Here is a 229,997-nt window from a genome sequence, read left to right as displayed (position 1 = left end):
GCCGGTGCCCGGCGAGGTCATCCACTACCAAAAGTCCAAGAACCCCACGACGGAGCTCGCGATCTCCGGGCCCGAGTACAAGAAGGTCTTCCGCGTCGAGGAGACGTACATCCGCAAGGGACTCTCGAAGTGGAAGAACTTCGACGCCAAAGGGCGCCGCATCGAGATGGACGGGACGCTCATCCCGATGCTCGACGAAAAGAAGTACGCCAAGAACTTCGGCAAGCACGGCCTGCCCGCGGTGCTCGCCAAGCTCGTCCAGTTTCAGAACGACGTCGGCGCGGAGATGTACTCCGAATGTTTCGCCCTCGCGACAGACGACAAGGGATTGTTCAAGGGCTCCTGCGCCCCGGACGGCAAGCCTGTCGCCTCCAAGGCGAACGAGAAGAGGTTCCTCGAAGCGCTCTTGCCCATCGCCGGCGCCAACGGCACGGGCTCCGTCTACGCCGCGTGGAACGACGGCACAGCCAAGACCGTGGAGGAGATGCCGGTCGTCGTCTTTGGCGACGAGGGCGGCGAGCACGTCGTTGCCGAGAACCTCGCAGGCCTCCTCGCGATCGTGGCGGGCGACGTCGAGCCGATGGTCGATTGGGACGGCGTCTCGTACTACAAGTCGCCGGACCACGAGCCGCGTCCAGAGAACGACGCGTATCGCACCTGGCTCGCCGAGAATGTCGGCCTCAAGACCGTTCCCAAGCCCGACGCCATCGTGAAGAAGGCGCAGAAGCGCTACGGCGCGGCGTTCAAAAAGTGGATGAAGTCGTTCGCGTGACGCTCGCGCGCTGCTCGACGCGCGAGTCTCCGCCCGCGAACGCCCGCATCACTTCACGAAGACGCCCGCTTTGTAGTCGCCCTTGCCGCTCTCGACCTTGACCTGAAACTTGTACATTCCAGGTTCCTTGGCGCAGTGGCCGACCATCGCGACGTCGGACTCGCTGCGGTTCTCCGTGATGCGATGGCTCTTCGGGTCCCAGAGGTAAACGTAGAGGCGCTTGACCTTCTTGGGTTCACCGGCGCCGATGATCCAGTAGCAGTGTCCTGGCTCCATGACCGTGAACCAGTCGGAGCTGTCGGCGGAGCCCGCGAAGTAGTTGCCGACGCGCTTGGCGCCCGGCGCCGCGGCTGCCGCTTGGGCTTCGATGATGGCGGCGAGGTCGGCCTTCGGCGACTCGACCTTGGCCACCTCCGGCGCCGCGGCGCTGGCGGTCGCGGCGGCCCGCGTTCGGTAGGCGACGATGGCGAAGTGGCCTTTGCCCTCCGCCACCTTGCCCTGCAGCCGGTAGATGCCGCTTTGCGTGGCGCAATGCGTGAACAGGCCCTGGGGCTTTTTGCCCCGCGCGCTGTCGAGTCGCTTGCCTGACGGATCCCAGATGTAGAGGGAGAACTTCGCGACGCGCGCATCGCCCGCGTAGGCGAGCCAGTAGCAGTGCGCCGCCTCGAGCTGGAGGTGGAAGTCCGTGGCCTCGTCTTCTTCGTGCGAGACGCCCATCATCACGTCGCCGAAGCGCTCTCCGTTGGTCGCCGCGGTGTGCGACTCCGTCTCGGCGCGCAGGGGAAGATCGGGCGGCGGCGCTGCCGCCACCGGCGGCCCCGCGTCGCGGCGGCATGCGGTCAAGAGGACGCCGAGGGCGAGACAAGCGCGGGAGGCAACCATGAGCACGCCCTTAGCGCGAACGGCGCCCTCATGGAAGGTCTGAACACCCGCGGAAGCGCGGCCAAAAGCCGCACATCGCCCAGCTTCGTGCTTGCGCGGCCGCTGAGCTAGCTCGACCATGCGGGGCCCATGCTCCGTTCGTCCCGGCCCCGTCGAGTTTCGGCGCTTGTTCTGGCGGTCACCTTGGCGACCTGCTGCGGCGCCGCGCGTGCGGCCGAACCGCTCCGTCTCGAGGACGCGGTCCGCCTGGCGCTCCAGAACAACGAGCGGGCGCGCCGCGCGCCTCTACGCATCGACGTTGCGGAGGGACAGAAGGACCGCGCCCGGGGCGCCTTCTTGCCGACACTCCAGGCTGCTGGCGCCGCCACGCTCCGCTCCGAGGAAGACCGCAACGGTCGCATCCTCACGACGGCGGGGACCGCCACGCTCACGCAACCGATCCTGAGCGCCGGCTCCTTTCCGCTCTATTCGCAGGCGGGCCATCAGCTCGAGGCCGAACGTTACGGTGCGAAGCAAGACAAGCGCCTGCTCGCCCTCGACGCGGCGCGTGCGTTCTTGCAAGCGCTCACGTCGGAGCGCGTCCTCGAGGCCGCGTCGCGTCGACTGGAGCGCGCGCGCGCCAACCTCGACAACGCGGAGGCCCGTGCGTCGGCGCAGCTCGCGAGCGTCAACGACGCCACGCGCGCGCGCCTGGAGCTGACGAGCTCGCAGCGTGAGGTGACCTCGGCGCAGGCGACGGTGGCCCGCGCCTACGTGCAGCTCGGCTTCCTCGTGGGGCGCGCCGTGGCGCCGCCCCTTTCGCCGCCCGACCGAACCACGAAGGCCGCCGAGAGCTTCGAGGCGGCTCCGGCCAACCAGGTCAAGACGGCCCTCGGGCGTCGCGCCGACGTGCTCGCCTCTCGTGAGCGCACGCTCGCCCTCGAGAAGGCCGCCCAAGAGCCCATGCTCCGCCTCGTTCCTGCGGTCACGGCGCAGGGGCAGGTCCGCGTCTTGCCGGAGCCGCTGCCCACCGAACGAGCTCACGAGGAGACGGCGACGCTGAACCTCGTCTGGAACATCTTCGACGCGGGGCAGCGTTATGCCGACCGAAAGACGCGCGTGGCGCAGGCCCAGTCGCAAGCCCTCGACGACACGCTGCTCCGGCGCTCCGTGGAGACCGACGTGGCCTTGGCGCTCGTCACCCTGCGAACGTCGCGCGAACTCTACCGCGTCGCCGAGGAGGCCGTCGTCGCGGCTCAGAAGAACTCCGAGGAGACGGAGATTCTCTATCGGCAAGGGCTCGCGCGCGCCCTCGAGTTGACCGACGCCAACGGCAAACGCTTCGACGCCGAGGTCGCGCGGGCGTCGGCGAAGCTGTCGATGGAGCAAGCCTACTTGGAGCTGCGTTTTGCGCTGGGGTTCGATCCGGTTGACGGTGGCGGCGGCGACGACGGCGATGAAGGAAGGCCAGGAGGATGAAGCGAGCCCAGGTAGCCTGCGCGGTCGTCTTGGCGCTTGCGCCGACGGCCGCCCTCTCGTGCAAGAAGTCCGAGGTGACCACGGAAGCTTCGGCGGGCCGCGGTCGCGGCGTTCGTGGCGACGGAGGCCTCGTCTTCGCCGTCGACCTCCTGCGCGCTGAGAAGCGGAAGATCGACTACGTCGTGACGGCGCCCGGCACCATCGAGGCCTTCGAGCGCGTGCAGGTCACCGCGCGCGTGGCCGGCGTCGTTGACCGCGTGGCCTTCGCCGAGGGCCAGGAGGTCAAGAAGGGGAGCGTCCTGGTCGCCATCGACTCGGAGCGCTTCATGCGATCCGTCAACAGCTCCAAGGCGGCCCTCGAGAAGACCCACGCGGCGCTCAAGGACGTGGAGGCCATGGTGGCGCGGCGCGAAGGCGCCAGCGACAAGCACCCGGGGCTCATTCCCGGCGAAGAGCTCGAGAGCTACCGAACCAAGTCGCTGACGGCGAAGGCCGATTCGGCGGTCGCGGCGGAGAACCTCAAGCTCGCCGAGCTCAACCTGCGAGACTCGTCGGTGCGGGCGCCCATCGAAGGCGTCATCCAAACGCGGACCGTCGAGACGGGGCAATACGTTCAGCCGGGCACGGTCTTGGCGACGCTGCTGCAGGCCGAGCCGATGCTCCTCCGGTTCCAGGTTGAGCCGATGGAAGCGCCGCGGCTCAAGCCGGGCATGAAGGCCATCTTCACGATGCGCGAGACGCAGCGGGCCTTCTCCGCAAACATCACGCTCGTCTCCGGCGCCGCCGACGCCACGACGCACATGATCGGCGTGACCGCCCAGGTCGTGGACGAAGGGCACAAGTATTGGCTGAGGCCTGGCTCCTTTTGTGACGTCGCTGTCGACGTGGGCGCCACCCGCGACGCCGTGGTCATTCCGCGGCAGGCGACGCGCGCCACCGACAAGGGCTACGTGGTCTACGTGGCGTCCGGTGAGAGCGCCGAGCTTCGCAACGTCACGCTCGGCATGAGCTCAAAGGACGGGCAAGTCGAGGTTCGGACGGGCTTGACCGGCGACGAATGGATCGTCGTGCGTGGCGCCGACGCGCTCACGCCAGGGGCGCGCCTCCGCGCGACGAAGCTCACCTCGCTCGACGCCGGCGCCGCTCCCGTCGACGAGCCTGCCGCGGGCGGCGCGGAGGCGGCCGATGCCGGTCGTCGTCGCCGGGGCGATGGCGGCGCGCGCCGCGGCGCTTCCGAAGGCGCGGGCTCTCCGCCGTGAACATCACCGACGTCTCGATTCGCAACCCCGTCTTCGCGTGGATGTTGATGGCGTGCACGATGCTCTTCGGCATCATCGCCCTCACGCGCATCGGCATCAGCCAGTTTCCCGACGTCGACTACCCGAACATCTCCGTGTCGGTGTCGTGGCAAGGCGCCTCGCCGCCGGCCGTGGAGCGCGAGATCGTCGAGCCCATCGAGCAGGCGATTTCCCAAGTCGAGGGCGTCAAGCAGATCAGCTCGCAGGCGCGCGCCGGCAACGCCCGCATCACGGCGACCTTCGACATGTCGCGCGACGTCGACCTCGCGCTCCAAGACATCCAGGCGCGTGTCGCACAAGCGCAGCGCCAGCTGCCCAAAGACGTACCGGCCGTCACCGTCTCGAAGTCGAACCCCGATGATCAGCCCATCTTGCAGATCGGCGTCACGGGGCCGTTCTCGCGCCAGGTCCTCGCCGACGTGGCGCGGTACCAGGTGCAGGAGAAGCTCCAAACGGTCGCTGGCGTCGGGCAGATCACCTTGAGCGGCGCGCTCAACCGCAACGTGCGCATCTGGCTCGACGCGAGCCGTCTCTCGGAGAAGGGCGTCGTCCCCAGCGACATCATCGACGCCATTCGAAAGGAGCACGTGGAGGTCCCCGGCGGCCAACTCGACACGGGCGCTCGGCAGATCGACGTGCGCCTCTTGGGCGAGGCGCTCGATCTCGACGCGTTCAAGAAGCTCATCGTGCGGCGCACCAAGGGCGCGCCGGTCACGCTCGAAGACGTGGCCCTCGTCGAAGACGGCTTCGAGGACGCGAACTCGCTGGCCCGGCTTGACGGCATTCCGCTTCAGGCGCTCGGGGTCTTGAAGCAGCGAGGCACCAACGCCGTGGCGGTGGCCTCGGCGGTCCGCGCACGGGTCGCCGAGATTCAGACCCTTTTGCCGGAAGGGATGAAGGTCGAGGTCCTCTTCGACTCGACGGTGTTCATCGAGGAGTCGGTCCACGAGCTCCAGCTCGAGCTCGTCATGGCGGTGCTCCTGACGGCGCTCGTGTGTTGGCTCTTCTTGGGCTCGCTCTCGAGCACCGCCAACGTGGTCCTCGCCATCCCGATGTCGCTGCTCGGCACCGTGGCGGCGATCTACTTTCTCGGCTTCACGCTCAACACCTTCACGCTGCTCGGCTTGTCTTTGGCGGTGGGCCTCGTCGTCGACGACGCCGTCATGGTCATGGAGAATATTTTCCGTCACGCCGAGATGGGGAAGCCTCGGGCCATCGCCGCCGCCGAAGGGACCAAGGAGATCACCTTCGCGGCGCTCGCCGCGACGCTCGCCGTCGTCGCGATCTTCTTGCCGGTCATCTTCATGAAGGGCGTCATCGGGAAGTTCTTCTTCCAGTTCGGCGTCACGCTCTCCGTCGCCGTGATGTTGTCGTACCTGGAGGCCATCACGCTCGCGCCGGCGCGCTCGGCGCAGATCTTGAGGGCGTCGCGCGAAGACCGGGGCCGTTTGGGCCGCGCCGCCGATCGAGCGTTTGCGGCCCTCGAGCGAGCCTACGCGCGCGTCCTCGGCGGCGCGCTCGCGCACCCCAAGATGGTCCTCTTCGGCGCCTCGTTGCTCCTCGTGCTCGCGGGCTTCGGCGCCACGAAGATTCCTACTGAGTTTGTGCCGTCGCAAGACCAGAGTCGACTCAACGTGCGGTTGCAGACGGAGGCTGGCACGACGCCTCTCGCGGCCGCGCCGCTCATCGAGCGCGCGGAGGCACGCCTCGCGAAACATCCCGAGATCGAGCGCACGCTCGTGACGCTCTCCGGCTCTTCGGGGCAGATCGCGCTGACGCTGGTGCCGCCTGGCAAGCGGACCATGACGGCCATGCAGCTCGCCGGGACGCTGCGCCGCGAGCTTCAGTCGATCCCGGGTCTCCGCGCGTCGATTCAAGATCCGTCGCAACAAGGCTTCGGCTCGAGCCGCTCGTCGCCCGTCGACTTCACGGTCCGCGGGCCTGCGTGGGACGACCTCGTCCTCCACGCCACGAAGATCAAGAGCGCTCTCGAAACGAGCGGCGCGGTGACCGATCTAAACACCGACTACCAAGTCGGGACACCGGAGCTTCAGGTGACGCCCGATCGGCGCCGCGTGAGCGACCTCGGGGCCTCCGTCGCCGATCTCGGCACGACCGTTAGCGCCCTCGTGGGGGGCAACGTCATCGGCAAGTTCTCCACCGACGGGCGACGGGTCGACATTCGCATGCGGCTCCTGGCGACGCAGCGGTCCCGGCCCGAAGATCTCTCGCAGATTCGCGTGCGCGCCCAAGGCGGCCAGCTCGTCCCGCTGTCGATGCTCGTGACGCAAGAGGAGACGCCGGTCTTGCAGACCATCAGTCGCCTCGACCGCGAGCGCGCCATCGGCATCACAGCCAACGTCGCGGCGGGGCACTCGCAGGCGGAGGCCATGGCCAAGGTCTACGCGCTCGCCAAGGATCTGCCGCTCGGCTACCGCGTGGTCGCCGGCGGCCAAGCGTCGCAGCTCGAAGAGACGACGAGCGGCCTATGGTTTGCGCTGCTTGTTGGTGTCGGCGTCGCGTACATGGTGCTGGCGAGCCAGTTCAACTCGTTTTTGCATCCCGTGACGGTGCTCACGATCATGCCGCTCGCGGTGGCCGGCGCCGTGGGCGGCCTCTTGCTGTCAGGCAAGTCGCTCAACCTCTTCAGCATGATCGGCCTTCTGCTCTTGATGGGCATCGTGAAGAAGAACTCGATTCTGCTCGTCGAGTACGCCAACCAGCTGCGAGAGCACGAGGGCCTGGGCGCCTTCGAAGCGGTGAAGCGCGCCGGTCCCTTGCGCCTGCGGCCCATCTTGATGACCACCATCGCGACGATGATGGCGGCCGTGCCGCCGCTCTTGGGGCTCGGCCCAGGCACCGAGACGCGCAGCCCCATGGCCGCGGCCGTCTTGGGCGGCCTCTTCGTGTCGACGATCTTGAGCTTGCTCGTCGTGCCGGCCTTCTATGTCGTGACGGATCGCGCGAAGACGCGCCTCGCCAAGGCCATGGGGTTAGAGGCAACCACCGCCGCCACGCCCGCCGGCCCCGCAGGCTCGGAAGCGGAGAAGCATCCCTGATCGACCGCCCCCGAGGTGAGCCAACTTGGCACACGGGAGCCGCGGTTTCGCCTGAAAAGCGGCGCTGCCACGCTGGCACAAGGCGTGCTGAAGGGGGCCCATGCGCTTGACCGCTCTCTCTCTGGTCGCCTTCGTCGCCCTCTCCGTCGCCGCGTGCGGTGGCGTCGCCATCGACCCCTTCGCGACCAACGACACGGCGTCCTGCGGTGCCAACGCGTGCGGCGCCTGCGACGTGGGGCAGGTGAACCGAGACGAGTGCCGCGACGGCAAGTGGAGCTGCTCCTGCGTTCCGCGCGGCGGCGGCACCTGCACCATGGCGCCGGCCTGCACGCCTGGCGACCGCGTCATCGCGAGCGCGTCGGCCTGCCCCGCGGGGGCGACCTGCTACGCCAACAGCGCCTGCGGCACGACCGTCCACTGCGCGGCAGCGGGCCCGGACACCTGTGCCGCGTACCCGTCGTGCAAGCCCGGCGACGTGCAGGTGACAGGGCCCATCACGTGCCCGTCCGTGACGCCCAACTGCAACTACACCCAGTCGATGTGCGGCGCGACGATCTGGTGCCACGTCCAATCGAGCCCACCCGTGTGGCCGAGCAACGCCAGCAAGCTCGTGGCGGTCAATGAAGGAGGCGGCTTTGTGCCGACGCCGCCGCCTGGCTCAAAGTGCAAGCTCGGCGAGACGCGCTTCACGTTCAATCGGGCTACGCGCGTGCTCGATTGGCAGATCTGCGACAGCAACGTGACGCCCTACGCGATGAAGTCCGGGCTGCGCACGCTCTCGACCGTCGAGGCGGCCGACGTCGACGCGACGCTCTCCGGCGTGTCGATCTACACCGGCACGTCGTGCGGCGCCGACAAGCCTCTCATGTGGATGGAGGTCTCGTCGCCGGGGCAGGGGACCAAGAAGTTCTACGACTCGTTCTACTCGTGCAACGGCCTCGGCACCTACGTCGACAACATCGACGACGTCTTCGCGAAGCTGCAAGAGTTCGTGAAGTAGCGCGGGCGCGCGCCGCTCAGGAAGTCGCGACCGCTACTGAAGCAGGGCGCCCGCGGCGCGGCCCTGACCGGGCACCATCCCGTAGCGCGAGAGCGGAAAGGCGCGCGCGAGATCGTCAGCGCTCGGCCAGGTGATCGTCAGCTCGAGGGCTGGAGCCGCGTCCTTCTTCGTCGGCGCCAGAGCCTTCGGCACCGTCAAGGGCACGACGACGTCCTCCGCGCTGTCGGGCTCGGCGAGCGAGCGGAACCGCGTTACGACGGCCGTGCGAAGGAGGGCGAAGCGCATGTGCGCGTCGGCGGCGACGAACAACATGGTCGCGCCCTCGCGCGGCAGGGCTGCGAGGCCTCCCTGGGCGCGCGCGTCGAGGGCGGCCACGAACTGCGCGCCGATGCAGCGCAAGAGTTCGGCCGGCGGCGCGTCGGCGCTCGTAGCGGTCACGTCCTGGCAGATGCCGTCGGCGTCGAGGAAGTAGATCGCGTTGTTGGTGTGAGCGGCGTAGGCGAGATCGGACATGTTGCGCCCGGCATTCCACAAGCACTCGGCGCCCAACGCACGCACAAGTTTGTGCGGAGACGCAAATGAGGAAGGGGCTGTGCGCGCCGGTCGCTCTCGGGCGTGCGATCTCGCACCTTGCGCACTTGGCGGACATTTGTCGTGGATTTTGCTCAGGAATCAGCTTCCGGGCCACGCCCCGCTTGCCATGCGTGACCATCCGACTAGGGTCGCGCGTATGCGAACGTTGCACCGCCTTACTTGGCTCTCCATTTCTGTCGTCGCCGTCCTCGCGGCGTGCACTGACGACGACACCACCCCGTCGCCGGGGACCAAGTCGGATGCGGGCCTAGTGACGTCGGGCAGCGACGCGTCGCTCCCCGTAGAGGCCGCGGTACCCGCCGAAGCCGGCGCTGCGGACGCCGCGACGGATGCGACGGTGACCGTTCCCGACGCCGCGGCCGACGTGGCACCGCCCACGACGATCGCCCCCTTCGCCACGGGTCTCGGCACGAGCGGTACGACTTTGGCGAACCAGCAGGTCGACCCGCACTGGACCGTGAAGGACAGCCTCGGCAACCCGCTCACGGCCTACGTGCAGACCGATGCGCTCGGCTACGTCGGGTACTGGATGCCGCCCACCACGACGTCCAAGTTCATCTCTCCGTTCATCGACACCGTGGACCCGGCGCCATCGGGCGGAACGTTCACGTACACGACGACGTTCTCGCTGAAGGCGGGTCTCGCCGACGCCGGTGCTCCGGATGCGAGCGGTGACGCCGGGACCGCGGACGCCGCCGATGCGGGGCCGCAGGCTCTGACGCTCGTCATTCGCTGCGCCGCCGACAATCAAGTGGGCTCTGTGAAGGTGAACGGCCAAACGCTACCGGGCGTCGTGGCCGGGAGCTACTCGGCGTTTCAAACGCTGACCTTCACCGGACCCTTCGTCACCGGCGTCAACACGGTCGAGATCGACGTGGTCAACACCGGCGGCCCCACGGGCCTTCGTGCGGAGCTCGATCTGCTCGTGCCGTGAGGTGACGACCGGCCGGCGGCGCGGGCCTCACCCGGAAACCGCCGGTGGCAAGCGCCGGTGCGATCCCGTATTGGATTGCGCATGAGCATCGTCGGCGTCTTCGCGCGATACGTAGCGTGGCTAGAGGTGGAGGCGCCGCTGTGCCACGCCAACCTCGCACCGCCGGCCACGAGCGACGAGCTTGCGGACCTCGAGCGAACGCTGGGGTGTGCGTTGCCTGCCGACGTGACGTCGGTGCTAAGGGTCCACAACGGTCAGAAGCAGGCCATGCTCTCGAATCGCCTCGTCGAAGCGTCCGTCACGCTGCCGACGTTGACGTTCCTCTCGACGCACGACATCGCCGCCATCTGGACCGAATGGAGCGAGCTGCGTGCGCAAACCTCGGAGAGCGTGATGGCGGATCTCGACGCCGGTTGCCGTGTGTTTCGTGGAGCCCGAGGGAAGGTCAAGGAGCTCTACACGTCGCCCGGATGGATTCCGCTTTGGGCCGATCCAACACGCCCCGACTACATCGGCCTCGACCTCGACCCCGAGGCGCAAGGTACGAGCGGTCAGATCATCAACTTTGGCCGCAACGAAGATCGGCACTTCGTGGCCGCGCCGGACTTCGGAGCGCTCTTCGAGATCCTCGTCGACGAGGTCGAGGCGGGGGCTTGGCCCGCTAGCGAAATGCCCTACGGCAAAGACAAGACGGTTCCGTGGCTCGGCTCGCCGAAGGAGAGCTTCTTCGAAGCGCTCTACCGCCGCTTCGAAGCGCGGGGGTAGAGCGGCCGTGTTCGGAAATTAGTCACGCGCCGAAACGTCGTGGTCCCATACGCGCTGATGAAGATCGTGACATGGCTGAGCGCGGGTCTCGCGACGTCGGTCTTGCTCGGGGGCCTCGGCTGCAAGGGCGCGAGCAACCAGTACATGTGCCGGGCGCGGCAAGCGGAAGCGAAGGCGGGCCTTGCGTCGCTCCATAGCGCGCAGAGTAGCTACCACGCGGCCAACAAGAAGTACGCGGGCTCGCTCAAGGACCTGGCGGCCCCCGCCGTGCCGCCGCGCTACTACGAGCTTGCTATCGCGTCCGCCTCCGACAAAGGCTACGTCGCGACCGCCACCGGCAAGGACCAGGCGGCCGGCGACGTGTGGACCATCGATCAAAGCGGGAAGCCGACGGCGAAGGTCGACAAGTGCGAAGCGAAACCGTGAGCCAGGGCGCGCCGAAAAGGGGCAGCTTCGCTCGTTGCCCCCATGATCGGCCGGCCGCTGACCTGGGCCGACGGAGCGTCGGAAACCAGTGACTCGGCGCGCGAACTACAGTATCGAAAGCGCCTCGCTATCGGGCCGATAGCTCAGTCGGTAGAGCTGCGGACTTTTAATCCGTAGGTCCCGGGTTCGAGTCCCGGTCGGCCCACTCGCTCCTGCTTCGCAGGAGCTCGTGCGCCGACCCGGCTAGACTTCCGCGCACCGCAAGGCCCGGCAATGCCGGGCCTTGAGCGCTTGAAGTTACGAGTCCCGGTCGGCCCACGCGGAGTGCACGCCCATCATGCCGCCGTAGTCGCCGCCTCTTGCTCGCCCTAGGCGGGTGCGTCGCCGGTGACGCGGCGGCCGTCTCGGAGGCGGGCCGACCACGCCCCGTGACGCACCAGCCTCGTGCAAGGCCATGAGATCAGAGGCGCGCGCGCGTGGTGCGATCTTCGCAGCTCGCTGTCCCCGGAGGTTCCCACGCTCTCCCGCCCGCCGGCCACGACTCTCCCTCTGATGCTGGTCGTCGCCTGCTCTGAACTCCGGGGAGAAGGGCAGTGAATCCAAGCGCCGGGTGCTGCTGGACGACGAAGATGGCATTCGGCTCGGCCTCTCGCGAAGCCTGGGGCGCCACTACGAGATTTGCACGGCGGCGGACGCCTTCGAAGGGCTGGCGTGCGTCGCGCATGAGGGCCCGTTCGTGGCCATCATCGCGGACTTCCAGATGCCGGGGATGGACGGGCTCACGATGTTGCGGGCCGTGGCGCGCATCGCACCGCGGACTGTGCGCATCTTGTTTACCGGTACGCCTGGTATCAAGGACACCGTGGAGGAATCCGGGGCGACCGTTGGACTCTTTCGCGCCATCTACAAGCCGGCGTCGACGGCGGAGCTCCTAGCGGCGCTCGATGAAGCCGTGCGCGAGTACGATCGGGAGGGATGACGTTGCGCTCCCACAGGGACCGCACGATCTGGTTCAGACCCTCGTTTGATTTGGGCATCGCTCGCGAAGAAGCATGGATAGCCCGGCGCTAAGGATAGGTCATCGCTCCCCAGCACCGAACGGAGCCGCCTGCGATAGCGCAGGCGTGATTGTAGCCCGTCGAGAGCGTGGTCAGGCCGGACACGGGCGGCACCGCCGAGGAGAAGCCCCAGCAGCGCGGCGCGCCGCTCGCGATGGCGCACGTCCGTGCGCCTCCCGCAGAGATCGCCGAGATGGGGGGCGTGAGGTTCACCGGCACGGTTGCCTTGCCGAAGAAGTTGTCGCCCCAACAGACGACGCCCGTCGCGTCGATGGCGCACACGTGCGCGTTCCCCGCCGACACGGCCGTCGGGTTGTTCAGCGCGGGCACCGTTGCCCCCTGCGTGTTCGACCCCCAGCACGTCACGCCGCTGGCGTGCAGGGCGCACGAAACGGCGCCATCGGCGCTGACCGCCGTCGGCGTCGTCAACGGCGGCACCGTCGCCTGCCCCGACGTGTTTGACCCCCAACAGGTGACGCCGTTGTCGTCGAGGGCGTACGTGTGAGCCCCGCCCGCGGACACCTGCTTCGGGTTCACGAGCGGCGGCACTGTCGTCCGGCCGTTGGCGCTCGAACCCCAACACTTGACGCCGCTGTCGTCGATCGCGCACGCGTGCGCCGATCCCGCGGAGATGACCTTGGGATTCGTGAGCGGCGGCACGGCGGCGACGCCGGACGCGCCCGTGTCTCCCCAACACGTCACGGTTCCACTCGCGATGGCGCACGCGAAGTCGTTGCCCGACGACACGGCCGTCGGATTCGTGAACTTTGGGACCACGCCGCCGCTCAACGTCCCGCTCTCGCCGTGCGTCGCGAGGCCGTCGGCGTAGCTCGCCGACCAGCCGCCGCTCTTCGCGCCGAGGTCGGTCGTCGACATGGCGACCCCGAAGGAACACGACGAGAGGCCCGCCACCGACGTGCCACACGTGCCGCTGGCACCGGGGAACGTGCCCCCGGCGAAGGAGAACGGGTCGGCGATGCCGGAGACCGCGAGCGTCGTCGTCGGCACGCGACCGACGTTGCGCAGCATGACCGATCGCGTCGGCGACGGGTCGCCTTGATACGCGTTGCCGAAGGCCGTCTCGGACGCAGGCTCGACGAAGAGGTAGCCGGTCGAGGTGCGCTCCGCGTCGGCGGTGAAGACGTGGGTGCCGATGCCATAACAGGGCGTGTTCGTCGTCTCCTTGAAGGCGAACTTGCCGTTAGCTAGGCGCTCGAGCCGGAACGCGTCGGTGACGTAGCCGCAGCCCGACACGCTCTTGCCCTGCGAGAACGTCATGACGGACGCCGTCACCTGCGAGCCGTAGAAGGTCTCGCGCACCGGCTGGAACGTGTACGTGGTGCTACCGCACACGATGCGTCGTTGCGCGACGGCCAGGTAGCCGGCGGCCGACGCCGGGCGCGCATGGCCGATGCGGAAGGTCTGCGACGACGTGCACGCCGTCGAGGCGTTGTCCTTCACGTTCGAAAGCGTCCAGTGCCCGGTGAACAGGACCGCGTCGAGGGTGACGTCTACCTTTCCCGGCGTCACGGCGTTCGTCTTCCCGTCGCTCACCTGAAAGGTGAACGAGTCGCTGCCGGGCAGGAGCTCCGTCGAGGTGTACGTGAACGCCCCCGTCGCCGCGTTCAGGTTCGAGACGGTGCCCTTCGTCGGCGGTGTCAGGATCGAGTACGTGAGCGCGTCGCCGTTGGCATCGGCGCCGGCGAGGGTGCTGTCGATCTTGTCACCAATCTCGAGCAAGAGGGTCCCGTTCATCGCCGTCGGCGCCTGGTTCGGACCGGGGGCGGCGTCGGCATCACCGCCGCCGGCGTCGATGGACGAGCCGCCGTCGTTGCCACTGGGGTCAACGGCCCCGTCGCTACCGGGCGGTGGTCCGCCGTCGTCAGTCGCAACCGGCGAGGTGCCGCCGCCATCGGACGCTTCACCTTCCGTCGTCGGGAGCGGTTGGGGCGTCGTTCCGTCTTCTCCGCAAGCCACGATCACGACGAGCAGCAACCACGGCAAGGTAAGGCGGCGCATGATGCTGCTCAGTGTATCGAAAGTGGAACCCGCGGCGAGCAACGCAGCGCGTTTGACACGCCCGGTCCCTACTCCTTGTTCGCACCGTCGTCTTCTCGCCGGAGCTGCTAGGCGGCGAGCGCCGTGCGAAGGCCCGTGAGGAGCGCCATCGCCGCGCTCTCTTTGGGAACGCCGAGTACGCGCTCGGCCTGCGAGGCCGGGCGTGACGCACTGGCGGCGAGAGCAGCGAAGGCCTGGTCGCGCGCTTCCGTGACGAGCCGCTGCTCTTCCGCGGACAGTCGACCCACGAGCCACGCGGCCAGGTCCCACGAGAGGGCAGCGTGCTCGGTTTCGTCGGCGGCGATGGCCGCGAAGAGCGCGCGAAGCTCGGGCGTCTCGGCGCGCGGCTTGGTAGGTCGCCGTCAACGCACCGAAGGTCTCGCGAGCGCACCCTTCGACCGCGTTCTCCATGGCCACCGCGAAGAGCGACCGCGCGTCGCCCGGCGTTACGCGCGGAACAGAGGGTGTGACGCCTCGCTCCTTCGACGCCTTTCGCATGACGCGCGCGTGACGGACCTCGTCGCGGCGCGCTGCCTCGACGCGCGCGACGAGCTCAATGGGGGCGTTGGCGGCCGCGAGATCGCGCGCGAGCTGCGCGAACGCAGCGATGCTCGCCGCCTCTAGGTAGGCCATCTCCGCGAGCAATCGACCGGTACGATCGGCCCCGTCGGAGCGCACGGCCCGAGCCTCGTCGGGACGACGTCCGCAGGACGCCCCTGTCGAGCCCCATCCACGCGCTCATCCGCGATGACGCTGAAGCTGCCGTCGCCGCCGGCGCACGACGCCGGTGCGCGCAGGGCTGCACCCACCGCCCGCGACGACCGCGATCTCGAAGCCGCCCATGACCGCACGCGCCGCGATGGCGCTCGCCTCGGTGCCGCACCCGTCGGCGCGGTAGCCGCGCAACTGCGCCAGGAGCATCGCTTCGTCGACGGTCTCCACGGGCGCGAGCACGATGCCGAGCGCGTCGAGCGTGGCGAGGGCTGCCACCTCGTCGCCGCGGGTCGTGATCGCGACTTCCGGTGTCGCTTGCCGAGGGCCCAAGTCCTTGCCTCCGTAGGGGTCCCAGCCGCCGGCCGGCGTGACGGCAGCTTTTTCCGTACATGCGGCCGCGTCCTTGGCTTTCGTGCAAAGCGGCAAGAGCGTTCGGACGAGACGGGCGGGTCGCCCTCCATCCGCGGGGAACTGGTCCATACGACGGATCTCGAAGCCGTCCACGCCCGTCGGCGTCGCCGCCGCCCAGAGACTGTCCTCTATCGGTGCACGCGACCCGTACGTCGAAGCCGGGCCGCGGTGTCGGGCCCGCGTCGACGGCGCCCTCGGTGGAAGACGCTTCGAGCGAGCCGCACGCGGTCACCGAAGCAACGAGGAAGGGAAGGAGACCGTGGAGTTGCTTTGAACGAGCGCTCATGCCCGCCCATCGAGCAACGGGTGTTCCAAGGGCCGCTCGGCCTTCGTCGCGGCGCGCGAGCGAGAAGTCGGTGTGCCACTGTGCCAAGCACGACAGACTCGTCCCCGGATCACATGCGCGCCAGAGGTGCGTGGTATGGCCCGCGGCGCAGCGAAAACGTCATGCCGCAGAGCACGCCAGCTCCGCACGACGCTCTCTGCGACACGGGCCTCCTCGAGCATCATCGCGAGGGCGACCCTCGCACGCGCCCGCAGTGCGCCCCAAAGTACGCTCGCGCCGCTCCTGCTCGCCCGGCGACCGTGGCGGATCGCGCTTCCCCAAGCCCTGACGTCCGGTGCCGCTGTAGGGCGTGAGCCAAGGCTTCGCGGGGTGAATGATTCGTGCACCCCTGCGAGTTGGCGCGGAAACTCGCGCGTGGGGCGCCGGCTCTTCGCGAGATCGGCAATGGTGGCTCACACCCGCCCTCGGCCCCGAGCGTGGCACGCTGTTGGCTTTGGTCGCTCTCATGCGAACGCGTTTCAAGTCAGGGCGAGCCGGGACCAAGGATTCACCGTCGAGGGCCCAGCGCCAGTCGGTTGCGCGGCCAGGGAGGGGAGTCGTGAGCACGGACCTCGCCTGCGTTCACGGCGGCTACGAGGAGGGCTACGAGGGCGGGGACTTCGCGGCCGGCGGTGAGAGTGGTGGCGGCGGCGACAGTGGAGGTGGCGGCTACGAGACGGCGTCGTACGAGCCTGGCGCTTACGAGGGTGGAGGCGGCGGAGGCGGAGGCTACGAGACAGCGTCGTACGAGCCTGGCGCTTACGAGGGTGGAGGTGGCGGGGGCGGAGGCTACGAGACAGCGTCCTACGAGCCTGGCGCTTACGGGGGCGGAGGTGGCGGGGGCGGAGGCTACGAGACGGCGTCGACGAGCCTGGCGCCTACGAGGTGGAGGAGGCGGGGGTGGAGGTGGCGGGGGGAGGCTACGAGACGCCGTCCTACGAGCCCGGCGCGTACGGCACGGGTGGCGCGGGCGGCGGTTACGAGACAGCGTCCTACGAGCCCGGCGCGTACGGGACGGGTGGCGCGGGCGGCGGTTACGAGACGGCGTCCTACGAGCCAGGCGCGTACAACAATCCGAGCGCGCAACAAGACGTCGTCAGTCCGCTGATGGACCCGCGGCCGCTCGCCGACGCCGGGCAGCTCTTCGGCGCGACGTCCAACGGTGGGCGCATCAACGAGATCATCAGCAACCAGTACTCGTTGATCCCGCGCGACGGCGCCTTGCCGGGCACCCAATTCGAACGCATGGCCCAGCCGGGCGAGCGCATCGGACGCTTCGGATCCATGAATGGGAGCTTCGCCGCCCCCGCGGGGACACCGCTCTCCGAGCTGGGCTTGCCGCCGGGCGCCGGGCTCAGGCCGTACCGCGAGTTCGAGGTCGTCAAAGCGACGCCCTACGTGGGGAGCGAGGCGCATCCCGCCTTTGGCCGGGAGGCCGGAGGTCAACAGCTTGATTTCCGGCGAGACATTCAGAGCCTTGTGGACTCCGGACACCTCCGCGAGGTGCCCGGTGCGACGTACCGCGATCCAGCAGGCGAGCTGCCTCGCACGCCCGCGCCGACGCCGGACGGACCGGCACCCAGCGAGCCCCTCCCGCCGCCCGGTGGAGACCCCGCCCGACCGTCCCAAGTGGATACGGCGTTGAACGGCGCGCGCAACGGCGCAATCTTCGGAGCGGTCGACTCGGGCATCGACTATTTTGCCCGAAACGGCTCCCCGGTCGCGCAGAACGTACAAGACGTCCTCCGAAGCGAACCCGTGGCGACAGCCTCGGCGATCGCGTTCCCCGCGCAGACTCTGGCGGCGGTGTACTCGCGTGAAGCGCTCGACCAAGCTTGGCCGAGCCAGCCTGGATCTTGGCAGGACTATGCGAAGAACATCACGAGCAGCGCAGTCAGCGGCCTGGCGCAGGCGGCCGACGGACCCGGCGGCTGGTGGACGCGCCCATTCACGACGGGTCCTGCCGTCGCCGTCGTGACGCCCGAGTCCAGAATGCGGGAGAACGCGTTCGCCAACCGGAACGACAGCCTCTCGATGGCGGTCCCCTAGTGCGCGTTAGCGCCTGAGCACCGGCTTGTTCGCCCGCGCGAGCTTCGCGATCTTCTTGAGCGCGAGCGCGTCCTTGAGATTGCCGGCCATCATCCTCGCGACCTCCGCGTTGAGATCGACGACAGGAGAGGCCTGCAGCGTGAGCAAGATCCCGCCCAGCCGGCCTCGTTCAGTGCACGAGCAGCATGCGCGGCAGCGGCCCGCGCGGCCACCCGCCAGCTCATGGACCCGCGGCTAGGTCAGCGAACTCAGCGTTGACGTCGGCGGCGAGTCGCTCGGGCGTACGCACGAGGAGCGCGTCGGCCATCACGCCGACGGTGATCTCGTCGGCGTAGCTGAAAATGCTGATGCCGAGGCCCATGCGGCCCGACTGCGGCACCCAGAAGAGCACACGGGTCACGGCGACCCCGGTCATGTGGAGTCGCTCCCGCGGCCCCGGCACGTTCGTGAGCACGAGCGAGGCCTTCTTGCCGAAGAAGGCGACGCCGAGGCTCTCGGCGGCGCGAGGTGCCCAACCCATGAGCCGCAAGATGGCGAAGGTGACGACGGGCTCTCGCGTTGTCTTCAGGGCGCCCATGCGTGCGTGGACCGCCGCGACCCGCTCGCGCCCATCGGCGATGCCGACGGGAAGCTCGAGGATCACGAGACCGAAGCGATTGCCGAGCTCCGCCGACGACGTTCTCACACGAAGGTTCACCGGCACCATGGCGCGAACCGCCATGACGTCGTCGCCGCGGCGTCGAAGCTCCCTCCGCAAGGCTCCCGCAACGACGGCCACCAGAACGTCGTTGACCGTGGCCCCTTCGCGGTGGGCGACGTCCTTCACGAGCGGGAGCGCAAGTGGCGCCGACCAGGCGACGCGCTTGTCGTTGCCGAGAGCACCCTTGAGCGACGTCTTCGGATCGGGCGGCAGCACGACGATGCGTCGCGCCGCGGCTGCGTAGCGGCGGAGGCCGTGGCTCGCTTTGACCGAGAGCGGCAGCGCACTCGCGACGCTCGGCCCTTCGTCGCACAGTGACAGCAGCGCGCTGAGAAGCGCGAAGCCGTCGGCGATGGCGTGATGAACTCGAAAGAAGAGCGTCGTGCCGGCGCCGGGCCGATCGATGGCGGTGATGTGCCAAAGGGGCCGTGAGCGGTCGAGCAGCCTGCTCACCGCCTTGCCGATGAAGGCTTGAAGCGTCGCGTCGTCAGGCGCCTCGAGCTCCGCGTGTTCGAGATGCTCTCGCACGTCGAAGCGCGGGTCCGGCTCCAGTGAGGGGGGCCCAGGCCTAGGGGAGGCTCCACCACGCGCTCACGAAAACGCGCGATTGACGCGAGACGCTGCGCCACGCGCTCCGTGAGGGCGGTCATGGGGAGGCGGGCCGCGAGGTCGACGATGCCGCTGACGACCATCGGGTTCGCAGCGTCTTCCATGTGCAACCAAGCCGCGTCTTCGCCGCCGAGCCGTGTCCAAGCCATCGAAACGCCCTCCTCGACGACTCTTCTAGCGCACCGCGCGGCCAGCGTTCTCGCAACGAGCAGCTGGGAAGGAAGTTGCCGCCGCCGGCGTACACGTACCCCACAAGGAGATTGGTATGCGCCTCATCGCTTCCATGGTTCTCGCCTCGTTCTGCGTCGTCGGCTGCAACAAGTCGGACGGGACGGCCACGACCACCGCCGCGGTCTTGCCGGCGGACGCAAAGACCATCGAGGCGCACCGAAAGGAGTTCCCAGCCTTCGGCGGCGCGTCGAGCAAGGGCAAGGCCGCGAAGATTCACGGGTACGTTCAGGCGGTGGGAAGCGACCTGGTGCCCATCACCGACTCGGCTGACAAAACGGTTCCCTTCGTGTTCTGCAAAGTGAAGAGCACCGGAGGCTTGAAGGCCAAGGCCCACGTCCTCGCCGAGGGAATCATCGGTGAAACTGGCAACATCGAGGACTGCAAGATCAGCGCGCTGTGATCGCCGGAGCGTCGAGTTCGCGCGTGGGAGGAGAAACGGGGCGCCGTCGAGCGAGCGGGGGAACCGGCGCCTGCTAGCCCGTGCCAAGTCGGGTGCCGCGAGGAACGCTGTGTCGCACTCGCCTAGCAGGTGTACAGCTCCGCCGACTGCGTCGGCACGCCGCCCGGGCCGAGCCTGACGTGCCGCGAGCAGCCGAGGCGCTGTGGAGGCGAGGGCCGCTGCTTGCGCCGCTCCGACTGCGAATCGGTGCACAACGGGCGCATCTCCGACGTCGACCCCTCAGGCTGCGACGCCGGCGACGTCTGCTGCGAGGGCGACTTCTTTCGCTAGCGGCGAGGTCGCGAGTGCGCGAGCGCGCCGTTGGCGAAGATCAGCTCGCGCACACCAACCTGGTGCTTGCGCTCCTCGGACGTGGTGTCGATCTCGCTCAGGCTCTTGGCGTGCCGCCGAAGCGACGGGCATCACCTTGGTGAGCGCGCTCGTCGGTCTTGCCGTGATCGACGTGATCGATGGTGCCGACGTTGAGGTGAATTCTCATTCTTCATCCGGGGATGAGGAGGTTCGTTGACCCGGCGCTGGCTAGCGAAGGCACGGCGCGGCGCCGGCTCCGACGATCGTGTGACCGGTGTTCCCAAGCTGCGAAGCTTGCTTCGTCGCTATGTCGTAGCGGTGAACCTGACCCCTCGCACCAGTGAATAAGTAGATCTGCTCTTCGTAAACGAGCAGCGCCCAAGAGCCGCCCGACGCAATGCCCGTCTCGTCGCGTCCGAGGATCTGCCCCGTCGATGCATTCACCGAGAGCAGCAGGCCGCTCGCATCCGCGGCGAAGAGGCGACCGTAGGCGTCGCTCTTGATGTCGACGGGATAGTTGATCGGGTTGGGTACGATCGGCGCAACCGGGTCGAGCTCGAAGCTCGACAAATCACTCGAGGCGAGCATCGCTCCGCTCGGCCCTCCGTCGAACGAGCCCAACCCGTAAACGAGTAGGCGGTCTCCGCTGAGCGTGCCGACAGTAGCGACTCCGACGTTCGCGGGAAAACCCAGTTGCCCCTCGACGTAGTTCGTGGCGGAGCAGGCGAACGTTCGCAGATCGACACGATAGAGCTGCCAGTCGGTGTAGAGCACGTATGCGGCGTCGCTCGTGACCGCCATCGTCCACGGCGCCGAGGGGCCCGCGGGACAGACAAGCGAGGTCAGAAGCGTGGCCGAGCCGTTCGCGGCGTCGAACCGGAAGAATTCGCCTGTATCGGAGACGAGATAAGGGGCCGAACTGCCGCCGTCGACACAACGCATCGCGGTCGCGTCAGGGAGGGATGCGTCGATCGGAGGAATCGTCGTCGCGTCCGTCGCTGGTGCGTCATCTGGCGCGGCGTCGGCGTCTCGACCGGCGCGGGCGTCCGGTGGGGTTGGCGCGTCGAACGATTGGCGCGCGTCGGCGACCGAAGCGTCGAGCGCGGAGGTCTCGTGCCGGCCGTCGGTGGGCGTGATGTCGGCTCGGGCATCGATCGCCGTCGCCGCGTCCACGCTGGGGTCGCTCGCTCCGAGCTCGCTACGCGAACCGCACGCGACCTGAATCGAGGCGACCTCGACGGCGACGAGCACTCCCAAGACCCAACCTCGGCGTACGGAAGACGTCCGTGGCGGGCGGATGGGGGCCTGCGGTTTCTTCAGGTGCGTCATGGGCTCGAATGCCGTCGGACGTCGGAGCACGACTGCAGCAGCAACGTCCGTGCCGCACGTTCATTCCGCGTTTGTGCCATCGAACGCATGGCACCCGTGAACATCCGGATCCTGCGGCACAGCCACGGATGTCGCGGCTAGGCGCGGCTCGATGGGCGCGAAGGGCGTCCACGCCCTCGCGCCGCGCGAGGATGCGCCCCTCGCAGGGAGCTGATCTCACTTGAAGACCGCGCCCTGGAGGTCGACGAAGTCGCCGAGGTACTCCGATCCCGTGCCGGCCGGGCTCGACGCGAGCACCGCTCGAGTCCCGGTCGGCGCACTCTCACGCCATGCGAAACGCGTTGTGCTGGAGTACGAAGTGGTCTCCCTCGGGGACAATCTGAAACTCCGCGACGTAGCCCGACGGCTCGCCGCGATAGGCCAGGCTGAGCCACAGCACGTTCCCCGCCTTGCCCATCCATTCGCCGGGCCCGTCGACGCTGAAGTCGGCCAACCAACCGCGATTCGCCCGCCACCACGCGCCCTCGAACGAAGAGTCGGGGGGCGTGGTGTGGATCAGATAGTGGTCTTGGAACAGGTTGAAGACGTTCTCGTTCCAGTCTTCATAGGCGTGGGGCACCATGGCCTCGGCTCGCTCCAGCTCGCCGCTCTTGAGGGCCTCGAAGAACGCGAGTGCGTGCTCGACGGCTTCTTCCTGGGACGGCTTCGTTGGCCACGTTCGGTGCGTCATCGTGGACACGATAGGGGGTAGCAACTCGGCCATGCAAGGCTCGCAAAAGGGCACCGCCCACGCGCCCAGTCGCGTTCTCGTAGAAGGGCAGGGTGGCTGCCGAGCTGCGCGGGTCGTCGGATGGACAGCACCGCGGCGCACGGGCGCGCCGCGTACCGCCCCCTCGACCGACTTGCCGACGAGCCGCCCCCGCGTGCGACGGACCTCCTCCAGCGACGGGTGCAGCCTTGTCGCCGCCGCGGACCGAGCCCTGCTTCCGAACGTCTTGTCAGTGAAGCACTGGGACCGACTCCTGCGCGGCGCACTCTACGCGGCCACCGTCCGCATCGACTGGGCCACGCTGCTCCGAAACCGATTGTTCCCGCCTGCTCGCCTCACGCCGCGATAGCGTGTCGCGATGCTCTGGATCGAAGCATCGGGCGCTACGCAAGAGATGGTCTCGCGCTCCGTGCGAGCGTTCTTCGAGGCGCTCGCCCCCGCCTTTCGGCCAGCCCCCCCGGCGCAAGGTGGCGCCGACATTCGGAGGATCACGATCCAGATCCTCGCCACACCGGGGTGGTTCACCGTCACGGGCAGCGGGCTTCCGCCGCGAAGTCTCCACTTGGAACCGAAACTAGCAGCCCACTGTCACCGCGAACTGCGCGCGTCCGTCTTCTGGCACGTCATCGCGTCTCCGGAGACCAAGATCATCGATAAGGACGACTTCGGCTGGGAAGGAGCCAGGCCCGGGGTCCCACCGCGCGGACGCGAACGAATCCTGCAATACGTGAAACAATACCCGCTCGCTTTCGCACCGCTCGACGAGCGCGACTCGACGGTGGGGCAAACGCTGTCTTTCGAGTTGGACCTCCCGAAAGTCCAGCACTGGCTCGAGTTCGGCCCGAAGTTCCACCCACCGCGACCACGCTTCTTCGAGCCCCAGCCTCCGTCGGGCCCGCTGCGGCTTGAATGGACCGCGGAGGCGCGCAAGCTCGTGCGACCGCTTCGTGGCGAGGGGGCGAGGCCCAAGAGCGCGTCGGCCGACGACCTGAACGCGCTCCTGCGAGAGCTCCACGCGCACTTCCAACACCGCCTGAAGTCTTTCCCTGAGCTACCGGCCGATCCGACCGGGTTCCAATCGGAGGTCGCGCGCGTCTGGAACGGGGAGCGTGCGTTCTGCGAATCGAGCGATCCCGCGTTCCAGGCCGCCCTGGTGCTCCTCACGCTGCGCAACGTGCGCGAGGCGTTGCAGCGAGATCCGCAGAAGGTCGAGAGCGGGTTCGCCCATGTGGCGGACGCGCTGGTCACCTCGTTCGGTCTTCGAGCCACGGTCTCGCTTCTCGGACAGGTCTGGGCGCTCGAGAAGAGCGACACCGAGACGCCGCCGCGCTGGTGGATCCCTGGCTGGGCCTTCGCTCCGAGCTCACTGGCCCCGTGGCTATGGTTTCGCCTGCGCAGCTGGGCCGCACACGCCTCTCAGGACGTGTGCGCGGAGACGCTCGCTTCCCTCCAAGACGAGGGCCTCGACGCAGAGCTTCGCTGCGCCGCCGCCCTCGCCTTTCCAGGAGAAGAGTCGCTCTGGAGGCCTCACCTGGCGGAACTCTGCGGCGGGGCTCCGGGCGCCGGCGTCCGCCCATACGAAGCGCGCGTGCGGCTCACGTCGCTCGTCGCCTCGTTCACCACGCAGGAGCAGACCTTGGCTGCGTTTCGAACCCAGCCAGACCTCTTCAATACCTACGAGTACGGCTCGCTCGTCCACGCGCTCGGCGCCGACGCTTTCCCGCTTCTCGTCGCGGCCGCGCCCACGGATCCCCTCGCGATGAAGCGTCGCCTGCAGGCGCTGTCGGTCTTCATCGGTCCCGATGCCGCGCGCGCCCTCGCGTGCGCCGACGTGCCTGACAAGCCGTCGCAGAAGGTCGTCGATCAGTACTTCGAGCGACACCCCGAGCTGACACCGTGATGCGTGTTCCAAAGGGGATCGGCGAACCAAGTGAGGACCTAACGCTCGATCTGCGAACCCGGACCCTTGGCTTCAAATGGACTGGAAGCCCGACCAGAGAGAGACACCCATGCCGCGCGCGCGGCAGGTTCTACGAGGTGGCCGCGCCGGAAGCGAAGGTTAGCTGGCGCTACGTTCGCGCGCTGCCGCAGCCCTCGGCATCGTTGGCCCCAAACGGCCCTGTTCGTCCCGTCCGGTTCAACCTGTCCCACCTCCACGCGTCCAGAACCGGCGGATCCCGTGGGCCGGCGCGAGGGCCGAACGAAATACCGGGGGCAATGCGCCTCTGCCGGCGTTTGGCACGGCGGCTGCTTCAGCAGTCGCGCACGACGCAGTCAACCTCCACCAACCAAGTGAGCCCCGCCATGATGAACCTGCTTGTCACCGAACTCTCTGACGCCGACCTTGCCCTCGTGAGCGGTGGTGACGACGAATGGAGGCTCGGCGATATCGATGGCGACTACCACGTGGTCGAGGATTCGGGCTCGCCGAGCGGCCTCGCGTGGAGAAAGTTCAGCGAAGAAGGCGAGTGAACCGAGTCGGGCGAGCGACACACCCATCTTCATCAGCGCGCGATGAGCCACGCGATCGCGACGACGACGAGCGTGGCACTCAAGAGCGCTAGGCCGACGCGAACGCTCGGCGCGCGCTCGATCGTCGCTCCGAGGGGCAGCAGCGTTTGGCCGAGCGCCGCGATGTCCGAGTATTCGTGGATGTGCGTGCCCTCTGCTCCTTGGAGCACGGCCGCGATCATCGCGAAGGCGACGACCCTCGCATGAACGGGACGGTATCGCGCGACGGGGCCAACAAAGAGCGGCGCGAGCGGTCCCCCCACGACTTGTCCGAGGCCTTCACCGAGCCGCCGCTCGGGGCGACCGCCCAGCAGCAAGCTCGGTCGGACGATGGCCAACGTCTCGAAGGGGCCGGCGGCGGCCGCGTCGCGCTCGGTCTCGCCCTTGACCCTGAGGTAGAAGCTCCCCGAGTCGACCGACGCGCCGACCGAGGAGACGAGCGCGAGCCGGCGCACGCCGGACTTCCGCGCGAGGACGGTCGCGGCGACGACAGCGTCGTGGTCGACCTTACGAAACGCGGTCTCTGAACCCGCCTTCGCGATCGTTGTACCGAGGCATATGAACGCATCGTCGCAAGGTGGGAGCTCCGCATCCGCGATGTGAGCGAAGTCGACGACCCGCTCCTCCAGCTTCCGGTGCGACCGGCCCAGCGACCTTCGAACGACGACGACGACGCGACCGAACGCGTCGTCCAAGAGGAGGCGTTCGAGGCAATAACCCCCGACGAGCCCGCTGGCACCAAACAGCAGTGCAGCTCTCGGTGCGTTCGTGCCCGCGCTCGGCATGGATCGCACTCTATCCCCGATGGAGCTCGCCGGTGGCATCGGGCGCCGCGCTCAGCCGCCCGCTGCGCCGGCATCGACCGGTGCGCCGTCGGGCGCGCCACCTGACGCGGCGCCGCCAGCCGCGCTCCGCTCCTGGAATCGCCGCGGCTCGCACCGATCGCCGATGCACTCGTCGTCGGCCAAGCACTGCACGCGGCACGAGCGCTCGACGCATAGGCCCGAGTCGTGATCGCAGACGCGCCCGTAGGGGCACGAACTCCAGCACGCCCCGGTGAGCGCGCGGTGTGCCGCGACGGCGCCGACGGCGGTGGCACCAAACACCGTCGCCTGAGGGCCCTTGGACAAGCCGTCCACGACGCAGGCCCACACGCCCATTGCCAACGCGCCCAGGAGTCCGATGGTCGCAGCCCGCTTCACGGCTTGATCCTACAGCGTTGGAGGTCCGCGGCGCGTCCTTGACGAGCGCGTCGATGCCGTAGCCCACCGCGTCGCACGTCGGGCTTACGGTCTTCTCACGAGCTCGAGTTCGGGAGCCTCAAGGAGTACCGGCACCAGCAGTTCCTGCGCCATCTCAGAACACCGAGGGCGCGGAGGGGCGCGATGCAGGCAAGCGGGACGACGCGGGGCAATAGCGGTATTCGGGCTGCGTGCTCAGGCCCGCAGCGTCAGCGAGGTTGAGCCAGGCCAGTGCCTCGATGTGCAACTGCTCCTTGATGCGCAGTTCGATCTTGCCGTCGGGCCAGACGTGGGTTCGGCCTTCCTTGAGCACTTCGTCGTGTTCGTCGAGCAGGCTTTCGAACGCTTCGTCGAAGTCGCCCTGGTTCAGTTCCAGCAGGGCGCGGCACAGGCGGGGCCGGGCCGCCTCGTGGTTGCCGGTCGCCCGTTCGAGCTCGGTGACCATGGCGGCCAGGTCGGCGGCCTTCGGGTCGCGCAGGTGGCGCAGCAGGAAATGGGCGTAGAGGAAGTCCTCCTCGTACTCCTCGCCCTTCCACCAAGTGTCGGGCGAGAGGGTAGCGAGCTGCAGGGCGATGGGCAGCTGGCGCGCCGCGAGCACGTCGAACAGCGCGTCGGCGTTGCTGGCGGCGAGGTGCGGGTTGCGCAGCGCGGGCTGTTCGGCGCGCCGACGCAGCAGGTGCACGCGCGCGTGGCCGCTGCGTGCCAGCCAATCGACGAAGCCGTCGATGTCGGCATCGAGCAGCAGCGCGCAGCCCGCGAGGACGCGGCAGTGCTTGCTCAGGTCGTCGTAGACCGGTCCGACACGCGTTAGATCGGGAAGACCTCGCACGAGCTCGATGTCGTTGCGTACGTAGGCTTCGACCCCGGCACGGTGTTCGCGCAGGCCCATGATCAGGTCTTGTAGTCGGCGATCTCGACGAACTCGATGCCAGTGAAGCCGGCGGCCTTCACCTTGTCGGCGAGTTCGCGCTTGAAGAAGATCCCGTGCCCAGGCCCTTGGCCCGGAAGAGGCGTGCCGTGCTGGCGATCTTGGACGGATCGATCGCGAGCTTCTTGACGACGCTGATGTAGTCGCTGTTGATCGTGTTCATCACCACGTCGCTGGCCGCCAGGTCCACGCAGTCGTGTGTGCCGATCGGGTTGACGATCGCGTAGGGAGCGGCCTCAGCCTTCTTCTTGTGGTTGAAGATGGTGAGAGGCAGATATTCCACATCGGGCACCTCCTCGGCCAAGAGGAAGTCCTGCAGCGGCTTCGAGGCCACCAGGAACTTGTTGCTGTTGACCAGGTTGTCCGACAGCTTGATGCGCTTCTTGAAGTCGGGCGACATGCGGAAGCAGACGTCGTTGGGCCAGTCGGGCGCGACCGCATGGCCACGCATGAGTTTGTAGTCGTCGGCGAAGTCCTCGATGAAATCGAGCAGGGCGAAGTCGGTCCGCATGGGCCCGTTGAAGATCACGTAGTCGGATGCTTGAGCCATGCTGCAGTGTCCTGGATCAGCTCAGATGGGATAGGTCGCCATGTGGGTCGGGCCTCACCTTCGAGAGCACGATAGGGGGCGATAGAGGAGAGAGCCGCGCAGTCCGATGGTTGCAGCCCGCCTCACGGCTTGAGCCTACGGGACTACCGCTGGCGGTCGACGGCGGCTCGCGCGTCGGCGACGAAGCGCGCCCGCGAGAGCTCCGGGAGCGCCTGCGACATGCCCGTCAGCAAGCGCTCGAGCGTCGCCGACGCGGCGTCGAGGCGCTCGAAGTTGGCCACCGCGCGCACGAGCGAGTCCTCCACGCCGGGCCCCGCGAGATCGCGCGCGACGAGCACCGCCACGGCGACGTGCGAGAGCTTCGCCTTGGGCGAATCGGAGCGCGGCGCGACCGAGATCCGCTCGGACCGCGGCGGAATCGACGAGTTCGGCGGCGGCACCATCGACGTGTGGCTCGCGAAGAGCGCGTCGTGTTCATCGATGAGCGCGGCGCCGCGCGTCAGAAACTCCGTCTTCTTGTAGGCCGGCGTAAGGCTCGCGCCGAGCGATTCGACGAGCTCCCGCAAGGCCACGGAGCTGGTGGCTTTGCGCGCCACCTTCAGCTGTTCCATCGCGCGATCGAAGGCGAGCTCGCTGAGCGGCCCACCGACCGCCACGTAGGCGTCCTTCAAACGCCCGGCGACGGGGCTCACCTCGTCGCCGCCGCCGCTCACCACCTGCGTCCGGATCGCGATGACGTTCAGCTTGCGATGCAGCTCGGCGTCCGTGGTCGACATTTCGGCGATGACACACGCCACGCAATCGCCGATGCGCCGCATCACCACGCGATGATTGAGCGCGACCTCCGTCTGCCGCTCCTCGGTGCCGTCGAGCACCTTGCGCGCGAGCTGCGCGGCCGTGGTGGACAGCGCCTTCGGGAGGGCCGTCATCTCCGGCGACTGGAAGTTCTCCTCGCGGCTGACGGCGAGGTAGCCAAGTACGCCGGGCACCTGAGCCACCGAGCGCAACGTGGTTTGCAGCAACTGAACTGTGGACATGTTCCCCTCCGAGTTCACCGCGTGGGCGATCGGCGGAGGGTACGCCGATCGCCTCGCCTCGCAAGCACCAGGTTGTGCCTAGCCGGCCATTGCCCGCTTCTTCGCGATCATCTCGTCGAGGCGCGCGTCCACGCTTCGCGCCGACGCCTGCGCCAGCTCAGCCGAGGCCTCCAGCATCGTCCGACAGCGCTCTTGCATCGTCGCGACGTAGGCCGCGTCGGACAGGTCCTTGAGGTTGATCACCACGTTCCACAACGCGCCGCGCACCCCGGCGAAGCCCATCTGCACGCCAACGGCGGCATCCGTGAGGGAGTTGGGGTTGCCGATGCTGGACACCTGGTGGGCCAATTGCATCGCCTCGAAGGCCAGCTCAGCGGTGCGCCAAGGCACGTCGATGGCGATCTTCAGGCCCTCCTGCATACGCTGCAGTCGCAGCGCCTTGTCCTCGGGGGTGGATTGCGGGAGGCGCCGCGCCTCCATGAACGCGTTGAAGGCGTTGGTGTCGTCGTCGACGCCGGCGAGGAGCGCGTCTTTCACGCGCTGCGTCGCCTCCGCGATGCGCGCGAGCTCGTCGTCGCGGGCCTCGGTGCCCTCTTTGCCGTGCGTCAGGTTTGCGACCATCGAGGCCAGCGCCGCTCCGAGCGCCGCCGCCAAGGCGGCGATGGACCCACCGCCCGGCGCCGGCGTGTCGCGCGACACCTCGTCGGTGAAGTCGACCACGCTCATCGACACGAGCGCCTTTGGCGCCGCCTTCGGCAAGCCGAGGACCTTCTTGTCGATGTCGAAGGGGGCAACGTCGCTCAGACCAAGCGATGTCACGGCGGCTTGGAGCACGTCGCGCACTGGCGCGCCGACGGGCTTGCCCTGGCGCGCGAGGTAGTGCCGGCCCGCGGCGAGGAGCGCCTCGTAGGGCACGACGCCGACGATCTCGCTGCCGGTGACGACGAGGCCGCGCGCCGCCGCGAGCCGCTGCGCTTCGTCGAAGACGTCGGCCAGCGACGTGACGCGGAAGTTCGTCAGGTTGATGCTGATCTGCGCGCGCTTGTAGTCGTCCACGTACCAACCAATGGCCTTGCAGTGGGCGAACTTCCCGGGCCGGTAGACTTTCTGCCCCGTCAGGCTCTCCGCATCGAGGGAGTTCTGCGCCAAGAGATCGCGCAAGTCGTAGCCGTGCGAGTCCTTGCAATGTGCATGGGTATCCTGGAAGGTCTTGCCCACGAAGGCGCAGCTCCCGCAAGGAAAGGCATCGGCGGCGTACTTGAGCTGGGTGCCGCGGAAGTAGAAGGGCGACGTGTTGCCGATGCGGGCTACGCGGCCGCGCTGACGCAGCTCGTAGGCGAGCTCGGCGGCGTGGTTCTTGTCGGTCGAGTTGAGGTTGATGTTGTAAGCGATCAGAAACTCGCGCGCGCCGATGACCGTCGCGCCGCTGCGAGGCGAGAACGCGGCGGGGCCAAAGTCTGGCTTCCACGCCGCATCGACGAGCTTCTTGGGGAGCGCCTCGTATTCGCCTTTGCGAATGTCGGCGAGGTTGCGCCGCGCCGGCGTCGCGGCCGCTTCTTCGTAGAGGTAGACGGGAATCGAAAGCTCGCGGCCGACGCGCTCGCCGACCTCGCGCGCGAGCGCGACGCAATCGGCCATCGTGACGCCGCTGACGGGAACGAAGGGGCACACGTCGGTCGCACCCATGCGCGGGTGGGCGCCGCGGTGCGCGGCCATGTCGATGACGCGCGCGGCGACCTGGATGCTTCGGAAGGCCGCTTCGGCGACCGCCTTTGGAGGGCCGACGAAGGTGACGACGGTCCGGTGCGTGTCGGCGCCCGGCTCGACGTTGAGGAGGCGAACGCCGGAGACCGCTTCGATGGACGCCGTGATTTCACGAATTCGTGAGGCGTCGCGCCCCTCGGAGAAGTTCGGGACGCACTCAACAAGCGGCTCGCTCATGGGCCCGTCGTAAACCGGAAATCCGGAGCGCGCCACCCCTCGACCAGAGCGACTTCAAGGGCTTGGCGCTGCGAAAAGGAGCGAGTGTGGGTGAAAGGCCTACCTATCGCCCGGCGCCGCGGTCCGATTGATCGCAGTTTGGCCTGGTCGCTCGCCCTTTGGGGTACATAGTGCGCAAACCTCAGCCGTGGGGGCGCTCGAGGCGAAGCAAAAGGCCCCAATGATCCGATCGCTTAATGAGTTCTCGTCGGTCCGCTCCGGGCTCGCCTTCATGCTCGGCGTCGTTTGCCTGCCGGTCGTCGCTGCGGCCTGTTTTGGCGCTACCGCCGACGGCGATTCGGTTCAAGGGGCATCCCCGACGGGAAGCAACGCCCCAACTGGCGACACGGGGCTGCCGTGCGCGGTTCAGACCGTGCTCGCGGACCGCTGCTGGTCCTGCCACGGCGTGACGCCCACGAAGGACTCGCCGTATTCGCTCACGTCCTTCGATGACCTCACGGCAAAGGACGCCAGCGGCAAGACGCGCGCACAGTTGTCTGTCGAGCGCATGAAGGACAGCGCGAAGCCGATGCCCCGAGCGGCGCACCGGGCGGCGATGCCGTCGCCGCTTTCGAGTCCTGGATCGCGGCCGGTACGCCCCGCGGCAACTGCGGCGCCGTCGAGAGCGTCTTCGACCAACCGTCCCAGTGCAAAGCGGGCAAGTCTTTGGTGCGTGAAGGCGACGACATGGCGCCCGGCGGGGCCTGCGTCGACTGCCACACGAAGAAAAACGAGCGCAAGGTGCTCTTCACCGCCGCCGGCACGGTCTTTCCGTTCGGCCACGAAGCCGACAACTGCAAGGGCTCCAACGGCCTTCGCGTCGGCATGAAGGTCGTCATCACCGGCGCCGACGGCGCCGTCATCGAGCTGCCGGTCAACCGCGTCGGGAACTTCTCGACGATGAAGGCGATCAAGAAGCCCTACCGCGCCAAGGTCGTCGTCGGCGACCAGGAGCGCATCATGGAGACCGAGCAAACGAACGGCGACTGCAATGCGTGCCACACGGCCGAGGGCACGACCACGACCAAAGGTGGCGATCCGGCGCCGGGCCGCATCGTCGAGCCGCCGGCGGCTCCGTAAAACGCACCGAAGGGAATCGAAGCGAACCGCCTCGTGGGAGGCGCAGCGTGCCACCTCACCTCGCGACCGCGGCACCCGGATCAGGGCACCCGGCGAGCACCGCAGGAGCTTAGGCGAGAGGATCTCGGGCGAGGCCAGTCGGCACGTGCGTTGCTCATGATCTCGCGTGGCGACTCATCGGTGCACATCGTCGGCGTCAAAGCGAACGCCTGCGTCAAAGCGCAGCCGGCGCGGGCCCCGTCGGTTCCGATTGCCTGGCACGCTGACCAGACCTGGGCTACCGAGAGACGCCGTGCAGCTTCCGCATCTCGCCCCATGCCTCGTCGTTTTTGGCCTCACGGCCTGCTCATCCTCTGAATCGGCCCCGAGCGGCAGTGCGGCGGGGGTCGACGCAGGCGCCGGCGCGAGCAGCGCCCTCTCGGCCGACGGCACTCCGCCAGCGTGCACCGGTGCCACGGGCGGCGGCGCACTGCCAGCGCCGCGCGGCGACGTGGGAGGCGCCCTCGATCCGACGGGGCGCCGCTTCGTGATTTTCGGCGGTGACGTGACGGTTCCCATTTGTGGGCAATCGCCGACGCCGAAGTTCGATGCGGAGACTTGGGTGCTCGATGTGGCGTGTGGTGTATGGCGCTCCGTCCCCTCGGGCGCCGCTGCTCCGAGCGCGCGTGCGCGCCACGCCATGGCCACTGACGCCGCCCGCGGGCGAGCGATTCTCTTCGGCGGTCGGACGCGCCAAGGCGGCACTGCGTACACGCTCTTCGACGACGTCTGGGCCTTCGACTTCGCCGCCGAGTCCTGGTCGAAACTCGAGGTCTCGGGTAAGGGGCCGGCGCCCCGCGCCAACGCGGCCATGGCCATCGATGGCGACAGACTCGTGGTCTTCGGTGGCAACACGTCGACCAACGGGCTCAACTTCACGCCCAACAACGACGCCTTCGTGCTCGATCTAACGACGCTCGTTTGGTCCGCGCTCGGCAGCGGCCCCAAGCCACCGGCACGGCTCTTCCACGCCATGGCGATCGATGAGGCCGCGAAGGTCGCCTACGTCTATGGCGGCGGCGACGAGCAAGCCTTCACGGGACCGTTCTTGCGCGACACCTGGGCGCTAGACCTTGAGTCCGGCGCCTGGCGCGAGCTCAAGACGACGGGCGACGCGCCCGTTCCTCGCATCAACCACGGCGCCATGTTCGACAAGACCGACGGTGCCCTCGTCGTCTTCGGCGGTCACGACGACGGCAAGCTCGGCAACCAGAACGACGTCTACCGCCTCGACGTGGCGTCGGCGCGCTGGAGTCGGGTCGCTGGTGGTGACACCTACAAGAACCCGAGCACCGGGCAGTGCGATTTCCCGTCGGACTTCACCGCCATCGACAAGGCGGTCCCGGAGCGGCGGTCCGCTTTCGCCTTCGGCCCGCGCGCCGATGGACGCGGCTTCTTGGCGGCCTTTGGGAAGAGCGACTGCGGCGTCGTCGCCGACGCTTGGTGGTGGAGCTCCGGCCCGAGCGCCTGGAAAGCGCTCCGTGAAAATCCGATCGGCCTGTCGTGCGAGCGCGTCTCGACGACGTGCAAGAGTCTCTGCAACTAGAACGAGGGGGGGGAGCCGGTGAGCATCAAGTCCGCAACGTCTGCATTCCGCGTGGTCGCGCTCTCGGCGCTCGCGCCCATGGCCTTCGCTTGCGACGAGACCGTGGAGGTGACCACGGATCCGGCCGAGATCGCGCTCGCGAAGCCCGAGTCGGGGCTGCAGCTCCAGACGCCCATCTTCGACGTGGCGCCGGGCACCGAGCGGCAACATTGTTACTGGTTCAAGCTGCCGAGCAACGTCGACATCGACGTCGTGAAGTTCGAGGTGCGCTACCTCACAGGCAGCCACCACATGAACCTCTTCCAGACCGACAAAGACTTCCCCGATGGCGACGGCGACTGCCTGCGCGGCGTCTTCTCGCCCATGGGCACCAACGGCTACAACCTCATCGTCGGCTCGCAGTCCGAGAGGCTCGATTGGACGCTTCCCGAAGGCGTCGCGTTCAAGATCAAGGCGCGAAAGCAGCTCATGCTGCAGACGCACTACGTCAACGCGGCGACGCAAGGGACGCCGCTCGGCAAGGGACGCGTCAAGATCAACCTCCACACGGAGCGCGACGCGTCGAAGATCAAGCACCACATGGGCACGGTCTTCGCGAACAACGTCAACATCGCCATCCCGCCGCGCGAGTCGCGGTCCTTCACCACGAGCTGCTCGATCCCGAGCGAGGTGAAGGTCGCTGCCTTGACGGGCCACTTTCATTCACGCGGCAAGACCTTCAGCATCAACCTCTCGCCCGATGGCGTGACCGCCAAGGACGAGCTCTACCGCTCGCGCGCCTGGGACGAGCCGCCCTTCAAGGTCTTGGACCCGCCGGCCGCGCTCCCCGCAGGCGGAGCGCTCCAATACACCTGCGACTTCACCAACCCCACCGACCGCGAAATCAAGTTCGGCCCCGAGGTCGAGAAGGATGAGCATTGCAACCTTTTCGCGTACATCTATCCCTGGGACGCGGACGAAGCCCGGTACTGCTTCTGAGGACCTCCGACCTGGTCCGGGCAGGGGCGACCTTGCGCGCCGGCGCCGCGGCGCTCGTCGGCGCTGCTGTCAGCGTGGTCGCTTGCACCTCCGACGGCCCGAACGATTCGGCCTGCGAGGCTACGCTCGTCGTGGGCGTCCAAGGGCAGCCGGGCCTTGCCGGCGTCGTTGCCGCGTACCGAACGTCGGCGACCGTGGACGGCGCCGTGCAACGCGCCGTCTACAGCGCCACCGGGCCCGACCCCATCTTTCCGAAGGAGCTCAGCCTCAAGGCGACGGGCGTCGGAAAGCGCCTCGACCTCCGCGTCGACGCTTACAACACACCCACGGTCACTGCGGAGCCCCAAGGGGGCGAGCCGGCGCCCGTCTTGACTCGCATCCTCAACGCGCCGTTCGTCTGCGGGCAGACGCGCCTAGTCCGCGTGCGCCTCGAGGCGCAGTGCCTCGTCGCTGGCTACCCTGGCGCCTTCGGTCCCTCATGCACCGCGCCGCAGAGCTGCGTCTCGGGCCGCTGCATCGACGGGACGCTCCTTGCCGACGACCTCGAGCCCTACGCGGAGAACTGGGCGCAGGACTCGGCGGACGCCTGCAAGCCGCCCGGCGGAGGCACCCCCGAGGTCATCTTGGGAACGGGCCAGACCGACTTCCACTCGCTCACGCCAGGGCCCATGAAGCCGGAGAAAGGTCCGCAGGGCGGCCACCACCTGTGGATCGCCGTGCGCATGAAGAACCTGAAGCAGTCCGGCTCCACCACGACCATCACGGGCGTGCAGCCGGATACGGGACTCAAGGTGCCGGTGACGAGCTTCGTCTTCACCTTCGACCGCGATGAAGGTGGATACTGCAAGCTCTTCGGCCTGCGTTACCAGCTCGACAACGCCGAGGCCCCCGTGGAGAAGTTCTTGGGCAAGCCCCTCGACGTCACCGTCGAGGTGCGAGACCAGCAGGGCGTCACGGCGAAGGCCACGGCGCGCATCGACGTGGCCGACTCGGTCGTCGTGCCAGCGGGCCTTTGATCACTTCATGCCCGAGAGGTGCACGACGTACCACTCGCCGCGCCATGAGATGAGCGACTTGATGGGGATGGTGCGCTCGCGGCCTCCGAGCTCGTAGCGAAGCTTCGAGCCGAAGACCCGGTAGTAGCCGAGACGGTTGTACTCCTCGCCGGGCTCGACCCAGCGGGCCCGCTCGTCGGGGACGTCGATGGCGATGAAGCGCGCGGTCTCGGCGCGGGCTCCGAGCTGCACGTGCAGATCGCGGATGTCGCGATCGAAGGCTGCCAAGAGACGCCGCTTGTAGTCGGCGCCTGGATTCGTGACAGCCTTCACTTGCTCGTACGCGGGCAGGGGAAAGAACGCCGGGTGAGCCTTCAGAGGGGCGTCTTCGCGGATCGCGTCGAAGAGCGCTGACACGCGCGCCGTGAACGCCGCGCTCGTGGCCGACGGCCGGTCGCGCGTCTGCCCGGCGTCGCGGTCGTCGGCGGTTGCGTCGGCGGTTGCGTCGGCGCCCTTCGCCGAGGTCCCCCCCTCCGGCGCTGGAGGCGGCACAAGGGAAGGGGAGGTCCCGGCGTCGTGGACGCGAGGGCCGGAGGACGGGGCCGACGCCCGAGCCTCGGTGACCGCCGCGAGCGGTTGCGCCGCCGCATCTCCCGAGAACGAGGGTGGTTCGCGGTGCGAGCAGCCGCTCAGCAGGAGGCCTGTAAGGCACGGCCAGATTGGGCGTTTAGCGAGGCGAGGGCGCTCGCGCCGACGAATCAATTGACGGTCCATGAGCGAGGCCTGTACCAATATCGTCCTTCGGAGGATTTCCGCATGCGCATTGCTCGAGCTTTTGCTGGCCTCGCCGCTCTCTCGCTGTCCCTCGTGGCTGCCGCTTGCGGTTCCAAGAACGAACCCCAGCCGCTGATGGCCGGCGGCTCGGCCTCCGCGGGCTATCCGCAACAGGGCTACCCGCAGCAAGGTTATCCCCAGCAGGGCTACCCGCAGCAGGGTTACCCGCAACAACAAGGCTACCCGCAGCAGGGCGCTCCCCAGACGATGCCCCAAGGTGCGCCGCAAGGAGCCCCCGCCGGCGCGCAGATGGCGACGCCCGGTCCCTTGGCCTTCCCCTGTCAGAACGACTCGACCTGCGGCCTCGCGCGTTGCAACACCCAGTTCGGCAAGTGTGCCTTTCCTTGCCAGTCGGCCGTCGACTGCGTGCAAGGTGCATCTTGCAACACGATGACCGGCTTCTGCCTCCCCGGCGGCGCCACGCCCTGACGCGACGCCCCGCCGCGCTGACACGCGGCCCCAAAGCTCTGTGACCGACGAGCGTCTCTCGCGCTGTAGCGGGAGACGCCTCGTCGTCGGGCCTCGTTCCCGGCGGCCGCTCGATGCGTCAGCGGCCCTGGAAGTTGCCCGCGCGCTTCTCAAGGTAGGCGGTCATGCCCTCCTTGGCGTCTTCGCTCGCGAAGAGCTCTGCTTGAAGCTCACGTTCGAGCGCGAGGCCCTGTTCGAGGGAGCCCTCGAGGCCGCTTTGGACGGCGCGCTTGATGCGCCCGACGGCGAGCGGCGCGCCGCGCGGCGGCGTGAACTGGTGCCCGTAGTCGCTCACCTTGCGCATGAAGGCTTCGAGTGACTCCTCGTCCCAGAGCTTGTTCACGAGGCCGAGCGAGAGGGCTTCGCCGAAGCCGACGTTGCGCCCCTCGACCATGAGCTCGATGGCCTTGGAGCGACCGATGAGGCGTGCCAGCCGTTGCGTACCGCCGGTGCCTGGCAGGACACCGAGGTTGCGCTCCGGTAGGCCGATGCGGAAGGGGCCTTGCCTCGCGATCCGCATGTCGCAGGCGAGCGCGATCTCGAGCCCGCCGCCGACGGCGTGGCCGTTCAGCGCGGCGATGCAGAGCTTTGGCGTTTGCTCGAGCCGCTGCAACGTCTCGTTGGCGTGGAGGCAGAAGTAGTATTTGAAGCTCGGATCCGCCTCGCGAAGCATGTTGATGTTCGCGCCGGCGGAGAAGAACTTCTCGCCGTGGCCCGTGATGACGATCACGTGCACGTCGTCGTCGAAGCGGGCTTCGAGGATGCACGCGTCGAGCTCCTTGAACATCTCGTGCGTGTAGGCGTTGACCGGAGGATCGTTGAGCGTCAGGAGCGCGACGCCTTTGTCGGTCGAGTAGTTGACGAGCGTACCCATGAAGTTCCCTGCGTTCTCGCGTGGCTTCGCGCCAGTTGGGGGACGCCACGGTACACGACTCGCGGCGCCGCTGGCGAGCGTCGGCCCGAAGACCCACATCGGCGCCACGGCGTCGTCGGGCCATGGCACCTGGCGCCGTTCGAATCGGGCCCTATGCTTCAGAGGATGGGGCTTGAGAGGACGGGACTTCTGTACGGTGCGGAAGCGGCTCCGCCCCAACGCTCGTCACTCCCACGAATCGCTGGCGTCGCGCTCCTGCTCGGATTGTGGGCGGCGGCGCTGGCAACCGCCGCGGTCCGCTTCGACGGCGCCTTTGTCCCGCCGGCCCGCATCGCACCAGCGGCGGCCCCGCCGGAGGCACCGCCCGAGCCGAAGGTGCCGAGCGCCGACGAGTCCTACGAGCCGTGTCCCGTCTAGAGCTGGGGCACTCGCCTCGGCCACTCGCCACTCCCCTCGAGCCGCCCGCCGCGCTATGGTGCGCGCGATGTCTGAAGTTCGCCAAGAGATCAAGGAGCTCATCGTCAAGGAGCTCAACCTCGAAGGCCGTGAGCCTTCCTCCATCGAAGACGAGGCGCCGCTCTTTGGGGAGGGCCTCGGCCTCGACTCGCTCGACGCGCTTCAGCTCGCCATGAGCATCGAAGAACGGTTTGGTGTTCGAATCCCCGAGGGTGACGAGGCACGACCCATCTTTCGGTCCGTCGCCTCCCTCGCGGAGTACGTGACCGCCAAGCGCGCCGGCTGAGTAGCGCGATGGTGGATGTGGAAGCGCGCGTCTTCGTCACCGGCATCGGGCTCGTGACCCCGCTAGGCCCGGCGCGCGACGCGACGTTCGCGGCCCTCGTCGACGGCGCCCGAGGCATAAGGCCCGTCACGTTCTTTGACACCACGGGTCAACGCGCGGCGCTCTGCGGCACCATCCCCGAGCTCAAGCTTCCCAGCGACGATGCGGGCGCCGGCGTTGTGTGGTCGCGAACGAGCGCGCTCGCCCTGGCCGCGGCCCGCGAAGCGATGCACCACGCGGACCTTCCGCCAGCCGGTCTGAAGGTCGGTCTCGTCGTCGCGGGAACGACCGGCGGCATGTTCGAGACGGAGGCGCACCTCGCGGCGCTCCACGAAGATCCGTCGCGTGACGACGCGCTCCTCGAGCTTCTGACGCACCCGCTCTCGGCGACCGGCGACAGCCTTCACCGAGCGCTCGGGCCCTTCGAACGCGTGCGCACGTTGTCGACGGCTTGCTCCGGCGGCGCCAACGCCATGATCCTCGCCGCGAGCTGGCTCTTGTCCGGTGAGCTCGATGTCGTCGTGGCCGGCGGCAGCGACGGCTTGTGCCGCCTCACGCTGAGCGGGTTCAACGCCCTCGCGGCCGTCGACCCGGAGCTGTGTCGTCCCTTTGACCGAACGCGCCGCGGCCTCAACGTTGGCGAGGGCGCCGGCTTCTTGGTGCTCGAGCGCAGCGACGTGGTGCGGCGCCGCGGGGCCCGCGTCTACGCGGAGCTCGCCGGTTGGGGGCTCGGCTCGGAGGCGCACCACATCACCAACCCCGAGGCCTCGGGACCCACGGCGGCGCGTGTCATCACGGAGGCCATCCGGCGCGCCGGCATCGGACCGGAATCGGTCGACTACGTGAGCGCCCACGGGACCGGTACGCCGCTCAACGATCCGATGGAGTCGGCGGCGCTGCGGCAGGCGCTCGGCGCCGAGGTCGAGCGCGTCCTCGTCTCGAGCTCCAAGGGCCAGATGGGCCACACGCTCGCCGCCGCCGGGGGCATCGAAGCGGCCATCTCGGCGCTCGTCGTCGAACGCCAGACTGTCGTTCCAACGGTCGGACTCTCCGACGTCGATCCGGCCTGCGCACTGAACCATGTCTTCGAACGCGGACGGCCCGCACCCGTGCGCGCCGTGCTCTCCAACTCGTTTGGCTTCGGCGGCATGGACTCGGCCCTCGTCTTCACGACCCCCGAGCTCGGGCCGCCCAAGCGGTGGGCGCGGCGCGCGGTCGTCGTGACGGGCGCCGCAGCGCTCACGCCGGCGGGGCTCTTTGGTGCCACCACGACCGCCGACTCGGTGCTCAAAGAGGGAGCGCCGGGCCCGCGGATTACGAGGGATCTCACCCTCGGCCTCGATCTCGCGAGGGCGCGACGCCTCGACCGGCCCGCTCGCGTTCAAGCGGCCGTCGCCATCGAAGCCCTTCGCGGCGCGTCGCTCGACGGCAAGGGAACGACGCTTGGCCTGGTGATGGGCAGCTGCTTCGGGAGCCTCGACGCGTCGGCGGCCTTCATGCACCGCGTCTTCGAGCGCGGGCCTCGCTTCGCGAGTCCAGCGGACTTTCCCAACCTCGTGCCGAGCTCTCCCGTTGGCCACGTCTCGATCTACCTCGGCATGGAGGGCCCCTCGCTGGCGGCCGCCGACTACACGACGAGCGGTGAGGGCGCCGCCCTCATGGCGATGGAGCTCGTCGAAGCGGGGCTCGCCTCGGCGGTGCTCGGCGGAGCCTTTGAGGAGGAGAGCCGCATCGTCGAGCGGCGGCTCTCGGTCCTTCAGGCGAGGCATGGCGAGGCGGCGCGGCCTCGTGCCGAGGGGGCCGGTGTCGTGCTCTTCGAGGACCGAGAGGCGGCGGAGGCGCGAGGCGCCAAGATCATCGCGAAGGTCGCCCAGCGCAGGAGCTATCGCGCCACCTCGCTCGCCGACGCGGCGACGCTCGTCACGCGCGTCGAACCGCCGGCGGCGGAGGGGCGCGCGTGTGTTGTCGTGCCGCACCGCGATCCCGAAGTCATGACCGCGCTCGAAGGCAGCGCTTGGCGTCACGCGGAGGTGCGAGCCTGCGACGGTGCGGGCGGAGAGCACGAAGCCCTCGGCGCGGTGGCGCTCGCGGGCGCCGTGTCGCTGTTCCTGGGCGGCTCCGTTGATGAGGTGTTGTTCTTCTCGGCGACGATGGACCGCGCCTACGCGCTCCGCCTGGTTCGTCCATGATCGGCGCGGCGGCGCTCACGCTCGCGACGGCGGCTATGTGCCTCGGCGCCGCAAGGCCTGCCGCGAACGCCCCCTTTGTCGCGGTGGAGCAGGCCGGGTGGTCTCTCGCCCGCGCCGAGCTCGCGCGGTGGCGCCGCGATGTTCCCGGAAAGCCGCACGTGACGCTCATTCACGTTCGGGCGCGCGGTCCGGCGGGAACAAGCTTTGAAGGTCGCGGCGCCGTGGCGGTGGCTCCGGGCCGTGCCCTTCGCATGATCCTGGTCGGGCCCGCGGGCCGCACCGCCCTCGACCTGTGGGCCGACGATCGTCGGCATCGCGTTTCCGTCCCGGACCTCGACGTGGTGGAGTCGGGGACTGGGGAGGCGCGATTTCCCGTGGCGCTCCTGCGCGATCTCTTGGTGGAGCCCTTTGCGGGTCGCCTCCTCGCCGCGGGGCGCCGCGGCGACGAGCGCGTCTTTGTCCTTCGCCGCGAAGGTCCCCGCGCGCGCGCGCTCGAGGTTCGCGTGCGGCCCGAAGGTGGCGGCAAGAATCGCTACACCGTCGCGCGCCGCGATGCGCTTGATGGCCAGTCGGTGACGTGGCGCGGCGTGCGCGCGTGGCCGTCGGTCGGTGACGAGCTCGTGGTCCGTCATCCAAAGATGGGCGTCGAGCTTCGCGTCGAGCTCGAAGCGCTCTCGCAAGAAGCGCCCGACGCGGCCGCGTTCGATGAACCCTTGGGCGGAGCATGACCGCGGCCATCCTGTCTTTTGGCGCGATTTCCGTGCTCGGCGAGGGGGCAGAGGCCGTGCCCATGACCCTCGGTGAAGCGGCGCCTGTCGGCATCGCCATCGACGAGCACCTCGCTTCGCGGGCCCTTGCGAGGCCGCTCGCGGCCCGCGTTGCCCTTGCCCCAGAAGGCGCCGGCCGCAGCGCGTGGCTTCTAGAGCGCGCGCTCACCGCCTGCGTTCGGTCGCTCGAGCGCGAGCTGCCCGAGTGGCGGTCGCTTCGCGTGGGCCTCGCGCTCGGGACGTCGTGTGGCGCAGAGCTCGCGGCGGAAGACGTGCTCGTGTCGTTGCTGGCCGCGCCGGGGCCCTCCATCGATCCCGAGACGCTCGCGGGAACCACCTATTTTGCGCCCGTATGTCGCTCCCTTCGCGCCTTGGACCTTTCGCCGTCACCCGCCACCTTGGTCCTCACGGCGTGCGCGGCCAGCACGATCGCCGTCGGCATGGGCCTGCGGTGGCTCGCGCGAGGGGCTTGTGACCTGGTCCTTGCTGGCGGCTTTGACGAGGTCGGGGCCTTCGTGGCGTCGGGCTTCGAGGCGCTTCGCGCAACGACGGGCACCAATCCGCCGCGACCGTTTCAACAGGGCCGCGATGGGATGTCGCTCGGCGAAGGCGCCTGCGTGATGGCCCTCGCGCCGGCGAGCCGTCACCGACATGCCATGGCGTTCGTGACAGGGTTCGGAGCGTCGGCCGACGCGGGGCACCTCACCGCTCCCGATCGAGAAGGCGCTGGGCTCGTTCGCGCCGCACAGGCGGCGCTCGCGGAAGCCACTCGCGGTCGCGGGTCGCCGGCGGCGGTCGACTTCATCAGCGCGCATGGGACGGCGACTCCGTACAACGACGCCGCCGAGGCCGCGGCGCTAAGGACGGTGCTCGCGCCGCAACGGGGCGGCGCCCTGCCGGTGCTCCATGCTCTCAAAGCACAGATCGGTCATACGCTCGGCGCCGCGGGCGCGCTCGAAACACTCTCCGTCGCGCTGGCCATGCGCAGCGGTGTCTTGCCTGCCACGCCGCTCTCGGGGCCTCTCGACGACGACGTTCCGGCGCGCGTCCTCGGCGTCACCGAAGCGGGTGCACCAAAGGTCGCGCTCAAGCTGTCAGCGGCCTTTGGCGGAGCCAACGCCGCCCTCGTCATCGAGTCGTCGGCCGCCCCCGCGCTCGCGCCACCGCGCTCGGCTCGGCGCGTTTTCGTGGGACGAGCGGTCATCGAACGCCGCGCGCCTTCAGCACCGGAGCTCGCCAAGCTCCTGGGCCGTGAGATCGAACGCGTGGCCCGCATGGACGGGCTCGTGCGCCTCGGCGTCGCGGCGGCCGCCGCGCTCGTTGGGGCCGCAGACCCTTTGCGACTGGCAGGCGCCGGCATCGTCGTCGGCCATTCGCTCGCGGCGCTCGAGACCAATGCGATCTTTGCCACGCGGCTCTGCGAGCGAGGGCCCCGCGGCGTGGAGCCCCGTCGCTTCCCGTACACCTCGCCGAACGCCGTTGCCGGAGAGTGCGGGTCGCTCTTCGGATGGACCGGGCCCGGCGTCGCCCTCGGCGGCGGATTGCACGGCGCCGTCGAAGCGCTCGCCGTCGCCTACGAGCTCGTGAGCGCCGGTGACGCCGATCGCATCGTCGTCCTCGCCGTCGACGAAGGGGGGCCCGCCACGACGCGCTTCACCGCCGGATTCCCATGGGCGCACCGCCTGGAGAGCGGCGCCCTCGCGGTGCTCGTTTCGGCGTCACCGGAAGACGCGGTGGCTGAGCTGCGCGACGTGACGACCGGCATCGGTCGTCCCGCCGACGGAGCCAGCGCCATGGGGCCTTTGGGTCACGCAGCGCTCTCGTCCTTGGCGGACGGATCGGGGCGCCTTCCCAGGACCCTTGAGGCGGCGTGCCCCTTTGGTGGCTTTGCGCGGGCTGACCTCGCAGCGTTCGACTGACAGTTTGCGCATCGCGGGCCGGCGCCGGGACGCTTCTTGCCAAATCGTCACACGAGGCGCTTCGAGGGCCCGAAGGAGCGAGAGCGATTGACGATTGTCGCCGCAGAAGGCTACCGTCGCTGCCGTTGAGCCGGCCCATCTCACTCCAATCGGCCGGGAACGATTCTCGCAAGGGCCCCTTGGCGATGCGCTCCTACCTACCTTCCGTTCTCGCGCTGGCCCTGGGCCTCAGCGTCCTTTCGGGCTGTTCGAAGACGTTCATCCCGAACACCGACGTCGAGGACACGAGCGACAACCGACGCATCGTGAAGTTCTGCGAGGAGTACCGCCACGCTGTTGAGGAGAAGAACGTCGGCAAGATCCTCGGCCTCGTGAGCCCGCGCTACTTCGAAGACGGCGGGAACACGAAGGACGACGACGACATCGACTACGAAGGTCTGAAGCAGTTCCTCACAGGGAACTTCGCCAAAACCGAAGGCATCCGTTACGAGATCCGTTACCGGCGAGTCACCGTCACGCCCTCGAGCCGCGTGTACATCGACTACACGTTCTCTGCGAGTTGGCGCATTCCCGGTGTGAAGGCCGAGGAGTGGAAACACGCCGTCGCGGACAACCGCCTCGAGCTCGTGCCCGACGGCGAGAGCTACAAGATCGTCGCAGGCCTCTGATCGGCGCACGTCCGCGGCGGCGACCTAACGCGCCCCGGACAGCGATTGGCGCGGCGCCGTCGTTCGTTTGTTATCGTGTGGGCCATGGCCCAGCGGCCGCCGGGGACCACGACTACACGCGACATCCGCATGGAGGTTGCGGGGTACCGCATCGTCGACGTGCTCGGCGACGGCGGCAACGCTCGGCCCGCGCCGACCCAGCTGCGGCGAAGAGCTCGTGCGCGTCTCGCTGTATGTCGTCGAGTCGGGGGTGCCCAGGGCGCAGGCGGCCGACGACAACGCAGGTGACGGGACCGTGGCGCAGTGTGTGGCAAACCGCATGCGCGCCGCCGCGCCGGCGTATCCGCCCGGTGGGCCAAAGAACGCGGCCGGCGAAACCAGGGCCGTCGTTACGTTTCCGGTGCAGCCTGCAGCCCAAGAGGAATCGCTGAGCTGCTTTGCAGCGACTTGCGCCGACGCTACGGGCTGTCGGTCCCGGCGTCGGTCGCCGCGACGGTAGCATCCGCCGTGGGGGCGGGAGCAGGAGCCGGTGGCACGAGCCAGCCGCACGCTGCCGTCGTCTCCGGCGCCTTCACGACGTCGCACGTGCCCACGTTGATGGCGTCAACGCAGGCCTGCACCTGCGTGGGCCCCGGATCTTCCGCGACGAGCCCATGGAGGCAGGCCTCGCGGTAGTAGCGAATGCAACCTTCGACGGCCGCCGTCTCACCCGCGCCGACGAAGCGATAGAAGCCCAGATCGACGCCGCAGGCTGTGGCCCGGCGGCACCGCGACTCTTCGATGCGTCGGCAGCTGTCGATGCCGCGCGCGTCGGTGCCGCAGGCACCGAGGACGATGCCGAAGAAGAGCGGTAGCCACGCGGCGCGGTGCATGCCCTTCGCGATACACAACGCGCCGGCTTGGGAGCAAGTTTCCGGCGCAACGGCCCGCGCGAGCACGTTCCCTCGGCCAGCGTGTTGCTCTACGGTCTCTCGGTGCCCACGCTGGTCCTTGCGGCAGGTCTAGGAACGCGCCTCAAGCCGTTGACCGATGAGCTCCCCAAGCCGCTCGTTCCCATAGGCGACAAGGCAGCGATCTTCCATGCGCTCGATCGGACACGCGGCCACGGCCCCGTGGTGGTTAACGCGCATCATTTCCAGGACGCGCTCACAGCAGCCCTCGCGGTAGAGCCGCTGGTGCAGATCTCCCGCGAGGCGGAGCTTCTCGGAACGGCCGGCGGCCTCGCGCACGCCAGCTCGCTCTTGGGCGAAGGCGACGTCCTCGTTTGGAACGCCGACATGATGACGGCGCTGGATGCCGACGCCCTGTGGGCCGCGCACGCCGGCGGGCACGCGTCCGCGACGCTGGCGATCCGCCCCCGCGAGCGCGGCGCCGGAAACGTCGGCGTAGACGACCTGGGGCGCATCGTTCGGCTGCGCGGGGAGCGGCTCGGCGGTGAGGAGCGGCGCGGAGGGGAGTTCTTGGGCATTCACGTCTTCGGTCGCGGCCTTCGGGCAAGACTCCCGGCGCGAGGCTGCCTCGTCGGCGACGTCTACATCCCGTTGGGGCGGGCAGGGGCTGTGCTGAACGCTCACGAGACGACGATTCCCTTTGAGGATGTGGGCAGTCTTGCCTCGTATTTGAAGGCCAACCTGAGCTGGCTCAACACGCGAGGCCTTACGTGCATGGTGCACACACAAGTGCCCGCCGCCGTTGATGTTGGCGAGGGCGTCATCCTTCCTGCCGGCGTGACCGTCTCCGGCGCGGGGCGCCTCGAGCGAATCGTGGCATGGCCCGGTGCGTCCGTCGTCGCGCCGCTCTGCGACGCGGTCGTGACGCCGAGGCAAGTCGTGCGCGTGCGCGAGCCAGTCGCGCCTCCCGGGGCTCGATGAGCTCCGTGGTCATCGAGACGTCGTGGCGCACGAGCGCGGCCGCGCTCGCCGAGCGGCTCCGCGACCGACCGGGCCTGTTCGTGCTCTCGTCGTCACCGGTCCAGCAGGCCTCGGCGGCCGATGTGGAGGCCTCCTTCGTGGGGGCCGATCCGGTGGAGCGTTCTACCTCGCTCGCCCCGCCCGATGTGCGTGACGCGCGGAGCTGGGCCGGACGTCGTGCGGCGCCGCGATGGGTTGGCCTCGTCCCGTACGAATCGCAGCGCTTCGAGCGAGCGAGCTACGTGACCCCGGAGACGCGCCCTCCGCCGATTGTGTGTGAGCCCTGCTGGCTTCGCTACGACGCGGTCTTCCGCATCGATCACGCGACGGGCGTCGTCGCCGTGGAAGCCGATAGCCAGGCTGCTGCCGACGGTCTCCTGGCCCGCGCGGCACCGGCTCCCGCGTCGCCGATGCCGTTTCGTGTTGGCACGCCGTCGTGGAGCGACGACGACGAGGCCCACGCCTCCAAGGTGCGCGCGGTGCTCGACTGGCTCTTTGCCGGCGACGCCTACCAGGTCAACCTCGCGCGCCGAGCCACCTTCGCCTTCGAAGGCGACGCGCTCGCGTTTTTCGCTGCGCTGTCGCGCGCTGCGCCAAGCCCCTTCGAGTTCTTTCTCGACGCCGGCGCGTACGTCGTCGCCGGCGCGAGCCCGGAGCTGGCGCTCGATTGGTCTGGCGCCGAGCTTCGGACGTGTCCCATCAAGGGCACGCGCGCGCGGCACCGACGCGGTGAGCGACGCCCTTCTCCGCGCCGACCTGGAGGGCAGCGAAAAAGAGGGCGCGGAGCTCACGATGGCCGTCGACCTGCACCGCAACGATCTCGGCAAGATCGCCTGCCTCGGCTCGGTGCGCGTTCTCGGCGCGCCGACCATCGTGTCCGGTCGCACGGTCATGAGCCGCATCGCGGAGGTCCGCGCGCGGGTCGCTTCGGACAAGGGCCTCGCTGAAATTCTCGAAGCCCTCGTTCCTTTTGGGAGCGTGACGGGAGCTCCCAAGATCCGGGCCATGGAGATCATCCGCGCGTTGGAGTCGGCGCGACGCGGCCTATACACGGGCGTCATCGGCACCGTGCGCCGCGACGGCGGCGCGACGCTGGCGATGGCCATTCGAACGGCCGTCATCGACCGCGCCGAAGGCCTCGGGGAATACTTCGCCGGCGGCGGCATCGTGATTGGCAGCGAGCCGGCGGCCGAAGCCCTCGAGACACGTTGGAAGGCCGAGCAGTTGCTCCGCGTCAGCGGCTGAGCGGCGGCCCTTTCCGTCGAGGCGTCGGCGGAAGCCCCTATCCGCGGAAGGGAGAGCGCCTCGGGAACGGCTCCGGCGCCCGTCTTCCGCGTTTGTTCGGCGGCCCGCACGTTGTAAGGACAAGCGATGAGCGCGAGTGTGGTGGAACGGGTTCGGGCATCGCTTGGGGTAGCTCTCCACGGACTCGCGGCGAAGGGCGCCCTCGGCGACGACGCCGCCTCAAAACTTGCGGCACCTCAAGGGGCGTCGCCGTTCTCCGTGGAGCGGCCCAAGCGCCCCGAGCACGGCGATTTCGCGACGAACATCGCCATGGTCTTCGCCAAGCGCCTCGGCATGGCGCCGCGTGCCCTCGCGGAGCTCCTTCAGCGGGAGCTCGCAAGCCAAGGCGGCGTGATCGCGTCGGCGGAGATCGCCGGCCCCGGCTTCATCAACCTGAGGCTCGCGCCGTCGGCGTTCCACGAAGCGCTCGCGTCGATCCTCGCCGCGGGCGTCGGTTACGGCCGCATGCCGTCGGGCGTCGGCGAACGCGTCAACCTCGAGTTCGTCAGTGCCAATCCGACCGGTCCCATCAACGTGGCCTCGGGCCGCAACGCCATCTTTGGCGACGCCGTCGGCCGGCTCCTCGAAGCCTCGGGCGCGCGCGTGACGCGTGAGTATTACATCAACGATTTCGGCAACCAGGTTCGCCTCTTCGCCGACAGCGTCGCGGCCGCCGCCCGTGGTGAGCCGACCCCCGAGAACGGCTACCAAGGCGAATACGTCGGCGAGCTGGGCCTGTTCTTGAAGGCGCACTACCCGGAGACCTTGGCCGATCCGGAGGCGCTCTGCCGCACGTGCATCACGTGGATGCTTCGGGGCATCGACGGCTCGAAGTCCATGCCCGGCATTCGTCGCACGCTCGCCCTCCATCGGCGTGAACTTCGACGTCTGGTTCAGCGAGGAGTCGCTCCATCGCTGGGGCGCCGTTCGCGCCGCGCTCTCGCAGCTGGAGCGCGACGGCTACCTGCTCAAGAAGGACGGGGCGGTCTTTTTCACGGCGAAGGAAGCCCCAAAGCCGGCCCAGTACAAGGCCGGCGAGGTGTTGGCCACGACTCTCGCCGACGACAAGGATCGCGTTGTGCAGAAGTCGGACGGGGCCTACACCTATTTCGCGAGCGACATCGCGTACCACGCCGACAAGATTGGCCGCGGCTACGACCGGCTCATCACGGTCCTCGGCGTCGATCACCACGGCTACGTGGCCCGCGTCAGAAACGCGCTCACGGCGCTCGGTTTGCCGAGCGATCGCTACGAGGCCTTGCTCTACCAGCTCGTCTACATCTACCGCGATGGTGCCGTCGTCAAATCCTCCAAGCGCGCCGGCACCTTCGTGACCATCGAGGAGGTCGCCGACGAGATCGACGAGGCGGCGGGACGCCTTGGTGCCGGCAGCGATGCGCTTCGGTTCTTCTTCTTGCTTCGCACGGCCAACTCGAACGTGGATTTCGACATCGACCTCGCCAAAAAGAAGAGCCTCGATAACCCGGTATTTTACGTGCAATACGGCCACGCGCGGCTCTCGTCGATCCTTCGCAAGGCCGAGTCCATGGGCCTTGCCAGCGAGGCCGTCTCCGCCGACGGGTGGAAGTCGCTGGTGCACGCCGACGAGCTGGCCATCGCGTCGCGCCTCGCCGAATACCCCGAGGTCGTGGCGAACGCCGCCGCCGCGCGCGAGCCGCACCGCATCGCCTTTTACGTTCAGGAGCTTGCGCGGGAGTTTCAGAGCTACTTCACGCGCCTCAAGGCCGATCCGATCCTTCCGCCCGACTCGCTTCGGCGCGAAGAAGGATGGGAGGGCCGCTGGGACTTTCCTAAGACGGCCGCGCGGTTGGCTTGGATTCAGGCGATCCGCATCGTCTACGCGAACGCGCTGGCGCTCCTCGGCGTCTCCGCTCCGGAGCGCATGGATCGGCCCGCCGACGCCGCGCTCGTCGAGGGCGAGCCCGTCTGAGGCAGGCGTCTATCGCCCGAGAACTTGTGGTCGAGAACTTGTCCCAGAGGGGGCCTTCCGTGCGTAATCGCGCGGAGGCAACCCGATGGAGCAAGGTGCGGTTCGCAATCTCGAGCAGATCCAGGAGTCCGATGGCGGCGGACGAGCGGGGAAATTTTTCGCGCTCGCGCTCGTGGGCCTTGGTGGCGCCGCGATCGTGTTTGCCGCGGTGGCACTGAGCGGCCGAAAGACACACGCTGCCGTGGTCTCCGATCCGCTCGGCGAGCTCGTGGCGCTGAAAGGCAAAGCTGCGCCGGCGAGGACCGAGATCACGCCTGAGGACGTGACCTTTCCGGGAATCCTGAGCGACAAGGACAGCCCCACGACGGCCCTCGCGGCGATTCGTTCGCCGAGCTCCGCGAAGCGCGGCGACGCGCTCGACCCGAAAGGCTCGGCCCCTGGTACGACCAACACCACGAGCGCCGTGCTGAACGTGCCACCGCCGACCGATCGCCTGCCCGTCGTCCCGCTCCCCGCCAAAGCCGTCCTCGACCCGTCACCCGTCGTCACCAAGCCGCGCGACACGCTCACCAAGGCGGCCGCCGAGTCCGCGGCCACAGCCTCGTCGCAGGGCCCGTCGGCGGCGGCCGGGCGCGAAGGTGGCTACCAGCTCCAGATCAGCTCGTTCCGTAGTCAAACGGAGGCGAACCTCTTCGCCGAGCAGCTGCGGGCGCGCGGTCACAAGGCGCACGTCTCGGAGGCCACGGTGCAGGGCAGGGGAACCTGGCACCGCGTCCGCGTCGGGCCCTTTCCGTCGCAGCAGGCGGCCACCTCGTACCGCGCCACCTTCGAGTCGAAGGAGCACGTGGTGCCGTTCGTGGTCACGCCCACCGGGAAGTAGCCGTCGCGGGTACAAGCGCGCCCCATCCAAGCGGCTGAAATCACGCAGGATTGCGTGATTCGGTGGCGCCCCAAGAAATCGACCGCGCGCTGTCATACGCGTGAGGGGGCTCACGCCACAGAGGGCAACCTTGGAGGTTGCTCAATGAATTCCGTCTCTCGCGCTTGGGCCCACGCCCGCTCCGCTCGGCTCGTCGTCTCGCTCATGGCGTGCGTGGCTCTCGCCTTCGCCGCCACCGGCTGCTCGCGCGCGGAGGCGCCGGCATCGCGACCCGCCGCCGCCGCGGCTGCGACGGCGGAGCCGTCACCGGCACAGGATCGGCCCAAGCTGACCGGCCCGGCCTTCACCACGCCAGCCTTCATCACGCCAGCCTTCATCACCACTGTGCGTCTGACGTTGGCGGTGGCCTCGGTCCCCGATGCGACCTCGAAGCTTCGGGAGGCTTCGGCGCGCTTCGGTGGGCACGTGGCGCAGCTCAGCGCCAGCGGCGACGGGTCTGGCGCGCGGCAAGATCAATCGGCGAGCTTGGACCTGCGGATCCCTTCGGAGCGCGTGCACGCCTTCGTGAGCGAGGTCTCGCGCCTCGGTGACGTGACCTCTGAAGACGAGCGCGTCGACGACGTCTCGGAGGAGCGCGCCGATCGGCACGCTCGGCTCGCCAACGCTCGCGCCGAGGAGAAGCGGCTCTTGGAGCTGCTCGACAAGCGCACCGGCACGCTCGCCGACGTGCTCGCCGCCGAAAAGGAGCTCGCTCGGGTTCGCGAGACGGTGGAGCGCTACGAGGCGCAAGCGGCGGCGCTCGAGGGCAAGATTGCGCTCGCGACGGTGCACGTGTCGCTCGTCACCAGCTCGTCTGCCAAGGCCACGGGGGCCGGCGCGCGCGTGGCCCAGGCGGCCCGCGACGGCGTGCGCCACGCGAGCACGGTCACCATCGGGCTCGTCGCGCTCTTCGCGGAAGCGGGGCCGACGCTCTTCGTCCTCTTACTCCTCGTGGGGACCTTCGCCCTGGTGGTCCGGGCAGCGTTCCGCATCACGCGTCGCAAGCTCGTTCGTTGACCGAACTCCGACGGCCATGACAGCCTCGACTCCGCTTTGCACGACGAGCGCCCGAGCCCGAGCCCGAGCCCAGAGGCGGTGCCGCGCGAGGCCCTCGCGTCGCTCCACGAGGCGGCCTACGGTTGGGCCCTCGCGTGCGCCGGGCGACGCTCGAGCGACGCGACGGACATCCTGCAAAACACCTACGAGCGCATCCTTTCGGGCCGCGCGCGCTTCGAAGGACGTTCGACGCTCAAGACCTGGCTCTTCGGCATCATTCGTCTCGTCGCGCGCGAACACGCGAGGCGCCGCGTCGTGCAATGGCTCTTTCCCGAGCGCGCGGCACAGTCCGCCGTGCCTCCTTCCGCCGCGTCGCCCGAGTCGGCCGCTGCGGCCGCCGAGCAGCGACGTCGCATCGTGGCGGCCCTCGCCGAGTTGTCGCCGCGGCAACGAGAGGTGGTTCACCTGGTCTTCTATGAGGATCTGACGCTCGAGGAAGCCGCGCTCGTGATGGGCGTCTCCGTCGGGTCGGCGCGTGTTCACTACGATCGAGGAAAGAGGGAGATGGCGATCTTGCTTGAGAGACGAGGGTTCGAACGATGAGTCAGGACGACGACCGCTCCGCCCCGGACGCTCGCGTGCGTCGCGCGATGCATGCCCTGCGCGACGGCGATCGCCAACAAGCGCCGCCCTTCGACGCGATGTGGCGTGACGCGGCCGCGCCGCGCGCGAAACGACGCGCGACCTTTTCGCTCGCGTCGGCAGCCGCGGGCGTCGCCGCCGCCGCAGCCATCACAATGCACTTCGCGACGCGGCCATCCATGCACCAGGCGGCCGCGCCCCCGGCGTTGAGCGTCGCGCCAACGACGCGCGCGCTCGCGCGCGTGCTCATTCCCACCGAGCTCGCGCTCGAGTTTCTGCTCGAGCCGCCGCGCTCGTCCGTGGCTCTCTCGTTCGATGACGATCCGCCCCGAGGAGGCTTCCGATGACACGTTTCGCTTCGCGGCTGCCCGCCGCCGCAGGCCGGCCTGGTGCAGTCCTCCGCCACCTTCGACTCGTCGGTCTCGCGGCTCTGCTCTTTGGGTGCGCGAGGGCCGGTGCCCCGCCGTTGCCCGGCGACTCGGTCTCCCAGGACGGCGCCGTAGCCGTCGCGCCGCCGCGCGCGCCGAGCATCGCTCCCGCCACGGAAAAGGCGGCGAGTCGCGACGCGCGCGATGTGCCACCGCGAGGCGCCATTGAGAGCCGGCTCTTTCCGGCGGAGGTCGTCATGGAGCACCAAGTCGCGCTCGGCCTCGACGACAAGCAACGCGCGCTCATCATGGGCGAGGTCGAGCGAGCGCAGTCGCAAATGAACAAGGTGCGCTGGGACCTCGAGCGACAGCGAGAGGCACTCGCCAAGCTGCTCGACGCCGAGCCCGTCGATGAGACCGCGGCGCTGGCCGTCGCGAAGCGCCTCACCGATCACGAAGCGTCCATCAAGGCGGCGAACCTCGCGATGCTCCTTCGGGTAAAGAACGCGCTCACGGCGCCGCAGAAAGCCAAGCTCGCGACGCTGCGCTGAGCAAGGTCGCGAGCGTCCGCTCCGCTCAGCGGCTGCAGAGCGAGGGCGCGACGGCCGTCTTTGAGCCCATTTCGTTGGGCTTGCAGCCGCGATTGTGGCGAATGTAGAGCTGCCCGTCGCCCCACTTGGAGGGCAAAAGCGCTCGTCGCGACGAGCGTGGCGATGACGGGCAGATCGCGATCCACGGTCTCGCGGCTCGCCTTGTCGAGCGCCTCCGCCGTTCCGACGCGCACCTTGTAGAGCACCACCGGGTTCTCGGGCGACGCGTCTTTGGTGACCGCGGCGAGCCCCACGCGCAAGTCGACGCTCGGGTTCTGATCGAGGAACGTTTGAAAGGCCGCCGTGAGCTCGGCCGGCGGCTCGAACACCACGTCCTTCGGCGACACGGGGGACGCTTCGACGGTGCCGTCGACGGCGCGTTGGCCCACGTGGTCGATGGGCAGGTGGTTGGCCGGGTCATGCGTCTTCGAGAAGATCTTGTTGACGATGGCCGCGGCGCCGCTCGCGTCGCCCATGATGATCTCGTTCGAGAACCCGTGGCGGAAGTAGTTCTTGTCGTCGGTCTTGCCGTCGGCCATCTTTTGGCCCGACAGCTCGTGCAGCGCGTGGAGGTCTACGGAGGGCCCACCGGATGTGAAGAGCTTAAGGCCCAGGCCGGGGACGAACCCCATCACGTTCTCAGGGCCGCCGGTCGAGAGGCGAGCGATCCCAGGCACGCGGGCGCCGGCTCGGAGAACGCCCGTGAACGACGACGTCTCGGCCACGCGCAGCTCGACGCGCGCCACGGAGCCGAAGGGGTGGAGAAGCTTCTTGCGGAGTCGCGGCAGTTCATCGCCGCTGGTGTCGAATGCCGCCGACAACATGCCGCTGGCCCCGAGCGCCGCCATGAAGCCCTGGTAGGTCGCCCGCGCCAGCGTTCCGCCGAGCGTCGCTTCGCGGAGCTCATCGGAGCCCGAGCCGACGGCGCAGGCGCGAAGGGCGGAGACGAGCGCGTCGCCGGACACCGCCCCAGCGAGGTGGCACCGGAGCTCGCCCGGTGCCGACGCCATGCCCCATGCGGTCTGCGCCTTTTCGTTCGCGGGTCGCGACGCGAAGTTGGCTGGCAACGTGGGGCCTCGCGACACTTCACCGAGGACGGAACTCATGAGTGCGTCGTCGCGAAGTGCGCCCTCGTCCTCCACCGTTTCGTCAGGCGCGGCGCCGGCAGAGCAGCCGACGATCGGGTACGCCGCGAGGGCCGCGAGGAGCAGGGGAGCGAGGGCTTTGCGGGACATGGCGGAGGTCCTTTCGAGCGGTCTCCAGCGACCGCGAACGAGGCTCCGCAAGGTGTGTGCCGGTGGGATGCTTGACGCGCCGAGAGCTATCGCAGCGTAAATTCAGCGTGGCCGCCCTGTGACCGCAGCGGTCATGGATCCCGCCGTGCCGCGCGTCGCCGTCCGGCGTCAGCGCGCGGCCGATCCACGTTGTGTTGAAGCAGCCGGTCCAAAGCGCTCCGACGAAGGCGGCCGCTCAGTTCCGCATCGCCTCGATGGGGCTCACGCGAGCCGCGCGGATCGCCGGCATGAACCCACCGATGATGCCCATGAGGCCGCCCACGAAGATCGCCGTCCCGAGGATTTTTGGCGTCGGCTCGAAGCTGAAGACGATCTCCGACCAACTCGAGAAGTTCATCAGCGAGGGCCTCACGAAGGCCATGCCCAGCGATGCCGTGGCGCCTGCGATGCCGCCCAAGAGCGCGAGGAACGTGCTCTCGAGGAGGAACGACGCGAGGATCGTGCCCCTCGAGAAGCCGAGCGCGCGGAGGGTGCCGATCTCCCGCTGCCGGTGCGCGACCGACGCGTGCATGGTGATGGTCGCGCCGATCATCGCGCCGATGGAAATGAAGAGCGTAATCATCACTGCGAGCGCCGTGATGAAGTTGCGCGTTCCCTCCGACTGCTTCTCAAGGAAATCCGTCTCGCGTGTGACGACGAGGCCGAGCTGACGGTTCGACTCGATGCTGGCCTTGAAGGTGTCGAAGGCGCTCGCCGACTCGAGGCGCACGCGCAGCGACGACACGCTCCCCTCCCGACCAAAGGCCGTCCGCACGAGGTGCAGATCGCACCAGACCTCAGACTCGTGCGAGGACCCCTCGTCGGAGAACACGCCCACGACCTTTACGGGACGGTTCTTCTTCAGCTCGAAGGTCTGGCCGATGTCGAGTCCACGAAAGCGACCTCGAATGGCCTTGCCGATGATGACCTCGTCGCTGCCGGGCTGCGCCGCGCGTCCGTCGACGATTTTTACCGTCGGGCGAAAGCGCAGAACCCCGTCGGGGACGCCGCGCACCTGTGCGTTGGAGAGGCCGCCGTCGGTGCCAAGTTTCTCGAGCAAGATAACGGCGACGACTTCGTTGACGAAGAGCGGGAGACCTTCCGCGGTCTTCTTGATCTCCTTCGAGGCCGTCACAATGGACGCGCTCGCGTCTTCGATGCCGCTCGACAGCTCGGCATCGGAGCCTTTCCGAAGGACGATCGCGACGTCGGGGCTGGCGGAGCGCCCGAGCGTCTTTTGGATGCCGCGGTTGAGCATCATGGATGCCGACAGGACGAAGACCACCAGGGCGAGGCCCAGCGCGGCGGCCGCCGTGGTGCTCTTGCGCACCGCGAGGTTGCGGAGGTTGTAGCTGACGGGAATCATGCGACCCTCCGCAGCGCTTCCGTAACGGGAAGCTTGGCGGCCCGCGCTGCCGGTAGCAGCGACGCGCCGATGCCGAGGGCGACGGAGAGACCGAGCGCCAGCGCGACGGTCATGGGCTCGATGCGGAAGTACGGGAAGAAGCCCCCCATGTTCTCCTCGAGCCAGCGTCCCATGCCTTGCTGCACGATGGGGTACGCCAAGAGCACGCCGACGACGCCCGAGAGGACGCCAAAGAAGGCCGCCTCACCGATGATGAACGTGCGCACGTGCCCGGGCGTGAAGCCGATGGCGCGCAGCACGGCAAACTCGCGCGTTCGCTCGCGCACGCCCATGGCGATGGTGTTGCCTAGGATCATCATCATGATGGCCAGGATGATGACCGAGACGATGTCGAGAGCCGTCAAGATCGCGGAGAACATCCCGAGGAACGAGAGGTTCATGGCGCGCTCGCTCATGGTCGTCGTTTGCGTGTCACGCTGGTCGAAGACGCTGTCGATCGCCTGCGAGATGCTCGCACCCTTACCCGGGTCGTCGACGCGACTCACGACCCAGCCGATCTCGTCGCGCCGCCGTTCCGGGAGGGAGTCGTTCAGGTAGTTCCAGTGGAAGAGAAACTGCGAGTCGTCGAAGGACTTTCGCGTGGCGGTGTAGATGCCGGAGACATTGAAGGTCCAGTCGCCGGGATAGATGCTCCCTTCGAGCGTGACCTTGTCGCCGACCTTGAGGCCCATCTTCTTGGCGAGGTTGGCGCCAATGATCGCGCCCTGGCGATCTTCGTACCAGCGCTGCTTGTCGGCGTCGGCGACAACGACCTCGTCGTAGACCTCGAGAAAGGTCTTCGGGTCGACGGCCATGTTGGCGAAGAAGTCGTCGGGGCGCTTGGGATCGCGCGCGCCGAACCAGTTCATCCACGTCGCCTTCTTGACGCCGGGCGTCTCGCGGATCGTGTCGATGTAGCGCTTCGGTAGCTGCATGACGAACGTCACCTTGTGGCGCGTCGCGATCCGGTCCTTCGCCGCGTATTCGGCGGCGACGGTCCACGCGGACAGGATCGTGCGCAACATGATGAAGGCGAGGATGGCGACGGCGGCCCCGAGGACCGTCAAGAACGTACGGCCGCGATTGCGCAGGACGTTGCGCGCGCTGATGAGGAAGAGCTTCATGGCCCTAGACCAACGTGCCCTTGTCGAGCTTCCGGAGGACCGTGGCGCGATCGGCGGCCGCCGGGTCGTGCGTGACCATGAGGATCGTCTTTTTGAACTCTTGGTTCAGCCGTCCCAAGAGATCGAGGATTTCGTCGGCGGCCTTGCGGTCGAGATCGCCCGTGGGCTCGTCGGCGACAATGATGGTCGGGTCGTTCACGATGGCCCGAGCCACGGCCACGCGCTGCTCCTGACCGCCGGAGAGCTGCCGCGGGTAGTGCGACATCCGCTCCTCGAGGCCGACGACGCGGAGCGCGGTCTGCGAGCGCTTCTTGCGCTCCGCCGCCGGCAGCGACGTGAGCAGCAGCGGCAGCTCGACGTTCTCAAGAGCCGTGAGCACGGGGATGAGGTTGTACGCCTGGAAGATGAATCCGATGTGGCGCGCGCGGAACTTCGCGAGCTCGCCGTCGGTCATCTTCGAGAGCTCCTGTCCGGCGACCCGAGCCGAGCCGCCCGTCGGCTTGTCCAGGCCAGCGATGAGGTTCAGGAGCGTCGACTTGCCGGAGCCGGAGGGGCCCATGAGCGCTTCGAAAGAGCCCTCGGGGACCTCGAGGTCGAGGCCATTTAGCACCACCAGCTGCTCGGAGCCGCGTTTGAACTCCTTGCGCACGCCGCGAAGCTCGATGATCGCCGGTGACGCGCCTTTTTCGGGGCGGTAGGGCGTGCCCTTGGGCTCTTCCGTCGCTTGAGTGGCTTCCGTCACGTGCCGTCCTCCTTGATTCGCTGACCGTCGATGAGCGTGGCCCCGGGCTTTTGGACCACACGGGTGCCCGGCGCTGGGCCGTCGAGCAGCTCGACGTTCGGACCCATGGGTGCGCCGACCTTGATAGGCAAGAGCCGCAGCTTGCCGCTCTCGACGACGAAGAGCGCTTTGCCGCCGCCCCGGTCGGCGATGGCGTCGGCGCTGACGACCCGTTTGGGGGCCTCTTTCAGCGCCGCCGCGTCGATCTCCTTTTGGAGGAGGCTCACCCGCGCGCTCATCTCCGGCAGGACGCCCTCGAGCGTGTCTTTGAACTTCACCTTCACGAGGGCGGTGGCTTTCGCGCGGTTGATGCGCTTTCCCAGCTCGACGACCTCGCCGCGGTAGCGCTTGGCCGGGTACGCGTCGAGCACGATCTCGCCGGGCGCTCCCAGCTTGACGAGGTGAAGGCGAGCCTCCGGGACGTCGGTCTCGACGAGCAGGCTCGTCATGTCGACGATCTCGGCGACCGGCGTGACGCCGCCCTGCGAGAAGCTCGCGCCGACGGTCTCGCCCACGGTGATGGGTTTGCCGATGACAGTGCCGCCGATGGGCGCGGTGACCGTGCGATCCTTGAGCCCGACGCGGAGCGCCTCTACCTCTGCTTGCGCCGCCGCCACCTCGGCTTCAGCGGCGCGAACGACCTCGGCGAGCGCGACGCGCCGCGCCTCGAGGTCCTCGAACGTGGCGCGCCCGACGGCGCCGCTCTCGACGAGCGCCTTCTGGCGAGTGGCTTGCTGCGCAACCTCAGCCACGTTGGCCTTGGCGGTGAGCACCCGCGCGCGTGCCGCCGCGACGCGCGCGTTGGCTGTCGCGATGATGCTCTTTTGGTCTTCTTCGTCGAGCACAGCGACGACGTCACCGGCCTTGACGATGTCGCCCTCTTTGACGGCGACGGACTTCACGCGTCCCGGAACCTTCACGCCGATCTTCGACGTGGTCTGCGGCACGACGTACCCCGACGACGTGACAGTGATCTCGGCTTGCGCCGGAGAGACCAGGAGGACCTCCGTCGTGGCGATGCTGGGCTTGAAGACGCGATCCTTCGTCGCTTCGACGCCGAAGTAGGCGGCGGCGCCAAGGGCGGCGAGTCCGAGGACGACGACGATGGCTTTGCGCGAGCCGCTCGAGCCCGAGGCGGAGGCGGCGGCGGGCGCGTCGCGTTCGATGCGAAGAGAGGCGAGATCGCGGCTCAGGGGATCGCTCACGCGGGCCTCATACCACGGTGCCGATGGGTGTTCCACGGCGGGAGCGAACCACACCGCTTCAGTCCAAGAATCAAGGACCTGCGCGGTTCCATTGAGCCCCGCGTCGCGCCTTGCCTCGGCGGCCGCCGCTGACCGTATTTCTATCGGAGCGGAAGGCAGACGTCCGCGAGTTGCTCGTCAGAACGCCTGGTCGAAGGAGAGGTACAAGCCGAACGGCGGGCGGCGCTGCAAGAGGCCGCTCGAATCCACGTAAGTGTTGGAACAACGCGAGAGCGGCCAACCGGCGTCAACGGCGAACAGTCCCGGCTGCACCCCGCCCCAATCGACCAGCGCGCGGAGGCCGCCACCAACCTCGCCGAAGAAGCGATCAAAGAGCGCGTCGCTGCGCGACGAGAGGAGTCCCCCCGCGGCGAAGGGCACGAGTTGAAGCCCCTTGAAGCGCGCGAGGTGGGCGGCGTTCCAGTACAGGCCCGAGATCAGGCCGAGGCGGTATTCGAGAATTGCGTAGGCGGTGCTGCAGCCAATGAGCTCGTCGGCCGCGTAGGCGCGGAGGACGCGCCGCTGGCTCAGCGCTTGGAGCTGCTGCGCCAACGCGGGGCACACGGTCGCTCCGGCGCCAACGGCGCCCGCGAGCACGTGTTTTGGATGGAGCGCGTGCACCGCTTCGCCGCGGACGGCCAAGGTCGCGCTCGGGTGAACGCTCGCGTCGGTCGGCGCGTCGCGAGCGCCGGAGCGATCCTATCGGACCGCGCCGCCAAAGATGGACGCGCCGACGCCCCAGCCGCGCTGCGGGCTTACGCCATCGAGACGCATGTCCCAGACCACGCTCGCGCCGACGTCGACCTCCGTGACGGCCGCGCTGCTCCCGCCGAACCCGTTGTCGGAGCGCAAGGCGGAGACGCCCACGACGACGGCGCCGAGGGTGGCGTTGAGGTCACGCATCGGGCCAATGCCGCGGGCGTACCGCAGCCGTCCAGCGACGCCGCGGGCCGCCGCCGCGGCCGTCACGCCGAACCACTGGCGCACGTCGTAGCGGCGCTTGAGGACGAAGTCGATGGCCGCGTCGGGGCGCTTCTCGGTCACGGAGAGCGAGACCGCGAAGGTGCTCAAGATGGGCGGTCGCCAGGAGTGGCGCAGCTCGTCGTCGAAGCGCGGGTGGTCGCGCGCCAGCTCGGGGGCTTGAATGAGTCGACCGTCGGGGTCGACGGTCGCGTCTTCGAGCGGCGCTTGCGAGGACCAATCGACGACGCCTTCGCTGCCCGGGCCATCCCAAACGAGGCGAGCCTTAGCGCCAGCCGCGTCTTTGAGCTCGACGACGACGGGCTCGGCCACGCTCGTGTCGCCGAGCCGCTCGACGCGCACCCTATGTCGAAGGAGCGAACCGGACGGTTCGCTCGTGACCGACGCGATGCGGTACGCGAGTCGCGGCGTCGGGCCGAGCCAAGTGCGAAAGAACACGTCAAGGCTCTCCGTGTGAACCTTGGCCACCGAGGCCTTGAGCGGCGTGCCGCGGAGCAGGTGTTCGGAGAGAGCTCCACCGAGGCGAGGGCCCACGCGGTCGCGAAGCTTCTCGAGGATCAAGTGGCCGAAGGGGCGGCTATTGGCGGCGCGGTCGGCGCCGTCGCGATCGGGGTCGCGCTCCTCGATGTCATGAAAGTAGGCGCTCTTGAAGGCGACCTTGGGCGCGTAGAGCAACTGATCCACGGCCGGGTGAAAGCTCGCGAAGCCGAGCAGATCCTCGGCCCGGTCGCGGCCGCCTTCTTCGAGGCCTACGAGGAGGTCGACGAGCAACATGGCGTCGAGGTCGCTCACCCAGTGGCGGTCCGCGAGCGGTTCCGACCTCTCGACGCGGTCGGCGACGAGCGCGGCGAAGATGCGGCGCAAGATCGCGAGCTCGTGAAATCGCTGAACACGCGACAGCGGCAAGAGACGAAAGGCACGGTCCGAGGTCACGACCATGCCCGGAAGCTCTGCCGCGAGTCGCTCCCGTTCGGGCCCTTCGACCAAGACGAGTCGAGACGCCATCGTACGCGTTGGATCGGCCGCGCTCGCCGAACCGGTAAAGCCGAGGCGCCTCAGCAGCCCGACGGCGCGGCGAACAAGCGAGAGCAAGGAGCCCGTGGTGTCGACCTCCCAAACGTCGCGGAGCTCGAGCCCGTCGGCCGTCCGCTCCGGCTCGGCGCGGCTGGGGGGGCTCGTGGTGACGAGCGTGACGCGCACGCCGGCGAAGACTTCCTCGTGCACGTGCGCGCCGTCGAGAATCGTCACCGGCGCGTGCGAGACGCCCGGTTGGTCGATTAAGAGCGCGCCGTTCGACGCGACGCCCACCGCCGACGCGATGAGCCCGCGGTTCGTCCTGAAGTCGACCACGTGGCGCCCGCGGAGCGGCGTCCCCGCCGTCCGGTCGAGGACCAGCGGATAAAACGGATCGGCGAGCATGGTGGCGCCGCTCGTGTGACCGAGGGTGCCATAGCGCTGGGGCAGGGCGAGGTCGGCCTCGAACTCCACGGTGTACGGGCGCGTGGCGGTCTTGCAGACGGGCACCAGCACGATTCGCCCGCGCACGGAGGAGATCGGCTCGTCGGTCGGCGTGATCGCGTCGCAGCCGGCGAGGTGAAGGCGAACGTGCCGGTAGCCGCCGCGCGAGACGCCGTAAGGAAACAGGCGCTCGTAGCTGGCGTCGGTCAACGAAGGCGGAGCCTTCTGGAGTCGATCTCCGTAGAGCCAGATAGGGATTGCGTCTCTCTCGTCGCGCCCGACGTGGTCCATGACGATGACGCCCCGCGAGCGCACCACGCGCTGCTCGTGGTCGAGCGCGGCGCCGACGCGGTAGGTGAGCGAGACCGCCGCATCCTCTGCGGCGGCGAGTTTGGGGCAGGCGAGCACGATGGCGAGCAACGCGGCGGCGAGCGCAAGGACCGTGCGAACGAAGCACCGTTATGGCACAAGGAGCGGCGTGGACAAGGTTCCCCTCTGGGCCGTCGTTCTGGTGATCGCCGCCGCATCACCCACTCTTGTGCGCGCCTTCGCGAGGGAGCTGGAGCGCCGCGTTCGCGTTCGCACGGAGGCCATCATCGCACGTGCCAAGAAAGACGCGGGCCTTGGCTAGGCTTCGGCGGCCCGTGCGGCTGGAGGCGGCAGCAGGAAATCGGCTCCCGGGGCTCGTCAACGACCAAATTGACGTCTCGGCTCCTTGTCCCACCTTTTCGCGCTCCGAAGTAGCGCCTACCCCTTCGTTGTCCGTAAGGTGAAGGAGGCGGTCCGGCTGTCCGGGCCAGAAGGAAACCCATGGCACGTCTCTTCGGTCTCATCGGCAATCGCGCGGATCTCGCCAGTCGAGTTCTCGCGCACGAAGCGCCGGCGCTCCGCGTAAAGGCGCGAGGACCTATGGGCTGGGGCATCGGCTTCTATCAAGGGGGCGAAGTCCTCATGCGGCGTCGCCCCATCGACGAGCGTGAGATCATCGATGTCGCGCAGAACGCCGGCGATCTGCGGACTGACGTGGCCCTCGGCCACGTGCGCAACGCGACGGTCGGCGCGCTGAGCACCGAGAACACGCACCCGTTCCGCTACCGCCAATGGCTCTTCGCGCAGACCGGCACGGTGCCGTCGTTCGACGTGCTCCGGGAGCGGCTCTTGCTCAACGTCCCGGACTTTCTGCGGGGAGACATTCGCGGCGAGACCGACGCGGAGATCGTGTTTCACGTGGTGCTCTCCTTCTTGCACGACGCCGGCAGGCTCGCCGATTCGTCCGTCGACCCGCGCGCCGTGTGCAGCGCCCTAAGGTCGACGAAGGCCATGCTCGACGCGATGATGTCAGAGGTCGGTGGCGGAGACGTCGCGCTCAACATCTTGATGACGAACGGCGAACACATGGTGGCGATGCATGCGGGCGCGCCGATGGCCACGTTGGAGATCGCCGGCAAGGGCGACGCCGACATGCTCATCGGCGACGACATCGGCCTCCGCCGCCGCGCGCCCGAGCTCGCGAGCATGCATTTCGTCCTCATCGCGAGCGACTTCGACGGCGGTGCGCCCGAAGGTGCTCGCTTCCGTGCGTTGCCGCCTCGGTCCCTCGTCACGCTCGCCCGCGACACCTCGCCGGTTCACGAACCGCTGTGATCGCCGCGCGAGCGCTCGCCACGTTTTGCGCGCTCGGGTTGGGGTGTGGTGCCACGCCGCCGCCCGTCGTTGCGGACAAGGCGCCACTTGCTCGCGTTCCCGATGGCGTCGTCCTCGAGACGCCCACGGCGCCGCCGCCGGTCATGCCCGTGGCGCTGTCGGGGACCTTGGTTGCGCTCGCCGAGCCAGCGCCCGACGAAGCGGTGCGGGACTTCGTCTTTGGCTTCTTCGACGCGTTTCGGCGCCGTGATCGCGGCGCCCTTGCAGCGCTCGTCGCGGAAGGCGCCGTGCGCCTTGAGGCCGGCGCCGCCTACGGGAACCGCGACGCCCTCATCGATAGCCTCGCGAGTCGCTACCGCAGCGTCGACGCGACGAAGCTCTCGCCGGCCGACATCGCGACCTTGGACCACATCGAGCGCTTCACCAGAGCGGAGCTGGAGGCCCTCGGAAAGAAGCGCCTCGACGCCATGCGCGACGTCGATCTCTTCGTGCGCGTCACGATGCCTCCCTTGCGCGCCGGCGGCGAGAAGGTCTTCGACGACACGGTCGTCTTCGTCGTGCGCGTCGAGGCCGGCAGACTAAAGCTCGTGACGCTGCTGGAAGGCCCCGCGGCGCGCTAGTGTGGTGAATCAGAGATTCACCACGCCGAACAAGGACAGGAACCGAGTACACTTGTGACTTTGACTGACGAATTCGCGCGCCTCGCTCGACGAGGGGCGCGACATTCGGCGAGCGAACTTGACCAGGACACTAGCGATACTTGTCGAGGGTGATGCCGAAACGCTTGAGCCATCGGTGGATCTGCATGCGCTCCTTGCCGAGCTCTCTCCCCACGGCGGCGACGTTTCCCTGGTGACGCTCCAGGAGGTTGCGCAGCTCGACCTCCGTGGGCGGCGCGCTCGGTCGTGCGCCTGCTTGGTCGGCGCCGGGGTGAGCCACCGACGGCGGCGGTTGCGAGGCGTCGGGGCCCGCAGGAGGGATGCTCCCGGCGCTGCCGCTCGGACGCTTCCGATCGCCGTAGGCCTTCATCTGCGCGGTGATCGCCTCTGGCAGATGGGTCACGTCGAGGACGACGCCACCGCCGAGGGCGATGCCACGCTTGATGCAGCTCTCGAGCTCGCGCACGTTGAAGGGCCAGGCGTAGTGCAACATGGCCACCATCGCCGAGAAGGAGACCGCGAGGCCTGGGTGTCCGTAGCGCCCCGCGAAGCTCTTCGCGAGCAGGTAGATGTCCTCCTTGCGGCTCCTCAGCGGCGGCAACGTCACCGCGTGATCGTTGAGCCGCGCGAAGAGGTCGCCGCGAAAGCGCTCCGATTGAACGAAGGCGTAGAGGTCGCGGTGGGTCGCGCAGACGACGCGGATGTCGACGCGCTCCGCCGTCGTGCCGCCCAAGGGAAATACCTCTCGCGACTGGAGGACGCGGAGGAGCTTCGCTTGCGCGTCGAGCGGCATGTCGCCGATCTCGTCCAAGAACAGCGTGCCCCCGTCGGCCAACTTTATGAGGCCGGGCTTGTCGCGGTCGGCTCCCGAGAAGGCGCCGCGGCGGTATCCGAAGAGCTCGCTCTCAAGGAGGTTCTGCGGGATCGCGGCGCAGTTGATCGCTTGGAAGCCGCCGCGGCGACCCGACGCGCGATGAAGGCCGCGCGCCACGACCTCCTTCCCCGTGCCGGTCTCGCCGAGGATCATGCACGATAGCTCCGTCGGGGCGATGCGCTCGATGTCGGCGGCGAGCCCGTCGATCTGCGCTCCGCCGACTAGCTCCGTCAAGAGCTTCGCGCGGCGCTCGCCGAAGACGGTGCCGTCAATGCGGTAGCCCGTGAAGCGTTCGGCGCCCGTGTCGACGAACTTGAAGATCGCATCGCCGACGCGAATCTCATCGAGGTGTGAGAGCGCCCGCTCCGTCACGAAGGCGCCGGCGATCATCGTCCCGTTGCGGCTCGACAGGTCCGTCAGCGTCCAGCCTTCGGCCGTTTGCGAGATGCGCGCGTGCTGGCGGCTCGCGGCTTGGTCGGGAATGAAGATGTGGTTGGCCGCGTCACGGCCCATGATCGCTTCGGGCCGGTCGAGCAGGTACGCCGAGCGGTACTGCTCGTAGTTCGGCGCGTAGAGCAGCACGAGACCGGGGTAGGTCTCGGGGCCTCGCGTCCGCTCGCGCGCGCCCTCATCCTCGTAAGCCGAGGCCACGCCGGTGCGCAACTTGCCGGTCGCGCTGGTCACCATGATCGGAAATGTAACGGGAATTGGCCGGTGGCGGAACCACGGAAGCGGGCCTCGCGGGCGATGGCTCGCGAGCTTCGATTGGACGGAGCAACGCGCTACCGGGCTGTCGCGAGGCCGTAGCGCGCGCCGTCCACGCCGACGCGGGCGCAGACCGCCAGGAGCGCGCCCTCGGCGGCGGCCTTGAGGGCGGCCTCGTCGGCGTTGTTCTCGACGACGAAGTCTGCGACGGCCACCTTGGCTTCGAGCGGCATCTGCGAGGCGAGGCGTCGCTTTACGGCCTCCGTGTCCTCGCCGTCGCGGGCCATGGCGCGCGCGAGCTGGAGCTCGGGGCGCGCCGCCACCACCACCAGCGGGCGAAACGCGTCGGCCATGCCGGTCTCCACGAGGAGCGCCGCCTCGTAGCAGGCGAGCGGCTCGCCGCTGTCGGCATGGGCCTTGAGCAACTCGGCGCTGCGGGCGCGGATTTTGGGGTGCATGATGGCGTCGAGCTTCGCCTTGGCCTCGGCGTCGCCGAAGACGCGGCGCGCGAGCACCACCCGGTCGAGGTCGCCGTCGGAGCGGAGCACGTCAGCCCCGAACGCGGCCGCGAGCTCTGCCAGCGCGGGCAGACCCTTCTTGACGACCTCGCGCGCAACGAGGTCGGCATCGACGACGGGGACGCCCATCGATCGATAGAGGGCGCCGACGGTGCTCTTGCCGGAGGCGAGACCGCCGGTGAGTCCGAAGACGTGCACAGAGACTCAGCCGCCCTGCGCCGCGTCTTTCGCGCCCGCGTCGCCGGGATCGGTGCAGGGGTCCGGCGGCGCCGGCTCGGTGGGCGCGACCTTCGTCGGGTTCGCAACCTCGACGGCCTCGAAGCCGAGACCAATGGAGATGCCGTTGCAGTCCTTGCTCGGGTCCTGCGTGCCGTCCGTCAGGATGTCGGAGTAGCCGCGGATCGTGTCGGTGATGGCCGAGGCCTTGTCGGCGGAGCAAAGCTTCGGGTCGAGACGAGCCAACGACGGCGCGAGCGCAGCGATGAGCTCGTTGGTGTTGAGTATGCCCGCGATGACGCCGCCCGACGCCACGTTGGGCGCCGAGTGCTCAAAGGTGACCTGCGCCTTGGTGATGTTGAGCCCGAGGGCGCGGCCGCCGACGTTGAGCGTGAGCGAGATGACCGAGTCGCTGCCGCTCACCCAGGTGCCGCCGGCGATGTAGGCGTCGCCGAACTTCACGCGCGACGACTTGGGGTCTTTGGCGTCGGCGAGGAGGTCGCCCTGAACGGGCCAATCGAGGGCCTTGTCGCCGAAGTTCGGCTTGGTCTGCCCCGACGGATCGAAGATACCGCCAGCGTTCATGAAGCCTTTGAGGCCCGTTGCCGTTTGCTTCGGGTCGTCCGAGAGGCCGGTCACCGACAAGAGCAGGGTGAAGGAGCCGTTGACGAGCTGCGTCTGCACATCGGTCGCCGCCGACGGGCTGAGGCCGATGATCGTCTGCATGAGGTTTCGACCGAAGGAGTTGTCGATGCCTTGGTCGCCGTCTTCACGGGCGACGTTCTCTCCGCCGGCCGGCGGTTTGCACACGTCCGTGGACGCCTGCGTCGACGTCTTGCCATCGAGGTCGTAGCCAAACTTCTTCCACGCTGTGCTCGTCGGCGCGCCGGTGCGCGGGGCGTCACCCAAGAAGAGCTGCTTGACGGCGAAGGTTCGCGTCGACGTCTCGGTGGTGGCGGGCGCGGCGGGGCGCGCCGGCGCCTTCTTCACGGTCGCCGTCGATGGGGTCGTTTCCGAGGAGGAGCAGGCCGGCAGCGAGGTGGCGGCAAGGGCGCCCAGCGTGAGCGAGCAAGTGACAAGCGAAAGGATGTGGCGGTGCTTCATCGATGTCCTCCCAGAAAGCGCCGCGAACCTTACGAGCGCTCATGTCGAACGGCAAGCGCGGGCGCGCGCAGAGAGGCCTATTTGCGGGTGAAACCGGTCGCCTCATGCGCGCCCTGGGGTAGGATCCGAGCGTGCTCGTCCGCCGTGTCTTCGCACTGACGGCCTTGCCGTGGGTGGCTGCTTGCCAGCTCTTGCTCGCGGAGGTGACCGACCGCCCCGAAGCCAACGCGACGACCGATGCGAGCAACGCAAGCGGCGACGTTGCATTCTTCCCCGAAGCCGGGCGACCGTGTGCGCTCGATGCGGTCGCCGTGGACCTCGCCCTCGAGGGCACCCCGCGCTTGCTCATCACCGACGACGAGGGCGCCTACTTCGTTGAGGAGCTTTCCAGCGGGGCCACGAAACTCTCCTCGTGGACGGCCTCCGCGGGTGGCCCCCTCGTGCGCCGCTCGATTGAGACGCTCTCCGGCGAAGCCATCCGGCTTGTCTGGCCCGACCCCGAAGAACGCACCATCTGGTACGTCGCATCCGGCCCGTCCGACGTGGTCTTTCGGAAGGTGGGCAAGGCCCTCTCAACGCTCGACAATCCGCCCTTCGTGAACCGAGCAGCCCCGGCCGCCGAACGGTACGGGCCGGGCGTCGCGAAGCTGGCCGTCGTGGCTTTCCCGGGCCCGGGGCCGGGCGTCGAGGTTGGCTTCGCCGTCCCCCGAGCTGACTACGGGCTTGACGTGCTCTTCAAGGACTCGGCCCTCGGAGCGAGTTCCGCGCTCGGCCTGATCACGGACGGGGTCTCCGTCTACATGGCGGCGTCGAGCCGACGCATTCTCAAGTTCGGGCGGGGGAACGTCGCGACGCTCTTCGAGGCGACGGACGGGGCGCGGCGCCGGTCGGCCCATCGCGGTGCGTGGGGCGACGTCTATTGGCTCAATGAGACCGATATTCGAGCGGTCTCGGCCAATGGTGGGGCGAGTCGCTCGGTGGCGCCGAGAGCGGAACTCTTCACGGTCGACGACGTTTGCCTCTACTTCGGCAACTCCGCCGCGCCGGCGCTTAGCGCCGTGCCCCTCGATGGCGGCGCCGCGGTGGTCCTTGGAGGCCCGGTCCGGTCCATGAGCTCTCGGCTAGCGCGCGAGGCATCTTCTGACGACGACGAAGGTCCCGCCGAGCATTCACGCCATTCTTCGCGCTTCAAAGTAGAGGTTCGTCGCGTGCTCTCGTGCGCCCTACGGAAGTCGGGAGGGTGACCTCGAGTCGTGTTACGAGATGTCAGCCATGGCGGACGACGCGTCCACAGCACCGGTTTCAAGCGGGCCCGAGTTCGTGCACCTGCACGTGCACACGCAGTACTCGATGCTCGACGGCGCCGTGAAGGTCAAAGACCTCGTCAAGCGCGTCGCCAAGGGCGGCATGAAGGCCGTGGCCGTCACCGATCACGCCAACATGTTCGGCGCCATCACGTTCTACAAGGCGGCGAAGGACGCGAGCGTGCAGCCGATCCTCGGCGCCGAGGTCGACGTCTTCGATCGAGGGCACAGTCGTCACCTGCCGCTGCTCGCGGCGAGCCCCGACGGCTACAAGAACCTCGTTCATCTCGTCTCCAAGGGTCACATCGCGCCGGCGGAGGGTAGCCCGCCCGGCTCGCTGGCCATCACGCTCGAAGACTTGGAGGCCCACAAGGGAGGCCTCGTCGCCATGACCGGCTGCCTCGGCGGTCTCGTGCCGATGCGCATCTTGGAAGAGGGCGAGGGCAAGGGCGCCGAGATGCTCGGGCGCTTGAAGGAGATCCTCGAGCCGGGTTCGCTCTACGTAGAGCTTCAAGACCACGGCCTCGTCGAGCAGCCCGTCGTCAACGGCCTCCTCGCCGACTTGGCCAAGCGCTTTGATCTTCCGCTCGTCGCCACCAACGACGTCCACTTCCCGGCGCGTGAGGACTCGGAGGCGAACCTCTACCTCTCCTGCATCAAGAATGGGCGCTCGTACGCCGAAGCCAAGGAGCGGCACCACGGCTCCAGCGAGATGTACCTGAAGTCGCCGGCCGAGATGACGCAGCTCTTCTCCGCGTGGCCCGAGGCCCTCAAGAACACGCTCGCCATCGCCGAGAAGTGCAAGGTGAAGCTCAAGCTCGGTGAGCCCATGCTCCCGAACTTCAAGGTCCCCGAGGGCTACGACACGGAGGGCTACTTCCGTCACGTGGCGCGGGAGGGCCTCGAGCGCCGCTTCAAGGAAGGCGAGGCGCAGGGGAAGAAGTTCGATCGCGACGCTTACAAGAAGCGCCTCGAGATGGAGCTCGACGTCATCGCGAAGATGAAGTTCCCGGGCTACTTCCTCATCGTCTGGGACTTCATTCGTCATGCGAAGGAGGTCGGCGTTCCCGTAGGGCCGGGCCGTGGCTCCGGCGCCGGATCCATCGTGGCCTACTCGATGCGGATCACCGATCTCGATCCCATCCCGTACAACCTCCTCTTCGAGCGCTTCTTGAACCCCGAGCGCGTGTCGATGCCGGACTTCGACGTCGACTTCTGCATGGACCGGCGCGATCAGGTCATCGCGTACGTGCAGCAAAAATACGGCGAAGAGAGCGTCGGTCAGATCGCCACCTTCGCCGAGCTCAAGGCCAAGAGCGTCATCAAAGACGTGGCCCGCTGCATGGGCATCACGCCCATCGACGCGCAGGCCGTCGCCAACCTGATCCCGCGCAAGACGCCCGCCGAGACGTACACCATCGGCGAGAGCCTCGACATCGAGCCGAAGCTCAAGGCTCGCTACGAGACCGAGCCGCAGATCAAGGAGCTCCTCGACCAGTCACGGAAGCTCGAAGGGCTCACACGCCACGCTGGTAAACACGCCGCCGGCATCGTCATCAGCGAAGGCCCTCTGTGGGAGCACGTGCCGGTCTTCCGCGACGAGAAGAGCGGCGCGTACGTCACGCAGTACTACAAGGACGACGTCGAGCAGGCGGGCCTCGTCAAGTTCGACTTCTTGGGGCTAAAGACCCTCACGGTCATCGACATCGCCCAAAAGCTCATCGACGAGCGACCCGACCACAAAGGCGTCGCGCCCTTCGACTTGGCGGCGCTGCCGCTCGATGACAAGCCCACGTACCAACTGCTCGGGTCGGGTGAAACGAAGGGCGTCTTCCAGCTCGAGTCGAGCGGCATGCAGCAGCTCTTCAAGGATCTGCGCGCCGACAGCTTCGAAGACATCGTCGCCGCCGTGGCGCTCTACCGGCCTGGGCCTCTCGGCACCGGCATGGTCGCCGACTTCGTCAACCGCAAGCACGGCCGCGCCAAGGTCGAGACGATGCACGCGCTCGTCGACCATCTGCTCGTGCCGACCTACGGCGTCATCGTCTACCAAGAGCAGGTCATGCAGATCGCCCAGGCGCTCGCGGGCTATTCGCTCGGCGGCGCCGATCTCCTCCGCCGCGCCATGGGCAAGAAGAAGCCCGAGGAGATGGCCAAGCAGAAGAGCCTCTTCGTCGACGGCGCCAAGGCCAAGGGCGTCTCCGACGCCGACGCGGAGAACATCTTCGGCCTCCTCGAGTATTTCGCTGGCTACGGCTTCAACAAGAGCCACTCGGCGGCCTACGCGCTCATCACGTACCAGACGGCGTACCTGAAGGCGCATTACCCGGCGGAGCTCTTGTGCGCCATCATGACGAGCGACAAGGACCGCATCGAGAAGGTGGTCCGCACCATCGCCGACGCGCGCGCCATGAACGTCACGGTGCTGCCGCCGGACATCAACGAGAGCGACACCGACTTCAAGGTCGTCTACACGAACCCCGCCGGTGACAAGCGGCTCCGCTCGAAGGATCGCGTTCGCGACAAGTTCGGTCCGCAGATTCGCTTCGGCCTGGGCGCCGTGCGCGGCGTCGGCGGCGGCGCCCTCGAGGCGGTCTTCGAAGCGCGGAGCGCGGGCGGCGCGTTCAAGGATCTCTTCGACTTCGCCGAGCGCGTCGACGCCAAGCGCATCAACAAGGGCGTGCTTGAAGCCCTGGTGCAGTGCGGCGCCTTCGACACGATGCTCGCACCGGAAGGGATCTCTCGGGCGCGGGCCTTCGCGAGCATCGACGTGGCGCTCGAGCGCTCACGCTCGGCGAGTCGTGATCGTGACGTGGGCCAGACGTCGCTGTTTGGGCTCTTCTCAGCGGCGCCAGCGGCCGGCAAGGGGGCACCAGCGGCCGCGTCGAGCGGCTACGCGCAGGCCGAGCCTTGGGACCAGAAGGAGCTTCTGGTTCGCGAGCGCCAGTCGCTGGGCTTCTACGTCTCGGGGCACCCGCTCGACAGGTACTTGAGAGGCGCGGGCTCGTTCGCGCGCTTCGAGCTCGCCGCGTCGTCGGATTGCGCCACCATGAAGGACTGGGCCGTGGTGAAGCTCGCCGGCATGGTCGAGGGCTACCGCGAGAAGATCTTGCGCGACAACGGCGGCAAGATCGCGTTCTTCGAGCTCGAAGACCTCACGGGCCGCGTGAACGTGAAGGTGAGGGGACGGGAGATCGAAAACTTCGCCCACGTGCTGACGAGCGGCGAGCCCGTCGTGGTGCAAGGCAAGGTCAGCTTTCCACGCCGCGACGAAGACGCTCCCGAGGGCGACGATGACGTGAACCGCGAGCCCACCATCTTCTTGAACGACGTGAAGCTCCTCTCAGCGATGGTGCGTGAGGACACGAAGGCCCTCGCCATTCGCATTCATGAGAAGAACGGGGCCAAGCCCGAGCACCTCAAGGCCATGCGCGATCTCTTCGTGCAGCGCGCCGGCGACACGCGCGTCGACGTGACGCTCGTCTTGAGCGACGGCTCGGAAGCGACGCTCGCGCTTTCGCGCGACTATCGCGTGGAGGTGGGCGATCCGCTCTTGTCGGGGCTCGAGCGGCTCTTTGGCAGCGGTGCGGCGGAGCTAAGGTGACGGCGATGGCACCGGACCAGCGCTCGCCGTCAGCCCGTCACTGCGTGTAGGCCGCCATCCCGTGGTGCGCGCGGGGCGGCGGAGGAGTGCTTACGAGCTTGTTCGTGACGTTGTCCCACCGGCTGCCGTTCCAGGTCCAGGTCTCGCTGTTGTGCATGCTCTTGTCGCGGCCTCCAAAAAGGATGACCGTGCCGTTCAGCGTGGCCATCGCGTGCCCGTAACGGGGCGTAGGCGCCGCCTGACCTTGAGCCTTGCGCACCCACGTGCTCGGCGAGACGCGGCCGTCCCACTCCCACGTGTCTCCGAGCGGTCCCGATTCATCGAGGCCCCCGAACATGATGACCTTGCAACCGAGCGTCGCCATGGCGTGATAGGCGCGTCGGCTAGGGTGGTCGGTGGCCGTCGTGAAGTGAGCGTGCTTGAGCCAAGTGAGCCCATCCCACACCACTGTGTCCTCGACGAATCCACTGTCCTGGAGTCGGCCACCGTAGAGCAACGTGCCGGCCTCCGGGAGCGTCGCCATGGCGTGGGCGTGGCGTGGCCCAGGGCCCGTGTTTTTTGCCTCGTTCCATGTGAGGTCGCCGCCGTCTGTCGGCGCCGACAGCCATGTATCGCCGAAGGCGGTTCCGTCGGTCCCGCCGAAGAGAACGAGCTCGTCGCCGAAGGGGGCCATGGCGGCCTCGGCGCGATGCGACGGCCGCTGCGCAGGGCTGGAAGCGACCCAGGTCCTCGGCCCAGCGAAGAACCGCTGCGTGTCGTCGTGCGGCTGCTCGTCCAGGTGAGTTCCCCCGAAGGAGACCGCCTGCGCTCCGCGCGTGGCCATCGCGTGACGGGTCACCTGGTTTGGCCCTTGCTGCTGAGAAGCCCAGGTGGTGCCGTCGAACGTCCAGACGTCGTCGAGCGGCTGCACGTCGCCAAGGCGCCCGCCGTAGAGGACGATCATCGAGCCCCCCGTGAAGGGGCTCGTGCATGGCAAGGGCGACGTCTGGCTGTCGCCAGCGGCTGCACCGTCGGCCACGCTGCTGTCAGCGACGGCAGTGCTGCTTCCGTCTCCCGGGGGTGCCCCTTCCGCCGTCGTGGCGTCGGTTGGCTCGCTGGGCGGAGGCGCCGTGAAGTCGTCGAAGCCGATGAGGGTGCCGCAGGCGGTCAGCGCGGCAAGCGTGGCCAGCGCAAGGAGCTCGCGGAGGCGGCGGCGCATTGAGGGCATCGCCGAACAGCATAGCGCAGCGCGCCCGGCGGATACCGAGCGTGGGAGCTCTCGAGCGGCACCGTGCTCCGCCAGCGCTCGTCGCGTGCAGAGAGCACGGGGTCGGGGCATCACTTTGCGCTCGCGTGCGCAAATGTGCGCTACGCAGGCCGCGAAACATTCCGCGTTGGCGTGGTAGCTTGAACTGCGATGCGCTGGCGAGCCGCGGTCGGTGTCTGTCTCTCCTCGGCGGCCTCGGCCACCGTCATCGCCTGCTTCAGCCTCGGCGACCTGCAAGGCGGCGAGGCGGCGGGGGATGCAGGCGACGCCCTTGATGCGCTCGTCACGCTAGACGCAGCGGCGGCGAGCCACGATGCAGCATCGTCGGTCGACGGCCTCGCCGCCGTCGTCGATGCCGCGCTCGATGCCTTGGTCATCGATCCGATGGACGCTCCTGACGGCTTCGAGGCGAGCGGTCCGCCGCCCCCTCCGACCTGCGCGACGGCGGGGTTTTCCTGCGCCGTCGTCGCGCCCGCCGGGTGGACGGGGCCCTTTGGCCTCTACGAAGGCAACCTCGCGAGCGCGCCATCATGCGGCGCCGTCACGCAGGTGCTCACGGCGTATTCGGGGCTCGCCGGCGTCACGGCCGCCACCTGTCCCGCGTGCGCGTGCAACGCGGCGACGGGAACGGGCTGCGCGAAGGTGCCCATCGAGGGCGCGCGCGGCGGTTGTTTTGGCGCGGGCACGGGCAATGGCGGCCTGCTCACCTCGGGCGCTTGCGAGTACTGGTCCTACGGCACGCTCATCGACCCCGACGGCTACGCGGCCAACGGAGTCAAGGTCGGCAAGCCCGCCGTGACCGGCGGCAGCTGCGCGCCCACGGTGGCCAAGCCGACGCCGAGCAAGCCCGGCTACACATGGAACATGACGGCCATTGCGTGCACAACGCAGGTACCGTCGACCTCCGGCTGCACCGCAGGCCGAGTCTGTTCGAAGACGCCCGAGCCCCCCTTCAACGCAAAGCTCTGCATCGCGAAAGACGGCGACATCGCCGGCTGCCCCGGCGCGCCGTACTCGAACCGCGCGCTCTACTACAAGGCCGCCTCCGACACGCGCGACTGCGGCACCTGCGGCTGCGGCGCTCCCAACGCGGCGCAGTGCGACGTGACGGCCCTCAGCTCCGCCGACAACTGCGCCACGGCGCGAAGCGCCGGGACTTGCCTCTACCGCGCGAACGGAACCGATCCCGACACGGCCTACTACCTAAAGGCCACGGCAACGCCGCCCACTGTGACGTGTCCCGCGAGCGGCGGCGCACCGACGGGCACCGTCACGCCGTCCAATCCCGTGACCATCTGCTGCGAGCCTTGAAGCTCAAGGCCGCGCTTCTCTGTGCCCTCTTGCCGCTCGCCTGCAAGGGCGCGCCACCACGGCCAGGTAGCGAGGGCGGTTCGTCCCCATCGATCGCGCAGGAGCCCGCGGCTCCGTCGGCAGCGGCGAGGGGTGTCCTCCCGCCGGCTGGGGCCACGGCAGACGTGGGCACGGGCGCGTCGACGATGGCGTGGGACGCCGGAGCGCCGGTCGTCTCGTCGGGGCGCGAGGTCGACGGCGAGGCCTTGCGTCGAACGCACAAGGCGCGCCTCACCAAGGATCGGTCGCCGGTTACCATTCTTCGCGCCGGCGGTGGTGGCGACGAGCGCGCGGTGCTCGGCGAGCGGCTTTGCGCGGCGGTGGTCCCCAAACGCGCCGCCGAAACGCCGGTGCTCATCAAGCCCAACCTCGGTGGCATGGAGTGGTTCAAGGACCCGGCGAAGAACGACGGCGACGATGGCGTCGTGGGGCGCACCACGGACCGCGAGTTCGTGCGGGGCATCGTTCGCTGCCTCAAGGCCCGCGGTCACGCCGCCATCACCATCGCCGACGGCTTCGGTCACGGCCACGCCGAGTGGGTTCGCCTCGTCAAGGCCACTGGCTACGACGCCTTGGCCCGCGAGGAGAACGTAAGGCTCGTGGCCCTCGACGACGACGGCGTCTTCGACGTCGAAGGCGACAAGCCAGGCCTTCCGCTCGCCGTCAAAGGGCTCCAGAAAACGCATGTGCCGACGTTGCTGATGCCGAAAGTCCTCGCCGACCATCTCGAGCGTGGTCTCTTCATTTCAGCGCCGAAGATCAAGGCGCACCGCTTCTCGGTCTTCTCCGTGGCCATCAAGGGCATGCAGGGCACGATTCAGTACAGCGACGCGAAGCCCGCGTTCCATCAGAAGTGGCGCTCTCACAGGGAGCTCGGCGATGCGCTCAAGGCCATCAAGCGTGGTGACGCCGACGCGCGCAAGCGATACGTGGCCGCGCTCGAGCTCTTCGCCGAGCGCATGGCTGACGTGCTCGAGCTCGAGGCGCCCGACGCGGTGCTGGCGGAGGGCCTCCCCGCGATGGGGGGTGACGGCTTCGGGAAGCAGTGGCCGTCGAAGGAAGAGTTCGTCGTCGGCGGCACCAATCCCGTGCTCGTCGACCGCGTCGCGGCGGAGCTCTTGGGCTTCTGGGACAACGCGGACTTGGGGCGAGAGCTCTTGGGACACAAGACCTCGCCGCTCCTTGAGGTAGCGGCTGGGCGCTTCGCCATCGACCTCGCGGCGGCGACGCCCGTCGCCGGTGACGGCGCCGCGCTCCTCGCAAGCAAGCGGCCCGTGCACCTCGAAGGCATGGGCGGCTTCTCCCTGCACTCCGACGGCAGCGCCTCGACGCCGCCGCGCGCGCGGGCGGCGGTGCCGGCGTCCGCGACCGGCGACGCGGGGGCAGCACTTCCCGAGTTGCACGCCGTGCGCGCCTCCGCCGCTCCGCGCATCGACGGGCAGGGCTCCGACGCCCCGTGGACGAAGGCGAGTCCGGTGGTCTTCGACACCGACTGGAGCGGCGCTGCGACGGGGATCAAGACCGAGGTTCGAGCCGCGTGGGACGAGCACGGACTCTATGCCCTGTTTACGCTTCATGACGCGGGCCTGTCCACCGACTTGTCGCGCGACAAGAGCGTCGAGCGCGAGAAGCTCTACGAAGAGGACTGCGTGGAGCTGATGCTCGCGCCCGACGCGACGCAGCGGACACGTTACTTCGAGGTTGAGGTGGGGCCGCACGGGCACTTCCTTGACCTCGAGGTGGACCGCGCGAAGAAGGTGTCGAACGTCGCGTGGAGTTCGGGGCTCGCGGTGGCTACGACGCTGGGACCGTCGCCGCGGACCGCCATCATCGAGGTGGCCCTACGGAGTTCGGATATCAAGGCCTCGCTCAAGCGCGGCGCGCGGCTGCCGGTGGGCCTCTACCGCATGGAGGGCAAGGCGCCGCGCCGCTACCTCGCGTGGAGTCCTACGCGAACGCCGAAGCCCAATTTCCATGTGCCCGAGGCCTTCGGCACGCTCGTCCTTGAGTGACGTGCGGGCTCCGGCCGGCGCCAGGGAGCCTTAGCGATCACGACGCGGCGCCGCGGCCCCGGAGTCGATCCACGACCGCCGCGCTTCGCGAGACGAGCTCCCGCACCGGGTGACGCAGGTCGCCGCGAAAGCGGCCCGGTGGAACGGGCGAAGCGAGCGCTTCGAGTCCCAACGACTTGGCGATGAAGATGGCGCGCGGCAAATGGAACGGCTGTGTGACGATGGTCAACCGGTTGAGGCCGTAGGCGTGGCGCGCTCGGAAGACCGACGTGAACGTGTCGTGACTTTCACCGTCGACGATGAGCGAGGCATCGGCGACGCCGCGCTCCGTGAGCCAGCGTCGCATCGCGGCGGGCTCATCGCCGGTGGGTGAGGCCTTGTTGCCCGACAAGAGGAGCTTCGCGACGCGGCCCGATCGCACCAGCTCGAGGGCCACCTCGAGCCGGTCTTCGAGCAGTGGGCTCGGGCGACCGCCTCGGAGGCCTCCCGCGAGGACAAGGGCCGTCTCTCCCTCGCGCGCGGCCTCGTTCATGGGTGGCGCATGCCCAGCCAAGAGCACCCAGCCGTTGGCCGCGCCGCCGCCTAGCAGAAACGCGCCCGCGGCCACGAGCGCCCGGCGCCAGGAGGGCTGCATGGTCCAGATCGCCATCGGGGCGTCATCATGCCATGCCGTGAGATGCGGTGCGGTGTGGTGCGGGCCGCGCTGTGAGGCCTCCGCCCGCGAACGTCGGTTCACGCACGGCGCCGATTCAGAAGGTGCCGCTCACCTGAAGCCCAGGCAGGTGGCGCGTTAGCGTGGCGCCCTCGTGAGGTGTCGACCGACCGCCGTGCAGCTCCTCGAGGCTCCGCTCCAAGGGGCTCGGGACGGCGAGCGAGACCACGCCGGTACCTGCGACGGCCGCACCCGTTCCGAGGAAGATCCAACCGAGGCCGCGCGTCGAATGATCGGGGCCCGAGCTCTTGCTCGCGCCGAGCGCAAGGGCGGAAGCCCCGGCGAGGATGCTGCCGATCGCGATGGCGGCGATGCCTCCGCCGATGCGCCAGCTGCGCGCCGTGTCCGCCTGCTCCTCCCAGTCGTCGACCGTGCGCGCGGTGGCTTCCTGATGCGAAAGGCCCTTTCCCAGGCGCTCCTTGTAGCGAGCGAGGAGGCGCTCATGGGGGCCGCGTACGAAGAGGAGAGCGGGGGTGAGAAGGGCCCCCGTGACCGCTACCGTGGCGCTTGCGTCGGCGACGGAGCGGTCGGTCTGCAGCGCGACGGCGAGCGCACCAACGGACATCGCACCGACGACAAGGCCCCCCACGAGCCGGGCGTCGCCTTCCGCTTCAGCCTTGGCCGACAACACTCGAACGGCGACGGCCGGGTCGACACGGCACGGTCTCGCGCCTTCGCAAGGTTCGTCGGCGCGTGCGGGGCCGGCGAGCAGAAGCGCCGCGACCAGGGGGGCAGCGGCCGGGAGCCATGCTTGGTTACGCATGGCCCCTGCGGCAGCAAGGCGCGTGCCGCAAGGTGTGCGGCGTCGTGCTCTCGGTGTCCTGTGTCTACTTCTTGGAGACTTCGCGGACGCGCGCCTTCGCCGTCTCGAAGAGGGCCTGGCGCGCCTTGGCTCGCGCCTCGACGAGGGTGAGGAACGACTTCTCCTGCTTCTGCACGGCCGCAGCGCAGGTCTTCTCGGCCTTTTTCACCGTGTCTTTGCGATCGGCCTCGGTGAACTTGCCCGTGTCCATCGCCCGTTGCACGCCGCCCCAGACCTTCTGGGCGCACTTGTTCCATTCGTCGTCCTGAGCGAAGAGCTCTTCTTCGACCTTCTTGGGGAGCTCGCCGACCTTCACGAGCGCGGTCGCATCGGAGATGTCCATGAGCGCGTGCTGCACGGGCGCGGGCCACTTGTCGTCGGTCCCGGCGCCCGGCTCAAGGACGATGTCCTTTTGGTTCAGCGAGACGACGTAGCGCGCGCCGTCGAGCGTTACGAAGGTCGCCTGCGTCTCATCGACCTCCCACACGAGACCCGGGGTGCCCGACGCCAAGGGTGCCGGATACCCGTCGAGCGTGACGACCTGGATGTGGTTGCCCTTGCTCTCCGGGTGCGAGAACCCGCGGGCCTCACCGCCGAACTTCTTCAGGCCCTTGGCCTTGGCCGCGTCCCACTTCTCGTCGGACCGCCGCCCGACGCCGCCGTAGGCCGTGCCGCCGAAGTTGTTAGGTGTAGGTTGCAAAGATGCCGCGCTGCCTTCGGTGCCCTTGACGACGTAGCGAACAAACATCTCCTTCGATGCGCCCTTGATGGCTTCCTCGACCTTGGCGAGGCGGCTCGCGTCTTCCGGCTTCATTGACGCCATCTTCGTCCGGACGGCGACGGGGGTGAGCGCGGCGGCGGCGAGCTCCCACAGGGCCTTCTCCTTCTTGGGCTCACCGGCCACGGTGGCGGCGCCGAGCGCCGCGGCATCGCGATCGGCGCGCAAAGGCAACTCGTCACGCCCTTCGTAGAGCGTGTAGTGGCCGTGCGTTGAGAGGTGCAGCGCGCGGGAGCCCGACGGCGTGACGAAATACGTTCCACGAAGGGAGCCCGCGTGGCGGTCCTCTTCCATCGTCAGCTCGACGATGTCTTTCGAACCGTCGCGCATCATCTTTGGCTTGGCGCCGCTGCGGTCGAGCGTGAGCCCGACTCGCCCGTCGGGCGTCGCGAGGTGGACGATGGGCTTTTGCCCGTCGGGGCCGTGGTGTTTCGGCGCCGGCTTGTTGGCGGCCGCGGCCGGGGTCTCCGGCGGCGTGGTGACGGCGTCGCCGCCGCCACAGGCCACGAGGCCCAACGAGACGACGAGGATGGGGAGGCCCGATTGGGCGGCAGAGAATTTCCTGGGGCGCCACGATACCAGCTTAGGCGGCCCAAGTCGTGCCGGGCGATCCAGGGTGGTGCCCGGGATTGTACCTTCCCGATTCGAAGCAGTCGGAGGGGGGCGAAAGCTGCCGCCGTTTCTTGCCCATCGAGCCATATGCACGCTTCGGGCACAGGTGGGCGGTACGACGCTTGCGACCGTGTCCGGTATGAACCTTCGGACTCGAGTCTTCGCGCTCGCTTCACTCACGGTGACCCTCGTGGCCTGTTCGACGAGCACCGACGGTCCGGGCTCGGAAGAGGAGTCCGACGAGGGTGCGCTGTCCATCTCCGACATGACCACGGGACCTGGCGAAGCGCCTGGCTCGGTGTTCATTCCTTCGGGCCCCATCGCCTTCCAGCGGGGACGCCCCGGCCTCATTCGCTACATCGTCATTCACGACATCGAGGGCCCGGCCTCCGCGGCGATCAACTTGTTTCGGAGGCCCACGGGGGAGTCGAGCTCGCACTACGTGGTGTACGCGAAGGGCGGCGTTGTGCAGATGGTGAAGGAGCGCGACATCGCCAACCACGCGTTTCACTCGGTCATGAACGCCTACGCGATCGGCATCGAGCACGACGGGTACGCCAAGGGCGTCGACCGGAACGGCCATGCCGTGCCGTATTCTGCCGCCCTCTACGACGGCAGCGCCAGACGTGGCGGACCTCGCGAAGCGTTACCGCATCCCCTCGACCGCGAGCACATCATCGGCCACCACCAAGTGCCCAAGACCGACGAGCAGTCGACGCCGTGCGCGACCACGCAGATCTGCGGTGGTCGCAGCGGTCACACGGATCCGGGCCCCGCATGGGACTGGAGCGGCTACATGGCGCGGGTCGCTTCCGCCGCGCGAGAGATCGGGTACACAGCCGATCAGGCGCTCTCGGACCGCGACTTCGCGCTGGAGACGATTCAGCCCTTGGCGAAGCTTGACCTTCGAAACGCTGATGGCTCTCGCCCCAGACTGGTGGGCGGCTTCTGGGCGACCCAATGCAGCGCGGTTGATCCGAGAAAGGCAGATTACCTTCCGGACGATCCTTGATCCGGGCGCCCCGGCGCGGGCCGAGAAACGCGGTACCGCCAGCCGCGGGTTTCCAAGTGCGGCACGCCGGTCCGGCGGCAAATACCCCATCGTGTTCTCTCGGCTACCGCCGGGCCGAGCTTGAGTCCTTCTGCGTTCGCGCCGGTGACGTGACCTGCAAAGCTGGCTGCGGCCGGCGGTCGCTGCACGAGCGCGACGCCCGAGTGCCTCGCCAACAACGCGTGCCGTGCGGCTGGCGACGACTGCGAGCGCAACGAGTTCGCGTTGCTCGCGCCGGCGGACGCGGCCCGCTTATGCCGATGACGGAAGGCTCAAAGGAGCGCGTCGAGCTTCCCCTCGACGCGGGCCCGGTCCTCTTCGTATTTGAGCAGGAGCCCAAGCGTCTCGCGCGCCGTGTCGGCGTCGAGCGCGTTCTTGCCGAGCAACACGAGAGCGCGCGCCCAGTCGACGGACTCGGAGATGCTCGGCGCCTTCCGCAGGTCCATGGCTCGAACCGCGGCCGCGACGGTGGCGAGCTTCTCGGCTAGGGCCCGTCCGATACCAGGAACGCGCAGCTCGAGGATCGCGACCTCGCGCGACGGGGTAGGGTAGTCGACGAACGCGTGCAGGCACCGCCTTCGGAGCGCATCGGTCATGTCGCGCGTGCCGTTGGTCGTGAGGACCACGAGGGGCGAGTGCTTCGCGCGAACGGTGCCTAGCTCGGGGATCGTGACCTGCTTTTCACCGAGCAGTTCGAGGAGGAAGGCTTCGAACTCCGGATCGGCCCGATCGACCTCGTCGATGAGCAACACGACAGGCGCCTCCGCTGTTAGGGCCGCGAGCAGGGGGCGCGCCAAGAGAAAGCGGGGACCGAAGAATGCCGAGGCCTCGCCCTCGAGGCGATCGAGCGCCTCGGCGACGGTGGACGCGCCCGCGGTCCGCGCCGCCAGCGTCCCCTGAAGGAGCTGCGTGAAGAGGATCTGCTTGGCGTAGTCCCACTCGTAGAGGGCTTTCGCCTCGTCGAGGCCCTCGTAGCACTGGAGCCGCAGACGCTCGCGGCCCAAGGCCTCGGCGAGGGCCCGGGCGAGATCCGTTTTCCCTACACCGGCGGGCCCCTCGACCAGCAGCGGCTTGTCGAGCGCCAGCGCCAACCAGGCCGTCAGGGCGAGTCGGTCGTTCGCGAGGTACGACGCGCCAGCCAAGGCCCTGCCGAGCGCCTCCGGCGTGCTCGCAGGGCCCGGGCCGGGGGAGCCGGGGGCCGGGGGGCCACTTTTCGGGGCGGGATCAGCCATGGGTCCCGCAGTTTTGTCACGAAACCCCCACAATGTCGCGATTTGACCGACGAGGAGTGTATTCTCGGGCGCATGGCGGACCGCGACGACGCCCTCCTGCGCGTCGACAGCACCGGTACCGTGCACCCAGTCGGGCGCGTGGCCAGTCAGATGCTCCGAGCTCGCAACGGCGAGTGGCGGATCCAATGGAGTCCGAGCGACGTCATCTTCTTGCGGGCCGATCGCGCTGGGCCTGTCCTCAAGCTGGCCGGTGAAGTCAGGGCGCCGGGCGCCGTGTGCGACACCATTTCGCTCATCGCTCAGTCCAACTGGCATGGCGAACTCGTCGTGGTCGACGAGACGGGCATGCGGTCGCTCTACTTCGACCAGGGAAACCTTGTTGGCGCCGCCACCACTGTCGAGGCGGAGCGCCTCGGCGAGGTGCTGTACCGCTTCGGCGTCGTGACGCGCACGCAGGTCGAAGAGACCGTGGCGTCGGCAAAGGCCACGGGCAAGCGCTTCGGCGAAGCCGCCCTTGAGCTCGAGTTCGTCACGCAGAAAGAACTCTTCGAGATGATCCGTCGCCAGGCCGAGGAGGTCTTCTTCGGGACGATGCTCGTCAGCGAGGGCATGTTCTACTTCTTCGACCGGTACGAAGCGCAGATGCTCACGCGGCACAACCTGCCAACGGCGGGCCTCCTGATGGAGGGAGCGCGGCGCATGGACGAGATGCGCTACTTTCGGGAAAAGATCCCGAGCGAGACGTACATCGTCGTGCCGACGGGGAAAGACAAGAAGGTCCCCGACGAGCTCGCGGAGGTCTTCGCGCAAGTCGATGGCAAACGGAGCGTGGCGGAGATCGGCCGTCGCATCGGCCAGCTCGAGTTTGAGGTCTCGCAGGCCGTCTTCCAGCTCCTAAGCGGCGGCTTCGCCACGATGATGGCTCCCCGCCCCGAAGGCGCCGAGGCCATCGTCGACGCCTTCAATCCGGGCCTCGCCGAGATTCACCGTCGTTGCGACGAGTCGGGGAAGGGCGGTGAGCTTCGCGACGGCCTCTCGCGCTTCGCGACCGGCGGCGGCGTCTACGATCCGCTCTTCATGGGCGCCGGGCCGCTCGCCGACGGCACCTTGAAGCCCGAACGCGTCGCCAAGAACCTCGCGGCGCTCGCCGGCGAGGACCCCGACGCGTGGCTCACGCAGCTTCTGCACGAGTACGTCGGCTTCGCGCTCTTCCACGCCGGCTCGATCCTGCCTCGCGAGGTCGAGCCCGAGCTCGTCTCGGCGGTAACCGAGATCCTGAAGCCGGTGCGCGTGCCGGAAGGGCAAGGGTCCGAGCCATCCATGACGGGCCCCTTCGGCGACGCGTCGATCCTGGACGACGTATGAACCTCGAAGGGACGCGCGGCCGCAAGGACGAGATCCTCGACCAGGCGACGCGTCTCTTTGCGGAGCGGGGCTTCGCGGGTTGCAGCATGAACGACCTCGCGGAGGCGGTGGGCCTCCGCAAGGCGTCGCTGTTTCACCACTTCCCCAGCAAGGATCTGCTCTACGGCGCGGTCCTCGAGCGCCTCGTGATGGAGCTCGGCTCGAGCATCGCGGCGGCCGTCACGCCGGGCGGGCCATGGGAGGAGATGCTCGACCGGATGACCGACGGCGTCGTTGGCGCGTTCTCTCGACACCCCTTCGCGGCGCGCATCGTGGCCCGCGAGATGATGGACTGGGGGGCTTTCGCCCAGGCGCGCCACGCGGACCTTGTGGCGCCGGTGCTCGTGGCGTCGGACGCGTTCTTGAAAGCTGGCATGGATGCCGGGGCCTTCCGGGTCCAGGATCGCCCGCAGTTGCTCCTCACGCTCATCGGGCTCCACGTGATGCCGTTTGCCATCGGCCGCATGGCGCAGCACCTGACGGGGCTCGATGTCGGCACCGCCGCCTTCGTCGACGCACGCCGGAGTGCCGCAAGAGTTCAGATCCGCGCGCTCGTCTTGGCCTAGCGGCTTGCGCAGGTTGCTCTCGGGAAAGCCATAACAGTCCCGAAGCTCCGGTCACGCTCACGTCGCACGTGTCACTTCATAGAGCGCCACGGCGGCGGCGACAGAAGCGTTCAGCGAGGCCACCGGCCCGCGCATCGGGAGCCGCGCGAGCGCGTCGCAGGCGCCTTTGACCGGCTTCCTTAGGCCTTTGCCTTCGGCGCCGACGACCAGCACGAGCGGCGCGCGGAGCGCCATGGTGGAGAGGTCCGCGTCGCCGTTGGCATCGAGGCCGACGATGGCGAAGCCCGCCGCTTTGAGCTCGGCGAGCGCGCTCGGCAAAGACGACACGCGGCAAAGGCGCGCGTGCTCGATGGCGCCCGCGGAAGCGCGGAAGGTCGCCGGCGTGAGCGGTGCCGAGTGGTGTTCGGGCCACATCACCGCGGCAGCGCCGAGCGCCACTGCGCTCCGGACGATGGCCCCAAAGTTTTGCGGATCTTCGATTTCGTCGAGGGCGAGCACGATGGGCTTGTCGAGGACGACGAGATCGGCCGCCTCTACGAACGCCAGCTCGGGCGCGTAGGCGATGACGTTTTGGTGGTAGGCGCCCCGCGCGATGGAGTCGAGCTCGCGTCGCTCCACGGTCTCTACCTTGGCGCCGCGGTCGCGCGCGAAGCGCGAAAGCGCATCGACCTTGGGGCCTCCGTCTTTGGCCACGAGAACCCGGCCCAGCTTCTCACCGTGCGCTGCGATGGCTTCGCGCACCGGCTGCATTCCAACGATCAGACGCATCGGCGCGCAAGTCCTTCCTCGATTTCACGGACCATGACAGTGGCGACGTCAGCGGGCTTGGCGGCGTCACGGATGGGTCTTCCGACGACGACGTAGTCGGCGCCATCGGCGATGGCCTCGGCGGCCGTCGCGGTTCGCTTCTGATCAGACGAGGCGGCGCCGGCGAGGCGTACCCCCGGCGTGATGAAAGTGAACGCTGCCGGCGATGGCAACGCTCTGCGCAGCGCGCTCACCTCTCGCGGGGAGCAGACGAAGGCGCGCACGCCCGCCAGGGAGGCCGCGTGCGCCAAGAGCGCGGCATGCTCGGCAGTGCCGCGGGCGACGCCCGTGGCGGCGAGATCGGCGTCGTCGAGGGAGGTCAGGACGGTCACGGCAACGATGCTCGTGATGGAGCCCTCGGTGCGGCGCACGGCGCGTTCAAGCATCTTCGGGCCGCCGCTGGCGTGGACCGTAAGGAATCGGACGCCGAGGTCGACGGCGCGCCCCACGGCTCGCTCGACGGTCTCGGGGATGTCGTGGAGCTTCAGGTCCAAGAAGACGGGCAATTTCCGCTCGGCGCCGAGCGTCACGACGCCGGGCCCCTCGGCCACGAAGAGTTCGAGGCCGATCTTGAGCATCCCGAGGCCGCTCGCGAGACCGCCATCGTCGAGCAACGTCTCTCCGGCCCTTCGCGACGCGACGTCGAGGGCGAAGATGAGCCGCTCCTTCGCGATCATCCACGCCAGGTAGCACAAAACGCATTCGGCCGGCGCCCGACGCGAAGTCGAGGCCGGCCGAAGGATGCGCGCGCTGGTTACAGCGAGATCACAGACAGGAGCAGAGCGGGTCGCCCGGTTGGCAGTTGCAGGGCTTGTCGCTCTTCGGCTTTGCGGCTGGGCCGGGCCCGCCGGTGCGCGCCTTGGCGGGGCCTGCCACTGGCGTCGTCTTGGCGCTCGCGATTTCGCGCTCCTTGTCGGCGAGCTGCTTCATGAGGCGCTCTTTTTCTTCGCCGCTGGCCTTCTCGATCTCGAGCTGGATGCGCTTCTTCTCTGAGTCGAGCTCCGTGAGCTTCGCTTCAAGGGCGACCTTCTCGGCGCGAACGCGGTCGGCGTCGTCCATGGAGTTCTTGATGGCGATGCCGCCACCGATGGCGCCGGCCACGAAGAGAACGGCGAGGCCGGCGATCATGAAGGTGAGCTTCTTCTTGCCGCTCGTTTCCTTCATGTGCACGAGCTGCCGCTCATGCTCCTGCTGGTGCCGGATCGCTTCCATGCGGGCTGCGTTCTCGGCGTCGAGCCGCGCCTTCTCGACCTCGCCTTGGCGGATGGCGTCGATGCGAGCTTGCTCCTCGCGGGAGCGTTGCTCTTGAACGCGGCGCTCCTCTTCGGCGGCGCGCAAGCGAGTCTCTTCGGCCTCCCGAGCCTTGCGCTCACCGTCGAGCTTCGCACGGAGCGCTTCTTCTTCCTTGCGCTTGCGATCGTCCTCCTCCTGCTTGATCCGATCCTCCTCAAGGTTCATCAGCTCCTTGAGGGAGAAGAGGACAGAGCTCTCCTTCTGTTCCGCCATGGGATGTTCTCGTCGAGTTTGGGGTGCTGGGGGACGGGCGAGGCTAAGAAGAAACTACCGCGATAGGAGGCGTGCCAGAAAAGGACACGCCAAAAAAGACAAGCCGCAGGGCCGGACCCTCCTTCTAGCGCGGTGAGGTGGAAGCGGTACGAAAAAATACCGTGGGATGGCGCTGCTCGCAAAGGGGACGTGCGTTCTTTCCGACTGTTCCACTCCGATGGGGCACCGGAGGCCGAAAAACCTCGCTTCTCCAGGAAAACAGTTGGGGAAATGCCGCCTCCCGTCTCGCTGGCGTCACGCGGCGAGGGAAGGCTCCCACTTTTGGGCCCAAGGGCCTCCAAAACTCGCTAGCTTCGCCGGCCATGGCCACAGACGTTCGCGCCCACATCACAGGCACGGTTTGGAAGATCGAAGTGACGGTCGGCGAAGCCGTCTCGGAGGGCCAGACCTGCGTCATCTTGGAGTCCATGAAGATGGAAATGCCGGTTGAGGCTCCCGCCTCGGGAACCGTCGCATCCATCGCCTGCACCGAAGGACAGGCCGTCTCCGAGGGTGACGTGCTCCTGGTGCTCCAGTAGCGCGCAATTTCGACTACCTTTGGGCTCGTGTTTCGCGTCCTCCTCGTAGCCTCGGTGGCCCTCGGCCCCGCGCTCGTGCTGCTCGCGTCATGCAGCCAAGCGCCGAGGCTCGTGGGCGAGGGGGCCGCGTGCGCCGTCACTGCCGACTGCGACGTCGGTCTCGTGTGCGTTCCTCAGCAGAAGGGCGGCCGGCTCTGCACGGCCGACTTGCGGTCTATTTCGCAGACGCCTCCGCAGCCCGCGCCCGCTGACGCAGCCCGCGACGCGCCGCGCGACGGGCCCCGTGATGGCGTAGCGTCCGACGCGCCGATCATCGAAGCGTCGACGCCGCCCCCCGACGCGGCGCCCGAGTAGCGCCGCCGCGCGGCCGGTCGCTACCGCGTCATTCGCGCCACAAGAACTTCCAGGGGTTGTGCTTGAGGTCCCGCACCATCTCCTGGATGTCGTCGTAGATCTCCTCGTCCATCACGAGGGCGCCGACGGTGCCTTCGCCCCGTTTGATCTTGGCCACCACGGTCTGCGCATCGGCGGCGGTGACGTTGGCTCGGCCCAAGAGCTCGGCGAGGTCGCGGAGCGCCTTCTTGTAGCGCTCTTGCTCCTTGGGGTCGCCCACGAGGGCCGTTGTGCGGTTGAGGTTCGCGAGCGTCTCGCGAGCGTCCTTCAAGAGGGGAGCCGAGTCGCGTTGCACGTCGGCGGCGATGCGGTCGACGTTCTCGAGGGTGCGCGTCAGCCGCGGATCGTTGACGCGGCCGCGGACGTCTTTCACCAGGCCCGTCGACTCGACGCTCAACGCCTCGAGGTTCTGCGCGATGCGATCGATGCGCTCGCGCTGGTCTGTGACAACGCTGGCGAGGCCCTTGAGGAGCGTGGCCGTGCTCTGCGCGATCTCGGCGATGAGCTCGCGGTTGTTTCGAATGCCCGTGATGGTGACGTCGAGCAGCTCGTAGGCCTTGGCCAAAAAGAGGTCGAGGCGCGGCGGGTCGATGCCTTTGACGATGGCGCCGTCGGCCAGCATGGGGCGCTCGGGGGAGCCGGGATCGATCGCCAAGAACTGCTCGCCGAGGACGCCCTGCGTCGTCACGTAGAAGGTCGCATCCTCGCGGATCGACTCCTTGACGCGCTGATAGACGGACAGCTCGGCCCGCACCAGCGTGCGGCGCTTGGTCTTCGGATCGATGATGCCGCCCATAAAGCGGAGCTCTTTGACGTTGCCCACGCGGACGCCGGCCATGCGCACCGGCGCGCCCGACTGAAGCCCTCCCGGGTTGTCGAAGTCGACGTACACCGGGTACGCGCGCTCGAGGCTCAAGCCGCTCATGACGAGGACGAGGCCCCCAAGCAGGGCCATCGACACGAGGATGAGCAAGCCGACCTTCACCTCGATAGAACGCTCGCTCACGGCACCTCCGGCTCGCCGTGGTTATAGCGCATGGGCGCGGCGTCCCGTGCGGCGATTGTCGGCGTCATGGCTCACGCCTCCATGGGGCCGCTGGCGCGACCGTGGATGAACTGATCGATGATGGCGTCGCCGCTGGTTCTGAACTCTTCCCGCGTGCCGATCTTCTTCACCTTGCCCCGGTAGAGCATGACGATGCGATCGGCGATGGAGAAGATGCTCACGAGATCGTGGCTGACCACGATGGAGGTCACGCCAAGTCGATCGGACAGCTCGCGGATGAGCTTGTCCACGCGCCTCGCGCTGACCGGATCGAGCGAGGTCGTGGGCTCGTCAAAGAGGACGTATTCGGGGTCGAGCGTGAGGGCCCGCGCGATGGCCACGCGTTTTCGCATTCCGTCGCCGAGCTCCGAGGGGAAGCGGTCGGCGAACTCTTGCATGTGGACGACTTCGAGGCGGCGCCGGGCCTCGGCGAGCGCGTCCTTCATTCCGAGGTGCTTGTGCTTTCGGAGCGGCAAGGCGACGTTCTCGGCGCACGACATCGAATCGAAGAGCGTGGAGTGTTGGAACACCATGGCGCACTTCTTTCGAACGTCGAACATGCCCTCTTCGGGGAGGCGGCTCACCTCGTGATCGTCGAGCCAGATCTCACCGCCGTCGGGCGCCAGAAGGCCAATCAAGTGCTTGATGAGCACGCTCTTGCCCACGCCCGATGCGCCGATGATGAAGAAGACCTCGCCGCGCTGCACGTCGAAGCTGACGTCGTCGAGGACGCGCTTCGGGCCGAACGACTTGACGAGGTTCTTGAAGCGAATCACGGCGGGAAGATCAGGAGCGCGACGCCCGAGATGAAGAAGTTGAGCATCAAGATCGCCAAGGAAGAGTTCACCACGGCGCGCGTCGTCGCCCACCCGACTCCCTCGGAGCCGCCGAAGGTCGAGAGCCCGCAATAGCTGCTGACGAGGGGGATGGCGGCTCCGTAGGCGACGCACTTGGCGGCGCCCGTGACCAAGTCGCCCAAGCGAACCGAGCGCGCCGTGATGAAGACCTCGAAGGGAACCTCGAAGGCGATGTGCGCCGTCAACGCGCCAGCGCCGAAGGCTACGGCGCCGCCCAAGACGATGAGGAAGCCGGTCATCACGAGGCCCGCCACGAAGCGCGGCACGACGAGAAAATCGATGGGATCGGCCGAGCACATGCGCAGCGCGTCGACCTGCTCGGTCACGACCATGGACCCGATCTCGGCCGCGATGCCGGCGCCGATGCGCGTCGCGAGCATGAGGGCGCCGATGGAGGCTGCGATGTCGCGCACGAGGAGCTGAAGAAAGTTCGCGCCGAGTTGGGAGAAATCTGGCACGACACGCTTGAGCTGCAGTCCGCCTTGGTAGATGAGGATCGTTCCGATGAACCCCATCGTGACGACCAGGAAGAAGACGCTCCTGTTGCCCATCTCGAAAGCCTGGCGCATGAGCGTTGCGCGATCGCGGCGCCGCGTCGTCAGGAAGTAGAGCGTCCGCGCGAAGACGGAGAACAGGTCGCGACCGGCGAGTGTGAGCTCCATCGCCGTCGTACCGATGAGCCGTAGCGTCGCCGTGATGAAGCCCTCCCTTGGACGGCGCGAGAGGGGGAGGGCCGAGTCGCTCATGGCTAGCCCAAGAGGAAGCTGACGAAGTAGTCGAGGACGAAGATGCCGGCGGCGCTGGCCACGACGGTCGCGTTGACGGAGCGACCGACGCCGGGCGCGCCGCCCGTGGTCGCGAGGCCGAAGTAGCAACTCGAAATGGCGATCATGAGGCCAAAGACCAAGCTCTTGACGAGGCCGCTCAAGACGTCCGAGACGCCGAGCAATCCCCCCGTAAGGCCGTTCATGAAGCTCACCGGCGACACGCCGAGGAGGCCGTCGGCGGCGAGCGCCGCGCCAACGAGCGCGACGCCGTCAGCGTAGATGGTCATGACGAACAGCGTCGTGACGATGCCGATGAAGCGCGGCAAGACGAGAAACGAGATGGGGTCGATGGCGAGGGCGCGGAGCGCGTCGACCTGCTCGGTGACCACCATGGTGCCGAGCTCGGCCGTGTTGTTGGCGCCCACGCGTCCCGAGATCATGAGCGCCGTGAGGAGCGGCGCGATCTCGCGGAAGATGCTGAACCCGGCGCCCCAGCCGAGGAGGCCCGTGGCCTGGAAGCGCGTCACGATGGGCGCCGCTTGAATGACGGTGATGGCGCCCGTGAAGATGGCCGTTACGACGACGATGGGGAGCGAGCGCACGGCCATCTTGTGCAGCGTTCGCCGCAGCTCAGGACCGTCGATGTCCGGCGGAGCGAGTCGCCTAAGGACCTTGCCGAAGAGCAGGCCCATGCCGCCGGCAGTCTCCGCCACGGAGAGAAAGGAGGCGCCGATGTCTGCCAGCGTGGCGCCAAGGGACGACGCGACGTTCGGCTGGGTCGCGGGCTCGGCCATGGGCGGCCACGGTAGCAAAATTTCGAGCACGCCGGGGCGTGCCCGACGAGGGGGGATGGGGGGCGAGGCACTAGCCGAGGACGGCGTGCAGTCCTTCTGAGAGGAGCGCGACGATCGCCACGAGGAGCGCGAGCGCGCCGAAGCCGAGGAGCGTCCCGACGAGCGTCCGGCGCGTGCGCCAAAAATGCACCGGGAGGCAGAGGGGCCGAAGGCAAGCGCCGCCGCGAGTCGCGTGGAGAGCGGCCACGCGCGGTCCTGCGCCGCCTCATCGAGGCGCCGCTCGTCCCAAGCGACAAGGAGGATCGTGCCCAGCGTGCCGACGAGCATCGAGAGCGCCACGTCGAGCACGTCGGCCATCAGAGTGGACCGTCCACGAGGCCGTGCACGAATTGGCGCACCATGGGATCGGTCGACCCTCGCGCGTCATCGGTCGTTCCGTCAAAGACGAGGCGGCCGCGGTACAGCATCCCCACGCGATCGGTCACCGTGAGCAGCCGATCGAGATCGCTCGACACCATCACCACGGTCGCGTTCGACGCGCGCTGCTCGGCCCGCAGGAGGTCGAATATTTTTTGCGAGGTCACCGGATCGAGGCCCGCCGCCGGTTCGTCGTAGAGCACGAAGGGCGCCCGCGTGATGGTGGCTCGGGCGACTCCGACGCGCTTTTTTTGGCCTCCTGAGAGGCCCGCCGGCATTCGGTCTTCGAAGCCCCGAAGCGCGACGCAGGCAAGTCGTTCGAGCACGCGCTCGCGGACCTCCGCGTCCGGTGGCGCGAAGAGGCGCCGCAAGGGGAACGCGATGTTCTCCCCGACGGTCAGGGTGTCGAAGAGGGCGTTGTTCTGAAAGAGCATCCCGATCTTCTTCCGCAGCTCCTGCAGACGAAGGTCGTTGGCGCCGACGACGCTCTCGCCGTCGATCTCGATCTCGCCGACGTCCGGTTTCATGAGCCCCGAGAGCATCTTGAGCAGCACGCTCTTGCCCGCAGCGCCGGGCCCAATGAGACCGAACAAGCACCCCGTGGGGACCGTGAAGCTGACGTCATCGAGGAGCGTGCGCACGGGCTCGCCGGGGCGCGCGACGCGCTTCTTTAGGCCCTGGACGCGAATCAACGGACCTTCGCCTGCGGGTCTTCCGCGCGAAGCCTCGCGAGCCGCGAACTCACGCCGACGAGCGTGGCCGCCAGCGCCGCCAGGGCCACGAGCATGGCCGCGAAGGTGACCTGGATGGGCCGAAGCGATGAACGGGCGACCCCGAAGGGGCCCAACCGCGCGAGCCCCTCGGCGCCGTCGACGCGGGCCGTCGCACCGCGAGGCACCAGGATGACCGCCACGTCGGAGGCCGAGAGCGCTGGCGCTCCACCAGCCACGAGGCGCTGGATCGCGGCTTCGGTGAGCGGCGGTGTCGTCCCACGGTGGGCCAAGAGCACGCTCGCGCTCGCGCGTGGCAGCATGTCGCGGAGCGGCTCGCGCGGCGGCATGTTGAGATGCACCCGCGCCGACAACACTCCGTCGACGCTCTCGAGGGACCGTTCTAGGTCGCCCGCGATCCCTGCCGCGAGCTGCGCTTGCTCCGTGAGCGGCGTGGGGATCAGCGAGCCCTTCTGCGTCGCGTCGAGCACGCTCGACGGGCGGCGCCGCGGGAGCTCCTCGCTCCTCAGTGCCTCAATGGCGCGCGCCGCGTCGCCCTCGCCAACGACCACCCGGAATTTTCCCTCGCCCGTGGGGTCGAGCTCCTTGGTGGCTGCAACTTGGGCGCGGTCGAGGGCCGCCAGGACGCGATTGGCCTCCGGTTCGTCGAGCTGCGAGGCGACTGGCGAATGGCAGCCGGTGACGCAGGCGACGATGACCGCGGCGAGGATTGCGCGGGCCTTCGAGGAAGACCGCGCCGTCGCCGAACGCGCTGGAGAGGCCATCGGAGAAGCCACGGGAGACGAGTGTAGGGAGCGCATGGCGGCGCGCCGATGCTACAGCGGTCTCGGTCCCGGGCGGAATGGCGGTCCGCCGCTCCGCGTCGTGCGCACGGCGCTGGTTCGGCGCCGTTCAGGCGATTTGGCCGAGGCAACGCTTTCACTTTGCTTCGTACGAGGGGCGGTGGTACCGAAGGTGGGCGGCGGCGCGCTCGCGCACGTCAGCGGGGCCGTTGCCGAGCCGAGCACAGTGTTTGTGCTGGTGGGGCCAACGCCCCCACAGGACTCCCGCTCAGTCCAGCCGGTCCTCGACCGACCGAACTCGCGCGCCGAGCCCTCAGAACGGAACGAGAAGGGCATTGTCGACCCCCTTTACGGAAGCCATATCGACGCTCAGCGACCGGGCCCTCCGGCGACTGCTCGGTGCGCGCGCGTTCCTCCGCGGCTACGACTACGTGCGGCGCCACGCCGTCGATGGCATCGCGATTGAGGCCGCGCGCGCGACGGGGCAGGTCCGCGGAACCGACCCGGCGCCCTACGCCGTAGAGGTCCAGCTGACCCCGGCCGGCTTCAATTCCACGTGCTCTTGCCCGGCGTTTCCCAAGATCAACGGTCACTGCAAACACGTGGCCGCGCTCCTCATCGCGGTGCGCGATCAGGCGCGCGGCAAGGTGCCGCGCGAAGCCCGCGAGCTCCGCGAGCGCGAGCCACAGGGCAACGGCCAGAGTGTTCCCCTCGCGGAAGGCAGCGAGCCCTCCATGAGCGGTCGTCGTCGGCGCCGCGCCGCTCGCGCCGCGAAGCTTGCCGCGGCTCGCGGCGGGGGTCGTGGCGGTCTGGTGCAGAGTCACGGCGGCTCGTCCTCCGGCGGCTCCGGCGGCGGCATCGACGCGTGGCTCAGCGAGGCGCTGCCGCGCGTTCCAAAGACCCTGGAGTACCGCCTGCAGGTCCGCGCCTCAGGACTCACGCTGACGGTCCTCGACCCCGACTCGCGCACGCCGATTCTTCCGAGTGCCCTCCTCGCGTCGCACGCGCAAGCCCCCACGCCAGACCGCGAGGCCATTCGGCTCTTGGCGCGCCTCGAGAGCGACGGCCGCGGCCGTGGCGGCATCGAGGTCCGGGGCGAAGAGGCGAGCGACCTGCTTCCGCTGCTCAAAGGCCGGCGCATCATCGTCGAGCCGCAGATGATGGAGCTTCGCTTCGGCGACGAGCCGCTCCGGCCGCGCTTCGATCTCGACCTCTCGCCTGATGGCTCCGAGGTGCTGGTCAAGGCCTCGTTCCAGCGGCCCGGCGACCCGCGAAAGTTCTCCCCGCTGGCAGGCGCTTGGTTCGAGGGGAATCCGGGCTGGTTCGTCGACCCTCAAGAAGGCGTCGCGCGGCCCATCGATCGCCGCGTGTCACCGTCGAGCATTCGCCGGCTGACGCGCACGCCCGTCATCCACGAGCCCATCGAGAACCTCCCCACGCTCATCGCGCAAGGATTGCCCAAGGTTGCCCTCGAAGTGGGCGCCGAGCTTCCCGAGCTCTCGCAGGTCGCGGACGTCGTCGACCTCGTGCCGACCTTCCGCATGCGCGCCGGTGGCTCGCTCATCGAGGCGCGCGTCGCGCTTCGAGCTGCTTACGAGGACGTCGAGATTGACGTGCGCGCCGACGGGATGACGGCGCCGGTCATCGTGAAGCCGCCGGAGCCGGGCTCCTCGAAGCGAGCGCGCTGCATTCGAACCGACATCGCCGCTCAGCAGCTCGCGACGACGAAGCTCCGCGAGCTGGGGCTGCACCCCGACGAAGAAGGCAGCGGCTTCGTCGGCCGCGGCGACGACGCCATCCAGTTCTGGACCGAAGGTGTGGGCGAGCTGCCCGAGGAGTGGGATCTCTTCGTCCCCGACGACCTCGTCGACGTGCAAGTGCGCGGCGAGTCGCTGGGCGCCAACGTGCGCGTGTCGAGCGGCGTCGACTGGCTGTCGCTTCGCATGTCGTTCGAGAGCGAAGGCGTCGCCGTGTCGCAGGACGAGCTCGGCCGCTGCCTCGCGGAAGGGCGCCGCTACGTGCGCCTGAGCGACGGCTCCTTCGCGCGCCTCGACGCCGAGAAGGTCAAAGCGGTGCTCCAGCGGCAGGCGGAGATCCTCGCCACCGGCGGCGGCAACGGCGGCAAGCTGCCCCTGTCGCAGGCGGGCCGCATCGAAGAGCTGCTTCAGCAAGTGGGGCGCACGCTCGTCAGCGACGGCGCCAAGGAGCTCTTCAAGAAGCTCCACGACATCGACGAAATCAAGGGCGTCAAGAAGCCCCGGAACCTGAAGGCGTCGCTCCGGCCCTATCAGGAAGCGGGCTTCCAGTGGCTCTCGTTCCTCCACGAGATCGGCTCCGGCGGCGTCCTCGCCGACGACATGGGTCTCGGCAAGACGATCCAAACGATCGCGCTCCTGCTCTCGGTCAAGGCCAACCTCAAGGCCGACGGCGACAAGGGCTCGAAGATGAAGGCGCTCATCGTGGCGCCCACGAGCGTCGTCACCAACTGGACGCGTGAGCTCGACAAGTTCGCGCCGTCGCTCTCCTACGCGCTCTGGCACGGCGTCGACCGGCAGGACCGGAAGGAAGAGCTCGACGACGCCGACATCATCATCACGAGCTACGCGCTCCTCCGTCGCGATGAGGAGTTCCTCGCGAAGATCCCGCTGAAATATGCCATCTTGGACGAGGCGCAGAACATCAAGAACCCGCTGTCGGCCACAGCGCGCGCAGCCAAGCGCCTCAAGTCCGACCGTCGCCTCGCGCTCTCCGGCACGCCCATCGAGAACCGCTTGTCGGAGATCTGGTCGATCTTCGATTTCGTGAGCCCGGGCCTCTTGGGGCCGCTCGAGAAGTTTGAAGAGCGCTACGCTCGCCCCATCGACGCCGGTGACGCGAAGGCGGCCCAGCGTCTGCGAGCCACCATCCACCCGTTCATCCTGCGACGCACCAAGGGTGAGGTCGCAAAAGACCTCCCGGAGAAGATCGAGACCGACCAGGTCTGCGAGCTCACCGGTGAGCAGGGCGCCCTCTACCAGGCGGTGCTCAAAGAGGTTCGCGCTCAGGTCATGGGCGAGGTCGAGCGGCAGGGGCTCGCCAAGAGCCAGATCCAGATTCTCGCAGGCCTCACCCGGCTGCGGCAGGCGTCGTGCGATCCGCGCCTCCTGGGGCTGCCGCGCGAATTCACCGACGACGACTCGGGCAAGCTTCAAGCGCTGCGCGACCTCGTGCAGACCTGCGTCGCCGGTGGTCACCGCGTGCTGGTCTTCAGCCAGTTCGTGAGCATGCTCACCATCATTCGCCGCGCCATGGACGAAGACGGCGTGGCGTACGAGTACCTCGACGGGTCCACCAAGGACCGGCAGGCGCACGTCGAGAACTTTCAGCGCGAGGACGGACCGCCGCTGTTTCTCATCTCGCTCAAGGCCGGCGGGTCGGGCCTCAACCTCACGGCGGCCGATACGGTCATCCACTTTGACCCGTGGTGGAACCCGGCCGTCGAGGATCAGGCGACAGACCGCGCGCACCGCATCGGTCAGACCAAGGTCGTGACGATGTACCGCCTCATCGCGAAGGGGACCATCGAAGAGAAGATCCTTGAGCTCGGTGGGAAAAAGCGGGAGCTCGTCGGCGCGGTCCTGACGGAAGACGCCGGGGGCGCGAAGAAGCTCACCAAGCAAGATCTCGAAGATCTATTTAGCTTCGAGTGAGGGAGCCGCAGACGCGCTGCCAGCGCGGTCGTTCGTCGCCTTCGTCACGAAAAGGGCTGCCGAGGGGCCTCCGAGCCGGATACGCTACGGCGCATGATTTGGCTTTCGAACTCCACGCTGACGCGACTCCGAGACCAGCTTCGGGCCCGCGGTGAGCGACCCTCCATGATGCCGGCGCCGGGGGCTTCGCCCGATGCCATTGAGGCGATGGCGCTCTTTGCCGAATACGGTCCGCTGGCCGAGGCGATGTTCCTCATGATGTCCGCCGACGGCCAGGTCACCCAAGAGGAGCGCGACGTCCTGCGTGGCGCCTTGCGCAACCTCTCCGGCGACGAGCTCCGCACCGCTCACATCGAGAAGATGCTCGACGACGCGGCCGAACGCCTCGAGGCGGAGGGTCGAGACAAGCGCCTCGAACAGGTCGTCTCCGAGCTCCGCGGCGACGCCGACCGCGCCGAGGTCACGTTCGTGTTGGCGGCAGCCATCGCCTTTGCCGACGGCACCATCGCCGACGAAGAGAACGACACCATCGGTTCCCTGGCGGAGGGCCTCGGCATCGATGAGGCGAAGGCCAACGCGCTCATGGATACCGTCGACGCGGATCTCAAGAGCACCGGAGGTTAGGCCCGGTGCAAGGCAACGATCGCCTGCCGCTCACCATCGGCGGGTACCGCGTCGTCAAACGGCTCGCGCGTGAAGCCACGGTGGACGTCTTGCTCGCCCGTCGCGAGGGCCAAGGCGGCGATGAGCGAACCGTAACCCTCAACGTCCTTTCGCCGGCGTTTCGCGGCGACACGACGTTTGACACGCTTTTCTCTCGTGAGACGCAGGCCCTGTCGCAGCTCGATCATCCGTGCGTCGTCCGGCTCGTCGACGTGTTCTCCAACGCCGATACCAAGGTGATGGTCTTCGAACACGTCGTTGGAACGAACCTCGCAGAGCTGCGCCTCAGCATGGGCGCCCGCGCCGAGGTCCTTCCCGACGTGGCTGTCTACGCCATCGCCGCGTCGGTCTTCGCGGCGCTGGCGGCGGCTCACGCGGCGCGCGATCCGCAGTCCGGCAACCTGCTCCCCATCGTGCACCGCGACGTCCACCCGGGACACATCGTTGTGGGCAAGAGCGGAGCCGTGAAGCTTGGTGGCTTTGGACTCGAGCGCATCACCGGTGTTCGCGGCGACGCCAAGGGGGGAGGCTCACGCGCCTACCTGCCGCCCGAGAAGGCCCGCGGCGAGGTCGTCACCATTCGCTCCGACGTCTACGCCGCCATGCTCGTCGTCTGGGAGCTCTTCGCGCGTCGCCGCGCCGTTCGCGACGACGCGCTCCCCGAACAAGAGCTCGCGCGCGCGCTCGCGCATCCAACGCTTGTCTCCCTTGAGGTCCTCAGGCCCGACCTGCCTCCGCTTGTGCGGAGCATCGTGGCCCGCGGCCTCGAGCCGCAGGTGGAGCGACGCATGGTGACGGCCGAGGAGGCGGCGAGCGTCTTTCGGAGCGCTGTTCCGATGGCGGAAGCGGAGGAGGCGCTCGCGCTTCTGGTGGCAGGAGCGCCGCAGGCGCCGCCGCGTCGCGAGCCGAGCTTGCCCGTGATCGCACCCAGCCCCACCGCCGGCGAGGTCGCCGTCGACCGAAAGCAGCCGCCGCGTCCGGCGCCGCGTCGCATGTGGAACTCGTCCCCGACGCTCACTCCGAGCGGCGGGTTCACGCCGCCGCCGAGCTCGCGGCCCGGCTCCATCCCTGACGCACGCTTCTCCCAGGAGCCGGAGCGACACGGTCCGCGGCCCGCCCCTCTACCGGCGGAGAGCGAGCCCTCGGCGTCGCCGGCGCCGGCGCATGTCGAGCCCATGCCGTCGCACTTCGACGTGACGTCGCTCAAGCCGCTCCTTGTGACGCCTCCGCCGGGCGCTGTCGTTTCACCACCGGCGGCGCTCCCGGAAGTCACGCCGGCGAAAGCGGCCGTGCAGCAGCTCTTGCCAACGCCGGCCGCGCCGTTCACACCCGCCGGTGCGACCGCGGACGATCCGTTTCGTGCGCCGCAGGGGTCGCTGCCGGGGATGGGGGTTCCCTTGGCACCGCTCGAGGCGGTCCTCTCGCCGGCACCACCAGCGGTGGAGGCGACGCCCAACGAGTCGTCGCCGTTGTGGTCTAAGCCGATTCCGCCGTCGGCCGTCCCGACGTACCGTCCACCGCGTCCGCAACCGAAGCAGACGAACGCTGCCCTCGCCGTCGGGGTGTTCCTCGTGGCGACCGCGATCGGCGCCGCCGGCTTTGTGATGCTGTTTCGGAGGACGCCGCGTGTGACGGTGCCGGCCCCGGTGGCGACGAGCGCGCCCTCGGTCGCGGTGGTGGCGGCACGGGGCCCCGAGCCGACGAAGCCCGAGGTGACGAAGCCGGAGGCGACGAAACCCGAGGCGACGAAACCCGAAGCGACGAAACCCGAAGCGACGAAACCCGAAGCGACGAAACCCGAGCCGACGAAACCTGAGCCGACGAAACCTGAGCCGACGAAGCCCGAGCCGACGAAGCCCGAAGGGACCGCAGCGCCCGATGCCAGCAAGGCGAGCTTGCGCGTGATCACGAAGGTCGCAGGGCACCGCGTGTTCGTGGACGGCCGGGTCGTCGGCGAGGGCGAGGGCCCGTTTCTGGTTCCGTGCGGCAAGCACGCCGTGAAGGTCGGTAGCCGCGGCAAGGTTCAGAACGTGGACCTGCCCTGCGGTGGCGAACTCTCGGTGACGAAGTAGAACGGCGCGTCGGCCGGCGTGGCGGCTGTCAGAGCGTGACGTCAGCGCAGCAGCGGAAGCCCGTCGAGTAGTCGTGGTACCAATTCTCGTGGGCCTTGGTCTTGTAGTTGCAGCCGTCGCCGTTCTGCGTGACGTCGAGGTAGTAACCGCCCTGGAACCGGCCGCCGCGGTCGTCGACCCACTCGTGCAGATTGCCGACCATGTCGTAGACGCCGTAGTCGTTCGTGCAGGCCTCGTGCTCACCGGTCTTGCTGACGGTGCCCGCGAGCTGGTTCAGCTCGGGGTTGTTCATCTTCGTCATGTTCCAGTAGGTCGGATCGCCATCGCGACCGGGACCGTACAAGACACCCATGGCGCTGCGGCCGTGGTCGTTGCAGCGGCCGCGCTCGCGTTGCTCGCCGTAACCCCAGCCCTTGCCGCTCGAGCCGGTGCATGCCTGCCGCCACTCGACGGGCTTGCAGAGTCGCTTGCCCGAGCGTGCGCACGCGCGCGCAGCCTCGTGGCCGCTGACGTAGCCCTGAGGAATGACGCCACGGGCCGAGACGGCGCGAACGATTCGCCCGTCGACGGTCTCGTAAGGTGACACGGGGCGCTCTTCGCCGTTCGGAAGCACCTCAACGAGCGACGCCTCGAAGCGGTCCACGCAGAAGCGGTCGCCAATGGACGCCATCTCGGGGGGGCACGCAGCGTTGGTCGCGGCCTCGCCGGTGCGGAGCAACTGATCGAGGGGACTCTCGGCGGCGCCGCGGGCGGCCGCGAGGATCGAGCTCTCCGTGGTGGCGAAGAGGCGAGCGCCGCGGTCTTCGCGCGGGGCCCGCTTGGGGCGGCTGGCGACGGTAGCCCGTTCGAAGGACTGGATGGGTCGCACGGCATGAGCCGCTTCCGCCGGGGAGGGGAAGGGCCTTGCACAGGCGGCGACACCCATGAGGAGGGCACCACCAACAAGCGACCAGGCTATGTGTCTTCCGGAAAGGCTCAACGTCACCCTCCGTCGTGCACACCATGTCGGCTCGTGACTGCGAACCGGCGTACGCGACGGCCCTTGGATAAACCGCTTCCGATCCCCAGGGGAACCCCAAATCGACCGGGTGCGAAACAAGGGTGGCACGCCTGAATACGTGCGTTCGCGGCGGAATCCGTATGAACACCAACAATCCCGAATGTTTGAGCTCCAAACGTTTATGCACCAAGGTAGGCGTCTGCCGACTCAACACCACTGGTCGCATTTCCGTCTCTCAACTTGTGCGCAGAACCGCCGCCGTCCGTGATCCGCGAGGGAAGGCCGCTTCATGATCCACCGCCTCTACTTCTCTCCGGGCATGTTTGGCTTTGGTCGCCTTGGTGCCTACGACTACTTCGAGCACCTCGAGCGGGCCATCGCGGCGCGCCTCCGCGCGGCCGGACATGAGGCCGTCTCGTACGTCGTCGACGTGCCGCCGACGGCTTCGCTCCGGCGACGCGCGACGGTGTTGGCGGAGCTCGTCGCACGGACCGCCGAGGACGACGGGCCGATCCATCTCGTGGGCCACTCGACGGGCGGCCTCGACGCGCGCCTCGTGGCATCGCCGAGCGCGCTGTTGCCCTGCGCACCGGGCGCGCTCGCGTGGCTCTCGCGGCTCAAGACGGTGACCACGCTGAACACGCCGCATTGCGGCACACCGCTCGCGAGTTTCTTCGCGACGCTCTCGGGGCAGCGCATGCTCTACGCCATGAGCGCGCTCACCATCATGGCGCTCACCGCCTCAGCGCCGCCCATGGCCGCCGCGAGCGCCCTCGTCGTCGCCATAGGCAGCGCCGACCGGGCCCTCGGCCTCGAACTTCGCGCCCTCGACCGCGCCACTGACGCGTTGCTCCGCGTCCTCGACGACGCGCCGCGCAAGGAGATCAAGAACTTCCTCGATGCGATTCGCGGCGATCAAGGCTCGGTGATTCAACTGACGCCCGAGGCCATGGACCTCTTTCAAGTCGGCGTGGAAGACCGGGCGTTCGTTCACTACCAGTCGGTGGTGACCATGGCTCCAGCGCCTTCCGCTTTGGGCGCGCTCCGATCGATATCTGGCGCGTGGAGCGTGGCATCGACCGCGCTCTTCGCCGCGCTCTGGCGGATCAGCGCGCGCACCCACGAACAATACCCATGCACGGCCCCGCTGAACGAGGCGCAGCGGTTCGCGCTGGGGCGCGCCTTCGGCTCTGTCCCGGAGCCAGGGCAGAGCGACGGCGTCGTTCCGACACGATCGCAGGTTTGGGGCGAGGTCGCGTGGGCCGGCCACGGCGATCACCTCGACGTGCTGGGACACTTTCGTGGCGGCAAGAAGGGGGGCGCGCGCGGCGACGCGGCGGCCGTCCCGCACCGCGATTGGTTGTGCAGCGGCGCCGGCTTCAATCGCGAGCGATTCGACGCGATGGTCGAGGCGGTCACCGCGCGCATGTCGGGCTGATGGGCTGAGCGCCCGCTAACGGCCGCGACCGCCCGCGAGTCGTGCGTAGAGTTGGCCATAGGCCGTTCGCATCTGCTGGGCGGAGAACCGCTCGATGACGTCGCGGCGCGCGGCGAAGCCCATGAGCTGGGCCCGCTCGCGCGAGGACGCGAGCTCGCGCATGGCGACCGCGAGGCCCTCAACGCTGTCTTCGCGCGCCAGGATTCCCGTGGTCCCAGGTCGGACGATCTCGACGAGGCCGCCGACGGGCACGGCGGCGAGGGGAAGCCCCGTGGCCATCGCTTCGAGGAACGCGATGCCCAGGCCCTCCTTTCGCGACGCGGCCACGGTGGCGTGCGCCCGATGCAGGACGGGTCTCGGGTCCGCGAGTGCGCCGTGAAAGACTACGCGGCTCGGAATCCCAAGCTCGCGGGCCAGGCGCTCCAGGTCGCCGCGAATGGCGCCGTCGCCGACGAGCTCGAGGCGCGCTTGCGGCACCAGGGCGAGGGCTCGAAGCGCGCGGTCCACGCCCTTGCGTGGCTCGAGGCGACCCACGAGAACGAAGGTGAACGGTTCGGCGGTGCGGCCTCGCGGCGGCGCGAACCGGTCCGCGTCGACGCCGTTGTGGATCGTGCGAACGCGGTCGGCGGCGAAAGGCGCCCTCGAGAGCAAGACATCACGCACGTGGGCGCTTACCGCCACGGACGCTTGAGCGCGCACCAGCGACCAGCGCGAAAATGGCCAGCATGTGGGGTCATCGAAGACGCGCGTGGAGTGTTCGGTTCGGACCACGGGGGCGCCGACGAGCCGCGCCGCTCGCGTTCCGAGGACCTGCGACTGGAACGTGTGAAGGTGAACCACGTCGGCGCCGCGGGCGCGAAATTCCTCGGCGAGTCGCCGCGCAGCGCCGCCGTCGAAGGGGCGAAGGAGCGAGTGAAACGGCGACTCCGAAGTCCGACCGCCGTCAAACGCATCGAGGCCTCCCGCGCGGAAGAAGTCGACGAGCGCCGTCGACGGAGAAAACACCGCGACCCAGTGTGCCGCGCCGCCGCCGTTGTCGTGAGCGAGGGAACGCAGCATGTGTTCGGCGCCGCCAAGTTCGCCTGCGACGACGACGTGCGCGACGCGAATCACGCGGTCTCCGGCGCCCGCGGCGCGCCCACGGTGAGAATCTTCTTCTGGAAGGCGATCCAAAAGGCGATGGCGATAGCCGTGTGCACCAGCGAAGTCGACAGCGCGATGCCTTCGACGCCGAGGTGGCGCACGAGGACGAGGTTGAGCGTCACGTTGAGGCCCGCGTTTAGGACGCCCATGGCGAACATGATGCCGCTGTTCTGGATGGCCACGTGCGCCCGCGCCAGCACCAGAAGGACTCCGAAAGGCGCGAGGCCGACGAGGTGGTACGGGAAGATCGCGGCCATCCGATCGATGCCCGCCGCGTCCATCTCGCCATGCAAGAACACGAGGGTCAAGAGCGGACGCCGAACGACGAAGAGCACGACCGACGCGGCGCCGAGGATGAGGAGCACGGAGGCCGTCGCTCTACTGACCGTGCGCTTGATGCGCGCGATGTCACGAGAAGCGAAGTCGTCAGCCAGGTGGGCGAGCAAGACCGACAAGAACGTGACCTGCAAGATCGAGGTGGGCAGCGACGAGACGTCGTTGGAATAGCGAAGCAGGGTCGCCCCTCCCGCCATCCCCGCGAGGCCCGCCATGAGTTGGTCGACGACGGGGTTCACCCGCGTGACCGCGCCGCCGGCGACCTCCGACGCCGCGAGTCGCGCGAAGCGGAGCACCGGCTCCGGTCTGGAGAGGGTGAGTCCGTGGCAAGATGCCAAAGTAGCGGATCGCTACCGTCGCCAAGATGAGCGACGCGACGGCCTCGCCGAGGAGCGTCGCGACGGCGACCGACAAGAGGCCGAGCGACGCCTTGCTCCACCAAATGAACAGCAACGTCGTCAGGACGCCCGCGGCGCTCGCCACCGGGTAGGGAACGAAGGCGTGGTGCGCGCTCAGCGTGGCCGCGAAGAACGTCTTGGTGCTCATGAACATGAGCTGCAAGGCGAAGGCGGGAACCATCATGATCGCGAGGCGAAAGTCGGCGCCGTCGTAGCGCAGCCGAAACCAACCGCTGGCGAAGGCGGCCACGAGCAGCGCGAGGCCGCCGCCGATGAGCCAGGTGTACGCGAGGAGTGACCCGCAGATGCGGTTGACGGACGCCGGCTCCTTCAGCTTGGCCTCCGCCAAGATCGGGACAAGAGCCGAGTCGTGGTACGCGCTGAAGACGAGCGAGCCCGCGAAGAGGAAGACGGCCCAGGCGAAGTTGTAGACGTCGGTGGCGTGGCTCCGCCCGAACCAATACGCCAAGAGGAGCGGCAGGAGCGCCTCGCCGGCGCGAAAGATGACTTGAACCGGCAAGAGGAGGAGCGTGGTTCGAACGAGACCGCCGCGCTTCGTCAAGACCCGACGAGCTCCGCAATGTCCGTGAGGCCCACGACGTCGATGCCCTCGCGCGCCGCGAAGGAGAGCAACGCGTCGAGTCGTTGGAGGATGGCGCGAACGCCGCCCTCGTCCTTTGCGTAAGGGCTCGCACCGGCCACGACCTCGACGTTGTGGAACATCGCGTTCAGCACCACGACGCGGTCCGCCTGAAAGCGTCGCGCCGCGCGAATCTCGTCGATGGCTACGGCAACGATGCCCTCCGGTGTCCCCCACGAGGGGCGCAGCCAGCGGGGCTCGAGCTTTCGCCCGATGGCCGGCAACCCGCGGAGACGTGCGGGGCGAATCGTGACGGGCACCTCCAACAGCGGCGAGTCGCCCACGCGCTCCGGGGCGCGCTCGTCGGGGTGGTAAGGCTGCGTCGGCGCACCATCGAAGGATAGCGGCGTCCCCTTGTCGGACCAGTCGATGAACGGCGTGACGCTCGAGTCGACGGCGTAGCCGAGCTCGCGCAAGATCGTGAGGCTACTTTCACCGATGCCAAAGCGCCCGGCGCGAAAGCTCGTCGGTTTGCGATCGAAGGCCCGGCGAAAGCTGTCGGTCAACGCCGTCAGCTTCGCGCGCTCCAGGGCGGCCGGGTAGTCGCGCTGGAACGCCTTGGTTTCGTTGGGCACGAACGCGTCGGGCGGCACAAACTCGCCATGGAGGTGCGTGCCGAGCTCTGCGCTTCGTCCAAGGTCGCGGAGCACCTCGAGGCTCTCGGCGTCGTCGAAGAGCTCCGCCGAGAGCAGGTACGTGGGCCTCGCGCGATGGCTCATGAACAGCGGATGCAGCCGCTCCGCCATACCGCCCTTCACCCCACGAAAGGAGAGGGGCCGCGCGACCTGCCACTGGGGGCCCTTGTCGCATTCGCAGTCGATGCTGATGGAGAGGTATACGCGGCTGCCGCTCATGAAGAAAACCGAGGCCGGAGCGCCACTCTATAGCGCTCTTCGGGGCCCGCGTTTGCCCTGATGGTGCGGGGCCCACACGATCACGGGGTGGCGCGCCTGGCGCTCCCGCGTCGTGGCGCCGCCGGCCCGAGCGAGAGGCAGCGAACTCACCGAAAGATAAGGTATAAGGCCCGGCATGGTCCCCGCCCCGGATAGCCCCGCGTCCGCTCCCGTCGAGGCGGTGTCGGCGCGCCGCAAGGTGCGCGTGCTGTTCGTGAACGACACGGCTCGCAACGGAGGGCCCGGCCGGAGCCTCTATTACATCCTGAAGTTCCTCGATCCCGCGGTGGTGCACCGCGCTGTCCTCTTGCCGCGAAGCGGGGTCATCAGCGATCTCTACGTGAAGGGCGGCGTCGTCGACGAACTCTACTTCGAGCCGAACCTGATCGAAAATCCCATCGAGCCGGCCCATCGACCGATGGAGCGCGACGACTTCGACGCCCCCCTCGCGCTGCGCGCCGGCCGGCTCGCCCTCAACGTTGGACGAGCCACCTTCGGGCTCGCGCGAATGACCCGGCTACTCCGTCGCGGCCGCTTCGACGTCATCTACTGCAACGGCACCAACGCCGACTTCGCCGGGGGCCTCCTGGCCCAGACGAGTCGCGTGCCGGCCATCTGGCACGTTCGCTACACGTCGATCCCCAAGGCCGCTGCACCCATTCACGATGCGCTCGCGAAGAGCGGCGGCGTTCGCCGCATCGTCTGCGTTTCGAAGGCAGCCGCTGCGCTCTTCCCGTTTTGCGAAGAGAAGGTCAAAGTCATCCACAACGCGCTCGACGTCGACGAGTTCAGCGTGGCGCTAAGCGCGCCCGTTCTGCGGAGCGAGCTCGGCTTTGCGCCCGATGCGGTCGTCTTCGGCAGCCAAGGGCGGATCCTGCCCCGCAAGGGCTACGTGGAGATGGTTCGCGCCGCTGACGAAGCGCTGCGCGCCCTCGACGCGAAGGAGCGAGCGCGCTGCAAGTTCGTCGTTCTCGGCGACACGCCGGAGGACATTCGCCCGGACCATCTTGAAGAGTGCCGCGCTCTCGTTCGCTCCTTGGGCCTCGAGGATTGCTTTCACTTCGTAGGCTTTCGCTCCGACGTAAAACCCTACGTCGCGGATTTCGACGTCGCCGTGGTGCCGAGCGTCTACCCCGACCCGCTCCCTCGCGCCGTCATCGAGTCGATGGCCATGGGCAAACCCGTCATCGCCTTCGAGGTGGGGGGCGTCGGCGAGATGCTCGAAGACGGTTCCTGCGGGTCCCTCGTGCCGGTGGGTGACGTGGGTCATATGGCAAGAGAGTTCGTCCGCTACTTCCGCAGCGAGGACCTCCGAAGGCGCCTCGGCGTAAGCGCGCGCACGCGCATCGAGGCGCGCTACGACGCCCGCGTTCACGGGCGCCTGATTCAGAACGAGATCGTCCTCGCAGCGGGGCTCAGTGGGGCTGGCGCATGAAACGGTTCCTGTCGGCGATCGTCGATTTTTCGGGGAGGTTTCCCCTCATCGTCTTGCTCGTCGGCCTCGCCGTAGTCTTTGGCACGTGGAGCTACGCGACGCCGGGCAGGGGCCTCGAGCTCCGGACCGACTTGCGCGAGCTCTTGCCGCGCGACAGCCCGGGGTTCAAAGCCTTTGAGCACCAGTTAGGCCGCGTCGGCGGCGGCGCGACCCTCATCGTGATCGCGGAGTCGCCGGAGCGCGCCTCAAACGAGCGCTTCATCGACGCGCTCGCCGACAAGCTTCGCGCCAGCGTCGACGCTCAGAAGAAATGCGAGGCCGCCTGCGGCGACGACGCTTGCCGCCTGGCGTGCGGGCCGCGACTCATCTCGTACATCGAGAGCGGCACCAAAGACGTCCGGCAGTTCTTCGAAGACAACAAATGGCTCTACGCCGACCTGAAAGATCTCGAGGACGCCGACAGCACGCTCGATCGGCAGATCGCCATCAAGAGCGGCCTCGTCGAGGACCTGATGTCCGACGAGCCAAAGGTTGCGCCAACGGCGGACGCCGGCTCTGGTGCCCCAACCGCGGCGGCCAGCGGCGACGCCGGCGCGAAGAACAACACCGAAAAGAAGTCGGCGCTCGGGATGGACGAGTACCGCGATCGTTGGAAGAAGAAGGCCAACAAGCACGACGACTTCCCCACCGGGTACTTCGCCAACCCCGAGGGCACGGCCCACGGCCTACGCATCGTGTCGACGACGACGGGCCTTGGTGACGCGAGTGGGGAGAGCTTGCTCGGTCGCGTGCAAAAGCTCGTCAACGAGACGAACCCGTCGTCGTTCCACGGGCAGATGAAGGTGGGCTTCGCTGGCGACGTGCCCAACGCGATCCAGGAGAAGGAGTCGCTGGTCAGCGAGGCCGCCTGGGCTTCGCTCGCGGCGGCGCTCCTCATTCTCGGTGGCGTCGTTATCCATTTTCGGTCGCTCTGGTCGCTCGTCATCATCGGCGTTCCACCGCTCGTCGGCGTTGGCTGCGCCTACAGCTACGCGAAGCTCTCCATCGGCTACGTCAACACCGTTGGGCTCTTCCTCGGCGCCATCATCCTCGGCAACGGCGTCAACTACCCCATCGTGCTGCTCTCCCGGTATCGCGAATTCCGGGCTCGCGGCCTCACGCCCGACGTCGCGCGGCGCGACGCGGTGTGGAACGCATTTCGTGCGGAGCTCGTCGGCGCGCTCGTGGCGTCCATCGCGTACGGCTCGCTCACGCTCACGCGCTTTCGCGGCTTCAGCCAGTTCGGCACCATCGGCCTCTTGGGGATGATCCTCGTGTGGCTGGCGATGATCCCGCTGGTGCCGGCGCTCATCGTCGTGCGCGAACGCATCGGGGAGCGGATTCCATTCCTCAAGGAGCGCGCGCCGAAGGTCGATGCCGACGGAAGTCGTCGCTTGCCGCGAGCGCTCGCCTACGTGACGGAGCGGTTCCCCGGCGTCTTCGTGGGGCTTGCGCTCGTGGCCACCGTCGTGGCCGCGTGGCAGCTCCCGGCCTATTTCAAGGATCCTTGGGAATACAACTTCGACAAGCTCGGCTCGAAGGGCAGCAAGGTCGGCGGCGCCGGAGAGTGGTCCGTCAAGGCGGAGCGTGTCTTCGGCGGCAAGATGAACGTCGCTGGCGCGCTCATGCTTGCGGACACGCCCGAGCAGGTGCCGTTGGTCAAGCAGCAGATCTTGCTGAATGACGCGAACGACAAGAAGGGACAACTCATCGCCGAGGTCGCCACCATCGAGGACCTCTTGCCGGGGACCGCCGCTGAGCAGAAGGCGAAGCTCGAAATCTTGGCCAGCATTCGCGACCGACTCACGCCCGCCGTCATGCACGGCTTGGAGGGTGACGAGCGCACGCGCGTCGAGGAAATCCGGCCGCCCGACAGCCTCAAGGTCCTCGGCCCCGCCGACGTTCCGGCGCTACTCAAGCGGCGATTCCAGGACGCCGCCGGCAACATCAACGTCTTCTACGTCAAGTACAAGAACGACGTCTCTCACTCCGACGGACGGAACCTGCTCCGCATGAGCGCGTCGACCTCGAACGTCACGTTGCCCGACGGCACGCTCGTGCAGACGGCGAGTCGGCCGACGATCTTCGCCGAGATGATCAAGTCGATGCAGCGCGACGGCCCTCTCGCCACGGTGGCATCGTTTCTTGCCGTCGTCCTCGTGATCGCCTTCGCCACCATGAGCTTCCGAGGCTTCGTGTGCGTCATAGCGGCCCTCGTGATGGGCGTCATCTGGACCGTCGGCGGTGCGGCCTATCACGGCATGCAGCTCAACTACATCAACTTCATCGCGCTCCCGATCACCTTCGGCATCGGTTGCGAGTATCCCTTCAACGTCTTTGACCGAAGTCGCCTGCTCGGCGGTGACGCAAGCTCGGCGGTGCGACGCGTGAGCGGGGCCGTTGCGCTCTGCAGCTACACGACCATCGTCGGTTACGGCTCTCTCATCTTCAACGACAACCAGGCGCTCGAGTCGTTCGGGTGGCTGGCCATGGTCGGCGAGTTCGCCACGCTGATCGCTGCGCTCTTCGTCCTGCCCTCGCTCTTGCACCTGTGGAAGGCCAAGCCCGGCGAGGTCCACAGCGCCGATCAGATCACACGATAGCCGCGCGGTGGCCGCCCCTCGTTCGTGGAGGGCGAGTCAAAACAGACTGCGGACCGTAGGTAGAAAGCCGCGCGAGCGCGCCCAGGCCAGCGCGGTCTTCGTCTCGCTGCGGAGCAACGAGAAGCCCATGTCGGCGGGGTGCATGGCGAGCCTTGCGGGAAGCAAGCGTTCGAGCGGTGAGAGCGCTCGCACGCCGAGGACGCTCGTCGCGAGTCGCCCCGGCGTACGGCTGGAGTAGTTGAGGACGAGCGTTCGCCGCGACGCCCTGGAGGTTGGATCAACGACCCGCACGTGATCTTCTGTGAAGCGCAGGCCGAAGGACGCGAGCACATCCAGCATCCACGGTGGCATCGACCAAGCCGGCGGAACGAAGCCGACGGGCGAGAGCTTGGCGTCCGCGAGGACGCGGAGGCCGTCTTCGATTCGTCGCCTCGCCTCGGCTTCCCCGACGTCGCTAAACTCGGCTTCACTCCCTGAGACGACGTGCTGCGCGTAGAGCCGCCTTAGGCCCGATGGCGCCGGCCGACCTCCGCCGCCTAAGACAAGGGGCGCGACGCCGCTCAGGTGGTAGTAGCCGTGGAGCAAGATCTCGTGCCCGTCGCGCTCGAGCGCGCGGAGGCGGTCGACGAACGCTGGCGCATCCCCGAGCGGCGCCTTCGCGTGGAAGTTCGGCACGACGAGGAGGCTCGGCTTGACGCCAACCTCGTGCGCCAACGAGAGCGCAAGCTCAACCTCGCGTGACCAGGCGGGGCTGACGTCGTGGAGCGAAACGTGGACCGGCACGGGCGCCTATATAGCGGTCTTCGCCGCTGTGAGGAGCGCTTCGTAGCGTTCGAAGAGCGCTTTGAAGTGGTCCTCCATGGAGTGAACCTTCGCGGCCGTGTCGGCGGCCGCGCTCCGAAGCGCGTTCGAAGGCCGCTCGAGCAACGCGAGCGCGCTCGCGGCCGCGGCTGCCGCGTCGAGGGAAGGGTAGGTGACGACGCTCTCGCCGCGCGCCAACTCGGCAGCACCGCCGCGATCGGGGACCACAGCGGGAAGCCCCGAAGCGATGGCCTCGGCAACGCCGAGCCCGAAGGTCTCGAAGGGGCACGCGTGGAGGAGAAGATCGGAGCTGGCGAGCAAGCGCGCCAAGGGGGCGCGTCCGCGCAAGAACCCTACGAGCTCCACGTCGCCGCGCGCCTTGGCCCAGGTTTCGATGCGCGCTCGTTCGGGGCCGTCGCCGAAGACGAGCAACTTGGCGCCCGGCTTCGCGAGGGCGATGCGGTCGAAGGCCTCCATGATGACGTCCCAGCGCTTCTCCACGGCGAACCGCCCGATGGCGACGACGAGCGGCCCGTGCCTCTCGCCCAAGCGCTCGCGCCGCAGGGACTCATCGCGCTGGTCGGGCCGGAAGATGGCCTTCTCGACGCCGAAGGGGACGAGCTCCACGCGGGCAACGCCATGCTCCCTCAGCTTGTCGGCCTGAAAACGCGACGCGGCGAACGTCGCGCAGCAACTCGCCGCAATCGTCCGGACCCACGCCCAGAGCGGTTCAACGGCGGCGTCCACGGCCCGCGCGGCGGTCGTCGCCTTCGGCCGGCCCGGGAGGCCCATGACGGAGCGCTCGAGGCCGCCGCGAAGGTACGTGTCGATGAAGTCGGCGTGCCATACGAACGTTCGAATGCCGAAGTGAGCCGCCGGCACAGCCATGGCACCAATCGCCGCGAGATAGGGCGAATGGATTTCAAGAACGTCCGGCCGGATCCGTCCAACGAGCTTCCGAACCCGACCGAGGCGCCACAGCAGGTGATAGGTCGGGTCGTACGGCAGAGCTGGACCACCCACATGTAGTATGCTAGAGCCACCGCCAGCATTGGCCGGGGGAACAGCGATTTCTTTTGTGATTTCAGGACCTGGCGCAATCACCCAGTGTTGGTGGCCCAGTTGGCACGAAACATGACCCTTCGCGGACAGATGGCTTCGAACACCGCCTCCCCTTTGCGAGTAGAACTCGGTCAGGTCCACGAGCTTCATCGCGGCGCCGCGCTTCGCGACGTTTCGGCCAAGTTGCCGAAATCAAACGATGAAACGCACCCGTTCGAGCAGCTCACCGCCCGAAACGGGCGCCCGTTGAAGGTCGCCATCCTGAGTGACTTCACGCGCATACCCTACGCCAATGGTGCAGCATTCCAGACACGCTTCCTGTATCAAGAATTGCGTCGGTGTGGTCACGAAGTCACAGTCATTGGCCCGCATGACCCCGACGGGCGTCCGGAAGACCTTGCCCCCGGCACCATCGAGCTCCCCAGCCTACCGCTAAAGACTTACCCGGGCGTCAACCTGCCTATGCCGCTCGCGGCCTGGGTCTACGACCCCGAGCGGTGGGACTTCGACATCGTGTTCGCCCAGACGACCTCCACCCTGATGGAGTTCGGCGTCTGGCTCCGCAAGATGAAGGGCATCCCGCTCTTGTGCGTCAACACGACCCACCTCGTCGCCGCGTACGACGTGCTTCTGCCCGAGCGCCTGGCGAAAATCGACGCCGTGCACGCGGGCCTCGAGCTTACGCTGCGCCGTCCCTTCGAGAAGAGCTTCGCGAAGATCTTCAACAACAGCGACGGCCTTATCGTCCTGTCCGACGGCCTCCGCCGCTATTGGCGCGAGCGCGGCGTGACGGCGCCGATTCACGTGATCCCGCGGGCTGTCCAGACCGCCGTCTTCGATCGCCCCATCGGCGACGATCCTTTCACCTTCCTCGGCGCCGAAGCCGGCCCGCGCCTCCTTTGCACGGGGCGCCACACGCGCGAGAAGTCCCCCGATCGCCTCGTTCGCATCTTCGCCAAGCACGTGGCGCCGGCGGAGCCCACCGCGACGTTGACCTTCGTGGGCGTCGGGCCGCAGACGGAGAAGCTCAAGGTGCTCGCTTCTGACCTTGGCGTCGCCGCGCGCGTGCACTTCCTCGGTGAGGTCGACTTCGCCAAGATGGCGGACTACTACGCGCACGCCGATATCTTCGTGCACACCTCGCTCAGCGAGACCTACGGCAACGTGATGGGCGAGGCGCTTTGGTGCGGCACTCCGACCGTCGCCTTCGCCGACGGCATGGGCGTGAGCTCGCAGATCGAAGACGGCGTCAACGGAGTGCTCCTCGCCCCCGGCACGCGGAGCGAAGGAAAGGAGGGCGCCGACGCGGCCTTCGGTCGCGCCGTCGTGGCCCTCATTCGCGACCCCGAGCGTCGCGCTGGCTTGGGACGCTCGGCCGCCCGCATCGCACGCGAACGGGCGCACCCGCGCGCCGTGCAGGGCAAGGTTGTTGAGGCCTTTCGCTCCGCGCAAGACCACGCCGCCGCCTGCGGCCTTCGGGCCGTCGCGCAAGGGCCCCTTCCGCTCCGCTGGTACACGACGTTCCGTCACTTCCAGCCGTGGACGTCGGTCATGGCGGGGCTCTACGTGCTGGGCCACCTGCGGCCTGCCAAAGCGAAGCCCGTCGCGATTCAGAAGCACTTCGCAGGCTAAGGCCGCGGCAGCGCGAGCATCTGAGCGAGCGCGTCACGCGAAGAAGGCGTCGCGCGAGCCAAATAGCCGGCGAGTGCGCTCAGCGTGTTGCTGAGAGGCCAAGGCTCGAGCGAGGCGAAGTCGGTCGCGCCGAGGAGCGCGCCGAGCAGCTTCGCCTCGTGGTTTCGGTCGCTGCCGAGCGCGAGCTCGATGAGCGGCATGACGGGCCCGACGTCCGGTGCCGCGGCGAGCGAGCGTTTTTGCAGCTGGGTCGCCTTGCGCGACTTGAGGGCCATCAGCCGCGAGGTCGCGTCGCCGACTTCGCGAGCCGCAGCCGCGCCGAGCAGTTGACCGAGGCGCTCGGCGACGAAGAGCTCGCCTTCGCTGCGCGCCGTTTGCATGACCAAGAGGGCCCGGGCGAGGTCCTCGACCTCTCGTCCCACGAGGCGCGTGTGCAGGGCGCTCTTCAGCTCTTCCCTTAGGCGTCTCCGCATCGCCGACTCGGTCTCGTCGTCGTGGCGGAGGCGTTGCTCAAGCGCATCGAGCTCGCCGCGGCGAGCGGGCGTCACGAAGCTCTTGGCGACGTCGAGCAACGTGGCCACTGCGCCACCTCGGACGCCGGACCGCAACGCCGACGGTGTGGCGCCGCCGTCCCCTCCTGCAGAGCTAGTCACGGCCCCCGAGCGCCGTTGGTACGCGGTTCCACTCGGCTGTGGCGGCGGGCTCCAGCGTCGGCGTCACTGCTGGCAGCTACCGCGAGCTCCGCTCGATGGAAGACAGAGACTCGGACCGCCACTGCAATCGATCGCTTGGCAGTCGACCTTGCATTTGCTCTTGCGAAGGGCTTCCACCGCCGCGATGAAGCTCTTCGTGGCTTGCGTGCTCTTGCTCGTCACAAACAGCGGGCAGCAGACGTCGGCGACCGACTGCGCGCACTGAACCCCAGGGTCGGTGAAGGAACACGCCGCGGCGTTGGGGCGTAGCTGATCGATTTGAGCGAGCAGCGCCTGGCAGGACGAGCTTGCGGCTGCATCGGCTGTGGGCGGTGCGGCGGCCTCGCGAACGGCGCCGGCATCGGACGCAAGGGCCCCCGCGTCGGTTCTCTCAGCGAGCACGTCGCCGGGCTTAGACTCGGTCGTTTGCGGCTGACCGCGACCGAACGCGTCGTCCGACGTGGCGCTGCCGCACGCGGCGAAAACGAGGAGCGCGAAGAGCGCGCCGGTAGAGCGAAAGGAAGGGAACATGGATCTCTTGGCAGCTCGTCACGCCGAGGGCGTGAGGCTCACGACGGGGTGAAGTCCACAAGAGCGTACCGCGCCCCCGGCGAGCCGCCACCTTTCGCTCGCAACAGCGCGAAGGATGCCGCTAACGATCCTCCGAACGATCCTGGCCGACCCATTCGACGACGGTCCGCAAGCCTTCGTCGAGAGCGACACGCGGCTCCCAATCGAGCTCGGCGCCGGCGCGCGAAATGTCGGCAAACGTCGCCTCGACGTCGCCAAGTTGAGGCGGCAACGCTTCGATCGCGAGGGGCTTTCCAGTGGCTTGCTCAAGGGCGGTCACCAACTCGGTCAGGCTGACGGGACGGCCTGAGCCCAGGTTGTAGGTCCGGAAGCCCGGCGGGGCCAGGTCTGACGCGGCGAGGATGCCGCGGACGATGTCGCTCACGTGCGTGAAATCGCGGCGCATCGAGCCGTCACCAAAGCGCGGCACGGCGCGGCCGGCGAGCGCCGCCCGCGCGAACAGCGTGATGGCCATCTCGGGGCGTTGCCGCGGGCCGTACACGGTGAAGAAGCGGAGCGCTGCGCAGCGCAGCGAGGGCGCCTGCTTGAGCAACGCGCTCGCCACGAGCTCGGCGCCGCGCTTCGACGCGGCGTACGGTGACTCGGGCACGACGCATGCGGCGTCTTCGTGCGCCGGCAGGGGCGTCGAATTTCCGTAGACCGACGAGCTCGAGGCGAAGACGACGCGCTCGACGCCGAGGGCCCGCGCCGCCTCAAGGACGACCGCCGTGCCTTCGACGTTGACGCGCGCGTACCGCGCCGGTGCCAAGAACGACGGACGGACGCCGGCAAGCCCCGCGAGGTGCACGACGCGCGCAGCGCCTTCCATGGCCCCTCGCACCGCGACTTCGTCCGTGATGCAGCCCTCGACGACGCGGAGCGGCGCTCCGAGGGCCTCTAGATCGCGCACGTTGCGCCGCTTCTCTTCCCGCGGGTAGGGAGCGTCGCTGAAGTCGTCGAGGATGACGACCTCGGCGCCGCGAGCGAGGAGCTCTCGCGAGACGTGGAAGCCGATGAAGCCCGCGCCGCCGGTAACGAGCCAGCGCTCCCGGCGGGGCCCGGTCACGGCCGGCGTCACGGGCGGCTCGGGATCGCGCCGGGGAGCGGCGCCGGCACCCCAACGCCGACGTACCGAAGGCCCGCGCGGACCACCTCCGACGCGCGCCAGATGTTGCGCGCGTCGAGGAGCACCGGGTTTCGTAGGCGACGACGCATCTCCGTGAAGTTCGGAGCGCGGTAGCTACGCCACTCGGTGAGGAGCACGAGGACGTCGGCGCCGTCGAGGGCGTCGTATTCGCGATCAAAAAGCGCGACCTTGCCGTCGACGGCCTTCGAGAAGTTGGGTCCCGCTTCCGGATCATGACCGCGCACGCAGGCGCCCTTGTCGAGCAAGGCGCGGGCGAGGCGCACCGAGGGCGCTTCGCGGATGTCGTCGGTTTCTGGTTTGAACGCGAGGCCCCAAAGGACCACCGTCTTTCCTGTGGCGTCGCCGCCGAGCGCCTGCACCACGAGGTCGAGGAGGAAGTCGCCCTGCTCCTCGTTGGCGATGTGCGTGGCCTCGGCCATGCGCATGGGCACGCCATGCTTCTTTCCAAGGGCGGAGAGCGCTTGCACGTCTTTCGGGAAACAAGAGCCGCCGTAGCCGGGGCCCGCGTAGAGGAAGCGCTTGCCGATGCGACCGTCGGAGCCGACGCCGAGGCGGACCGCGTGAATGTCGGCGCCCGTCACGTGGCAGAGCCGCGATAGCTCATTCATGAACGAGACGCGCATCGCGAGCATCGTGTTGGAGGCGTACTTGATGAGCTCGCTGGAGCGCGTGTCGGTGATGACGAGCCGCTCGCCAGAGAGCTGAAGCGGACCGTAGAGTTCGCGGAGCAGCTCGCGCGCGCCCTCGCTCTTCGCGCCCAAGATGATGCGGTCGGGGCGGAAGAAGTCGGCGACGGCGGCGCCTTCCTTCAAGAACTCCGGGTTCGACACCACCTCGAGCCGTACGGTGCCGAGCGAGTCGAGCCTCTGTTGCACGGCGTCGCATGTCCCCACGGGGACGGTGCTCTTGATAGCCACCAGGGCGGGCTTCTTGGCCGTCTTGGCGATCTGCTCCGCCGCGGCAAGGACCGCGTCGATGTTGGCGGCACCGTCGGGGCCCGGAGGCGTGCCCACGGCGATGAAGTAGATGTCCGCCTCGTCGTAGGGCGGGCTGACGCTGACGGCGAACCGCAAGCGACCGCTGCGCTCGTTGCGCCGGATGAGATCGCTCAGGCCGGGCTCGTAGATGGGAACGACGCCGTCGTTCAATTGCCGAATCTTGTCAGGGTCGATGTCGACGCAGAGCACGTCGTGGCCCAACTCCGCGAGACCCGTGCCGGTTACCAGGCCGACGTACCCAACCCCAAGTGCAACGAGGCGCATGGCGGCACGCTAGTGCCGCGCTGTGGCAGAGTCTAGCGGTCCCGCGAGCGTGCCCTTAGCGCGCCGTTTCGTAGAGCCACCAGCCGCCTTCGTGGGCCGCGAGGCGCAGGGCGTCGGGGAGGGGGCCGGGGGCGCCCTCGGGCCGCGTCCGGATGAGCACGTGCGTCCAATCGGCGAGCCGGTATTCGGGCCAGTCGATGCGTACGAGGTTGCTCTCGCTGTACGTCTTGGGCAGCCGAAGGGCGGGGTTTTTCTCGGTTGGGTACAGCGCCGTGCCCTGGTGGAACCACACGTCGCTGACGACGATGGGCCGCTCCGTCAGGACGAGCTTGTCGTAGTGAATGAACGGGTGCGCCGTGAAGACGTCGCTGTTCGGGTCGATGGGGAGGTTCAAGAGGCGCGCACCGGCGGGCACGTGCGCGAGGACCTCCTTGAACCCGCGCGCCTCGTGCTGAAAACGGTACGAGCCGGCGAGCGCCAGACCGACGACGAGGAGCGCCGCGAGGGGAGCACCGACGCGCATCGAGCGCGGCGCACGCCCTTCGCCGTACGCCATCACGAGGAGGAACAAAATGAGCGGCACCAGGCGACCGTCGACGAAGCCGAACCAGCCGATGGAGTGAGGCAACGCGGCGAAGACCACGAAGGTGAGAGCCGCGAGGAGGAGCAGCGTTCGCGCGTGCCGCTCGCGGGCCGCTGCGCCGTCCTGCATCTCCGCGCCCCGGGGTCCAAAGGTGGCGCGGGCCGTACGCCATGCGCCCGTTAGAACGAGGGCCCACAAGAGGAGGCCTGCGAGGACATCGAGGCCCGTCCGCGTCGTCATGGTGGTCGTGACCAACAAGGCGAGCTTCTCCAAGGGGCCCTCGAAGACAGGATTGAGCGCGACCTCGGGCAAGGGCGCCGAACCTTGCGGCAGCGAACCGAGCCGGGTCGTCCAGGCCACGTACGACGAGAGGAGGAGGGCGGGGACGAAGACACGGACGCGAGCGATGCGTCGTCGCTCCGTGCCGCGCGCGCCGAGGAGTGTCGCCACCGACATGAGGCCAAGCCCGAGGACGAAGGCGTGACCGTGCGCCACGAAGAGGAACACCGCACCCACCGCGAGCCACGCCTCCTTGGCGAAAGTCCGCGCGCCTTCGTCAACAACGGCCATGAGCTCGAACCAGACCGTCAAGACGACCAGCATGACCACGAGACCGAGCAGGTAGCTCGCGAAGCCGAGCAGCGTCATCAGGCCAAAGGACAGCGCGATGCCGAGGAAGATCGTCGTCGGCGAACCGTCCCCGTGGAGGCGTTTGCGTGCAAAGTACAGCGCGGCCGGCGTTGCCAGGACCGGCAACGTGCCGAGCGCGCGAACGGCGCCAACGGGGCCCAGCACGCGGTGGAACGCCTCGCCGAGGAAGCGAAAGAGCGAGTAGGGGCCGAGCCGTGACGCGAGGACGAAGTAGTCTTGGTCAAACGGCGACACTTCGAAGCGATGTCGCAGCGCGATGAGGCCCGCGTGCGCCGGCAGGTCCATAAAGGGGAGCGCCTCGAAGGCCCAGAAGACGAGGACCGCGAGGGCCCACAGCGCGAAGAGTGAACCCCAGATCCAGGTGCGCCGGCTGTGCGCGCCCGCGCCCCTGGCCTCGTCTTCGCTTACGCCTCTCCTCAGCTCCCTTCGGGCGGACGGCGCAGCCTCGTCGGCGAGCGGCTCTGCGGGGGCGTGGGTCGTCACGGCCCGCGCAGCATAGTCCCGCCCGGGCGCGCCGCAATCGGCCCGGGCGCCCAAACGGATTTCCGCGTCATTGCCGCGATTTGCGCGCCTTCCCGGCCTACTGCGGGTCGTTCCAGAAGCGAATGAAGTCGCACGAGAGGTCGCCGAGGCACGTGTGCCCGGACGGGTTCGTCAGGTAGTGCAAGTCGCGACCGCCGGTGGAGAGAAACCGACCGATGAGCGCGGCCTCGTAGTAGAAGTTCGCCCACTTCTCGCAGTAGATGCTGATGCCTTCGCCGCCGTGCGAGCCCTCCGGCAACGTGAAGTACGTGAGGTGAGCTTGGAGCTTGCCTTCGCCGCTCCAGCCACGCTTGCTGAAGGGCTCACCCTGGATGCGGGGCTGATACGAACGCTCCAGCGCAACGGAGGAGTCTTCTCCCGGCGCAGGGCCCTCGGCGAGTCGCGCGAGGCGGAGCGGTATCGTGGGATGTTGTTGGTCCCACGGCATGATCCCTTCGGAGAGGAAGTCGGGATCGAAGAGCGTTTCGCGACACGTGCGCTCGCTCCAGAGGTACGGGCACCCGGACTTGCGTCCCTCCGGGCTGCACTTCGGGCCTGCCGGCGTGCGCGCCAAGAAGTTGATGCCCTCGGGCACGAAGTTGTCGACGAGGACTTGGTTTGCGGTCTTCTTGCCCCACGATTCGTGGAGCACCGTCGGCGTCGCAAACTCGGCGTATTCTGGGTAGCGCTTCTCGGCGCCGGGCGGCAAAAACGGAATGAGGCCCGCGGCGCGCCCGAAGGCGAGGCCCGTCGATGTGTTCACGAACGTGTCGCCGATGTGCGGGATGTTGAGCAGGCCCTTCCTCGGGACGAGGGTGCCGTCGGGGCTGTAGAGCGGCCGACGTCGATAGAAGGCCGCGTAGTTGATGGGGTCCGCTGGATCGAGGACCGCTTGGCCGAGCGCGATGAAGCGGCGCAGGTCCGGTGAGTTGCGGTGAAGGCCGAGGCCCGTTTGCACAGCCACGAGGGGCGTCCCCACGGGATACAAGTCATCGAGGAACTGCGCGCATGTGGTGCCTTCCGGGCACTGCTTCTCTGGGTCCGCGTTGCGGCGGTAGACCTCCATGCCCTGCTCGAAGCTCTGAACGCGCCGCCCTGCGACGGCGCCGGGCTTGAGCTCGCACGCCTTGTAGGAGTTGATGGCGTGGGGCGTGTTGTAAAACTGGACGTCCAAGCGGTCGCCCTTGCTCGCGGCGATGCCGACGCGGAAGCGACCGTCGGCGAGCGTTCCGGTGCACTTGGTCTCCCGCGTCACGAGGTTCGTGACGAGGACGGTCATGTCCGGTCCGTCCTCCTCAGGGTTCAGGCACGCGACCTCCACGTAGGCGTAGCGGTAGCCGTTGGCGCCGTGCATGCGCACGCTCCGCTGCCCCGGCTTGCAAGCTGTGACGTCGCGCTCGGTGTAGAGCGCGTCGTCGAAGGGGCTGGGGGGCGTGACCGGCGTGTCGGAGTAGCCAACCGACGGCGGCGACCCGGCGATGACGGGCACCGAGAAGACGAGCGGCGACACCGTCTTCTGCATGACCGACTGCGACACGCCGAAGGAGCGGGGCGCGATGTCTGTTAGACCGCCACCGCCGACGACCGGCGCGACGGCGTCGACGCGATGGTCGAGGGCGCCCGAGATCATCGTGGTGATGCCTCCCATGGAGACACCCATGGTGCTCACGACCTCGCCGGCGAGGTCGGGGGTGCCGTTGCCGTCGAAGTCGCCGGCGAGATCGGCGACGCCATCGCCTGAGTAGTCGTCGCCGCGCGTCTTGCCGTCGAAGGTCCCGATGATGCGCGAGATGTTGAAGAGGTCCACGATGGATTGCCGCACGTTGTCGCGGGTCCGGAAGAGGTGCGGCGTCCAGTACCACCAGCCGGAGTCGTAGAGACCGTCGCCGTCGCGATCGTAGGCGCGGCCCTTGAGCACCGACTCGGCGAGCGGTGTGAGGCACGCGCCGCCGAGGATCTCGCCGATGAGCTTGAGCTGCTCCGACGGCAAGTTCACCCGATGTTGCGGGTAGTCGATGGAGATGGTGGCCATGCCCTGCTGGCCGAAAAATCCGGCGAACGCGAAGACATCCGCCGACGAACCGCCATAGCCGTGACCGAAGACCACGGTCTTGAAGGGCTGCTTCACCTTCTCGGTGGCCTTCGGGATCCAGAGCCAGAAGTGCCCCTTGTCGCGGCGGATGTCGCCGGTGCCGTTTCTGAAATCGAGGTGGAAGCGAGCGTCCTCGTCGGGCGTGGCCGGGTCGCCTTGAAAATACGGCGTGTCGTACGTGCCCACGACGACGTGAGACATCGACGACAGCGCCTTCTTCAAGAAGCCTCGCGCCGCTTCGCCCTCACCGCCGGCCTTCACGATGACGTCGAGGAGGAAGTTGTAGACCTCCGGATCCTGAAGGTTGAGGATGTTCGGCGTCTCGAGGCGCTTCTTGCAACCGGGGTCCGACTCCCAACCCGGCGTGGACCGGCCCGCGGCGCGCGGCACGTCGAGCTTCGGCGGGAAGTCGGTGGCGAGCTTTGCGAAGGGGCCTTTGCCAAAGAGCCCGTCGCGGAGGAGCAGCAGATCTTCCTGCGTCGGCTGCGTCGTGAACGTCCAGGTGAACGCCACGTGGTCGAGGCCTGTGCCCGCCAGGTCTCCGTAGTAGTTGGCGCGGCTCTTGTCGGTCAGGATGTCGCGAAGGCGGCCGACGGGATCGCGCTGTTGCGGGTGGTGAACGAACGGGAAGGGCGAACGAACGGGGCGGCCGTCAGAGCCGATGAGCCGGTCCGTGAGGACGACCGCGTATTCGGTCTTCTCCTCCATCGGGATGAGCGGCCGCATGATCAGCGTGTCCGTCTCGCGCTCGTACCAGGTGAGCAAGTCGTCGTAGCCGGGCTTGATGCCCTGCCCGTACGTGTTCGGGTGGTCGATGACGCCGTCGAAGTCGATGTCGAGCTCGAGCCGATAATCGGCCTGCATCAGCCCGGCGCCCTCCTCGCGGGTCTCCAAGAGAATGTTCGATGCTCGGCTATGCGGGTCGCTGGCGCCGTAAAGAAACGGCTGGGGCATGGTGCTCGGAAAGTTGCCCGAGCCCATGTCGAGAAAAATGGGAACGCCGGTCTTGAGGTTGATGACGTAGACGGGGTCGTCAGGGAACTCGTAGTCGCCCCGCGGCATGCGGCGTCGGAGCGCGTCGAGGTCCAAGGCAGCGACGCGGGCGTCGGCGCCTTCGGGCTTCTGGAACGCGGCCCAGATCGGCATGTATGTACCGAAGCCCTCCATCTCGGTGAGCCCCACGCGCGCGTTCTGCTCGATGGACGGCTTGCCGTAGAGGCTCACGTTGACGCGGCGCCCGGTGCGACTCGTCGGATCCGGGAACGTCGCGATGTCGTTCGGCAGCGGGACCTCGGGAATCGGGCGCCGCGTCGGATCGAAGACCACGCGCGCGCCCGGCCCCGGCGGTGTTTCGCGAAGGCCAGCGGGAGCCGTGTCGACGAAGCACCCGGCGCCCGAGGCGACGACGACGGCGACGGGCAAGAGGGCGGCACAGAGCGTCGACCAGCGGGGAAGGGCGAGGGTGACTTTGGACCGGAGATTGAAGGACATCGGAGCCTCGTAGAGACGCGCTAGCGGACGGACGCAGACAAGGAGAGAACGCGGCTTCAGTAGACGCACGCGGCCTTGCACGTGGTCTGTGCGCACTCATAGGCCGCTTGCCCGTCGACGCGGCCGACCGGTTGTTGGTCGTTGCACACGTTGACGCAGCGGTCGCGCGGCTCGGGGCACGGCGTCGTGCAGGCGTAGTAGGCTGCGCAAGCCGTGCCTGGCTCGCACTTGGCGAGGGCGTCGGGGCAGCGAGCGGTCATGCAATCGCGGCAGGTGCGCGGCTCCGCCGGCTTCGCTTCCGCGGGGCTCTTGAGGACGCAGAGCGGCGACTGCCCGCAGAGATCGTTGCAGTCGCCGCACGCCGCTTCAAACTCGCAGTTGCTGAGGGCGAGCCACTCGCGCCGCCCGAGGGCGCTCTGCTTCAGGCTGCACTCTTGGATGCACTTCGCGTTGCAGTTGGTGTCGTCGCTGCAGTTGGAGATGGCAGTGCAGCCGGCGACGTTGAAGCAACGGACGCGCTCGGGCGTGCACGTCTTGGCGAGGCACGTCTTGCACGCGCCGAGATCGTAGGGCGCCTTGGGGTTGCTTGGCGGCGTCACGACCGGCGTCGGAATCAGCGTGCTCGTGGCCGGCGCTTCCTCGCCGGTGCAACTGACGAGAGCCACGAGCAGAACTCCGAGCACGGCGGAGGCGAGGGGCCCGGGACGGGGAGCCTGACGGGATCGAGACATCGAGGGCACCCTTATTGCGACAAAGGCCCCGCTTCAATGGGAACGGATATGGGGACTCGATCGAGCGCTCGCCTTGCGCCGCCTTCAGCCGATGTCGCCTGTCGATGGGCGATCCTTCAGCTTCGAGTCCTTGGCTTCGACCGCCATGGCGAAGAGCGCCACGTATTGCGCGAAGCTCGCGACCGAGAAGAAGAGCGACAGGTACACGAGCAGGCGTCCGACCTGCACGAGATCCACGACGCCGAGGTCGAGCGGTCCGTAGTGCACGTGGTACGGGTAGCCCACCAAGAGGGCGATGATCCCGATCATCTGGAGCGCCGTCTTCGTCTTGCCCTCTTGCCCCGCGGAGATGACGACGCCCTCGCTCGCGGCGACGCTGCGGAGGCCCGTGACGCTTATCTCGCGGGCGAGGAGCACGATGACGATCCAGCCAGGGATGCGCCCCATGGGCACCATCCACACGAGCGAGGCCATGACGATGAGCTTATCGGCGAGCGGGTCGAGCAGCTTGCCGAGCACGCTGACGACGCCGAGCTTGCGCGCCAGGTAACCGTCGAGCACGTCGGTGATGGCGGCCAAGGTGAAGACCATGCACGCCCAAAAGCCGTCAATGGGGGTGTCGCGGTCGAGGAAGAAGAGGCAGATAGGGATCATCACGATGCGGGCCATCGTGAGGAGGTTGGGCAAATTGACAGCGTCCTCGGCGAGGGAGCGCCGCTTCTGGCGGCGCTCTTCGCGCCTCGTGGGGCTCGCCTGATCGCTCACCGCCTCGTTATATCCCAGCGCCCCCCCTCGTCGCGCCCCGAGCACCGACGCGTTCACGATTGCCTACGACGCAGCGCGTCGTCGCTCGGTGGCGAAGGCCAAGGCCGCCGCCGCGAGCGCGAGGATCCCCGCGGCGACGGGACTTGAGGCCATGCCGCCGGCGCCCGAGAAGGCGGCCTTGACCGTTTGGACGTCAGCCAGCCCTCCGGCGAGCAAGGGCCCGAGCGAGAAGTGAAGCGTCGCGTGGGCTGCGCAGGCCATCACCGCGCCGCGGTCCCTCCTCCACAACGCCGTCGCGAACACACCCCACGCAAAGCGCGCCGCGAGCTCCCATACGGCGGCGCTCTGGCTCCCGGCGGCGCCAACAACCCCGGCCACGAGGTACAGGAGAGGGGCTCCCATAAGGCCCGCGAAGGCGCGAAGGAGAACGCCGCGCAAAATGAGCTCGTCCCGCACGGCGGCGGCTGTTGCGACGGCGGCGCCGAGCAGCAGCGTGGCGAGCGATGGCGAGCTCGCGGTGGCCACACGCAGGCCTCCCGTCATCGCCCCAAGGCCAACAATGGCGACGACCGGCACCGCGGCGACGCCGGAGCCCTCGAGAATGCGTCGTGCCAAGCGCCGCGCCTTGCCGTAGGACCAGGCCACGCCAGCGCGGCCCGCGCCGACCTCTGCCGCGAGCGCTTGCAACACCACGCTGCCCGTCGCGTTCGTGGCGAGGACGGCGCCGATGCCTTGGATGACGGCCCACGAGGCGACGCCCACGAGGGCCACGTCCTTGGCAGTGCGCCTGCCCGGCGTCGCCGAGGCGGCCCTTTGGGCGGGCTCTTCGCTCACGTGAACGCGATGAGTCGCGCGCTCGCTTCGACAGGGGTGCCGGCGACGACGAAGATCTCCTTCACGACGCCAGGTCCCTTCGCGCGGACCTCGTTCTCCATCTTCATCGCCTCGATGACGAGAAGCGCTTGCCCTGCCGCCACTTCGTCGCCGGCGGCCACGAGCACCTTCACGACGCGCCCCGGCATCGGTGACTTGAGGAGCTTCTCAGCGCCCTGTCCGCCGGGCTTCTTCGCGGCGAGGGCCGCCCGCAAGCGCGCGCTCTCGACCTTGACGTAGGAGCGGTGTCCGCTCGCGACGATGCCCACGTCGGGCGGCGCACCTTCGACGGTCAGATCCACGACGCGCCCGTCGACACGCACACTCACAGCGCCGGCCGCGCCTGCGACGTCGACGACGTCGACGTCGAGGACGCGCTCGTTGACGCGAACGTCGAGGGCGCCAGAGGGCAACTCGAGGACATCGACGGCGATCGGCTCACCTTCGCCGAGCGTGACGAAATAGCGCATGGCTCACCCTACTCCAGGTGGGGCGCCAGGTGGAGTCGCCACGAAGCGGCTTGGGTCAAGCGGGCCGCTTTTCAGTAGAGGATGCCGAGGCGCCCGACGACGAGCCAAGGCGTTTTGAGCGATCGGTCGGTCGCGTCGGAGAGGGCTGCGCCGGGGAAGAGCACGCCGCCCTGCGCACCTAGCGCCAGGTTGAGGTCTGTGTTGAGCGGGACGCGTGCTTCCACGCCCGTGTCGAGCTCCACGCCGAGATCATGCCGCTTGGGGGAGCCGCCTTGGTAGTTGACGTAGGCGCCCGTCACCGTGAGCCGGTACGGATCGACGAGGTCGGCGGTGGTCTGCGCGATGAGCACGCCCAGCTTCAGGTCGAGCCATTGCCGCGGCCGCACGACAAAGGTGGGATAGAGGTATTGGGCGCCGAACACGGCCCCATTCGACGGAAGGCGGTCGACGCCGGGCGTTGGTCGCGACGCGTTCGTGAGGAGCGGGTCTTGCGCTGCCGTGGCGGCGCGGGCCGTCTGCCAACGCATCACCTCGTCGAAGAGAATGAGACCAACTTTGTAGTTGGTGGAGAATGCGAAGCGCCGCTGAACGTTGTCGTAAGGGTCGGCGTCGCCGGAGGCGTGCCCGAGCTCGACCTGACCCACGAAGTCGCCGTAGCCCTCGAGGCCAGCGCGATCGAGCGGGCTAGCCTTGCTGGCCCGGTGCACGAGGCCTGCGCGCAGCGCCCCGCCGAAGGAGCGGACCGTCGTGTCTTCAATCTGGCTCGCGATGGTCCGTCGGAGCATGTTCGTCGAACCGAAGACGCCGGCCAGCTCGGCGGCGCCGAAGACGAAAGTGTCGTCCGAGCCGGGCGCCCGCGCCGCAAACTTCGCCGTCGCGTCGAGGACGACGACGTCGAGGCCTTCTGTGTAGGTGAAGAGCTCGCGGCCGCTCTCCTTGTCGCGCCGCTGACTGCGGTAGATGGCCGCCACGCCGAGCGAGTTGTTCGTGTCTCGCTCGTAGAGCGCGATCAGGCCGCCCTGAAAGGCGATGTCGCCGTCCACGAGCCGCGCGTTCGCGTCGCGGAAGACGAGATCGCCCGTTAGGCCGACGAGCAGCGGGCTGTCTTTGCCGAGCGGCTTCGTCAAGAACGCGACGCGCTCGTAGAGGTTCCCGTAGCGGTAGTCACCGAACAACGAGGGATGATCTCCGTCGTTGATGAACATGCCCATGCCCCAATGGCTCGACTGCTGACCCACCCGCAGGACGCCGTAGTCGGTGCGGAAGGTCGCGTAGAGCCAGCGGGGCTGGATGTTCTTGAAGCCGTCGAGCTCGTCTCGCGGGCTCTCGTCAGCGGAAACGCCGCGCGTGCTCGCTCCCGCGAGCTGACCTGTCACCAAGTCGAGCTGGCCCGTGATTTCGACGCGGGCACCAAGCTGCAGGACCGGCGTCATGCGAAGCCAGTGGCTCGCATGCTCCGTCTGGCCGATGGAATCGAGCGCGAGGTTGGGGATCGCGTCGATGCGCGTCGCGGTCGGCGTAAGGCGCAAGTTGGGCTGCCGCTGGTAGCGAGCCTGGTATTCGCCGTGCAGCTCGAGGCGAATCACATCGGGCTCCGCCTTGCGCACGACCGGTCGACCTGAGTCAAAAATGAGCCGCGGCAGCTCCAGCGGCGTCTTCGGGGTCGAGGTCGGGGTCGAGGTCGAGGTCGAGGTCGAGGTCGAGGTCGAGGTCGAGGTCGGGGTCGGGGTCGAGGTCGGGGTCGGGGTCGAGGTCGGGGTCGGGGTCGAGGTCGGGGTCGAGGTCGGGGTCGGGGTCGGGGTCGGGGTCGAGGGCGAGGGCGAGGGCGAGGTCGGCGTCGGGTCGGCGGGCGCTTCCGTGCCCTGTGCGCCTGCGGGGCCCGCATGGGCCGTGCAAATCAAGGCGACCGCCAGGCCCGCGTGGAGGTGGCGGGCGCGAGACGGGAAGCGACGCGGGACCATGGGAGGCGCGATATAGAGCAAGCGTCTCCCAGATGGAACGGAACTGATCTTCCGCCCGCTGCGCCACGCGGCAGCCGCCCCGCGGGAATTGCCGAAATAGGCCCCAACAAGGTGCGTGCGCTAGAACGTGCCGACGCCCGCGACGTGCACGCCAACGGCGTCACGCCTTCCGGCGAGATCGCGATCGGAGAAGTGCGTGACCTCGACCGAGGTCTTGAGGCGAAGGGCCGCGTCCACGGCCCACACGCTACCGACGGTGACGCGGCCCACGCTGCTTCGACGCGAGAGCTCACCTTCCGGCGCCGGATCGAGCGGAGGCGGGCGCTCAAGGTTGCCGACGCGCATCATGCCGTCGACGCGGAGCACGGCATCAACGGACGAAGACAAGGGCTGCTCGATCTCGGCGTACGCGCCGTGTTTGACGAAGAACTCGCCGCGCGGAGACAGGACGTACTTGAAGCGCGACGGCTCCGAGGTGTCAAACTCCTGCCGCCGAAGAAGGTACTCTGCACGCAATTGGGTGCGCCCAATGCGCAACGCGAGATCACCGCCGAGCACCGCGTAGGTGCGCTCGTTGTTGGGATCGAAGGTGCCCACGAGCCCTGAGGCCCCGGCGCCGAGTTCCACCTTCGGGGCGAGGCGAACGTTGGCCGCAACCCGTCCCCCCACCGTGGGGAGCGCGTTGTTGTCCACGTAATACAGGCCGCCGGTGCGTGACTGGACGAAGTCCAAATCGAGCGCTCGCGCGTCGGCCTTCATGCCTGAAACGGCGTGCGCGGCGTACTCGAGGGTGACGGCTTCGCCCGCGTGGGCCCCGCTGATCTCGACGCCGTTGTCGGGAAACGGGCTCGGCAAAACGCCCTGATTCCACGCGCGATGGCGCAGCATCCGCCCCATGTCGTAGGGCAAGGGCTTGCTGCTCAGCTTGTGATTGGCCGGATCGTGGCGAAGGTTGAACAAGCCAAAGGTCGGACTCATCCGACCAAAACGGACGCGGAAGCCGTCCGACGCGCGATAGTCGAAGTGAGCCATGTCGGTCTCGAAGCCATGGCAGCCGAAGCAGACCTTCACGTTGGCGGAGACGCGCTCGGAGAAGTCGACGGCCAGCTTGCCCGCCGCTTCGAGCGTGAAGCCGGCGAAGCCCAGCCGTCGCGCGTCGGCCGGAGAAGCGGTCGGAACGAAGTGCTGGTCCAGTTGCACCGACCCGGCGAAGTTGTGCTCGACAGCTCTTGCCGCCGAGGTGGCCGAGGCGATGACGAACATCAGCATGGTCGCGAGGACGCGCCACCGCGTGAGAAAGGTCGGCATCACGGCGCGCTGCCACCGTCGGGTTCGGGTTTCGCCGGGCTCGCGGGGAGGGCCGCCACGGAACCTGCGTCGGTGCCAGCCGCCAGCGGAGGAGCGGCCTTGCGCGCTCGCTCTCGCGCCGCGTAGAGCCGCAAGAACGGCAAGATGCCAGCCTCATCGACCTCTGAGATCCCGCTCGTTGGTTGCAGGCGCATGCGCCGCACGTAGTTGACCCACTGGTCGTCGTCGGAGATGCCGCTCTCGAGCGCTCGCCCGAGGCCGTGGCACTTCGAGCAGCGGTGCGCGAAGAGGTCGAAGCTCTCCCGCAGCTCCGGCGGAACCTTGGCTGCGTAGGCTGACTCGCTTCGAGGCCCCGCCGAGCACGCGAGCGTCAGCGGCAAGGCTGCGCCAACGATCAGGCGTCTCACGCGGAGCATCGTCCGTGTATATCGCATGGCCAAGTGGTCCGGTACGATGCTCGTATGGTGCGCTCGGTCGCGTTGGCATTCTGCGCGATGGCGTCCGCATGTGGCGCCTTTGATCCCGTCGTCGGGCCGCTCAACGTACCCCTCGATGTGTCGGTCGGTTTGGATGCGGACACGACGAGGCGCGACGGCGCCGTCGACGCGGGGGCCGACGGCGCGGCTTCAGACGGCGGCGAGTCCGGCGGTGACGCTGCCCCCACGCTGCACGAGGTGAGGGTCGGGCCCGGCCAACGCTTCGCTCCTGAGGTGCTCACGCTGCGCGTCGGCGACACGGTGCGTTGGGTGTGGCAGGCATCGGGTCATACGGTGACCAGCGGCAGCGCCGGCGCCGCCGACGGCAAGTTCTGCTCGGTGAGCGACACGAACTGCGGCAGCGCGCCGTCTTCACCGGCAGGGACCGTCTACGAGCATCGCTTCGACGCGGCAGGGGTGTTCCCGTATTTCTGCCGCGTGCACCGCGGCGAGGGCATGACGGGCGAGCTCACCGTCGTGCCGTAGCGTGAGCGTGATGCTCAGACCTTGGACTCGCCAAACGAGCGTTCGTCACGGTCGGTCGTCACGGGTCTGCCGCAAAGACGAGTCGCACGATGGCGCTCGCCCGACCCGTGTCGACGTTGGGCACGCGCCTCCCGACGAGCGTCGCTGACAGGCACGGTGCGGCGCTGCGCAAGAGCGCGTTCGGGCTCACGACAGCGATGACGCCCTCCTCATCGGTGTCCACTCGCAGTGTGGCGTGCGGCTCCGACGTCTGTGACGCCACGGCGCCCCTCGCGCACTCCGCCAAGCGAGACGCGACGGGAGACACGGCTCGCTGGACGCTCGCCGCCGTGGTGGCGACCGGCTCGCTCACGCTCGTCGATTGAAAGCGCCACGCGCGCGGCGCGGCGACCGCCGCCTGCGCCGCTGGCGGCAGGCCAGTCGGCGGCGCGCCAAGCGGGGCCGCCGCATTCGGCGCCGCAGCGCCTGCGAGGATGGGGGCGGCGCGTCGGTCCACATTCTTCCGGCTCCCTTGCCGCGGCGACAAGGGCGCCGACACGCCAGGCCCATCCTTTAGCGGCTGGGGAGACTCGGGGGTCAAGGGCGCAGCGGCGGCCGCGGGTACGGTTTCTGGGAGCGTCATTCGGGTCACGACTTGAACCGAAGCGCTGGGCGCTTCTCGTGAAGCGACGTCGGGTGGTGGTGACGCTGCCCGCGCGGGAATGGCACCCGCGCCACGGTAAAGCGCGAAGCCAACCCCGGCGCCCACGAGGAGCAGTGCGCCGGCCACGACCGCGCGGCGCCGGCCGCCAGGGCGCTTGGCCTTGCCCGTTCCATCGCCGACGCCGCCCGGCGGGAGCATCGGTACGAGAGGCGTTTGCGGCTCGAGCGCGCTCCGCACGCGGCGCGCGGCGCTCTCTCCGGAGACCGGCGCGTGGCGCTCAAGCGATGCGGCCAGCGAGGCGACGTCGGCGAAGCGGTCCTCAGGCGCCTTCTGGAGGCATCGCAAGATCACGTCAACGACACGTTGCGGCAGGTCTGGCCGGAAGGCTTGCGGCGGCCGCGGCGCATCGCGGAGAACGCCGGCAGCGATGGTCGCCACCGTTTGGCCGGGGAAGGGCACCTCATCGGTCAGGAGTTGGTACAGGCACACCCCGAGAGACCAGACGTCGGTACGGGCGTCCACGACATCACCACGCGTCTGTTCCGGGCTCATGTATTGAGGCGAACCAATGACGTCGAGCGGCTGCGTCAGGCCGGGCGACGCCAAGGGACCCACTTGCTTGGCGATGCCGAAGTCGACCACCTTGACGAGCGGCCTTCCATCGGGGCGCTTGGTGAGAAAGAGGTTCGACGGCTTTAGATCGCGGTGAACGATGCCGTGCGAGTGCGCTTCGGCGATGCCTTCGCATGCTTGTAGGATGCACTCGACCGCCGTCTCCACGGGCAAGGGCCCGCGCTCTCGAAGGACGCTGTCGAGGTCGCCGCCGACGAGAAACTCCATGACCATGTAGGGCGTCTCGTCGGCGAGCTCCCCGACGTCGAAGACCTTGACGACGTGCTCGCTGCGGAGGCGCGAAAGAGCTCGCGCCTCTTGTGCAAAGCGCGTTCGTGCTTCCCCGTCGTGGTCCACGAGGAGCTTGAGCGCAACGCGACTGGCGAGGTCGTCGCGCCACGCGGCGGCAATGACGCCCATTCCACCTTTGGCGAGGACGCGTTCGATGCGGTACTTGCCATCGACGACCATGCCGGCTGAAAGAATCGTTCGCGGCTTGGCTCGCGCCACGCGTCGCCTCCCGACGGAAAGCGTAACACTCGACCCCTCGCCATGGCCGCAGGATGCCAAGGAATTTGTAGGCGATTTGTTCGCCGTCCGGTGCCTGGTGCGCGGGGCCTCGCGGTACTCCCGGTGTGGCCGATTCATACGCAACTCCAAGGGAGGCGCTGGCATTGAAAGACCACGACGAATCGAGACGTGATGTCGGAGCGAGGGAGGTGCTTTGCGTTGGCGGAGCCTGCCTGTTGCTCTTCGGCGCGTGCAGCTCGGACGCCACCCCCTCTGCGGCGGCCCCGGTCGTCGGCGGCGTCTCAACGCTGCCCGTCGCGATCCGAGGAGGCGCGAGGCTTGAGGCGCGCTTCGACTCGTTCGGCCCCGTAGGCGAGGTCTTTCGCACGTTCTACGACACCAAGCTGGGCATCGAGTGTCACATGCTGGCGGCGAGCGACGGCGCGACGCGCTGCCTGCCTGCGGCCACGTATTCGGCAGAAGACGTCTTTTCCGACGCGAGCTGCGAGACCCGGCTCGTGGTGGCCCCGAGAGCTCCTTGCAAGCCATCCACCTTCGCGGCTGCGACGACGCCATGCCCGTCGACGACGAAAATCCACGCCCTCGCGGGGGAGACGCGCCCCGCCGTGGTCTACAGTCGCGGCACGACGGGCGAGTGCGCGCCGCAACCCATCGACGTCGACACGACCTATTACGGCCTCGGCGACGAGGTGCCGCCCACGGAGTTCGTCGCGACGAAGCCGAAGGTCTTCACCGACGAAGGGCTCTCCACCGTGATGCTCGATGGCGACGACGGCAGCCGCGCCTTCGGCGTGTTCCGCGACGCGAAGCGCAACGCCGACTGTACGCCGCGGACGCTCCTCGACGAATCCGTGCGTTGTGTACCGGTGGACGCTGCGACGGTAGCCAGCGTGGTCTTCGCCGACGCTCAGTGCGCAGTGCGAGGGGCCGCCACGGTGGCCTGCAAAGAGCCCCTTGTGGCGGTCGAGGCCGACGCCTGCGGCGGCCGAGCCAAGGTTTTCGCCGTCGGGCCGCGCGTGAAGAGTCCGTCGTCAGGCACGAAGGCGGCGTGCGCTCCCCTAGGCTCGTCGCCGCGCGTCTACCCAGTCGGCGGCGAGCTCGCTCCGGCCGACCTGCCTCGCGTCTTCGAGGTCCCGCCGCCGCGCGACTACCGCATCTACGAGACGCGGTGGAGCGCGCCCGGCGGCCCCATTGGCAAGGGGCTCTACGACGCCGAGAAGCAGACCGAATGCCAGGTGTCGCTCGCGGAAGACGGAAAGCGCCGGTGCCTGCCGACGAGCCTAGGGCCCGTCAGCGCCTACGCCGATGCGGCTTGCACCAGGGCTGTCGTCTTCGCGCCTTGTGGCGGCGCACCGTCGCCCTTTGCGTATGAATACGCCGACCCGAACGCGTCGTGCTCACGCAACCTACGGATTCGAAAGCGCGGCGTGAAGGTCGATGTGCCGTCGCTCTTTGTGCGCGGCGACGGCGGCGGTTGCGCCCCGCGCGCGAAGCCCACCGGCGCCGTCGATAGCTACGAGGTTGGCGAGACCGTTCCGGCCGCGGAGTTCGTCGAAGCGGTCGACCTCAAGCGCTGAAGACCGCGGCGGGCTCGCTCACAAGCGCGGTCGCCAAAGCACGTTCATAAGCGCGAGCACAGCCTTTACGTCGTCGCCGGTTTGCCCCTCGCCTTGAAGCGTCAGGACGAACTCGGAGGCGGGCAGGAGGACGAACATGGCGCCAGCGGCGTGTTGCCGGAGCGTCGTGTCGGGCGCGGCCCGGTACGAGAGCTGAGCGAAGCGATAGTAGAGCGATGCGTCGAGCGTATCGGCGAAGACCGAAAGTCCGGGCCCCGCGGAAGCGCCCAGGAGGTCGACGTACGTCCCCGCCGAAAGGTTTCCCGCCGCCTCGATGCGGAAGTGCCGCGCGATGCGCACGAGCCGCGCGTTGGCGAATCCGCCGAGCGCTTTGGGTCCGCCGCCGCTCGTTTGCTGCGCGGTGCCGCCGACACCGATGCCAAAATTGCCAAGCTCGAGTGTGGCGTCGGCAGCCTCCAGGAGGCGCTGGCTGCCGCGACCGTCGACGCAAACGTCGCGCGCGGGTGTGCCGGCCGCGGCCGGCGCGAGCGTTGTCGCGCAGAACCACGAGAGAGGGAGGAAGGACGCCAGGTACGCCGAGCGCTCTTGCTGGCGCACGTCGAAGCGACCGCCCACTTGGACCGGGCCGAGACGCAGCGATGCATCGACGCCGGCGGCTGTGAGCTCGAGCGGTGACGCCTTCCACGGGTTTGACGACTCGAAGCCCGAGAGCTCGGCGTGCCCGCCGAGGCGCGACTGACCCGGGTAGAGGCCGACGATGGCGCTCAAGCGCTTCTCGTCGAGCTGTCCCTTGAAGGTCGAGCCATGACCGACGAGCGCCACCTCGGGACGCAGCGAGGCCGACGTGTCCGCGTACCGCGCATCGACGCCAAACCGCTGCGCGTCGGCGGCCACCCCACCGGTGAGCGGATCGGGCAATAGGCCACCAAAGGCCCCTGCGCTGAAGCCAGCGCCGAGCGGCACGTCGGCCCGCAAGCCGTCGAGCGTGCCCAGCGTCGCCGCCGCGTACCTCATTCGGCCGAGGCCCGCGCGAAAGGAGCTCGGTCGTCCGTAGCCGAGGAGGAGCTCGCGAACGCGAACGAGCGGTCGTGAGCCCTCGCGCGCCGAGAGGTCCGGCGCAGCGTAGCCTTGCACGGCGGCGTCGAGGTCGAGCGTGCGCGGCGCCGAAAAAGGTGCAGCATGCACGCGGGCCCTAAGCTCGCCGCGCGCGACCCCCGTCGACCGCTCGTCGAAGGGCAACAGCGCCATGCCCGACGACGAGAGCAGGATCCGGTAAGCACCCGAGCCGCGACTCACCTCACCGAGCGGCACATAACGGGGGCGTTGCGTCGACGCGGGCGCCACGGCGGCGGGCCACACGTTCTGAAATGCGCCGAGAGGCTGCGGCGGGGCAAGGGCAGTCCGTTGCTCTTCCGCTTCTTCCGAGCTGGCCGCGGCGCCCTTGTCGTTCTCCTTGAGGCCGTCGGCGGCGCCAACGATGACGGCGTAGGACGCCGTGGAGCCGACGACCTTGTAGCGCTTGTTCCGCAACGTCACGCTCGTGCCGCGACGAACGCCCATCGCTGCGCCGGGCTTCACGTAGACGAGATCACCGGCGACATCGACAACGACCACCTCCACGCGGCCCGTTCGCTTCGGCGTCGGCGCGGCCGGCGTCGCCTCGGAGGGCGCGGGAGCCGCCTCCGCGGGCTTGGCAGCGGGCTTCGGCCGCCTCTTGGGCGCTGCGGAGAGCGGGCTCGCTGAGGCGCACGACACGACCGCTGCGGCCGCGACGATGAGGAGGTGTCGCGTTGCCGTCATCGGCGGGCCCCCCCGAGGTGACAGCTCAAGCAGGAGGCGCCCCCTGTTGCCATGGGGCCCTTGTGTTGAGCGACCAGGCGAGCGGGGTCGTGCGCGTGGCAGCCAACGCACCGCACGGAGCGAGGCGCGGCGAGGTTCGAATGGCAGTCGGAGCACGCGGCCGTCCGGTGCGGCCCGAAGGAGATGGGGAATCGGAGGTCGTGGCCTCGCGGCGCGACCTCACCGGCGCCCGGAGAGCGCCGCCGGTGCCGCCGCTGTCACGAGGCTCGCCTTGAAGAGCGCGGGGACCCACGCGATGGAGCGATGGCATTGGCTGCAGTCGCGCGGGAAGGGCGCCGTGAGGGTCGTCCCCGTATGCACCGGCCGGATGTCGGTGCGTCCGTATTCCTTCCCGTGGCAGGCGAAACACTCCACCGGGGCCGTGGTCCACTGGTGATCGCCGCTTCGCTGGTGGCATTGACTGCAGTCTGCAAGCGTATGCATGCCGGTGAGCGGAAACCGCGTCTTCCGGTGGATGTCGATGGCCTTGGTCACCTGCCAGCCGGCGGCCGAATGGCACTCGTCGCAGCTTCGCGACAAGCGACCACGATGGACGTCCTCATGGCAGCTGTTGCACGCCCGCTTGACCGGCTGACCGCCGTGGCACTGGTTGCAAGCAGTCACCTGATGTTGACCCGTCAGCGGGAAACCCGTCGTGGAGTGATCGAAGCCGCCGGCGCCACGCGCGTCGCTCTGGCGCCAAGCGACCGTCGAGTGGCACGCGCTGCAGGGGACGGCGTCGGCGATGTTCTTGCCCGTGGTCGCAGCCGCCGGTGCCGGCGGCGCAGCCGTTGGAGGCGGCGCCGCGGCCGCGGTTGCAGGCGCCGCTCGCGCCGGCGGTGGTGGCGGCGCGTCGGCCCAGGATGTTGACGAAAGCGCGAGCGCAACGAGGCTCGCGACGAGCGCGTGCAGAAGCGCCGGGGAGGGGAGGCGAATCACTTGGGACCTCCGCCGCCGAGCGCTTTGTCATGGGGGTTCGCGTGGCACGTCCGGCAGTCCGTTGACGGCAAGCGATAGCGGACGGCGACGGCGCCGCTGGTCAGCGTTTCCTTGAGGTGGCACCCGTCGCATTTGGCCTTCGCGTGACCGCCGGTGAGCGGGTAGCGGGTCTTCTGCCCGTGTTCGAAGGCGGGGACCTTGAAGGCCGTTGTGCTGTGGCAGAAATCGCATTCGCGCACAGGTGCCGACGTCCTGAATTGCCCGGCATGGGTGTCGTCGTGGCATCCGCCGCAGGCGCGAGGCACGCCGCGATAGCTCGCGCCTTTGCCCAGCGTCTTGTCTTCCTTGGAGGGCTTGTGGCACCCCTCGCACGCGGCCTGCGCGTGCGCTCCTGAGAGCGGCCACGTGGAGTGGTCGATCTTCGGGTTGTTCCACCCGCTCGTCTGGTGGCACTGGCCGCAGCCACCCTTGGCCATCTCGGTCGCGAATTGGGCTCCGTGCGGGTTCTCGTGACAGTCGGCACAAGCCTGCTTGCTCACGCGATGGTCGAGCCGAGGTCGCGCGCCGGTGTGGCATCCGCTGCAGGCCACCACCGAGTGAAGGCCCGTCAGGGGAAACTTGGTTGAACCGTGAAGCGCGACACCGAAGAGCGCCGGACGAAATCCCGAGGTCGCGTGACAGGCCTTGCACTCGCCACCGCCGCGGGCCTGGAATTCACCGTTGTGTGAGTCCTTGTGGCAGTCCTTGCATTCTGCAAATTGAAGATCCCGGTAGCGGGCCTGCGCGGGCAGCGTGGGCTTGTGGCACGAGGCGCAGGGCGTTTCCTTGTGTTCTCCCGTCAGCGGGTAGGCGGTCTTGCTGTGGGCCGCGAGCCCCACCGGCCGCGGCAAGTTGAGCCACGCGATGTTCCCGTGGCAGCTGCCGCAGCCACGGCCGAAGGGCGCTTCGTGCACCGGCCTGTGGCACGACGCGCACTCGCTGCCCTTGGAGGGCGCAAGTTGGTTGCCCTTGTCGTGGCACGTGCCGCAGGCGACCCTTGCGTGCCCGCCACCGAGGCTGACGCCCGGGTGGCCGACGCCGGAGAAGCGAACCTTCTTCCAGGAGTCTTCGTTGTGGCAACTTGCGCACTTGGGGCCGAGCTTTCCCGCGTGGGGATCCTTGTGGCAGCTAGCGCAGGTCGCCGAGTCAATGCCCTTGTATTGCGGTGGCTCGTGGTGGCACTTCTCGCACGTCACCTTTTGGTGTGAACCCCTAAGCGGGAAGTGCGCGAGGTCGTGGTTGAAGCCGTCGAGCTTGACCTTCTTCCAGGACACGTCGTTGTGGCATTGGTTGCAGGTTGCACCGAAGCGCCCCTCGTGCTGATCCTTGTGGCAGCTCGCGCAGCTGGTCCCGAGACCGAGGTACGTGGGCGCTCCGCGGGCGTTGGACTTGTTGTGGCACTTCTCGCAGGCCACGGCCTTGTGGCCGTTCTCGAGCGGCCACCCCGTCTGCGCGTGGTTCAGCTGCTTGGGATCCCACCTGACGAGGCGCGCGTTGCGCCCGAGGTGGTCCGAGTGGCAGCTCTCGCAGGCTTTTCCTTTGTACTCGCGGCCGTGGAGCCCCTGGCCGGCGCTGATGCGAGCCCCGAGGTCGCTGTGGCACTTGTTGACGCAGCTCGCCGTGTCGATGCGCTTGCCGGAGGCGTGGCAGTCGTTGCACCGGTCGTCGCCTTCGGCGCCGGCGTGCGCCTTCGACAGAGGCCCCGGCGACAGGAGCTGCGCACGCGCCGGCAGCGCCAAGAGGAGCGAGCTCAAAAGAACGATGAGCGCGAACGCGCGGCGAGCGAACTGGCCCAATGAATCAGTCCGAGAAGATCCAGCGGTAGCCGTAGTGCCACGCCACCCCGATGTGAATGGCGACGGCGAGGAGCATGAGGATGGCCATGAACCGGTGGAGGCCGCGCCACGTGCGTAGGAGCGCGCCGCCGGCGAGGGCGTCGATTTCGCCGGCCGCGAGACCGCACACTTCGCCCACCATGCTGGCCACGAACTCCGTTTCGCTCGCGCTCACACGCTGCAGTTGCGCGTCGCTGCGGGCGGCAAGGCGAACGGCGCGACGACGGCGCCGCGCTTCAACGACCCAGCGAGGAACCATCAAGAGCACCGTGAAGAGCGACGGGTCGGCGGCGACGTGCTTGAGCGTGGAGCGCGCGAGGATGCCGCGCACCGCTGTCACGAAGTCGGGGAACATCGCGCTCAGTTGCTCGAGCCGTTGCTCGAGCGTTAGCGTTCCGGTGGGCCGCAGCGCGTAGAGGTACCGACCGACGAGGCCCGTGGCGACCACGACGGCGAGGCTCGCGCCGGTCACGACGGCGATGGTCGTTCGAAGGTGACACGCCGAGTGAAATAGGATGAGCACGCTGCCCGTGAGGCCCGTGAACACGTGCATGTTGAGCCAAAGCGTCATGGACCCGAGGGCCCACTTCGCGAGGCGACGGCGCACGAGGTAGAGGAGATTGAGGACGATGAGTCCGGTGCCGACGACGCCGTAGCCCTGACCCAGGAAGCCCGTGGAGCTGAGAATGCGGTGGTCGGCGTGGTCGAGCCGCGCCTCCGCGCCGAGGACGTAGTAGCCGTAGCCGCGCGCCGCGAGGGCGCCGGCCAGCGCCAACACGAGGACCGTGGTGATCCACATGGCGTAGGAGCGGGGTTCGCCCTTCGGCAGATCCGCGCGGCGCCGGACGCCAGAGACGAGGCCCGGCTGCGGCGCCGGGACCGTGAGGGGAGCCGGCGGCGGGAGGGTCGCGGGCTCAAGGAGCGTCGCGAGCGAGTCCAACTTTGCGCGAGTGCGTTCGCTGGGCACCTGAGCTTCGTCGTTCTGTCGGCGGGCAACGCTCATCAGTTTCTTCCTGTTGGATGGCAATCAAGGCAGAAGTTCGCAGGTGCGGCGCCCTTCGGGTATTGCGGGTTGTTCCGGTGTTCGCCGATGGCGTCGTACTTCGCGCGCGAATGGCATGAGACGCAGTCGGTGTTCGCACCGCCGACGGAAGAGCCGAGGCTCGCGTTGTGGCACGAGAGGCAAGGCTTGTTGTGGGAGCCGCTCGAGATCCGGAACTTGCTGTCGGGATGGGCGCCGCCGACGGCCGGCTTCCAGGCCCCCGTGGTGTGGCAATCGAGGCACGTCTGCGGAAACGCCGAGTGCCCTGGGTAGGGGCTCCCTTGGTAGTCCGCGAGGTGGCACGACGCGCAGGCCGTCGCCGTGCCTTTGTAAACGGCTGGCGTTCCCGTGTGGCAGCCGTTGCAGGCCGCCGTCGTGTGCGCACCGGTAAGGGGGGACGCGTGGACGAACGGCTTCCACGCCGCGGTGTTGTGGCAATTCGTGCAGGTTGCAGGGAACGTCGCGTGGCCCGGGAACGGCGCGTTCTTCTGGTCGTCGGCGTGGCAAGCGACGCAGTCCTTCGCGGTGCCCTTGTACTTCGGTGGGTTCCCGGTGTGGCAGCCGGTGCAGTTCGCCGTCTTGTGGGCGCCATCAAGCGGGTAGGCGTGGACGAAGGGTTTCCACGCGGTCGTGTTGTGGCAATCGGTGCACGTCGTCGCGAAGGTCGCGTGGTTGGGGAACGGCGCGTTCTTGTGGTCGTCGGCGTGACAGCCTACGCAATCCTTCGGCGTACCCTTGAACGTAGGCGGCGTGCCCGTGTGGCAATTGAAGCAAGAGACCTTGGTGTGCGCGCCTTCGAGCGCCCACGGATGCTCAAAGCTCGCGGGGCGCCAGCCTTGATCGGTGTGGCACGAGGCGCAGTCGGTCGAGTAGCCCGCGTGCGGCGGCGCTTTCGCCGCGTCGAAGTCCTTCTGGTGACAGCCGACGCACTTGTTCGGGGTCGCGCCCGGTTGGAACCCCTTGGTGTGGCAGTCGGTGCAGGTCGCCGATGCATGGCGGTTCCTAAGGGGGAACCACTCGTGTTTGAGCGCCTTGGCGGGGACCCACTGAACCGTCCCGTGGCAATCGTTGCAGGTTGTAGGGAACAGCCCTGCATGTTTCGGGTTGCGTGTGGCGTCGTAGGCGCCTTGGTGACACGAGACGCAGAGTTGAGATTTGACCTCGCCAGTCTCGTGAAAATCAACCGTTCGGCCGCAGGCGCCGAGGGCGAGGCCCGCCGCCAACGCCAACGCACCCACGAGCGGTGCATGGCGGGAAAGGAGCGTAGGCGGGCTCATCGGTCTGGGACGTACCGACGCGGGGCGTGGAGCAGGCAAACGGGCGTCAAGTTCGTCGGATATTACCCCTCATTATTACTGCAACTTTGCGTTGTTACGGGCGGGGCGGATTGTCGCCACTCAGGCCTCACCGCGCTTGGTGACGAGCTCGACCCCGAATTTTGCCAGGAGTTCCGCAGGAGCCGTGCCTCCTATCTGAACGATCACGGCATCGTTTGGTAACGTCAGCGACTTTCCTTCGGCCGTAAGCTCGACCTGACCCGGCGCGACGCGCACCAGCTCGCTGGGCATGAGGGGCTTCACGAGGCCCTGGGCGATGCACTCGTCGATTCGCTTTCGGTTTTCCGCGCGACACCGCGCGAACGCTGCCCGTCGGTAGCTAATCGAAACCGACGCGCACCCGCCGGCGTCGGCCAAAGACAGCGCATTTTCGACGGCGCTGTTGCCGCCGCCCACCACGAGCACGTGCTTGCCTTGAAACTCACGGGGCTCGAGGAGCCGGTAGTGCACGTGGGCCGACTCCTCGCCCGGAACACCGAGCTTGCGCGGCGTCCCGCGCCGCCCGAGGGCGAGGAACACATTCGCGGCGCGGAAGCTCCCCTGGCTCGTGGCGAGCTCCCACGTGCCATCGGGACGGTCGGTCACGCCCTCGACCAACGTTCCCGTCTGCATCGGCAGCTTGGCTTTCTCGTGGATGTCAGCCCACAGATCCATCAGCTGCTCCTTGCTCATCTTCTTCTTCTTGACGGTGCCGATGAGAGGAAACTCGAGCGCGCCCGTCATGACCACCTTCGCGCGTGGGTAGTGGAGGATCGTTCCACCGAGCCCCTCGCGGTCCAAGAGGAGCACGCGGAGCTTGGCCTCCAGCAAGCGCAAGGTCGCGCTCACACCGGCGGGGCCGGCGCCTACGACGATCGCGTCGTAGACCTCTCCGCCGCCGCGCCGCGAACCCGAGGCAACGTGGTCAGCCGCCTGCCGCCCTTGACGCACGGCGTTTCGGATGAGGCCCATGCCGGCGAGCTCGCCGATGACGTAGAGCCCGGGACGTGAGGTTTGGAAGTTTGGATCCACGAGCGGCAACTCGACGCCGCGCGTGGCGCTGCCAAAGACGACCTTGAGCGCCTTCACGGGGCAGGCCGCCACGCACGCGGCGTGTCCCACGCACGCGAGCGGGTTGATAAGCGTCGCTCTGCCCGCGATGACCTCGAGGACGTTCTTCTCCGGGCAAGCCTGCACGCATGCGCCCGACGCGATGCATCGAGACACGTCGACGACGGGGTGAAGCGTGTCGGGCACGAGCTCGCCCAGCGCCGACATGTCATCGAGCGTCGCGACAGCCTTCTTTTCTCGGCGCCGGCGCATGAGCGTCCAGAGGCCTTGGATGGCGAGCGCGGCGGCGACCAGGCCGACGATGACCCAACTCGATTCCATGCACGCCTGTGTAGCACGCATACGAACTCGACCGGCGCGTCCGACGACGGCGTATCATCGGGCGCGATGGCGGCGCCCTTCGTTCTCGTCGTGCTCATCGTCGGTCGCGGGCACGAGCGCGCCGACGAGTCCACGGTGCGGTCCGCGAGCTCGACGCTGCCGGTGGGGTCGTCGGTCGTCGTCCGCAACCTCGACGGCGCACCGACGGAGGCTGAGGCCCTCCGCTTCGAGGAGAGGGAAGCCGCGCGCGCGGTGGCCATCGTGAGCTGGGAGGGCGGCGAGCGCCGAGTCCGCCTGCGCCTTCATCGGCGCGAAGATGCGCGGTTCCTCGAGCGCAACATTCTCTTTGAAGCGTCCGACGCGCCGGCGGAGCAGGGGCGGACGGTCGGGTTTGCCCTCGCGTCGATGATCCCAGAGGCTTCGCCGGCGCTCGCCTTGGTCGCCCCCGCTGAGCCTGCGCGGGGCTCGACGCCGGCGGCGACGAATCCCGGCGCCGCTGCGCCGAGTCCCGGTGCGCCATCAGAACCTGCGCCGACATCGGCCGCGGCGTCGACGCCGCCGGCCGACGCCCCCGAAGCGAAGGATCGCGCCGGCGTGCGCGCCACCGACGCGGCGGCCCGCGTGTACCTCGACGGCGCGGTCTTCGCGGCCGCCGGGCTCGGCGGCTACGCGGGCGGCTTCGGTGGCCGTGCGGGCCTGGCGTGGATCGCGGGCGAGCGCGTGGCGCTTCGCGTCGATGGCACCTTGCGCACGGGCGAAGTGCCGCCGGCTTCTGCGAGTTCGCTCGTCGCGAGCGTTGGCCCCGGCGTGTCGCTCGAGGCGGTGGTCGCGCGACCCGTGCAGCCAATCTTCGTCGCGGCACGCGTGAACGCTCTCGCGCTCTTCCACTCGCATAGCCACCTCTCCGACGAGCCGGAGCCGGTGCGGGAGAGCCGCTGGCTCCCGGGGGCCTCGGCGCTCGTTGAGGCGGGACTGCGCCTCTCGTCGGGTGCCCGGATCTTTCTCGCCGGTGGCGCCGAGGTGGCCTTCGGCAAGACGGATGTGTTCCTCCGGAGCACCAAAGTCGCCACTGTCCCACCCGGTCGAGCCCTCGCCGAGGCAGGAATTCGTGTCCGGTTCTAGCTAGATGGGCCGCGGCAATCCTTTCGTCGGTTCCAAAGCTGACTCGTGCCTGATCCAGGGAAGACCTCGGTACTCTAAAGGCAGTGTCAACGGCGGTCGCCCAGAAACCTCACCTCCGGCTCGTGCCGGCGCCGGCGCCCGCGCCTGAGCCGTCCCGCCCTTCGTCGCCGGCCTTCGACGACAGCGAGCTGCTCCGCGCCGTTCGCGAGGGTGATCGCGGGTCCGCCGCGGCGCTCCATGACCGCGTTCGTCCGCAGGTGGACCGCACAGTGCGTCGCCTCCTCGGTGCCGGTGATCCCGATCACGAAGATCTCGTCCAGATGACGTTGATCGAGATCGTCTCCTCCATCGACCGCTTTCGCGGCGATTGCTCGCTCGACGGGTGGACCTCCACCGTGGCGGCCCACATCGTCTACAAGCACATTCGACGTCGCCGTACCGAGCGTCGCCTCTTCGGCTACGCGGCCGCCGACGACGTCACAGCCGTCGCACCCGTCTCGATGGGCCGAACGGCCCTCGCGCGCAACTTGCTGGCTCGCGTCGTCGACACCATCCGTCAGGTCGACGAGAGCAAGGCATGGACGTACGTCCTCCACGACGTGTGCGGCTACGACTTGAAGGAGATCGCCCAGATCACGGGCGTCAGCGTTGCCGCCGCCCAGACCCGCCTCGTGCGCGGTCGTCGAGAAGTCCACGAACGAATCGCCGCCGACCCCGAGCTCGCCAAACGACTCGAAGACATGGGGGAGACCACATGAACGCCCCGCAGTTCGCAGAACGCGCATCGAGACTCCTGGCCACCGCTCATAGCGGCGACGGGCCGGCTCCGTCGGAGGCCGATCGTGCGCGAGCGATCGCCGCCATCGAGGAGGCGCTGGTGGCTCGGCGTACGCGTCGCTCCCGTCAGCGCGTTGCCTTCGGAGCGCTTGCGGTGGCGGCCGTCATGGCGGCGGGCGTTGGCGTCGCGGCGCTCGCTCGGCACGATCAAGGCCGCGTCGCGGCGCCGTCACCGTCACCGGTGGCGCGTGAGCGCGGCGTCGTCAGCGTTACCGGTCACGCCAACGCGATCGGGGCGACTGTGGAGCACGACGGCAAGAGCGCGCCCTTCGTCGATGGCGTGCTCGTGGCTCGCGGCAGCCGAGTGGTGGCGCGAAGCGACGGCGGTGTGACGTTGGCGCTCTCGACGGGTACGAAGCTGTCGCTGGCGCAGGGCGCCGAGCTCGATCTCGTCTCCGACGGCGCCGCGCAGGTCTTTGCGCTCTCGGCGGGCTCCGTGCACGCCGAGGTCGCGAAGCTCAAGGGCGACGAACGGTTCCTCGTGCGCACGGCGGACACCGAGGTTGAGGTTCGCGGCACCGTATTTCGCGTCGAGCGAACGACGCCGAATCCGGCATGCGGCGGCGGTACCGCCACGCGGGTACAGGTCACGGAAGGCGTGGTCGTGGTTCGCAACGGCGGAACAGAGGACGTGCTTCGGGCCGGCGACGCTTGGCCCCGCGACTGCGCTGCAAAGACCGTTGCCGCGGTCCCCGAGCAAGCGGCGCCGGCGATGGCGCGCGCGGCAACGGAGCGCATGCCCGCGAGGGCGACGGGCGCGGTGGGCAGCCGCCTCGAAGAACAAAACGATCTCTTCGCCCGGGCCGCCGCGGCGAAGCAAGCGGGCCGCGCCCTGGAAGCGGCCGATGGGTTCGCCGAATACTCACGCCGCTTCCCGAAGGGGCCGCTGGCGGAGAGCGCGGCGGCGGAGCGCATGCGCAGCCTCGACGGCGTAGACGCTCGGCGCGCGGCGTCGGCCGCGCGGGACTACCTGTCGCGCTTTCCGCGAGGTTTTGCCCGCGCGGAGGCTGAAGCCATCGCCGCCAAGGGCGGTCGTTGAAGCGACGGCTCGTGCGCTGGCCGACCTTGCGGTCTTCGTCGTCGGCGGCGCCGCGGGTCTGCTTCTCGGCGAGCTTCGTCGCGGGCCTGGTCGTTGCGTCGTGCAACGGGGAGTTTCGCTTTGACGAGCTGAACGACGGCGGAGCCGACGGCGGCGCCGGCGCCGCTGACGCGCTCGCCGCCGACGTCAACGATGCCTCCGCGTTGCAAAGCGCCGGATGCTCCAGCGACGAAGCCTGCGCCCGCTTTGGCCTTCACTGCGAGGTGCTGTCGCAGTCGTGCGTCGTCTGCACCGACGACGCTCATTGCTCGGGGCAAAGGCCCCGATGCGACACGGCGTTGCACCGCTGCGTCGAGTGCGGCTCCGAGGGTGATTGCCCGGGAGGCATCTGCGACACGAAGACGCGGCGCTGCGTCCGGACGTGCAAGGCGGACGCGGGGCCGGGAGCATGTCCGAGCGGCTCCGAATGCGAGGATGGCCGCTGTCGACGATGCGAGACCGACGCCAAGTGCGGCGGCGCTACGCCGGTCTGCGAGGAGGACATCGGCCTCTGCGTGCAGTGCCACGAGGCCGGCGACTGTTCCGGGGCTGCGCGCCGCTGCGACCGCACGGTGGGCGTGTGCGTCGAGTGCCTCGTCGGGGCCGACTGCCCGCGACGCGGCCGGTCTGCGATCTGTCGTTCCAGTGCCAGCCGCTTTAGAGCGCATTTTTCCCGGTTGCCGGCCCACCGTGGGCACGTTACGGACTGGCCTCGATGTCTAGCCCCGTTTCCATCGGCCGCCCGTTCACGCTGTCTGACCTCGAAGACGTCGCCGTTCGCGGTCGAGCCGTTCGCTTCGACGACGCGGCCCGCGCCAAAGTGAGCGCCTCCCGCGCGGCCATCGACCGCATCGCGTCCGCGGGAGACAGCGCTCCTCGCGTGTACGGAGTGAACACCGGCTTCGGGGCCCTCAGCGAGACCCGGATCTCGGCGCAGGACATCCGCGAGCTGCAGCGGAACCTCGTTCGTTCGCACGCCACCGGCATCGGCGTGGACCTTGGCGTCCCCGAGGTGCGCGGGATCATGTTGCTGCGCGCGCAGGTCCTCGCCCTTGGCCATTCCGGGGTGCGCCCCGAGCTTGTCGACCTGCTCGTCGACATGCTGAACGCTGGCGTGCATCCGCGCATCCCCACGCAAGGTTCCGTTGGCGCATCGGGCGACTTGGCTCCGCTCGCGCACCTCGCGTTGGTCTTTATCGGTGAAGGTGAGGCGTCCGTCGACGCGCCTGGTGCCGAGGCCCGCACGCCTTACCTGGAAGGTGGCGACGCCCTCGCGGCCAAGGGGCTCGCGCCCGTCGTGCTCGAGGCGAAGGAGGGCTTGGCCCTCATCAATGGCACTCAATACATGGCGTCGCTCGGGACGCTCTCGCTGCTCTCCGCGGAACGGCTCGCCACGGTAGCGGACATCGCCGGCGCCATGAGCCTCGAGGCGCTCAAGGGGTCGCTGCGCCCCTTCGACGCGCGACTGCACGAAGCGAGGCCGCATCCGGGCCAAAAGCTTGTGGCCGCCAACATGCGCGCCTTGCTCGCCGAGAGCGAGATCATGGAGAGCCACAAGCACTGCGGCAAGGTGCAGGACGCTTACTCCTTGCGGTGCATCCCGCAGGTTCACGGCGCGACGCGCGACGCCCTTTTGTGGGTTCGCTCCGTTCTCGAGCGCGAGGTCAACAGCATCACCGACAACCCGAGCGTCTTCCTCGATGACGCCGGCGAGGCAGACTTCGTCAGCAATGGGAACTTCCATGGACAGCCGCTCGCCCTGGCGTTGGACCTCGCGGCGATGGCCGTCGCCGAGCTGGCCAACGTCAGCGAAAGGCGCGTGGAGCAGCTCGTGAACCCTGCGCTCTCGAGCGGCCTGACGGCCTTCCTCGCGAAAGACAGCGGTCTCCACTCTGGCTTCATGATCGCGCAGGTCGCCTCGGCCTCGCTGGTGAGTGAAAACAAGGTCCTTTGCCACCCGGCCTCGGTCGACTCGATTCCTTCGTCGGCGGGCAAGGAAGACCACGTCAGCATGGGCAGCGTCAGCGCGAAGAAGCTCCGCGATGTCGTCACCAACGTGAAGAACGCGCTCGCCATTGAGATCATGACGGCGGCAGCAGGGCTCGACCAGCGCGGGCCCCTCAAGCCGAGCCGCGGCGTCGCGGCGGGGCTCGCGTGCGTCCGCGAGAAGGTCGCGCCCATGGTTGGCGACCGGCCCCTCTACAAAGACAGCGCGGCCATCGCCGAGTTGGTGGAGAGCCAAGCGCTCGTCCGCGCCGTGGAGCGGAGCGTCGGCAAGGTGGCGTGAGAGGTCGGCGCCCGCGCGGGCGCAAAATGTCCTACCTTCTTGGCCGAGCGAAGCGGAAGGCCCCTTGGCGGAATGGCAGACGCAGCGGATTTAAAATCCGCGGCCCGAAAGGGCGTCCCGGTTCGAGTCCGGGCGGGGCTACTGGGTTGAAAACATAGGTGCCATTCGGCGAAATCGGGGCACCTTGGACCTTTTCGCCAGGGGGCAAAGAGCCTCCCGAGAGCGGCGCCGAGGGCGAGACCGAAGCGCTACGGTTTCGTCGGGCGTTGATGCCTCGCGAGGGACGCGCAAACTGAGATCGCTGGTTGCGCGGCGCTCGAGGTGCGGCTTCCTTCCTGGTTCATCTTCTTGGCGTCGCGGTCTTGGCGCGCTCCATGCACCAACCTGTGCATGCTTTCGATACGCCTTTCAGGTCTCTTCGCACTGGGGCTCAGCCTGTTCGTCTCTGGCTGCGGAGTCGGAAGCTCCGACGAGGCCGCCGAGGAAGCCGAAGGGGCACTCGAGGCGAAGGGGAGCCCGCAATCGACGGTCATCTTCGGAAACCTCCGCGGCAAGAACCTGGCTCCGCCAGGGTCCGCCCAGAGTCTTTGGAAATTGCCACCGACCCTTACGCTCGTGACCCAGTGCCCCGGAGCAGAAGAGCAGAGGTCGACGGCCGCAACGAAGTACGGGAGCCCGAATGCGAGTGGCCTCGCGTCGGGCGAGGCGAACTACCACGCGAACCTCGTACGCTTGCCGTCGAGCGGGCGTTGCCAGCTCACCGTCTCCGACGGTTCGAAGACCGGCAAGCCGACCCAAGTCATGGCGTACAAGGAGCCGACGCGGTACGACTTCGACGTGTCGCCCGAACTTGACCTCGAGTCGGGCGCTCGGTAGGCCCGCGCGGTCAACGGCGCCGGCTCCCCCCGTGACTCAAGGGGAGCGTCGCCCCCGAACGAACGCGAACGCTGACCGCCAGTTCTCCAGGGTCAGCGGTCGGGTCGCAGCGGGAAATGGCGATTCTCGAGGAAGCTTCGACCGTCGGGTCCAACGCGCTGAAGGTGACCGTGGGGGCCGAGGCGCCCGTGCGCGCCGAGTAGGTCGCTCGTCGTAAACCGCGCCACTCGCGCGCCGTCCAAGGAGCGGTACACACCAGGATCCAGCTCGCGATAGCCGCTACCGAGCCAACGAAGGGCCCCTCGCAAGAAGGTGCTCTCGGCCACGACGAGCCCCGCCCTCGCGGCCGTGTTGCGCACCGCCATGGGCCCGAAGCCAAACGACGCCATGCGCTCTATGTCGTCGTTTGTGATCTGCAAACCTCGACGCGCCTCGACGAAGTCTGGCGAGGCGTTGCGGACGCTCGTTCCGTCGCCCGCCGCCGGTCGGCCGTTCGGGTGCTCCGGCGTGCAGGCGTTCAACGATTGGATCAAGCGACTCAGCTCGCCGTTGAAGAGTTGCTGAAACGCGCCGGTCATGGCGCCATTCTCGAAGCTCCCGCCACCCAGCTTGCTCGCAACGCCTCCAACCGCGGCGGAGATAGCGACGCGCTGGAACGCGTCTTTTCCCAGACCGATGAGCGGCTCCAACGCTCCGTGCGCGAACCCGGCGATGAAGCCGTGCACGAAGTCTCCGCCGTAGGCCGCATTCTGTGCGCCGGCCACGAGGCCGTGCGCGAGCGCCTTGAACGGGATCTGGAAGAAGGGGTCGGCGATCTGAGACCCTATGGCACCTATCGCTGCGGTGAAGCCCCCGAAGATCGCGCCGATGAGCGCGCCCTTGATGCCCCCGGAGATCGCGCCATTGATGGCTCCTCCCACGACAGCCACCACCGGCAGCAAGTACGGCGCCACGACTGCGACGACGACCGAGACGACGACAAGCACCACGCGAACGACGACTCGAAAGATGCTGGAGAATGACCTCCAGAGCTTCTTGAAGATGTGGCCGCTCGGGTCGACGACGCTGATGGGGTTGTTGCCGCCGTACACGTACCGATGAACCCCGTTGACCTCGTCGGTGGACTGCACCACCAAGTCCGCCGAAAGGAATCGACCGAGCATGGGGTCGTAGACACGCGCGCCCATGTTCACGAGGCCGATCTCCTCGAGGGTTTGGTGCCCGGTGAATCCCTTGTCGGTAGCCTTGCCTCTGAGCAAACCTGACAGGTCGTCGGTACCGACCGTGAAGCGACGCTTTCCGTGGGCGTCGTACGACAGTCGCTGCGAGACCGTGGCCGCGGCGTCGGTCACGACGCTCGTCGAGCCGAGGTGGTCGTGCAGCAGAAAGCTGAGCCCGTTGTCAGTCTCGGTGGCGGCGCCTGCCGCCACGGTCGCGCGGTGAACCGCTCGCACCACGCCGCCGACCGTCACGAAGGTGCGCCTCTCGCGCGTGCCGTCCGCCTTGGTCTCGAGCTCGAAGTCTCCGGCGTACCGCGTCGTCGCGCCGTCCGACGTGTGCTTGAGCGCGAGCTGCCTTGCATCGTCGTACGCGAAGTCGATGGACGCAGCACCCGACTCGATCCGCGCGGGCTTGTCGAAGGTCGTCCACGAGAGCGTGCGGCCCGCCCCCGTCGTCGTATTCCCGTTCGCGTCGTACGCGTAGGTCGCGACCTCCGCTCCGCCCCGCTTGACGCTGGTGGCAAGGTGCTTGCGGGCGACGTCGTAGGTGTAAGCGCCGAAGTCGCTCTTCGATAGAATGTTGCCGGCATCGTCGTACGTAAGCGTCCTAGCGGACGGGCCGGTGACGCCCGTCAGCCGGTCGAGTTCGTCGTATTGGAACGCCTCGACGAGGCCCGTGACCCGGTCCTTCCGCTGGGTGAGGTTCCCCATGGGGTCGAAGGCGAACTCCATGTCTTGCGGCGTTTCGCCGGCACAAGCCGCCGGAAGCTTCTCGTTGCGCGCGCTGTCGGGGTTGTAGAAGCAGCCAACGTTGTCTCGTCGCGTGACTGGATTCCACGTCGCCATGTTGGGGGTGCACGCGGCGGGCACGCACGACAAGCCGTCTTTGCGCGGCGTCTTGACGCTCTTCAGCTGACCGGTCCGCGCGTCAAACTCTCGCGTGGTGACGAGTCCGTTCTCCAGCGTCTCCCGAAGCAGCGCTCCAGAGGCGTCTGCGTCGAGCGCCCGCCAGACGCTGGCGCCGCTCGCGGAACCTCGCCGCATGGCCACGACGCGCCCCGTGGAGTCGTACTCGGGGACGAGCTTGAGCCCGTTCGCCACGAGCGTGCCCGGGTAGGTGATGGAGGCAAGGCGCCCCGTCGCCGCGTCGTAGGCGCGCGTGGTTCGCAGGCTCGTGCCGTCGACGATGCGCGTCTCGCCGATCTCCCGGCCGAGCGTGTCATACGCGAAGGTTCGCTTGGATGTCGTCGCAAGCACACCGGCCTTCAGCTCCTTCACCTCGGCGATGGCCAAGAGCCCGCGCAGCGTCTTTGTGCCCGCGGTTGCCGTGTCGAAGGTGAAGCGAACGTCGCGCACGATCGTGTTGTTCGCGGTGCGCTCCAGCGTGCGCGTAGTGCGGTCCAGAAGGTCGAACGTGTGGTCCTTGCGCTGGCCCTTCGCGTCGAGCTCCTGGACGGCCCTGCCGAACCTGTCGAGGACGAAGGTGCGCTTTCCCGCGTTCTTCTCCGCGATGGATGTTCGCCGGCCTCGTTTGTCGTAGGTGATCGTCGTCTCCACACCCAACGGGTCCTTCGACGCGACGAGCTGACCGTGGACGTCGTAGGTGTGCGTGAGCGTCAGCGCTCGGTCGCTGAGCACCTCGGACACCGCCGCGAGCTTGCCGTCGACGGTCGAGGTCTTGGACTTCACATGGCCGCGCGGGTCCACCTCCGTAACGGTGCGGCCCTTATGGGCGAAGCGCGCGACGGCTCCGTCGGGCGTCGTCGCGCTGAGCTCGCGGCCGAGCGCGTCGTACGTGAAGACGTGGTCGTGTTTGAGGTCGCCCGCGAAGTATGGGCGTGATTCTCGGAGCTTTAGCCCGCTGGCGCTGTACGTCGTGTCGACGTACACGGGCTTGCCGGCCCACCCGTCGGTGGTCTTTCGAACGGTGCGGCCCAGCAGGTCTGTGTAGACCGTGGATGACCCTGCATCGCTCGTGGTCGTGCGCGAGACGAGCGCGGCTGACGTGGGGTCGCCTCCCGCGTGCTTCTGGACCGTGAAGGTCGTGACGCGCCCGTCGGGCATCGTTTCGCCGATCTTGCGCCCCAGCGGATCGTACGCAGCGGTGCTGACGAGCTCGTTGGGGTCCGTCGTCGACGTGACGGTCCCGAACCTGCCGTCGTAGACGTACCGCGTGACGTGCCCGAGCGCATTGATTCGTTCGACGGCGAAGCGCCCGGTGGGGTCAAACTTCGTCGAGCTCGAGCGCGTCAGGGCGCCCGCCGTCTCCGTCGCCGTCAGTCGGTTGCCGAAGGCGTCGTGCGTGTACGACGTGATCGTCGCGAGCGACGCGTCGTCGGGTTCGATGGTCTCACTCGCGAGGAGTCCGTTCGCCGCGTAGGTGAACGACGACGTGCGAGTCTCCGGGGTCGCGCCGGTCCTCGACTTCGTTGTGGTCGCGCGCGTGAGCCGACCCAGAATCCATCCCGCGGTGTCGTGCGCGAACGTGTTGGTCGTCGTCGAAGTGACCACCTCGCTTGTGTCGCCGGCGGAACGGCGCGTGTCGACGCTCACCGTGGTGGGGAACCCGTAGGCGTAGCCGCTGTACCTCGTGGTCATGTGGCGAATTGGCGTGCCGTCGAGCTCGCTCTCGGACTCGTCCGTCCGCGTGCGCGTGAGCACATACGGCGCCGAGCTCGTCCAGTTGGTGGTGTGCTGCGTCGACTTGACCAGCGCGCCACCGGCGTACGTGTCTTCCCGGTCCTCGGTGCCCGTCGCTGGGAAGGGACCGTGGAATGTCTTGACCGTCACGTGGCCCGTCGACTGATCCGTGGACGTGATCTTGCGGAAGCCGAGGAAGCCGCGGCCGTTCGGATCGACGCCTCCTCCTTCGTACACGTAGGAAACGGCCCGCTTGCCGCCGACGCCGTCGCTCGAACGCACCGCCGTGACGACCTCGATGTTCTGGCCCACGGGGCTCCGATGGAACTCGGCGGCACGGGAGTAGGTCGCGCTGCCGTCCTTGAGCTTCTCGTAGTCGAGCTCGTGCTCGAGCCCGAGCCCGTCTTGTATCTTCACCACGACGTCGGCGTTTCGCCCAACGGCGATGTTGGCCCAGAATGCGCCGCCGCCATCCACTTCGAGGAGGTCGAGCAGGCCGTCGCCGTTCAGGTCGGCGGCCATCGGCTTTGCAGGCGCTTGGCAATGGACCGCGGCCAGCTTGCCCACGTGCGCCACGTAGGCATTGCCCCAGCAATCTTGACCGGCGGGGATCGTAAGATCGCAACGCGCGTCTTGGACTTGGCCGTTAAAGACAGCGGACCAGGCGCCGTTCGCGCGGTATTGCGTGCTCTCGAGCCAAGGGCCAGGTGGTGCCGGGGAGGCATCGCACCCGCCCGCGTTGCAGTAGGACGTGTCGCACACGGTCCCGTTGCCACAGCAGTACTGGCCCCCGCTCTCGCCACCGGTATCGCAATACTGCGTGCACACCTCGCGGCAGTTGGATTGCACCGGCGTGTAGTCCAAGCTCGGGGTCCAGAGGTCGCTCTGGCCGTTGCCGTGGCTCCGAAATGGCGCAGCCTGGTCAGCGCATTGCGGCGTGCACCAGTCACTGCCTTCGGCGCTCTGGGTGCAGGTTTGGTAGGAGCCCGTGGTGCGGCCTTCGACGTTGCCCCAGCGGAAGCCGCACTCGAACCCAGCGTTGGCCGGCGCATAGCCGAGCTCTTGGCACGTCGACGTCTCCCAATGAAAGTCGCCCCGCCGTGCATCCACGCGCCGGACGGCGTCAGCCACGGGGTGGGGAGCCGAAAGGTCTTGTTTGGCCCGACGTGCGCGTCGTACCAAACGTTCCACGCGGGGACGTGATCGAACCCGGTGCTGTGCGTGGTCGCGAGCCCGACGCGAATGACGCCCTCGGAGAAGCCGAGCGCGTCAGCCTTCCCGTCACCGTTGACGTCGACGAACACGTCCTCGGCGCCGACGGCCGCGTACGGCTGGGTGTAGACGAGCTTCGTCCCCGTCGACCAATACACGTGCGAGGTGCCGCCACTGTCGCGAACGATGAGGTCCGTCGTCCCGTCGCCGTTTACGTCCGTGAGCTGCCGAGCGCCGCCAAGCAGGGTGCCCCACCACGATTCGGGCCCGAAGCCCGTCGCGCTGCCGTCAGAGCGACGTACGAACACTTGGTGGTCACGAACCTCCATCAGATCGGTGCGACCGTCGGCGTCGAAGTCACCGAACGAGAGCTCACCGCTCGTGGAGGCCCACGCGCCGGGCCCCCAGAATCCGGCGCCGCTCGAGATCCACACGTTGACGGTTCCGCGCTGCACGTCCGCCAGGTCTGCCTTGCCGTCGCCATTGAAGTCAGCAACCTGAAAGCTGCCAAAGAGGTCGGCCCGTTGACTCCAAGTCTGCCGCGGCTGAAAACCCGCTCCGTTCGACAGCCACACGAAGATGCGCCCGTCGGTGTACGCCGTCAGCAGGTCGCTCCTGCCGTCGCCGTTGAAGTCGGCGACGACTGGAACGCGCTGCGGAGGCAGATCGCCGATGGGGGCCTGCCAACCTGTAAAGCTCGAGCCGTTCGAGTAGTTGACGTAACCGGTCCAGCCGCCGTTGTGCCACGTGAAGACGTCGGCTCTGCCGTCGCCGTTGAAGTCGCCCGTCAGCAGGCCTCCTTGTCCCTCGTTCCCGAACCACCGGCGGTCGTAGCGAAACGCGGGCAGCGACCAGGTGAACCGTGTTGGCGAGAAGCAGACATCTCCTTCGCCGCACTCCGTAAGCGAGATGAGACGCGTACGTCCGCCCGCAGCGCCGTTGTCGTAGGCAAGCTTGTACCGGCGGACGACACGCGAGCCGTCGCGAGTGACGAGCTCTTTGACGCGCTGGTGGGGCCGGAAGAAGTTTCCCGAGTGGAACACCGTCTTGACGTCGGGCCGTGACTCGTACGTCAATTGGACGCTTTGCCCGGTGCGGGCGCCCGTGCCGCCGAAGGAGTGAATCGCGGTCGGTACCGCGGTGCTGCTGCCGTTGTGCTCGTAGTAGGAGATGTCGTAGCCGTTGCCGACACGGTCAGCGACGCGGTTGACCAGCCAGCGAAACACGTGGCCCGGGTGCTCTACGCCGGATTGCCATCGTTCGACGCGCGAGTCCTCTGTCGCGCCGTATTGGAGGTGGCGGCCGTCACGCGTCCACACTTCAAACGAGACGGGGCCGCCGTGCGCGGTCCCTCGTGACACAACCCGCGAATACGTCTCGACCTCGGTTCGGTACTCGGTGTCGGCGGCGCCGTATTCACCGCCGACGGCCACGAGCCGCTGTCCGTCCAGGCAGAACCTGTCGACCTCGTCCCACCGCAGCGAGTCCGGCGCGCCGTCTTGGGCGACGGTCTTGGTGCAACGGCTGATGCCGGAGAGCCCGCCGAGCGAAAAGCCGAGCCCGAAGACGCCATCGGCGTCGTCGCTCGTGTATTCGATCGACAGCTTCGGCTGGAAACCACCGGGGCCGGGTGCGACCACGATGGGCAGCGAGTAGCTCGCTTGCCCCAGCCGCGAGATCTGAAGCGCGCCGGGCGTCGTGCCAGCGACGACTGTGCCCGCTGCGGGCATGCTGTCAGTTGGCGTGAGCCCTTGCGAGGCCACCCCGACGCCGACCTCGCCCGTGTGTTCGTCAGTGGCTCCGCCGCAGGCGAGCACCAGGGCCGTGATGAGGACCCCAAGCAGGGCGGACCGCCGGTTCAGCGGCCCTACGAGTTGGTGACGCATGCGCCCGACGTGAGCAATCCGGGTGCCAGCCGTGCACCACCGCTACCGGCGCCTCAGCACGTTGATTTCGCTCGCGCCGCGCCTCGTCAGATCGGGGACGCTGCGACGGAGCATCGCTGCAACGTCCTCCCGATCGCGGCCAGGCCTTGCCGGGCAGCGGGCCGCCCGCGGGCGCGGAACGCCGCGAAGCGGCGCGCGGCGCGCACGGCACGTCCTGTGTATCGCGCGTCCGCATGGTGAAGGTCTACTCGCTAATCCTCGTCGCGCTCGCGTGCTGCACATCCGGAGCCGGCGTCGCCCCCGACCCACCAACCGCTTCGGCCGCGGGGCACGACGCCGGCGCCGCCGCCGACGCCATGCTCGGGGCCGCCCTCGACTCGGACGGGGCGACGGCTACGTGTTCCGGCGCGCGTCCCGCGTGCGTCGTCTTGCCAACGCAGACGAACGCCGCGTCGCCCATCTCGCTCGCGGACGGCGGAGCGCTGCACCCGCGAGGATTTATCGGCGATCCGTCCGTCATGCACGACAACGGGAAGCATCGCATGTGGTTTACGTCGAGCCGCCAGCGAACGCCCTGCGCGGGCGCCTGGTACGAGTGCCTCGTTCAAGGAATCGCGTACGCAGAGAGCGCAGACGGCGCGACGTGGACGCCGTTTCTTTTGCCTCAGAGCCAGACAGAGCTCACGACCCTCGTCGCCGAGCCTCCGCCGGGCGCCTGGGACGAGACGGGCATGGAGACGGCGTCCGTCTTGCGCGGCCACGACGGCAGACTACGGATGTTCTACACAGGGCATCGTGCGCCCGCCGGGCAAGCGCTGCCTTGGGACGCGATCGGCCTCGCCGAGTCCGACGACGGAATCGCCTGGAAGCGCGCCACCGCCCCGGTCTTCGAGCCCGAGTTGCCCTGGGAGCGTGCTTGTTGCGACGCGGCGTGCAACTGTCGCTGGGGTGGCGTGCTCGAGCCGTCAGTGCTCTGGGACGCTGCCACCAAGACGTACAAGATGTGGTACGCGGCGGTCGGCGAGCTCGGCGGCGTTGCGACGTACCGCATCGGCTATGCGACGTCGCCCGATGGGCTCTCGTGGACGCGCGCGGCGTCCCCGGTCCTCGTGCCCGGCGCCGTCGGTGCGTGGGACTCGCATGTCGTGAGTCACGTCAATGTTGTCGCTGATGCCTGCGCGCCAGGGCTGCACATGTTCTTCCACGGCTACGGCGCCGCCGAGGATGCCATCTGCCAAGCGGGCCCCTGCGACGGCTATACGCCGGGCTCGATCGGGTACGCGTTCTCGACGGACGGTTTGACGTGGACCCGTGGGGCCGCTCCAATCCTTCGGCCGAGACAAGGCGCGTGGGATGGCTTCTTCATCGGCGGCCCGAGCGCGCTCCTCCGCGATGGAGTGCTCGAGCTCTTCTACTTCGGCAACGCGGACCGCGCGCGTGCCAACGCGTTTGAGAGTCAACTCGCGCGCCTCACCGTCGCATGTGAAGGGTAGAGGGGGGCGAGCGCGAGCTGGGCGCCGGAGCCGTTCGCCCAGCGCGCGATGCGAGCGCGCGAGCCGAGCGGCTTCCCCGCAAAGCGACGAGCCCGCCGGCTCGTGAGAGCGGGCGGGCCCGAGCGCCGTCTGCGAGTGGTTCTCTCGCGGATGTCAGTCGTCGTTCTGGATCGTGCCTGTTCCGGAGCTGCCACCAACGAGAAGCGTCGCGTTGGTCGGCGCCGACAGGTTGACCGTGAAAGCCTGGTTGGGCTCGGTGGTCGCGTCCTTGTTGACCTGGACCGTGATCGTCTTGGAGAGGTCGCCAGGCAAGAACGTCAACGTGCCCGCCTGCGCGACGTAGTCGGACGGCTGAACTGCCGTGCCGTTGGCCGTGGCGTAGTTCACCGTGACGGTGGATTGGCTGGTACCCGAGAGCACGACCGTGAACGTAAAGGGCGTCGTGTTCGCGGTGTTGGGCGCCGGCGTTCCTTCGAGGGCGCTCACGCCGTTGATGCTCAGCGTCGGCGTGGCGTCGTCGTCGGTGATGCGTCCGGTGCCGCTGGGGTTAGCCGCGCTGATGAGAGCCCCGACGGGGTTGGCCAGCGAGACGAGAAACGTCTCCGCACCCCCGGGTTCGTCGGTGGTGTCCCCGTTGATGGTGACGGTCACCGTCTTTGACGTCTGCCCCGGCGCGAACGTGAGCGTACCGCTCTTCGCGACGTAGTCCGTGCCTCCTGCGACGGCAGACCCGTCGTCGTAGCCGTGCCGTTCGAGGTCGCGTAGCCCACCGTAACGCTGCGGCCGCTGACCGCGCTGAGCGTCACGTTGAAGCTGATGGAGCCGGTTCCCGCGTTGCCTTCTGCAACGGCAGCCGGATCGTTGATGGATACGGTCGGGGTGGCGTCGTTGTCGGTGATGAAGCCGACCCCGGTGCCGTCCCCAATGGCGGCATTCGACGACGGTGCCGATAGAAGTACGCGGTAGTTCTCGTTGGGCTCATCGGCCGTGTCGCCGTTGACGGTGACTGCGATGGTCTTGGATAGGTCCCCTGGCGCGAAGGTGAGCGTCCCTGACGTAGCGACGTAGTCCTGGCCGCCGTTGGCAAGGATGCCCCCAGGAGATGGCCGGACTAAAGCCCAGGCGAGTCGTCCCGTTTGCGGTGGCGTAGTTGACCGTGATGGTCTGCGCCGACGCCTGGGACAGGGTCACCGTAAAGGTCGCCGTTTTGGAGCTCGCATTGCCCTCGGCCACCGTCACGTCGTCGATGCTGAGGAGCGGCAACGCACCGTCGTCGTTCTGGATGGTGCCGGTACCCGTCGCGGTCGCGTTCGCCGTGTTGGTTGCGCCGGTGATGTTCACGTCGAAGGTCTCGGGACCCTCGGCGGTGGTGTCGCCGGAAACCTGAACGGTAATGGTCTTCGCGGTCTCGCCGGCGCCAAACGCGAGCGAGTCGCTCGCCGCCGTGTAGTCGGAGCCTGCCGTGGCCGTCCCGTTTGCGGTGGCGAAGTTCGCCGTGACCGTGCGCGCACTGGGGGCGCTCAAGGTGACGGTAAACGTAAACGCAACGTTGCCGAGGTTGCCTTCGTTGACCTGAACGTCGTCGATTGCAAGTGTCGGCGAGTCATCGTCGTCGTTGATGGTGCCCGTCGCCGTGGCGGTCCCCAAGGTCGCGTTCGTTGGGCCACTGAGGGTGGCGGTCAGGGTCTCGTTGGCTTCGTCGAGAAGGTCGCCATTGACGGGCACCGTGATGGTTTGGGTCAGCGTGCCCGGCGTGAACGTCAGCGTGCCGCTTGCGGCTACGTAGTCTTGCCCGCCCGTCGCCGCCGACCCGCCGACCTGCGCCGTGCCATCGGTTGTCGCGTAGGCGACGGTGACGGTCTTTCCGCTGGCTGCCGAGAGGGTGACGTCGAACGTGAGGTTTGCCGTGCCCGCCTGACCCTCGGTGACTTGGGCCGCGGCGATGGCGACGCTGGGTGCCGAGTCGTCGTTCGTGATGGTGCCGACGGCTTGCGCGTCGGTGATGAGGGCGTTGGTCGCGTTGCTGAGATCGACGGTGAAGGTCTCGTCGCTTTCGTCGGCGGTCTCGCCCGTGATGTTGACCGAAATGGTTTTGGTCGTCGGATCGCCGCTGAGGAAGGTCACGGTTCCGTTGGTCGCGCCGAAGTCGCTTGCGCTCAAGGCTGTGCCATCGGTCGTCTTGTAGTCGACCGTGATGGTCTGCGCTGGCGTCGCGCTGAGGGTCACTGTGAAGGTCATCACCTTCGAGCCGGCGTTCCCTTCGGCGATGGAGACGTCACCGATGGTGAGGTTCGGCAACACCACGCCGTCGTCGTTCTGGATCGTTCCGGTGCCCGTCGCCGTTCCAAGGGTGGCGTTGGCGGGGGAGGTGAGGTTCACCGTAAAGGTCTCGTTGGTCTCAACGTCGACGTCGCCGCCGACGTCGACCGAGACGACCTTCGAGGTCTCGCCCGGGGCAAACGTGAGGGTCGTATCCGGCAGCGCGGTGTAGTCGCCTCCCGCGGCGGCCGTCCCGTCGGCGGTCGCGTAGTGGACCGTCACCGTCTGACCGCTCGCCGCCGACAACGTCGCGGTGAAGTTCGTGCGCGTGGTGCCCGAGTTGCCCTCGACGACGAGCGCGTCGCCGATGGACACGCTCGGTACCGCGTCGTCGTTGGTGATGGTCCCGGTGCCGGTGCCCGTCGCGATGACGGCGTTCGTGGGCGCCGAGAGTTGCAGCGACAACGTCTCGTCGGCTTCGTTCTTGGTGTCGCCGGCCACGAGAACCGTCACGGTCTTCGTCGTGTCACCCGGATCGAAGGTCAGCGTGCTCGTCGTCGCCGTGTAGTCGCCATCGGCGACGGTCGCGGTGCCGTCGGCGGTCGCGTAGGCCACCGTGATCGTGTCCGTCGACGCAGCCGAGAGGGTCACATTGAACGTCAACGACGCGTTCCCAGAGGCACCTTCGTCGATGGCGACGTTGTCCACCGAGAGTGTCGGAAGAGTGCCGCCGTCGGGGAGCGCGGCGTCAACCGCGCCGTCGTCGGTGGAGCCATCCGCCGCGCCATCCGTGGCCGCGTCATCGACCGTGCTGTCAGCCCCGCCGTCGGTCCCCGGTCCGGTGTCGTTGTCCGACCCGCTGTCGGTCGTTCCGCCGTCGCCTGGCGTCGTGCCGCCATCGCTCTTCGTGGTTCCGCCGTCGCCGGTGCCCGAGTCTTCCTCCGTCGTCGTCGTCGCTACGGGGTCGGAGCCTCCGCACGCGACGCCGCTGAGCGGTGCGCCGAGGGCCACGAGGCCGATGAGAACGGCGTGTCTTGCGAGGAGTGTACGGAGCACACGAAGAGAAGAGCGATTCATTCAGGATCTCCAGGGAGCGCAGCGAGTTCGCCGCACCGGGGTCGTACAGGGGTCGTTCGACGCATCGCAAGGGTCGGCGCGCACGGAGGACGCAGAGATGTGGGGAGGAACCCCACCCGCGCGGGAGCGGACCGGTTGGCGGTGGCCGCGAGCGTGTTGCCAGCCCGGTCCGATGATGGGACCCTTTGCGTTCCTATGGCCAGTGATCCAGTGAAGCGAAGGCTCGTGACGAAGAAGCTCCTCGCCGCTGCCGTCGGCATTGGCGCCGTCTCGTACGTCGTCGCCTGCGGGGAGACCTCACCATCCGGGTCGTCGAGCGCCGATGGCGGCACCGCAAAAGACGGCGCCCTCGATGTCCTCGTCTCGTCTGGCAACCTGATGGCGATCCCGCCCGATGCCGCGCCGACGGACGCTGGCAAGGACGCCGAGCCGGACGCGGGCATCATCACCTCGGGCAACCTCATGCCCCCGCCGCCTTCCGACGCGAGCGCCGATGCCCCGACGGATGGGCCCGATGGCGGAGGCTGAGCCTTCCGTCGGCCTCACGGGCCTCGGCTTCGACGCCGCCACGGGCGAGGGGGTCCTCTTTGAGCTGGAGATGATCGGCGGCGCCTACGAGCGGCGCTTTCGTCGCATGCGACCCGAGTGCGCGGAGATGCCTTGGGGCACCCTCGATGTGAGCGGCATCCGGGAGAGCGAGCTCATTTCGGCCCGCAAGGCTTGGACCGGTGCGGCCTTTCAGGAGTATCGAACGGCCATCGCATGCACCGCGACGTTGCGCGCACTGCTCGAGTGCGGAGCGCCCGTGGATCTCGTGGCCCTCGCGACGCGCTTTCCGCTCGACGAGATGGTTCATGTGGAGCTCTGCGCGCGCATGGCGATGGAGCTCGGCGGCGGGACGGAGATACGCTTCGATCCCTCCCACCTCGTCCTCGACGCCGATCCGTCGCAGCGCCCGACGGTGCGAGCGGCGGAGCTCGTCGCGCGCTTCTTTTGCGTGGGTGAGGCGCTCTCCATCCCGCTGATTCGTGGCACGTGGCACGCATCCGAGCATCCGCTTCCGCGCGCCGTCCTGGCGCGCATCGTTCGCGACGAGGCGGCCCACGGGACCTTTGGCTTCACGTTTCTCGATTGGGCCACCGGTGGCATGTCCGAGCGCGAGCTTGCACACGTGGGGCGTCACGCGGACCTTGCCATCGCCGCCATCAAGCGGCAGTGGGAGCACCTCGGCGGTCGCGGCCGTTCGGGCTTCGACGCGAAGGGCAACGCCCTCGGTTGGATGGAGACAGGCGCTTACCTCGACCTGGCGCGTCGCTCGATGACCGATAAGGTCGTGCGGCCGCTGCGCGAGCGCTCCATTCCCATCATGGCGTGGTCGGCCCAGGACGAAGCCGCGTCGCGTTCAGCGACGTGAGCTTCGTCGCCCGCACGGCGGGCCGCCCCCGCGCGTCGGGCGAGACGGCGAATTCGCTGCGCCACAGCTCCACGGTGCCGCCGGGCGGCCACATCGACCCGGGACCGAGGCCTGCGACGTAGGCGTGGAGCCGCGCCTCGTCGAGCGGGGCCGTCGCGCCCACGAGTGCCCAAACGAGACCCCAGTGGGCTTGTGAACGAAGGCCCCGCGCGTCGCGCCCGTGAGCGATCTCGGTGTGCGCGCCGTCGGCGCCCACGGACACGATCGTCAGATCAGGGATCGTGTCGGACGCGCGATGGGCGAAGGTCGGGTAACAGGCGAAGGGAAACGCGTCGGTCTTGCCTCGCAAGCCTTGAGCGAGCGTCGGTAAGACGAGGAGCGCGCCGACCGCAACCGCAGCGCGAGGCCAGGGTGACGCGGTGCCACGGGTGTCCGGTTGGTGGCGCTGTCGGCGCGGCCAATCGACGAGCACGGGGTAACAGATCCAAAGACTCGAGAACGCGACGTGGAGCAGCCGATCGGTCGCCATGTGAAACGCGACGCCGAGCACCGCCGCCGCGAGGCGCGTCGGGCGGCTCACGAGAAGGAAGGGGAAGCCGAGTTCGAACGCGAGCGTCGCGAAGCCGCCGAGTTGGAGGAGCGTCGGGTGCTGATCCAAGCGGAACGCTGGCACCTCGTTCCACTCGAACCACTTCCAGTAAAGTTGGAGCGACAGGTTCTCGGCGCTCGCCCACTGGAGGCCCTGCGTCATGACTTTGTGGAGGCCGGGGAAGAAGTAAACGCACGCGAAGAGGATGCGCGCGGTCCACACGGGGACGCCGTAGCGAGCGTCGGGTGACGGAACAGACTCTCTGAAGCGGTCGACGCTCAGGGCGTCGCCGGCGGGGCTCGCGGCGAGGATCGCGGCGAACCACACGAGGTGCATGTTGTGGACGACCGTGCCACCGAGCTGACCGATCGCCAGAAGGTAGAAGCTCGAGAAGCACAGCGCGAGCGTCGCTGCTTGTGTGTAGAGTCCAAGGATCGTCGCCGCCGCCGCCGCGACGGCGACGGCACGGACGGCTAGGGCGATGGCCTTGCTGATGGGCGCGACCGCCACGAACCAGCCGAGGCCCTCGGGCGCGATGCGCATCGCTGCCGGCAGGTCCGCAAAGCTCGAACCGGCGTGGAGCTCTGTCGAGAAGAGAAGCGCAATGCCGACGGCGATACGAAACGCTGCGAGCGTCTCGGCGCTGGCGACGGGGCGGCGAGGCCAGCGCAACGCAGGGGTGCGTGGGAACACGGTACCCGCCGCTTCTAGCCAGCCAAGGTGCCCCTAGGGGACCTTCGCGTAGTCCTGCTCCAACGTGAAGGTGCACGGACTGCATGCGCAGTTGAGCCCTGATAGGGTTCCCGCTCCCCGAGCGACTCCTGCGCCGTCGCTCACCACCTTGAAGGACAGCGTGGTGTAGTTCTGACCGATACTACCGTCGGTGCACGTCTGCGCTCGCGTGATGTTTGCCGTCACCCCATCGGCCGCGACGTTGAAGGCGAGGGTGCAGGTGCCGTCGGAGGTCTGTAGATCACTCGAGGAGCCAGCGGAGACCGTCATGAGATCAGTGTTGGGGTCAATCGGCTGGATGTTGCCGCATACCAGAAGCGAGACGGCTGTGTTCCGCCATTTGCCGAGGAATCCCTTGAGGTCTTTGCCCGTGGCCGTCCCCGTGCCGGTACCCGTTCCGGCCCCTGTCCCGCTGCTCGTGCCGGCCGGATCCTTCGGCTCGTCGATGCCGATGATCTGGTTGCACCCCGTGACGCCGAGCATGACAGCGACGCCGAGCGCCAGGGTGCCGACGCACATGCCCACGTGATGGCGAGGGTTCATTGAAACGCTCCGCGAAGGGAAAGGGCGCCGCCTTGGGTGCTGACGGTGGGCGTGAGCGCAGCGCGCGGCGCGCTCGGTTGGCTTCCGCTCACGACGACCATCGTGATGCCTCCCGCCAAGAGGACGCCGCCAGCGACGAAGAGACCCGTCGACAAGTTGCCCGCGCTGCGCGCGTCGAGGCGCGCCGATTTGCCCTCGGCGTCGCAGACGCTGATGGCGTCGCAGTGGTTGTTCGCGTTCGAGTCGTTGTAGCGACTGATCGCCTGGAGGCCGAAGAACGTGCCGCCCCCCGCCGCCAAGACGCCGCCGACGATGGCGACGATGCCGAGAGGCTTCAGCACCGACCCGCCGCTCGCGCCAGGCTTGTCGGCCGGTCGGTCCGCCGGCGGCTGGGCAGCGAGCGGCGCAGCTTGCGGCGGGGGCCCGCTGACGACCGGTGGCGCCGTCACGACGGGCGCCGTCGTCGCGGCCGAGGCGACGAGCCGCGGAAGCGTGAGCACCTGCGAAGCGCCATCGGCGATGGTGACGCGCGTCGAGTACGGCTGGTAGCCCGGCGCGCTCGCTTCCACCGTGTGCTCGCCGCGATCGATCGGGAGCGCGGTGCCGACGGAGCCGGAGCCGATGGCGAGCGTGCCTCGCTTCACCTGCAAGCCCGGCACTTCGCCGGCGCCGGGCGCGAGCAGGATCGTCAACTTGGCGAGCTTGGGCTCGATGGCAGCGGCCCGTTGGCGCGCCGTTTCGGCGCGATCCGGCTGATTGTCGCGGCGCGCCCGCGCGACGACGTCGTTGTATTCGGCCCAGGCGCTCGCCAGCTTTCCTTCCGCCTCGTGGCAAGACGCCAACGCGAGGAGCGCGCCCGTCGCGGGGTCGAGCTTGAAGCTCTCGGCGAACTTTGGACACGCCTCCGCATAACGCTTCTCCTCGTGCAGCTGACGGTTCTGACGAAAGAGAACGTCAGCGGCGGCCGCGCCTGAGCTGTCTTGGGCGAGCGCCACGGCAGGTGCGAACGAGGTCACGAGTGCGACGAACGTCGCGAGGCGAAGTTGGGTCATCGTCGATCAATCGGGATGGGCGGCGGTCCCGCCGGAAGGGTAACAGGCTTCGTGGTTAGGGGGGGCGTGGGGGGGACCGGCGCCGAGGGCCCTGCCGAGGGCGTTGGCGCCGACGCGGTGGGCCGAGCGCTCGAACTCGCCGGGCGCCTGCGTGGCGCCGGTGCATCGGCGCTCTGGAGCGGGGCCAGCGTCGTCGGGATCGAGGGCGCCGTCGCCGCATCAAGAGGTTCGGCCGATGATGCGAGCGCCGCGCCCGCGTCTGCCGGCTTGGCGGTGAGGGCCGTGGCTGGGGCGAGCGCGGCGCGGACGGCGAATCCGGCACCACCAAGCAGCACGACGCCCGCGATGACGGCGCCTACGACGAGCCCTGCGTTGGAGGTCGGTGGCTTAGGACTGGGCGTCTGCGAGACCGGGTCGACGGTCCCGGGATGCGAGCCGGGATGCGAGCCGAGATGCGAGCCGGGGTGCCCGCCTGCGAAGCCCCCGTTGCTCGGAGCGCCAGGGTACGGAGTCCCGCCACCCTGCGGAAACGGCGTGCCGTGCGCGAAGGGCGCGCCCGGTGGGAAGGGGGTTCCGGGCCCTGTGCCGGCGCCGCCAAACTGCGGCGAAGACGCCAACCTGACGGAGAGCTGAGGCGACGAAACGTGCCCGCCGGCAAGTTGTTGGAGCGCGGCGCGTAGCTCGGTGGCATTGGCGAAGCGGCCCGCGGCGTCCTTGCACAAGCAGCGATTGATGATGGCGTCGAGCTCCGGCGGAATATCCGCGCGGCGCATGGCCGCCGGCACGTGAGGCGTCGTCAAGATCGCCACGCACAAGTCGGCGAGGCTGTTGCCGGAGAAGGGCAGGGTGCCCACCAAGAGCTCGTACATCGTGATGCCAAGGGCCCAGATGTCCGTTCGCCCGTCGACGTCGCGCGCTTCGCGAATTTGCTCCGGCGACATGTAATAGGGCGTGCCCATCATCGCCGTGCCGGTGAGCCCTTGCTGCGGTGCTCCGGCGCCCGTCGCTTTGGAAATGCCGAAGTCGAGCACCTTGATCGTTTGCGTGCCGTTGGCGCGTTTCGAGAAGAAGAGGTTCGCTGGCTTCATGTCGCGGTGAACGATGCCGCGCGCGTGTGCCTCGGCGAGGGCATCGCAGGCGTCCAGCATGATCGCGACAACATCACTTGGCGAGAGCGGACCGCCCTTGGTGAGCGCCTCGGCCAGATCGTGGCCATCGAGCAGCTCCATCACGATGTACGGCGAGCCGCTCGCGAGGCGGCCGACGGCGAAGATGCGCGTGACGTGATCGCTCTCGAGCGCGGCGGCGGCTCGTCCTTCGCGTTCGAAGCGGGTGACCGCCTCCGCGTTGGCGGCGGCCTCGGGAAGCAAAACCTTGATGGCCACGCGCCGACCGAGGTGCTCCTCGTAAGCAACGTAGACGGCCCCCATGCCGCCTTTGCCCAGCATGCGCTCGATGACGTATTTGCCGTCGAGAACGTCTCCTTGCGTGAGGCTCATCGCTTCGCAAACGTAGCAGGGCTCGCCGCGCGCAGAAGAATCTTGCGCTGCATCGCCTACCTGCTACTACGCCGGCGCGTCGCGGTGAAACCCCACGCGAAAGGTGTTTGCGGTTCGCCAGCGGGCGGCCCGCGGAGGCCCCATCGGCTGCGCTCGCCCGTCGAGGGCGCGCACCGGTGCCATTTCCCAGGAGAGAAATTCATCGGAGATTCGTCATGTTCACCCTTCAATCGAGCCGCTTGGCCTTGATCCTCGCCCTCTGTGTCCCCGCCCTTGCTTGCGGAGGGACCCCCGAAGAGGTCGCTCAAGAGGAGGCCGCGGCCGAATCCGAAGCGGAGCTCAACGCTCGCACCGCCCGCTTCGAGACGTTCGTCGGCTTCGACGGCAAGTCCTACTTCGAGCTCATCGCCGGCAACGGCAAGAACGTGCTTCGGTCTGAGGGCTACGCCAGCCACTCGAACGCCGAGCGCGGCATCGAGGGCCTCATGCGCGTGGGCCAAGACGCGTCGGCGTATCGCATCAAAGAAGCGAAGAACGGCGAGTTCTACTTCAACGTCGTGGCCAAGAACGGCGAGACGGTGTCGTCCAGCGAGCTCTACGGGACCGCCTCGAACGCCCAGCGCGGCGCTCGCACCGCGCGCGCCCTTCTCGTCGCGCTCGGTCACCCGGTTACCGCGCCTGCGCCCAAGACTCCGCGCTTCGAGCTCTACCGCGACGCGCAAAACAAGGCGCGCTTCCGCCTGCGTGCGGCCAACGGCGAGTTGGTGCTCTCGTCGCAGGCCTACGCGAGCAAAGCGTCGGCGCACAACGGCATCGCGTCGGTCGTCGAAAACGGGCAAGACTCGCTTCGCTTCGACCTGATCGAGGGCGATGAAGGTTCGGTACGTATCCGCCTGCTGGCCTTGAACGGCGCGATTGTGGCCCACGGCGAGTCCTACGCGTCGCGGTTCAACGCGGAGCGCGCCGTGGCCCGCATCGGCGAGCTCTTGGCGGACGGCGTGCCGGTCGTCGAGCAATAGCCGAGAGGCCCCTAATTTGCCCGCCGGGCGCTCGTTTCGGAACCGGAACGAGCGCTCAGGCGTAGCTCTTGGGTCCGTGTCGCACCCACGTGCGGCTGCAGCACGTGCCGGACGCTGGTAGGCTGGAGGCCCGCGCATGGACGAGGATCCCAAGGACGAAGCTGCGGCCGACTTGTTGGCCTTCGCCCTCGGCGCGCGCCCCGAGCGCGTCACCGATGCGCTCGTCGCGTACGAGCCAGCGCTAGCGTCCGCGTTGCCTCAAGTGCGCGAAGATCTCGCCGCGTTGGCCCTCGCGCTTGCACCGGCGCCTGCGCCTCCGGGCCTCCGGCAGCGCATCCTCCGGAGTGTCAGCGCGCGGGCTCGGCCCGCCCGACCGGCGCTCGTCGTGCTCGACATGATGGTGGACCACCTGCGACCCGGCGGAGGGGGCGAAGTTCCGCGAGCGCGGGCCATCGTCCCCGACCTCAGGGCTCGCATCGAAGCGGCCCGCGCCGCGTCGATGCCGGTCGTCTACGTCGTAGACGTGCACGAGGCCTGGGACACCGACACCGATCTCATCGACGGCTGGGGCGCTCATAACCTGGCCGGCACCGACGGGGCTGAGGTCTGGCCTGAGCTCGCGCCCATACCGGGCGACCCCGTGATCGCCAAGTCGACCTACAACGCCTTCACGGGCTCCAGGCTCGGCGAGGTGCTCGACGAGCTCCGCGTGGACGAGCTCATTTTGACCGGCTGCCTCACCGAACTCGGCATCATGGCCACGGCCACGGCCGGCTTCGAAAGGGGGTTCGCCGTGACCGTGCCGCGCGAGCTCCAGGCCGGAGCCCACGAGGCGCTCGAACGAGCGGCCCTCACGGCCATCGCTCTCATGGCTCCCTACGGGCCGGCGCGCGCGGCGCGCCTCCGGGCCTTCGCTGAGGCGCCATGAGGCGGAGCGTGCTTCGAGGCCCATGAACGACGCGCCGCCGACAGTCGCAGACGACGTGCTCGTCCGTGCCGTTGCGGCCGGCGACGTCGCCGCCGTGGGGCTCCTCTACGATCGGCACGCGGGGCTCCTCTTGGCGCTCGCCTTTCGCATCGTGCGCGATCGGGCCGAGTCGGAGGACGTTGTGCACGACGCCTTCGTCGCCTTGAGCGATCGCGCCGGCCGCTATTCGAGCGAGCGCGGCAGCGTTGTGGCGTGGTTCGTGACCTTGACGCGCAACCTCGCCATCGACCGGACGCGTCGCCGCGACCGTCGGAGCGCTATCGCGCACGATGTCCTCGTGTACGAACCGTCGCCGAGCGTGCGGGACGCTGAAACGCTCGTCGCCCTCGAAGGCGAACGCGTGCGTGTGGAGCGGGCCCTCGCCACCTTGCCGGCGGCGCAGCGGCGGACCCTGGAAACCGCGTTCTTCGAGGGGCTGTCCTACCCGGAGATCGCGGAGCGTGAAAACTTGCCGCTCGGCACCATTAAGTCCCGGGCCGCGCGGGCGCTGGCGGCGCTGCGGTCGGCCCTCGCGACCGAGGGGCTGCGCCCCGGTTGAGACGCGGCCCGAGGCGAGACCGGACCGCCACGCGCGGATTGACCATTGCAGTGTCCGCCCGCCGTTCGCTACGGTTTGGGCCGGCGAACGATGCGATACCTCTTCGGAGACTCGACGCCCTTTCCCCTGACGTTCGATTTCCTCGCGACGCTCGAGGCTTTCATGGCGTGCGGTGGCGACGTCGTGCGCCTCGACACCGAGTCCAAGGAGCAGGAGAAGCGCGTCCATGCCGACGCCGACGCGCGGGCTCGCTCCGTGGAGAGCCTCGAGCGGTTTCACCAGACGGTCTTGCGCGCCATGCGCGATAGCTCGATGAAGAGCCTCGATCGCGAGGTGCTCGACTACGCGACGGCCGTGAGCGACAGCGCGACGCGGTACGTCGAAGACACGCGTCGCGTGGCCGTCGCGAAGACCGAGCGCGAGGTCGCGCAACTGGCCGTCGACGTGCAGCGGCGTCGCGAAGACGCGCAGGCGGCGCTCTCCCGGTTCTTCGTCCAAGCGACGCTGCCGGTGCTCGAGACGCGCTTCTCGATGCAACTGCATGGCGGCGGCTCAAAGGACGCGTTTCACGAGGTCAAGGTCGTCGAAACGCACCCTCTGGGCATCATCACCGCGCTCGAGCTTGATCCCAGCGCCGTCGCCGAGTGGCGTCACCCGCGCCGCGCCGGCGACTTCGCGCCGAACCTTGAGCTCCTCGTCGGGGCCAAGCGCAGTTGGTTCAACAAGAACGTGCAACGCGACGTCGTGAAGCTCGACGACTTCATCCTTTCGGGGTTCGAGCTCGACGAAGACACGGCCGAGCTCCGCTTGCGCAAGCGCGCCGAACAGAAGGACGACAGCCTCGTCTTCAACCTGCGTCGCGTCGACAGCGGCCTCACGGCCGACGTGCGCCACCCCGATGACGCGGAGCTCGACCAGGTCTTGTCCGTGAACGTCGAGCCTCAGGACCGGGCCCACCTCGAGCGCCTCTGGCAGGTGATTAAGAAGAGCACCCGTGACCTCTTGCCCCACCGCCGCCGCCTCGCGTCGTTGCACCTCGATATGGTCGACGCCTTCGAGACCGACCGCATGGGTGAGGTCGTCGATCGCGTCGTCACCATGTTTGCCCCAACGGCCAACGAGGTGGCGCGGCGCAGCCCGAACCAACATGAGCTTTCGCTCAAGGAAGAGAGCGACGACGGTCGCCGCCGCGAAATCTACCTTCGCAAGGAGGATCTCGTCCGCCGCCTCGAGGGCGTCACCGGCGCCGACCGCGCGCGCTTCGGCGCGCTGTCTATTTTTCCCGATGGCGAGGCCGTTCTGTCGCCGCGGCCCGTCCCCCGCGACGGCTGAGGGGCGCCGATTTTTTCCTGCCGTGGCGCGCCGAAGTTTGTAGGATGACGGGGCGCTGACGTTCGCGAAAACCATCGCCGGAGTAATGACTTGAAGGTTCTCATCGCCGACGACGATGGTCTCACGCGGAAGCTCCTCGAAGGCACCGCGGAGAAGTGGGGCTATGAGGTCCACGCCGTGGCCGACGGCATCGCGGCCTGGGAAGAACTCAAGAAGGCCGACGGGCCGCGGCTCGCGCTGCTCGACTGGATGATGCCCGGCATGACCGGACTCGCGCTTTGCGAGAAGCTCAAGCAGTCGACCGAGATGCCTTACGTCTACGTGATCTTGCTCACCAGCAAGAGCGGCAAAGAGGACATCGTTCAAGGCCTCGACGCCGGCGCCGACGACTTCCTGACGAAGCCTGTTTCGTCGAGCGAGCTCCGAAGCCGCCTCGCGGTGGGCGTTCGCATTCTCAGCGTCATCTCGCCCATGGCCTCGCCGGGGCCTCACGTCGAGGGCTACGAAATCATCGGCCCCCTCGGCAAGGGCGCCCGAGGCATCGTGTACCGCGCCATCCAAAATGGCACGCGCCGCGAGGTCGCGCTCAAGCTGATTCGCATCGAACGCGTCAACGAGGACGAGAAGGCTCGCTTCCTCCGCGAGGTGGAGCTCACGGCCAAGCTCGATCATCCAAGCATCGTTCGCATCTATTCGAGCTGCGTTCAGGACGGCGTTTATGGCTACGCCATGGAGCTGGTCGACGGCGTCGACATCGCGAATTGGGTCAAGGAGAAGAACCTCGGCGAGCGCGAGATCATGCGGCTCATGCAGAAGGTCGCCGCCGCCGTCGGTCACGCGCATGCGCGCGGCATCATTCACCGCGACTTGAAGCCGGGAAACGTGCTCGTCACCAAGGGCGGTGAGCCGAAGATTGTCGACTTCGGATTGGCGAAGTCGCTCATGTCCTTGGACGAGGGCCGCGCGTTCTTGACGGAGGAAGGCCTCGTCGTCGGAACGCCGGCGTTCATGGCGCCGGAGCAAGCGGCCGGTCGCGCGAGCAAAGTCGACACGCGCACCGACGTCTACGGGCTCGGCATTCTCCTCTATCGCCTCCTGCTCAACGAACACCCCCACGACTTGAAGGGTCCGCTCGAGGAGGTCTTGCGTCGCGTCGCGACGCAAGAGGTCCGCCCGCCGCGGCTCATCAAGCCCGACATGGATTCGCGGCTCGCGGCGATCCTCACCAAGTCACTGGCGCGCGACCCCAAGCGTCGCTATCCCACGGCGAACGAGCTCAGCCAGGATCTCGATACGCTCATCAACGTCATGTACCCGGGCGCGTAGCGTCTCGGGCGCGGCGTCGTCGCCACAACATCAAGGCCGCCGCGAGCGCGCCCATCGGCGCGCTCCCAGGTCCGACGCGACGCCCAGCCCGCTGCACGGAGCAAGCGAGGCCCGGGCCGGCGTCGTCACCTTCCACGACGTAGTAGCCATTCGGCGCGTTGGAGGGGCCGCTCGTGCCGCCGTCGGGCGACGCGCTGGTGCTCGCGCGCGGTGATGCGTCCGGAGACGTTGCGGGCGAGGCACCGCCAGCCACCGGTACGCCGCCCGCTCCCGCGTCGACCGGCGACGACGGGGGTGGCGGCGGTGGGGCGTTGGAGCCGCCCGTGATGGTGACCGTCATGAGCGTCTCCGCCGCCCGATCCCCCGACGAGCCGTTGTTGTTGTTGCAGGCGTTCGCCACGGCGTAGACGGTGATGGGGCCGTTGTAGGTGGGCGCTTTGACCTTGAACGAGAAGACGGCGTTGTTCGCCGGCGCGAGCGGCGCGGCATGCACGACCTCGGCGAACTTCTGCTTCGTGTTCTTGCCGGGGCTCACTTCGGCCCCGTCGGAGGCCGCGCCGCCCATTCCGACGATGGCGGCGCCGCTCGCAACCTTAAGCGTGTATTCGGCCGTTTGACCCGCCGTCAACGTTGAGGGACCGGTCAACGACACCTGGGGCGCGGTGCCGCCCGAGTGGCATTCGTTGCAGGTTGCACCATATTTTCCGGTGTAGCCGTCGAGCCCCAGCGGGTTGGCTTCCGCCATGGATGGTGCAAGCACGAGCGCCACTGAGGCGGCAGAGGCGCGCCACTTCATCGGCGCCTTCCGCGCCGCAAGAGGAGGCCGACGAGCGCCATGCCGAAGCCGAAGCCGGACGCGCCGCCGGAGCCTCGCGAGACGCTGCACGAAAGGCCCGTGTCAGCGAAGTGCGGCTCCGTCTCCTCGTCGGCGTTGCGAAGGTAGAAGGGCGAGGTGCCCCCATCGCCGCCGCTCGCTGCGACGGTCGGGCTGGTCGCCAGGTTCTGGCCGGGCGGCGCGGCGGCGGCGTCCGCGGAGGCTGCCGCCGGGGGCGCCACGCCCGCGTCGCTGGTGCTCGATGACGCGGGGATGACCGTGATCGGCAGACTGGTCGTCGCGGCGAGATCGCCCTGGTTGTTCCCGTTCTTGTTGACGTTGTTGCCCGCGGCCCAGAGCGTGATGGCCCCTGGCGCCGCCGGCGCCGTCAGCGTGAAGGTGTATTCGTTGGAGGCGTTGGCAGGCACATCGAGCGGTGCGTTGTGCACGATCTCGCCGTTCAACAGCTTCTGGTTCGGTCCTGGCGTGAGCGTGATGCCATCGGTCGCCGCGACGCCCATGCCTGTCGCGCGATTCATCTCGCCCGCGGGCGGCGTAATGGTGAGCTTGTACTGCGCGACCTGGCCCGGCGTGAGCGTGTTCGGTCCTGTGAGCACCACCGTTGGCGCGACGCCACCGCTGTGGCACATGTTGCAGATCTGATCGGCACCTTGTTTTCCGGTCGCGCCGGAGCGTCCGGTCGAGACGGCGAGGGCAGCCCTCGGCGTCAAGAGGCCGAGGACAACGGCGAAGGCGAGGGCGGGGTGGATGGGGCGCACGCCGCCGCAGCTGCGAATCCCTTGCCAAGCGGCTCTGGGGCCAATTCGGGCGCTTCGCGACAACCCCGTTGGACGGTCACAGCGAGCGGGGAAAGCGCTCGCAGAGCTCCCGACTCCTGCCCACATGCCTCGCGTGTCTTCCGTGATCCGCCTTGGATCCGAGGGTGGCCACAAGAGCGTCACAAAACTTCATGGCGCGAGACCGTGTGGGCCTCGCGCCATGACGCTACGAACGCAGCGGACGAGGTTCCTTAGAACGAGGCGCAAGCGCTCTCGGCGCCGGTCTTCGGCTGCGCGCTGACGCTGTCCTTGTAGTAGGCAAGCGAGAAGGACGAGCTCCAGCACTCGACGATGTCCACCGGCGTCCCGTTGAAGCTGCCGCCGCTGACGGAAACGTCCGCGCGACCGGCACCGCTCGCGTTCCACTGGCTCTTCAAGACAACGGTCTCGAGCTTGCCGTCCTTGTCCGCGTCCTTCTCGATGTCGGCGTTCGCCGTTACGTCGAGCACGCCGGCGCCCTGCGCGAGATGACTCACCTTTGCGGTGGCCTTTCCGACGCCGTCGTCGGGCACGAAGTCCACGGCGATGGTCTTGGGGAATTGGCGGACGTCGTACGTCACCTTGGTCTTGCCGAAGTCCTTGGCCTTCGCCGGGTCGAGGCTTCGGAACGCCTCGTTGTCGGCCTCAAGCCATCCCGTCTGGTGCAGCGCATGGGACTTGCCGTAGCCGCGGCCCTTGAGCACCGCTCGGAAGTCGGCGTCGTTGGTCGAGTTGCGCGCTCGCCCCTCAAGCGCGTAGTCGTATTCGCCGGAGCCGCCTTCGGAGACCACGAGGCGCCAGGTCACCGGTTCGAGGGCGGTGCCTTGGTAGGGGCCCCACACCGCGCGGTTCGGGTAGACCGAGGTTGGGGTCGTCTGGGCGACGGCCCAGATGATGGCCAAGATGGCGCCCGTGTTCTGGTCCATCGCGCTCGTCAGTTCGCGCGTGAAGCTGTAGAACTTCGCGTCGGAGACCGTCGCCGACGGGCCGCCTCCGCCGTTCAAATCGCGCGTCGAGGTTGCCGATGCGCCGCTGCCGCCGGGAACGCGAAGGGCGACCGAGCCCTCGGCGGGAAGCGGTTCGCGGTACTTCTCGGCGTCCGACGTTTCGATCGAGCACGCCGTGGCGCCGAGCGCGCTCAGCCCAACCACCAACCCCAACGTCCAAACACTTCGCATTGGCTTTCGTTCCTCCCTCGACGGCGACGCGCCGCGGGGGGCCCACATCCAAGGACTGTGCCGCCTGGTCACACCACGAATTCAGCGAGAATCCGCCGGGGGGTGAACGCACGTCCTCAGGGGGGCGTGTCCCGGGACGTGCCGCGCGGCGATGCGGCGGGCGTTGCGAGCGCCGTCGTCAACAAGGGAGCAAGCGCAGGCGAGAGGTCGACGCAGCGCTGGGCGCGGTCCGTGGCTTCACGAACGCGCTGGTGCCCCTCGGGCCAGGGCCTCGCCCGGAGGAACGTTTGAATGTCGGTGATGGTTCCGCGGTCGCACGCGCGGGCCAGCAACTCGGTGATGCGGCGCCCGCCGCCGCCTTCAAACCGCGCGTTGAGGCGGTCCCAGTTCGCTTGCGTCCACGCGAGCAAGGTCGGCCGCGCGCGGCGGCTCGATACGGCCGCATCGAAGAGCCTCCGCAAGTCCGTGTGGGACAGCTTGGCCAGCGCAAAATCGAGCGAGCGCACGACGAGGGTCTCATCCTTAAACGTCCCAAGGGCGCGCAGAAGGAAGACGCGCTCCTCCGGCAGCGTCGCCTTCTCAAGTCGCGCCGTCAGGTCAACCCATCGCTCCGCGGACGCGCGGCGTGAGGCCAGCTCCACTGCGAGCGCCAAGAGCTCCATGGGAGGGCCCTCCTGCCCGGCGAGCCATCTGCGCGTGAGAGCTTCGGCGTCGCGCAAGGTATCGTCGTCATCGCCGAGCTCGCCCGCGGCCCGCAGGACGGCTTGCCGAAGGAGCGCCGTCTCACGGGGCCCGTCGCCGTCGCGCGGGGTGACGCGGCCCAAACGCGCGTCAGCGCTCCCCCAGCCGAGGCGGCGCCGGTGAGCCGCGAGGCGCGTCCTGACGAAGTCACGCAGCAGGGGCGCATCCGCCGCTGCGTATTCGTTGAGTTCGTACAAGACGTCGATGAGTTGCTGCACAACAAGCCGGTCTCGCTCTTGGTCGAACGCCTCCAGTGTCGCGAGCAAGAGCTTGGGGTCGATGTCGCCCGCGCGGGTCATGGCCCACGCGTCCGCCACGAGTCCGATGCGATCCTCGACGTCGAGCTTGGCGACGTCCCTCACGAGTTGCCTCAGGTGCTCGGCGCGAAGCGACGAACGCACGTAGGCGCCACGCCCCTTGTTGGCGAGGATCGGGACCCCGCAACCTTCCGCCACAGTCACCGCTGTGCGGTGCTCTCTGAGGACCTGGCAGCGCTCCGCTTTGGGAGGTGCGCCAAAGCAGTATGGAATGACCCACTGGGGAAGCGGCCGTGGCGGAGGCGCGCCACCCAGCGGGGCCCAGGGAAACTGCGACAACACGAACGAGGCGGTCTTGCCATGGCACTCGCGTTCTACGGAGACTGCAGGGACGCCCGCTTGCTCGACGAAGGAGCGGAGCACCAGCGCGGCGTCGGGATCCTTCGCGGCGACCGACGCAAACAAGTCGGTGGCCATCGCCGAGCCGTGTGCGTGGGCGGTGAGGTAGCCGCGGAGGGCCTCGGCAAACTTCTGGCGCCCCATTCGCCGTTCGGTCATGGAAAGGATCGCCGCGCCCTTGTCGTAAGAGAGCGCGTCGAAGGCGTCTTCCGGTTCGATGCCTTCGGCGCGGTGAAGCGGCCTCGCCGAGGCGAGCTCATCGGCGGCCATGATCCACGCCGTCTTGCGGACGGCTTCGACGCTCGTTCGCGTCTCCGGCCGGACCTCATCCATCACGCGGGCCGAGAGCCACGTCGCAAACGACTCGGAGAGCCAAAGGTCGTCCCACCACTGCATCGTGACGAGGTTGCCGAACCACTGATGCGCAAGCTCGTGCGCCATCACGTGGTCGCGCGCTTCGATGGCACGAGGCGACGCCTTCTTGCCGTCGAGCAAGAGGAGGTCGTCGCGGAACGTGATGAGCCCAGCGTTTTCCATGGCGCCGGGGCCGAAGTCGGGGACCGCGACGAGGTCGAGCTTGGCGTAGGGGTAGGGGACGCCGAGTGTTCGCTCGAGGGACGCCAGCATGGCGGCGGCAGGCTCGAGGGCGCCGCGGGCGAGGTGCCCCATCGTACGCGGCGCGACGACGCGAAGACGCGCGTCGCGGGGGTGGGCCTCGATGTCGAAGTCTCCAACGGCGAGGGCGACGAGGTACGTTGGCAGAGGCGGTGTCTTCGCGAACGCGAAGAGCGTGCCCGCGGCGTCGTCCTTGCGTTCGCGTTCCGGTCCGTTGGACAGCGCGATGACTCCCTTTGGGACGTGGACCGCGATCTCGAACGGCGTCTTCTCGCGCGGGTCGTCGAAACACGGCATCAGGCGCCGCGCGTCGGCTGGTTCGTGCTGCGTGAAGAGAAAGCGTTGCCCGCGACTCTCGGCGCGATAGAGGCCCGAGAGACTCGAGGACACAGCCCCTGTGTAGTCGATGCGCACCGTCGCGGCGCCGCGCGGCAAGGCCGGCTCGAAGCGCAAGACCAACTCGTCGGCGGGACGACCCGCCCTCGCGCGCCGCTCGACGAGAGTTCCTCGGTGCAGAAGCCCCAGTGACGTTGCGTCGACGAGCTTCGGCGTGACGTCGCGACCGTGGAGGACGAACTCGGAGGTCGCGGCGCTTAGCTCAAGGTCAATGTCGACGTGGCCCGCGAAGCCATCGCGGTTGGGGTCGACGTCGAGGCGCAGTCGGTATTCGCGCGGCCGCACCTCGCGAGTGAGCCGCCCGCCCATCGAGACGCCCGTCACGACGGGGCCGGCCGCGGCCACGGGACGCGGAGCGAGCACGCTTGCCTCGGGGCGTGCGTCCGGCGTTCCGGCGCCGGCGCACCCGAAGACGTCGAGCGAAAGAACGAGGAAGACGGAGGCCCGCGCAAGCCGCATGCGCGGCATCGTAGCGCTAAGCGAGCTACTACCTCGACTGCTCTGCTACCTCGACTGGGAGAGCGGCGCGCGCGTCGAAGCCCGATGGATTCCGCTGCGGGGCTTGGCGGCTCGCTGGCGCTGCGAGGGGCCGCGGGCCGGGACGGTTAGCGAACCGGTGACCGCGCGCCGCACGACGACGAAGCACAGGCTCTTGCCGGTCATCGCCAAGGACGTCTGCTCACCATCGGGGCCGCGACTCCAGAGCACCGCGCGCGCGCCGGGAACGTACTCGCCGTAGACGTGACCACCTTCGGCGGCCCAAGCCACCACGCGCATGCCGACGAGCGGGCTCGTCGCGCTCGTCGTCGAAGGCTCGCCTTCGAGAGGGGACACGCGGCTTACGATGCCGTCTTCGAGGTGAATCACCTCGCGCTTGGTTTCGATGGCGGTCGCGCCGTCGAGCGAGCGTGGCCGAACTGCGATCATCCAGCCGTCGCGCCTTTCGGCGGCCAGTCGCTTGAGCCATCGCTTCTGTTCTTGGATTCGTTGTTCAGGCGTCTTTGGGGAGGGTGCGCTCATGTCCTACTTAGCAGCACATTGGAGCACGGCGCGTGCCCACTCGAACGTTGTGCGTCTAATAAGCAATTTCAGGTGGTTACAAAGATTGACCTGCCCGTGTGAGCAGGCGTCGTGGAGCGGGCGATCCACTTGTGTGATCTCACCGTGCAATCAGGCGCTCGGCTTCCAGCGAAAATAGGCCCAGGAGCGTGGAACTACGAGGCAATCCGCGCGAGCGCTGGTCGCCCCAGTGACCAGTCGAACCGAAGCGCGCGGTTCTCATCGGCCAGCGGTGCAGGTATGAGGGGCGGATGCGCGCTATCGCCTTCGCCCTTCCCGTTGCGCTCGCACTCTTAGCCGGTCCGTCATCCACGTCCGCCCAGATTGGCCACAAGGCGCTGCCACCGTCCTCGGCCGCCAAGCCGAAGCTCGCTGTCGAGCGGACGCGGCTCCCGAACGGGCTCGAGGTCATCCTTCACGAAGATCCGCGGACGCCCGTCGTCTCCGTCAACCTTTGGTACCACGTGGGCTCGAAGGACGAGGCCGAAGGCCGCAGCGGCTTCGCGCACCTCTTCGAACACATGATGTTCCAAGGGTCGAAGCACGTCGGCGAAGACCTGTTCTTCCGCTACCTCGAGCGCGTCGGCACGACCGACACGAACGGCACGACGAGCACCGATCGCACCAACTACTTCGAGACGGTCCCGAAGAATCAGCTCGAGCTGGTCCTGTGGCTCGAGAGCGATCGCATGGGCTTCCTCCTCGACCACGTGGACACCAAGAGCTTCGAGAACCAACGCGAGGTCGTGAAGAACGAGCGGCGCCAGAGCTACGAGAACCGACCCTACGGGCTTGTTCCGCAGTTCGTGAGTGAGGCCCTCTACCCGCCGGAGCATCCCTATCATCGCCTCACCATCGGCACGCCGCGAGACCTTGAGGCCGGCACCCTCGAGGACGTCAAAGGGTTCTTCCGCACGTACTACGTGCCCAACAACGCCACCCTCGTCGTCGCCGGCGATATCGATCGCAAGAAGACGCTCGACCTCGTCGAGAAGTACTTCGGCCCGATCCCAGGTTCGCCGCTGCCTTGCGCCGCCTTGGCCAAGCCGCGGGCCGGGTGCGTCGGCGCGCCGCGACCTACGGTTTCGGCCAGCCTGCCTAGCGAGGCCCGCCTCGAGGTTGCGGCCAACGTCGAGCTCCCGCGCGTCGAGATCGCGTGGAACACGCCGTCATTCTTCCAGCCGGGCGACGCCGAGCTCGACTTTCTCGCCCACGTGCTCGCGTCGGGCAAGACGAGTCGCCTTTACAAGCGCCTCGTCTACGACATGCACATCGCGCAAGAGGTCTACGCGTACCAGGCGTCGCGCGAGCTCGGTTCGATGTTCGAGATCGGCGCGCTCGCGCAGCCCGGCCACACCGCCGACGAGCTCTTGGCGGCCATCGAGGATGAGCTCGACAAGGTTCGCAAGGAAGGCCTTCGCGCGGGCGAGATCGCTCGCGCCCGCGCCGAGGTGACCGCCGGCCTCGTCTTCGAGGTCGAGCGCGTCGGTGGACGAGCCAACATGTTCAACACGTACAATCACTACACGGGCCGTCCCGACTACCTCGAGCAAGATCTCGCGCGCTACGAGGCGGTGTCGGAGGCGGGCGTGCAAAACGCAGCGAAGGCATCGCTCGGCGCTCAGCGAGTGGTCTTGCGCGTCACGCCCGACAAGGCAGCGCCCCTCGCCGGCGAGGTCCGGAGCAAGACGGGAGGGTACCCGGCGCGGCCGCCGGCGGGAGCCCCGCCGATCAGACCTCAAGGCGCGGCTGCCCAAGGTGCACAAGGGGGCGCGAAATGAAGACCTCGCGACGGTTCGGGTCCCTTCTCTTGCTAGGGCTCTTGGTCGGCTGCGGTGCCGCGTCGCCGGAACCTGAGGTTCCCATCGTGCCTCCGCCGGTTTCACAGCCCAAGGTCGCCAAGACACCGCCGCCGGTCGTCCTCACGACGCCTGATGCGCCGTTTCGTCAGAAGGCACCAGCAGCCGACGGTTCGGTGACGTTTGTCCCGCCGAAGATCGAGACGTTGAAGCTCAAGAACGGCCTCCGCGTGCTCTTCGTCGAGCGCCGCGACCTGCCCATCGTCAGCGTTCGCGTGGTCATCAAAGGGGGCGCCGGCGACTACGACTTCAAGCCCGGCGTGGCCTCGTTCATGGGATCGATGCTCGAGCAAGGGGCCGGTAAACGAAGCGCCCTCGAGATCTCCGACGAGTACGAGGCGATCGGCGCGCAACACGGCGCCGGCGTCGACTGGGACTCGGCCTACGTGGCCGTCAAGGTCATGTCGGAGCACCTCGAGCGCGCGCTCGACCTGCTCGCCGACGTCACGCTGCGGCCGACCTTCCCCGAGGCGGAGATCGAGCGACAAAAGGAGCGGCGTCTCGGCAACTTGGTTCAAGAACGACGCAGCGCCGGCGCCATGGCCGGCAACGCGGTCTCCGCCACGGTCTTCGGCCGCAAGCACCCCTACGGTCACGCGCTCGTTGGCCGCGAGGAAGACGTCAAAGCCGTGAAGAAGGGTGCCCTCGAAGGCGCCTACCGAACGCTCTTCAACGCCAAGCACGCCACCCTGGTCGTCGCCGGCGACGTCGCGAAAGACGACGTCACCGCGAAACTTGAAAAGGCTTTTGGCGGCTGGAAGCCAACGGCAGGCGCGGCGCCGAAAGCGCCCGCAACGCCGAAGCTGAGCGAGAAGGAGTCGCGGCTCGTCCTCGTTGACCTGCCGAAGGCCACCCAGACCCAGGTTCTCCTCGCCCAGCCCGGCGCGCCGTTCGGGTCCCCCGATCGGGAGGTCATTTCGGTGCTCAACGCCATCTTGGGCGGCACCTTCGGGAGCCGCATCAACCTCAACCTGCGCGAAGACAAGGGGATCACCTACGGGGCGCGCTCACGCTTCGGGCTCTACCGCGGCGCCGGTTCCTTCACGGCTGGTGGCGCCATGGCGGCGAAAGACGGCGGTGGCCTCGCGGCGGCCACGACGGTCGCCATCCGCGAGCTCTTCGCCGAAGTGCAGAAGATGCGAGACGTCGAGGTCAGCGACGACGAGCTCAAGAACGCCAAGGAGCAGATGAAGCTCGCCATGCCTGGGCGCTTCGAGACCGTCTCCGAGGTGACCTCTGCGCTCGAGGATCTCGCCGTCTATGACCTGCCTGCTGATGATTTTGGCAAGCGCGTCGCGCGCATCGAGGCCGTCACAGCCAAGGACATCAAGCGCGTGGCGACGGACCTCTTGCGCCCGAAGGCCATGAAGGTCGTGGTTGTGGGGGACAAGGCGAAGCTCGAGGCGGACCTCGACAAGCTGCACCTCGGTCCGATGGATGTTCGCGACGCCACTGGCGAACCGGTCAAGGCTGACGCGCCCAAGAAAGAGGAACCGAGCGCCGCGCCGAGCAAGACGGACACGAAGCCCAGCGCGCCCAAGGCCGGTGCACCGAAGAAGGAGCCGGCGCTCAAGAAGTGAACGCTACTTCTTCGTCTTGTCGATGGTGACGTTGTAGCAAACGGGCGGGCAGTCGGCGCCGTTGGGCTGGCTGGTCTCGTAGGTGGCGCGCTCTTGGAGTTGCGCCACCGCGGCGTTGTCGACGACGACCTTCACTTCGTAGACGTCGCCGGCGCGCGGCTGCGCGCCCTCCAGGTTGTAGGCGAACTCGAGGAGGTAACCACCCGTCGCGTCGGGGGAGCCGGCGACGCCCTTGACGTCGACGGAGCCGGAAAGGTTGAACGGCAACCGATCGCCGGGGGCCGCCGGGACGTTGTTGATGCGACCGCTGGCGCATGCCGCCGTGGTGCCGTCGCCGCGGCACGCGGTCACGGTGGCGCGCGCCAGGTCCGCCGCCGACACCGTCGCCGTCATGCGCACCGTCGCCGCGCTCTGACAGGCCAAGAGCGAGCACACCTTGCTCGAGCCGCAGGCGAGAAGCGCTGGGCCAGTACCCGCGCCTGTGGCGAAGAGCGTGAAGAAGGGAACGAGGAGCGGAAGAGGGAGCCAAGAACGCACGGGGGCAGGGTAGCCCGGGAGCGCTCCGCCGTGCAGTCCGTTTCCGGCGCGTGGGGAAATTCGGCGGCCCGGTATCTTTGGTGTCCGCCTTGCCGTCGGGCCAAGTTGACGTCGTGCCCGTGGTAGCCTGCCGGCACAGACGCTCGATGCAAACCGAAGTCCCGTCCACGCCGCTCAGCGCCCGTCTCGCCGAGATCTCGCGCACTCTCGAGACGACGTTCCTCGGCAAAGAAGAGGTCGTGCGGCTCCTGCTCATCGCGGTCATCGCCGGCGAGCACGCCGTCCTTATCGGGCCCCCCGGCACCGCCAAGTCGGCACTGGTGCGCCTCTTCTCGAGGCTCCTCGACGCTCGCTACTTCGAGTACCTCTTGACCCGCTTCACCGAGCCCAACGAGATCTTCGGCCCCGTCGACATCTCGGCCTTTCGCGAGGGCCGCTACGAACGACGCATCGAAGGCATGTTGCCCGACGCCGAGATCGTCTTTCTGGACGAGGTCTTCAAGTCGAATTCGGCGATCCTGAACGCGCTGCTCACGCTCTTGAACGAGCGCCGCTATACAAGTGGCGGCCGCGTCCTTTCGTGCCCGCTGCTCTCGGCCTTCGGCGCCTCGAACGAAGTGCCCACCGACGAGTCGCTCGCGGCCATCTACGATCGCTTCTTGCTCCGCATTCGGAGCGACAACCTTGACGCGTACCACTTCCAGGAGCTCCTCCAGCGCGGCCTCAAGCATGAGGTCCTCGCCATGGGCGGCGCCCCGGTGCGGCCGCTCGCTTCGGCAAAGGAGCTGGGCAGTCTGCACCGCGCGTTTGCGACGCGCCTGTCGTTCACCGACGAGTTCCTGTCGGCGTACAAGGGGCTCGCGTTCCAGATTCGTGCCGAGGGCATTTCGATCTCCGATCGGCGCGTCGTCAAGCTGCTCAAGCTCTTCGCGGCGAGCGCCTTCCTTGACGGACGCAGCAAGCCCGACGCATCCGATTTCTTTATCCTGAAGCACGTTTGGAACAACGAGGACCAAGCGGCGATCTTGGAGAGCATCGTCACGCCGGTGTTGGAAGCCCACTTCCGCGAACACCCGGCGACGCGCCGGGCCTCGACGCTCGGCGTGGGCATCGAAGGCTTCGCCGCGGAGATCGATCGCATCCGGCAGGTGCTCATCGGCGGCGGCGCGCTCGGCGATGTTCAGCTCTTCAGCCAGCTGAAGGCCTTGAGCGAGATCAAAACCGCCCTGTCGCAGCTGCCCGACGCGCGCGCCCCGGAGCTCGTCAAGCGCGTGGATCAGCTTCTCGACGCGTCGTTCAAGAGCGGGCGCTTCGCCCAGATTTGAGGAGGTCAGCGTGGCAGATGTCTTCATCGTAGAGGCCGTGCGTTCCGCCATCGGCGTCGGCAAGGCCGACCGCGGCGCCCTTTCAGGCATGCGCGCCGACGTGCTCCTTTCGAAGCTCCTCTCGGCGTTGGTCGAGCGCGCGAAGATCGATCCGGGAGCCATCTCCGATGTAGTGGCCGGCGTCGTCACGCCCATCGGCGAGCAGGGCTACAACCTCGCGCGCATGGCCGTGCTCGAGGCCAAGTGGCCCGTTGAGGTCACCGGCGTCACGGTCAACCGCATGTGCGGCTCGAGCCAGCAAGCGATCCATCAAGCAGCCCACGCGATCATGGCCGGGCAGGAAGAGCTCGTGGTTGCGTGCGGCGTCGAGAGCATGAGCCGCATTCCCATGGGGCACGACGGCCTCGCCGGCGCGAAACCTTGGCCGCCGGCGCCGCCTGAGTATCCCTTCGACTTCGTCCTCCAGGGAACAAGCGCCGAGCTCATCGCGGAGAAGTGGAGCCTGTCGCGGGAGGAACTCGACGGCCTCTCGCTCGAAAGTCACCGCCGCGCGGTGGCGGCGCGCGCCGCCTTTGCGCGTGAGATCGTTCCCCTCGACGTGACGCTCCCTTCCGGCGATCGGAAGACCTTTGCACTGGACGAAGGACCGCGAGAGGCGACGTCCATGGAGAAGCTTCGCGCGCTCCCTACGGTGTTCAAAGAGGGCGGTGTCGTCCACGCGGGCAACAGCTCACAGATCTCCGACGGAGCGGCAGCGGTTCTCCTCGCGAGCGAAGCCGCCATCAAGAGGTACGGCCTCAAGGCGCGCGCGCGCATCGTGGCGACGGCCACCGCTGGCGTCGACCCGGTGACCATGTTGACGGGCGTCATTCCCGCGACGCGCAAGGTGCTAGCTCGCGCCGGTCTCTCGATGAAGGACATCGATCTGTTCGAGGTCAACGAGGCTTTTGCCTCGGTCGTCGGCGCCTGGCAGAGAGATGTCGGCGCTGACTTGGCCAAGGTCAACGTGCGAGGCGGTGCCATCGCCCTCGGACATCCTTTGGGTGCGTCGGGCGCGCGTCTCGCCACAACGCTGCTCCACGCGCTCGAAGATCGCAGTGCGCGCTACGGCTTGCAGACGATGTGCATCGGCTTCGGCCAAGCGACGGCGACCATCGTGGACGCGAACGTGTGAATCGCGATCTCGTCTGCGCCTTCGACAGCTCCACGCCGCTCGCGTCGGTGGCGGTCTTTTCAATCGCGAAGAACGAGCTTGTCGCCAACGTCGAGCGTGTGATGGACCGTGCCCATGGCGAAGGCCTCCTGCCGCTCGTCGACGAGGTCTTGACGTCGCTCGGCCTCGGGCCCCGCGACGTGGGGCGGTGGGCCGTGGGCGTGGGGCCCGGCTCCTTCACGGGAACGCGCATCGGCGTCGCCACGGCGAAGGGCATCGTGCTCGCGACCGGCGCCGAGCTCGTCGGCGTCAGCGCCTTCGACGCCTTGTGCCTGGATGTCGCGCCTGATGCGAAGCGGCGCGAGCGGGTCGTCGCGCTGCTCGACGCGCAGAAGGGGGAGCTCTACGTGCGCGTGGACGGCGAGGCGCCGTTCTACCAGGCCGCCGGCTTGGTTGCGGGCACCCTTGGGCGGCGCATCACGCTGCCAGAGACCGCTCTGCTCGTGGGGGCGGCTTCGGCAGACGTCGAGCTCGCTGGCGCGCGTCGTTTGGTCGACCGGCCCCACGATGTGCCGCGCGCGTCGGCCATTGCGAGGCTCGCTGCGCGGGCACCCGCCGCGCGTGCCGAGACCGTCGAGCCGGACTACGTCAGGCCCGCCGACGTCACGCGTTAGCGGCGTGGCGGTGGCGTGGGATATTCGCGCCCCGTGTGGGCGAAGAGATGTCCGCAGGATTTCCGAGGAGTGGCCCAGGCGACGGGGAGAAAAGCGGATCGTTCAGGCCTTTTTCTAGTTCTCCCGTATTCTCAAGGTTATTCCGCGGTGAGGCCCGACGTGTCCGCTTCCTCAGCCTTCAACAACCGAGCGCCGACGCAGCCGGGTGACATCATCGCCGGCAAGTACCGCGTGGTGCGCGAGCTGGGCCGCGGCGGCGTCGGCGTGGTGGTGGAGGTTGAGCACCAGAAGTTGCGCCAGCGGCTGGCCATCAAACTCCTCGACCCGTTCTTCGTTCGCGACTCCGACATCGTCGACCGCTTCGAGCGCGAGGCCCGCGCCATGGCGGCGCTAAAGAGCCCCTACGTGACGGCCGTCAGCGACGTCGACGTGCTCGAAGACGGCACGCCGTACATGGTCATGGAGCTCTTGGAAGGCCACGACATGTCGGCGGAGCTCCGGAAGCGTCAGGTGCTTCCGCCGCTCGAGGCCATCGACTTCGTGGTGCAAGCTTGCGAGGGCCTCGCGACGGTTCACGCGCACGGCATCGTGCATCGTGATTTGAAGCCGTCGAACCTGTTCCTCGTTCCGACGGCCACCGGCCACACGGTCAAGGTGATGGACTTCGGCATCTCGAAGTTCGAGGGCAACGAGGTCACGCGCACCGGCTCCAGCCTGGGGACGCCGGCGTACATGTCGCCGGAGCAGGTTCGGTCGCCCCGTGACGTCGACGTGCGAACAGACATCTGGTCGCTCGGCGTGCTCCTCTTTCGCGCGCTCTCGGGCGCGCTGCCCTTCGAAGGCGAGGGCATCACGGGCATGTCCGTCGCCATTGTGAACGAAGAAGCGAAGCGGCTCGACGCGTTGCGGCCCGAGCTGCCCTACGAGCTGGTGCACCTGGTTCACCGTTGCTTGGAGAAGGATCGGGAAGCGCGCTTTGCGACGGCGACGGAGCTACGCGACGCGCTCACGGCTGTTCGCCGCACGATGCAAGTGCGCTCGCAGGCGCCGACGATTCCGTTCGTCGACCTGCCGGTGGAGAGCGGCGCGGAGGTCCTTGATTCCTTCATTCGGAACGCGCCGCGGGCTTCAACTGCCGCGACGCCGTCGAGCGCGAGCCCTACGGCCGCGCCTGCGATGGCGCCGGATCCGGCGAAGTCAAAGAAGGGGCTCGTCGTTGGGCTCGTCGTCTTTCTCGCCGCGCTCGCGGCACTGGGTGCCGTCGGCGTGATGCTCGTGCGTGTGAGGGCGCCGGAGGCGACGATCTCACCGGCCAGCTCGGCCGAGCCAACGCCACCGACGAGCGCCCCCGCCATGGAGCCGGCGCCGCCGGCAACCGCCGAAGCGCCCAAGGCGGTGGAGCCGGCGCCGTCCCCTGTTCCGTCAGCATCCGTCGTCCCAGCCGCTTCCGTCGACGCGCCCGCTGCGGCGGGGCCGGTGAAGGCGCGGCCCGCACCGCCAGCGGCAAGGCCTGCGGCTGCTCCGCCAGGCAAGCGACCCGCGCCGGTCAAGCCGGCTACGCCCGCATCGCCGGCAGCCCCGCCCGCCGAGATGCCCATGCTTCTTTGATGGAAAGTTCCGTAACCGCGGGAAAAGTCTGCGCGCTGCCTGGTCCGTCGCGACCTTAGGTACAGGTAGGGGTGCAAATCCGGAAGGCAGTGTTCGGCCCGTCGGGGACTTGCGGCGCCACCCTCGCGGTCTTCGCGTTGCTCGGCGCGTGCGGCACGGTCGACGAGACCCTCGCGCCGCCCGCGGGACGCCTCTCCGGTGGCGTCATCGATGCTGGGATTCCCGACGACATGGCGGGCATCAACGCGACCGGTGCTGGCGCGGGCAGCGGTGCCGATACGGGCCTTCCGTGTGACGTTCAGCAGCTCCTCGAAAATCGATGCATCGGGTGTCACCTCTCGAGCTCGCCGCCGCCGCTGCTCACCTACGACGATCTCTTGCGACCCCGCGTTGTCGGTGGCAAGACCATGGCCGAGACCTCGGTGGATCGCATGAAGAGCGCGACGAGCCCCATGCCCCCTCCGCCGGCGGTTTTGCCTACGGTCGAGGAGATCGCGGTCCTCGAGAACTGGGTCAAGGCCGGCTCGCCGAAGGGCGCGTCGTGCACGCCGGCGCCGGGCACACCCGCGGCCCCGAGCGGTGGCGTGTACAATACACCTTTGACGTGCACGAGCGGCAAGACGTGGACGGGCGGTCGTCGCGAGTCGCCGGACATGTACCCCGGCCGAGCGTGCATCACGTGCCACACCATGGAGGGGGGCCCCGACTACGTCGTAGCGGGGACCGTCTATCCGTCGGCCCACGAACCGAACGACTGCAACGGTGTTAACGCCGGCGTGACCGTCGTCGTGACCGACGCGACGGGGAAGGTGACCAACGTGCCGGTGCGGGGCACCGGGAACTTCTCCTTCAAGGGGCGAATTGCCCCACCGTTCAAGGTGAAGGTCGTTGGCGGCGGCAAGGAGCGCGTCATGGCGACGGCGGTCACGGCGGGCGACTGCAACGCGTGCCATACGGCCGCCGGGGTCAACGGCGCGCCGGGGCGCATCATGTCTCCCTAGAGGGGGGCTGCGCCCCCCCTCGCGAGCGAGCTCGCGAGCCTCCCCCTGCCGCACCTGCGCCTCCGGCGGGTGCTCCGCGACGGCGGGCAGCCGCCGCGCGGATTTCGGACGGGCCGTTCGGGTGGGCGGTGGCGCGCCGACGTGCTGTCCCCAACCCTCGCGGTCAGTCGAAGTCTTCGACCTTCCAGGCGCCGCGTTCACGGACGAGTTGGAGGATGCCGCCGGGGTAGGTCATCGTGGCCCGATCGCCAGCCTCTTCGAAAGGAGCCGTTGGAATCGCCTGGCGCACGGCCGCGATGAACGTCGCGACCTCCTGTTTTTCGGCGCCCTCGGCCCACTCCTTCAGCTTCTTCACGTCGAGCCCCTCCTTGTGACCGTCGGGGACGTACTTGAGGACGACGTCGTAGCGATGGCGTTCGAGGGCACGGAGGAAGCCCTGCACGGCGCGCCGCGGAGAGTCTTGCCCGTAGAGGTCGATGGCCGCCGCGTCGATGCGCCAGCGCCCTCCCTCCATCACGAGCACCAGCTCCTGGCCCGAGGGTCCGCTCACCGTCGCGGTGACGACGGCCGGAGCCGCCCCGCGCTGCAGCGCCTTGCCGAGCTCGCGCGCCTCGTCAGGGTTCTCGGCGAGCATGCGGCGAAACGCCTCCGGCGAGACGCCGCGCCGGGCTTCGCTCGAGAGAAATCGGTAGGCGTCGTCGGGCCGCGCTTCCTCGAGGGCGCGAGCGTACGAGCGCAAGACCGTTTCTGGGCTCTCCGTCTGCGCGGCGCCGCAGCCCGACAAAAGCAAGAAGCCCGCGACACACGCGGCCACACGTCGACGGCGGCCGGGGGCACGATGGAGCGTCGCGGAAGGGCCCGTGGGCATCGGATGCGCAAGGTAGCACGGGTCCGCGGCGGTCCGCAGGCCCTCGCAGGCTCAGGCGGCTCTGCACGACAGGCCAGCGCAGCGGCGGCCACCGGGCACGATCTCTCAGCCGAGACGGGCCCTTGGCTCGTGTATAACCAGGGCAGGTAGCCGTGGTCGATAGCAAAATTCAGGAGCCCGAGCTCCTACCCATCCTTCCGCTCCGCAACAGCGTCGTCTTTCCCGCGAGCGTTGTTCCCATCAACGTCGGGCGCTCGCGCAGCGTGCGCCTCGTCGAAGATCTCATCGGTCAAGAGCGCGCCGTTGTCGGCATCGTCAGTCAGCGTGAGGCTGACGTCGACGAACCAGGCTTCGCCGATCTCTACGAGGTCGGGACTGTAGCGCGCGTCGTAAAGATCATTCGCCTCGGTGCGTCGAACTACTCGGTCGTGCTCCACGGCCTCGCGCGCATGAGGCTCGAAGCGCAGGCCGGCATCGACCCGTACATGCGCGCGCGCGTGCGGCGCCTACCGGAAGACCTCGAGCGCGACGCCGAGCTCGATCGCCTCGGCAGCCAGCTCCGCAGCTCCATGCGCGAGGTGCTGCAGCTGATGCCCAACCTTCCCCAAGAGACGGCCGGCATTCTCGACAACGTCCGCGAGAGCGCGGCCCTGGCCGATCTCATCGCGTCCAACCTGACCATCGAGCAGGCCACCGTCGCCGACAAACAGAACATCCTCGAGACCCTCGAGGCGAAGACCCGCGTGCGCGCCGTCTACGCCATCGTGGGTCGCCAGCTTGAGGTGCTCCGCGTGCGTCGCGAGGTAGGGGCCATGGTCGAGAGCGAGGGCAAGAGCCAGCGCGAGCTCGTGCTTCGCCAGCAGATGAAGACCATTCGCGAAGAACTCGGCGAGGGCGCCGAGGACGACGAGGTAGAGGAGCTCCGCGAGCGCGTACGCAACGCGAGCTTGCCGGAAGACGCCCTCAAGATCGCTCGCAAGCAGCTCTCGCGTCTTGCGGGCATGCAGCAGCAGTCGGCCGAATACAACGTGACGCGAACGTACGTCGAGTGGTTGTCGGACCTGCCGTGGTCCAAGTTGACGACCGACAAGCTCGACGTCGAAGACGTGCGTCGCTGCCTCGACGAAGACCACTTCGGCCTCGAGAAGGTCAAGAAGCGAATCGTGGAGTACATCGCCGTTCGCAAGCTGCGCGGCGACAAGAAGGGCCCGATCCTCTGCTTTATCGGTCCGCCCGGTGTAGGCAAGACGTCGCTCGGTCGGTCCATCGCTCGGTCGATGGGCCGTCGCTACCACCGCATCGCGCTCGGTGGCGTCCGTGACGAAGCGGAGGTGCGCGGGCATCGACGAACCTACGTCGGCGCGCTGCCGGGCCGGATCATCCAGGGCCTCAAGAAGGTCGCCGTTCGCAACCCCGTCTTCGTGCTCGATGAAATCGACAAGATGGGCGTCGACATGATGGGCGATCCGGCGGCAGCGCTCCTCGAGGTGCTTGACCCGGAGCAGAATTCGACCTTCCAGGACCACTACATCGACACGCCGTTCGACCTCGCGCAGGTCACGTTCTTAGCGACGGCCAACAACCCCGACACAATCCCTGAGGCGTTGTGGGACCGGCTCGAGATCATCGAGGTCCCTGGCTACACGCGCATGGAGAAGCGCAACATCGCCCGCGAGTTCTTGTGCCCCAAGCAGCTCGCAGCCCACGGCCTCACGCCGGAGCGCCTCGAGTTCACGGTGGAGGGCATCGACGCCATCATCGACGAGTACACGCGTGAGGCCGGCGTTCGCGGCCTCGAGCGAGAGATCGGCGGGGTCTGCCGTCACGTGGCCATGCGACTGGCCGAGGGCGAGGACCTTCACATCGTCGCCAACAAGGAGACCGTCGAGAAGATCCTCGGCGTGCCGCGCTTCACACGTGAGGTCATCGAGGAGGCGCTCACGCCCGGCGTAGCCACGGGCCTCGCCTGGACGCCGAGCGGCGGTGACGTGCTCTTCATCGAAGCGTCCAAGATGCCTGGCAAGGGCATGGTCACGGTGACCGGCAACTTGAAGAGCGTCATGCAGGAGTCGGCCTCGGCGGCCGTCACCTTCGTGCGGAGCAAGGCGGCGCTCTTGGGGCTCGACCCGGAGTTCCTGAAGACCATCGACCTCCACATCCACGTTCCCAAACACGCCACTCCGAAGGACGGCCCGAGCGCCGGCGTGACCATGTTCACGGCCGTCGCGTCGCTGCTCCTGGGAGTTCCTGTGAAGAAGGACGTGGCGATGACCGGGGAAATTACTCTGCGCGGCAATGTGCTTCCCGTCGGCGGCATCAAGGAGAAGCTCTTGGCTGCGCACCGAGCCGGCATGCGGATCATCCTCATTCCGGCGCGCAACGAGCGCGATCTCGACGACGTTCCCAAAGACGTTCGCGCCGAGCTGACCATCCACCTGATCAACCGCGTGCACGAGATTTTGCCGATCGTGCTCGAGACACCACCCGACAGCCCGCCGCCGAGTCTGAAGTCGCCGCCTACCAGCGGTGACGGCGGTGAGGCCACCGTCTGAGGCTCGCGGAGCTCCGGGCGGTGTGGCGTAGGGCGCTGCTGCCCGGTCCCTTGGGCCTCGGGGCGCTCGTCGCGTTTCTCGTCACGTTCGTCGTCGGCTTCGCTCCGCTTTTTGGTCCACCGGGGTACGAGCAAGCACTCGTCACGGGCTTCGTCGCGCCGCCGACGGCCGCCGTCGCGATGGCCCTCTTGCTCGCGCGCCGCCGCGAGGCGCCGCTCACGCAGTTGCTCCTCGGTCTCGGCGGCGGGGCGCTCGTCGCCGCGGCCGCGTTCGCTTCGTCATTGCTCCATGGTCTGCGCGTCGGGTTCTGTGGCGTGGGCGCAGCGTCGCTTCACTTCTTGCTCACGGCCGGCGTCGGGAGTCTTCTCGGAGGAGCATGGGGGGCGTTCGTGGCTGAAGGCGCGCGCCGCGCGAAGCGGCCCCGGCTTCACGCGACCGTCTTCGGTCTGGCGGCACCCTTGTTGTCCATTGCGGTCGGCGTCGCCCGCTTCATCGGGTCACCCATGGTCTTCGGCTACGACCCGTTCGTCGGGTACTTCGCCGGCACGCTCTACGACACCGTCGTCGAGGCGGGAACGCCGCTCTTAACCTATCGCCTCGGCACCTTGGCGACGATTTCGGCGTCGCTCTTCGCATGCGCGCTCTTCGAGCGACGTGCCGATGGCGGCGTCGCCTTCGTGGTGACCGCCAGCGGCGCGCGACGGAGCGCTTTGGCGGTCGCTGCCGCCGGCGCCGCCGGGCTCAGTCTCGCGATCACGTTGCTCGGGCCATCGCTCGGCCACTGGCACACGAAGCAATCCATCACCGCCGCTCTCGGAGGCGTCGTCGCTGGGCCGCGGTGCGACGTCGTCTTCCCTGACGACACGCCGCGCGACCTGGCCGCACTCATGCTGCGCGATTGCGAAGAGCAGCTGCATGGCGTGGAGGAATCGCTGGGCGCCAAAGGGCCGCCGCGCGTCACGGCCTTCTTCTTTCGCGACGCGGCGGAGAAGAAGCTCCTCATGGGCGCCGCCGACACGTACATCGCAAAGCCTTGGCGCCATGAGGTGTACCTGCAAACTGCACCGTACCCGCACCCGGTCCTGGCGCACGAGCTCGCCCATGTCGTCGCGGGGGCCTTCGGCGTCGGGCCGTTTCGCGTCGCGGGCCGCTACGGCGGCCTCCTGCCCAACCCTGGCCTCATCGAAGGTGTCGCTGTCGCCGCGGCTCCCGATCACGACGTGCTCAGCGATCTCGAGTGGTCGCGGGTCATGCTCGACCTCGGCATCTTGCCGCGCCTCGACGTGGTCTTCTCACTAGGCTTTCTGGGGGAGTCCTCGGCCAAGAGTTACACCGTCGCGGGGGCCGCGGTGCAGTGGCTCGCCGACACGAGAGGACGCGATAAGGTCGTGGCGCTCTATGGGGGCGCGGCTCCCGAGGCGGTTTTTGGCGCGAGCTGGGCGACGCTCGATGAAGCCTTTCGCGCGCACCTCATGAGCCTGTCGGTCGGCGCGAGCGCTAGGGCGTACGCGAAGGCGCGCTTCGATCGCCCCGCGGTCTTCCGCCGTCGCTGTCCTCACGAGATCGACGGGCTTGTGCACGAAGCTGTGCGTTGCCGTGACGCGTTGCGCTTCGACAAGGCGGAGGCGCTCTACGGGCAGGCGCTCGGAAGGCACGCGCGTGAGATGCCAGCGCTCCTCGGGCGCGCCGTGACGGCCCTCAAGCGAGGCGATTTCGAGCGCGCCGGCACCCTGCTCCGCGCGCTCGCAGAAGACGAGGGCGCCCCCCGAACGACGCGCGACAAGGCCGACGAATTCTTGGGCGATCTCGACTTCCATGAGGGTCGATTCAGCTCCGCGAGCGAGCGCTACCGGGCCATCGCCGCGCGCGTGCTCGACGAAGACGTGGGCCGAACGCTTGAGGTCAAGGCGCTCTTGGCCGACGATCCTCTGGCCCGCAGCGCGCTCGAGGCGCTGCTCCTTGGGGCGCCAGGTCGCGGGCCCGACATGACCGTTGCGCTCGCTCGCGTGTCGGCGTGGCGCGCGAAGACCGAGGACCCGTTCGCCGACTACCTGTTGGGTCGAAACCTCGTGGGGAAGGCCACCGGCGACGCCCTCGTGGCGCTGCGTCGAGCGGCGAGGGGGCCGCTGCCCACGGCGCGCATTCGTCGCGAAGCCGCGCGGCAGTTGGCCTTCACCGCGTGCTCGGTCGCAAGCGCGGAAGCCCTCGCCGAGGCTCGGTCTGCCGTGGCGCGTGAGGTGTCGGCGGGCGCACCGTCAGGCTGGGTTCTCGAGGTGACGCGTCAGCTGAGGCTCTGCGCCCCGCCGAAGGCCTGAGCTCAAGGCTTCTTGAACTTGAGCGTCATTCGATCGCTCTCGCCGATGGCCAGGTATTTGGCCTTGTCGACCTCGCCGCCCCGGAGCGAAGGCGGGAGCGACCAGACCCCGTTCGGATGGTTCTTCGTGTCCCGCGGATTCGCGTTGATCTCGCTCTTCTCGGTGAGCTGAAACCCCGCAGCGTTGGCGAGTTCGACGGCCTTGTCCTCGGTGACGTAGCCGGTCTGCTGCATCTGGGCCAAGGTGGTGCCAGAAGCGGCGCGGTGCTCCACGACACCTAAGGTTCCGCCAGGCTTGAGGACCCTGAAGGCCGCCGCGAAGATCGCTTCCGTGTCGCCATCGCCAAGCCAATTGTGAATGTTGCGGAACGTGAGAACGAGGTCGGCGGAGCCGTCGGGGCCCAGCGGGATGCTCTTGGGTGGGTCGATGACGACCGCGTTGACCTTGTCGTAGAGCGCCGGTGACGCCTTCAGCTTTCGGTCGAGTGACGCGCCGAACTTGCTGGTCGCCGGATTCCAGTTCGTGACGATGAGACGACCGCGGTCGCGGAGCACAGGCGCGAGGAGTTCGGTGTACCAGCCGCGGCCCGCGTAGAGCTCGACGACGGTCATGTCGTCTTTGAGCCCGAAAAACATGAGCGTCTCTAGCGGATGGCGGTGCGCGTCGCGCGCGCGGCTCTCGGTACGGTGTTCGCCGGCCATGGCCCACTTGATCTTCTCGGGCGTGCCTTCGGGGGCAGCCGCAGCGCTCACTCGCGCGTAACTTGGCTCTGCGTTGCTCGCGGCGGCGTTGGGGGCCGCCACGGACCCGCCGCAGGCGGACGCGGTGGCAGCAGCGAGACACAGGGCGAAGGCAGGCGTCATGCGCATCATGCGCGGCAGCTTACATGGAACACCGGGCGGCATCACCGGCTGCGGGGCCGAGTATGATTGGCCCCATGGCTAGCGCGTCGAGGGTTCGCGGGCGTGGCGAGGGAGCCGCGGAGCGCCTCGCGAAGGACCTCGCCGTCCACATCGAACAGGCCGTTGAGGCGACCGTCGCCGCGGCGTGGGCCGAGGGCGTGCTACGAGCGAAGAGCGACTGGACCGCCGCTTTCGGAGGCGAGCAACACTCGCTCGGTCGTGCGTTCTACACACATCTCGAGCAAGGGACGCTCGACGAGTATTTCGCCGATGCGCCCCGCTCCGACGAGCGCGTGGAGGCTGCTGCGCCGGGCCTCCAGTCGACGATGCGTGCGCTCGTCGCGCGCGTGACGGGCGCGGACGTCGTCGCGCGACGGGACTTCTGCGGGCCTGGCGTTCACATCTTTTCGCCAGAGGAGAAGGTCGCGCGCGAGGGGGGCGTCGTTCACTTCGACACCGAGGGCCTTCCGGCGCGTCATCGCACGCTCAAGAAGCCCGCGCTCAGCTTGGTGCTCATGCTGAGCGCGCCCTCGGAAGGTGGCGGCCTCTCATTGTGGGACGTTCGGTACGAGGGCCAGGACGCGGTGCCCCGGCGGTCGCAGGCGCGCGCAGCCAAGGTCACGGTCCACAGCCGTGCCGGCGACGCCGTCCTCTTCGATAGCTACGTGCTTCACCAGATTCTCCCGTTCGCTGGCACCGCGCATCGCGTGAGCGCGACGGTGCACGCGGCTGAGGTCGAGGCGGGCCGCTGGGAGACCTGGTTCTGAGGCGACCCGCACGGTCCGCGCGTTGCTCGCGTCGGCTTAGTCGAGGCCCGCGAAGCCGAGCGCTTCGAGCTTCGCCCGACCGGCGGCGGACTTGGCCAACACGACGGCGCGATCCCCGCGGGGACAAACGCCGCAGGCCATGCACGTGATGGCCGGCTTTGTGGGTTCGACGAACCCCGCGTAGTGGACCGAGGCACCCTTGCCTTCGGCCCAGTGTCCGAGGTCGGCGGCGCTGCCGCGAGAGCCGCCTGGGCCGTCCCAGGGATTGGTGTTGCAAGACTTCGCGCTCGTGCCGACGGCCTTGTCGTCGGTTAGCTGGAACCCGAAGTCGTCGACGAGTCGCTTGGCGTCGTCCGCGTCCTTCGCTTTGACGAGGAGCTCGTCGCCGCGCGGGCACTGGCAAGCTGCGCAGACGGCCATCGGCGTCGGGCGAACGAGGAAGCCAACCTCCTCGAGGTCGACGTTTTGCGAGCGGAAGTACGAGTCAACGTCGCCCGCTTCTCCGGGGAGCGACGAGGCCAGGGCGTGCATCGGCATGGCGCCGTTCCACGGGTTCATTTGGCATTGCCGCGGAGCGTAGGTGAGCCAGACGCCGGGCGTGCCGGGCGTCGGCGCCGCGGTGCTCGCGGAGTAGAGCGTGTTCGTCGTGCCGTCGGCGAGCGTCTCTTCGACGACGAGGGGGCTCGCGCCGAGCGCACAGGTGGCGAGGCGATAGTCGGTGATCTTGATCGCACGCCGGTGCCCGCCTTGCGTCTTCGAGCCCGTGAAAGTCTTGATGCCGCAGCTGCCGGCGGTCTCGCGAAGGCGGAAGCTTCGCGGGTTCGGCGCGAGCATCACCGCGCAGAGGCCTTCGGCGACGTTCGAAAGCTTCGCCGTCGAGCCCGATGACGTTGCCGCGAGCTCGAGCGCCGTGAAGACGTCGCACGCACGTCCCGTGAGGCCTCGTTGCGGCGCGTCGTAGAGCTTGAACGTGCCGGGCGTGATCTTGGCGCGAAGCGCGTCCTCCGTGGTCGTCTCGTCGCCGTCGGAGACGTCGGTGTCGTCGGCGCTCGAACACGCCAACGAGCCAAGAGAAAGGACAAGGGCCAGTGAAAGAACTCGCGTCATGGTCGTCGCCTCCAGCGTTCGGTGTGGAGTACGACCCGCGCGCACTTTGTCTGACAGGGCGCGCGACGCTTTTCTTACCGCGCGAGCGTTAAGGTGACGCGTCGCTCGACGGCGTTGCGGCCCTTCGCCGGTAGACCGGCGGCGACGGCGCGCGGCTCACCGATCAAGGCCACAAGTGCGCCGCCGTCGAGTGTCTCGGCCGTCGCCGAGTTGGGGATGCGGCCCCGCACGCGGATGGCGCCTTCGGCGGAGGTCTCGGTGGCAATCTCGACGAGCTCCGTGGTGCGGCCGCCGCGCTCCAGAAAGATGCGCGCCACGATGGCGGCGGACGCCGCGCGTTCGGGGCGGAGCACCAGCTCGAACGGTGAGCCCGCGCGAACCCGCAACGCCGGCGTGGCGGCCTGCGCGGACGCGCCCCGCAGCTCGCTCTCGCCGCCCGTGGCCGTGACGACGTAGGGCGGAAGCGCATCGCCGCTCGAGCGAACGAACAGGAACCCTACGGCCGCGGCGATGGCCAACGGCCCAAGAACGCGGCGCGCGAAGAGTGGGACCACGCGCGCCGTCCGCTGCGGGCCGCCGCCCTCGGCGGTGCCGAGTTTTTGTTCCACGGAGCGGAGCACCCCGTCTTCCTCTTCGTCGGAAAGCGGTCGGTAGAGTTCGAGGCGGGGCGAGACGGTGGCGGGGCCGGTAGCGTTACCGACAACTTGCGAATCGAGTGCGGCGGACATGGTTCGAACCTCGTCTTCCGAGAGCTCGTCCGAGAGGTGCTTCTCGAAGGGCAATAGCTCGCCCTTCTCCTGGCGGAGGTGCTCGGCGAGCGCTTGGGCCACGGCGAGGGACTCGGATTCTCGTTCTTTCACGAACTCTCTCTCATGGGTTACGCGCCGCGGGGCCTTGGACTGACATTTTCGAGCTCTCGGGGGACAGCTCGCGAGCCAGCACCCGGATGTGCTTGGCCAGGCGACTTCGCCACGCGTAGAGCGCGTCGGCGGTCATGCCGGTCTCGCGGGCGACGTCCTCGACGGACGTCTCCTCGACAAACAGGCGGTAGAAGAGGTCGAGACCCTTCGGAGAGAGCGTCTCGCGCAGGCGGTCTGCGAGTCGCGTCAGGAGGTCCCGCGAGAGAAGGCCAAGCTCTGGCCCAGCCGTCGGCTCGAGCGCGTCGTCGAGGTCGTCGAGCTCGGTCGGGGTCTCCTTGAAGGGGGTTCGGCGGCCGCTCCGCAAGATCGAGACCGTTTGGCGTTCTGCGATGAGCCCCACCCAGTTCGCCAACGACAAGCCTCGATCGGGGGCCCAAGCGCGCAGCGCTTTGGCGTCGTCCTCGAAGAGGGCCAGGAAGACCTCTTGCATCAAGTCCATGAGCTCTTGCCGCGGCTCGCGTCCATGCTGCCCCGGGGCTCGAGCCAACATGCGGGCCACGCGCGCCTGCACGACGGGCATCAGCGCGACCATGAGGGCGCGTCGCGCCACGACGTCCCCCGCGAGCGCTGGCTCGAGGTGGCTCGAGGCGCGATCGAGCCTCTCGGACGCGGGGCCTCGATTCATTGCGCCGCAAGCCTCTCAGCGAAGCTGGAGCGGGATGCGCCCTTCGACGTAGTGGAGGCCCGGAGGCGGCTCCGGCAGGGTCACCACCATGGAACGCGCACGCGTCGGCGGCACCGTGATCGGCATCATGTCAACGGGGCGGCCGCGGGCGTCGGCGAGCGCCGCGTGGAAGCGAATGCGGTCCACGTTGGGCGGGCGCACGATGAAACCCTCACGTCGCCGGATGACCCCGCAGACGTCGCAGCCGACCGAGCCGCCCATGGGCACGATGTCGCTCGGGTCGAACTCGTAGCGCTCGCCGTTTAGTCGCGGCGGTGCGCCGCGCGAGCAACTCGGGAGCAAGTTCGTCGCTCCCACGTGGTCTTTGAGCGCGGCGGCGTCCGGCGCCGCGCCTCGGGAACGGGCGCGCCACGTGAAGCGGCAGCTCCCGTCGCGAATGTCGGCGGGCGCATCGGCAAAGAGAGGCCGCGCAAGCCAGGTGCCGTCCGTCGCCGTCACGTCCTCGCAGCGCGCCTCGCCCTGAAGGATCGCCTCGTAGCGTTTCGGCGCGTCGCTCTCGCTGCAGCTTCCGCCGAGCAGCGCATCGATGGCATCGTCTGCTCCCGTCTCGGGGGCGACGCGGACGTCGTCCCCGCTGGCGCATCCCGCGGCGGCGAGGCCGAGTAGCCACGCGCCTGAGCGCCACCATCCCCGCCTCGACGACGTTCGCCGCATGCCCACGCCCTGGTCTAGCATTCGGTGTCCTACACGCAACGACATGGCTTGCCCCGATCGGCTTTCGCTCGGGGGAAGGAAAACCTGACAAGGTCAGATGCGGATTCGCCGCTTCAGCGGATTTTAGCTCGTGACCGCTAGGGCCCAATCGCTTGAAGAGCCCAGCGTTCGCTCGCAAAGACCGCGTCGTCGGGGTTATTGGCGGTGTTGCCGTCGAGCACCGCCGCCCTTCGCACCACTTCTCCCGCTGCGAGCGGCGGGCCGCGGAAAAAGCCCTCGGTAAGGCGCGCGCCTAGCGCGGCGGCGCTCTTGTCTGTGATGGGCCTGACGGGCCCCAGCACGGCCTCGGCCCCCGCGAGCACGAGGGCCTGCGCGATGCCGAAGCCGCCGAGGCCACCCAGGTCGACGGACTGCGCGGCCTCGCAGCTCGTCAGCACGACGCGCCGCGGCGGCCGTGGAAGCGTGAGCAGGTCCGCCAGGTCGAGCCGTCCGCCGCCGGCGAGCTTGAGGTGGCTGTCCCAACCTTCGTGCCCGGCGAGCACCGTGTGGCCAGCGAAATAGAAGGAGTCGTGCCTTGCGAGTTCGCTCTGGACGCGGGCGACCGTGCCCATCGGCGCAACGAGCAGCGTGGCGCGGCCGCCCAATCGCTCCGCCACGAGGCGACCCTCCTGCGCCGCCAGCGGTAGATCGCCCAGCGGATCCGCGACGACGAGCACGCGATCGTCGGTCGAGCTCCTGACCGCGGCCTTGGGCCCCGCCAGCGGCCGCACGCCCAATGGCCCCGCGTCGGCCAGGTCGAGCGAGTGTTCGAAGGCGATGCGCTCGCCGAGGACGGCCCCGTGGTACGGCAGCGCACCGAGATCGATCCCCGGTGGTGCGGCGAGCACGCGTAGCGCCGTCGCGCCCTTTGGGAGCCGCCGCTCTAGCTCCCGGCCCAGCGCCGTTGCGAGCTCCGGCGGCGCAGCCCCCGCGAGCCGCGTGGCGGTCACCCGTCCTTGCGCCGCGAGCAAGAGCACCGCCTCGGCGCGTGCAGTGTGCACGTACATCGTGGGCGGGTCGTCGGGCAGCGGCGCTCGCGCCACCGGCCGCTTGCCTAAGGCCGCCAGCGTCTCGTCGATGACAGCTCGCCAACGTCGCTCACGCTCGCCGCGCTCGGCCTCGACGCGTGCGAGGCTCTCCTTGGAGAGTTTCCAATCCGCCCCGCGCGCCGCCTCCGCCTCTTCACGAAACGTGCGGTAGGCGGCGATGGCGCGCTCGTATCGTGCCCGCTCGTCGTCGGCGAGGCGGCTTTGCCGGAGCGCTCGACTCACCTGGGCGAGGATCCGAGCCCGCGCGTGACGTCCGACCTCCAGCGCGCCCGCTGCGTCGCCGCGCGCAAGGCGCGCATCCATGAGCAGGCGCATGCTCACCGCGGTTCCGCAAGAACGTGCCGCGTCCCGTGTCGAGGGGGACCAAGAGTGCCAACTCATCGAGCAGCGCCTCCGCCGCGACCAAGGACGTCTCGGCGCGCGCGGGGCTCCCGGCGCGAAGGTCCAGCGTCGCTGACGCGACGAGCGCGCTCCATTGCCGCTCGGGGAGGCCCAAAGAACGCGCCATCTCACCGGCCCGCTGCAAGAGCTCGCCGGCGCGGGCGAGCGCGTCTTTGCCTTTCTCTTCCGCCACGAGCAGCGCATCGAGCTCGAGCCAGAAGACCTCCTCGGAGCCGCGTGGCGCGGCCAAGTGGACTCGTGCATCGCGCAGTCCGGCACGAGCCTGTTCGACGTGTCCTGCGCGGTAGTGCGCGAACGCGAGGTTGCCAAGGGCGATGGCCACGAGGTGGGGGTCGGCGCATTTTCCGGCATCGCCCTCTCTGCGCGCGCGTTCGAAGCTTGAGCGCGCCGTCTCGAGCAAGCGGCTCGCAGCGAGCGTCGCGCCGCTCGCGCCGAGCTGGGCCTCGGCCTCGCGGAGCGCGCCGTAGCCGAGGTTCGTGGCGATCTCGACCCTCTCGCAGGGAGGTGCGCCGGAAGCCTCGGCCTCGAGGAGGAGCGACGTCAGGGCGGCGTCGGCTTCGCGGAACCGCCCCAACATTTGAAGCTCGAGGGCGTGGGCGCTCGTCGCATTGCGAGTCAGCCGCGGAAGTTGGAACCGTTTGGCGAGCTCCCGCGCCTCGGCGAAGTGAACGATGGCGGAGCGTCGATCGCCGAGCTCGGCCTCGAGGACACCGCGGTAGTACGGCAAGCGAGCGCGTCCCTCGGGCACCAGCGCGGCGGCCTTCGCCAGCTCGTTCAGCCGCTGCCGTGCTTCGCTGTAGCCACGGCTCCGTTGGACGAGCGCAAAACAAAGCGCGAGTCCGTCGTCGACCTCGTCACTCGTGCGGCCGAGCGCGCGATGTTCGGCGACGCTCGTGCGCAGTCCCGAGAGCGCCTCTTCGACGCGGCCCTGGCCGAGGGCAATCCGCGCGTATTGCCCCCGCGCCAAGGCGCGCTCCGCCGCGTCGCCGTGCGCCATGAGGTCTCGCAAGAGCTCGCTGGCGCGGGTCGTGTCGCCTTGTTCACGCAGCGTCAGCGCTTGGTCGAGCTTCGCGCGCGTGGGCCACGTCAATCGAAACGTAGCGGTCGCCGCGGTCGGCGGCTCATCGCTCGTGAGGCGAAGCTCGAGCTTCCCACGGGAGCGTCGACCTCGATGAGTTGCTCGCCCGCCGCGTCGGCGAGGCGCGTCACCGCCACGGGCGCTCCGTCCGAGAAGACGGTGACCTTCCGCGCCTTGACGAGGGCGCGCAGCTTTCCGGCCCGTCGTTCGCAGAGGCGGACGCCGCCTTGATGCACGGTGACGCACCCGAGCGCTTCGACTTCGAGCGGGGCCGGCGACGGCGGCAGGGGCTTCTTGCAGCCGCCGGCGCCGACGACGGCTGCTAGGAGGGCGGCGCGGGCGGCGAGGATTCGCATCGGTAAGGCGCGCCGCTCAGACGACGAGGGGAACGCTCGCGTGCTCCTCGCCGGCCTTGCCCCCTCGCTCGGCGGCCCGCAAGAGGCGCCAGATGTGCTTGCCCAGGACGTCGATCTCGGTCGATGCGAACTGTTCACCACCGAAGGCGCGGATGGTGTCCGTCTGGCTCTTGAGGATGACGGCGTCCTGTTGGAACACGCGAAGGGCGAGGGGCTTCACGAACGGTTTCACGATGAAGTGGGGCAGACGCGCGCGGAAGCTGACGACGGCGAAGACCCGCGTCCGGAAGTCATCGACGGGCGTCATGACCGAATCGACGAGGATGTGGTTCTCGGTGCCGATGCGGTATTCGACCTGGGCCACCGACGGCAAGATGAAGCGGTCGTAGTGCGTGACGATGCCCCCCGAGGGCGAGAGGATTTTTCCGATGAGGCCCGGGGGCCGCGGCTCGCCGACGTATTCGGCCTCCACCCGGTCTTTCGTGCGGTGCACCTTTGCGGTGATGGTGATGCCGCGGCTCTCGGAGCGAAAGAGCCCGCGATGCAGGAAGGCGGTGTGCGGGACGTCGAGCGCATTTTCGAGCGTCGAGTAGAGCGTGCCATCGGCCTCGACGACTTGAACGACGGTCGTGTAGTCCTTCGCACCGAGAAACGCGAACCGGTGAGGGCGGCTCGCCGGCAACGTCGCGTCGTCGGTCGGCGTCGAGTACAGCCAGATGAAGCCGTCTTCCTCGATGACGGGAAAGGCCGAGGCTTGCCTTGCCTTCTGCTCCTTCGCGTCGCCGTCGTTTGCCAGCGACGGTACGTGCGTGCAGCCGCCGGCGCGATTGAAGCGCCAGCCGTGGTACGGGCAACGCAACGTCCCGTCGTCGGCGACGTGGCCCATGGAGAGCGGAACGTTGCGATGTGGACACCGGTCGAGCAAGGCCCCGACCTTGCCGTCGCCGTCGCGAAAGAGAACGATGGGCGTGGCAAAGAGCGTGACCTTGCGCGGCTTGGTTCCGAGCTCGCGCGACAGGCAGACGATGAACCATTGGTTCGGGAGGCGCGCGACGGACGCGTGCCCCTTGACGTTCGCGCCACGGAGCAGGCGAGCCGTCGGAACCAGTTCTTGCCGTTCGTCGACCTCGTCGTTCACGCCTTCTGGTCTACCGCGAACGGGGCCGAAGCGCGAGCCGGCGTCAGGCGTTGACCAGCGGGCGGAGGTATTCGAACTTTGGCTGCGCCAGGTCGTCGTGCGTCAGCGACCAGGTGTCGTCGCCGGGGATCAGGTAGATGACGTCCGACTCGACGCTCGCGAAGCTCACGAACTTCATCCCCTGGAGGACGCGGTGGAACGAGGACTTGTGCCAAAGCTCGGGATCGGGAATCGCGCAAGCTCGGCGCATCGCCAGGTCGGCTGGCGAACCGTTGACGAGCAAGATGGCCAGGGTGAAGGTCAGGTAGCGCGGTTCGGGTCGGTACGGATCGAGGGCGCCGCTGGGGCCCGCGCGCACGCCCTCTTCGGTCGTCATTCCGTCGCACCACATCTTGAAGTCCGCTTTGGCCTTCTCGTGGTCATCGAAGTAGTCCCAGCAGCCGCGTTCCGCGAGGTTCAAGTGCTGGCACAAGGTGTCGGCGATCTGGCGGTACAGGTTGTGCCGATCTTGGTGCCCGGCCCGCTCCGGATGCGAGACGACGAGCTGATGCAGTGCCGCGCGCAGCGGTGAGCCCGGGAGGTTCCGAAAGCACAACTCAAGGGCGAAGACGGAGCGACCCATCAGCCGAACGCCGACCCGCCGCTGCGGTTCCAAGAGCCGCTCCGACTCAGTCTGCTGCCGAGGATGACGCCCGTGGCGACACCCACCACGACCGGCGTCAGGCCGAAGCCGCTGGGGCGCGGGCGAGCGCCCGGGGATGTCGTCGCCGTCGTGCCGCTCGAGAAGGCCGTGCGGCGCGGCGTTGGTGTGAAGGTCTTGCCGGTGTTCGTGAACGTGGGGGCGCGGGAGCCAGGTCGCGGCGACCGACCGAGGCCGTAGTCGGTCCAGAACCAGGTATGCGTCGCGTCGCTGCCGCCGTACGCGTAGGTCATGCCGTCGTCGAAGGGCTGGTTCGCGGCAAAATCGCGCGGCGGCACGGCGGGGTTCGGCAAGAAGGTCGTGAGCGCGAGAATGCGCACGGGAATCGATGCCTGTTGGTAGGCGACGAAATCCTCGTTGAGGTCGTCGAGCTCCGCGTCGCCGTCCTTCGGGACCACGTAGATGACGGACTTGTACCCCATGGCCTTCAGCTTGGTCGCGTCGGGGACTTTGGCGACGTAGCGATTGTCGAACTGGGTCGCCTCGTCGGTGTACGTCGCGAGGCGCTGCCGATCGAGTACGAACATGGCGGACGGCTTCGAAGGCCGAGCGAGGCGTCCGGCGGCAGCCGACGTCAACGTCTTGCCGTAAGTGAGTGCGGCTGCGAGCGTCTGATGGGAGGCCACGACGCCGCGCGGGTGCGGCCAGTTGTCGAAGAGGAAGATGGGCTCAAAGGCCGTCGCCGCGCCGGCAGCGAAGGCCACCGCGTCCACGCCTGGCAGGTCGACGATGATCGCCGTCTCGGCGCCGACGGAATCGAAGAGCGAGCTCAGCGCCTTGCCTTGCTGATAGGACGTGCGCATCGAGGGCGATGCGATAGGGCGCACGACGTCGGTGAGCGGCTTGGGCGCGACGGCATCGCCGACGGGCAGACTCTTCGGCAGCGCCGCCGGGGCCTGAAAGAGCGTCGGCACGTAGTAGGGCTGGTGCCGCGGCTGCAAGGGTCGCAGGTGCTCCGGGAGGTTCGTGAGGAGCGTAAGATCGGGCGTCAGGAGCGGGCCTGTGCTCGCGGCGGTGGTCTCGTCAGCGGCGCCGAAGCTCCAGCCGTACTCGCGCTGCATCTCGAGGGAGCCCTTCGTGAGGGTCTTCACCTCTTCCGATGGAGAAGGCCCGCTCGCCAAGAGAAAGATGGCGCCCGCGCCGACGATGCCGGCGCCGCCTAGCGCCATGGCGAGCGCCACGCGCCTTCCGACGGGAGCTTGCACGCTGGCCTGCCACCACAGGGCGCCTACGATGCCGGGTTTCGCGACAAAGGCGTCACGGACGAAGGGGGCGGGAAGTGTCATGGGCGGGCGATGCGCTCCAGAAACGACGGTTCGAAGATGCCGTCGACTCGGATGGAGTACCGGAAGAACGGATCGGCGTCGACGCCGTGATAGTCGCTGTCGTTGAACCAGTAGGCTCGCCGATCGATGTACGTCTTACGGTTCAGCTCCGGCTCGAGGAGGTAAAGCCGCTTGTTCTTGGCGGGGCAGAGGACGATGAAGTGGTCGACCTCGGGTTTTTCGCTGGGATCACCGTCCCGGTGGACTGTGCCGTGGTCGCTTCCTTCGAGGCCCATGATGTTGCAGCGTCCGATTTCGCGGAACGGTAGGGTCTGCACATAGGCGACGGTTTTCGGGAGAAAGGCCTTCGCTCGAGCCGTAAAGGCCTTTCCGGCCGCGCTGCTCTTATCGCTCCAGGAGCGGTTGGGCATGAGCTCGACGTAGGCTTTCCAGGGAAAATACACGCCGAAGCGAACCTTGAGCCACAGCATTTGCCTTCGCGACAGGAGGACATCACGCTCTTCCCCGAAGGTTTGGTGGCTCTCCCGCGAAGCGTCGATGGCGGCGGGGTCGTCGGCCAGCTCGCGGAAGGTCGCAAAGGCGTCCGCCAAGAGACCTTCGATGATCTCTCCGTAGTCGACGAGGGCCTCGCTCTCGTAGCCCTGCGGCATGATGCCCATCGAGCGATGGCTGCCGCCGGTGTAGTCGACGGGCAGTTGGGCCAACGCCAAGCAGACCTCCTCGTGGATCGCGTCGAGCGGCGCGAGATCGACGAACGGCTCGAGGTCGATGTAGGCGCGTCCCAAGACGCCGTGGAGCTCCGTCCTCTCCGGGGACGCGGACACAGACGGGGGGCTCACCAGAACCAGCCTAGACCGAGCAGCGGGCGGGGTTGAGCGAGAAACGTCATCGTCACATTCGCTCCCTGCCACGCGATTGTCGCTGGTCGCCAAAGCCTCGTTCTGGTGTAGCGTCGCTCCCCATGGACCTGCCGCCGCTCTACGCCGCCGGCCTCGTGCTCGTGGTCACGCTCGCCAACGTGCTCGCGCTTCGCGTCTTGGCAGCCGTCACGGGAGCGAAATCCGTGGGGGAGGGCGCCAACGGCGCCTCCCGGCTCCTCTACATGGGTCAGGTCTTCGCGGCGCTGCTCGTGGCCTCGTCGGCCGTCAAGAACGCGGCCGAAGGGGCGACCTTCTCTCGCGATCTCGCGTGGTCGCTGGCGCTAGGGGTGCTTGGCACGGTGCTCGTGGTGGTCGTCGGGCGGCTGGGCCTTGGGCTCTTGCTGGCGGCCAAGTTGCCCAAGGAGATTGAGCGCGGCAATAGCGCTGCCGGCCTCGCGGCGGGCGCCCACTTTGCTGCCACCGGCATCATCACGTCGCGCGCCATCGCCGGCTCGGACCTCCGGGGCTTGGCCCTTTCGTTCGCGTTTTTCGCCCTCGCGCAGGTGACGCTGCACGTCTTCGTGACCCTGTTTCGCATCGTCACCAGCTACGACGACGCGGAGCAAATCCAGGGAGAGAACATGGCGGCGGCCATCAGCTATGGGGGCGTCGCCTTGGCCATCGCCATCATCGTCGCTCGCGCCCTTGAGGGAAACTTCACCGGCTGGACGTCGTCGTTGCGCGGCTACGCCGGCGTGCTCGTCACGCTCGTGGCGCTCTATCCGGTGCGGCAAGTCTTCGTGCAGATGGTGCTGCTCGGCGGGGGCTTCTCCTTGCACGGTGGCTTCATCGATCGAGCGGTAGCCGGCGAGCGCAGCGAAGGCATCGCCGCCATTGAGGCCGTTTCCTACCTCGCCACGGCCTTCGCGGTGGCTCGGCTCGCGTGAACCGTCGTGGACGTTGAAGCGTACGACCGGTTCGCGAAGCGCGTACTCGCGTCGGACATCATTCTCGATCCGTGGCTCTTCGGCGCGCCGCGCTTCCGCTCTGAGCCCATCGTGCTTTCAGCCGAGACGGCCGCGCTCCTGGCGAAGGTCGCCGAAGACGTCGTCGAGACGTTTCATGAGGCGTGTCTCCTCGTCGACGAGAGCGACGGTGTCCTGGACACGTTCTTTGGCATGTCACCCGCGCAGAAGACCATGTGGCTCTCGTCAAAGCCCTTCTGGCACGGACTCGCGCGCGTCGACGTGTTCATGACGAGCGACGGCCCGGTCATCGCCGAGCTGAACTGCGACACGCCAACCGGCGAAGCGGAAGCCATCGTCTTGGGCGGCCTCGCCAAGGAGGACCGACCGGCCCTCATCGATCCCAACGAGGGCCTCCGCTCCCGCTTCCTCGCCATGCTCGACTTTGCCGTCGCCGCGTCGCTTGGGGCCTCTGGCGGCGCGCACCCGAAGACCGTCGGCCTCGTCTACCCGACCGAGTTCACAGAAGACCTCTCGCTGGTGAGGCTCTACCGAGGCTGGCTCGAAGCCGCGGGCTGGGGCGTAGTGCTCGGGTCTCCCTACAACCTCACCGATGGCGACGACGGTCGCGTGCATCTCATGGGGACGCCCATCAGCGTGATGTTGCGGCACTACAAGACCGATTGGTGGGGGGAGCGCGCTTCCCCGTGGACCGACGAGGACATCCCCGACGCCGCTGCGCTCGAGGCGCCGCTCCGAACCGTGCTGCGCGCCGAGCTGGAGGGGCGGCTCGCGGTCTTGAACCCGTTTGGCTCCGTGCTTCCGCAGAACAAGCGAATGATGGCGTTTCTCTGGGAGCACATCCATCGGCTGTCCCCAAAGGCGGCGCGCGTGGTGGAGGCGCATGTGCCTGTGACGCGTCGCCTCGAGAACGTCCACGAAGAGCAGCTCTTCGCCCAGAAAGACGAGTCGGTCATCAAGAGCGACTACGGCGCCGAGGGCGACGAGGTCGTGATCGGGCGGCTCGTGACGACGGAGCAGTGGGAGAAGACCATCGTGTTCGCGCGGCCCGGGCGGTGGGTGGCGCAGCGGTACTTCGACGCCGAGCGGACCGGGGCAGGGGAGACCACGAACCTCGGCGTCTACGTCGTGGCCGGCCAAGCGGCGGGCCTCTACGCGCGGACATCGCCCGCGGGCACGGCCACCGACGCGGCGGCGCTGAGCGTTCCGGTCCTCGTCGCGCCGGCGCCTTCGCCGTCGCCATGAACGAGCGGCCGCACCTCGGGCCGCTCGCGCGCGGCGCCGTCCTCGCATTGGCGCTCGCGCCGCGCCTCTGGGCGGCCTTCGCCGACCAAGGACTCTTCTGGCCCGACGAGTTCTTCCAGAGCCTTGAGCAGGCGCACCGCTTCGCCTTTGGCTACGGCATCGTGCCGTGGGAGTTCGCTGAGGGCGCGCGCTCCTGGCTCTTCCCCGGCCTGATCGGCCTCCTCTGGAAGTTCCTTTCGGCCCTTGGTGTGAAGAGCGCGGTGACGCTCGTCGTGGCGGCAAAGCTCGCGATGGTGGCCGCGTCGGTGGTTACGGCGGAGCTCGCGATGCGCCTCGCGCTCCGAATGGCCGGACCGCGGGCGGCGATCCTCGCGGGCACCTGGGTGGCGCTATTTCCAGCGACGGTGCTCTTCGGGAGCAAGTGCATGACCGAGACCGTAAGCGCGCCGCTCCTCCTGGCCGGCGCGCTCCTCTCCCACCGTTCGGCGAGTGATCGCGATGCGGTGTCGTGGCGACGCCTCGCGACGGCAGGCGCGCTCGCCGGCGTCGCCGTGTTCTTTCGCTACCAAAACGGTCTCGTGGTCGTCGGCCTCGCTGGCGTGCTCTTCGCCGAACGACGCTTCCGCGACGCCGGGGCCTTTGCCGCGGGAGCGGCCATCGCCGGCCTCGCAGGCGGGATGCTCGACTACGTCACCTGGGGCCGTCCCTTTTACTCTTTTGTGCAGTACGCACGCTTTCACGCGGAGACCGGCGGCGCGTCGTGGGGCGCGCTTCCGTTTGGCTACTACTGGCAGACGACCTGGCGCTCCGGCGGAGTCGTCATGCTTGTGGTGCTCGCGGGGCTCACCCTGGCTTGGCGCTCGTGGGGGCGCTACGTCGCGCTCGTGGGCGTCTACTTTCTCGTTCATTCGGCGGTGCCGCACAAGGAGTACCGCTACCTGTTGCCGCCGGTTCCGCTCGCCTTGACGGTGGCCGCCGCTGGCCTGTCGATGGCGCTGCCCGTGTGCGCGGCGTGGGTCACGGGCCGGTGGCCATCGCTCGCGCGCCGGCCCGTGGCAGCGGCGCTCGCGGTCGCACTTGTTGTGCTGTCGGTGGCGGGCTTTGGAGAGCGAGCGGCCTTCATGACCTTCGGTGATCTCGGCCACGAAGACGGCCTCGCGGCGGGACTCGCCTTCGACAACGACAGTCCGTGGCACGCGGCCGAGGGCATCAATCGCTTGCTATGGGCCGCCGGCGCGGCGGACGACACCTGCGGCGTGGTGCTCAAGGACATCCCTTGGTCGTCGACCGGTGGCTTTGCGTATTTGCATCGCGATGTGCCGCTGCTCTTCGCGTTTTCGCCCCGGAACTTGCGGTCTGCCAACGTCCTCATTGCCCGGCGCGAGTTTCAGCAGCCCAAGGACTACCGCGAGGGGCCCGAGAGTCGGGGCTTCATGCTCTTCCGGCGTGACGGTCCTTGCGAGCCGCCTCCACATGAGTACACGCGCATCGTGCCGCCGTAGCGGCGGCCTCGCGATACCGGCTGCGTCGCCGGTGACGCGCCGCACGCCGCGCGGCGCGCCCGAACGGAACGCGTCCGACGCAGCTGCCGTCTCGCAACCTCCCGAGATCGTTGTGGCGCACCTTGGCCTAGCCTTCGCAACAGTGCCGGAGCCCCACGGAGGTTCCATGCTCATCCGCACGACAAAATTCACCGCTGCCCTGACGTTGCTCACGGCATGTTCTGGCTCCGGTCCGCTTGATGTCGACGGCGCCTCGGGGCCGCAGACCGCCGGTCCGACCTTCCTGCGGGCCCCGGAAGAGGTTCCTTCGACAAAGCTCGTCTCGGGCACCTGTCCTTACGCGCCGGCGAACGCCGTGTTCCAGCGCGCCATTTGCGTCTGCAACGATCTCTCGCTGTCCGGCTCGCTTGAAACGAAAGCGACGCTCGGCGGCGCTGCCGACGTCGGCGTCAACGGTGCCTTCAGCGCCTCATCCACGGCGCGCATCGGCGGGGCGCTGATCGCTCATGATGGCGTCCAGATCAGCGGCGATGTGGAGGTGAAGACGGATCTCGCCACGGCGAAAAACGTCGTCGACTCGGGGTCACTTCGCGTGACCCGCGATCTCGTGGGCGGCGGCAACGTGTGGAGCTCGGGCGACCTGCACGTCGGTGGCGCCCTGAAGCTCGGCGGCGAGCTCGTGACGTCGGGCGCCAGCAGCGTGGGCGCGCGCGCCGCCTACCCAGCGCCCGTCATGGAGCCTTGCGGCTGCGAGGGCAAGACGCTCTTCGACGTGAAGGCGCGGGTCGCCGCTGCCAAGGCACAAAACGACAACGGCAAGGTCACAGGGGTCGGTGACGACGTCGTCACGAGCGGGCAAGGCCAGCTGACCCTGCCGACGGGCAACTACTACGTGAAGAGCCTCTCCACCTCGGGCTCGCACAAGCTCAAGATCGACGGGGCCGTGGCCCTCCACGTCGACGGCGACTTCGTCGTCTCCGGGGCCGAGGCGATCGAGATCGCCAAGGGTGCGTCGCTCGATCTCTTCGTGGCAGGCAACCTGGCCAGCTCTGGCGATCTCGCCCTCGGCGAGGGCGCCGAGGCCGGCGCCTTCCGCGTCTACGTGGGCGGAACCGAGGTGGCTCACTCGGGCAGTCAGCGGCTCCACGGGTTGCTCTACGCGCCCCACGCGCGGGTCGGGTTCTCCGGCGGCGTCGACGTTGTCGGAGCCGTCTTCGCGAAGGAGTTGGCCGTGTCGGGCTCGCTCGTCGTCGACTACCGAGGCGCGACGCCGCCGGCGGCGAACGTGTGCACGCCCGAGCCGACGCCGGCGGGAGCGTCTGGCAGTCCCGCCCTCAAGTGATTGCGCGAGCGCGTGCGAGGGTCGCTCTAGCGGCGCCCGAAGGCGCGCTCCATCCGCTCCACGAACCCCGCCGCGAAGGTGCCGTCGACGCGAAGCGAATATTGAAACACCGGCGCGGCTTCGACGCCGTGGTAGTCCATGTCGTTGAACCAATAGGCGCGCGCGTCGACGCGCGTCTTCGCCTCGCCCGTGGCGTCCACTAGGTAGAAGCGCTTGTCGCCACGCGGATCGATGGAGATCGATTGGGCGACGCTGAGCGCTCGGCCCGGCTCTGAGTCGCGATGGGCGGGGGCGTGATCGTTGGCGGCGACGCCGAAGATCACAGCCCGCCCGATCTCGCGAAAGGGGAGGGCCTCGAGCAAGGCCAGGGTCTTCGGGAAGAGCCGTCGCGCCTCCTCGCCGAAAGCCTTGCCATGGCCCGAGTGCTTGTCGTCCCAGCGATCGTTCTCGAGCAGGTGGTAGCAGTGCTTCCAGGGAAAATAGACGCCGTGCGCCATCTCGAGATGGCGCATCTGGGCGAGCGTCAACGGGTTGTCGGTCTCGTCGCCGAAGCGGTAGTCGCGTCGTCGCGCCAGCTCGAAGCGCTCGGGGCTCTCGCCGAGTGACACGAAGTCGACGAACGCGTCATCGCTCATGGCCTCGATGACATGACCGTAGTCGCGGTAGCCGTCGTGCTCGGCCCAGGGGGCCACGACGCCCATCCACTTGAGGCTTCCTCCGGTGTAGCTCGTCGTCGCGAGAGGTAGCGCGAGTCCGACTTCGCGATCGACCTCCCGGAGGACCTGGTCCTCGAGGCCGAGGAGCGACTCGAGATCGAGATACGGGCGCCCAAAGATGCCGTGGAGCTGGCTCACGGTGCTTCCTCCGCCACGGCGCTCGCGTAGGCTTCGGCGACGCAAAGCTGAAATGCGTGGACGCCGTCCTCGACGGACGCGTAACACGCCGGACTCGCATCGGGACAGCCTTCGAAGGCTCGCTGCTGCGACTCACAAATGGCGCCGTCCTCAGCGTTCACGCGGCGCCAGAAGTCGACGAGGTCGACGATCGCCTCAGGCGAGCGGACCTCGGGATGCGCGAAAATGTCGAAGTGGACCTCCGTCTGGCCCGGCGCCTTGGGAACGAGCCGGTAGGTCAGAAGGTAGTCGGGCTGCAGGCTCGTCAGGAGGAGCGGAAACAACATCGCGTCGTGCACCGTGCGCCGGAGCGCTGGCGCGACGAGGTACGGGCGCCCCAGCCGCTTCCCCGATGCCGACACCGTCTCCGCCTCGTCGACGAGCTCCATCGTGCCTCCGAGCCACGGCCCGCTCTTGAGCACCGAGCGCGCGTCGTCGTTGGGCGTCCATCGCTCGAGCGAGCCGTGCACGCGCGTGAAGTGATGCGACTCCTGGAAGTTCTCCGCGAGGAGCTTCCAGTTGGCCGCCACGCTCCACGAGGCCTCGTGGACGCGCACGAGGTGGCGCAGCTCGGTCTCGCGGAGCCACGAAGGCGCCGAGTCGACGGGCGCGACGTCGCGCGCCTGCGCCGCGCCCTCACGAAGGCGCCCGAAGAGGAGGTCGCCGAGCGTCGCCAGCGCCACGGGGATTAGTCCACGCGTCCCTGCGTCGAAGCCCGCGGGCGCGTAGGGGGCGGCGCGCAGCCTGCCGTCCTTCGCATAACACCAGCCGTGGTACGGACACTCAAAGGACGCGACTCGACCTCGCGGAGCGGTGACGAGCTCTGCGGCGCGATGACGGCACGTGTTCTGAAACGCGCGCACGACGAGGTCGTCGCCGCGCGCGACGAGGACGTTCCACGGCGACGGCGGGCGCATGAAGTCGCCGGGGCGGGGTACATCGGCGGCGCGGCCCATCGGGAGCCAGCCCTCGCGGAGCAGCGAGCGTTGCTCGAGCCGGAAGACCTCTGGGTCGGTGTAAACGGCAGCGGGAAGCGGCTTCGCCTCCGCGAAGGCTGCTCGCGTGCGGGCGAGATCGTCTCCGGTGAACGGCTGCCGTTGGCGAGCGAAGAGTGGACCGAGCACGGGGAGACGAGGGTACGCCGGAAGCGACCGATCTCGCTGGTCGACGCGGTTCGCGCGGAAAGGACTTGGCGAGCGGACCGGTCCTCGAGTAATTTCGCGCGCGTTGCCCAGATAGCTCAGTTGGTAGAGCAGGGGATTGAAAATCCCCGTGTCGGCAGTTCGATTCTGTCTCTGGGCACTAGGATCGCGGGAATTTCCAGGGAATCAGAAGATTCCTCAAGTGCCAGGGGTGCCTCAAAGTGCCCCGAATTGCCTCCCGAACAGTTCAACAACAGTTCAGAAGCGACCCCGGAGCTTTGCTGCGAATCGTCGGGCGATTCGCGATCGGGCACCACGTCAGGCGTGCCCTCCAGCAGTTCAGCGCGAGCGCCAAGCAGGCGGCCAAGTTCCTCCGTCGTCGGCGCACCGTAGACTCGGTAGACCATTCGCGTGTCTACGTGGCCCATCGCCCTGGCGATGTGACAGTGAGGGACCTCCTCGTTGTCGAGCCATGTCGCGAAAGTGCGGCGCAGGTCATTCGGGCTCACGGGATCGATGCCGAGCGCTTCACATGCATTGGCGAGATCTCGCCGCACGTTAGGCCACGCACGAAAGAGCAACGTCCCCCCATCGGCGTGATCGAGGGACCAACGAAGGATGTGCTCTAGGAGCGGGATGCCCCTCGGAACGGACCTAGCCGCGCCCGGCGTCTTCGTGCCGCGGATATCGACCTGTCGCGCCTTCACGTCTTCTCGCCGCACCCTGCACGCCTCACCCCAGCGGCATGCCGTGGCCACGATGAACCCGATCATGGCCGCCTTGCCCTCTTCGTGGAACCACGGTCGGCCTTCCAACTTGCGCGAACAGAAGTAGTTCACGAGCCCGAAGAGTTCCCAGGGCGTTAGCGCTCGCCTTCGCGGGGGTGTAGCCCGTCGGGATGTCGGGGCGCACCTTGTCAATGTCGCCGGTCCAGAGGTCCAGCTTCCGCGCGTACCGAAGCATGGCCAGGGCCGCGCCGACCTCCTTCGCGATCGTGGCGTTGGCGGCACCCTCCTCGCGGCGCGTGTCGGTGTAGCTCTCCAGCGTCGAGGCGTTGACGTCGCGAAGCATCTCCGGGAACAGTCGGAGAACGTGTCCTAGCTTTACGCGGTAGAAGGCGATCGTCTCGTCGCGCCGCTGCCTTCGGACGCGTCCGGCAAGGAAGCTTTCAATGGCTCCTTTGGTCGTGGCCTTGTTCGCGGTTGAGTGACTCGGATCGAGAGACTCTCGCTCCCTTCGCGCGGCCCACAGCTCGGCGTCTGCCTTCTTGATGCACTTCGTGGAGACCCTCTTGGTGCCGCCGTGGGGCTGCTTGATCCACGCGTAGTAGATTCCGGTCTCGGGTCGTTTCCAAAGTTGCATGTCTACTCTTTCTGTTCGCTGATCCAGGCCTCTAGGTTCGCGCGCTCAAGACGGAGGCCATGAAGGTTCACGGCCCCTGCCTCGTGCATGATTCGGAACGCCGTGCGACGAGAAACACCTAACTCTTCAGCGATGTCCCTCCACGACAGGAAGCGTCGCAGCTAGGCGCTCACCACGCGGGCTCCACGCTCGCGAACTTGCTCGCACTCTTCTTCATCCCGTTCTCCGTTGTTGTTGTCGTTGCCGTCTACTTCATCAGGAGCTTTGTAATCGCGGCATGCAGTAGCGCGCGTTCCGGATCCATCGTGCTCGCAGGGCTGCCGCTAGCGCCGATGCGTTCAGCGCGGATCCACTGCCGGATCACGGTGCTGACATTGAGGCCTTTCGCTTCAGCGATCTCTTCTAGCCACTGCTTCTCTTCTGGCGAGATCAGGATCTTGAGCTGCAACGTCCTCTCGGGAGGGGTCTTCTTCTTCGGCCTACCCGTTCGAGCCATGACGCTACTATGTACTCTAAAAGTAGTGGCTGTCCAGGTCCAGATGTTGTTCAGAGTTCTGAACGCGGCATCCCTTTGAAAATTGGAAAAATTTTTCGGTGACTCACTTCGATCCGTTGCGCCGGAAGCGGCCGGGGGTGCCGCCCCCTTCGGCCATGTAGGTGGGATCGCGCGCGTCGGAGACGCTAGAAGTACGTGAATATGGCTCGATCGCGTCGTTGTCTCGGAGGTGGTTCATGCGCTCATGACACGCGGATACACAGTCCGTTGTCACGCTCGCTTTCCGTGAGGCATTCCAACGACGTACGAGCGCGCGCCGATCTCGTGGACGATTGGTGAACTATCGACACCAGGAACCCTTGCGCGATAGGGATCTAATAGGTACATAAGAAGTCATGAGCGCGCTACCCTCGTTCCGAGTCGTTCTCACCCACGGCGATGCCACCTTCACCAAGATTGTGAGCGCCCCCACGGCCCACGATGCCGCCAGAGAGGCGCAGGCGAAGTGCCCCTTCGTTGCCACCCTCGCGACGGTTTGGACGCTGGAGAACGGCGTGGAGGCCCGCGTGGATTACATCCCCGGCTTCGACCTAGCCGCGCCTCTCGCGGTAGCGCCCAAGGCGAGCGCAAAGCCACGGAAACGAGCGAAGCCCGCCCACGACCCCATGCCTGCCGCCCTCTGGCGCGCTTGCGACTGGCTTCTTGGTGCTTGAACCGACCGAACCGAGATCGAAGGAGGAACCACCATGTTCAACGACGACGACGACCGACTCATGTCCTGGACCCACGAGGTCTACGCGACCGATGCGCTTGCGAGCCACCCCAGGGCGGAGGCTCTCTTGGTGACAAGCGACGATGACGGTGGGGTTCACGTCACAGCGGCAACGAAGAGCGAGATCACCAAGTTGGCCAGGGGGGCGGGGTGCTCGGATAGTGAGATCGCAAGCATCGCAGCACCCCCCGAGGACGATCTCCGGCCCGTGCTGTTCGTCCACGAAGGGGAGCCGTGCGTTGGGTTCGCCGCGAGGACGAACGTGACGGACATCCGAGAGGCTCAAGAGGCGCGCTCGCGGGCCGGCAGCATCGCCATTGCAGAACAGGACCCCGAAGGCATCGTGGACGCCATGGGCCTTCTCTTGACGCTCTTGGACGCGACCTTGGATGACGTCGGGGAAGGACTGGCCACGGGTAACCTCGCCTTCATCGGGCACGCCCTCACCCACGCGCGCGCTGCCCGAACGGCTCTCATCCACGGGCCCTGAGATCACGCGGGAGATGGGTGCATGCGCCTCCGGGGCTTCGGTTCCGGGGGCGTGTTCCTTTTCTTGGGCGGCTCGAAGGTCCCCAAGGATGGGGCGTGTGGCAGTCGGGCGATCTCCTGTCAACGCTTGACATATCAACGGGTTACGTTGCGTTATCCGAGCTGAGTGCTAGCACTTCTGCATGAACCAAGAAGATGTGGCACTCGCTAGAGGGTGCCGCGGCCCGGGCGTGGAGGAACGCTGCTGCAGATGGCATCATCGCCATCGTTCAGGACGTGCTCGGGGACGATCCTAGGAGCTCTTCGCTTTGCGCCAAGCTGCGCGCGCTGAGCGGAGCAGAGCGCGCGGACCTTCTCGCAGGCATCTGAACGCCTAACCAGAACACGGGACCACGCCCACGGCGACGCCGATCGTTCATGTGTCCGGAAGCGCCGGGGCCTTGTTCAAAGATCTGAACGGGGAGGTTTCGAAGACCCCTCGCCGCGCCGCCCGTAACCAAGTTGCGTTCGCCCCAGCCGAAGTGAACGAGCCAAGCACCTACGGAGAGGACGAACGCGCAACACCGGAAGCGCCGAGAGCCCACCCCCGATCCCCGGTGGCAGGCCTCAAGTTCCCGAGGTTCTAGACGGCTACGGTGAAAATTGCGGATCGCGCCACGTTCCCGCGTTTTTCTCGAGGTTTCTTGCCCGCTCCGCATCCGAGGTCTTCGAAGTGGAAGGGGACCCGCACACCGGGCCCGTTTCCCTGGAACACGTGGAACACGTGGGACACGTGTTTCCCAACGGGGTGCCCGTCGACCCCTACAGGGCCAGGGCTGCGCCGCTCCTCTCAGACGATCATTGAATACGGAATAGATGTGTCCCATGTGTCCCACTGGTTGGAAGACCCCGGAAGTCCTGTGAAACTCGCGGGACACGTCTACGCGTCCCTCACGCGTCCTCTCGTGTTCCGGGGACATGCGCCTTCGCGACCCTAGTCCAACCGCGCCTCTTGGGCCCCCCCGGCTCTTCCCTGAAGGTCTTGGTTTCCCATCCACAGGCGCGCATCACACTCGCTAGGCGGTCCCGGCTCTTCTTGTCGAACGCGCGAATCGCATCGGCCCGCATCCCTTCCCCGAAGGCGGGGCCCAAACCGTGAAGCGCTCCGAGCCAGACTTCCTCCAAGTTGCCAACCTTCTGCTTCCCCGCGAGGAAGCCTTCTACTTGTTCGTGCCAGGGGTCGCGCTGCTTGAAGCCTTCCTGCGAGTCATCGAGTTGCGTGCGCTCATCCGAAGTCAGGTGGTGACTCGCGGCAGGTTCGGTCGTCGCTAGGTGAAGCGCGGCGGACCAGATGAGATCGCGATTCATCTCGACCCAAGGCACGTCAATCCCCGAGGTCTCAATGGTCCAATAGCGCCTGGCCCCCGTCACGTCCCTAAGCATCTCCTTGGTGTTCGTCGTGGCGATGAAGACGCATTGCCGCGGATAGCGCGAAGTTCCTCGATCGTAGGGCCGGCGGTACGAGTCCTCCTGCCGGCTCAAGAAGTCCTTCGCAACCTCCTCGCTTTTCCGAATGAGCGCTTGGAGTTCTGCGATCTCAACCAGCCACCTACCCCGGAGAGCTTCGCAAGCGTCTTTGTTCTCGAGGTCGGGAAGCGACTCCTGCACCCAGCGCCCCTGAGGCGAGAGCGCGTAGAGCAAGGAACTCTTGCCGGTCCCCTGTGGGCCGAAGAGCACGAGGACGCCATCGTGCTTGACGCCCGGATTGAGGATTCGACGAACGGCGGCCACTAAAAACTTTCGGATGAGCAGACAGTCAAGCGGGGTCTTGGCGCCGATGCCCTTCACCGCGAAGTCCTCCAGCGTCGCGGCGGGATCCTCGCAAGGGGGAAGGCCTTCCAGGTATTCGCGGACGGGGTGACGTGCGTTGTCGCGTGCAACACGTGTAAGCGCATCCCCCATGGCTTCCTTGCCGATCGAGAGACCGAGGGACGCCGCGAACCATTGCCGCGCCGCCGACACATCGACGGAGGAAAAGAACCCCCGGTGCTCGAACGCTACGGGCGGTTGGATGGCGATCTCCTACTCTCCAAACTCGTCGTAGGTGAGGCGGCCCGCCCAAGCGTCATGCGTCGCGAGGATGTTGGTGAGGTCTCCGAAACCGGTCTCCCGTGGAGATGTGGCGGGAACCAGATCTTTGGACTTCAGCGGGCGATAGTTCTCCCTGAGGGCGGGCCGAACGACCTTCTCAGGTGAAACGAGGCCCCACGTCTCTCGCCTCTCTGCCTCGTGTACGGACCGCGACACCTTCACCCATTGGGCGACGTCTTCATCCGTGAACGGAACGAACTCCCGGGCCCCCTTCTCCGAGGCCTCCTGACACTTGTACTCCACACGTTTAGGGGCAACCGTGTCCCTGCCATCCTCCGACACGCGGGGACAGTAGTGCGCCACGAGGAGCTCCACCGCCTTGTCCTGTGGCATGCCTCGCGTGCACACGAGCTGTAGCGCCGCCGTGAACAGATGATCATCTCGATTGCCGGGCTCGCCAACGGACAGCGTCTTCGCGTCCTCCGTCGCGGCGCGAAGCATCTTCTGACCCAGTGGCGTTCTGAGGTCGACCGTGTAGGCGGCGGAGGTTGTCTTCTTGCTACTCCTCTTCAGCTCGTGTTTCGCGATGGCCTCAAGAAGAGACTTCGGGCAAGGCGCCGGAGGGACGTCCTTCTCGATTGAGTAGCCAAGGCCCTCGATCACGACGTAGCCCCCATCGCCTCGAAGGTCTGTGCCCTCGACAGGGAAGGCCGTGAGGGTCGGAACGGGGATGCCTTCAGGTGCCACGAAGTAGAGGTGCTTCCCGCGGTTTGTCCTCACGGTGAAGGTCTCCAGGTAGTCCGCGGGGAGCTCCACGGAGAGATCGTCCACGTCCACGACGATCACGCCGCTCTTCTTGCCCGTGGCCAGTCCCACGGCGTTCGCGGTGTTACGAGCCCACTCGGCTTCGCGGTGTTCGCCTTCTTCAACGTCACCCCACTTGCACAGCGGGTTCTTCTCTCGCTTCCCGTGCTCGTTGGCCTCACTGACGTGCACGGAGAACGTCGTGGGTGTCCGCACGTGCTTTTTGAGCGTCGCGCTGTTGGTCTGGTTATCGGTGCCACTTTTCTACGTCATCTGATGCTTTCCGGCCGGTGAGCGCTCTAACGCTCCCGGCCTTCTGCATTTTTGGGCTTTGCGCCCGAAGAATTGCCCTCCGCGATCGGCCGGGGGCTTGCCGCTGACCTCACCCTGAGGTCGAGTGCTTTCGCGGGCGGCCCTTCTTGGGCGCAGAGATCACCGGATGGCCCATGAAGCCCTTTCGAGGCTCGGGAGGCGCCACACCTTCCGGGCACCATTCGCGGGCGCCTTCGGAACAGGAGTGCTCGGACAGGAACCGGTGAAACCACTCAATCGAGCGTTGGGCGTAGGGTCGCGCGAGCCATGAGCCACAGCGCAAGCAACACCAACCCGAGCGGACCTAGAGCGTCATCTCGCGACTGTGACATTTGGTGACGGTTCGTGCCACAGCTTTCACGAGGATCCCCAGGGGGTTCGAAGGGTCGCGTGAGACTGGGCCCAAATGTTCACCGGCGCTTCCCAGTTCATCGCCTCCGCCGCTTCCTTCATCCGAGTGGCCGCGAAGGTCCCCGCATCCAAACCCATGAGCACGCGGACCGCTTCGTGCGGCGTGCATCGGGCGAACGTCATGACGTGTACCAATTGCTCGGGGCTCATCATGCGGACACCGCTCGCGCTACGTCACTCGCCGAAAGCGACGGGTACTAGTTCACGATTGCCGCTGAGATCTCGGCGCTCGACATTCCGCCACGTCGAAGATCTCTCGCGAGGCCATCCAGGAAAGCGCGCTGGATCGGGCCCTCGTACACGTCAGCGCGGTCTGAGGGCACTTGAGAGGGCAGGACAACCCCACTGGCCCCTTTGGCCACGACACCCCGTGCGCGGAGAGCATCGGAAAGGCGATCGGGCATCCAAGGAAGGGAAGGATCGTCGCCTGTCACCGTGGTGCACTTCAGGCCGGGGAGGATCTCCACATCCGCGAACGTGGGCCAAGTGCTTCGGTAGCGCCGTGCGCGGTATCCGGAGCGGTAGGACAGATCAAGCAATGGCGCGTCTTCGATCATCTGGAGAATCATTTTGGGCCCCCGAAAAGCCGAGCCCTCGCAGACGCTTTCTCGATTGCATCGATACGTTGCGCCAAGAGTCGCTCGCGCTCAAGAAGGACCAACACCACGTCGTACGCTGACAGCGCGCTGATTTGATGCGGCAGGTTCTCTGACGTTGGAGAAGTGGCGGCGAGGAGACGTAGCTTTGGTGTGAGGTCAACGAAGCGCGTCATCCGAGCACCTCCGCCGAAAGATCGGCGTCAACGTCGGGGAAGTGCTTCGCGATCTCCGCCTCTATCTTTTCGTCGTCGCGACCCATGCGCCGCCGATCGATTACGAGACCTCGCAAGGTCGCACGCTCGCATCCGCGTTCAAGCATCGCAGGCAACGTGACGGGGTCCGCCCAAGGCGCCCAGTCCGGCAACTTCGCGGCGCCTCTGGCCAAGAGATCAAAGATCTCGTTTGGGACCTGGGGATAATTCTGGCGGTTGTCCGTGTGCACGATCGCCAAGACCCCGGGCGCGATTGTGACCTTGCGAGTCATCTCCGGGATGCATGTAGAATACAGCACGCGGATCGCGCCCTACTCGCGGAGCAGATCTTCTTTTTCATCGAAGAGCCTGAGGACGTTCACGAAGCACCGCCGATCTAGATCTTGACGAACCTTCGGAACGCGTGGGCCCTGTTTGGAGCGTCTGTCTTCGTGTCCTCGTTGCTTCCGGTGTCTTGTTCCTCGATCGGCTGAAAGCCAACGTGGCGCGCGAGGTCGTAGATCGCTGCGCGTAGCAAGGCCTCTCGTTGCAAAAGAACCTCACACAGCGCGTCGGGCGGAAGTTTCGCGAGTCTCTTGGCCAGATGAGGTTCGTCCGGCTGCGCATCCACAAAGCTCGCTTGAAGTCTTGAGAGCTTCACTTGCATCGCTCCGAGTTCCGCTTGAGCCAAGCATTCCGCGCACGCTGAACAGGGTTCTCCCCTTTGGTGCGTTGGTCTTCAAGGCGCTCGTCGTCGGTCATCCAACGCTTCTTGCTCCGGTCCTACCAGTCGTGCCGGGCTTGCTCTGCGGTGCCCGGGTCCTGTGTCTTGTCGTCGGTCTTCATCGTTCCACTTTCCGCCAGCCCTTGCGCCGGTCGCCTGTTTCAAAAGTCACCATCGTCTTCTCCCATCCCCGGGCCACTAAGGCCCCGTGGATCCTGCGATCGATCTCCGTGCTCGGCTCGACTCGCAGCGCCCTGTAGATGTCGCCTTGCTCAATCGGCCCTCGGTTGTCGTGCAAGAGCATGTCGAGCCCCTTGGCCATCGGATCCAAGCCCAATGCAAGCTTCGCGCGTTCGACGATGCCCGGCTTCACCGCGATCGGAATCTCGCCAGGCTCGAACGGCCCTCCCTTCGTGTACGTCCTCGCGAGGCGTTCAGCGTCGGAGCTCTCGAACGTGACACCGCAATCGGCGAGGGCGCGGAACACGATGTCAGGGCGTAGCTGGTAGTTCCTGATACCGAGCGCAACCAACAACCGGGAGAAGCGCGGGTTCCGGAGGTACAGGGGATCGGTCGCCTTCTACGTGGCTGCAAACGCTTCGTGCGCTTCGATCCCGTCGTCGGTCGCGAGGGTCAACGTTGCGTTTACGACCATTTCGGACGGCGTGTAGAGCGACACGAGGGCATCCAAAAGAAACGAGCCAAGGCGCCCGGCCCCACTGCGTTCAAGAGGGCCAACCTTCACCCGAACCTTCTCGCCGCGATCGAGGAAGCCTAGGCGTTCGGCGCCGTCGGGGAAGGGTACCGGCAATCCGCTTGTATCATACACGCGGATCGTCCGGCCCTTGATATCGGAAAGGTCGTAAGGCCGAATACCGTGCGTCGCCGTGACGGGATCCGCTTCGACGGTGACGCACGGTGGAAGCACGGCGATGGCGGTCTTTGCGTCCACGGTCAGCGTCACGATCTCTTCGCGTCTTTGGGCTTCGCGTGCCTCTCGTTCCGCGGCTTCACGCGCCTCGCGTTCACGTGCTGTGGCGGCGGCGTCCAGCTTGCGACCGATTCGATCGGGCTCCGTAGGTCCGCCACGCTGGGCGATGTTCGCGGCTTCGGTTGCCTCTTCCACGGTGAGGCCTGTTCGAACGAGAACGCGAAGCGCAAATGGCACCGGAAGGGCGAGGTCTCGCACGACTAGATCCGCGCATGAGATCGCGAAGGCCATGCGGGCGGGTTGATACGAAGACCTCGGGGGCGCTGTGCCAAGGTCAAGGAGGTCCGCTTCGGCGACGCGGCGTTCAAGGCCCTGGAAGTCTTCGCAGGGCTTCACGGGGCCCACGTCCCCAAGGTTGCCGCGGTCGGCCATGAAGAGAACGTCGGGAAGGGGCGGGGCGTCGTCGGGGACGTCCTCCGCGGGTTCGAGGTTGATGCTCGCCCCGTCCTTGTCCACGACCTAAGGCCGCGTGACGTGGGCGAACGAGTAGGCGCGCTGTGCGGGGGGCCGATCCCCGGTCAATGCGACGATGATTCCGTCGGATGAGGAAGGGGGCGTGAGGCGATAGCCGTGGAAGAGCATGGTGAAAGTTGGCACTCGGCTTTTGCGTTCGGGGCACGCTCGGGAGGTTCTTGCGACCGTGCGCCCATCTTTGATTCGAGGGGCGCCGGTTTCGAACAAAGTTCCATTTCCAACGGGGCCGGCGCGCCTCACTACTCTTCTGCGGTTGCGCCTGCCTCTCGGAGGCAGTGGTACTCGTCCTCGGTGATCTGCAGCTCCACTTCCGCACTGGACGCCTCGTACTTTGGGCGCGACGAATTTTCTTCGACCTGGCGTCGCAGTACATCGATGTTCGCGCTCGCCGCGCCTGAAGAGTGGCGGCGCACCTTGACCAAGTTCACGTTGTCCGCGCGGAGTGCCGCTTTCAATTCTTCGACGCTTCTCATCATGTGACCCCTTGCCTGAGCTGGCTGAACTATGCCAGCGCGGCTCCTAGTTTCAAGGAACGCACGAGCAGGGAGCGAGCCTTCCGTGCAGGCGCAACGCGGAAGCAGTGATCTCAACAATTTGCGAGGAATCGACCGGTGATCTGAACGGATTTTCACCGCCAAGCCCTGGCGCGCGCGCGCGCAGTGGTTACAGTCCGCGCCCAGCCCCCGAGGAAGGCCGTTGCGCCTTCGGCAGTCTCGCGAAGGGCAGCGAAAGGCAGGGCACATGGCCGACAACCGAATCAAGTACGCAACCAAGTCCGGGACAACGCACGAGCATATCACCCACCTAGGCAACGACACGGAGACGTGGCCCGTGGCGGACGTGGTCCGGCGCATCGACGGTCGCGTAGACACGTTCTACACCTTCGAAGCAGGCACACGCGCGAACGTTGCTACACGTCAGGGCACCTACCGGAAGTACGTTCAAACGCAGACGGACGGCGTCTGGCAGAACAACCTCCTGGCGTTGCCTCCCTGTCGAGTGCGCGCCGCTTAGTCGGGCTTAGGCGTGACCGCGGTGGTAGCCGTTGGGCCACCGCGGGCGCGCATCTCAAGTTCCTGCATTCCGCCTTCTCGCTTCGCGGCCCGCCGGGCGCGAAGTTTGAACGGGAGGCGATGTCTGCGCCGAACGCCTCCGTGTCCCCAAGCGAGAAAGAGAGTGCAGAATGCACAAGATGCCCGAGAGCGGTAGCGACGCACCCATCAGTCCCGCGCTGTACTCCGAGACGCAACACAACGCGCTTCTGTGGGCGTTCGTGGTTCGCCAGCTGCCTGGCAAGGTTCACACGCACAACGCACGAGTCTTACGAGACCTTCGCGCCGCACTCGAGAAAGAACAAGCCTACTGGCCGGACTCCTCGGAGGCGCGAGCGGCGTTCAATGCGCTTCAACGGGCGGAGGGGCGCGCCGTGAGGTTCGAAGGGTACGGCCCTCATGCGGGGAAGCCCTTGCGCGCGCGAATTGAAGCAAACGAAGGCGATGTCACCCGGGCCGTCGAGGTCTCTTACACGGTTCGTGGGGCACTTCTCGTGGACTCAATCGGGGTCGACCCCGTGAAGTTGCCAAGAGCGAACCTTGGCGAACTAGATTTGAAGGACGCCTACGCGGAAGTGGGCCTCTTCATGCGGCGGGCTATCGATGCTGTCGCCTTCGACAAGCCGACGAGCGACGCACAAGCCCCTGATGTGCGCGTGCAATCAAAGCGCAAGGGGCGTCGACCTCCGTACAAGAGCGCAACCTAGAGCCCCCCGAGGACCTTCCGAACCGTGGCCAACGCGATCTCGACCTCGCCAGCCACCAAGAGCGCTTCGACCGCCCTTAGCTGCTTCTCCAAAACTCGCAGTTCAGAAACAGTCCGCGCCTCGTACGAACTGCCGGATTCCTCGGGCGTCTTCGCGTCACCCGTGGGGATTGAAAATCCCCGTGTCGGCAGTTCGATTCTGTCTCTGGGCACTAGAGAAACCGTCGGGGGGCGGCCGCTCACCGGCTCTCCTCTTCGGCTCTGCCTCTTCTCACTCTGGTGGGCGGAGCCGCTTTCGACACGAGCGGTCTTCCTGCCCTCTGTCTCCGCCGCTCGCTTGTTCCTCAGTGTGGCACACTGGGTCGTGTGCTGATCGTCATCCTGGTCGTCGCGATCTTGATGGTGCCGTTCAGCGTCTGGGCGACACGTCAGGCAGGGAAGCGACGGTCGCGCGGCATCGATTGGAGCCGTGGCCTCCCCGAGGCAGCGCAGCACGCCCGCGAAGGCGCCCGGCTGCTGCGCCAGGGGGATCCAAGGGGCGCGCTCGGGTTGCTCGACCGCGGGCTGCTCCTTGAGCCGCAACACGTCGAGTCGCTCGTGCTTCGCGGCTCAGCGCGACATCGCCTCGGAGACCTCGACGGCGCGCTCGCCGATTACGACCGGGCGCTGGATCTCGGTGGCCCGAATGCCGAGCTCCTCAACGATCGGGGGTGCCTCCGGCGCGACCGCGGGGAGCTGACGCAGGCGCGCGCCGACGTCGAGGCGGCCTTGCGGCTAGCCCCGAACGACTCGACCGCCCTCGTCTCGCTTGCCGAAGTGTTCGCCCACGAGGGCGAGTGGGACCAGGCTCTCGCGAGTCTGCGTCGAGGCATTGCCCTCGATCCGACGTGGCGCGCTCACGCGCGACGCGCGCCTGCCCTTGCTTCGCTGCGCGAGGCTCGGCCGAGCGACCCGCTCTTCTCCGCGGAAGACTGATCGCGAGGCCGGGCGAGAGGCGCGGCCCACGCATCCACCCACGTATCCAGCAGAGCGCCCGCAATTTCGTCGAGCGGTTCGCCACGAGACACCTCCTCGCCCGCGCATCGTATAATCGCCGACGATGCTCGCCGTCCGGTACCTCGCGCCGCTGGCGGTAGCGCTCGCCGCGTGCACGCTACTCACGGACGTCGAGGGCCTCAGCGGAAGCGACGCCGAAACGCTCGATGCCAGTGACGCTGAAGCCGCCGAGGCCACGACGGACGTTGCCAGCGAACTCGACGCCGGGAGTGAGGGCGACGGCATGCTCGGTGACGCCAGTGACGGTGGCGCCTGCAACGCCCCGGGCCTTGTTGCCTTCTATCGCTTCGAGGAAGGCGCGGGCGATGTCGTTCGCGACTGCTCGCCCTACAAGAACGACGGCACGCTCACCACCGGCGCGTGGGTGCCGGGCGTTCACGGCGGCGCCGTCAGCCTCGACGGCGGCTGGGTCGCCGCCGGAAACGCCGATGTCTATCAGCTCGTCGGAGACATCACGGTTGCTGCGTTCATTCGCGTAGACCAATTCCCCGATGGGCTTACCGATTCAACGAGCGGCTACATCGTCGGCAAGGCGGTCGGTACCTCTGCGGGCTGGCGGCTCGCTACCGAGTCGAGTGGCACGGCGTCGTTCCGCCTCGGGCTCGGAGCGGACAAGTTTCTCGCTGCCACGCCGGCGCCAGTCTCCGCGTTGACCTGGCTGCACGTCGCCGCCGTTCATCGCCCCGGGCGAATCACGTTCTACTTGAACGGCGCTCCGGTTTCGACGGAGTACGCCGACGCGGGCGTCGGAATCATCAACGCGGCAGCAGAGGTTCGCATTGGCGCGCGCGGCGACGGCAAACAGGGTTTCGCCGGCGCCATCGACGAGGTGCGCATCTACAACCGCGCCCTCGAGGACAACGAAGTTTACGCGATCGCCGAGCGCTGAGCGCGGCCACGCGGCTCACCACGTCGACATCTGGAGGTGCGTGCCGCTGCCGTCGTCGACTCGGACGCTCGCGTTGGCAAGGTCGCCGGCTTGGTTCAGACCGACCCAAGGGAAGACTAGGCTCAAGCGATACGTCAGCCCCTGGCTGGTGGCCCTGGCCGACCACGAATCGCCGGGTCCGTACCCACCGTCGCTTAGCTGAAGCTCGAGCGAGCCGAACGTCCGCACGACAGTCTGCGTGCCGTCGAACGACGGATGGCTTACTCGCACGTCGGCGAGCGCGCGGTCTGAGCCCGTCGTGTGTTGGCGAACGCGAACCGTGACAGAGCCCGTTCCGAGGTTGGTCTTCGGCAACGGCGGATTCGCGCACACGACCCCTGCCGGGAGCGGGGAACGCCAGCACCGAGCGTCGAGCACCATGGGCGGACGCGTGTCTTCCTCCTGCGAGAAGAACGTCCCTTCGAGTCGCGAGATGGCGCCGAGCGTAAACGCCGCCTCGTCGGCGGCAGAAGGCGCCTCATCGGAGTCGGGCGCGGCGCCGCAGCCGACCGTGAGCACGGTCAGCAGGACGAGGCCGTTGCGAAGAGCGTGAGCGTTGAGAGCGTTGAACATGGGAGTCACCTTTCGTGGGGCACCGGTTAGTTACGACCGGCGAGCGCACGCGGCCAGGTCACCGGCGGCAACGCGCCCTTTCCACGCCGTTGAGATGATCGGCGGAAGCATGCGATCGAGGCGAAGCGCCAAGCGTTGGCGCGACACGTGCTGCCTCCGGACAGTCGTCTGCGGCTACCCGCAAGCCCCTAGGCGAGGCTCCCAGCGCAGCGGAAGGACAAGGTCCCGAGCCGGACCTTCGAGCACCTCGAAGCGGCACGTGCCCACGAGCGCAACGCTCGGTGTGCGGCTGCGCGCCAGGGCGACGAAGAGCGTCAGCGTGAGGGCGTCGACGCGCTCAAGGTGCTCCACGAAGACGACCGCTGGCAACGATAGGCTCGCGGTGCGCACCAACGCCTCGGCGTCGCCACCGATCACGACCGTAAGGCCGGCTCCCTGGAGCCCTGCGAGGTGCTCCAGCGCCGCGTCGCGGCTATCGACCTCGAAGACCACGCTCGCAGCGCGCGGCACGGTTTCGCTCGAGCGCTCCTGCACCGGCAAGAGAAAGCGATAGCCTCGGCCGCGGACGCTTGCGACGGACGTAGGCGCTTCTCGTAGCGCGGCCCGCACGCATGCGATGGCCTGCGCCAGCGCGTTGTCCGAGACAACGACGCCGGGCCACAACGCTCGCAGAAGCTCGTCCTTGGTGACGACGCGCTCTCGGCGTTCGACCAGCATGATCAAGAGATCGAGCGGCTTCGGTTGCGCCGGACACAGCTCCCCGCGACAGCGCAGCTCGAAGAGCGATGTGTCCAACTGATAGTCACCGAAGGTGTAGATCATCGCGTCGGCGCTACATGGGCCACGGCCGTCGCTCCGATCACGAAATCGACAGGATGACCGGTCCCGTCGATGGCGCACATCGCCCGACGCTGGCGCGCCGCGCGCGTTACAAGAGGTTCGCCGAGGCGCCCCACGGCGAGCCGCCGATGTAGGTGCCGCGCAGGGTGACCGTGGAGGGCTTGTCCGACGTCGCCGCCGCCGGTGAGTCGCTCGTCGCGCGGACTGTTAGCGGCTGGCCGCCGCAAGTGACGCCGACGGCCGCGCGGCCCGTGGCGTCGAGGTTGGCGACCTCGATGCGAAGCAACGCTGTCTTGCCGCCATCGACGCAATAGCTGTCGCTCGCGGTGCACGCGTCGCAGCCAACGAGAAAGGTAAGGTCGCCGGTCGGCACCGCGAGGCGGATCTCCGCGAGCCGCGCGACCCTGGCGCTAGCCTCGCTCGTGATGGAGAGCGTGACGACGCCCGATTGCGCCGTCCCCGTGAAGGTCCCGCCCTTGAGCGACATCGCGCCGCCACCGCTGCCGGCCTCGCCGCCATCGTTGGCGCCGCTCCCGGCGGTGGGCGAACAAGCGACCAGGAACAGCAATCCAAGGACGGCGAAGGCGAGGGGACGCATCCGGCGCAGCATAGGGACCGCCGGCACCGGGACCTCTGAAATAGCGACAGCGCGCGCGCCTTCGGCGATGCTGGCGGCGCATGGCGATGGCGCTTCGAGTCGAGACGAGGGTTGGCCTTCAGGTTCGGGGCGCGGACGTCGATCCCGACTGGGTGGCCGAGCGGTTGGAGCTCACACCGAGCGCGTCTCATCGCCGCGGCGATCCGGCATCCGCGGAGGACCCGTCGGTGCGACGCGTCGACGGGTGGTGCTATTTTACGTCGCGCGGCGACGTGCCCCCGGCCGAGCCCTTCGAGCTTCACGCGGCTTGGATGCTGGAGCGGCTCGAGCGCCAAGCTCCGATGCTCGCGAGCTGGGTGGCGCGCGGCTGGAAGGTCCACTTGGAGGTCGTCACGATGACGAACGCCACCAACGGCGGTCCCACCGTGGAGGCAGGCCTCCTGCAGCGCATCGCTGACCTTGGACTGACGACGCACTGGCGCACCGTCTGTGTCTCCTGACACGACACCCCGCAGGCTCGTCGTTCAGGAAGACGCGCTCGCTTGGTTGCGCGACAACCCAACGCCCCCGGCCGCGAGCGTCGTGACGTCTTTGCCCGACGTGTCGGAGTTGCCGCTCTTGGGCGTGGAGGGCTGGCTCCGCTTCTTCGTTGAAGCCGTGCGGTGCGTGCTCCGTTGGTTGCCCGTCGACGGCGAGGCCATCTTCTACCAGACGGACGTGCGCCACGAGGGCCGCTGGATCGACAAGGGACATTTGGTCATGCTCGGAGTCGATCAAGAAGGCGCCGCGCTTCTGTGGCACAAGATCGTCTGTCGTCAGCCACCCGGCACCACGACCATGGGCCGTCCAACGTATTCGCACATGCTCTGCGTCGCTCGAGCGCCGCGGCTGATCTTGCAGCGCGGGCCCGACGTGATGCCCGAAGCGGGGACGAGTTCTTGGAGTCGCGGCATGGGCGAAGAGGCGTGCCGCGTCGCGTGCCGCTACCTGACGACGTCGACCCCTACGCGCATCGTGGTCGATCCGTTCTGCGGCCGCGGAACCTTGCTGGCGGTGGAAACGCCGTAGGGCTCGACGCCATCGGCGTGGACCTGAGCGCGAAACGTTGCCGCGCCGCCCGGCGAGCTGTCGTCTCTTGACCGGTTGGTGGGTACGATGGTCGTCATGAGCAAAGCGCGCACCATGCTCGACTCCGTGGCCCTCGCGGGTGCCCTGGCTGGCATCTTCGCCTTCGCGAGCATCGCGAGCGGTTGCGACACTCGCGACCCGGCGACGCCAGCTCCGCCGGTCGACGCGGGAACCACGCCGGTGGCGCCATCGCTACCGGGTCCCTCGGCCTCGCCGCTCGAGCTGGGGCGCGAGCTCTACGGGCGCTACTGTGGCTTTTGCCACGGCGCCCAGGGACAGGGCTACGCCGCCGACTCGTCGCCGGCGATTGGCAACGAGGAGTTCCTGGCCATCGCGTCGGACGAGTTTCTGCGGTCCGCGATCACGCGCGGTCGGCCCGGCACGGTGATGAGCGCGTGGGGCAAGGATAAGGGCGGCCCGCTCGACGCCTCTTCCGTGGACGCGATCGTTCTCGCGATTCGGGCCTGGCAGAAGCGGCCCTACGCGTCGGTCGATGCCCTCGCGGTGACGGGCGACGCGGCCCGCGGCGTCGCACCCTACGAAACCCATTGCAAGAGCTGCCACGGTGCGGAGGGGGCCGGCGGTCCCCTCGTGAGCCTGTCGAACCCCGAGTTTCTCGCCACCGCGAGCGACGGCTTCCTCGCAACGACGTTCGAGCGAGGTCGGCCCCTCACACCTATGGGAATCTTCACGAGCGTGCTCGACGCGCAGGGCCGCGCCGACGTCGTGGCCCTCGTGCGCAGTTGGCAGAAGCCTATCGACACCGCCGTCGTGCCGCTGCCGCCGGCCCCCGGTGCGCTCGGCAGCGTGGTGCTCAACCCCGGCGGTCCGGAGCCGAACTTCGATCCCGCCCTTGACTTCGTTCCGGCGGACCTCGTCAAGGCGGAGCTCGATCGTGGAGCCACCATGGTCATCGCCGACGCGCGCGCGCCGTCGGACTACGTCGCGATGCACATCCGCGGCGCCGTTAGCGTGCCCTTCTATCAGGTGGCGTCCTACGCGGCCGAGGTCCCCAAGGAGCGATTCGTCGTGACCTATTGCGCGTGCCCTCACGCCATCAGCGGGCAAGCGCGGGACGCGTTTCGCGCCTTGGGCTACCGCTCATCGGTCCTCGACGAGGGGGTCCTCGTGTGGCGAGACCGCGGCTACCCGGTTCGCGGCGGTGCGTCGCCGTGATCCGGCGGGCGTCGGTAGCGCAAAACGCGGGTGCGTAAATGTCGTTCTTGACCTAGTTCGACAGGCTGACTTCGCGGGCGTTATGCTTCGTCTCCCAAGTGGAGGTCTCCTCATGACGCGTTTCGCAATCGCGATGGCCCTGTGCCTCGCCCTCGGCTGTAGCAAGGATGGGAACAAGGATGCGCCCCCGGGGCCTGACAACGCGCAAGGCGCGACGCAAGTGAAGGCGGGACCCAACGGCGCGCAGGTGCAGGTCGGCAACGCTGCGGCGGCGGCCGGGCAGGGCGGGGCTCAGGTGCAAGCCGGCAACGTCAAAATCCAAGCGGGCCAAGGCGGCACTCAAGTGCAAGCCGGCGGGGCGCAGGTACAGGTCGGCGCCGGCCAGCAGCCGGTGGTGCTGCAGAACGGTCAGAATCAGCTCAAGGTCGACCAAGGCAAGGTCGAAGCGAAAACGGGAGACGGCCGCCAGGCGGTGGTGCAAGGCGATACCGTGAAGCTCAAGAACGCCGAAGGTCAAACGGTCGAGGTCAAGAACGGCACCGTCAACGCCGGTGGCGTCAAGATCGAGGGCAATAAGGTCGTGGTCCCGGGTGTTGGAACGGTGACCGCTCCGCACTGAATCCAACGACGCGACGTTGCGGCCTAGTGCCTCGACCCATCGATTTTGGTGGGTCGAGCACAGCAAACGAGAACGAGACTCCCGGACACAAACCTTTGGATGCGAGGCTGGTTCGAGTAGGCCCCTCGTTCGTCGCGGGCCTACTCGAACCTGTCGACTTCCGAGTGTCCGGGCACTAGTCCATGTCGAAAGCCTTCACCAAAGAGCCTGAGGGCGACGTCGACGAGGACGCGGCGCCAGACGACGACGAGGCCCCCGCGCGGGGGCCTCGGTACATCACGCGAGCGGGCTACGACAAGCTCCAGGATGAGCTGCATCGCTTGTGGCATGACGAGCGGCCCAAGGTGACGGCGGACGTGCAGGCCGCTGCCGCTCAGGGGGACCGCTCGGAGAATGCCGAGTACATCTACGGCAAGAAGCGCCTCCGCGAGATCGATCGAAGGGTCCGCTTCTTGTCGAAGCGGCTCGACATTCTCACGGTCGTTCAGCCCGACAAGGAGCAAGAGGGACGCGTGTTCTTCGGCGCTTGGGTTACCATCGAGGATGAAGACGAGGTGACGTTCTCGTATCGAATCGTGGGCAGCGACGAGATTGATCTCGCGAAGCGTCACATCAGCGTCGAGTCGCCCGTCGCCAAGGCTCTGCTGGGAAAGCGCGTTGGCGATACGGTGACGGTGCAAAGGCCGAAGGGCCCCGTCGAAGTCAGCGTGGTGGCCATCCGCTACGAGCTCTAGTGGCGGGCCCGTCGATGGCGTGAAATGCAACCCGGCGGCGGGTGTCATCCAAAGCTTCGCAAATTCCCCGGTCCGAGCGTACGCTACCGCTCCTCGTGACCACCGACCCGCTCGAGCTCATCGGGGAGACCATCGCCGAGAAGTACCTCGTGGAGAGCGTCGTCGGCGAGGGTGGCTTTGCGATCGTCTATCGCGCAAACCACCAGATCTGGAATCGCCCCGTCGCGCTGAAGGTCTTCAAGGCCTTGGACGAGGTTCCGGCCGAGCATCGCGAGCGACTCCTCAAAGAGTTCGTGCAGGAGGGGGCCCTCCTCGCGGAGTTGTCTGAGAAGTCTGCCGCCATCGTGCAGGCGCGCGACATCGGCATGCTTACCACGCGCCGCGGGATCGTCATCCCGTACATGGTTCTTGAGTGGCTCGAGGGCCGAGCCCTCGAGTCCATCCTGCTGGACGAGCGGAACGCTCCGAACGCCGCCCCGCGCACCTTGGCGCAAGCGATGGCGCTGCTCATGCCGGTCGCGCAAGCGCTCGGCCTCGCGCACCAACGCGGCATCGCGCACCGTGACGTCAAACCCGCCAACGTGTTCGTCCTCGGTGATCCCTACGCGGCTCAACCGGGCGTGAAGCTCCTCGACTTCGGCATCGCGAAGGTCGTTCAGGACGCGCAAAAAATGGGCGGCTCCTTCACGAAGACGAGCGGACAGATCACGAGCTTCACGCCGGCCTACGGCGCACCCGAGCAGTTCTCGCGCGACTACGGCGCGACCGGTCCGTGGACCGACGTCTTCGCCTTTGCGCTTATTCTGGTTGAGCTTCTCACGGGCAAGGAGCCGCTCGGCGGCGACACGCTCACGCAATTGGCCTACGCGTCCGTCGACGTCAACAAGCGGCCGACGCCCCGCACCTTGGGGGCGACGGTCACCGACGAAGTCGAGGCCGTCTTTCTCAAGGCGCTCGCCGTCAAAGCCGACGACCGCTTCCGTTCCGTTGGCGAATTTTGGGCCGCCCTCACGGCGGCTACCCAAGGCGACACGTGGGAGACGGCCACGAGTCGCACCATGCTCGCGTCGCTGCCGACGGGCCACACACAACCGGGCCTCGCGGCCGGCGCACTGGCCGCCGTCCCATCGCCGCCCTTGGCGCAAACGGGCCCCACCTTCGAGGCGCCCGCGAAGAAGTCGTCGGTCGGTCTCGTGGCGGCGGTCCTCGTGGTGTTGTTCGCCGTGGGCGGCGGCGTCGCGTGGTTTGCGAAGGGTGGCGCAAGACCACCCGCGACGACGCCGTCGGCGGCGCCGTCGGTTGCCGCGGTCGTGGTGGCCGACGCCAGCGCTGCCGCACCGGGCCTCAAGTGTCCTGAAGACATGGTGGCGATCCCTGGCGGAAAGTTTTTCATGGGCACCAACCCCGGGAAGGAAATCCCGGTTGAAGAGACTCCGGCGCACCCGGTCAAGCTGACGCCGTATTGCATCGATCGCCACGAGGTCACGGTCGCCAAGTACCTCGAGTGCAGCCGCGGCAAGGGGTGTGAGCGGGTCGATGGCGCGGAGGCGCGCAACGACTGGACGAAGCTCAGCGACCAGCACAGAAAGATCTACGACCCGCTCTGCAACATGAAGGCCCCCGACGAACGGGCCCAGCACCCCGTCAACTGCGTGACGTGGGAGCACGCCGCGGTCTATTGCCGAAGCCTCGGCCGAGCGCTCCCCACCGAGGCCCAATGGGAGTTTGCCGCTCGTGGCCTCGCGCAAGCGCGCTTTCCTTGGGGCGATGAAGCAGACCTCGCAGGTCGCCTCAACGCGTGCGGAACG

General features: G+C 68.0%; 208 protein-coding genes, 3 tRNA genes and 4 pseudogenes (2 of these 215 cut by a window edge). 98 read left to right on the top strand and 117 right to left on the bottom strand.

Annotated elements, in window-relative coordinates; all coding sequences use genetic code 11:
* Positions 1-772 carry the 3' portion of a hypothetical protein gene (locus IPG50_04535; protein MBK6691456.1) on the top strand. 263 nt of this gene lie to the left of the window's left edge, so the window shows 772 of its 1,035 coding nt (coding positions 264-1,035); its start codon lies off the left edge, out of view; the stop codon is at positions 770-772.
* A gap of 48 nt (positions 773-820) precedes the next feature.
* Here IPG50_04535 and IPG50_04530 read toward each other — a convergent pair whose 3' ends face one another.
* Positions 821-1,654 (bottom strand): hypothetical protein, encoded by an 834-nt coding sequence (locus IPG50_04530; GenBank protein ID MBK6691455.1) that lies wholly within the window; start codon positions 1,652-1,654, stop codon positions 821-823.
* A 129-nt stretch (positions 1,655-1,783) separates the two neighbouring features.
* On the opposite strand from IPG50_04530, the gene IPG50_04525 reads away from it, so the two are divergent.
* From IPG50_04525 to IPG50_04510, 4 genes are all read left to right on the top strand, one after another.
* On the top strand, positions 1,784-3,112 hold the full coding sequence (locus IPG50_04525) for a TolC family protein (GenBank protein MBK6691454.1): 1,329 nt from the start codon (positions 1,784-1,786) through the stop codon (positions 3,110-3,112).
* Positions 3,109-4,371, top strand: a complete 1,263-nt coding sequence (locus IPG50_04520) for an efflux RND transporter periplasmic adaptor subunit (protein ID MBK6691453.1) — start codon at positions 3,109-3,111, stop codon at positions 4,369-4,371. Before IPG50_04525 ends, IPG50_04520 begins: the two co-directional genes overlap by 4 nt.
* The gene (locus tag IPG50_04515) at positions 4,368-7,469 is read left to right on the top strand and encodes an efflux RND transporter permease subunit (protein MBK6691452.1); all 3,102 of its coding nucleotides are present in this window, start codon (positions 4,368-4,370) and stop codon (positions 7,467-7,469) included. The genes IPG50_04520 and IPG50_04515 overlap by 4 nt, the downstream gene beginning before the upstream one ends.
* 100 nt (positions 7,470-7,569) lie before the next feature.
* On the top strand, positions 7,570-8,469 hold the full coding sequence (locus tag IPG50_04510; protein MBK6691451.1) for a hypothetical protein: 900 nt from the start codon (positions 7,570-7,572) through the stop codon (positions 8,467-8,469).
* A 33-nt stretch (positions 8,470-8,502) separates the two neighbouring features.
* Here IPG50_04510 and IPG50_04505 read toward each other — a convergent pair whose 3' ends face one another.
* A complete protein-coding gene (locus IPG50_04505; protein MBK6691450.1) occupies positions 8,503-8,982 on the bottom strand; it encodes a hypothetical protein in 480 nt (159 codons plus the stop codon).
* 217 nt (positions 8,983-9,199) lie between these two features.
* Between IPG50_04505 and IPG50_04500 the strand changes: the two genes are divergently transcribed.
* From IPG50_04500 to IPG50_04480, 5 genes are all read left to right on the top strand, one after another.
* Positions 9,200-9,997, top strand: a complete 798-nt coding sequence (locus IPG50_04500) for a hypothetical protein (protein ID MBK6691449.1) — start codon at positions 9,200-9,202, stop codon at positions 9,995-9,997.
* 81 nt (positions 9,998-10,078) lie between these two features.
* Positions 10,079-10,762, top strand: a complete 684-nt coding sequence (locus IPG50_04495; protein ID MBK6691448.1) for an SMI1/KNR4 family protein — start codon at positions 10,079-10,081, stop codon at positions 10,760-10,762.
* A gap of 57 nt (positions 10,763-10,819) precedes the next feature.
* Positions 10,820-11,188, top strand: coding sequence for a type IV pilin protein (locus IPG50_04490; GenBank protein MBK6691447.1), 369 nt, complete (start codon positions 10,820-10,822; stop codon positions 11,186-11,188).
* A 132-nt stretch (positions 11,189-11,320) separates the two neighbouring features.
* Positions 11,321-11,393: transfer RNA gene (locus tag IPG50_04485), tRNA-Lys, on the top strand.
* Between the two features lie 405 nt (positions 11,394-11,798).
* Positions 11,799-12,167 (top strand): response regulator, encoded by a 369-nt coding sequence (locus IPG50_04480; protein ID MBK6691446.1) that lies wholly within the window; start codon positions 11,799-11,801, stop codon positions 12,165-12,167.
* 88 nt (positions 12,168-12,255) lie between these two features.
* On the opposite strand, the gene IPG50_04475 is transcribed toward IPG50_04480, so the two are convergent.
* From IPG50_04475 to IPG50_04465, 3 genes are all read right to left on the bottom strand, one after another.
* Positions 12,256-14,265 (bottom strand): hypothetical protein, encoded by a 2,010-nt coding sequence (locus IPG50_04475; GenBank protein MBK6691445.1) that lies wholly within the window; start codon positions 14,263-14,265, stop codon positions 12,256-12,258.
* Positions 14,266-14,372: 107 nt separating this feature from the next.
* On the bottom strand, positions 14,373-14,552 hold the full coding sequence (locus IPG50_04470; GenBank protein MBK6691444.1) for a hypothetical protein: 180 nt from the start codon (positions 14,550-14,552) through the stop codon (positions 14,373-14,375).
* Between the two features lie 490 nt (positions 14,553-15,042).
* Positions 15,043-15,498 carry a hypothetical protein gene (locus IPG50_04465; protein MBK6691443.1) on the bottom strand — a complete coding sequence of 152 codons (456 nt, stop codon included), beginning with the start codon at positions 15,496-15,498 and terminating at the stop codon, positions 15,043-15,045.
* Between the two features lie 1,156 nt (positions 15,499-16,654).
* On the opposite strand from IPG50_04465, the gene IPG50_04460 reads away from it, so the two are divergent.
* The gene (locus tag IPG50_04460; GenBank protein MBK6691442.1) at positions 16,655-17,803 is read left to right on the top strand and encodes a TNT domain-containing protein; all 1,149 of its coding nucleotides are present in this window, start codon (positions 16,655-16,657) and stop codon (positions 17,801-17,803) included.
* A gap of 6 nt (positions 17,804-17,809) precedes the next feature.
* On the opposite strand, the gene IPG50_04455 is transcribed toward IPG50_04460, so the two are convergent.
* The gene (locus IPG50_04455) at positions 17,810-17,950 is read right to left on the bottom strand and encodes a hypothetical protein (GenBank protein MBK6691441.1); all 141 of its coding nucleotides are present in this window, start codon (positions 17,948-17,950) and stop codon (positions 17,810-17,812) included.
* A gap of 73 nt (positions 17,951-18,023) precedes the next feature.
* Positions 18,024-19,031, bottom strand: a complete 1,008-nt coding sequence (locus tag IPG50_04450; GenBank protein MBK6691440.1) for a DUF1298 domain-containing protein — start codon at positions 19,029-19,031, stop codon at positions 18,024-18,026.
* A 346-nt stretch (positions 19,032-19,377) separates the two neighbouring features.
* Here IPG50_04450 and IPG50_04445 point away from each other — a divergent pair, with 346 nt between their 5' ends.
* Positions 19,378-19,743, top strand: coding sequence for a hypothetical protein (locus tag IPG50_04445; GenBank protein ID MBK6691439.1), 366 nt, complete (start codon positions 19,378-19,380; stop codon positions 19,741-19,743).
* A 129-nt stretch (positions 19,744-19,872) separates the two neighbouring features.
* The gene (locus IPG50_04440) at positions 19,873-20,073 is read left to right on the top strand and encodes a hypothetical protein (GenBank protein ID MBK6691438.1); all 201 of its coding nucleotides are present in this window, start codon (positions 19,873-19,875) and stop codon (positions 20,071-20,073) included.
* A gap of 249 nt (positions 20,074-20,322) precedes the next feature.
* Here IPG50_04440 and IPG50_04435 read toward each other — a convergent pair whose 3' ends face one another.
* Together IPG50_04435 and IPG50_04430 are read right to left on the bottom strand one after the other, a co-directional pair.
* Complete coding sequence (locus IPG50_04435) at positions 20,323-21,351, bottom strand: hypothetical protein (GenBank protein MBK6691437.1); 1,029 nt, start codon at positions 21,349-21,351, stop codon at positions 20,323-20,325.
* A 394-nt stretch (positions 21,352-21,745) separates the two neighbouring features.
* A complete protein-coding gene (locus IPG50_04430) occupies positions 21,746-22,153 on the bottom strand; it encodes a hypothetical protein (GenBank protein MBK6691436.1) in 408 nt (135 codons plus the stop codon).
* Positions 22,154-22,346: 193 nt separating this feature from the next.
* Here IPG50_04430 and IPG50_04425 point away from each other — a divergent pair, with 193 nt between their 5' ends.
* From IPG50_04425 to IPG50_04415, 3 genes are all read left to right on the top strand, one after another.
* The gene (locus IPG50_04425; protein MBK6691435.1) at positions 22,347-22,541 is read left to right on the top strand and encodes a hypothetical protein; all 195 of its coding nucleotides are present in this window, start codon (positions 22,347-22,349) and stop codon (positions 22,539-22,541) included.
* A 9-nt stretch (positions 22,542-22,550) separates the two neighbouring features.
* Positions 22,551-24,092: a hypothetical protein gene (locus IPG50_04420; protein MBK6691434.1), complete on the top strand. Its 1,542-nt coding sequence runs from the start codon at positions 22,551-22,553 to the stop codon at positions 24,090-24,092.
* A gap of 404 nt (positions 24,093-24,496) precedes the next feature.
* On the top strand, positions 24,497-24,664 hold the full coding sequence (locus tag IPG50_04415) for a hypothetical protein (protein MBK6691433.1): 168 nt from the start codon (positions 24,497-24,499) through the stop codon (positions 24,662-24,664).
* Positions 24,665-24,696: 32 nt separating this feature from the next.
* On the opposite strand, the gene IPG50_04410 is transcribed toward IPG50_04415, so the two are convergent.
* From IPG50_04410 to IPG50_04380, 7 genes are all read right to left on the bottom strand, one after another.
* Positions 24,697-25,488 (bottom strand): oxidoreductase, encoded by a 792-nt coding sequence (locus IPG50_04410; GenBank protein ID MBK6691432.1) that lies wholly within the window; start codon positions 25,486-25,488, stop codon positions 24,697-24,699.
* Between the two features lie 51 nt (positions 25,489-25,539).
* Entirely contained in the window at positions 25,540-25,905 is a 366-nt protein-coding gene (locus IPG50_04405) for a hypothetical protein (GenBank protein ID MBK6691431.1), read from the bottom strand.
* A 154-nt stretch (positions 25,906-26,059) separates the two neighbouring features.
* Positions 26,060-26,833 (bottom strand): immunity 49 family protein, encoded by a 774-nt coding sequence (locus IPG50_04400; protein ID MBK6691430.1) that lies wholly within the window; start codon positions 26,831-26,833, stop codon positions 26,060-26,062.
* A 58-nt stretch (positions 26,834-26,891) separates the two neighbouring features.
* Positions 26,892-27,383 carry a hypothetical protein gene (locus tag IPG50_04395; protein MBK6691429.1) on the bottom strand — a complete coding sequence of 164 codons (492 nt, stop codon included), beginning with the start codon at positions 27,381-27,383 and terminating at the stop codon, positions 26,892-26,894.
* Positions 27,384-27,565: 182 nt separating this feature from the next.
* Positions 27,566-28,459, bottom strand: coding sequence for a hypothetical protein (locus tag IPG50_04390; GenBank protein ID MBK6691428.1), 894 nt, complete (start codon positions 28,457-28,459; stop codon positions 27,566-27,568).
* Positions 28,460-28,537: 78 nt separating this feature from the next.
* A complete protein-coding gene (ftcD, locus tag IPG50_04385) occupies positions 28,538-30,400 on the bottom strand; it encodes a glutamate formimidoyltransferase (GenBank protein MBK6691427.1) in 1,863 nt (620 codons plus the stop codon).
* A gap of 405 nt (positions 30,401-30,805) precedes the next feature.
* A complete protein-coding gene (locus IPG50_04380) occupies positions 30,806-31,078 on the bottom strand; it encodes a hypothetical protein (protein ID MBK6691426.1) in 273 nt (90 codons plus the stop codon).
* A 30-nt stretch (positions 31,079-31,108) separates the two neighbouring features.
* Between IPG50_04380 and IPG50_04375 the strand changes: the two genes are divergently transcribed.
* The 4 genes from IPG50_04375 (at position 31,109) to IPG50_04360 (ending at position 35,098) form a co-directional block, all read left to right on the top strand.
* Positions 31,109-31,519 carry a hypothetical protein gene (locus IPG50_04375; protein MBK6691425.1) on the top strand — a complete coding sequence of 137 codons (411 nt, stop codon included), beginning with the start codon at positions 31,109-31,111 and terminating at the stop codon, positions 31,517-31,519.
* Between the two features lie 292 nt (positions 31,520-31,811).
* A complete protein-coding gene (locus tag IPG50_04370) occupies positions 31,812-33,104 on the top strand; it encodes a hypothetical protein (protein ID MBK6691424.1) in 1,293 nt (430 codons plus the stop codon).
* 18 nt (positions 33,105-33,122) lie between these two features.
* Complete coding sequence (locus IPG50_04365; protein MBK6691423.1) at positions 33,123-34,082, top strand: hypothetical protein; 960 nt, start codon at positions 33,123-33,125, stop codon at positions 34,080-34,082.
* Between the two features lie 32 nt (positions 34,083-34,114).
* Positions 34,115-35,098 carry a hypothetical protein gene (locus tag IPG50_04360; GenBank protein MBK6691422.1) on the top strand — a complete coding sequence of 328 codons (984 nt, stop codon included), beginning with the start codon at positions 34,115-34,117 and terminating at the stop codon, positions 35,096-35,098.
* Here the strand turns inward: IPG50_04360 and IPG50_04355 are convergent, their stop codons facing one another.
* Positions 35,099-35,851, bottom strand: a complete 753-nt coding sequence (locus IPG50_04355) for a hypothetical protein (protein MBK6691421.1) — start codon at positions 35,849-35,851, stop codon at positions 35,099-35,101.
* A gap of 42 nt (positions 35,852-35,893) precedes the next feature.
* Between IPG50_04355 and IPG50_04350 the strand changes: the two genes are divergently transcribed.
* Positions 35,894-36,340, top strand: a complete 447-nt coding sequence (locus IPG50_04350; GenBank protein ID MBK6691420.1) for a hypothetical protein — start codon at positions 35,894-35,896, stop codon at positions 36,338-36,340.
* A gap of 118 nt (positions 36,341-36,458) precedes the next feature.
* Here IPG50_04350 and IPG50_04345 read toward each other — a convergent pair whose 3' ends face one another.
* A complete protein-coding gene (locus IPG50_04345; protein MBK6691419.1) occupies positions 36,459-37,253 on the bottom strand; it encodes an enoyl-CoA hydratase/isomerase family protein in 795 nt (264 codons plus the stop codon).
* Between the two features lie 165 nt (positions 37,254-37,418).
* Here IPG50_04345 and IPG50_04340 point away from each other — a divergent pair, with 165 nt between their 5' ends.
* The 6 genes from IPG50_04340 to IPG50_04315 all read left to right on the top strand — a co-directional run bounded on the left by IPG50_04340 (position 37,419) and on the right by IPG50_04315 (position 43,577).
* Positions 37,419-37,670: a hypothetical protein gene (locus IPG50_04340; protein MBK6691418.1), complete on the top strand. Its 252-nt coding sequence runs from the start codon at positions 37,419-37,421 to the stop codon at positions 37,668-37,670.
* 55 nt (positions 37,671-37,725) lie between these two features.
* Positions 37,726-37,995, top strand: a complete 270-nt coding sequence (locus IPG50_04335; GenBank protein MBK6691417.1) for a hypothetical protein — start codon at positions 37,726-37,728, stop codon at positions 37,993-37,995.
* Positions 37,996-38,003: 8 nt separating this feature from the next.
* A complete protein-coding gene (locus tag IPG50_04330; protein MBK6691416.1) occupies positions 38,004-40,223 on the top strand; it encodes a 3-oxoacyl-ACP synthase in 2,220 nt (739 codons plus the stop codon).
* Complete coding sequence (locus tag IPG50_04325) at positions 40,220-40,951, top strand: hypothetical protein (protein ID MBK6691415.1); 732 nt, start codon at positions 40,220-40,222, stop codon at positions 40,949-40,951. Before IPG50_04330 ends, IPG50_04325 begins: the two co-directional genes overlap by 4 nt.
* Complete coding sequence (locus IPG50_04320) at positions 40,948-42,909, top strand: 3-oxoacyl-ACP synthase (protein MBK6691414.1); 1,962 nt, start codon at positions 40,948-40,950, stop codon at positions 42,907-42,909. The genes IPG50_04325 and IPG50_04320 overlap by 4 nt, the downstream gene beginning before the upstream one ends.
* Positions 42,910-43,094: 185 nt before the next feature.
* Positions 43,095-43,577, top strand: a complete 483-nt coding sequence (locus IPG50_04315; protein MBK6691413.1) for a hypothetical protein — start codon at positions 43,095-43,097, stop codon at positions 43,575-43,577.
* Between the two features lie 458 nt (positions 43,578-44,035).
* On the opposite strand, the gene IPG50_04310 is transcribed toward IPG50_04315, so the two are convergent.
* The gene (locus IPG50_04310; protein MBK6691412.1) at positions 44,036-44,449 is read right to left on the bottom strand and encodes a hypothetical protein; all 414 of its coding nucleotides are present in this window, start codon (positions 44,447-44,449) and stop codon (positions 44,036-44,038) included.
* Positions 44,450-44,551: 102 nt separating this feature from the next.
* On the opposite strand from IPG50_04310, the gene IPG50_04305 reads away from it, so the two are divergent.
* The 9 genes from IPG50_04305 to IPG50_04265 all read left to right on the top strand — a co-directional run bounded on the left by IPG50_04305 (position 44,552) and on the right by IPG50_04265 (position 52,198).
* Positions 44,552-45,448, top strand: a complete 897-nt coding sequence (locus IPG50_04305) for an NTP transferase domain-containing protein (GenBank protein MBK6691411.1) — start codon at positions 44,552-44,554, stop codon at positions 45,446-45,448.
* Between the two features lie 768 nt (positions 45,449-46,216).
* Positions 46,217-46,732, top strand: coding sequence for a chorismate-binding protein (locus IPG50_04300; GenBank protein ID MBK6691410.1), 516 nt, complete (start codon positions 46,217-46,219; stop codon positions 46,730-46,732).
* A 126-nt stretch (positions 46,733-46,858) separates the two neighbouring features.
* A complete protein-coding gene (gene argS / locus IPG50_04295; protein MBK6691409.1) occupies positions 46,859-48,253 on the top strand; it encodes an arginine--tRNA ligase in 1,395 nt (464 codons plus the stop codon).
* Complete coding sequence (locus tag IPG50_04290; GenBank protein ID MBK6691408.1) at positions 48,210-48,722, top strand: hypothetical protein; 513 nt, start codon at positions 48,210-48,212, stop codon at positions 48,720-48,722. Before argS ends, IPG50_04290 begins: the two co-directional genes overlap by 44 nt.
* An 85-nt stretch (positions 48,723-48,807) precedes the next feature.
* Positions 48,808-49,602 carry an SPOR domain-containing protein gene (locus IPG50_04285; GenBank protein MBK6691407.1) on the top strand — a complete coding sequence of 265 codons (795 nt, stop codon included), beginning with the start codon at positions 48,808-48,810 and terminating at the stop codon, positions 49,600-49,602.
* A 144-nt stretch (positions 49,603-49,746) separates the two neighbouring features.
* Positions 49,747-50,658 carry a DUF4349 domain-containing protein gene (locus IPG50_04280; GenBank protein ID MBK6691406.1) on the top strand — a complete coding sequence of 304 codons (912 nt, stop codon included), beginning with the start codon at positions 49,747-49,749 and terminating at the stop codon, positions 50,656-50,658.
* 78 nt (positions 50,659-50,736) lie between these two features.
* Positions 50,737-51,240, top strand: coding sequence for an RNA polymerase sigma factor (locus IPG50_04275; GenBank protein MBK6691405.1), 504 nt, complete (start codon positions 50,737-50,739; stop codon positions 51,238-51,240).
* A complete protein-coding gene (locus IPG50_04270) occupies positions 51,237-51,626 on the top strand; it encodes a hypothetical protein (protein MBK6691404.1) in 390 nt (129 codons plus the stop codon). The genes IPG50_04275 and IPG50_04270 overlap by 4 nt, the downstream gene beginning before the upstream one ends.
* Complete coding sequence (locus IPG50_04265; GenBank protein MBK6691403.1) at positions 51,623-52,198, top strand: periplasmic heavy metal sensor; 576 nt, start codon at positions 51,623-51,625, stop codon at positions 52,196-52,198. The genes IPG50_04270 and IPG50_04265 overlap by 4 nt, the downstream gene beginning before the upstream one ends.
* Here IPG50_04265 and IPG50_04260 read toward each other — a convergent pair.
* The 7 genes from IPG50_04260 to IPG50_04230 all read right to left on the bottom strand — a co-directional run bounded on the left by IPG50_04260 (position 52,099) and on the right by IPG50_04230 (position 60,924).
* The gene (locus IPG50_04260; protein MBK6691402.1) at positions 52,099-53,472 is read right to left on the bottom strand and encodes a hypothetical protein; all 1,374 of its coding nucleotides are present in this window, start codon (positions 53,470-53,472) and stop codon (positions 52,099-52,101) included. The two genes, IPG50_04265 and IPG50_04260, sit on opposite strands and share 100 nt — an antisense overlap.
* Before the next feature lie 235 nt (positions 53,473-53,707).
* On the bottom strand, positions 53,708-54,877 hold the full coding sequence (locus IPG50_04255; GenBank protein ID MBK6691401.1) for an ABC transporter permease: 1,170 nt from the start codon (positions 54,875-54,877) through the stop codon (positions 53,708-53,710).
* Entirely contained in the window at positions 54,874-56,040 is a 1,167-nt protein-coding gene (locus tag IPG50_04250; protein MBK6691400.1) for an FtsX-like permease family protein, read from the bottom strand. The genes IPG50_04255 and IPG50_04250 overlap by 4 nt, the downstream gene beginning before the upstream one ends.
* Before the next feature lie 4 nt (positions 56,041-56,044).
* Positions 56,045-56,707, bottom strand: a complete 663-nt coding sequence (locus IPG50_04245) for an ABC transporter ATP-binding protein (GenBank protein MBK6691399.1) — start codon at positions 56,705-56,707, stop codon at positions 56,045-56,047.
* Between the two features lie 71 nt (positions 56,708-56,778).
* The gene (locus tag IPG50_04240; GenBank protein ID MBK6691398.1) at positions 56,779-58,026 is read right to left on the bottom strand and encodes an efflux RND transporter periplasmic adaptor subunit; all 1,248 of its coding nucleotides are present in this window, start codon (positions 58,024-58,026) and stop codon (positions 56,779-56,781) included.
* 177 nt (positions 58,027-58,203) lie between these two features.
* Positions 58,204-58,707 carry a hypothetical protein gene (locus tag IPG50_04235; protein ID MBK6691397.1) on the bottom strand — a complete coding sequence of 168 codons (504 nt, stop codon included), beginning with the start codon at positions 58,705-58,707 and terminating at the stop codon, positions 58,204-58,206.
* A 57-nt stretch (positions 58,708-58,764) separates the two neighbouring features.
* Positions 58,765-60,924, bottom strand: a complete 2,160-nt coding sequence (locus tag IPG50_04230; protein MBK6691396.1) for a hypothetical protein — start codon at positions 60,922-60,924, stop codon at positions 58,765-58,767.
* 58 nt (positions 60,925-60,982) lie between these two features.
* Here IPG50_04230 and IPG50_04225 point away from each other — a divergent pair, with 58 nt between their 5' ends.
* The 3 genes from IPG50_04225 to IPG50_04215 all read left to right on the top strand — a co-directional run bounded on the left by IPG50_04225 (position 60,983) and on the right by IPG50_04215 (position 62,768).
* A complete protein-coding gene (locus IPG50_04225; GenBank protein ID MBK6691395.1) occupies positions 60,983-61,135 on the top strand; it encodes a hypothetical protein in 153 nt (50 codons plus the stop codon).
* A gap of 179 nt (positions 61,136-61,314) precedes the next feature.
* Positions 61,315-62,148: a class II glutamine amidotransferase gene (locus tag IPG50_04220; GenBank protein MBK6691394.1), complete on the top strand. Its 834-nt coding sequence runs from the start codon at positions 61,315-61,317 to the stop codon at positions 62,146-62,148.
* A complete protein-coding gene (locus IPG50_04215) occupies positions 62,145-62,768 on the top strand; it encodes a hypothetical protein (GenBank protein ID MBK6691393.1) in 624 nt (207 codons plus the stop codon). Before IPG50_04220 ends, IPG50_04215 begins: the two co-directional genes overlap by 4 nt.
* Positions 62,769-62,898: 130 nt before the next feature.
* Here IPG50_04215 and IPG50_04210 read toward each other — a convergent pair whose 3' ends face one another.
* The 3 genes from IPG50_04210 to IPG50_04200 all read right to left on the bottom strand — a co-directional run bounded on the left by IPG50_04210 (position 62,899) and on the right by IPG50_04200 (position 66,224).
* Positions 62,899-64,368, bottom strand: coding sequence for a sigma 54-interacting transcriptional regulator (locus IPG50_04210; protein MBK6691392.1), 1,470 nt, complete (start codon positions 64,366-64,368; stop codon positions 62,899-62,901).
* Positions 64,369-64,463: 95 nt separating this feature from the next.
* Positions 64,464-65,102 carry a dephospho-CoA kinase gene (locus IPG50_04205; GenBank protein ID MBK6691391.1) on the bottom strand — a complete coding sequence of 213 codons (639 nt, stop codon included), beginning with the start codon at positions 65,100-65,102 and terminating at the stop codon, positions 64,464-64,466.
* A gap of 6 nt (positions 65,103-65,108) precedes the next feature.
* Positions 65,109-66,224: a hypothetical protein gene (locus IPG50_04200; GenBank protein MBK6691390.1), complete on the bottom strand. Its 1,116-nt coding sequence runs from the start codon at positions 66,222-66,224 to the stop codon at positions 65,109-65,111.
* A 131-nt stretch (positions 66,225-66,355) separates the two neighbouring features.
* Here IPG50_04200 and IPG50_04195 point away from each other — a divergent pair, with 131 nt between their 5' ends.
* On the top strand, positions 66,356-67,468 hold the full coding sequence (locus IPG50_04195) for a hypothetical protein (protein ID MBK6691389.1): 1,113 nt from the start codon (positions 66,356-66,358) through the stop codon (positions 67,466-67,468).
* Positions 67,469-67,496: 28 nt separating this feature from the next.
* Entirely contained in the window at positions 67,497-71,132 is a 3,636-nt protein-coding gene (gene dnaE / locus IPG50_04190) for a DNA polymerase III subunit alpha (protein ID MBK6691388.1), read from the top strand.
* A gap of 37 nt (positions 71,133-71,169) precedes the next feature.
* Here the strand turns inward: dnaE and IPG50_04185 are convergent, their stop codons facing one another.
* Positions 71,170-72,339: a hypothetical protein gene (locus IPG50_04185; protein ID MBK6691387.1), complete on the bottom strand. Its 1,170-nt coding sequence runs from the start codon at positions 72,337-72,339 to the stop codon at positions 71,170-71,172.
* 189 nt (positions 72,340-72,528) lie between these two features.
* Here IPG50_04185 and IPG50_04180 point away from each other — a divergent pair, with 189 nt between their 5' ends.
* Together IPG50_04180 and IPG50_04175 are read left to right on the top strand one after the other, a co-directional pair.
* Positions 72,529-73,689: a hypothetical protein gene (locus IPG50_04180; protein MBK6691386.1), complete on the top strand. Its 1,161-nt coding sequence runs from the start codon at positions 72,529-72,531 to the stop codon at positions 73,687-73,689.
* Positions 73,686-75,740: a DUF362 domain-containing protein gene (locus tag IPG50_04175; protein ID MBK6691385.1), complete on the top strand. Its 2,055-nt coding sequence runs from the start codon at positions 73,686-73,688 to the stop codon at positions 75,738-75,740. The genes IPG50_04180 and IPG50_04175 overlap by 4 nt, the downstream gene beginning before the upstream one ends.
* Before the next feature lie 37 nt (positions 75,741-75,777).
* Here IPG50_04175 and IPG50_04170 read toward each other — a convergent pair whose 3' ends face one another.
* The 3 genes from IPG50_04170 to IPG50_04160 all read right to left on the bottom strand — a co-directional run bounded on the left by IPG50_04170 (position 75,778) and on the right by IPG50_04160 (position 78,539).
* The gene (locus IPG50_04170) at positions 75,778-76,389 is read right to left on the bottom strand and encodes a YdcF family protein (protein MBK6691384.1); all 612 of its coding nucleotides are present in this window, start codon (positions 76,387-76,389) and stop codon (positions 75,778-75,780) included.
* A 100-nt stretch (positions 76,390-76,489) separates the two neighbouring features.
* Positions 76,490-77,215 carry a hypothetical protein gene (locus IPG50_04165; GenBank protein ID MBK6691383.1) on the bottom strand — a complete coding sequence of 242 codons (726 nt, stop codon included), beginning with the start codon at positions 77,213-77,215 and terminating at the stop codon, positions 76,490-76,492.
* A 64-nt stretch (positions 77,216-77,279) separates the two neighbouring features.
* Positions 77,280-78,539, bottom strand: a complete 1,260-nt coding sequence (locus IPG50_04160; GenBank protein MBK6691382.1) for a hypothetical protein — start codon at positions 78,537-78,539, stop codon at positions 77,280-77,282.
* 244 nt (positions 78,540-78,783) lie between these two features.
* On the opposite strand from IPG50_04160, the gene IPG50_04155 reads away from it, so the two are divergent.
* Positions 78,784-79,656: an N-acetylmuramoyl-L-alanine amidase gene (locus IPG50_04155; protein MBK6691381.1), complete on the top strand. Its 873-nt coding sequence runs from the start codon at positions 78,784-78,786 to the stop codon at positions 79,654-79,656.
* A gap of 311 nt (positions 79,657-79,967) precedes the next feature.
* Here IPG50_04155 and IPG50_04150 read toward each other — a convergent pair whose 3' ends face one another.
* Entirely contained in the window at positions 79,968-80,927 is a 960-nt protein-coding gene (locus IPG50_04150) for a MoxR family ATPase (protein MBK6691380.1), read from the bottom strand.
* Positions 80,928-80,999: 72 nt separating this feature from the next.
* Here IPG50_04150 and IPG50_04145 point away from each other — a divergent pair, with 72 nt between their 5' ends.
* On the top strand, positions 81,000-82,292 hold the full coding sequence (locus tag IPG50_04145) for a DUF4388 domain-containing protein (protein MBK6691379.1): 1,293 nt from the start codon (positions 81,000-81,002) through the stop codon (positions 82,290-82,292).
* Positions 82,289-82,897: a TetR/AcrR family transcriptional regulator gene (locus IPG50_04140; protein MBK6691378.1), complete on the top strand. Its 609-nt coding sequence runs from the start codon at positions 82,289-82,291 to the stop codon at positions 82,895-82,897. Before IPG50_04145 ends, IPG50_04140 begins: the two co-directional genes overlap by 4 nt.
* Positions 82,898-82,954: 57 nt before the next feature.
* Here IPG50_04140 and rlmB read toward each other — a convergent pair whose 3' ends face one another.
* From rlmB to IPG50_04125, 3 genes are all read right to left on the bottom strand, one after another.
* Complete coding sequence (rlmB, locus tag IPG50_04135; GenBank protein MBK6691377.1) at positions 82,955-83,665, bottom strand: 23S rRNA (guanosine(2251)-2'-O)-methyltransferase RlmB; 711 nt, start codon at positions 83,663-83,665, stop codon at positions 82,955-82,957.
* Positions 83,656-84,381: an orotidine-5'-phosphate decarboxylase gene (gene pyrF / locus IPG50_04130; GenBank protein ID MBK6691376.1), complete on the bottom strand. Its 726-nt coding sequence runs from the start codon at positions 84,379-84,381 to the stop codon at positions 83,656-83,658. Before pyrF ends, rlmB begins: the two co-directional genes overlap by 10 nt.
* 88 nt (positions 84,382-84,469) lie before the next feature.
* Positions 84,470-85,210, bottom strand: coding sequence for a hypothetical protein (locus IPG50_04125; GenBank protein ID MBK6691375.1), 741 nt, complete (start codon positions 85,208-85,210; stop codon positions 84,470-84,472).
* 362 nt (positions 85,211-85,572) lie between these two features.
* Here IPG50_04125 and IPG50_04120 point away from each other — a divergent pair, with 362 nt between their 5' ends.
* Complete coding sequence (locus tag IPG50_04120; protein MBK6691374.1) at positions 85,573-85,788, top strand: biotin/lipoyl-binding carrier protein; 216 nt, start codon at positions 85,573-85,575, stop codon at positions 85,786-85,788.
* Positions 85,789-85,815: 27 nt separating this feature from the next.
* Positions 85,816-86,142, top strand: coding sequence for a hypothetical protein (locus IPG50_04115; GenBank protein MBK6691373.1), 327 nt, complete (start codon positions 85,816-85,818; stop codon positions 86,140-86,142).
* Positions 86,143-86,170: 28 nt separating this feature from the next.
* Here the strand turns inward: IPG50_04115 and IPG50_04110 are convergent, their stop codons facing one another.
* The 6 genes from IPG50_04110 to IPG50_04085 form a co-directional block, all read right to left on the bottom strand.
* Complete coding sequence (locus IPG50_04110) at positions 86,171-87,136, bottom strand: MCE family protein (GenBank protein ID MBK6691372.1); 966 nt, start codon at positions 87,134-87,136, stop codon at positions 86,171-86,173.
* Positions 87,137-87,258: 122 nt separating this feature from the next.
* Complete coding sequence (locus tag IPG50_04105) at positions 87,259-88,002, bottom strand: ATP-binding cassette domain-containing protein (GenBank protein MBK6691371.1); 744 nt, start codon at positions 88,000-88,002, stop codon at positions 87,259-87,261.
* Positions 87,999-88,829 carry an ABC transporter permease gene (locus tag IPG50_04100; protein MBK6691370.1) on the bottom strand — a complete coding sequence of 277 codons (831 nt, stop codon included), beginning with the start codon at positions 88,827-88,829 and terminating at the stop codon, positions 87,999-88,001. Before IPG50_04100 ends, IPG50_04105 begins: the two co-directional genes overlap by 4 nt.
* 2 nt (positions 88,830-88,831) lie before the next feature.
* On the bottom strand, positions 88,832-89,644 hold the full coding sequence (locus IPG50_04095; protein ID MBK6691369.1) for an ABC transporter permease: 813 nt from the start codon (positions 89,642-89,644) through the stop codon (positions 88,832-88,834).
* A gap of 356 nt (positions 89,645-90,000) precedes the next feature.
* Positions 90,001-90,702, bottom strand: a complete 702-nt coding sequence (locus IPG50_04090; protein ID MBK6691368.1) for an ATP-binding cassette domain-containing protein — start codon at positions 90,700-90,702, stop codon at positions 90,001-90,003.
* 47 nt (positions 90,703-90,749) lie between these two features.
* Positions 90,750-91,568 (bottom strand): hypothetical protein, encoded by an 819-nt coding sequence (locus IPG50_04085; protein ID MBK6691367.1) that lies wholly within the window; start codon positions 91,566-91,568, stop codon positions 90,750-90,752.
* A 341-nt stretch (positions 91,569-91,909) separates the two neighbouring features.
* Between IPG50_04085 and IPG50_04080 the strand changes: the two genes are divergently transcribed.
* The 3 genes from IPG50_04080 to IPG50_04070 all read left to right on the top strand — a co-directional run bounded on the left by IPG50_04080 (position 91,910) and on the right by IPG50_04070 (position 97,998).
* Positions 91,910-95,263 (top strand): SNF2 helicase associated domain-containing protein, encoded by a 3,354-nt coding sequence (locus IPG50_04080; protein ID MBK6691366.1) that lies wholly within the window; start codon positions 91,910-91,912, stop codon positions 95,261-95,263.
* Between the two features lie 93 nt (positions 95,264-95,356).
* Positions 95,357-95,887 carry a TerB family tellurite resistance protein gene (locus IPG50_04075; GenBank protein MBK6691365.1) on the top strand — a complete coding sequence of 177 codons (531 nt, stop codon included), beginning with the start codon at positions 95,357-95,359 and terminating at the stop codon, positions 95,885-95,887.
* Positions 95,888-95,892: 5 nt separating this feature from the next.
* A complete protein-coding gene (locus IPG50_04070) occupies positions 95,893-97,998 on the top strand; it encodes a protein kinase (GenBank protein MBK6691364.1) in 2,106 nt (701 codons plus the stop codon).
* A gap of 28 nt (positions 97,999-98,026) precedes the next feature.
* Here IPG50_04070 and IPG50_04065 read toward each other — a convergent pair whose 3' ends face one another.
* Positions 98,027-98,866, bottom strand: coding sequence for an SUMF1/EgtB/PvdO family nonheme iron enzyme (locus tag IPG50_04065; protein MBK6691363.1), 840 nt, complete (start codon positions 98,864-98,866; stop codon positions 98,027-98,029).
* Positions 98,867-99,287: 421 nt separating this feature from the next.
* On the opposite strand from IPG50_04065, the gene IPG50_04060 reads away from it, so the two are divergent.
* Positions 99,288-100,436 carry a hypothetical protein gene (locus IPG50_04060; protein MBK6691362.1) on the top strand — a complete coding sequence of 383 codons (1,149 nt, stop codon included), beginning with the start codon at positions 99,288-99,290 and terminating at the stop codon, positions 100,434-100,436.
* A gap of 15 nt (positions 100,437-100,451) precedes the next feature.
* Here the strand turns inward: IPG50_04060 and IPG50_04055 are convergent, their stop codons facing one another.
* From IPG50_04055 to IPG50_04040, 4 genes are read right to left on the bottom strand one after another with little or no spacing between them, the layout of a single operon-like run.
* On the bottom strand, positions 100,452-101,549 hold the full coding sequence (locus tag IPG50_04055; GenBank protein ID MBK6691361.1) for a glycosyltransferase family 4 protein: 1,098 nt from the start codon (positions 101,547-101,549) through the stop codon (positions 100,452-100,454).
* On the bottom strand, positions 101,546-102,034 hold the full coding sequence (locus IPG50_04050; protein MBK6691360.1) for a hypothetical protein: 489 nt from the start codon (positions 102,032-102,034) through the stop codon (positions 101,546-101,548). Before IPG50_04050 ends, IPG50_04055 begins: the two co-directional genes overlap by 4 nt.
* The gene (locus tag IPG50_04045) at positions 102,006-102,875 is read right to left on the bottom strand and encodes a hypothetical protein (protein MBK6691359.1); all 870 of its coding nucleotides are present in this window, start codon (positions 102,873-102,875) and stop codon (positions 102,006-102,008) included. The genes IPG50_04050 and IPG50_04045 overlap by 29 nt, the downstream gene beginning before the upstream one ends.
* The gene (locus tag IPG50_04040; protein ID MBK6691358.1) at positions 102,872-103,807 is read right to left on the bottom strand and encodes a hypothetical protein; all 936 of its coding nucleotides are present in this window, start codon (positions 103,805-103,807) and stop codon (positions 102,872-102,874) included. Before IPG50_04040 ends, IPG50_04045 begins: the two co-directional genes overlap by 4 nt.
* A 175-nt stretch (positions 103,808-103,982) precedes the next feature.
* On the opposite strand from IPG50_04040, the gene IPG50_04035 reads away from it, so the two are divergent.
* Positions 103,983-105,281: a glycosyltransferase gene (locus tag IPG50_04035; GenBank protein ID MBK6691357.1), complete on the top strand. Its 1,299-nt coding sequence runs from the start codon at positions 103,983-103,985 to the stop codon at positions 105,279-105,281.
* A complete protein-coding gene (locus tag IPG50_04030) occupies positions 105,278-107,923 on the top strand; it encodes an MMPL family transporter (GenBank protein MBK6691356.1) in 2,646 nt (881 codons plus the stop codon). The genes IPG50_04035 and IPG50_04030 overlap by 4 nt, the downstream gene beginning before the upstream one ends.
* Before the next feature lie 36 nt (positions 107,924-107,959).
* Here the strand turns inward: IPG50_04030 and IPG50_04025 are convergent, their stop codons facing one another.
* Together IPG50_04025 and IPG50_04020 are read right to left on the bottom strand one after the other, a co-directional pair.
* A complete protein-coding gene (locus IPG50_04025) occupies positions 107,960-108,706 on the bottom strand; it encodes a DUF2334 domain-containing protein (GenBank protein MBK6691355.1) in 747 nt (248 codons plus the stop codon).
* Positions 108,707-108,712: 6 nt separating this feature from the next.
* Positions 108,713-109,936: a glycosyltransferase gene (locus IPG50_04020; GenBank protein MBK6691354.1), complete on the bottom strand. Its 1,224-nt coding sequence runs from the start codon at positions 109,934-109,936 to the stop codon at positions 108,713-108,715.
* Between IPG50_04020 and IPG50_04015 the strand changes: the two genes are divergently transcribed.
* Positions 109,859-111,418: a glycosyltransferase gene (locus IPG50_04015; GenBank protein MBK6691353.1), complete on the top strand. Its 1,560-nt coding sequence runs from the start codon at positions 109,859-109,861 to the stop codon at positions 111,416-111,418. The genes IPG50_04020 and IPG50_04015 overlap by 78 nt on opposite strands.
* Here IPG50_04015 and IPG50_04010 read toward each other — a convergent pair.
* The 14 genes from IPG50_04010 to IPG50_03945 form a co-directional block, all read right to left on the bottom strand.
* Positions 111,415-111,999: a hypothetical protein gene (locus tag IPG50_04010; protein MBK6691352.1), complete on the bottom strand. Its 585-nt coding sequence runs from the start codon at positions 111,997-111,999 to the stop codon at positions 111,415-111,417. The genes IPG50_04015 and IPG50_04010 overlap by 4 nt on opposite strands.
* A 135-nt stretch (positions 112,000-112,134) precedes the next feature.
* Entirely contained in the window at positions 112,135-112,641 is a 507-nt protein-coding gene (locus tag IPG50_04005) for a hypothetical protein (GenBank protein ID MBK6691351.1), read from the bottom strand.
* 121 nt (positions 112,642-112,762) lie between these two features.
* Positions 112,763-113,746, bottom strand: a complete 984-nt coding sequence (locus tag IPG50_04000; protein ID MBK6691350.1) for an NAD-dependent epimerase/dehydratase family protein — start codon at positions 113,744-113,746, stop codon at positions 112,763-112,765.
* Positions 113,747-113,754: 8 nt separating this feature from the next.
* Entirely contained in the window at positions 113,755-115,089 is a 1,335-nt protein-coding gene (locus IPG50_03995) for a UDP-glucose/GDP-mannose dehydrogenase family protein (protein ID MBK6691349.1), read from the bottom strand.
* A 55-nt stretch (positions 115,090-115,144) separates the two neighbouring features.
* Positions 115,145-116,806 (bottom strand): hypothetical protein, encoded by a 1,662-nt coding sequence (locus IPG50_03990; GenBank protein MBK6691348.1) that lies wholly within the window; start codon positions 116,804-116,806, stop codon positions 115,145-115,147.
* A 97-nt stretch (positions 116,807-116,903) separates the two neighbouring features.
* Positions 116,904-120,428, bottom strand: coding sequence for a hypothetical protein (locus IPG50_03985; protein ID MBK6691347.1), 3,525 nt, complete (start codon positions 120,426-120,428; stop codon positions 116,904-116,906).
* Positions 120,429-120,484: 56 nt separating this feature from the next.
* The gene (locus tag IPG50_03980) at positions 120,485-121,159 is read right to left on the bottom strand and encodes a hypothetical protein (GenBank protein MBK6691346.1); all 675 of its coding nucleotides are present in this window, start codon (positions 121,157-121,159) and stop codon (positions 120,485-120,487) included.
* Positions 121,160-121,243: 84 nt separating this feature from the next.
* On the bottom strand, positions 121,244-121,828 hold the full coding sequence (gene pgsA, locus IPG50_03975) for a CDP-diacylglycerol--glycerol-3-phosphate 3-phosphatidyltransferase (protein MBK6691345.1): 585 nt from the start codon (positions 121,826-121,828) through the stop codon (positions 121,244-121,246).
* 159 nt (positions 121,829-121,987) lie between these two features.
* Positions 121,988-122,758, bottom strand: a complete 771-nt coding sequence (locus tag IPG50_03970; GenBank protein MBK6691344.1) for a hypothetical protein — start codon at positions 122,756-122,758, stop codon at positions 121,988-121,990.
* Complete coding sequence (locus tag IPG50_03965; GenBank protein ID MBK6691343.1) at positions 122,755-123,267, bottom strand: biotin/lipoyl-binding protein; 513 nt, start codon at positions 123,265-123,267, stop codon at positions 122,755-122,757. The genes IPG50_03970 and IPG50_03965 overlap by 4 nt, the downstream gene beginning before the upstream one ends.
* Positions 123,268-123,338: 71 nt before the next feature.
* Positions 123,339-124,874 carry a hypothetical protein gene (locus IPG50_03960; protein MBK6691342.1) on the bottom strand — a complete coding sequence of 512 codons (1,536 nt, stop codon included), beginning with the start codon at positions 124,872-124,874 and terminating at the stop codon, positions 123,339-123,341.
* Positions 124,875-124,890: 16 nt separating this feature from the next.
* Positions 124,891-125,163, bottom strand: a complete 273-nt coding sequence (locus IPG50_03955) for a hypothetical protein (GenBank protein MBK6691341.1) — start codon at positions 125,161-125,163, stop codon at positions 124,891-124,893.
* A gap of 185 nt (positions 125,164-125,348) precedes the next feature.
* Positions 125,349-126,539: a hypothetical protein gene (locus IPG50_03950; protein ID MBK6691340.1), complete on the bottom strand. Its 1,191-nt coding sequence runs from the start codon at positions 126,537-126,539 to the stop codon at positions 125,349-125,351.
* Positions 126,536-126,952, bottom strand: coding sequence for a hypothetical protein (locus IPG50_03945; GenBank protein ID MBK6691339.1), 417 nt, complete (start codon positions 126,950-126,952; stop codon positions 126,536-126,538). The genes IPG50_03950 and IPG50_03945 overlap by 4 nt, the downstream gene beginning before the upstream one ends.
* 45 nt (positions 126,953-126,997) lie before the next feature.
* Here IPG50_03945 and IPG50_03940 point away from each other — a divergent pair, with 45 nt between their 5' ends.
* Positions 126,998-127,498 carry a hypothetical protein gene (locus tag IPG50_03940; GenBank protein MBK6691338.1) on the top strand — a complete coding sequence of 167 codons (501 nt, stop codon included), beginning with the start codon at positions 126,998-127,000 and terminating at the stop codon, positions 127,496-127,498.
* Between the two features lie 58 nt (positions 127,499-127,556).
* Here IPG50_03940 and IPG50_03935 read toward each other — a convergent pair whose 3' ends face one another.
* Positions 127,557-129,263 carry a serine/threonine protein kinase gene (locus tag IPG50_03935; GenBank protein MBK6691337.1) on the bottom strand — a complete coding sequence of 569 codons (1,707 nt, stop codon included), beginning with the start codon at positions 129,261-129,263 and terminating at the stop codon, positions 127,557-127,559.
* A gap of 209 nt (positions 129,264-129,472) precedes the next feature.
* Here IPG50_03935 and IPG50_03930 point away from each other — a divergent pair, with 209 nt between their 5' ends.
* The gene (locus IPG50_03930; GenBank protein MBK6691336.1) at positions 129,473-130,861 is read left to right on the top strand and encodes a hypothetical protein; all 1,389 of its coding nucleotides are present in this window, start codon (positions 129,473-129,475) and stop codon (positions 130,859-130,861) included.
* Positions 130,862-130,879: 18 nt separating this feature from the next.
* On the opposite strand, the gene IPG50_03925 is transcribed toward IPG50_03930, so the two are convergent.
* From IPG50_03925 to IPG50_03900, 6 genes are all read right to left on the bottom strand, one after another.
* Complete coding sequence (locus IPG50_03925; protein ID MBK6691335.1) at positions 130,880-132,661, bottom strand: hypothetical protein; 1,782 nt, start codon at positions 132,659-132,661, stop codon at positions 130,880-130,882.
* 219 nt (positions 132,662-132,880) lie between these two features.
* Positions 132,881-133,639: a hypothetical protein gene (locus IPG50_03920; GenBank protein MBK6691334.1), complete on the bottom strand. Its 759-nt coding sequence runs from the start codon at positions 133,637-133,639 to the stop codon at positions 132,881-132,883.
* Positions 133,636-135,474: a hypothetical protein gene (locus tag IPG50_03915; GenBank protein ID MBK6691333.1), complete on the bottom strand. Its 1,839-nt coding sequence runs from the start codon at positions 135,472-135,474 to the stop codon at positions 133,636-133,638. Before IPG50_03915 ends, IPG50_03920 begins: the two co-directional genes overlap by 4 nt.
* A 4-nt stretch (positions 135,475-135,478) precedes the next feature.
* Positions 135,479-136,516: a hypothetical protein gene (locus IPG50_03910; GenBank protein ID MBK6691332.1), complete on the bottom strand. Its 1,038-nt coding sequence runs from the start codon at positions 136,514-136,516 to the stop codon at positions 135,479-135,481.
* Complete coding sequence (locus IPG50_03905) at positions 136,516-137,832, bottom strand: hypothetical protein (protein ID MBK6691331.1); 1,317 nt, start codon at positions 137,830-137,832, stop codon at positions 136,516-136,518. Before IPG50_03905 ends, IPG50_03910 begins: the two co-directional genes overlap by 1 nt.
* Positions 137,833-137,952: 120 nt before the next feature.
* Positions 137,953-139,263 (bottom strand): NAD(P)-binding domain-containing protein, encoded by a 1,311-nt coding sequence (locus IPG50_03900; GenBank protein MBK6691330.1) that lies wholly within the window; start codon positions 139,261-139,263, stop codon positions 137,953-137,955.
* Between the two features lie 66 nt (positions 139,264-139,329).
* Here IPG50_03900 and IPG50_03895 point away from each other — a divergent pair, with 66 nt between their 5' ends.
* The 6 genes from IPG50_03895 to IPG50_03870 all read left to right on the top strand — a co-directional run bounded on the left by IPG50_03895 (position 139,330) and on the right by IPG50_03870 (position 145,463).
* On the top strand, positions 139,330-140,385 hold the full coding sequence (locus IPG50_03895; protein ID MBK6691329.1) for a hypothetical protein: 1,056 nt from the start codon (positions 139,330-139,332) through the stop codon (positions 140,383-140,385).
* An 83-nt stretch (positions 140,386-140,468) separates the two neighbouring features.
* A complete protein-coding gene (locus tag IPG50_03890; protein MBK6691328.1) occupies positions 140,469-141,143 on the top strand; it encodes a sigma-70 family RNA polymerase sigma factor in 675 nt (224 codons plus the stop codon).
* Between the two features lie 119 nt (positions 141,144-141,262).
* Positions 141,263-142,261, top strand: a complete 999-nt coding sequence (locus tag IPG50_03885; protein MBK6691327.1) for a FecR domain-containing protein — start codon at positions 141,263-141,265, stop codon at positions 142,259-142,261.
* Positions 142,262-143,015: 754 nt separating this feature from the next.
* The gene (gene hutH, locus IPG50_03880; GenBank protein ID MBK6691326.1) at positions 143,016-144,587 is read left to right on the top strand and encodes a histidine ammonia-lyase; all 1,572 of its coding nucleotides are present in this window, start codon (positions 143,016-143,018) and stop codon (positions 144,585-144,587) included.
* A gap of 58 nt (positions 144,588-144,645) precedes the next feature.
* A tRNA-Leu gene (locus IPG50_03875) sits at positions 144,646-144,728 on the top strand.
* A 249-nt stretch (positions 144,729-144,977) separates the two neighbouring features.
* Positions 144,978-145,463, top strand: coding sequence for a hypothetical protein (locus tag IPG50_03870; protein ID MBK6691325.1), 486 nt, complete (start codon positions 144,978-144,980; stop codon positions 145,461-145,463).
* Positions 145,464-145,555: 92 nt separating this feature from the next.
* Here the strand turns inward: IPG50_03870 and IPG50_03865 are convergent, their stop codons facing one another.
* Both IPG50_03865 and IPG50_03860 read right to left on the bottom strand, forming a co-directional pair.
* Positions 145,556-149,890, bottom strand: coding sequence for a hypothetical protein (locus tag IPG50_03865; protein ID MBK6691324.1), 4,335 nt, complete (start codon positions 149,888-149,890; stop codon positions 145,556-145,558).
* Positions 149,830-152,421 (bottom strand): VCBS repeat-containing protein, encoded by a 2,592-nt coding sequence (locus IPG50_03860; GenBank protein ID MBK6691323.1) that lies wholly within the window; start codon positions 152,419-152,421, stop codon positions 149,830-149,832. The genes IPG50_03865 and IPG50_03860 overlap by 61 nt, the downstream gene beginning before the upstream one ends.
* A 233-nt stretch (positions 152,422-152,654) precedes the next feature.
* Between IPG50_03860 and IPG50_03855 the strand changes: the two genes are divergently transcribed.
* Positions 152,655-153,914 (top strand): hypothetical protein, encoded by a 1,260-nt coding sequence (locus tag IPG50_03855; GenBank protein ID MBK6691322.1) that lies wholly within the window; start codon positions 152,655-152,657, stop codon positions 153,912-153,914.
* A 153-nt stretch (positions 153,915-154,067) separates the two neighbouring features.
* Here IPG50_03855 and IPG50_03850 read toward each other — a convergent pair whose 3' ends face one another.
* The 4 genes and pseudogenes from IPG50_03850 to IPG50_03835 all read right to left on the bottom strand — a co-directional run bounded on the left by IPG50_03850 (position 154,068) and on the right by IPG50_03835 (position 157,250).
* Positions 154,068-154,565 carry a hypothetical protein gene (locus IPG50_03850; GenBank protein ID MBK6691321.1) on the bottom strand — a complete coding sequence of 166 codons (498 nt, stop codon included), beginning with the start codon at positions 154,563-154,565 and terminating at the stop codon, positions 154,068-154,070.
* Positions 154,562-155,678 (bottom strand): annotated as a pseudogene (locus IPG50_03845) (hypothetical protein). Before IPG50_03845 ends, IPG50_03850 begins: the two are co-directional and overlap by 4 nt.
* Positions 155,679-155,936: 258 nt before the next feature.
* A pseudogene (locus tag IPG50_03840) lies at positions 155,937-156,395 on the bottom strand (sodium:calcium exchanger).
* A gap of 225 nt (positions 156,396-156,620) precedes the next feature.
* Positions 156,621-157,250, bottom strand: a pseudogene (locus IPG50_03835) (hypothetical protein).
* Positions 157,251-157,460: 210 nt separating this feature from the next.
* Between IPG50_03835 and IPG50_03830 the strand changes: the two are divergent.
* Both IPG50_03830 and IPG50_03825 read left to right on the top strand, forming a co-directional pair.
* Positions 157,461-157,778 (top strand): hypothetical protein, encoded by a 318-nt coding sequence (locus tag IPG50_03830; GenBank protein ID MBK6691320.1) that lies wholly within the window; start codon positions 157,461-157,463, stop codon positions 157,776-157,778.
* On the top strand, positions 157,765-158,664 hold the full coding sequence (locus IPG50_03825; protein MBK6691319.1) for a ferritin-like domain-containing protein: 900 nt from the start codon (positions 157,765-157,767) through the stop codon (positions 158,662-158,664). The genes IPG50_03830 and IPG50_03825 overlap by 14 nt, the downstream gene beginning before the upstream one ends.
* Here IPG50_03825 and IPG50_03820 read toward each other — a convergent pair.
* Genes IPG50_03820 through IPG50_03805 form a run of 4 tightly spaced genes read right to left on the bottom strand, consistent with a single transcriptional unit; the run spans position 158,615 to position 163,079 of the window.
* Positions 158,615-159,946 (bottom strand): HTTM domain-containing protein, encoded by a 1,332-nt coding sequence (locus IPG50_03820; GenBank protein ID MBK6691318.1) that lies wholly within the window; start codon positions 159,944-159,946, stop codon positions 158,615-158,617. The two genes, IPG50_03825 and IPG50_03820, sit on opposite strands and share 50 nt — an antisense overlap.
* 33 nt (positions 159,947-159,979) lie before the next feature.
* A complete protein-coding gene (locus tag IPG50_03815; protein ID MBK6691317.1) occupies positions 159,980-160,528 on the bottom strand; it encodes a hypothetical protein in 549 nt (182 codons plus the stop codon).
* Entirely contained in the window at positions 160,525-161,580 is a 1,056-nt protein-coding gene (locus IPG50_03810; GenBank protein ID MBK6691316.1) for a hypothetical protein, read from the bottom strand. The genes IPG50_03815 and IPG50_03810 overlap by 4 nt, the downstream gene beginning before the upstream one ends.
* Positions 161,577-163,079, bottom strand: a complete 1,503-nt coding sequence (locus tag IPG50_03805; protein MBK6691315.1) for a protein kinase — start codon at positions 163,077-163,079, stop codon at positions 161,577-161,579. The genes IPG50_03810 and IPG50_03805 overlap by 4 nt, the downstream gene beginning before the upstream one ends.
* Positions 163,080-163,294: 215 nt before the next feature.
* On the opposite strand from IPG50_03805, the gene IPG50_03800 reads away from it, so the two are divergent.
* From IPG50_03800 to IPG50_03780, 5 genes are all read left to right on the top strand, one after another.
* Positions 163,295-164,098: a DUF1508 domain-containing protein gene (locus IPG50_03800; protein ID MBK6691314.1), complete on the top strand. Its 804-nt coding sequence runs from the start codon at positions 163,295-163,297 to the stop codon at positions 164,096-164,098.
* A 136-nt stretch (positions 164,099-164,234) separates the two neighbouring features.
* A complete protein-coding gene (locus IPG50_03795; protein MBK6691313.1) occupies positions 164,235-165,026 on the top strand; it encodes a cysteine hydrolase in 792 nt (263 codons plus the stop codon).
* 22 nt (positions 165,027-165,048) lie between these two features.
* A complete protein-coding gene (locus IPG50_03790; protein ID MBK6691312.1) occupies positions 165,049-165,624 on the top strand; it encodes a sigma-70 family RNA polymerase sigma factor in 576 nt (191 codons plus the stop codon).
* 90 nt (positions 165,625-165,714) lie between these two features.
* Positions 165,715-166,956: a hypothetical protein gene (locus tag IPG50_03785; protein ID MBK6691311.1), complete on the top strand. Its 1,242-nt coding sequence runs from the start codon at positions 165,715-165,717 to the stop codon at positions 166,954-166,956.
* Positions 166,957-167,046: 90 nt separating this feature from the next.
* Positions 167,047-168,282, top strand: a complete 1,236-nt coding sequence (locus tag IPG50_03780) for a protein kinase (GenBank protein ID MBK6691310.1) — start codon at positions 167,047-167,049, stop codon at positions 168,280-168,282.
* Here IPG50_03780 and IPG50_03775 read toward each other — a convergent pair.
* From IPG50_03775 to IPG50_03755, 5 genes are all read right to left on the bottom strand, one after another.
* Positions 168,263-169,078 (bottom strand): hypothetical protein, encoded by an 816-nt coding sequence (locus IPG50_03775; GenBank protein ID MBK6691309.1) that lies wholly within the window; start codon positions 169,076-169,078, stop codon positions 168,263-168,265. The two genes, IPG50_03780 and IPG50_03775, sit on opposite strands and share 20 nt — an antisense overlap.
* The gene (locus IPG50_03770; GenBank protein MBK6691308.1) at positions 169,075-169,875 is read right to left on the bottom strand and encodes a hypothetical protein; all 801 of its coding nucleotides are present in this window, start codon (positions 169,873-169,875) and stop codon (positions 169,075-169,077) included. Before IPG50_03770 ends, IPG50_03775 begins: the two co-directional genes overlap by 4 nt.
* Positions 169,876-170,126: 251 nt before the next feature.
* On the bottom strand, positions 170,127-171,092 hold the full coding sequence (locus IPG50_03765; GenBank protein MBK6691307.1) for a hypothetical protein: 966 nt from the start codon (positions 171,090-171,092) through the stop codon (positions 170,127-170,129).
* A gap of 116 nt (positions 171,093-171,208) precedes the next feature.
* Positions 171,209-173,959, bottom strand: a complete 2,751-nt coding sequence (locus IPG50_03760) for an ERAP1-like C-terminal domain-containing protein (GenBank protein MBK6691306.1) — start codon at positions 173,957-173,959, stop codon at positions 171,209-171,211.
* A 45-nt stretch (positions 173,960-174,004) separates the two neighbouring features.
* Positions 174,005-174,520: a hypothetical protein gene (locus IPG50_03755; GenBank protein MBK6691305.1), complete on the bottom strand. Its 516-nt coding sequence runs from the start codon at positions 174,518-174,520 to the stop codon at positions 174,005-174,007.
* A 290-nt stretch (positions 174,521-174,810) separates the two neighbouring features.
* On the opposite strand from IPG50_03755, the gene IPG50_03750 reads away from it, so the two are divergent.
* The gene (locus tag IPG50_03750) at positions 174,811-176,340 is read left to right on the top strand and encodes an insulinase family protein (GenBank protein MBK6691304.1); all 1,530 of its coding nucleotides are present in this window, start codon (positions 174,811-174,813) and stop codon (positions 176,338-176,340) included.
* Positions 176,337-177,998, top strand: a complete 1,662-nt coding sequence (locus tag IPG50_03745) for an insulinase family protein (GenBank protein ID MBK6691303.1) — start codon at positions 176,337-176,339, stop codon at positions 177,996-177,998. The genes IPG50_03750 and IPG50_03745 overlap by 4 nt, the downstream gene beginning before the upstream one ends.
* Before the next feature lie 3 nt (positions 177,999-178,001).
* On the opposite strand, the gene IPG50_03740 is transcribed toward IPG50_03745, so the two are convergent.
* Positions 178,002-178,535: a hypothetical protein gene (locus IPG50_03740; protein MBK6691302.1), complete on the bottom strand. Its 534-nt coding sequence runs from the start codon at positions 178,533-178,535 to the stop codon at positions 178,002-178,004.
* Between the two features lie 146 nt (positions 178,536-178,681).
* Here IPG50_03740 and IPG50_03735 point away from each other — a divergent pair, with 146 nt between their 5' ends.
* The 5 genes from IPG50_03735 to IPG50_03715 all read left to right on the top strand — a co-directional run bounded on the left by IPG50_03735 (position 178,682) and on the right by IPG50_03715 (position 184,296).
* Complete coding sequence (locus tag IPG50_03735; GenBank protein MBK6691301.1) at positions 178,682-179,860, top strand: AAA family ATPase; 1,179 nt, start codon at positions 178,682-178,684, stop codon at positions 179,858-179,860.
* 10 nt (positions 179,861-179,870) lie between these two features.
* Entirely contained in the window at positions 179,871-181,034 is a 1,164-nt protein-coding gene (locus tag IPG50_03730) for a thiolase family protein (GenBank protein MBK6691300.1), read from the top strand.
* Complete coding sequence (gene tsaB / locus IPG50_03725) at positions 181,031-181,687, top strand: tRNA (adenosine(37)-N6)-threonylcarbamoyltransferase complex dimerization subunit type 1 TsaB (protein ID MBK6691299.1); 657 nt, start codon at positions 181,031-181,033, stop codon at positions 181,685-181,687. Before IPG50_03730 ends, tsaB begins: the two co-directional genes overlap by 4 nt.
* 159 nt (positions 181,688-181,846) lie before the next feature.
* Positions 181,847-183,295 carry a serine/threonine protein kinase gene (locus IPG50_03720; protein MBK6691298.1) on the top strand — a complete coding sequence of 483 codons (1,449 nt, stop codon included), beginning with the start codon at positions 181,847-181,849 and terminating at the stop codon, positions 183,293-183,295.
* 71 nt (positions 183,296-183,366) lie between these two features.
* Positions 183,367-184,296 carry a hypothetical protein gene (locus IPG50_03715; protein ID MBK6691297.1) on the top strand — a complete coding sequence of 310 codons (930 nt, stop codon included), beginning with the start codon at positions 183,367-183,369 and terminating at the stop codon, positions 184,294-184,296.
* A gap of 163 nt (positions 184,297-184,459) precedes the next feature.
* On the opposite strand, the gene IPG50_03710 is transcribed toward IPG50_03715, so the two are convergent.
* Positions 184,460-185,164: a hypothetical protein gene (locus IPG50_03710; GenBank protein ID MBK6691296.1), complete on the bottom strand. Its 705-nt coding sequence runs from the start codon at positions 185,162-185,164 to the stop codon at positions 184,460-184,462.
* A 152-nt stretch (positions 185,165-185,316) separates the two neighbouring features.
* Here IPG50_03710 and lon point away from each other — a divergent pair, with 152 nt between their 5' ends.
* Positions 185,317-187,716: an endopeptidase La gene (lon, locus tag IPG50_03705; GenBank protein MBK6691295.1), complete on the top strand. Its 2,400-nt coding sequence runs from the start codon at positions 185,317-185,319 to the stop codon at positions 187,714-187,716.
* A gap of 20 nt (positions 187,717-187,736) precedes the next feature.
* The gene (locus IPG50_03700) at positions 187,737-190,031 is read left to right on the top strand and encodes a hypothetical protein (GenBank protein ID MBK6691294.1); all 2,295 of its coding nucleotides are present in this window, start codon (positions 187,737-187,739) and stop codon (positions 190,029-190,031) included.
* 2 nt (positions 190,032-190,033) lie between these two features.
* Here IPG50_03700 and IPG50_03695 read toward each other — a convergent pair whose 3' ends face one another.
* Positions 190,034-190,894, bottom strand: a complete 861-nt coding sequence (locus tag IPG50_03695; protein MBK6691293.1) for a class I SAM-dependent methyltransferase — start codon at positions 190,892-190,894, stop codon at positions 190,034-190,036.
* Positions 190,895-190,956: 62 nt separating this feature from the next.
* Between IPG50_03695 and IPG50_03690 the strand changes: the two genes are divergently transcribed.
* A complete protein-coding gene (locus IPG50_03690) occupies positions 190,957-191,700 on the top strand; it encodes a 2OG-Fe(II) oxygenase (protein ID MBK6691292.1) in 744 nt (247 codons plus the stop codon).
* Positions 191,701-191,736: 36 nt separating this feature from the next.
* Here the strand turns inward: IPG50_03690 and IPG50_03685 are convergent, their stop codons facing one another.
* The 11 genes from IPG50_03685 to IPG50_03635 form a co-directional block, all read right to left on the bottom strand.
* Entirely contained in the window at positions 191,737-192,807 is a 1,071-nt protein-coding gene (locus IPG50_03685) for a hypothetical protein (protein ID MBK6691291.1), read from the bottom strand.
* Positions 192,808-192,881: 74 nt separating this feature from the next.
* Positions 192,882-193,667, bottom strand: a complete 786-nt coding sequence (locus IPG50_03680) for a hypothetical protein (protein MBK6691290.1) — start codon at positions 193,665-193,667, stop codon at positions 192,882-192,884.
* A gap of 10 nt (positions 193,668-193,677) precedes the next feature.
* Positions 193,678-194,352: a sigma-70 family RNA polymerase sigma factor gene (locus IPG50_03675; GenBank protein ID MBK6691289.1), complete on the bottom strand. Its 675-nt coding sequence runs from the start codon at positions 194,350-194,352 to the stop codon at positions 193,678-193,680.
* Between the two features lie 15 nt (positions 194,353-194,367).
* Entirely contained in the window at positions 194,368-195,087 is a 720-nt protein-coding gene (locus IPG50_03670; GenBank protein MBK6691288.1) for a hypothetical protein, read from the bottom strand.
* Positions 195,088-195,203: 116 nt separating this feature from the next.
* Complete coding sequence (locus IPG50_03665) at positions 195,204-196,376, bottom strand: CHAT domain-containing protein (protein MBK6691287.1); 1,173 nt, start codon at positions 196,374-196,376, stop codon at positions 195,204-195,206.
* A complete protein-coding gene (locus tag IPG50_03660) occupies positions 196,288-197,646 on the bottom strand; it encodes a hypothetical protein (protein MBK6691286.1) in 1,359 nt (452 codons plus the stop codon). The genes IPG50_03665 and IPG50_03660 overlap by 89 nt, the downstream gene beginning before the upstream one ends.
* Positions 197,643-197,990, bottom strand: coding sequence for a hypothetical protein (locus IPG50_03655; GenBank protein MBK6691285.1), 348 nt, complete (start codon positions 197,988-197,990; stop codon positions 197,643-197,645). Before IPG50_03655 ends, IPG50_03660 begins: the two co-directional genes overlap by 4 nt.
* 16 nt (positions 197,991-198,006) lie before the next feature.
* Positions 198,007-199,098, bottom strand: a complete 1,092-nt coding sequence (locus IPG50_03650) for an aromatic ring-hydroxylating dioxygenase subunit alpha (GenBank protein MBK6691284.1) — start codon at positions 199,096-199,098, stop codon at positions 198,007-198,009.
* A gap of 73 nt (positions 199,099-199,171) precedes the next feature.
* The gene (locus tag IPG50_03645) at positions 199,172-199,750 is read right to left on the bottom strand and encodes a hypothetical protein (protein ID MBK6691283.1); all 579 of its coding nucleotides are present in this window, start codon (positions 199,748-199,750) and stop codon (positions 199,172-199,174) included.
* On the bottom strand, positions 199,750-201,114 hold the full coding sequence (locus IPG50_03640; GenBank protein MBK6691282.1) for a hypothetical protein: 1,365 nt from the start codon (positions 201,112-201,114) through the stop codon (positions 199,750-199,752). Before IPG50_03640 ends, IPG50_03645 begins: the two co-directional genes overlap by 1 nt.
* On the bottom strand, positions 201,111-201,953 hold the full coding sequence (locus IPG50_03635; protein ID MBK6691281.1) for a hypothetical protein: 843 nt from the start codon (positions 201,951-201,953) through the stop codon (positions 201,111-201,113). The genes IPG50_03640 and IPG50_03635 overlap by 4 nt, the downstream gene beginning before the upstream one ends.
* Positions 201,954-202,075: 122 nt before the next feature.
* Here IPG50_03635 and IPG50_03630 point away from each other — a divergent pair, with 122 nt between their 5' ends.
* The 4 genes from IPG50_03630 (at position 202,076) to IPG50_03615 (ending at position 207,049) form a co-directional block, all read left to right on the top strand.
* Positions 202,076-202,921 (top strand): DUF350 domain-containing protein, encoded by an 846-nt coding sequence (locus tag IPG50_03630; protein ID MBK6691280.1) that lies wholly within the window; start codon positions 202,076-202,078, stop codon positions 202,919-202,921.
* A gap of 6 nt (positions 202,922-202,927) precedes the next feature.
* Entirely contained in the window at positions 202,928-204,205 is a 1,278-nt protein-coding gene (locus tag IPG50_03625; protein ID MBK6691279.1) for a glutathionylspermidine synthase family protein, read from the top strand.
* Positions 204,202-205,707 carry a glycosyltransferase family 39 protein gene (locus tag IPG50_03620; GenBank protein ID MBK6691278.1) on the top strand — a complete coding sequence of 502 codons (1,506 nt, stop codon included), beginning with the start codon at positions 204,202-204,204 and terminating at the stop codon, positions 205,705-205,707. The genes IPG50_03625 and IPG50_03620 overlap by 4 nt, the downstream gene beginning before the upstream one ends.
* A gap of 166 nt (positions 205,708-205,873) precedes the next feature.
* Positions 205,874-207,049 (top strand): hypothetical protein, encoded by a 1,176-nt coding sequence (locus IPG50_03615; protein MBK6691277.1) that lies wholly within the window; start codon positions 205,874-205,876, stop codon positions 207,047-207,049.
* Positions 207,050-207,075: 26 nt separating this feature from the next.
* Here the strand turns inward: IPG50_03615 and IPG50_03610 are convergent, their stop codons facing one another.
* Both IPG50_03610 and IPG50_03605 read right to left on the bottom strand, forming a co-directional pair.
* Positions 207,076-207,903 (bottom strand): hypothetical protein, encoded by an 828-nt coding sequence (locus IPG50_03610; protein MBK6691276.1) that lies wholly within the window; start codon positions 207,901-207,903, stop codon positions 207,076-207,078.
* On the bottom strand, positions 207,900-209,066 hold the full coding sequence (locus tag IPG50_03605) for an aromatic ring-hydroxylating dioxygenase subunit alpha (protein ID MBK6691275.1): 1,167 nt from the start codon (positions 209,064-209,066) through the stop codon (positions 207,900-207,902). Before IPG50_03605 ends, IPG50_03610 begins: the two co-directional genes overlap by 4 nt.
* A gap of 105 nt (positions 209,067-209,171) precedes the next feature.
* Between IPG50_03605 and IPG50_03600 the strand changes: the two genes are divergently transcribed.
* A tRNA-Phe gene (locus IPG50_03600) sits at positions 209,172-209,244 on the top strand.
* Between the two features lie 226 nt (positions 209,245-209,470).
* Here IPG50_03600 and IPG50_03595 read toward each other — a convergent pair.
* From IPG50_03595 to IPG50_03580, 4 genes and pseudogenes are all read right to left on the bottom strand, one after another.
* Positions 209,471-209,857 (bottom strand): annotated as a pseudogene (locus IPG50_03595) (tyrosine-type recombinase/integrase).
* Positions 209,817-210,446: a hypothetical protein gene (locus tag IPG50_03590; protein MBK6691274.1), complete on the bottom strand. Its 630-nt coding sequence runs from the start codon at positions 210,444-210,446 to the stop codon at positions 209,817-209,819. The pseudogene IPG50_03595 and the gene IPG50_03590 overlap by 41 nt, the downstream one beginning before the upstream one ends.
* Before the next feature lie 2 nt (positions 210,447-210,448).
* Positions 210,449-210,607 carry a helix-turn-helix domain-containing protein gene (locus IPG50_03585; GenBank protein ID MBK6691273.1) on the bottom strand — a complete coding sequence of 53 codons (159 nt, stop codon included), beginning with the start codon at positions 210,605-210,607 and terminating at the stop codon, positions 210,449-210,451.
* Between the two features lie 86 nt (positions 210,608-210,693).
* Complete coding sequence (locus IPG50_03580) at positions 210,694-210,894, bottom strand: hypothetical protein (GenBank protein ID MBK6691272.1); 201 nt, start codon at positions 210,892-210,894, stop codon at positions 210,694-210,696.
* 443 nt (positions 210,895-211,337) lie between these two features.
* Between IPG50_03580 and IPG50_03575 the strand changes: the two genes are divergently transcribed.
* Positions 211,338-211,655, top strand: a complete 318-nt coding sequence (locus IPG50_03575; protein MBK6691271.1) for a hypothetical protein — start codon at positions 211,338-211,340, stop codon at positions 211,653-211,655.
* A 33-nt stretch (positions 211,656-211,688) separates the two neighbouring features.
* Positions 211,689-212,204, top strand: a complete 516-nt coding sequence (locus IPG50_03570; protein MBK6691270.1) for a hypothetical protein — start codon at positions 211,689-211,691, stop codon at positions 212,202-212,204.
* 929 nt (positions 212,205-213,133) lie between these two features.
* Here the strand turns inward: IPG50_03570 and IPG50_03565 are convergent.
* The 8 genes from IPG50_03565 to IPG50_03530 all read right to left on the bottom strand — a co-directional run bounded on the left by IPG50_03565 (position 213,134) and on the right by IPG50_03530 (position 219,255).
* Positions 213,134-214,144 carry a hypothetical protein gene (locus IPG50_03565; GenBank protein ID MBK6691269.1) on the bottom strand — a complete coding sequence of 337 codons (1,011 nt, stop codon included), beginning with the start codon at positions 214,142-214,144 and terminating at the stop codon, positions 213,134-213,136.
* A gap of 120 nt (positions 214,145-214,264) precedes the next feature.
* On the bottom strand, positions 214,265-215,293 hold the full coding sequence (locus tag IPG50_03560) for a bifunctional DNA primase/polymerase (protein ID MBK6691268.1): 1,029 nt from the start codon (positions 215,291-215,293) through the stop codon (positions 214,265-214,267).
* 453 nt (positions 215,294-215,746) lie between these two features.
* Complete coding sequence (locus IPG50_03555; GenBank protein MBK6691267.1) at positions 215,747-215,923, bottom strand: hypothetical protein; 177 nt, start codon at positions 215,921-215,923, stop codon at positions 215,747-215,749.
* A 645-nt stretch (positions 215,924-216,568) separates the two neighbouring features.
* Positions 216,569-216,883, bottom strand: coding sequence for a hypothetical protein (locus IPG50_03550; protein ID MBK6691266.1), 315 nt, complete (start codon positions 216,881-216,883; stop codon positions 216,569-216,571).
* 104 nt (positions 216,884-216,987) lie between these two features.
* Positions 216,988-217,257, bottom strand: coding sequence for a hypothetical protein (locus IPG50_03545; protein MBK6691265.1), 270 nt, complete (start codon positions 217,255-217,257; stop codon positions 216,988-216,990).
* A 175-nt stretch (positions 217,258-217,432) separates the two neighbouring features.
* A complete protein-coding gene (locus IPG50_03540) occupies positions 217,433-217,801 on the bottom strand; it encodes a hypothetical protein (GenBank protein MBK6691264.1) in 369 nt (122 codons plus the stop codon).
* A 93-nt stretch (positions 217,802-217,894) separates the two neighbouring features.
* Entirely contained in the window at positions 217,895-218,761 is an 867-nt protein-coding gene (locus IPG50_03535) for a hypothetical protein (protein ID MBK6691263.1), read from the bottom strand.
* A gap of 257 nt (positions 218,762-219,018) precedes the next feature.
* Positions 219,019-219,255, bottom strand: coding sequence for a hypothetical protein (locus IPG50_03530; GenBank protein MBK6691262.1), 237 nt, complete (start codon positions 219,253-219,255; stop codon positions 219,019-219,021).
* Positions 219,256-219,520: 265 nt separating this feature from the next.
* Here IPG50_03530 and IPG50_03525 point away from each other — a divergent pair, with 265 nt between their 5' ends.
* The 4 genes from IPG50_03525 to IPG50_03510 all read left to right on the top strand — a co-directional run bounded on the left by IPG50_03525 (position 219,521) and on the right by IPG50_03510 (position 222,482).
* Positions 219,521-219,793: a DUF3892 domain-containing protein gene (locus IPG50_03525; GenBank protein ID MBK6691261.1), complete on the top strand. Its 273-nt coding sequence runs from the start codon at positions 219,521-219,523 to the stop codon at positions 219,791-219,793.
* A 169-nt stretch (positions 219,794-219,962) separates the two neighbouring features.
* On the top strand, positions 219,963-220,538 hold the full coding sequence (locus IPG50_03520) for a hypothetical protein (protein MBK6691260.1): 576 nt from the start codon (positions 219,963-219,965) through the stop codon (positions 220,536-220,538).
* Between the two features lie 365 nt (positions 220,539-220,903).
* Positions 220,904-221,512, top strand: coding sequence for a tetratricopeptide repeat protein (locus IPG50_03515; protein ID MBK6691259.1), 609 nt, complete (start codon positions 220,904-220,906; stop codon positions 221,510-221,512).
* Positions 221,513-221,636: 124 nt separating this feature from the next.
* Positions 221,637-222,482, top strand: a complete 846-nt coding sequence (locus IPG50_03510) for a LamG domain-containing protein (GenBank protein MBK6691258.1) — start codon at positions 221,637-221,639, stop codon at positions 222,480-222,482.
* A 15-nt stretch (positions 222,483-222,497) separates the two neighbouring features.
* Here IPG50_03510 and IPG50_03505 read toward each other — a convergent pair whose 3' ends face one another.
* From IPG50_03505 to IPG50_03495, 3 genes are all read right to left on the bottom strand, one after another.
* The gene (locus IPG50_03505) at positions 222,498-223,094 is read right to left on the bottom strand and encodes a hypothetical protein (GenBank protein ID MBK6691257.1); all 597 of its coding nucleotides are present in this window, start codon (positions 223,092-223,094) and stop codon (positions 222,498-222,500) included.
* A gap of 174 nt (positions 223,095-223,268) precedes the next feature.
* Entirely contained in the window at positions 223,269-223,916 is a 648-nt protein-coding gene (locus IPG50_03500) for a winged helix-turn-helix domain-containing protein (protein MBK6691256.1), read from the bottom strand.
* A 106-nt stretch (positions 223,917-224,022) separates the two neighbouring features.
* The gene (locus IPG50_03495) at positions 224,023-224,532 is read right to left on the bottom strand and encodes a hypothetical protein (GenBank protein MBK6691255.1); all 510 of its coding nucleotides are present in this window, start codon (positions 224,530-224,532) and stop codon (positions 224,023-224,025) included.
* A gap of 86 nt (positions 224,533-224,618) precedes the next feature.
* On the opposite strand from IPG50_03495, the gene IPG50_03490 reads away from it, so the two are divergent.
* The 6 genes from IPG50_03490 to IPG50_03465 form a co-directional block, all read left to right on the top strand.
* A complete protein-coding gene (locus IPG50_03490) occupies positions 224,619-225,032 on the top strand; it encodes a DUF4279 domain-containing protein (GenBank protein MBK6691254.1) in 414 nt (137 codons plus the stop codon).
* Positions 225,022-225,600: an SAM-dependent methyltransferase gene (locus IPG50_03485; protein MBK6691253.1), complete on the top strand. Its 579-nt coding sequence runs from the start codon at positions 225,022-225,024 to the stop codon at positions 225,598-225,600. The genes IPG50_03490 and IPG50_03485 overlap by 11 nt, the downstream gene beginning before the upstream one ends.
* Before the next feature lie 96 nt (positions 225,601-225,696).
* Positions 225,697-226,836 carry a c-type cytochrome gene (locus IPG50_03480; GenBank protein ID MBK6691252.1) on the top strand — a complete coding sequence of 380 codons (1,140 nt, stop codon included), beginning with the start codon at positions 225,697-225,699 and terminating at the stop codon, positions 226,834-226,836.
* A gap of 112 nt (positions 226,837-226,948) precedes the next feature.
* Positions 226,949-227,455, top strand: a complete 507-nt coding sequence (locus IPG50_03475; GenBank protein ID MBK6691251.1) for a hypothetical protein — start codon at positions 226,949-226,951, stop codon at positions 227,453-227,455.
* A 182-nt stretch (positions 227,456-227,637) separates the two neighbouring features.
* Entirely contained in the window at positions 227,638-228,189 is a 552-nt protein-coding gene (gene greB, locus IPG50_03470) for a transcription elongation factor GreB (protein ID MBK6691250.1), read from the top strand.
* Between the two features lie 95 nt (positions 228,190-228,284).
* A protein-coding gene (locus tag IPG50_03465) for an SUMF1/EgtB/PvdO family nonheme iron enzyme (protein MBK6691249.1) crosses the window boundary here: on the top strand, positions 228,285-229,997 show its 5' portion. Its footprint extends 384 nt past the window's final position; the window shows 1,713 of its 2,097 coding nt (coding positions 1-1,713); the start codon lies at positions 228,285-228,287; its stop codon lies beyond the right edge, outside the window.

Source organism: Myxococcales bacterium (genome assembly GCA_016703425.1).
GTDB lineage: Bacteria > Myxococcota_A > Polyangia > Polyangiales > Polyangiaceae > JADJCA01.
Note: the sequence above shows the minus strand (reverse complement) of the source record. Positions and strands in the feature narration are given on the sequence as shown.

Excerpts from the sequence above, each read along its gene's own strand:
- IPG50_03555 (MBK6691267.1), bottom strand. The coding sequence starts at position 215,923 with ATGACGTTCGCCCGATGCACGCCGCACGAAGCGGTCCGCGTGCTCATG.
- IPG50_04350 (MBK6691420.1), top strand. The coding sequence starts at position 35,894 with ATGCGCATTGCTCGAGCTTTTGCTGGCCTCGCCGCTCTCTCGCTGTCC.
- IPG50_03810 (MBK6691316.1), bottom strand. The coding sequence starts at position 161,580 with ATGACCCAACTTCGCCTCGCGACGTTCGTCGCACTCGTGACCTCGTTC.
- IPG50_04200 (MBK6691390.1), bottom strand. The coding sequence starts at position 66,224 with ATGAAGCACCGCCACATCCTTTCGCTTGTCACTTGCTCGCTCACGCTG.
- IPG50_03520 (MBK6691260.1), top strand. The coding sequence starts at position 219,963 with ATGCACAAGATGCCCGAGAGCGGTAGCGACGCACCCATCAGTCCCGCG.
- IPG50_03800 (MBK6691314.1), top strand. The coding sequence starts at position 163,295 with ATGTTCACCCTTCAATCGAGCCGCTTGGCCTTGATCCTCGCCCTCTGT.
- IPG50_04005 (MBK6691351.1), bottom strand. The coding sequence starts at position 112,641 with ATGTTCCCTTCCTTTCGCTCTACCGGCGCGCTCTTCGCGCTCCTCGTT.
- IPG50_03735 (MBK6691301.1), top strand. The coding sequence starts at position 178,682 with ATGCAAACCGAAGTCCCGTCCACGCCGCTCAGCGCCCGTCTCGCCGAG.
- IPG50_03655 (MBK6691285.1), bottom strand. The coding sequence starts at position 197,990 with ATGCGAATCCTCGCCGCCCGCGCCGCCCTCCTAGCAGCCGTCGTCGGC.
- IPG50_03620 (MBK6691278.1), top strand. The coding sequence starts at position 204,202 with ATGAACGAGCGGCCGCACCTCGGGCCGCTCGCGCGCGGCGCCGTCCTC.
- IPG50_04525 (MBK6691454.1), top strand. The coding sequence starts at position 1,784 with ATGCTCCGTTCGTCCCGGCCCCGTCGAGTTTCGGCGCTTGTTCTGGCG.
- IPG50_04140 (MBK6691378.1), top strand. The coding sequence starts at position 82,289 with ATGAACCTCGAAGGGACGCGCGGCCGCAAGGACGAGATCCTCGACCAG.
- IPG50_04355 (MBK6691421.1), bottom strand. The coding sequence starts at position 35,851 with ATGGACCGTCAATTGATTCGTCGGCGCGAGCGCCCTCGCCTCGCTAAA.
- IPG50_04315 (MBK6691413.1), top strand. The coding sequence starts at position 43,095 with ATGCGCTCCTACCTACCTTCCGTTCTCGCGCTGGCCCTGGGCCTCAGC.
- IPG50_03925 (MBK6691335.1), bottom strand. The coding sequence starts at position 132,661 with ATGACGGCAACGCGACACCTCCTCATCGTCGCGGCCGCAGCGGTCGTG.
- IPG50_04495 (MBK6691448.1), top strand. The coding sequence starts at position 10,079 with ATGAGCATCGTCGGCGTCTTCGCGCGATACGTAGCGTGGCTAGAGGTG.
- IPG50_03710 (MBK6691296.1), bottom strand. The coding sequence starts at position 185,164 with ATGCCCACGGGCCCTTCCGCGACGCTCCATCGTGCCCCCGGCCGCCGT.
- IPG50_04220 (MBK6691394.1), top strand. The coding sequence starts at position 61,315 with ATGGCACGTCTCTTCGGTCTCATCGGCAATCGCGCGGATCTCGCCAGT.
- IPG50_04465 (MBK6691443.1), bottom strand. The coding sequence starts at position 15,498 with ATGGACCAGTTCCCCGCGGATGGAGGGCGACCCGCCCGTCTCGTCCGA.
- IPG50_04410 (MBK6691432.1), bottom strand. The coding sequence starts at position 25,488 with ATGCCGAGCGCGGGCACGAACGCACCGAGAGCTGCACTGCTGTTTGGT.
- IPG50_03570 (MBK6691270.1), top strand. The coding sequence starts at position 211,689 with ATGTTCAACGACGACGACGACCGACTCATGTCCTGGACCCACGAGGTC.
- IPG50_04170 (MBK6691384.1), bottom strand. The coding sequence starts at position 76,389 with ATGGCGATCTGGACCATGCAGCCCTCCTGGCGCCGGGCGCTCGTGGCC.
- pgsA (MBK6691345.1), bottom strand. The coding sequence starts at position 121,828 with ATGGCCCGCATCGTGATGATCCCTATCTGCCTCTTCTTCCTCGACCGC.
- IPG50_03985 (MBK6691347.1), bottom strand. The coding sequence starts at position 120,428 with ATGTCCTTCAATCTCCGGTCCAAAGTCACCCTCGCCCTTCCCCGCTGG.
- IPG50_04345 (MBK6691419.1), bottom strand. The coding sequence starts at position 37,253 with ATGGGTACGCTCGTCAACTACTCGACCGACAAAGGCGTCGCGCTCCTG.
- IPG50_03895 (MBK6691329.1), top strand. The coding sequence starts at position 139,330 with ATGGCGGCGCCCTTCGTTCTCGTCGTGCTCATCGTCGGTCGCGGGCAC.
- IPG50_03495 (MBK6691255.1), bottom strand. The coding sequence starts at position 224,532 with ATGCGTCCCCTCGCCTTCGCCGTCCTTGGATTGCTGTTCCTGGTCGCT.
- IPG50_03905 (MBK6691331.1), bottom strand. The coding sequence starts at position 137,832 with ATGAGCCCGCCTACGCTCCTTTCCCGCCATGCACCGCTCGTGGGTGCG.
- IPG50_03675 (MBK6691289.1), bottom strand. The coding sequence starts at position 194,352 with ATGAATCGAGGCCCCGCGTCCGAGAGGCTCGATCGCGCCTCGAGCCAC.
- IPG50_04120 (MBK6691374.1), top strand. The coding sequence starts at position 85,573 with ATGGCCACAGACGTTCGCGCCCACATCACAGGCACGGTTTGGAAGATC.
- IPG50_03910 (MBK6691332.1), bottom strand. The coding sequence starts at position 136,516 with ATGAGCGTTGCCCGCCGACAGAACGACGAAGCTCAGGTGCCCAGCGAA.
- IPG50_04430 (MBK6691436.1), bottom strand. The coding sequence starts at position 22,153 with ATGACGCACCGAACGTGGCCAACGAAGCCGTCCCAGGAAGAAGCCGTC.
- IPG50_04100 (MBK6691370.1), bottom strand. The coding sequence starts at position 88,829 with ATGAGCGACTCGGCCCTCCCCCTCTCGCGCCGTCCAAGGGAGGGCTTC.
- IPG50_04395 (MBK6691429.1), bottom strand. The coding sequence starts at position 27,383 with ATGCGGACCGACTTCGCCCTGCTCGATTTCATCGAGGACTTCGCCGAC.
- pyrF (MBK6691376.1), bottom strand. The coding sequence starts at position 84,381 with ATGATCGCGAAGGAGCGGCTCATCTTCGCCCTCGACGTCGCGTCGCGA.
- dnaE (MBK6691388.1), top strand. The coding sequence starts at position 67,497 with ATGGCGGACGACGCGTCCACAGCACCGGTTTCAAGCGGGCCCGAGTTC.
- IPG50_03645 (MBK6691283.1), bottom strand. The coding sequence starts at position 199,750 with ATGGGTCGCTCCGTCTTCGCCCTTGAGTTGTGCTTTCGGAACCTCCCG.
- IPG50_03690 (MBK6691292.1), top strand. The coding sequence starts at position 190,957 with ATGATTGGCCCCATGGCTAGCGCGTCGAGGGTTCGCGGGCGTGGCGAG.
- IPG50_04415 (MBK6691433.1), top strand. The coding sequence starts at position 24,497 with ATGATGAACCTGCTTGTCACCGAACTCTCTGACGCCGACCTTGCCCTC.
- IPG50_04445 (MBK6691439.1), top strand. The coding sequence starts at position 19,378 with ATGCGCCTCATCGCTTCCATGGTTCTCGCCTCGTTCTGCGTCGTCGGC.
- IPG50_04155 (MBK6691381.1), top strand. The coding sequence starts at position 78,784 with ATGAACCTTCGGACTCGAGTCTTCGCGCTCGCTTCACTCACGGTGACC.
- IPG50_03500 (MBK6691256.1), bottom strand. The coding sequence starts at position 223,916 with ATGATCTACACCTTCGGTGACTATCAGTTGGACACATCGCTCTTCGAG.
- ftcD (MBK6691427.1), bottom strand. The coding sequence starts at position 30,400 with ATGAGCGAGCCGCTTGTTGAGTGCGTCCCGAACTTCTCCGAGGGGCGC.
- IPG50_04530 (MBK6691455.1), bottom strand. The coding sequence starts at position 1,654 with ATGGTTGCCTCCCGCGCTTGTCTCGCCCTCGGCGTCCTCTTGACCGCA.
- IPG50_03640 (MBK6691282.1), bottom strand. The coding sequence starts at position 201,114 with ATGACACTTCCCGCCCCCTTCGTCCGTGACGCCTTTGTCGCGAAACCC.
- greB (MBK6691250.1), top strand. The coding sequence starts at position 227,638 with ATGTCGAAAGCCTTCACCAAAGAGCCTGAGGGCGACGTCGACGAGGAC.
- IPG50_03670 (MBK6691288.1), bottom strand. The coding sequence starts at position 195,087 with ATGCTAGACCAGGGCGTGGGCATGCGGCGAACGTCGTCGAGGCGGGGA.
- IPG50_04150 (MBK6691380.1), bottom strand. The coding sequence starts at position 80,927 with ATGGCTGATCCCGCCCCGAAAAGTGGCCCCCCGGCCCCCGGCTCCCCC.
- IPG50_04390 (MBK6691428.1), bottom strand. The coding sequence starts at position 28,459 with ATGTCCACAGTTCAGTTGCTGCAAACCACGTTGCGCTCGGTGGCTCAG.
- IPG50_03575 (MBK6691271.1), top strand. The coding sequence starts at position 211,338 with ATGAGCGCGCTACCCTCGTTCCGAGTCGTTCTCACCCACGGCGATGCC.
- IPG50_04260 (MBK6691402.1), bottom strand. The coding sequence starts at position 53,472 with ATGTCCCGCAAAGCCCTCGCTCCCCTGCTCCTCGCGGCCCTCGCGGCG.
- IPG50_04165 (MBK6691383.1), bottom strand. The coding sequence starts at position 77,215 with ATGCGTAACCAAGCATGGCTCCCGGCCGCTGCCCCCCTGGTCGCGGCG.
- IPG50_04270 (MBK6691404.1), top strand. The coding sequence starts at position 51,237 with ATGAGTCAGGACGACGACCGCTCCGCCCCGGACGCTCGCGTGCGTCGC.
- IPG50_04255 (MBK6691401.1), bottom strand. The coding sequence starts at position 54,877 with ATGATTCCCGTCAGCTACAACCTCCGCAACCTCGCGGTGCGCAAGAGC.
- IPG50_03630 (MBK6691280.1), top strand. The coding sequence starts at position 202,076 with ATGGACCTGCCGCCGCTCTACGCCGCCGGCCTCGTGCTCGTGGTCACG.
- IPG50_03795 (MBK6691313.1), top strand. The coding sequence starts at position 164,235 with ATGGACGAGGATCCCAAGGACGAAGCTGCGGCCGACTTGTTGGCCTTC.
- IPG50_04035 (MBK6691357.1), top strand. The coding sequence starts at position 103,983 with ATGGTCCCCGCCCCGGATAGCCCCGCGTCCGCTCCCGTCGAGGCGGTG.
- IPG50_03775 (MBK6691309.1), bottom strand. The coding sequence starts at position 169,078 with ATGAAGTGGCGCGCCTCTGCCGCCTCAGTGGCGCTCGTGCTTGCACCA.
- IPG50_03480 (MBK6691252.1), top strand. The coding sequence starts at position 225,697 with ATGAGCAAAGCGCGCACCATGCTCGACTCCGTGGCCCTCGCGGGTGCC.
- IPG50_03785 (MBK6691311.1), top strand. The coding sequence starts at position 165,715 with ATGCGATACCTCTTCGGAGACTCGACGCCCTTTCCCCTGACGTTCGAT.
- IPG50_04180 (MBK6691386.1), top strand. The coding sequence starts at position 72,529 with ATGCGCTGGCGAGCCGCGGTCGGTGTCTGTCTCTCCTCGGCGGCCTCG.
- IPG50_04020 (MBK6691354.1), bottom strand. The coding sequence starts at position 109,936 with ATGAAGCTCGTGGACCTGACCGAGTTCTACTCGCAAAGGGGAGGCGGT.
- IPG50_04030 (MBK6691356.1), top strand. The coding sequence starts at position 105,278 with ATGAAACGGTTCCTGTCGGCGATCGTCGATTTTTCGGGGAGGTTTCCC.
- IPG50_03825 (MBK6691319.1), top strand. The coding sequence starts at position 157,765 with ATGGCGGAGGCTGAGCCTTCCGTCGGCCTCACGGGCCTCGGCTTCGAC.
- IPG50_04505 (MBK6691450.1), bottom strand. The coding sequence starts at position 8,982 with ATGTCCGATCTCGCCTACGCCGCTCACACCAACAACGCGATCTACTTC.
- IPG50_03545 (MBK6691265.1), bottom strand. The coding sequence starts at position 217,257 with ATGCAAGTGAAGCTCTCAAGACTTCAAGCGAGCTTTGTGGATGCGCAG.
- IPG50_04095 (MBK6691369.1), bottom strand. The coding sequence starts at position 89,644 with ATGGCCGAGCCCGCGACCCAGCCGAACGTCGCGTCGTCCCTTGGCGCC.
- IPG50_04325 (MBK6691415.1), top strand. The coding sequence starts at position 40,220 with ATGATCGGCGCGGCGGCGCTCACGCTCGCGACGGCGGCTATGTGCCTC.
- IPG50_03940 (MBK6691338.1), top strand. The coding sequence starts at position 126,998 with ATGGTGCGCTCGGTCGCGTTGGCATTCTGCGCGATGGCGTCCGCATGT.
- IPG50_03510 (MBK6691258.1), top strand. The coding sequence starts at position 221,637 with ATGCTCGCCGTCCGGTACCTCGCGCCGCTGGCGGTAGCGCTCGCCGCG.
- IPG50_04310 (MBK6691412.1), bottom strand. The coding sequence starts at position 44,449 with ATGCACCGCGCCGCGTGGCTACCGCTCTTCTTCGGCATCGTCCTCGGT.
- rlmB (MBK6691377.1), bottom strand. The coding sequence starts at position 83,665 with ATGCGTCTGATCGTTGGAATGCAGCCGGTGCGCGAAGCCATCGCAGCG.
- IPG50_03745 (MBK6691303.1), top strand. The coding sequence starts at position 176,337 with ATGAAGACCTCGCGACGGTTCGGGTCCCTTCTCTTGCTAGGGCTCTTG.
- IPG50_04320 (MBK6691414.1), top strand. The coding sequence starts at position 40,948 with ATGACCGCGGCCATCCTGTCTTTTGGCGCGATTTCCGTGCTCGGCGAG.
- IPG50_03615 (MBK6691277.1), top strand. The coding sequence starts at position 205,874 with ATGCTCATCCGCACGACAAAATTCACCGCTGCCCTGACGTTGCTCACG.
- IPG50_04285 (MBK6691407.1), top strand. The coding sequence starts at position 48,808 with ATGGAGCAAGGTGCGGTTCGCAATCTCGAGCAGATCCAGGAGTCCGAT.
- IPG50_03475 (MBK6691251.1), top strand. The coding sequence starts at position 226,949 with ATGACGCGTTTCGCAATCGCGATGGCCCTGTGCCTCGCCCTCGGCTGT.
- IPG50_04340 (MBK6691418.1), top strand. The coding sequence starts at position 37,419 with ATGGGGCTTGAGAGGACGGGACTTCTGTACGGTGCGGAAGCGGCTCCG.
- IPG50_03945 (MBK6691339.1), bottom strand. The coding sequence starts at position 126,952 with ATGCTCCGCGTGAGACGCCTGATCGTTGGCGCAGCCTTGCCGCTGACG.
- IPG50_04400 (MBK6691430.1), bottom strand. The coding sequence starts at position 26,833 with ATGGGCCTGCGCGAACACCGTGCCGGGGTCGAAGCCTACGTACGCAAC.
- IPG50_04500 (MBK6691449.1), top strand. The coding sequence starts at position 9,200 with ATGCGAACGTTGCACCGCCTTACTTGGCTCTCCATTTCTGTCGTCGCC.
- IPG50_03490 (MBK6691254.1), top strand. The coding sequence starts at position 224,619 with ATGGCGCTTCGAGTCGAGACGAGGGTTGGCCTTCAGGTTCGGGGCGCG.
- argS (MBK6691409.1), top strand. The coding sequence starts at position 46,859 with ATGAGCGCGAGTGTGGTGGAACGGGTTCGGGCATCGCTTGGGGTAGCT.
- IPG50_04420 (MBK6691434.1), top strand. The coding sequence starts at position 22,551 with ATGCTCTGGATCGAAGCATCGGGCGCTACGCAAGAGATGGTCTCGCGC.
- IPG50_04475 (MBK6691445.1), bottom strand. The coding sequence starts at position 14,265 with ATGCGCCGCCTTACCTTGCCGTGGTTGCTGCTCGTCGTGATCGTGGCT.
- IPG50_03790 (MBK6691312.1), top strand. The coding sequence starts at position 165,049 with ATGAACGACGCGCCGCCGACAGTCGCAGACGACGTGCTCGTCCGTGCC.
- IPG50_04185 (MBK6691387.1), bottom strand. The coding sequence starts at position 72,339 with ATGCCCTCAATGCGCCGCCGCCTCCGCGAGCTCCTTGCGCTGGCCACG.
- IPG50_04490 (MBK6691447.1), top strand. The coding sequence starts at position 10,820 with ATGAAGATCGTGACATGGCTGAGCGCGGGTCTCGCGACGTCGGTCTTG.
- IPG50_04145 (MBK6691379.1), top strand. The coding sequence starts at position 81,000 with ATGGCGGACCGCGACGACGCCCTCCTGCGCGTCGACAGCACCGGTACC.
- hutH (MBK6691326.1), top strand. The coding sequence starts at position 143,016 with ATGTCTAGCCCCGTTTCCATCGGCCGCCCGTTCACGCTGTCTGACCTC.
- IPG50_04060 (MBK6691362.1), top strand. The coding sequence starts at position 99,288 with ATGATCCACCGCCTCTACTTCTCTCCGGGCATGTTTGGCTTTGGTCGC.
- IPG50_03855 (MBK6691322.1), top strand. The coding sequence starts at position 152,655 with ATGGTGAAGGTCTACTCGCTAATCCTCGTCGCGCTCGCGTGCTGCACA.
- IPG50_04125 (MBK6691375.1), bottom strand. The coding sequence starts at position 85,210 with ATGGCGGAACAGAAGGAGAGCTCTGTCCTCTTCTCCCTCAAGGAGCTG.
- IPG50_03980 (MBK6691346.1), bottom strand. The coding sequence starts at position 121,159 with ATGTCTCGATCCCGTCAGGCTCCCCGTCCCGGGCCCCTCGCCTCCGCC.
- IPG50_04335 (MBK6691417.1), top strand. The coding sequence starts at position 37,726 with ATGGTGCGCGCGATGTCTGAAGTTCGCCAAGAGATCAAGGAGCTCATC.
- IPG50_04110 (MBK6691372.1), bottom strand. The coding sequence starts at position 87,136 with ATGGCCCTGCTTGGGGGCCTCGTCCTCGTCATGAGCGGCTTGAGCCTC.
- IPG50_04265 (MBK6691403.1), top strand. The coding sequence starts at position 51,623 with ATGACACGTTTCGCTTCGCGGCTGCCCGCCGCCGCAGGCCGGCCTGGT.
- IPG50_04510 (MBK6691451.1), top strand. The coding sequence starts at position 7,570 with ATGCGCTTGACCGCTCTCTCTCTGGTCGCCTTCGTCGCCCTCTCCGTC.
- IPG50_03530 (MBK6691262.1), bottom strand. The coding sequence starts at position 219,255 with ATGATGAGAAGCGTCGAAGAATTGAAAGCGGCACTCCGCGCGGACAAC.
- IPG50_03565 (MBK6691269.1), bottom strand. The coding sequence starts at position 214,144 with ATGGGGGATGCGCTTACACGTGTTGCACGCGACAACGCACGTCACCCC.
- IPG50_04520 (MBK6691453.1), top strand. The coding sequence starts at position 3,109 with ATGAAGCGAGCCCAGGTAGCCTGCGCGGTCGTCTTGGCGCTTGCGCCG.
- IPG50_03870 (MBK6691325.1), top strand. The coding sequence starts at position 144,978 with ATGCTTTCGATACGCCTTTCAGGTCTCTTCGCACTGGGGCTCAGCCTG.
- IPG50_04330 (MBK6691416.1), top strand. The coding sequence starts at position 38,004 with ATGGTGGATGTGGAAGCGCGCGTCTTCGTCACCGGCATCGGGCTCGTG.
- IPG50_03505 (MBK6691257.1), bottom strand. The coding sequence starts at position 223,094 with ATGTTCAACGCTCTCAACGCTCACGCTCTTCGCAACGGCCTCGTCCTG.
- IPG50_04210 (MBK6691392.1), bottom strand. The coding sequence starts at position 64,368 with ATGGTGACCAGCGCGACCGGCAAGTTGCGCACCGGCGTGGCCTCGGCT.
- IPG50_03750 (MBK6691304.1), top strand. The coding sequence starts at position 174,811 with ATGCGCGCTATCGCCTTCGCCCTTCCCGTTGCGCTCGCACTCTTAGCC.
- IPG50_03995 (MBK6691349.1), bottom strand. The coding sequence starts at position 115,089 with ATGCGCCTCGTTGCACTTGGGGTTGGGTACGTCGGCCTGGTAACCGGC.
- IPG50_03900 (MBK6691330.1), bottom strand. The coding sequence starts at position 139,263 with ATGGAATCGAGTTGGGTCATCGTCGGCCTGGTCGCCGCCGCGCTCGCC.
- IPG50_03805 (MBK6691315.1), bottom strand. The coding sequence starts at position 163,079 with ATGAGCCTCACGCAAGGAGACGTTCTCGACGGCAAATACGTCATCGAG.
- IPG50_03815 (MBK6691317.1), bottom strand. The coding sequence starts at position 160,528 with ATGAACCCTCGCCATCACGTGGGCATGTGCGTCGGCACCCTGGCGCTC.
- IPG50_03685 (MBK6691291.1), bottom strand. The coding sequence starts at position 192,807 with ATGACGCGAGTTCTTTCACTGGCCCTTGTCCTTTCTCTTGGCTCGTTG.
- IPG50_03965 (MBK6691343.1), bottom strand. The coding sequence starts at position 123,267 with ATGCGCTATTTCGTCACGCTCGGCGAAGGTGAGCCGATCGCCGTCGAT.
- IPG50_03550 (MBK6691266.1), bottom strand. The coding sequence starts at position 216,883 with ATGACTCGCAAGGTCACAATCGCGCCCGGGGTCTTGGCGATCGTGCAC.
- IPG50_03525 (MBK6691261.1), top strand. The coding sequence starts at position 219,521 with ATGGCCGACAACCGAATCAAGTACGCAACCAAGTCCGGGACAACGCAC.
- IPG50_03860 (MBK6691323.1), bottom strand. The coding sequence starts at position 152,421 with ATGCGTCACCAACTCGTAGGGCCGCTGAACCGGCGGTCCGCCCTGCTT.
- IPG50_03695 (MBK6691293.1), bottom strand. The coding sequence starts at position 190,894 with ATGACGCCTGCCTTCGCCCTGTGTCTCGCTGCTGCCACCGCGTCCGCC.
- IPG50_03765 (MBK6691307.1), bottom strand. The coding sequence starts at position 171,092 with ATGCGAAGTGTTTGGACGTTGGGGTTGGTGGTTGGGCTGAGCGCGCTC.
- IPG50_03590 (MBK6691274.1), bottom strand. The coding sequence starts at position 210,446 with ATGCAACTTTGGAAACGACCCGAGACCGGAATCTACTACGCGTGGATC.
- IPG50_03755 (MBK6691305.1), bottom strand. The coding sequence starts at position 174,520 with ATGAGCGCACCCTCCCCAAAGACGCCTGAACAACGAATCCAAGAACAG.
- IPG50_04250 (MBK6691400.1), bottom strand. The coding sequence starts at position 56,040 with ATGAAGCTCTTCCTCATCAGCGCGCGCAACGTCCTGCGCAATCGCGGC.
- IPG50_04015 (MBK6691353.1), top strand. The coding sequence starts at position 109,859 with ATGACCCTTCGCGGACAGATGGCTTCGAACACCGCCTCCCCTTTGCGA.
- IPG50_04075 (MBK6691365.1), top strand. The coding sequence starts at position 95,357 with ATGATTTGGCTTTCGAACTCCACGCTGACGCGACTCCGAGACCAGCTT.
- IPG50_03760 (MBK6691306.1), bottom strand. The coding sequence starts at position 173,959 with ATGCGGCTTGCGCGGGCCTCCGTCTTCCTCGTTCTTTCGCTCGACGTC.
- IPG50_04040 (MBK6691358.1), bottom strand. The coding sequence starts at position 103,807 with ATGAGCGGCAGCCGCGTATACCTCTCCATCAGCATCGACTGCGAATGC.
- IPG50_04280 (MBK6691406.1), top strand. The coding sequence starts at position 49,747 with ATGAATTCCGTCTCTCGCGCTTGGGCCCACGCCCGCTCCGCTCGGCTC.